The sequence below is a fragment of the Thalassospira alkalitolerans genome (assembly GCF_002115745.1).
In the GTDB taxonomy this organism is placed as follows: Bacteria; Pseudomonadota; Alphaproteobacteria; order Rhodospirillales; family Thalassospiraceae; genus Thalassospira; species Thalassospira alkalitolerans.
Genome location: NZ_JFKB01000002.1, coordinates 57672 through 288357 on the forward strand (window position 1 = coordinate 57672; position 230686 = coordinate 288357).

The 230686-nt window shown below is 53.1% G+C and carries 198 protein-coding genes and 1 other RNA gene (2 of these 199 only partly in view); 105 read left to right on the forward strand and 94 right to left on the reverse strand.

Annotation, left to right across the window (positions count from 1 at the left end):
• From fmdA to urtA, 6 genes are all read right to left on the reverse strand, one after another.
• On the reverse strand, nt 1-995 hold the 5' portion of the coding sequence (gene fmdA / locus TALK_RS03310; RefSeq protein WP_085615863.1) for a formamidase. Its footprint begins 238 nt before the window's first position; 995 of the gene's 1233 nt are visible here — the first part of the coding sequence; its start codon is at nt 993-995; its stop codon lies beyond the left edge, outside the window.
• A 43-nt stretch (nt 996-1038) separates the two neighbouring features.
• Nucleotides 1039-1728: an urea ABC transporter ATP-binding subunit UrtE gene (gene urtE / locus TALK_RS03315; protein ID WP_085615865.1), complete on the reverse strand. Its 690-nt coding sequence runs from the start codon at nt 1726-1728 to the stop codon at nt 1039-1041.
• Between the two features lie 11 nt (nt 1729-1739).
• Nucleotides 1740-2492, reverse strand: coding sequence for an urea ABC transporter ATP-binding protein UrtD (urtD, locus tag TALK_RS03320; protein WP_211274765.1), 753 nt, complete (start codon nt 2490-2492; stop codon nt 1740-1742).
• Nucleotides 2493-2507: 15 nt separating this feature from the next.
• Nucleotides 2508-3635 (reverse strand): urea ABC transporter permease subunit UrtC, encoded by a 1128-nt coding sequence (gene urtC, locus TALK_RS03325; protein ID WP_085615869.1) that lies wholly within the window; start codon nt 3633-3635, stop codon nt 2508-2510.
• A gap of 13 nt (nt 3636-3648) precedes the next feature.
• The gene (urtB, locus tag TALK_RS03330; RefSeq protein ID WP_085615871.1) at nt 3649-4575 is read right to left on the reverse strand and encodes an urea ABC transporter permease subunit UrtB; all 927 of its coding nucleotides are present in this window, start codon (nt 4573-4575) and stop codon (nt 3649-3651) included.
• Nucleotides 4576-4673: 98 nt separating this feature from the next.
• Nucleotides 4674-5921, reverse strand: a complete 1248-nt coding sequence (gene urtA, locus TALK_RS03335) for an urea ABC transporter substrate-binding protein (RefSeq protein WP_425444016.1) — start codon at nt 5919-5921, stop codon at nt 4674-4676.
• A gap of 412 nt (nt 5922-6333) precedes the next feature.
• Between urtA and TALK_RS03340 the strand changes: the two genes are divergently transcribed.
• Together TALK_RS03340 and TALK_RS03345 are read left to right on the forward strand one after the other, a co-directional pair.
• The gene (locus tag TALK_RS03340) at nt 6334-9669 is read left to right on the forward strand and encodes an ATP-binding protein (RefSeq protein ID WP_211274766.1); all 3336 of its coding nucleotides are present in this window, start codon (nt 6334-6336) and stop codon (nt 9667-9669) included.
• The gene (locus tag TALK_RS03345; protein ID WP_085615877.1) at nt 9662-10585 is read left to right on the forward strand and encodes a DNA-binding response regulator; all 924 of its coding nucleotides are present in this window, start codon (nt 9662-9664) and stop codon (nt 10583-10585) included. The genes TALK_RS03340 and TALK_RS03345 overlap by 8 nt, the downstream gene beginning before the upstream one ends.
• Nucleotides 10586-10809: 224 nt before the next feature.
• On the opposite strand, the gene TALK_RS03350 is transcribed toward TALK_RS03345, so the two are convergent.
• The 4 genes from TALK_RS03350 to dctP all read right to left on the reverse strand — a co-directional run bounded on the left by TALK_RS03350 (nt 10810) and on the right by dctP (nt 15046).
• Nucleotides 10810-12087, reverse strand: coding sequence for a hydroxymethylglutaryl-CoA reductase, degradative (locus TALK_RS03350; RefSeq protein ID WP_085615879.1), 1278 nt, complete (start codon nt 12085-12087; stop codon nt 10810-10812).
• 18 nt (nt 12088-12105) lie between these two features.
• Nucleotides 12106-13419, reverse strand: a complete 1314-nt coding sequence (locus TALK_RS03355) for a TRAP transporter large permease (RefSeq protein WP_085615881.1) — start codon at nt 13417-13419, stop codon at nt 12106-12108.
• On the reverse strand, nt 13416-13934 hold the full coding sequence (locus TALK_RS03360; RefSeq protein WP_085615883.1) for a TRAP transporter small permease subunit: 519 nt from the start codon (nt 13932-13934) through the stop codon (nt 13416-13418). Before TALK_RS03360 ends, TALK_RS03355 begins: the two co-directional genes overlap by 4 nt.
• 89 nt (nt 13935-14023) lie before the next feature.
• Nucleotides 14024-15046 (reverse strand): TRAP transporter substrate-binding protein DctP, encoded by a 1023-nt coding sequence (gene dctP, locus TALK_RS03365; RefSeq protein ID WP_245829644.1) that lies wholly within the window; start codon nt 15044-15046, stop codon nt 14024-14026.
• A gap of 140 nt (nt 15047-15186) precedes the next feature.
• On the opposite strand from dctP, the gene TALK_RS03370 reads away from it, so the two are divergent.
• Nucleotides 15187-16581 (forward strand): aminotransferase-like domain-containing protein, encoded by a 1395-nt coding sequence (locus TALK_RS03370; RefSeq protein ID WP_085615887.1) that lies wholly within the window; start codon nt 15187-15189, stop codon nt 16579-16581.
• Between the two features lie 242 nt (nt 16582-16823).
• On the opposite strand, the gene TALK_RS03375 is transcribed toward TALK_RS03370, so the two are convergent.
• The 7 genes from TALK_RS03375 to TALK_RS03405 form a co-directional block, all read right to left on the reverse strand.
• On the reverse strand, nt 16824-18236 hold the full coding sequence (locus tag TALK_RS03375) for an FGGY-family carbohydrate kinase (RefSeq protein ID WP_085615889.1): 1413 nt from the start codon (nt 18234-18236) through the stop codon (nt 16824-16826).
• Nucleotides 18233-18547 carry an L-rhamnose mutarotase gene (gene rhaM / locus TALK_RS03380; RefSeq protein ID WP_085615891.1) on the reverse strand — a complete coding sequence of 105 codons (315 nt, stop codon included), beginning with the start codon at nt 18545-18547 and terminating at the stop codon, nt 18233-18235. Before rhaM ends, TALK_RS03375 begins: the two co-directional genes overlap by 4 nt.
• 4 nt (nt 18548-18551) lie before the next feature.
• Nucleotides 18552-19583 (reverse strand): ABC transporter permease, encoded by a 1032-nt coding sequence (locus TALK_RS03385; protein ID WP_085615893.1) that lies wholly within the window; start codon nt 19581-19583, stop codon nt 18552-18554.
• On the reverse strand, nt 19583-20575 hold the full coding sequence (locus tag TALK_RS03390; protein ID WP_085615895.1) for an ABC transporter permease: 993 nt from the start codon (nt 20573-20575) through the stop codon (nt 19583-19585). The genes TALK_RS03385 and TALK_RS03390 overlap by 1 nt, the downstream gene beginning before the upstream one ends.
• 1 nt (nt 20576) lies before the next feature.
• The gene (locus TALK_RS03395; RefSeq protein WP_085615897.1) at nt 20577-22067 is read right to left on the reverse strand and encodes a sugar ABC transporter ATP-binding protein; all 1491 of its coding nucleotides are present in this window, start codon (nt 22065-22067) and stop codon (nt 20577-20579) included.
• A 138-nt stretch (nt 22068-22205) separates the two neighbouring features.
• A complete protein-coding gene (rhaS, locus tag TALK_RS03400) occupies nt 22206-23192 on the reverse strand; it encodes a rhamnose ABC transporter substrate-binding protein (RefSeq protein ID WP_085615899.1) in 987 nt (328 codons plus the stop codon).
• A 70-nt stretch (nt 23193-23262) separates the two neighbouring features.
• Nucleotides 23263-24120, reverse strand: coding sequence for a DeoR/GlpR family DNA-binding transcription regulator (locus TALK_RS03405; RefSeq protein WP_342746132.1), 858 nt, complete (start codon nt 24118-24120; stop codon nt 23263-23265).
• A 165-nt stretch (nt 24121-24285) separates the two neighbouring features.
• Between TALK_RS03405 and TALK_RS03410 the strand changes: the two genes are divergently transcribed.
• Both TALK_RS03410 and rhaI read left to right on the forward strand, forming a co-directional pair.
• The gene (locus tag TALK_RS03410; protein WP_085615903.1) at nt 24286-26388 is read left to right on the forward strand and encodes a bifunctional rhamnulose-1-phosphate aldolase/short-chain dehydrogenase; all 2103 of its coding nucleotides are present in this window, start codon (nt 24286-24288) and stop codon (nt 26386-26388) included.
• A 42-nt stretch (nt 26389-26430) separates the two neighbouring features.
• The gene (gene rhaI, locus TALK_RS03415; RefSeq protein WP_085615905.1) at nt 26431-27729 is read left to right on the forward strand and encodes an L-rhamnose catabolism isomerase; all 1299 of its coding nucleotides are present in this window, start codon (nt 26431-26433) and stop codon (nt 27727-27729) included.
• A gap of 91 nt (nt 27730-27820) precedes the next feature.
• On the opposite strand, the gene TALK_RS03420 is transcribed toward rhaI, so the two are convergent.
• Genes TALK_RS03420 through TALK_RS03430 form a run of 3 tightly spaced genes read right to left on the reverse strand, consistent with a single transcriptional unit; the run spans nt 27821 to nt 29788 of the window.
• The gene (locus TALK_RS03420) at nt 27821-28108 is read right to left on the reverse strand and encodes a RidA family protein (protein WP_245829645.1); all 288 of its coding nucleotides are present in this window, start codon (nt 28106-28108) and stop codon (nt 27821-27823) included.
• A 34-nt stretch (nt 28109-28142) separates the two neighbouring features.
• Nucleotides 28143-28826 carry an HAD family hydrolase gene (locus TALK_RS03425; protein WP_085615907.1) on the reverse strand — a complete coding sequence of 228 codons (684 nt, stop codon included), beginning with the start codon at nt 28824-28826 and terminating at the stop codon, nt 28143-28145.
• Entirely contained in the window at nt 28823-29788 is a 966-nt protein-coding gene (locus TALK_RS03430; RefSeq protein ID WP_085615909.1) for a sugar-binding transcriptional regulator, read from the reverse strand. Before TALK_RS03430 ends, TALK_RS03425 begins: the two co-directional genes overlap by 4 nt.
• A gap of 193 nt (nt 29789-29981) precedes the next feature.
• On the opposite strand from TALK_RS03430, the gene TALK_RS03435 reads away from it, so the two are divergent.
• From TALK_RS03435 to TALK_RS03510, 17 genes are all read left to right on the forward strand, one after another.
• Nucleotides 29982-31391 carry an ABC transporter substrate-binding protein gene (locus tag TALK_RS03435; protein WP_085615911.1) on the forward strand — a complete coding sequence of 470 codons (1410 nt, stop codon included), beginning with the start codon at nt 29982-29984 and terminating at the stop codon, nt 31389-31391.
• A 71-nt stretch (nt 31392-31462) separates the two neighbouring features.
• A complete protein-coding gene (locus TALK_RS03440) occupies nt 31463-32338 on the forward strand; it encodes a carbohydrate ABC transporter permease (RefSeq protein WP_085615913.1) in 876 nt (291 codons plus the stop codon).
• The gene (locus TALK_RS03445; protein WP_085615915.1) at nt 32335-33186 is read left to right on the forward strand and encodes a carbohydrate ABC transporter permease; all 852 of its coding nucleotides are present in this window, start codon (nt 32335-32337) and stop codon (nt 33184-33186) included. Before TALK_RS03440 ends, TALK_RS03445 begins: the two co-directional genes overlap by 4 nt.
• Nucleotides 33187-33190: 4 nt before the next feature.
• A complete protein-coding gene (locus TALK_RS03450) occupies nt 33191-33376 on the forward strand; it encodes a DUF2160 family membrane protein (protein WP_085615916.1) in 186 nt (61 codons plus the stop codon).
• Between the two features lie 3 nt (nt 33377-33379).
• Nucleotides 33380-34420, forward strand: coding sequence for an ABC transporter ATP-binding protein (locus tag TALK_RS03455; RefSeq protein WP_085615918.1), 1041 nt, complete (start codon nt 33380-33382; stop codon nt 34418-34420).
• A gap of 3 nt (nt 34421-34423) precedes the next feature.
• The gene (locus TALK_RS03460; protein WP_085615920.1) at nt 34424-35191 is read left to right on the forward strand and encodes an SDR family NAD(P)-dependent oxidoreductase; all 768 of its coding nucleotides are present in this window, start codon (nt 34424-34426) and stop codon (nt 35189-35191) included.
• 10 nt (nt 35192-35201) lie between these two features.
• On the forward strand, nt 35202-36296 hold the full coding sequence (locus TALK_RS03465; protein ID WP_085615922.1) for an alcohol dehydrogenase catalytic domain-containing protein: 1095 nt from the start codon (nt 35202-35204) through the stop codon (nt 36294-36296).
• A complete protein-coding gene (locus TALK_RS03470) occupies nt 36293-37330 on the forward strand; it encodes an NAD(P)-dependent alcohol dehydrogenase (protein ID WP_085615924.1) in 1038 nt (345 codons plus the stop codon). Before TALK_RS03465 ends, TALK_RS03470 begins: the two co-directional genes overlap by 4 nt.
• A 4-nt stretch (nt 37331-37334) precedes the next feature.
• A complete protein-coding gene (gene xylB, locus TALK_RS03475; protein ID WP_245829647.1) occupies nt 37335-38801 on the forward strand; it encodes a xylulokinase in 1467 nt (488 codons plus the stop codon).
• Complete coding sequence (locus TALK_RS21970; protein ID WP_139833706.1) at nt 38798-39154, forward strand: hypothetical protein; 357 nt, start codon at nt 38798-38800, stop codon at nt 39152-39154. Before xylB ends, TALK_RS21970 begins: the two co-directional genes overlap by 4 nt.
• 310 nt (nt 39155-39464) lie before the next feature.
• Entirely contained in the window at nt 39465-41774 is a 2310-nt protein-coding gene (locus TALK_RS03480) for a NosR/NirI family protein (RefSeq protein ID WP_085615926.1), read from the forward strand.
• Nucleotides 41775-41798: 24 nt separating this feature from the next.
• Nucleotides 41799-43712 carry a TAT-dependent nitrous-oxide reductase gene (gene nosZ, locus TALK_RS03485; protein WP_085615928.1) on the forward strand — a complete coding sequence of 638 codons (1914 nt, stop codon included), beginning with the start codon at nt 41799-41801 and terminating at the stop codon, nt 43710-43712.
• Nucleotides 43713-43722: 10 nt separating this feature from the next.
• Complete coding sequence (locus TALK_RS03490) at nt 43723-45021, forward strand: nitrous oxide reductase family maturation protein NosD (protein WP_085615930.1); 1299 nt, start codon at nt 43723-43725, stop codon at nt 45019-45021.
• On the forward strand, nt 45011-45937 hold the full coding sequence (locus tag TALK_RS03495; RefSeq protein ID WP_085615932.1) for an ABC transporter ATP-binding protein: 927 nt from the start codon (nt 45011-45013) through the stop codon (nt 45935-45937). Before TALK_RS03490 ends, TALK_RS03495 begins: the two co-directional genes overlap by 11 nt.
• Nucleotides 45934-46758 carry an ABC transporter permease subunit gene (locus TALK_RS03500; protein ID WP_085615934.1) on the forward strand — a complete coding sequence of 275 codons (825 nt, stop codon included), beginning with the start codon at nt 45934-45936 and terminating at the stop codon, nt 46756-46758. Before TALK_RS03495 ends, TALK_RS03500 begins: the two co-directional genes overlap by 4 nt.
• Entirely contained in the window at nt 46755-47270 is a 516-nt protein-coding gene (locus TALK_RS03505) for a nitrous oxide reductase accessory protein NosL (protein WP_085615936.1), read from the forward strand. Before TALK_RS03500 ends, TALK_RS03505 begins: the two co-directional genes overlap by 4 nt.
• Complete coding sequence (locus TALK_RS03510; RefSeq protein WP_085615938.1) at nt 47267-48256, forward strand: FAD:protein FMN transferase; 990 nt, start codon at nt 47267-47269, stop codon at nt 48254-48256. The genes TALK_RS03505 and TALK_RS03510 overlap by 4 nt, the downstream gene beginning before the upstream one ends.
• Before the next feature lie 216 nt (nt 48257-48472).
• On the opposite strand, the gene TALK_RS03515 is transcribed toward TALK_RS03510, so the two are convergent.
• From TALK_RS03515 to ubiT, 9 genes are all read right to left on the reverse strand, one after another.
• On the reverse strand, nt 48473-49063 hold the full coding sequence (locus TALK_RS03515; RefSeq protein ID WP_085615940.1) for a cytochrome c3 family protein: 591 nt from the start codon (nt 49061-49063) through the stop codon (nt 48473-48475).
• Between the two features lie 11 nt (nt 49064-49074).
• Nucleotides 49075-49539: a nitrate reductase cytochrome c-type subunit gene (locus TALK_RS03520; protein WP_085615942.1), complete on the reverse strand. Its 465-nt coding sequence runs from the start codon at nt 49537-49539 to the stop codon at nt 49075-49077.
• A gap of 11 nt (nt 49540-49550) precedes the next feature.
• Nucleotides 49551-52055 carry a periplasmic nitrate reductase subunit alpha gene (gene napA, locus TALK_RS03525; RefSeq protein WP_085615944.1) on the reverse strand — a complete coding sequence of 835 codons (2505 nt, stop codon included), beginning with the start codon at nt 52053-52055 and terminating at the stop codon, nt 49551-49553.
• 40 nt (nt 52056-52095) lie between these two features.
• On the reverse strand, nt 52096-52347 hold the full coding sequence (locus TALK_RS03530) for a chaperone NapD (RefSeq protein WP_085615946.1): 252 nt from the start codon (nt 52345-52347) through the stop codon (nt 52096-52098).
• The gene (napF, locus tag TALK_RS03535; RefSeq protein WP_085615948.1) at nt 52340-52867 is read right to left on the reverse strand and encodes a ferredoxin-type protein NapF; all 528 of its coding nucleotides are present in this window, start codon (nt 52865-52867) and stop codon (nt 52340-52342) included. Before napF ends, TALK_RS03530 begins: the two co-directional genes overlap by 8 nt.
• Before the next feature lie 18 nt (nt 52868-52885).
• Nucleotides 52886-53059 carry a periplasmic nitrate reductase, NapE protein gene (locus tag TALK_RS03540; RefSeq protein WP_085615950.1) on the reverse strand — a complete coding sequence of 58 codons (174 nt, stop codon included), beginning with the start codon at nt 53057-53059 and terminating at the stop codon, nt 52886-52888.
• Nucleotides 53060-53262: 203 nt separating this feature from the next.
• Nucleotides 53263-54180 carry a ubiquinone anaerobic biosynthesis protein UbiV gene (gene ubiV / locus TALK_RS03545; protein WP_085615952.1) on the reverse strand — a complete coding sequence of 306 codons (918 nt, stop codon included), beginning with the start codon at nt 54178-54180 and terminating at the stop codon, nt 53263-53265.
• Nucleotides 54177-55163 (reverse strand): ubiquinone anaerobic biosynthesis protein UbiU, encoded by a 987-nt coding sequence (ubiU, locus tag TALK_RS03550; RefSeq protein ID WP_085615954.1) that lies wholly within the window; start codon nt 55161-55163, stop codon nt 54177-54179. The genes ubiV and ubiU overlap by 4 nt, the downstream gene beginning before the upstream one ends.
• 24 nt (nt 55164-55187) lie before the next feature.
• Nucleotides 55188-55895, reverse strand: coding sequence for a ubiquinone anaerobic biosynthesis accessory factor UbiT (ubiT, locus tag TALK_RS03555; RefSeq protein WP_417811447.1), 708 nt, complete (start codon nt 55893-55895; stop codon nt 55188-55190).
• A gap of 254 nt (nt 55896-56149) precedes the next feature.
• On the opposite strand from ubiT, the gene ric reads away from it, so the two are divergent.
• The 7 genes from ric to TALK_RS03590 all read left to right on the forward strand — a co-directional run bounded on the left by ric (nt 56150) and on the right by TALK_RS03590 (nt 62789).
• Nucleotides 56150-56857, forward strand: coding sequence for an iron-sulfur cluster repair di-iron protein (ric, locus tag TALK_RS03560; RefSeq protein ID WP_085615958.1), 708 nt, complete (start codon nt 56150-56152; stop codon nt 56855-56857).
• 202 nt (nt 56858-57059) lie between these two features.
• Nucleotides 57060-57512: a c-type cytochrome gene (locus TALK_RS03565; RefSeq protein WP_085615960.1), complete on the forward strand. Its 453-nt coding sequence runs from the start codon at nt 57060-57062 to the stop codon at nt 57510-57512.
• 27 nt (nt 57513-57539) lie between these two features.
• A complete protein-coding gene (locus TALK_RS03570) occupies nt 57540-58886 on the forward strand; it encodes a cbb3-type cytochrome c oxidase subunit I (protein WP_085615962.1) in 1347 nt (448 codons plus the stop codon).
• 128 nt (nt 58887-59014) lie between these two features.
• Nucleotides 59015-59824 (forward strand): CbbQ/NirQ/NorQ/GpvN family protein, encoded by an 810-nt coding sequence (locus TALK_RS03575; RefSeq protein ID WP_085615964.1) that lies wholly within the window; start codon nt 59015-59017, stop codon nt 59822-59824.
• Nucleotides 59825-59840: 16 nt separating this feature from the next.
• Complete coding sequence (locus TALK_RS03580) at nt 59841-61820, forward strand: nitric oxide reductase activation protein NorD (RefSeq protein ID WP_085615966.1); 1980 nt, start codon at nt 59841-59843, stop codon at nt 61818-61820.
• 2 nt (nt 61821-61822) lie between these two features.
• Entirely contained in the window at nt 61823-62434 is a 612-nt protein-coding gene (locus TALK_RS03585; RefSeq protein ID WP_245829648.1) for a cytochrome c oxidase subunit 3 family protein, read from the forward strand.
• A gap of 7 nt (nt 62435-62441) precedes the next feature.
• A complete protein-coding gene (locus TALK_RS03590) occupies nt 62442-62789 on the forward strand; it encodes a cytochrome C oxidase subunit IV family protein (RefSeq protein WP_169714929.1) in 348 nt (115 codons plus the stop codon).
• A gap of 51 nt (nt 62790-62840) precedes the next feature.
• Here the strand turns inward: TALK_RS03590 and TALK_RS03595 are convergent, their stop codons facing one another.
• From TALK_RS03595 to TALK_RS03640, 10 genes are all read right to left on the reverse strand, one after another.
• Entirely contained in the window at nt 62841-64448 is a 1608-nt protein-coding gene (locus TALK_RS03595; protein WP_085615969.1) for a cytochrome D1 domain-containing protein, read from the reverse strand.
• Nucleotides 64445-65689 carry a heme d1 biosynthesis radical SAM protein NirJ gene (gene nirJ, locus TALK_RS03600; protein WP_085615971.1) on the reverse strand — a complete coding sequence of 415 codons (1245 nt, stop codon included), beginning with the start codon at nt 65687-65689 and terminating at the stop codon, nt 64445-64447. The genes TALK_RS03595 and nirJ overlap by 4 nt, the downstream gene beginning before the upstream one ends.
• Nucleotides 65677-66213, reverse strand: a complete 537-nt coding sequence (ahbB, locus tag TALK_RS03605; protein WP_085615973.1) for a siroheme decarboxylase subunit beta — start codon at nt 66211-66213, stop codon at nt 65677-65679. The genes nirJ and ahbB (TALK_RS03605) overlap by 13 nt, the downstream gene beginning before the upstream one ends.
• Nucleotides 66210-66662 carry an Lrp/AsnC family transcriptional regulator gene (locus tag TALK_RS03610; RefSeq protein WP_085615975.1) on the reverse strand — a complete coding sequence of 151 codons (453 nt, stop codon included), beginning with the start codon at nt 66660-66662 and terminating at the stop codon, nt 66210-66212. The genes ahbB (TALK_RS03605) and TALK_RS03610 overlap by 4 nt, the downstream gene beginning before the upstream one ends.
• Nucleotides 66659-67240: a siroheme decarboxylase subunit beta gene (gene ahbB / locus TALK_RS03615; protein ID WP_085615977.1), complete on the reverse strand. Its 582-nt coding sequence runs from the start codon at nt 67238-67240 to the stop codon at nt 66659-66661. Before ahbB (TALK_RS03615) ends, TALK_RS03610 begins: the two co-directional genes overlap by 4 nt.
• Nucleotides 67231-67728: an Lrp/AsnC family transcriptional regulator gene (locus TALK_RS03620; RefSeq protein ID WP_245829649.1), complete on the reverse strand. Its 498-nt coding sequence runs from the start codon at nt 67726-67728 to the stop codon at nt 67231-67233. The genes ahbB (TALK_RS03615) and TALK_RS03620 overlap by 10 nt, the downstream gene beginning before the upstream one ends.
• Before the next feature lie 11 nt (nt 67729-67739).
• On the reverse strand, nt 67740-68963 hold the full coding sequence (locus TALK_RS03625; protein ID WP_085615979.1) for a cytochrome D1 domain-containing protein: 1224 nt from the start codon (nt 68961-68963) through the stop codon (nt 67740-67742).
• Nucleotides 68960-69325, reverse strand: a complete 366-nt coding sequence (locus tag TALK_RS03630) for a c-type cytochrome (protein WP_085615981.1) — start codon at nt 69323-69325, stop codon at nt 68960-68962. The genes TALK_RS03625 and TALK_RS03630 overlap by 4 nt, the downstream gene beginning before the upstream one ends.
• On the reverse strand, nt 69309-70139 hold the full coding sequence (gene cobA, locus TALK_RS03635) for a uroporphyrinogen-III C-methyltransferase (protein WP_085615983.1): 831 nt from the start codon (nt 70137-70139) through the stop codon (nt 69309-69311). The genes TALK_RS03630 and cobA overlap by 17 nt, the downstream gene beginning before the upstream one ends.
• A gap of 75 nt (nt 70140-70214) precedes the next feature.
• Nucleotides 70215-71942, reverse strand: coding sequence for a cytochrome D1 domain-containing protein (locus tag TALK_RS03640; RefSeq protein ID WP_139833707.1), 1728 nt, complete (start codon nt 71940-71942; stop codon nt 70215-70217).
• A gap of 198 nt (nt 71943-72140) precedes the next feature.
• Between TALK_RS03640 and TALK_RS22060 the strand changes: the two genes are divergently transcribed.
• The 14 genes from TALK_RS22060 to TALK_RS03705 all read left to right on the forward strand — a co-directional run bounded on the left by TALK_RS22060 (nt 72141) and on the right by TALK_RS03705 (nt 85937).
• Nucleotides 72141-72938 (forward strand): hypothetical protein, encoded by a 798-nt coding sequence (locus TALK_RS22060; protein ID WP_169714930.1) that lies wholly within the window; start codon nt 72141-72143, stop codon nt 72936-72938.
• Nucleotides 72925-73593: a Crp/Fnr family transcriptional regulator gene (locus tag TALK_RS03645; protein WP_169714931.1), complete on the forward strand. Its 669-nt coding sequence runs from the start codon at nt 72925-72927 to the stop codon at nt 73591-73593. The genes TALK_RS22060 and TALK_RS03645 overlap by 14 nt, the downstream gene beginning before the upstream one ends.
• A gap of 105 nt (nt 73594-73698) precedes the next feature.
• A complete protein-coding gene (locus tag TALK_RS03650) occupies nt 73699-74439 on the forward strand; it encodes a Crp/Fnr family transcriptional regulator (protein ID WP_169714932.1) in 741 nt (246 codons plus the stop codon).
• Complete coding sequence (locus TALK_RS03655; protein ID WP_169714933.1) at nt 74417-75112, forward strand: Crp/Fnr family transcriptional regulator; 696 nt, start codon at nt 74417-74419, stop codon at nt 75110-75112. The genes TALK_RS03650 and TALK_RS03655 overlap by 23 nt, the downstream gene beginning before the upstream one ends.
• 426 nt (nt 75113-75538) lie before the next feature.
• Nucleotides 75539-75736, forward strand: coding sequence for a hypothetical protein (locus TALK_RS03660; RefSeq protein ID WP_139833708.1), 198 nt, complete (start codon nt 75539-75541; stop codon nt 75734-75736).
• A 14-nt stretch (nt 75737-75750) separates the two neighbouring features.
• A complete protein-coding gene (locus TALK_RS03665) occupies nt 75751-77340 on the forward strand; it encodes an AMP-binding protein (RefSeq protein WP_085615995.1) in 1590 nt (529 codons plus the stop codon).
• Nucleotides 77341-77420: 80 nt separating this feature from the next.
• Nucleotides 77421-78608, forward strand: coding sequence for an acetyl-CoA C-acyltransferase (locus TALK_RS03670; protein WP_085615997.1), 1188 nt, complete (start codon nt 77421-77423; stop codon nt 78606-78608).
• A gap of 377 nt (nt 78609-78985) precedes the next feature.
• Nucleotides 78986-79690 (forward strand): TetR/AcrR family transcriptional regulator, encoded by a 705-nt coding sequence (locus tag TALK_RS03675; protein WP_211274768.1) that lies wholly within the window; start codon nt 78986-78988, stop codon nt 79688-79690.
• A 172-nt stretch (nt 79691-79862) separates the two neighbouring features.
• Nucleotides 79863-80756, forward strand: a complete 894-nt coding sequence (locus TALK_RS03680; protein WP_085615999.1) for an SDR family NAD(P)-dependent oxidoreductase — start codon at nt 79863-79865, stop codon at nt 80754-80756.
• A gap of 136 nt (nt 80757-80892) precedes the next feature.
• Complete coding sequence (locus tag TALK_RS03685) at nt 80893-82140, forward strand: branched-chain amino acid ABC transporter substrate-binding protein (protein ID WP_085616001.1); 1248 nt, start codon at nt 80893-80895, stop codon at nt 82138-82140.
• Between the two features lie 95 nt (nt 82141-82235).
• Complete coding sequence (locus TALK_RS03690; RefSeq protein WP_085616003.1) at nt 82236-83186, forward strand: branched-chain amino acid ABC transporter permease; 951 nt, start codon at nt 82236-82238, stop codon at nt 83184-83186.
• Complete coding sequence (locus tag TALK_RS03695) at nt 83183-84478, forward strand: branched-chain amino acid ABC transporter permease (RefSeq protein WP_085616005.1); 1296 nt, start codon at nt 83183-83185, stop codon at nt 84476-84478. Before TALK_RS03690 ends, TALK_RS03695 begins: the two co-directional genes overlap by 4 nt.
• Nucleotides 84475-85242, forward strand: a complete 768-nt coding sequence (locus TALK_RS03700; RefSeq protein WP_085616007.1) for an ABC transporter ATP-binding protein — start codon at nt 84475-84477, stop codon at nt 85240-85242. The genes TALK_RS03695 and TALK_RS03700 overlap by 4 nt, the downstream gene beginning before the upstream one ends.
• The gene (locus tag TALK_RS03705) at nt 85242-85937 is read left to right on the forward strand and encodes an ABC transporter ATP-binding protein (protein ID WP_085616009.1); all 696 of its coding nucleotides are present in this window, start codon (nt 85242-85244) and stop codon (nt 85935-85937) included. Before TALK_RS03700 ends, TALK_RS03705 begins: the two co-directional genes overlap by 1 nt.
• A gap of 112 nt (nt 85938-86049) precedes the next feature.
• On the opposite strand, the gene TALK_RS03710 is transcribed toward TALK_RS03705, so the two are convergent.
• The gene (locus tag TALK_RS03710; protein WP_169714934.1) at nt 86050-89028 is read right to left on the reverse strand and encodes a hybrid sensor histidine kinase/response regulator; all 2979 of its coding nucleotides are present in this window, start codon (nt 89026-89028) and stop codon (nt 86050-86052) included.
• 369 nt (nt 89029-89397) lie between these two features.
• Between TALK_RS03710 and TALK_RS03715 the strand changes: the two genes are divergently transcribed.
• Nucleotides 89398-90345: a 2-hydroxyacid dehydrogenase gene (locus tag TALK_RS03715; RefSeq protein WP_085616013.1), complete on the forward strand. Its 948-nt coding sequence runs from the start codon at nt 89398-89400 to the stop codon at nt 90343-90345.
• A gap of 65 nt (nt 90346-90410) precedes the next feature.
• Nucleotides 90411-90800, forward strand: coding sequence for a winged helix-turn-helix domain-containing protein (locus tag TALK_RS03720; protein WP_085616015.1), 390 nt, complete (start codon nt 90411-90413; stop codon nt 90798-90800).
• A gap of 55 nt (nt 90801-90855) precedes the next feature.
• On the opposite strand, the gene modC is transcribed toward TALK_RS03720, so the two are convergent.
• The 8 genes from modC to TALK_RS03760 form a co-directional block, all read right to left on the reverse strand.
• Nucleotides 90856-91977 (reverse strand): molybdenum ABC transporter ATP-binding protein, encoded by a 1122-nt coding sequence (gene modC, locus TALK_RS03725; protein WP_085616017.1) that lies wholly within the window; start codon nt 91975-91977, stop codon nt 90856-90858.
• Nucleotides 91974-92666 carry a molybdate ABC transporter permease subunit gene (gene modB / locus TALK_RS03730; protein WP_085616019.1) on the reverse strand — a complete coding sequence of 231 codons (693 nt, stop codon included), beginning with the start codon at nt 92664-92666 and terminating at the stop codon, nt 91974-91976. Before modB ends, modC begins: the two co-directional genes overlap by 4 nt.
• A gap of 5 nt (nt 92667-92671) precedes the next feature.
• Complete coding sequence (gene modA / locus TALK_RS03735; RefSeq protein WP_085616021.1) at nt 92672-93460, reverse strand: molybdate ABC transporter substrate-binding protein; 789 nt, start codon at nt 93458-93460, stop codon at nt 92672-92674.
• Nucleotides 93461-93708: 248 nt separating this feature from the next.
• Nucleotides 93709-94224 (reverse strand): hypothetical protein, encoded by a 516-nt coding sequence (locus TALK_RS03740; RefSeq protein ID WP_085616023.1) that lies wholly within the window; start codon nt 94222-94224, stop codon nt 93709-93711.
• 72 nt (nt 94225-94296) lie between these two features.
• The gene (locus tag TALK_RS03745) at nt 94297-94986 is read right to left on the reverse strand and encodes an exonuclease domain-containing protein (RefSeq protein ID WP_085616025.1); all 690 of its coding nucleotides are present in this window, start codon (nt 94984-94986) and stop codon (nt 94297-94299) included.
• Between the two features lie 2 nt (nt 94987-94988).
• A complete protein-coding gene (locus tag TALK_RS03750) occupies nt 94989-96863 on the reverse strand; it encodes a putative nucleotidyltransferase substrate binding domain-containing protein (RefSeq protein ID WP_085616027.1) in 1875 nt (624 codons plus the stop codon).
• A 115-nt stretch (nt 96864-96978) separates the two neighbouring features.
• A complete protein-coding gene (locus TALK_RS03755; protein WP_085616029.1) occupies nt 96979-98745 on the reverse strand; it encodes a sodium:solute symporter family protein in 1767 nt (588 codons plus the stop codon).
• Between the two features lie 37 nt (nt 98746-98782).
• Nucleotides 98783-99043, reverse strand: coding sequence for a DUF4212 domain-containing protein (locus TALK_RS03760; RefSeq protein ID WP_085616031.1), 261 nt, complete (start codon nt 99041-99043; stop codon nt 98783-98785).
• A gap of 561 nt (nt 99044-99604) precedes the next feature.
• On the opposite strand from TALK_RS03760, the gene ettA reads away from it, so the two are divergent.
• Nucleotides 99605-101287 (forward strand): energy-dependent translational throttle protein EttA, encoded by a 1683-nt coding sequence (ettA, locus tag TALK_RS03765; protein WP_085616033.1) that lies wholly within the window; start codon nt 99605-99607, stop codon nt 101285-101287.
• Between the two features lie 120 nt (nt 101288-101407).
• Here ettA and TALK_RS03770 read toward each other — a convergent pair whose 3' ends face one another.
• Both TALK_RS03770 and TALK_RS03775 read right to left on the reverse strand, forming a co-directional pair.
• Entirely contained in the window at nt 101408-102058 is a 651-nt protein-coding gene (locus TALK_RS03770) for an MlaC/ttg2D family ABC transporter substrate-binding protein (RefSeq protein ID WP_245829650.1), read from the reverse strand.
• Nucleotides 102059-102072: 14 nt separating this feature from the next.
• Nucleotides 102073-102858 (reverse strand): MlaA family lipoprotein, encoded by a 786-nt coding sequence (locus TALK_RS03775; RefSeq protein ID WP_245829651.1) that lies wholly within the window; start codon nt 102856-102858, stop codon nt 102073-102075.
• Between the two features lie 303 nt (nt 102859-103161).
• Between TALK_RS03775 and TALK_RS03780 the strand changes: the two genes are divergently transcribed.
• From TALK_RS03780 to metH, 4 genes are all read left to right on the forward strand, one after another.
• Nucleotides 103162-104139, forward strand: a complete 978-nt coding sequence (locus TALK_RS03780; RefSeq protein WP_085616039.1) for an ArsR/SmtB family transcription factor — start codon at nt 103162-103164, stop codon at nt 104137-104139.
• 80 nt (nt 104140-104219) lie between these two features.
• On the forward strand, nt 104220-105122 hold the full coding sequence (gene metF / locus TALK_RS03785) for a methylenetetrahydrofolate reductase (protein ID WP_085616040.1): 903 nt from the start codon (nt 104220-104222) through the stop codon (nt 105120-105122).
• 38 nt (nt 105123-105160) lie between these two features.
• Complete coding sequence (locus tag TALK_RS03790; protein WP_169714935.1) at nt 105161-106234, forward strand: homocysteine S-methyltransferase family protein; 1074 nt, start codon at nt 105161-105163, stop codon at nt 106232-106234.
• Nucleotides 106235-106267: 33 nt separating this feature from the next.
• Nucleotides 106268-108913 carry a methionine synthase gene (gene metH / locus TALK_RS03795; RefSeq protein WP_085616042.1) on the forward strand — a complete coding sequence of 882 codons (2646 nt, stop codon included), beginning with the start codon at nt 106268-106270 and terminating at the stop codon, nt 108911-108913.
• Between the two features lie 76 nt (nt 108914-108989).
• Here the strand turns inward: metH and TALK_RS03800 are convergent, their stop codons facing one another.
• On the reverse strand, nt 108990-110240 hold the full coding sequence (locus TALK_RS03800; protein ID WP_085616044.1) for a multidrug effflux MFS transporter: 1251 nt from the start codon (nt 110238-110240) through the stop codon (nt 108990-108992).
• Nucleotides 110241-110533: 293 nt separating this feature from the next.
• Between TALK_RS03800 and TALK_RS03805 the strand changes: the two genes are divergently transcribed.
• Complete coding sequence (locus TALK_RS03805; RefSeq protein ID WP_085616046.1) at nt 110534-112327, forward strand: chloride channel protein; 1794 nt, start codon at nt 110534-110536, stop codon at nt 112325-112327.
• A 69-nt stretch (nt 112328-112396) separates the two neighbouring features.
• On the opposite strand, the gene TALK_RS03810 is transcribed toward TALK_RS03805, so the two are convergent.
• The gene (locus TALK_RS03810; protein ID WP_085616048.1) at nt 112397-112984 is read right to left on the reverse strand and encodes a hypothetical protein; all 588 of its coding nucleotides are present in this window, start codon (nt 112982-112984) and stop codon (nt 112397-112399) included.
• A 273-nt stretch (nt 112985-113257) separates the two neighbouring features.
• Nucleotides 113258-114004: an EF-hand domain-containing protein gene (locus TALK_RS03815; RefSeq protein ID WP_085616050.1), complete on the reverse strand. Its 747-nt coding sequence runs from the start codon at nt 114002-114004 to the stop codon at nt 113258-113260.
• A 194-nt stretch (nt 114005-114198) separates the two neighbouring features.
• On the opposite strand from TALK_RS03815, the gene TALK_RS03820 reads away from it, so the two are divergent.
• Nucleotides 114199-116592 carry an ATP-dependent helicase gene (locus TALK_RS03820; RefSeq protein WP_085616543.1) on the forward strand — a complete coding sequence of 798 codons (2394 nt, stop codon included), beginning with the start codon at nt 114199-114201 and terminating at the stop codon, nt 116590-116592.
• Nucleotides 116593-116652: 60 nt separating this feature from the next.
• Entirely contained in the window at nt 116653-117534 is an 882-nt protein-coding gene (locus TALK_RS03825) for a 50S ribosomal protein L11 methyltransferase (RefSeq protein WP_169714936.1), read from the forward strand.
• Here the strand turns inward: TALK_RS03825 and TALK_RS03830 are convergent.
• Nucleotides 117531-118289 carry a sulfite exporter TauE/SafE family protein gene (locus TALK_RS03830; RefSeq protein WP_085616052.1) on the reverse strand — a complete coding sequence of 253 codons (759 nt, stop codon included), beginning with the start codon at nt 118287-118289 and terminating at the stop codon, nt 117531-117533. The two genes, TALK_RS03825 and TALK_RS03830, sit on opposite strands and share 4 nt — an antisense overlap.
• Nucleotides 118290-118724: 435 nt before the next feature.
• On the opposite strand from TALK_RS03830, the gene TALK_RS03835 reads away from it, so the two are divergent.
• Both TALK_RS03835 and TALK_RS03840 read left to right on the forward strand, forming a co-directional pair.
• Complete coding sequence (locus TALK_RS03835; RefSeq protein WP_085616054.1) at nt 118725-119810, forward strand: HD domain-containing phosphohydrolase; 1086 nt, start codon at nt 118725-118727, stop codon at nt 119808-119810.
• Between the two features lie 17 nt (nt 119811-119827).
• Nucleotides 119828-123412, forward strand: coding sequence for a PAS domain S-box protein (locus TALK_RS03840; protein WP_085616056.1), 3585 nt, complete (start codon nt 119828-119830; stop codon nt 123410-123412).
• Nucleotides 123413-123497: 85 nt separating this feature from the next.
• Here TALK_RS03840 and TALK_RS03845 read toward each other — a convergent pair whose 3' ends face one another.
• Nucleotides 123498-124238 (reverse strand): SDR family oxidoreductase, encoded by a 741-nt coding sequence (locus TALK_RS03845; RefSeq protein ID WP_085616058.1) that lies wholly within the window; start codon nt 124236-124238, stop codon nt 123498-123500.
• A gap of 704 nt (nt 124239-124942) precedes the next feature.
• Between TALK_RS03845 and TALK_RS03855 the strand changes: the two genes are divergently transcribed.
• From TALK_RS03855 to TALK_RS03870, 4 genes are all read left to right on the forward strand, one after another.
• A complete protein-coding gene (locus tag TALK_RS03855) occupies nt 124943-126967 on the forward strand; it encodes an aminopeptidase P family protein (protein WP_085616062.1) in 2025 nt (674 codons plus the stop codon).
• 162 nt (nt 126968-127129) lie between these two features.
• Entirely contained in the window at nt 127130-128185 is a 1056-nt protein-coding gene (mgrA, locus tag TALK_RS03860) for an L-glyceraldehyde 3-phosphate reductase (protein ID WP_085616064.1), read from the forward strand.
• A gap of 322 nt (nt 128186-128507) precedes the next feature.
• Entirely contained in the window at nt 128508-129179 is a 672-nt protein-coding gene (locus TALK_RS03865) for a CerR family C-terminal domain-containing protein (protein ID WP_085616065.1), read from the forward strand.
• Between the two features lie 73 nt (nt 129180-129252).
• Nucleotides 129253-129999 (forward strand): hypothetical protein, encoded by a 747-nt coding sequence (locus tag TALK_RS03870; protein ID WP_085616067.1) that lies wholly within the window; start codon nt 129253-129255, stop codon nt 129997-129999.
• Nucleotides 130000-130135: 136 nt separating this feature from the next.
• On the opposite strand, the gene TALK_RS03875 is transcribed toward TALK_RS03870, so the two are convergent.
• Entirely contained in the window at nt 130136-131044 is a 909-nt protein-coding gene (locus tag TALK_RS03875; RefSeq protein ID WP_085616069.1) for a LysR family transcriptional regulator, read from the reverse strand.
• Between the two features lie 144 nt (nt 131045-131188).
• Between TALK_RS03875 and TALK_RS03880 the strand changes: the two genes are divergently transcribed.
• Nucleotides 131189-132226: a DMT family transporter gene (locus TALK_RS03880; RefSeq protein ID WP_085616071.1), complete on the forward strand. Its 1038-nt coding sequence runs from the start codon at nt 131189-131191 to the stop codon at nt 132224-132226.
• Nucleotides 132227-132361: 135 nt separating this feature from the next.
• Here TALK_RS03880 and TALK_RS03885 read toward each other — a convergent pair whose 3' ends face one another.
• Nucleotides 132362-132859, reverse strand: a complete 498-nt coding sequence (locus tag TALK_RS03885; RefSeq protein ID WP_245829652.1) for a thermonuclease family protein — start codon at nt 132857-132859, stop codon at nt 132362-132364.
• Between the two features lie 332 nt (nt 132860-133191).
• On the opposite strand from TALK_RS03885, the gene TALK_RS03890 reads away from it, so the two are divergent.
• Complete coding sequence (locus TALK_RS03890; protein ID WP_139833709.1) at nt 133192-134400, forward strand: hypothetical protein; 1209 nt, start codon at nt 133192-133194, stop codon at nt 134398-134400.
• On the opposite strand, the gene TALK_RS03895 is transcribed toward TALK_RS03890, so the two are convergent.
• From TALK_RS03895 to TALK_RS03930, 8 genes are all read right to left on the reverse strand, one after another.
• Nucleotides 134397-134789 (reverse strand): hypothetical protein, encoded by a 393-nt coding sequence (locus TALK_RS03895; protein ID WP_085616077.1) that lies wholly within the window; start codon nt 134787-134789, stop codon nt 134397-134399. The two genes, TALK_RS03890 and TALK_RS03895, sit on opposite strands and share 4 nt — an antisense overlap.
• 32 nt (nt 134790-134821) lie before the next feature.
• The gene (gene ligA / locus TALK_RS03900) at nt 134822-136891 is read right to left on the reverse strand and encodes an NAD-dependent DNA ligase LigA (RefSeq protein WP_425444018.1); all 2070 of its coding nucleotides are present in this window, start codon (nt 136889-136891) and stop codon (nt 134822-134824) included.
• A 91-nt stretch (nt 136892-136982) separates the two neighbouring features.
• A complete protein-coding gene (recN, locus tag TALK_RS03905; RefSeq protein ID WP_085616080.1) occupies nt 136983-138653 on the reverse strand; it encodes a DNA repair protein RecN in 1671 nt (556 codons plus the stop codon).
• 266 nt (nt 138654-138919) lie between these two features.
• On the reverse strand, nt 138920-139744 hold the full coding sequence (locus TALK_RS03910; protein WP_085616081.1) for an outer membrane protein assembly factor BamD: 825 nt from the start codon (nt 139742-139744) through the stop codon (nt 138920-138922).
• A 234-nt stretch (nt 139745-139978) separates the two neighbouring features.
• Nucleotides 139979-140947 carry a UDP-3-O-acyl-N-acetylglucosamine deacetylase gene (gene lpxC, locus TALK_RS03915; RefSeq protein WP_085616083.1) on the reverse strand — a complete coding sequence of 323 codons (969 nt, stop codon included), beginning with the start codon at nt 140945-140947 and terminating at the stop codon, nt 139979-139981.
• Nucleotides 140948-141224: 277 nt separating this feature from the next.
• On the reverse strand, nt 141225-142901 hold the full coding sequence (gene ftsZ, locus TALK_RS03920; protein WP_085616085.1) for a cell division protein FtsZ: 1677 nt from the start codon (nt 142899-142901) through the stop codon (nt 141225-141227).
• Between the two features lie 223 nt (nt 142902-143124).
• Nucleotides 143125-144375 carry a cell division protein FtsA gene (gene ftsA, locus TALK_RS03925; RefSeq protein ID WP_085616087.1) on the reverse strand — a complete coding sequence of 417 codons (1251 nt, stop codon included), beginning with the start codon at nt 144373-144375 and terminating at the stop codon, nt 143125-143127.
• A 169-nt stretch (nt 144376-144544) separates the two neighbouring features.
• The gene (locus TALK_RS03930) at nt 144545-145324 is read right to left on the reverse strand and encodes an IclR family transcriptional regulator (RefSeq protein WP_085616089.1); all 780 of its coding nucleotides are present in this window, start codon (nt 145322-145324) and stop codon (nt 144545-144547) included.
• A 162-nt stretch (nt 145325-145486) separates the two neighbouring features.
• Here TALK_RS03930 and TALK_RS03935 point away from each other — a divergent pair, with 162 nt between their 5' ends.
• The 12 genes from TALK_RS03935 (at nt 145487) to TALK_RS03990 (ending at nt 159613) form a co-directional block, all read left to right on the forward strand.
• Nucleotides 145487-147004: an ABC transporter substrate-binding protein gene (locus TALK_RS03935; protein ID WP_085616091.1), complete on the forward strand. Its 1518-nt coding sequence runs from the start codon at nt 145487-145489 to the stop codon at nt 147002-147004.
• A 25-nt stretch (nt 147005-147029) separates the two neighbouring features.
• Nucleotides 147030-147947: an ABC transporter permease gene (locus tag TALK_RS03940; RefSeq protein ID WP_085616093.1), complete on the forward strand. Its 918-nt coding sequence runs from the start codon at nt 147030-147032 to the stop codon at nt 147945-147947.
• Nucleotide 147948: 1 nt separating this feature from the next.
• Nucleotides 147949-148848 (forward strand): ABC transporter permease, encoded by a 900-nt coding sequence (locus TALK_RS03945; protein WP_085616095.1) that lies wholly within the window; start codon nt 147949-147951, stop codon nt 148846-148848.
• 11 nt (nt 148849-148859) lie between these two features.
• Nucleotides 148860-149882: an ABC transporter ATP-binding protein gene (locus TALK_RS03950; protein WP_085616097.1), complete on the forward strand. Its 1023-nt coding sequence runs from the start codon at nt 148860-148862 to the stop codon at nt 149880-149882.
• The gene (locus tag TALK_RS03955; protein ID WP_085616099.1) at nt 149882-150853 is read left to right on the forward strand and encodes an ABC transporter ATP-binding protein; all 972 of its coding nucleotides are present in this window, start codon (nt 149882-149884) and stop codon (nt 150851-150853) included. Before TALK_RS03950 ends, TALK_RS03955 begins: the two co-directional genes overlap by 1 nt.
• Nucleotides 150850-152445 (forward strand): gamma-glutamyltransferase family protein, encoded by a 1596-nt coding sequence (locus tag TALK_RS03960; RefSeq protein WP_085616101.1) that lies wholly within the window; start codon nt 150850-150852, stop codon nt 152443-152445. Before TALK_RS03955 ends, TALK_RS03960 begins: the two co-directional genes overlap by 4 nt.
• A gap of 13 nt (nt 152446-152458) precedes the next feature.
• Entirely contained in the window at nt 152459-153844 is a 1386-nt protein-coding gene (locus tag TALK_RS03965; RefSeq protein ID WP_085616103.1) for a M20 family metallopeptidase, read from the forward strand.
• 422 nt (nt 153845-154266) lie between these two features.
• Nucleotides 154267-155526: an ABC transporter substrate-binding protein gene (locus tag TALK_RS03970; RefSeq protein ID WP_085616105.1), complete on the forward strand. Its 1260-nt coding sequence runs from the start codon at nt 154267-154269 to the stop codon at nt 155524-155526.
• Nucleotides 155527-155592: 66 nt separating this feature from the next.
• Nucleotides 155593-156486 (forward strand): carbohydrate ABC transporter permease, encoded by an 894-nt coding sequence (locus TALK_RS03975; RefSeq protein WP_085616107.1) that lies wholly within the window; start codon nt 155593-155595, stop codon nt 156484-156486.
• Nucleotides 156486-157364: a carbohydrate ABC transporter permease gene (locus tag TALK_RS03980; RefSeq protein ID WP_085616109.1), complete on the forward strand. Its 879-nt coding sequence runs from the start codon at nt 156486-156488 to the stop codon at nt 157362-157364. Before TALK_RS03975 ends, TALK_RS03980 begins: the two co-directional genes overlap by 1 nt.
• Before the next feature lie 42 nt (nt 157365-157406).
• Nucleotides 157407-158516 carry an ABC transporter ATP-binding protein gene (locus tag TALK_RS03985; protein WP_085616111.1) on the forward strand — a complete coding sequence of 370 codons (1110 nt, stop codon included), beginning with the start codon at nt 157407-157409 and terminating at the stop codon, nt 158514-158516.
• A gap of 119 nt (nt 158517-158635) precedes the next feature.
• Nucleotides 158636-159613, forward strand: a complete 978-nt coding sequence (locus TALK_RS03990; RefSeq protein WP_281251275.1) for a LacI family DNA-binding transcriptional regulator — start codon at nt 158636-158638, stop codon at nt 159611-159613.
• 433 nt (nt 159614-160046) lie between these two features.
• On the opposite strand, the gene TALK_RS03995 is transcribed toward TALK_RS03990, so the two are convergent.
• The 5 genes from TALK_RS03995 to murG are packed head-to-tail and all read right to left on the reverse strand — an operon-like array spanning nt 160047 to nt 165486.
• The gene (locus TALK_RS03995) at nt 160047-160916 is read right to left on the reverse strand and encodes a cell division protein FtsQ/DivIB (RefSeq protein ID WP_085616115.1); all 870 of its coding nucleotides are present in this window, start codon (nt 160914-160916) and stop codon (nt 160047-160049) included.
• Nucleotides 160904-161818: a D-alanine--D-alanine ligase gene (locus TALK_RS04000; RefSeq protein WP_085616117.1), complete on the reverse strand. Its 915-nt coding sequence runs from the start codon at nt 161816-161818 to the stop codon at nt 160904-160906. Before TALK_RS04000 ends, TALK_RS03995 begins: the two co-directional genes overlap by 13 nt.
• A complete protein-coding gene (murB, locus tag TALK_RS04005; protein WP_085616119.1) occupies nt 161815-162759 on the reverse strand; it encodes a UDP-N-acetylmuramate dehydrogenase in 945 nt (314 codons plus the stop codon). Before murB ends, TALK_RS04000 begins: the two co-directional genes overlap by 4 nt.
• Nucleotides 162760-162796: 37 nt before the next feature.
• Entirely contained in the window at nt 162797-164206 is a 1410-nt protein-coding gene (gene murC / locus TALK_RS04010; RefSeq protein WP_085616121.1) for a UDP-N-acetylmuramate--L-alanine ligase, read from the reverse strand.
• Nucleotides 164203-165486 (reverse strand): undecaprenyldiphospho-muramoylpentapeptide beta-N-acetylglucosaminyltransferase, encoded by a 1284-nt coding sequence (murG, locus tag TALK_RS04015; RefSeq protein ID WP_139833710.1) that lies wholly within the window; start codon nt 165484-165486, stop codon nt 164203-164205. The genes murC and murG overlap by 4 nt, the downstream gene beginning before the upstream one ends.
• Nucleotides 165487-165814: 328 nt before the next feature.
• Between murG and TALK_RS04020 the strand changes: the two genes are divergently transcribed.
• Together TALK_RS04020 and TALK_RS04025 are read left to right on the forward strand one after the other, a co-directional pair.
• Entirely contained in the window at nt 165815-166321 is a 507-nt protein-coding gene (locus tag TALK_RS04020; RefSeq protein ID WP_085616123.1) for a PDDEXK-like family protein, read from the forward strand.
• 275 nt (nt 166322-166596) lie between these two features.
• Complete coding sequence (locus TALK_RS04025; RefSeq protein ID WP_085616124.1) at nt 166597-167049, forward strand: hypothetical protein; 453 nt, start codon at nt 166597-166599, stop codon at nt 167047-167049.
• A gap of 365 nt (nt 167050-167414) precedes the next feature.
• On the opposite strand, the gene TALK_RS04030 is transcribed toward TALK_RS04025, so the two are convergent.
• The 12 genes from TALK_RS04030 to TALK_RS04085 all read right to left on the reverse strand — a co-directional run bounded on the left by TALK_RS04030 (nt 167415) and on the right by TALK_RS04085 (nt 179365).
• Nucleotides 167415-167891, reverse strand: coding sequence for a GNAT family N-acetyltransferase (locus TALK_RS04030; protein WP_085616126.1), 477 nt, complete (start codon nt 167889-167891; stop codon nt 167415-167417).
• Between the two features lie 279 nt (nt 167892-168170).
• The gene (locus tag TALK_RS04035; RefSeq protein WP_085616128.1) at nt 168171-168785 is read right to left on the reverse strand and encodes a Fic/DOC family protein; all 615 of its coding nucleotides are present in this window, start codon (nt 168783-168785) and stop codon (nt 168171-168173) included.
• Entirely contained in the window at nt 168772-168960 is a 189-nt protein-coding gene (locus TALK_RS04040) for an antitoxin VbhA family protein (protein ID WP_085616130.1), read from the reverse strand. The genes TALK_RS04035 and TALK_RS04040 overlap by 14 nt, the downstream gene beginning before the upstream one ends.
• A 140-nt stretch (nt 168961-169100) precedes the next feature.
• The gene (gene ftsW / locus TALK_RS04045; RefSeq protein WP_085616132.1) at nt 169101-170249 is read right to left on the reverse strand and encodes a putative lipid II flippase FtsW; all 1149 of its coding nucleotides are present in this window, start codon (nt 170247-170249) and stop codon (nt 169101-169103) included.
• Nucleotides 170246-171640: a UDP-N-acetylmuramoyl-L-alanine--D-glutamate ligase gene (murD, locus tag TALK_RS04050; protein WP_085616134.1), complete on the reverse strand. Its 1395-nt coding sequence runs from the start codon at nt 171638-171640 to the stop codon at nt 170246-170248. The genes ftsW and murD overlap by 4 nt, the downstream gene beginning before the upstream one ends.
• A gap of 12 nt (nt 171641-171652) precedes the next feature.
• A complete protein-coding gene (mraY, locus tag TALK_RS04055; RefSeq protein WP_085616135.1) occupies nt 171653-172741 on the reverse strand; it encodes a phospho-N-acetylmuramoyl-pentapeptide-transferase in 1089 nt (362 codons plus the stop codon).
• 24 nt (nt 172742-172765) lie between these two features.
• The gene (locus TALK_RS04060) at nt 172766-174199 is read right to left on the reverse strand and encodes a UDP-N-acetylmuramoyl-tripeptide--D-alanyl-D-alanine ligase (RefSeq protein WP_085616549.1); all 1434 of its coding nucleotides are present in this window, start codon (nt 174197-174199) and stop codon (nt 172766-172768) included.
• Between the two features lie 65 nt (nt 174200-174264).
• Entirely contained in the window at nt 174265-175725 is a 1461-nt protein-coding gene (locus TALK_RS04065; RefSeq protein ID WP_085616137.1) for a UDP-N-acetylmuramoyl-L-alanyl-D-glutamate--2,6-diaminopimelate ligase, read from the reverse strand.
• The gene (locus tag TALK_RS04070; protein WP_085616139.1) at nt 175712-177430 is read right to left on the reverse strand and encodes a peptidoglycan D,D-transpeptidase FtsI family protein; all 1719 of its coding nucleotides are present in this window, start codon (nt 177428-177430) and stop codon (nt 175712-175714) included. Before TALK_RS04070 ends, TALK_RS04065 begins: the two co-directional genes overlap by 14 nt.
• Nucleotides 177427-177861, reverse strand: coding sequence for a cell division protein FtsL (gene ftsL / locus TALK_RS04075; protein ID WP_085616140.1), 435 nt, complete (start codon nt 177859-177861; stop codon nt 177427-177429). The genes TALK_RS04070 and ftsL overlap by 4 nt, the downstream gene beginning before the upstream one ends.
• Nucleotides 177858-178844 carry a 16S rRNA (cytosine(1402)-N(4))-methyltransferase RsmH gene (rsmH, locus tag TALK_RS04080; RefSeq protein WP_085616142.1) on the reverse strand — a complete coding sequence of 329 codons (987 nt, stop codon included), beginning with the start codon at nt 178842-178844 and terminating at the stop codon, nt 177858-177860. The genes ftsL and rsmH overlap by 4 nt, the downstream gene beginning before the upstream one ends.
• Nucleotides 178841-179365 (reverse strand): division/cell wall cluster transcriptional repressor MraZ, encoded by a 525-nt coding sequence (locus TALK_RS04085; protein WP_085616144.1) that lies wholly within the window; start codon nt 179363-179365, stop codon nt 178841-178843. Before TALK_RS04085 ends, rsmH begins: the two co-directional genes overlap by 4 nt.
• A gap of 522 nt (nt 179366-179887) precedes the next feature.
• Here TALK_RS04085 and TALK_RS04090 point away from each other — a divergent pair.
• The 3 genes from TALK_RS04090 (at nt 179888) to plsY (ending at nt 182755) form a co-directional block, all read left to right on the forward strand.
• Nucleotides 179888-180664 (forward strand): EF-hand domain-containing protein, encoded by a 777-nt coding sequence (locus TALK_RS04090; protein WP_245829654.1) that lies wholly within the window; start codon nt 179888-179890, stop codon nt 180662-180664.
• A gap of 163 nt (nt 180665-180827) precedes the next feature.
• The gene (gene corA, locus TALK_RS04095; protein ID WP_245829656.1) at nt 180828-181943 is read left to right on the forward strand and encodes a magnesium/cobalt transporter CorA; all 1116 of its coding nucleotides are present in this window, start codon (nt 180828-180830) and stop codon (nt 181941-181943) included.
• Nucleotides 181944-182062: 119 nt separating this feature from the next.
• Nucleotides 182063-182755: a glycerol-3-phosphate 1-O-acyltransferase PlsY gene (plsY, locus tag TALK_RS04100; RefSeq protein WP_085616150.1), complete on the forward strand. Its 693-nt coding sequence runs from the start codon at nt 182063-182065 to the stop codon at nt 182753-182755.
• Between the two features lie 296 nt (nt 182756-183051).
• On the opposite strand, the gene TALK_RS04110 is transcribed toward plsY, so the two are convergent.
• Nucleotides 183052-184020, reverse strand: coding sequence for a GlxA family transcriptional regulator (locus tag TALK_RS04110; RefSeq protein ID WP_085616153.1), 969 nt, complete (start codon nt 184018-184020; stop codon nt 183052-183054).
• Nucleotides 184021-184131: 111 nt separating this feature from the next.
• Here TALK_RS04110 and TALK_RS04115 point away from each other — a divergent pair, with 111 nt between their 5' ends.
• Entirely contained in the window at nt 184132-184689 is a 558-nt protein-coding gene (locus TALK_RS04115) for a cysteine hydrolase family protein (RefSeq protein WP_085616155.1), read from the forward strand.
• Nucleotides 184690-184754: 65 nt separating this feature from the next.
• Nucleotides 184755-185375, forward strand: a complete 621-nt coding sequence (locus tag TALK_RS04120; protein ID WP_085616157.1) for a pyridoxamine 5'-phosphate oxidase family protein — start codon at nt 184755-184757, stop codon at nt 185373-185375.
• A 205-nt stretch (nt 185376-185580) separates the two neighbouring features.
• On the opposite strand, the gene rnpB is transcribed toward TALK_RS04120, so the two are convergent.
• An RNA gene (gene rnpB / locus TALK_RS04125) (RNase P RNA component class A) lies at nt 185581-185977 on the reverse strand.
• 190 nt (nt 185978-186167) lie between these two features.
• Between rnpB and TALK_RS04130 the strand changes: the two genes are divergently transcribed.
• Entirely contained in the window at nt 186168-186986 is an 819-nt protein-coding gene (locus tag TALK_RS04130) for a hypothetical protein (protein ID WP_139833711.1), read from the forward strand.
• A 47-nt stretch (nt 186987-187033) separates the two neighbouring features.
• Here TALK_RS04130 and TALK_RS04135 read toward each other — a convergent pair whose 3' ends face one another.
• From TALK_RS04135 to TALK_RS04150, 4 genes are all read right to left on the reverse strand, one after another.
• A complete protein-coding gene (locus TALK_RS04135; protein ID WP_085616160.1) occupies nt 187034-187780 on the reverse strand; it encodes an N-acetylmuramoyl-L-alanine amidase in 747 nt (248 codons plus the stop codon).
• Nucleotides 187781-187786: 6 nt separating this feature from the next.
• Nucleotides 187787-188659 (reverse strand): DMT family transporter, encoded by an 873-nt coding sequence (locus tag TALK_RS04140; protein WP_085616551.1) that lies wholly within the window; start codon nt 188657-188659, stop codon nt 187787-187789.
• 195 nt (nt 188660-188854) lie between these two features.
• On the reverse strand, nt 188855-190687 hold the full coding sequence (locus TALK_RS04145; protein WP_085616553.1) for an ATP-binding cassette domain-containing protein: 1833 nt from the start codon (nt 190685-190687) through the stop codon (nt 188855-188857).
• 118 nt (nt 190688-190805) lie between these two features.
• Nucleotides 190806-191576, reverse strand: coding sequence for a TerB family tellurite resistance protein (locus tag TALK_RS04150; RefSeq protein ID WP_085616162.1), 771 nt, complete (start codon nt 191574-191576; stop codon nt 190806-190808).
• Nucleotides 191577-191832: 256 nt separating this feature from the next.
• Here TALK_RS04150 and TALK_RS04155 point away from each other — a divergent pair, with 256 nt between their 5' ends.
• From TALK_RS04155 to TALK_RS04200, 10 genes are all read left to right on the forward strand, one after another.
• Nucleotides 191833-193827: a methyl-accepting chemotaxis protein gene (locus tag TALK_RS04155; protein WP_085616164.1), complete on the forward strand. Its 1995-nt coding sequence runs from the start codon at nt 191833-191835 to the stop codon at nt 193825-193827.
• A 242-nt stretch (nt 193828-194069) separates the two neighbouring features.
• On the forward strand, nt 194070-196061 hold the full coding sequence (locus tag TALK_RS04160) for a methyl-accepting chemotaxis protein (protein ID WP_245829658.1): 1992 nt from the start codon (nt 194070-194072) through the stop codon (nt 196059-196061).
• 168 nt (nt 196062-196229) lie between these two features.
• Entirely contained in the window at nt 196230-196739 is a 510-nt protein-coding gene (locus TALK_RS04165) for a winged helix DNA-binding protein (RefSeq protein ID WP_085616168.1), read from the forward strand.
• A gap of 366 nt (nt 196740-197105) precedes the next feature.
• A complete protein-coding gene (locus tag TALK_RS04170) occupies nt 197106-198080 on the forward strand; it encodes a TRAP transporter substrate-binding protein (protein WP_085616170.1) in 975 nt (324 codons plus the stop codon).
• A 134-nt stretch (nt 198081-198214) separates the two neighbouring features.
• A complete protein-coding gene (locus TALK_RS04175) occupies nt 198215-198727 on the forward strand; it encodes a TRAP transporter small permease (protein WP_085616172.1) in 513 nt (170 codons plus the stop codon).
• Between the two features lie 9 nt (nt 198728-198736).
• Nucleotides 198737-200041, forward strand: a complete 1305-nt coding sequence (locus TALK_RS04180) for a TRAP transporter large permease (RefSeq protein WP_085616174.1) — start codon at nt 198737-198739, stop codon at nt 200039-200041.
• Between the two features lie 66 nt (nt 200042-200107).
• Nucleotides 200108-203749: a hydantoinase B/oxoprolinase family protein gene (locus tag TALK_RS04185; RefSeq protein WP_085616176.1), complete on the forward strand. Its 3642-nt coding sequence runs from the start codon at nt 200108-200110 to the stop codon at nt 203747-203749.
• 672 nt (nt 203750-204421) lie between these two features.
• Complete coding sequence (locus TALK_RS04190; protein WP_169714937.1) at nt 204422-204697, forward strand: DUF2442 domain-containing protein; 276 nt, start codon at nt 204422-204424, stop codon at nt 204695-204697.
• A complete protein-coding gene (locus TALK_RS04195) occupies nt 204694-205056 on the forward strand; it encodes an HVO_A0114 family putative DNA-binding protein (protein WP_085616180.1) in 363 nt (120 codons plus the stop codon). The genes TALK_RS04190 and TALK_RS04195 overlap by 4 nt, the downstream gene beginning before the upstream one ends.
• Nucleotides 205057-205121: 65 nt before the next feature.
• Nucleotides 205122-206801, forward strand: a complete 1680-nt coding sequence (locus tag TALK_RS04200; RefSeq protein WP_085616182.1) for an FMN-binding glutamate synthase family protein — start codon at nt 205122-205124, stop codon at nt 206799-206801.
• 131 nt (nt 206802-206932) lie between these two features.
• Here TALK_RS04200 and TALK_RS04205 read toward each other — a convergent pair whose 3' ends face one another.
• Nucleotides 206933-207409: a GNAT family N-acetyltransferase gene (locus tag TALK_RS04205; RefSeq protein WP_085616184.1), complete on the reverse strand. Its 477-nt coding sequence runs from the start codon at nt 207407-207409 to the stop codon at nt 206933-206935.
• 212 nt (nt 207410-207621) lie between these two features.
• Nucleotides 207622-208638, reverse strand: a complete 1017-nt coding sequence (locus TALK_RS04210; protein WP_085616186.1) for a sensor domain-containing diguanylate cyclase — start codon at nt 208636-208638, stop codon at nt 207622-207624.
• Between the two features lie 443 nt (nt 208639-209081).
• On the opposite strand from TALK_RS04210, the gene TALK_RS04215 reads away from it, so the two are divergent.
• A complete protein-coding gene (locus tag TALK_RS04215; protein WP_085616188.1) occupies nt 209082-209789 on the forward strand; it encodes a TIGR00266 family protein in 708 nt (235 codons plus the stop codon).
• A 7-nt stretch (nt 209790-209796) separates the two neighbouring features.
• Here the strand turns inward: TALK_RS04215 and TALK_RS04220 are convergent, their stop codons facing one another.
• Nucleotides 209797-210726 carry a LysR substrate-binding domain-containing protein gene (locus tag TALK_RS04220; protein WP_085616190.1) on the reverse strand — a complete coding sequence of 310 codons (930 nt, stop codon included), beginning with the start codon at nt 210724-210726 and terminating at the stop codon, nt 209797-209799.
• A 145-nt stretch (nt 210727-210871) separates the two neighbouring features.
• On the opposite strand from TALK_RS04220, the gene betC reads away from it, so the two are divergent.
• The 3 genes from betC to TALK_RS04235 all read left to right on the forward strand — a co-directional run bounded on the left by betC (nt 210872) and on the right by TALK_RS04235 (nt 215068).
• A complete protein-coding gene (gene betC, locus TALK_RS04225) occupies nt 210872-212440 on the forward strand; it encodes a choline-sulfatase (protein WP_245829659.1) in 1569 nt (522 codons plus the stop codon).
• A gap of 21 nt (nt 212441-212461) precedes the next feature.
• Nucleotides 212462-213415 (forward strand): choline ABC transporter substrate-binding protein, encoded by a 954-nt coding sequence (gene choX / locus TALK_RS04230; protein ID WP_085616555.1) that lies wholly within the window; start codon nt 212462-212464, stop codon nt 213413-213415.
• A gap of 249 nt (nt 213416-213664) precedes the next feature.
• Nucleotides 213665-215068: an FAD-binding oxidoreductase gene (locus tag TALK_RS04235; protein ID WP_085616194.1), complete on the forward strand. Its 1404-nt coding sequence runs from the start codon at nt 213665-213667 to the stop codon at nt 215066-215068.
• A gap of 115 nt (nt 215069-215183) precedes the next feature.
• Here TALK_RS04235 and TALK_RS04240 read toward each other — a convergent pair whose 3' ends face one another.
• Nucleotides 215184-216293, reverse strand: a complete 1110-nt coding sequence (locus TALK_RS04240) for a lipid A deacylase LpxR family protein (RefSeq protein ID WP_085616196.1) — start codon at nt 216291-216293, stop codon at nt 215184-215186.
• Nucleotides 216290-217198 (reverse strand): LysR family transcriptional regulator, encoded by a 909-nt coding sequence (locus tag TALK_RS04245; RefSeq protein ID WP_085616198.1) that lies wholly within the window; start codon nt 217196-217198, stop codon nt 216290-216292. Before TALK_RS04245 ends, TALK_RS04240 begins: the two co-directional genes overlap by 4 nt.
• 152 nt (nt 217199-217350) lie before the next feature.
• Between TALK_RS04245 and TALK_RS04250 the strand changes: the two genes are divergently transcribed.
• Nucleotides 217351-218274 (forward strand): DMT family transporter, encoded by a 924-nt coding sequence (locus tag TALK_RS04250; protein WP_085616200.1) that lies wholly within the window; start codon nt 217351-217353, stop codon nt 218272-218274.
• 86 nt (nt 218275-218360) lie between these two features.
• Here TALK_RS04250 and TALK_RS04255 read toward each other — a convergent pair whose 3' ends face one another.
• Nucleotides 218361-219197 carry a DUF2189 domain-containing protein gene (locus TALK_RS04255; protein ID WP_085616557.1) on the reverse strand — a complete coding sequence of 279 codons (837 nt, stop codon included), beginning with the start codon at nt 219195-219197 and terminating at the stop codon, nt 218361-218363.
• Nucleotides 219198-219597: 400 nt separating this feature from the next.
• On the opposite strand from TALK_RS04255, the gene TALK_RS04260 reads away from it, so the two are divergent.
• The 9 genes from TALK_RS04260 to TALK_RS04300 all read left to right on the forward strand — a co-directional run.
• Entirely contained in the window at nt 219598-223197 is a 3600-nt protein-coding gene (locus tag TALK_RS04260; RefSeq protein ID WP_085616202.1) for an AsmA family protein, read from the forward strand.
• A gap of 171 nt (nt 223198-223368) precedes the next feature.
• The gene (locus tag TALK_RS04265) at nt 223369-224898 is read left to right on the forward strand and encodes an inorganic phosphate transporter (protein WP_085616204.1); all 1530 of its coding nucleotides are present in this window, start codon (nt 223369-223371) and stop codon (nt 224896-224898) included.
• Between the two features lie 249 nt (nt 224899-225147).
• A complete protein-coding gene (locus tag TALK_RS04270; protein ID WP_085616206.1) occupies nt 225148-225690 on the forward strand; it encodes a queuosine precursor transporter in 543 nt (180 codons plus the stop codon).
• 93 nt (nt 225691-225783) lie between these two features.
• The gene (queA, locus tag TALK_RS04275; protein ID WP_085616208.1) at nt 225784-226851 is read left to right on the forward strand and encodes a tRNA preQ1(34) S-adenosylmethionine ribosyltransferase-isomerase QueA; all 1068 of its coding nucleotides are present in this window, start codon (nt 225784-225786) and stop codon (nt 226849-226851) included.
• Nucleotides 226844-227986 carry a tRNA guanosine(34) transglycosylase Tgt gene (gene tgt / locus TALK_RS04280; protein ID WP_085616210.1) on the forward strand — a complete coding sequence of 381 codons (1143 nt, stop codon included), beginning with the start codon at nt 226844-226846 and terminating at the stop codon, nt 227984-227986. The genes queA and tgt overlap by 8 nt, the downstream gene beginning before the upstream one ends.
• 4 nt (nt 227987-227990) lie before the next feature.
• Entirely contained in the window at nt 227991-228458 is a 468-nt protein-coding gene (gene queF / locus TALK_RS04285) for a preQ(1) synthase (RefSeq protein ID WP_085616212.1), read from the forward strand.
• A 220-nt stretch (nt 228459-228678) separates the two neighbouring features.
• A complete protein-coding gene (locus tag TALK_RS04290) occupies nt 228679-229203 on the forward strand; it encodes an RNA polymerase sigma factor (protein ID WP_085616559.1) in 525 nt (174 codons plus the stop codon).
• A gap of 139 nt (nt 229204-229342) precedes the next feature.
• Nucleotides 229343-230362 (forward strand): FecR family protein, encoded by a 1020-nt coding sequence (locus tag TALK_RS04295; protein WP_085616214.1) that lies wholly within the window; start codon nt 229343-229345, stop codon nt 230360-230362.
• A 195-nt stretch (nt 230363-230557) separates the two neighbouring features.
• On the forward strand, nt 230558-230686 hold the 5' portion of the coding sequence (locus TALK_RS04300; RefSeq protein WP_085616561.1) for a TonB-dependent siderophore receptor. Its footprint extends 2388 nt past the window's final position; the window shows 129 of its 2517 coding nt (coding positions 1-129); its start codon is at nt 230558-230560; its stop codon lies beyond the right edge, outside the window.

Genomic DNA, 230686 nt, shown 5'->3' on the forward strand with positions numbered 1-230686 from the left:
GCCTGACGATAGGCAATATGAACGTCGAGGTAATGCTGTGTGCCTTGTTCGTCGACAGAGATACCTTCGAAGATCAGATAGTCATCGTATTTCGGGACGATGGGGGATGGTTTGAAGATCGGGTTTTTGACCCCGTATTTCTGCATGCCGTCTTTGAGTATCGAAACCTTGATGTGCAGCCAACCCGCCATTTCAATGGCACCGCAGAAGGTGATTTCGCCATCACCCTGACTGAAATGAAGATCGCCCATCGAAAGGCCCGCGCCGTCGACATAAACAGGGAAGTAAACTTTCGCACCACGCGAAAGGTCTTTGATGTCACAGTTCCCACCATGTTCCCGTGGCGGAACCGTGCGCGCACCTTCGGCAGCCGCCTTGTCACGATCTTCACCTTTCAAGCTGCCCATATGGGCGCTGGTGCCGCCATCTGGCAGCGCGGCCAGTTCGGGAATACGGTCCGGGTCGGTAGCGACCAGGGCCTTTTCGCGGGTATTCCACATATCAAGCATCTTTTGATCGGGCAGACAGCCGATCAGGCCGGGATGGATCAATCCGGCATATTTAACGCCCGGTACATGGCGCGAACTGGTGAACATGCCATGGAAGTCCCAGATTGATTTCTGGGCTTCGGGGAAATGTTCGGTCAGGAACCCGCCGCCATTTTGTTTGGAGAAAAAGCCATTGAAACCCCACAGGCTGTTATCAAACGTGCCGATATCCAGAATTTCAACTTCCAAAAGGTCGCCCGGTTTCGCGCCTTTGACCCCGATCGGGCCGGATAGAAAGTGAACCTGTTTAAGGTCGACATCACGGACATCGGTCGCATCGTCGTTATTTTTGATTTGCCCGCCGGTCCAGTCATAGGTCTCGACGCGGAAATCATCCCCCGGCTCAACCCAGCAAGCCATCGGAATATCCGGATGCCAGCGGTTGTGGATCTTTTCATTGGTATACGGGGATTCGGCAAGATCAACCTTGATAAGAGTATCAACCATAATAAAACTCCCTGATATAGAACGTGGATTTTAAAGGCCCCGGTCAAACTGACAGGAACGCCGAGACTTTCTTTTCATCAATGCCCGCACGTGGGCTTTCGTGAACAAATTCGCCTTTTTCGATCACCAGCACACGGTCGGCCATGTCGAGCGCGAAGCTCAGAACCTGTTCTGAGACGACAATCGACAGACCCATCTCGTCGCGGATGCGGCGTAGTGTTCTGGCCATTTCCTTGATGATCGATGGCTGAATGCCTTCGGTGGGTTCATCCAAAAGCAAAACTTTGGGGTTCGATGCCAAGGCGCGAGCAATGGCAAGTTGCTGTTGCTGCCCGCCGGAAAGGTTCCCGCCCCGCCGATCTTTCATTTCGAGAAGGACCGGGAACAGTTCATAGATAAGGGCTGGAACTTCTTTCTGGCCGGTAACGGTCAGGCCGGTTTCGATGTTTTCGCGCACTGTCAGTGCGGGGAAAATCATGCGTCCTTGTGGCACATAGGCCAGACCATTCGCGACGCGTTGGTAGCTTTCCAGACCTTCAAGCAAGGCATTACCGATTTTTACCGAACCGCTTTGGGACGGTATGATCCCGATCAGGGATTTCATCAGCGTGGTTTTACCCATGCCATTGCGGCCCATGATTGCAACGATTTCACCAGGGGCGACGTCCAATGACAGGGCGTTGATCACCTGGCTCTGACCGTAGGCGACGTTAAGTTTATCGACCGATAACATGACTGTCCCTCCTAGTGACCGAGATAGACTTCGATGACTTTCGGATCGTTTTTGACCCGATCCATCGAACCTTCGGAAAGAACCTTGCCCTGATGCAGGACGGTGACGCGATGCGCGATGTCTTCGACGAATTTCATGTCGTGTTCGATCACGATCACGGAATGTTTCTTGATGATGGTGTTCAGAAGTTCGGCGGTTTTTATTCGTTCGGAAACGCTCATTCCGGCGACCGGTTCATCAAGCATCAAAAGTTCCGGGCTTTGGATGAGCAACATGCCGATTTCAAGCCATTGCTTTTGGCCATGGCTCAGGATGGCAGCATCTGTATCGAGATGATCTTTAAGGAAAATCATCTCGGCAATTTCCTCGACCCGATTAATTACCTCGGCATCACGGCGAAAAGTAAGTGCGCCAAGCACGCTTCGCCCGCGTGGAAAAGATAGTTCAAGGTTCTCGAATACGGTCAAATCTTCATAGATCGACGGGTTCTGAAACTTGCGTCCGACACCGGCATGTACGATTTCATGTTCGCGCAAATTGGTCAGTTCCGTGCCACGAAACTGTATCGAGCCTTCTGTCGCCCGGGTTCGCCCGCAAATCAGGTCAAGAACTGTGGTTTTACCGGCTCCGTTCGGACCGATGATCACCCGGATTTCGTTTTCTTCGACATAAAGCGACAGATCATTGACCGCTTTAAAGCCATCAAAGGAAACGGTCAGCCCCTCGATGCTCAGCAGGAACTCCTTGGGTTGTGCAACATCCATGATGTCGATCCTCCTTTATTCTGCTGCGGGGCGGGGTTTGCGAACCTTGCCAATCCGAAAGATTGAAAGCCCGCGGATGACCAGTGGTTCGATATGCTGGCGGAACAATCCGGCGACCCCTTCGGGGAAGACCATGACAACGGCGATGAATAGTCCGCCCATGGCAAACAGCCATAGTTCCGGGAAGCTTTCAGAAAGGGTGCTTTTCGCGGCGTTGACCAGTAGGGCGCCGTAGATCGCGCCAAAGATCGACAATCGACCGCCAACGGCACAAAAGATCACCATTTCAATTGACGGTACGATGCCAACAAACGATGGCGACATGAAACCGACCTGCAGGGTAAACATGGCCCCGCCAATCGCCGAAAATGCTGCCGCCAGACAGAAGATGAAAATCTTGAAATTGGCGACGTCATAGCCCGAGAACCGGACCCGGTCTTCCTTGTCGCGCATGGCGATAAGAAGTCGGCCGAATTTTGAAACACGGACGAGTTGCGCCAAAATCAGCGACCCCAGCAAAAGAGCGACACAGGTAAAATAGAAAACGTATCGCGCATTATCTGAGCGGATATCCCACCCCAGGAGAGTGCGCAGATCCGTGATGCCGTTGACCCCGCCGGTATAGCCTTGCTGGCCGATGATCAGGATGGTCAGGATGGCGGCAATGGCCTGGGTGATAATCGCGAAATAGACCCCCCCCACGCGGCGTTTGAACATTGCCACACTGATGATGAAAGCCAGTGCGACAGGGACGGCAATGATCGCGAACAGGGTGAAGGTAAAGGAATGGAAGGGCTCCCACCAGAATGGCAGGGAAGTCAGTTGGTTCCAGTCCATGAAATCGGGAATACCGGGCGTGGACTGGATGGCGGTTGCTTCGGGGGTAGATGACTCGAGCTTAAGGAACATCGCCATGCAATATCCCCCAAGGCCAAAGAAGATGCCCTGGCCAAGGCTAAGGATGCCGCCATATCCCCAGCAAAGGACGAGACCGAGCGCGACAAAGGCATAGGTCAGGTATTTGCCGATCAGGTTCAGGCGGAAATTGTCAAAGACGGTCGGGAAAACCACGGCGAGAATGAAGGCGAGAATGGCAAAGTAAATCCATTCACGCTTGCGAAACAAAAACAGTGCAGGAGACATTTCTTCATCCTCCTCAACGACGGATCTTAAGAGTGAACAGACCCTGTGGACGCAGCATCAGGATCCCGACGACAGTCAGTAGAGTCAGAACCTTGGCCATCGATCCACTGAGGAAAAACTCGATGGTGGATTGTGCCTGGGAGATGGTGAATGCCGATGCAATGGTGCCGATCAGGCTGCCTGCACCGCCAAAGACAACGATCAGGAAGGTATCAACGATATACAGCTGTCCGGCGGTTGGGCCGGTGGATCCGATCATGGTGAAGGCCGATCCGGCAATCCCGGCAATGCCGCAACCCAGACCGAATGTCAGGCGATCCACCATTTTGGTGTTGATGCCCACTGCCCCGGCCATGGTGCGGTTTTGAACAACGGCGCGCATGCTTTTGCCCCACTTGGACCGGAACATGGCAAGATAAACACCGATGGTAATCAGGAAGGTCAGGCCCATGACGAACAGGCCATTGATCGGGATTTCGATGATGTCGGTCAGTGCGATCGACCCCATCAGCCAATCCGGCAGAGTGACGCCGACTTCACGCGCACCAAATACCGACCGGTAAACCTGTTGAAGGATCAGAGATACCCCCCAGGTCGCAAGCAATGTATCGAGTGGCCGACGATATAAAAACCGTATCAATCCCCATTCGACCAGCATTCCCAGCAGGAAGGATGCCGCGAAGGCCAAAATCATCGCGAAGAAGAAGTAGATTGAAAACAGAGATGGCAAATATTCGCTGAAGAAATGCGAACAGAGATAGGTCATATAGGCGCCGAGGATCATGAATTCCCCATGGGCCATATTGATCACGCCCATTTGGCCAAAAATGATCGCCAGTCCCAGTGCCATCAGGACAAAAACCGAGAACAGTGTCAGCCCGGAAAAACCCTGCATGGCCAGAATGGATGTAAATTCAGTGTATGTGTAGTCGCCGATCATTGTCGCCTCACCACGGTTACCGGTTGGAATGACAAGTCACCCAAAAAGGGTCGCCATCCCGGCCGAGAAACCGGGATGGCGTGGTGCAAACCAAGGACTTATTGGTAGCCTTCCGGGAACGGATTGGGCTCGATCAAATCCTCGGTCTCGTAGATGACGTCGAACTGGCCATCTGTGCGTGCATGACCGATGCGGGTGCGGGACCACAGATGATGGTTTTCGTGGATACGAACGTATCCTTCGGGGGCGGTGGTAAGTTCGATGCCCGGCGATGCTTCGCGGATCTTGTCGATGTCAAAGCTGCCTGCTTTTTCAACGGCGGCCTTCCAAAGCCAGGGGCCGAGATAGGCGGCCTGTGTTACGTCGCCAATGACGCTGTCGTCACCCCACATTCCTTTGAACGAGGAAACGAAAGCCTTGTTGTTGTCATTGGGGAGGCTTTCGAAATATTTCATCGAAGCATAGGCACCCGCGATGTTTTCGCCGCCAATCCCAAGAACTTCATCCTCGGTGACTGAAATCGTCAGCAGCAGCGGTTTTTCTTTCGACATGTCGATACCGGCTGCTTTGAGCTGTTTGTAGAAAGCAACGTTGGAACCACCAACGACGATGGCGTAAATGACATCAGGTTTTTTGAGCTTGATCTTGTTGATTACCGAGTTGAACTGGGTGTGACCAAGCGGATAATATTCTTCACCGGAAACTTTCAGGCCCAGTTTTTCGATATGTTTGCGGGCGATCTTGTTCGCCGTACGCGGCCAGATGTAATCCGAGCCCAGAAGATAAAAGGATTTCGCGCCCTTTTCGCGCACGACCCAGTCAATCCCGGCAATGATCTGTTGGGTCGCTTCCTGACCGGTGTAGATCACGTTGGGGGATTCTTCGAGGCCTTCATAGAAGGTCGGATAATACAGCATCCCGTTATATTGTTCGAAGACAGGCAGAACAGCCTTGCGTGACGCCGATGTCCAGCAACCGAAAATGGCTGCGGTCTTGTCTTCGACCAGAAGCTTTTTGGCCTTTTCGGCAAATGTTGGCCAATCAGAGCCGCCGTCTTCCTGAATGAACTCGATCTTGCGTCCGAGAACACCGCCTGATGCGTTGATTTGTTCGATGGCCAGTTTTTCGGCCTCGACTGAACCGGTTTCACTAATGGCCATTGTGCCGGTAATCGAATGCAGGATGCCAACCTTTACGGTGTCATCGGTAACCGCCAAGCCGGTGGTGTTTGCAACGGCGGTTGCGACTTCCTGTGCCTGAAGCGGGGACGTTGCGAAGCCGAAGGCAGGAAGAACAGCCATACCGGCCAGCAGCGCCCTGCGTGTTATGGAAAATGGAGAGGTCATGTTCTGTCTCATTGCGAAGCCTCATTCTGACATTTGATTTTTTAAGCAGTGCTGGCTTCTTTGAGTGCCAACTGCGATCTAGTTCGTCAGAGATTTTGCAACGCAACAATCGGGCATTTGACGTATATGCCATGGGGCATTTTACCCCTACCATTGACAAAGGCTGAAATTCAAAGCGCCATAATGGTCTGTAAAATAGATATTTTTTACGAATTTTAGGCTTGGGTGTTCCGGCGGAAATTATCGACACAAGATATGCCCGGAACAACCATACGGGGAAAATGCTGGAATTTTCGGGAATGTGCTATGGTGCACGCGGGAGAATATCGCATTTGCGAAAAGCAGGGCGGGGCTTAAGGCAGTGGGAACAACAATCAGAATTCCACGCATAAGGCGGACCTATAACCGCTGGGTGGCGAACCAGACACTCGAAGATTATGCGTTGCGCTTTACCGCTTACAAGGTACGGCGCTTTTCAAGCTGGCGCATTGCCAATACGGCAATCGGGGCGGTGTCTTTTCTTGCGCTAGAGGCGATTGGCGGTTCGATCACCTTGAATTACGGGTTTGAGAATGCCTTTCTGGCGATTATCGTTGCTGCGGTGATCATTTTCCTGATGGGTGTTCCGATTTCCTATAACGCGGCGAAGTTCGGGGTCGATATTGATTTGCTCAGCCGCGGGGCTGGTTTCGGGTATATCGGGTCCACCATCACATCGTTGATCTATGCCAGCTTTACCTTCATCTTTTTCGCCATCGAAGCAGCCATCATTGCGACCGCACTTGAATTATGCGCCGGAGTGCCGGTTTCGCTGGGCTATATCATCAGCGCGTTGGTAATCATTCCACTGGTGACGCATGGCGTAACCTTTATCAGTCGGTTTCAAGCTTGGACCCAGCCATTCTGGGTGGTTTTGCAAATCGCGCCCTTTGTCTTCATTGCGATGAATAGCCATGATGCCGTTCGGCAATGGACGGGCTATACTGGGTTGCTTGGGCCGCTTGACGGTTCCTTTGCGATTGCGCCCTTTGGGGCGGCTTCGGCAGTCTTGTTTTCACTGGTGGCTCAGATTGGCGAACAGGTAGATTATCTGCGTTTCTTGCCGCGCAAAGATCATCGTAATCGGGTGGCATGGTGGACTGCGTTACTCTGTGCCGGACCAGGATGGATCGTCATCGGGGCGCTGAAAATTCTGGGAGGATCGTTCCTGGCGTTTTATGCCTTTCAGAACGGTGTGACTTTTGCCGATGCTTCCGACCCGACACGCATGTACCTTAATGTTTTTCAGGAAATGCTGGCGTCTCCTGAACTGGCACTTGGGGTGACGGGTATCTTTGTCGTCATCTGCCAGCTCAAGATCAATGTTACCAACAGTTATGCCGGATCAATCGCATGGTCGAACTTCTTTTCCCGTTTGACGCACAGCCATCCCGGACGTGTTGTCTGGCTGGTGTTCAATGTGCTGATCGGTCTGTTGCTGATGGAGTTCGGTGTCTACAAGGCGCTTGAACATATTCTGGGATTGTATTCGATTGCGGCTGTTGCGTGGATGGCCTGTATTGTTTCGAATTTGGTGATCAACAAGCCGCTTGGGCTGGCACCGCGCCATATCGAATTCAAACGTGCGCATCTGTATGATGTCAATCCGGTTGGCTGTGGCGCGATGTGCATTGCCATTTTGCTGGCGTTGCTTGCCTATTCCGGTTTGTTCGGGGATGTGATTTCAAAACTGTATTCCTATGTGGCGCTGATATCTGCTTTTGCGCTGGTTCCGATCATCGCAGTTCTGACCAAAAGCCGGTATTATCTGGCACGTAGTGCTGCGACAGAATGGGCAATCGGGGAAACCGAGGCATGCTGTATTTGTGAACACCGGTTTGATCGCGAAGATATGGCACATTGCCCGGCCTATTCCGGGCCGATTTGTTCGCTGTGCTGTTCACTTGATTCACGATGCCATGACATGTGCAAGCCCCATGGCCGGTTTTCGGGCCAAATACGGGCATTTGCGACAACCCATTTTTCAGCCGGAGTTGGTAAATGGGTCAACACAAGGATCGCGCATTATCTGGGGATGTTGCTGACGGTTACCGGAGTTTTGGGGTTGGCTTTTTGGCTGATTTATTTTGAAACCCGGATTGATATCAGAACTCCGCCCGACATTATCGGACTGACACTGACCAAGCTGTTTGTCATCATTTTTGTGATTTCGGGAATTGTCGTCTGGCTGTTTGTTCTTGCCCAGGAAAACCGCCGCTTTGCTGAAGAAGAAGCAAGACGCCATACCGGTCTTTTGATGGATGAAATTGCGGCCCATAATGAAACGGATCGCCAGCTTAAGCAGGCAAAGGAAGCGGCTGAGTCTGCCAATCTGGCTAAAAGTCGTTACATGGTGGGATTAAGCCATGAGTTACGCACACCGCTCAGTGCAATTTTGGGATATGCGCAGTTGCTTGAACGGCAATCGAACGGGCAGCCGCCCTATATTCATAATGCCGCCCAGACGATCAAGCGCAGTGGCGAACATCTGGCTGGCATGATCGAGGGATTGCTTGATATTTCAAAGATCGAAGCCGGGCGTTTGGAAATTTACCGCTATAAAGCGGCCTTGCGACCCTTTCTTGATCAGATTGTCGATATGTTTACCCTGATGGCGCAAAGCAAGGGAATTGCGTTTGATTTTCAACCGATTTCCCAAATCCCATCTTATGTCTACACCGATGAAAAACGTCTGCGACAGGTGTTGATCAACCTGTTGTCAAATGCCATCAAATTCACCCATCGTGGGACAGTCAGTTTTTCAATCCGCTACAGCAATCAGATTGCAACATTTGAAATTCGCGATACCGGGATCGGCATTGACGCCAAGGATATTGATCGCATCTTCCTGCCTTTTGAACGTGCTGAACAGCCGTCTGATATCGAGCAGACACCGGGTACGGGGCTTGGCCTGACAATTACCAAGCTTTTGGTCGATATCATGGGCGGGGAACTGGTCGTGCAAAGTGAGCCGGGCAAGGGGACGTGTTTTACTATTCGCATGATGCTGTCTTCAACCGGCGAACCAGATAAGAAAGAGCGGTTGTACCAGTCGATAACCGGCTATGCCGGGCCACGGCGGACCATTCTTGTTGCCGACGACGATGCCGATCAGCGGGCCCTTCTTGAAGATACCCTGCTGCCACTGGGGTTCAATGTTGTCTCGACCACAGACGGGCATGCTTGTTTGTCCAGTATTGCTCTGAACCGGCCAGACGTGATCATCCTTGATATTGCGATGCCTGGGTTGTCTGGCTGGGAAGTTGCCAAACGTGTGCGTCAGGGCATGGACTTTAAGGTGCCAATCCTGATGCTTTCAGCTGATGCGGGCAGTGAACGCACTAAACCCGAATATAAACAGCTTCATGATGCCTATCTGGTCAAACCGTTTGTTCTTGATGATTTGTTTGATCGTCTTGCTACGCTGATGTCGCTGTCTTGGGCATATGACGATGCAGCTGATGGGGCGGTCGTTATTCCCGATATATGCTTTGATGATCACGAAATTCCCCCACCGGAAAAACTCCGTCAACTGGCGACTTTGGGCCAGATCGGTTTTGTCCGCTCCATCGAAGTGACTTTGAAAGACATCGAGGTCTCTCACCCCGATACAGTCAGATTTTGCCAACACATGCTCAAACTCACCAAATCCTTCCGTCTGAAGGATTTCCTTGCCGCGATTGAGGAGGTCGGACAGGAAAATGTCTGAGTCGCATGTACAAACCGATATTCTGGTGGTTGATGATTCACCAGATACCCTGACCATGTTAACCGATGCCCTGCGTTTTGAAGGCATGAGCGTTAAGGTAGCCACCAGTGGAAGACAGGCTTTTGGGTTGGTCGAAACCGAAATCCCCGACATCGTCCTGATGGATGCAATGATGCCGGGGCTTGATGGCTTTGAAACATGCCGTGTCCTTAAATCGGAAAAGGGCTGCGAAGATGTTCCGGTTATCTTCATGACTGGTTTTCGCGAAAGCGAGCATGTTGTCCGTGCCTTGGCCTCAGGTGGTGTTGATTTCGTCGCAAAGCCGGTCATTCTTGATCAGCTTTTTGCGCGTATTCGCGTTCATTTAGCCAATGCACGTCGTGCGCGCTCGGCACGAAAGGCGTTGGATTCTACCGGGCGGCGTATTGTTGCGTGTGATTCTTCGGGGGCTATTTTGTGGGCGACACCACAGGCGGGTGAATTGATGCGTTATGCCGGCCTGCGCTGCGATGAAGCGGCCCGGCTTCCGTGGGAAATCGTTGACCATCTTTTGCAGGATGCGGTTGACATTAATAGTGATGCCAGCAGGGGCAGTTTTCGGTTTTCGCGCAATGGTGCTGATATCGAGTTTCGCCTTCTTGATGAGGGTGAGGGGGCTGAAAAGCTGATTCGTCTTATCGACGGTCAAAAAGGATCCGACGAGGAACAGCTGGCTTCCGCCTTTAATTTGACCTTCCGAGAAGCAGAAGTTTTGCTTTGGGTGACACATGGTAAGTCGAACAAGGAAATTGCCGAAATTCTTGATATGTCACCGAGAACAGTAAACAAGCATTTGGAGCAGGTTTTCATCAAGCTTGCCGTTGAAAACCGAACTGCCGCTGCGACAATGTCTGTACGCATACTTTGGCGAGATTAGGTTGTTGCTGTGATTGTGTCGATATTCAGGTGAGCTCTTTTGCGTGAATGGCATTGTCACGTTAACGACCGTTTGGGTCTACTTTCGGTTTTTCCACGGCTATCGAGGTGTTGAAGATATTGGCTGATTAACATGACAATGTCCGGATCTAAGCATCTGAACTTGTTCTATCGAAATACAAAGCCCTCGCAAGAGCAAGGGCTTTGTACGCAGCCTTTGTCAGATCATTTTTCACTTCTAATGCGGGCCAGAATTTCTTCTGCGATGTCTTGTCTGACTTTACCAATAGATTTTAATTCGTTGGCAACCTGATCTATTTCTGGGCCGGTCGCCCCGACCATAAGGGCGACGTTTTGCGCATGAAGCGCCATGTGCCCCTTTTGGATGCCTGTGGTGGCAAGCGCACGCATGGCGCCAAAGTTTTGGGCAAGACCAACAGAAACGATTATGCGGGCCAAAGCGTCGGCTGTTTTTACCCCTAAAATATTCAGGTTGGCCTGTGCCGTGGGATGGATTTTGGTGGCTCCGCCAATCAGGCCGACCGCCATTGGCATTTCCAGAATGCCAACCAAATTTCCGTCGGCGTCTTTTTCCCAACGTGACATGGAACGATACCAACCGTCACGTGCCGTATAGGCATGCGCCCCGGCTTCGATTGCGCGGGTGTCGTTTCCGGTTGCCAGAACCACGGCGCTGACACCGTTCATGATGCCTTTGTTATGTGTTGCCGCACGATAAGGGTCGGCATCTGCGAAATAATATGCCGATAGCATATCATCGCGGACCTGTTCGCCACCAATCTCGTCCAGAAGCCAGACCGCCCGTGCCCGAACAACCCGCCGGTCGGCAAGGTTTGTGAGGATACGCAAAATACTGCGTGCTTTGGTCCATTCCTCTAGCCTCGGCGCAAGCGCCTCGGCCATGCTGTTGACAGCATTGGCCCCCATGGCATCGCGTGTATCGACGATAATGTGGACAATGGTCATCGGACCTTCGGCAGTGTCGATAACCCGGATATCGAGGTCACGGAAACCACCGCCGAATTTCAGAAGCAGCGGATCAACAGTGTCACAGATCTCTTTGATTTCGTCGAAACGTTCGAGAACTTTCAGGCGCACGTTTTCAGGGTCGGTCGCACCGACAAGCTGAATTTGAGCCGCCATGATCGGGCCGCTGGTCGAGGTTTTAAAACCCCCGGTGCTTCTGCAACGTTTGGCCGAATTGCACACCGCGGCGATGACAGATGATTCTTCGGTTGCCATCGGGACCAGCATTTCCTGGCCGTCGACAATCATGTTGGTCGCGATCCCGATTGGAATGGCCATGCTTGAAATTGCATTCTCGACCAGACGATCTGCCAGTGTGATTTGACCCGATGCCGCCGCTGACAGGACGTCAACGTATTCTTCTTTCAGGTCGGCCTGTTGTGCGACGGCGCGCAGACGCGCCTCGGGTGGCATCTTGTGAAGGCCTTCAATGCGGGATGATTTGAGGTTGCTCATAGGACGTCCTGCTATTCGTTATTTAAACATGGATTGGGGGAGCCAGAGCACAAGCTCGGGGAAAATGACGCAGATCAAAATGCCAAGCGCCTGAAGCGCGATGAAAGGCACGATGGCGCGATAGACTGTTCCCATGCCGATATTCGGCGGCAAGACACCTTTCATATAAAAAAGCGTGTAGCCGAAAGGCGGCGATATATAGGCCATCTGGGCCGATACAAGAAACAGGACGCCAAACCACAATCGATCGAAACCGAGAAAATCGATCACGGGAAGAAAGACCGGTACGCACAGAAGAATGATCCCGATTTCATCAAGGAACATGCCCAGAAAGAACAGAATGCCAAGCATTGTTGCCAGAACGATCCATCGGCTGGCGTCCAGATTTTCGATAAAGCCAAGCAGGAAATCCGCCCCGCCGGTACCGGTGAAAACGGCGACAAAGGCACGTGCCCCTATGGTGATCCACAGGATCATTGTCGTCACCTTGACGACATCCAATGCAACGCCGGTAATCAGTTCCCGGCCAAAGCGCCGCTCAATGATGGCCGAAATCATAGCCAGGGCCACACCGACGGCGGCGGCTTCGGTGGGGGTGGCGATCCCCATGTAAATGGTACCAAGGACACCAACGATAATCAGCAACGGCAAGATAAGCGAACGTAGCGACGCAATTCGTTCGGGCCATGTTGCTGGTTGTTCATCAAGCGGCCTTGGGGCGACCGATGGCTTAAATGTGGCCCTGAGAACGATATAGGCAATGTAAAGCGACGCCAGAAGCAACCCCGGTGCAATACCGGCAATAAACATCTGTCCAATGGATGCCTGGGCTGTTACCGCATAGACGATGGTAATGACCGACGGTGGGATAAGAATGCCCAGCGTCCCCCCGGCGCAAATTGCGCCAATCGCCAGTTCGGGGTCGTATTTGCGTTTAAGCATCGATGGCAATGCCAACATGCCCATTGCAGCAACCGCAGCACCGACAATCCCGGTCATCGCCGCAATGATGGTACAGATCACAATGGTTCCGACGGCGAGACCGCCGGGAAGGCGGCGCGACCATAGCTCCATCGCTTTGTAAAGGCTTTCGATCACACCGGATCGTTGCAATGTGCTGGCCATCATGACGTAAAGCGGGATCGCCAGCAGGGATTCCGATGTCATGGTCGAAAACAGATTGAGAACTGTAATCGAAAGGGCCGAAGTGCCCCAAAGGGCGACCGTGAAGACCACGGCGAGCGCCCCCAGCGTAAAGGCGAGCGGTACACCTGTCAGGAGCAACCCGATCAGGCTGGTGAACATGACCGCAAGGACAGCTATGGATGTCATGCGCTGTGTTCCTTTTGAACATCATTTTGTGCATCAGGCTGGCGCACAACATTGATGATTTCGACGATCGCTTGGGCGCAAAGCATGACAAATGCAAAGGGAACAATAAATTTCAGCCACCATATTGATGGGTTCCACGCGGAAAAGCTGGTTTCGGCCATTCCATAGGAACTTGTCGCCAGCGGCCAGCTTACGGCGGCCAGTAAAGCCGCAAAGGCCGCGATGACAGTATTGGCAAAAATTTCGGCTGCACGGCGTTTCCAGCCGGTCAGGTTTGCGCTGAGAATATCAACCGCGACGTGATATTTCAGATGCAAAAGATAGGGACCGGCAAGCATGAAATGCGGGCCAAAAACCAGTGTGCTGGCTTCCATTGCCCAAACGGTCGGCGCATCAAATACATATCGTGCGACCACCTCGTAAAGCAGCATCGGAACAACCGAGAAGATAATCGCAGCGGCGAGTACGAACAGTACCCGGTTCGTGCCGGTTATGATGGTGCAAAAGAATGTCATATGGATACTGGTCGCATTCCTGTGAGGAAGAACAGGGGGAGGGCGCGGGCGAAGCTGATTTTTTCGCCCGCGCTATCAGATTGCCGGTTTTAAAGCAGGCCGAGCGACGTCATAAATGCGATCTGGCTATCGAGTATTTTGGTTGCCAGTTCGTCATCTTTTGTTGCTTTTTTCCATGCTTCGACGGCTTTCAGACGGGCTGCAAGAATATCACCTTGATCGAGTTGAATGATTTCGACGCCTTGTTCCTCGTATTTTTTGAGAACGTGAACGTTTTGCACAAGAATATGCTGGCGCAGCGATCCTGATATTTCACGGGCAGCAACCGCAAGGGCGGCTTTGAAGGAGTCTGGAAGGGCATTATAGGCAGCCGTATTCGCGACATAACTGGTCGCGGTTGTCGGCTGATGAACGCCGGGCAGAATGATATATTTGGCGACTTCGCCCAAACCGGCTTCGTAGTTTGCTGTCAGGTCGCCGCGATCGGCAAAATCGATAAGGCCTTTTTCCAGACCGGAATAAACCTCGGATGTTGCCATCGGTGTGACAGAAACACCAAGCTCGGCCATGACAGCCGCAGCAAGCCCGACGAAACGGCCCTTTTTACCGGCCATGTCTGCGATTGTTTCCATTCGGACTTTCGAATGGATGGGTTCTTCGCCATAGACTGTTGGCGCGATATAGAACAGCCCGGCCTTGGCATAGGCTTCGCGTGCCCAATCCAGCCCACCTTGTTCGTAGAACCATGCTTCGTATTGATCTGATTCGGGAAATCCGAAGGGGATCGTCGATGTGAAGGCAAATGACGGGATTTTTCCGGCTTCGTATCCATCAAATGTTTTCATCATCTGGAAGGCGTTTGAACGCACGGCGTCAAAGGCCTGACTTGCAGGGACAAGTTGGCCGGCGGAAAACAGCGTGATCTGGAACCTGTTGTCGGTCAGTTCCGCCACACGTTCCACAAAACGCTTTTCAAATTCAAAAGGGGTTGTACCGGCATCCCAAAGTGCCTGCATACGCCACTGGATAGCATCCTGTGCGCGAACCGCCGAGGGCAGAGCAAGAGCTACACCACCAAGACCGGCACCAACCAAAAGGCTGCGTCTGTTCATTTTAATCATAGTCGTCCTCCCGTTTATGGATTTATTGTTTATTGGTTGAAACTGTCCTAGAATCTTAGGGAACAATCAAGGGACAGATAACGGGAAAAATTCCATGACTGTCCCAGTAAAATGAAGGGACGGTTGTCCGCATGTCACAGGGCCAACGGACTTCGCGGGTTGATCGCATTGTTTTACACGTTAGCGGGCTTCTGGAGGCAGGTGCCTATAAAGCGTTTGAGCGATTGCCGTCTGTACGTCAGGCCGCCATTGAATACGACGTTTCGAAAAACACGATGGCAGAGGCATATGACCGTCTCGTTGCGCGGGGATTGCTTGAGGCGCGACCGGGGTCGGGATATTACGTTGCGCAATTTCGTCCTCCTACACCGGCGCAACCCGCACCCCATATCGTTGCCGCAGTTGATCATGTGTCGCTGCTGCGTGAACAATTGGATCAACATTACGAGGTACGCCCCGGCGATGGGCGCCTTCCGACGGCGTGGACAGAGGGCGCGGAATTACGGCGTTATTTTACGAATTTCAAGGTGGCCACTTCCAATCCGGTTGATTTCGGATATGGCAGCCCGTGGGGGTATGGCCCGTTGCGCGAGCGCCTGAGGGTGCTTCTTATGGACCGGTCGATTGCGGCCCAGCCCGATGGTCTGCTTTTGACGCATGGGATAAATCATGGGCTGGACCTTATTGTGCGGCATCTGATTGAGCCGGGCGATACGGTCTTTGTCGATGACCCGGGCTATTATCCGCTTTTTGGCAAGCTTACCCTTGCGAAAGCGGAAATTGTTGGTGTGCGTCGAAACCACGACGGACCTGATCTTGATGACCTGAAAGCCAAACTGGCGGTACATCGGCCGAAAATATTCTTCACACAATCCCATGCCCACAACCCGACAGGCAGTTCACTTTCCCCCTCTGTGGCATTTGGCTTGATGCAACTTGCAGAACGCTGGGGGTTTCTTTTGGTCGAGAACGATGCGCTTGGTGATCTTCTTCCGGCGACCTTGCCGCGATTGGCGGCTCTTGATCAGTTAAAGCACGTCGTTTACGTCGGCACCTTTTCCAAAACGCTGTCGGCAAGTTTGCGGTGTGGGTATGTTGCCGGGCATCCATCGATTATCCGCGCCTTGAACGACATAAAGATGATCACGTCGGTTGCATCGTCGGCTTATGTCGAGCGGTTTGTCTTTAACCTTATTCAGGAAGGGCATTATTTGCGGCACTTGCGGCGGCTTAAGTCCCGCGTACAAGAAGCCTATAATACCACCTTTTCCCAATTGGAAGAGATCGGCCTGAAGGTACGGCAAAGTACAATACCGGGGTTTTATCTTTGGGCAGAGTTTCCTGAAACGGTAAACGAACTGGAAATGTGTCAGGCAGCAAGCAAGGAAAGAATTTTTATCGCTCCGGGTTCTGTCTTTTCACCCAATCGTAAAACACGCAACTTGCCTGCTATGAGGGTCAATATTGCCAATGGTAGCGATCCGCGTTTCATCGATTTCTTGACGAGGTTTTTAAAAAATCAATAGAGCAGGTGAATGGGAGGTAGCGTTCAATGTTTTGGCGGCATTGTCACGTTAACTGGTCAAGATATTCATGACGTCGGACCCGAACGTCGTATTAGGCAGATGCTGCGGTGTACCAAGAGTTTAGCATTTCGCTCCTGAAGCATTTTATTCTTGTTTTGAAGATTAAGTGGGGCGACGTGCATGTAAGCGGCGAGTTTCTGCGTCCAATGGCAGATGGTTTCATGCCGTCAGTTAACGCTTCGTCAAACGCTGTCAGGTTTGCTGTCTGATATGACCGCAGCCGGGAGCATTTTACACCATTCATGTTTATAGCTTTCGAGCGCGCGGCAAGTGCTAGGGAGGACCGTCGTAAAGGTTCTTTGTGGAATTGCATGATCGTTCATCGTCAGAATGGCGGCACCAAAGCTTGTGCCAGCGCTGTCAGGTGTTGCCAAAATGGTTTGATCATGGCGCAGTTGCGCAAGAAGCCCACACAAAGTCGGATTTTCGGCAAAGGGGCCTTCGATGACGATTGTTCCTGCTCCCTTGATCATATCCAGGCAGTAATCCGTCATGAGTGCGCAATAAAGGGTCGCCAATGCGGCTTCGTCTTTGGGTGTTTTGAGGGCGTGGCGGTTTTTTATGTACCCCGGGTGTTGGGCAAAGGGACCACCGGCATCCGCAAATGACGGAATGGCAAAGCAATCGTTGTCAATCAATCGGGTAATCGCTGCAGTTGTGGGTGTTTTCCGGTTGCCGTTCGCCAGAATGCCATATTCGCGCCCCCCCATGAAGCGCGCACTTGGCACCGCATTTCCGTTCAGATCAACATTGCAAAGTGTATCGCGTTCTTCGTTGAGTTCCGGTGTTGTTTTGCTGCCGATGGCAAAGCAAATGGTCCATGTTCCAGATGAGATCAGCGTGAAAGGCTGATCAAGGCGGTTGATCAGTGGCAGAAGCGATGCATTGCTGTCATGGATACCGCAATAGATTTGACAATCTTCTGGAATGCCTGTTTTACGGGCGATATCGGTTCGAATATGCCCAAGCACATCACCTGCCTTACGCATAGGTGGAAATTTTAGATCCCAGCCGCGTGATTTTGCCAGGTGGCTCCAGTCTTTTTGATGCGGGCGCCACAGGTCTGAGTGGCAGCCAAGGGATGTGACTTCGTTTGCTTTAACACCGCAAAGCTTCCAAGCCCAATATTGCGGAAAGGGCAAAAAGTCGTTTGTTTTTAACATTTGGTCAGCAAAGTTTTCTTCAAGTGCGAAAATCTGCCGACCAAAATTTAACCCGGCCGGAAGTCGAGGGCTTTGGCTTTGTTCAAAGGCATCGCGTATGGTGTCATAGGCGTGGTTGATGGTGTCTGGATAGGTGTTTTCGTAATCGGGGATTGGCAAGGCTAAACCTTCGTCGTTCAGGACCGCAACTGTTGCCCCATGCGTGGTGACAATGATCTTGCCGATTATAATGTCTTGGGATGCGGTATGCAGAGCCGATAGATAGAATTCCCACAAGCCATCCGTATCAAGGTGGCGATAGGGCGGGCCGTCAATCGAGCGATTGGGCCGATCCGTTTCAAACAGGATATGACCGCCCTGATGGTCCCAGACCACAAGTTTTGCATTGGTCTTGCCAATGTCAATCACGGCAATCGCGGATGGCTTGCTCATGGCAGATGGAACATTTCTATAAGCGGGTTACTGACCGGGCTGCCATCATCATTGGTTGCCATGATGTCGCCCATGAAACCCCACCAGCGTTGCATGACGTGGTGGTCTGGCAAGCTGTCCATCGTGTGATTGTCCGTGCGGTTTAATACGGCAAACAGGATGTTGGTCTGCTCATCTAAAAAGATGCTGTAATCTGATATGCCAGTATCGCGCAAAAGATTGCAAAGATCGGGCCATATTTCATCATGGCGTTTCTTGTATTCGCCAGCCTGACCGGGGTTTAGCTGCATTTTAAAGGCAATTTTCCCCATGATGCTAGTTCCGGCTGTTTGAGTGCATTTTGCGGGCTGCCCATATCCGGCGCCAGATGATCGGGGTGCCGATCACAAGGATTAAAAGAAGCCCGGTAAAGATGGACATGACGATGCCGGGCACATTCATAAGTCCCATGCCAAAGGTCACAAGCCCCATCAAGAAGACGGCGATAAAGACCCCGAAGATGCTGCCAGCCCCGCCAAGGATATTGACCCCGCCCAGAACAACCATGGTGATAACTTCAAGTTCCCATCCCGTGGCGATTGACGGGCGGGTTGACCCGATACGCGATGTCAAAAGGACGGCGGCAAGCCCGGCGAAAAGACCAACCAACGTAAACAAAAACAGTCGGTGACGTTTGACATTGATGCCTGAAAACAACGCTGCTGTGGGGTTGTTGCCAATCGCATAAACGCGTCGGCCAAAGGTTGTCTTGTGCAACAGAATGCCAAAACCAACCGCAAGCACAAGAAACAGGACGAACTCGAACGATAGAACACCCCAGACATAGCCCTGCCCGAAAAAGGCAAAATCGGACGGATAGCTGCGATAGACATCATCGCCCAGTACGATATAGGCAATACCGCGATACAGGCTCATGGTGCCGATGGTCACAACAATCGCCGGGATATCGAACTTGGTGATGATCCAGCCATTGATAAAGCCGGCAATCGTGCCAACGGCCATGCCGATGACCGCAAGTTCGATGGGGCCTGCTCCCATGGTATTGGCAAAGCCCATGGCAACGGATGCCAGTGCAATGGTTGACGCCACCGAAAGGTCGATATCGCGCGCAATGATCAAAAGCGCCATCGGCAGGGCAATAATTGCCTTTTCGGTGAAGTTGAATGTCGCGTCTGAAAGGCTCCATGGGTCAAGGAAATAGGGCGATATTTGCGTGTTGGTGAAAAACGCAATCGCGACAAAAAACATCAACAATGTTTCCCAGCGCATCAGCTTGCGGCGCAGGCCGTTATTCAGGTCGTCGGGAAGGTCCTTGGTCATCGGGTGTTTTAACACTTCTTCAGTCATTATCGATGTGCCTCCCTAAGGATGCGGCGGCCACCCCGTTTTTCGCTGCGTGAATTGATGATCACAGCCAGAACAATCACAAGCCCCGAAATTGCCAATTGCCAGAAGGGGGAAATGCCAATCACCGGCAGGGCATTATTGATCAGGCCAAGGAAGATAGCGCCAAGGGCGGCCCCCCAGATGGTACCAATGCCACCGGCAATGCTGATGCCGCCAATCACACAGGCCGCAACCACCTGAAGTTCAAAAGCAACGGCGACTTCGACATAGGCAACCGCATAACGCGATACCCAAAGGTAACCGCACATACCCGCAACCGCACCTGAAATGCAAAATGTAATGAATTGATATTTACCGACATTAAGCCCGCTATAAACCGCAGCCTTGGGGTTGCCACCAACCGCAAAGATCGACAATCCGGTTTTGGTGAAACGGGTAAAGACAAGCATGATTATGGTGACCGCAATCGCAATCCATGACAGCACAGTAAGGTCAAGGAAGGTTGCCCGCGGAAGGGCCAGAAATTGCGGCGTCATTTCATGGGCATTGACCCATTCACCGCCGCTTAGCAGAAAGACAAAGCCGCGATAGATGCTCATGGTGCCAAGGGTCACAACGATGGATGGAATGCCGACCAGCCAGACCAGAATTCCGTTAAACGCACCAAGAACACCACCAATGCCAATCGACATGATTAATGTGACAAGGGCGGGTGTATCGGGATAGGCGACGTTAATCAGGGCCACGCACATGCCGGTAAAGGCAATGTTCGATGCCACCGAAAGATCAATGCAGCGTGTTAAGATGACCAGCATCTGTGCGCAGGCCAGCATGATCAGGATCGCTGTGTCGTCAAATACTTCGGCCAGATTTCCAGGGCTTATAAAGAACGGCGCGGTCGAGCCAACACCGACCAGCATCAGAGCAATGATGCCAGCGAGTAACCATTCGCGATGCGAAATCAGTTTACCGATCAGGGATGTGTTTTTCATTTTATGATGCACCTGTCGCGGCGGTAACAATGGCCTCGGCTGTCATGTCATCGCGGTCAAAGCGCGCAACAATGCGACCTTCATGCATGACGATCACCCGGTCGGCCATACCCATGATTTCGGGCAATTCCGACGACACCATAATGACGGACAATCCTTGTGCGACCAGTTCACCCATGAACTTGTGAACCGCGGCCTTGGAACCGATATCAATCCCCTTGGTCGGTTCATCGACAATGATGACATTGGGATTGGTCGCCAGCCACTTGCCGATAACGACCTTTTGTTGGTTCCCGCCTGACAGGTTTTCAACATTTTCGCTCAGACTGGCGGCTTTTAGTTGAAGGCGGGTGGCGTATTTTCGCGCGACGTCATATTCGCGGGCCATGTCGATAAAGCCAGACCGTGATAATCCGCCAAGCTGGGGCAGGGTGATGTTTTGAAAAATCGGTAGGGTCAGGATTGTGCCCTGATGTTGGCGGTCTTCGGGGACGTAAACCAATCCCTGATCAATCGCGTCGCCGGGGTTGCGTGGTTTGAACGGTTTGTCATTCAAGTTCATGCTACCCGATGATGTCCGCGTCAGGCCAAAAAGCGCTTGCATGACTTCGCTGCGCCCGGCGCCGACAAGGCCATAAAACCCAAGGATTTCGCCTTTGCGCAGGTTAAAATCAATATCGTCAAATTCGGTCGGGTGGGACAGGCCGTTGACCGACATGACCGTATCGCCGATTTCGGTTTCGATTTTGGGATAGATCTGATTGACCGTGCGGCCGACCATCATCGCGACCAGATCGTCCTGGGTTACATCACTGATTTCACCGGCTCCGACGAATTGTCCGTCGCGAAATACGGTGTAACGGTCGCAAATTTCAAAAATCTCGTCGAACTTGTGGCTGATAAACAGGATTGCCTTGCCTTCGTCACGCAGGCGACGCACCAGACGGTAAAGTTCCTGAATCTCATGATGTGACAGGGACGCTGTTGGCTCATCCATGATGACGATATTGGAGTTGATCGATAGGGCCGCGGCAAAGGACACCAGATGTTTATGTGCGACACTGAGTTCACGCAACGGCAGGTCCGGGTCAATATTGACATCCAAATATTCCAGAAGCGTTTTGGCGCGTGTGCGCATCAGCTTCCAGTCCAGCAGGCCGAACATGTTGCGGCTTTGATTGTTGATAAAGATATTCTCGGTCACCGTCAGTTCATCAAACATGACGGCTTCCTGATGAATGGCCGAAATCCCGTGGCGTTTGGCATCTGTTGCGGCCTGCATCGTGACGGGCTTGTCATCAATCAGGATATCACCACCATCGGGCGCATAGATGCCAGTTAGCACTTTGACCAATGTTGATTTTCCGGCGCCGTTTTCACCGATCAGGGCGGTTACCTGACCGGGATAAAGTTGCAATTCAACACCGTCGAGTGCCTTGACCCCCGGAAATGTCTTGGAAATATTGCGCAGTTCAAGAACAGGCCTGTTCATGGTCTTCAAGCCTTTAAGTCTGGATCGGGAAAGTTTGCTGTCAGGCGGTTGCGAACGCCCACAGATCCGCGATCGGAAAAAGAGTGGCGGAAACGCCTATAGGGAGGATAAGGGTTTCCGCCAGTTCCGTGCTCTGGATCAGAAGATGTCAGCAAACTTGTGAACGTTTGATGCGTCATAGATGAACGGATCGGACATGGCGCCATTGCCGTCCTTGTCAAAGGAAATGGTCCCCATGCGGCCAGCTTTGATCATCATGTGTTCATCGTCCTGGGTTAATTGATAGGCAATCATCATTGCCGAATAGCCCAGATCAATCGGGTTCCAGATGGCAAAGCTTTTGACCGAGCCGGCGTCAACATGACCGGCAAGTTCCGATGGCAGGCCAAGACCGGTGACAAAGACTTTGCCGACTTTTCCCTGATCTTCAACAGCCTGTGCCGCGGCAACAATGCCGACTGACGTCGGGGCAACGATGACTTTAAGATCGGGGTGTTTTTTTAGAAGGGCGACGGTTTCGCGATAGGATTTATCGGCAAGGTCATCGCCATATACCGTGTCGACGAGTTTAAGCTGACTGTAATCAGGCAGCACTTTTTTCATCTCGTCGATCCAGATGTTCTGGTTGGTTGATGTCGGGGTCGCCGACAGAATTGCGATGTCCCCACCACCATCACCGGCAACATCGGCGGCCAGTTTGATGCACATCGCACCGATCAGTGCGTTGCTGGATGGGTTCAGGTGCACAATGCGCGCATCATCGGCAACACCACTATCCCATGAAATAACCTTAATACCGCGATCCATTGCGCGTTTGAGGATCGGGGCAAGTGCGTCGGGGTCATTTGCTGATACCGCGATTGCATCGACGCGCTGAGACATCAGGGCATTGATGCTTTCAATCTGGCCTTCGGCGGTGGTGGATGTCGGGCCAGTATAGATAACCTCGGCATTGCCGATTTCCTTGGCGGCTTCCATTGCACCGTCGCGGGCGGCTTCAAAGAAACCATTGCCAAGCGATTTAACCACAAGACCAACCCGTACCGGATCGGCGGCCTGTGCCGAAACACTTGCCATCCCCATGGCAAAGATGGCCGCAGCCATCAAAGACTTCTTGAACTTCATAACGTTTCCTCCGTGATAAATGTTGCTTTTATTGTTGGCAAACGCACAGGGATCTTTTGTCCCTTTTGGGTTATGCGCTTGCCGTGTTGTGGTCTTCTTCTCTTGCTTTGACGACGACAATGTTGACGCCCGCACGTTCAATCATCGTGCGGTCTTCATCGCGAATACCGTCATCGGTAATCAGGGTGTCGATATTGTCCAGACGGCATAGGAACATATTGCTGCGCTGGGAAAACTTGCTGCTGTCGATCATCACCACCAGTTTTTCGGCCTGTGCGATCAGGCGCTGTTCGGACTGGATGATCATGGGATCGCTTTCCATTAATCCCATTGAATTGATGCCCTGTGCGCCGACAAATGCCTTGGACGCATAAAAGTTATGGATCACGTCACTTTCGAACGGGCTTAAGATAATGTTCTGTTCGCGGTAAATCGTCCCGCCGGGGACAACCACGCTGTTTTCGCTGTGCTTGGTCAGAAAATCCGCCAGCGGGAACGAGTTGGTCAGAACCTGCATCTTTGTTGTTTTAAGCAGCGGGGCCATTTGATAGGTGGTTGACCCGCCGTGAATGATAATCGAATCGCCCGGTTCGCACATTTCAACTGCCTTGGCGGCAATTGCCGATTTTTGCGCAACATTAAGCGTCTTTGTCACAAAGAATGGACGGCCTAGCAAATGCTGGCTGGTGACCGGATTGATGGCTTCTGCGCCGCCCCGGATACGGCGCAGCTTGCCGTCTTCGTCAAGGGCAGCAATATCGCGACGGATGGTGGCCTCGGAAACATCCAGCATTTCAACAAGCTGGACGACCGTGACCACCGGTCGTTCTCCGACTGCGCGCAAGATCAATCTATGTCGTTCACGTTCATGCATATTTGAGGGCTCCGTTTGTCTGATATTCGCGCAATTTCGATCATTGTCAAACATAAAATGTCATAATAGATCGTATTGCGGTGCAATATTGAAAGAAAATGACCGTTTATGATTGACTGTGATCGAAATCCGGGTTACTTGCTTGAAAAAAATGGGAGGCGGCAATCGCATTTCTAGCAGACCGCCATGTATAACGTCCAAGCGATAGGTTATCGGATCATGTCCTCTGTTCCTTCAGGCACTCTTCTTCCAAACAAATGGAATGCAGAACACGCAGCGGGCTTAAGCGAGCCTGAGCGATTGCTGTATCGTTCCAATCTGCTTGGTTCGGATTTGCGCATCACAAACTTTGGTGGTGGCAATACCTCGGCCAAGGTTTGGCAAAAAGATCCGCTTGGGGGTGGGGATGTCGAAATCTTGTGGGTTAAGGGGTCGGGCGGTGACGTCGGCAGCATGAAGCTGGACGGTTTTTCGACTCTTTATATGGATAAGCTGCGCGCGCTCAAAGGTCTGTATCGCGGCGAGGAATTCGAAGACGAAATGGTGGCCTATCTGCCCCATTGTACCTTTAACCTTAATCCGCGTGCGGCGAGTATTGATACGCCCCTCCATGCCTATATCGATAAGCCCCATGTTGATCACATGCACCCCGATGCCGTGATTGCAATTGCCGCGGCCAAGGACAGTCGCACGATCACGCAGGAAATTTATGGTGATGATATTGGTTGGTTACCGTGGAGGCGCCCGGGCTATCAGCTTGGTCTGATGCTTGAGGCATATTTTAATGACAACCCCAATAGCAAGGGGGTCGTTCTTGAAAGTCACGGCTTGTTCACTTGGGGGGACAGCGCCAAGGAATGCTACGACATCACGATTGATATCATCAACAAAGCAATTGTCTGGTTCGATGCGAAAACCGACGGTGTTGAAATATTTGGCGGTGTACGCCATCAAAGCCTTGATGCCCAAACCCGCCATTCGATCGCATCGACCCTGATGCCGCGTGTTCGCAGTTTCATTGATGCCAGTGAACGCAAGATCGGCCATTTCAATGACAGTGATGCGGTGTTGGAATTTGTTAACTCCAACAAGCTGAACGAACTTGCCGCCCTTGGCACATCCTGCCCGGACCATTTCCTGCGTACAAAAATTCGCCCGATCATCATCGATTTTGATCCGAAAAATCCCAATTTGGATGCGGTAATCGATGGACTGGCTGATGCCTTTGCCGCTTATCGCGAAGATTACAAATCCTATTACACACGTTGTAAACACGATAACAGCCCGGCGATCCGTGATCCCAATCCGGTGATTTATCTGATCCCGGGGGTCGGGATGTTGTCCTTTGCCAAGGACAAGGCAACAGCGCGTATTGCGGGTGAGTTTTATGTCAATGCGATCAATGTGATGCGCGGTTCTGACACGGTTAGCACCTATATGGGGCTGGACGAGCAGGAAGCCTTTGATATTGAATATTGGTTGCTTGAAGAAGCCAAATTACAGCGCATGCCCAAAGCTAAAAGTCTGGCCGGTCGTGTGGCTGTGGTGACCGGTGGGGCCGGGGGCATTGGCAAGGCAACTTGTGGCCGATTGCTGCAGGAAGGCGCCTGTGTTGTTGCCTGCGATATCGACACCGATGGACTTGCTGGCGCGGTTGCTGATTTACAGGGCGTATTTGGCAAGGATCAGGTGCGCGGTCTTCCGGTGAATGTCACCAGCGAAGAATCGGTGATTAAACTGATGCATGACAGCTGCGCTGAATTTGGCGGGATCGATATTTTGGTGTCCAATGCCGGGATTTCATCGGCAGCCCCGATTGACGAAACCAGTCTGGAAGTCTGGCAGCGTAATATGGATATCCTTTCGACCGGATATTTCCTTGTTGCGCGCGAAGCATTTAAGATCATGAAGCTGCAAAAACGTTCCGCCAGTATGGTGTTTGTCGCATCGAAAAATGGTTTGGTGGCATCGCCGGGGGCATCTGCCTATTGCACGGCAAAGGCATCCGAAATTCATCTGGCGCGGTGTTTGGCGCTGGAAGGCGCGCCGTTTGGCATTCGGGTTAATGTGGTCAACCCGGATGCGGTGCTGCGCGGGTCGAAAATCTGGTCGGGGGAATGGCGTGAACAGCGTGCCAAGGCCTATGATATGGCGCCTGATCAGCTTGAAGAACATTATCGTCAGCGTAGCATGCTGAAACTAAGCGTTCTGCCCGAAGACATTGCCGAGGCAATCTATTTCCTTGCGTCGGACAATGCAGCAAAATCGACGGGAAATGTGGTTAATGTTGATGCCGGTCACGCACCGTCCTTCACCCGCTAAACAAATACAGGGCTGCAAATAAACAGCCCGGGAGGAACCCAAATGTCTTCACAGGCCCCCATTTCTGTCGATTTGATTGCCGAACAAAATGATGTCGGGATTGCCGCACTTGAAAGCGACTATAGCGCGCTTGGTACACAGCTTTCGCGGCGCGGGATTGATATTGATGTACTGACCAAGGCGGCGGTTGATTTTGCTGTTGCCATTCCGTCATGGGGCGTGGGTACGGGGGGGACACGCTTTGCCCGTTTTCCCGGTATGGGTGAGCCGCGCAATATTTTTGAAAAGCTGGCCGATTGTGCGGTGATCCAACAGTTGGGCCGGGCAACTCCGACCGTGTCGCTGCATATTCCGTGGGACAAGGTTGATGACCTGTCTGAATTGCGTGAAATCGCGTCGGGCTATGGTCTTGGCTTTGATGCGATGAATTCCAACACGTTTCAGGATCAGGATGATCAGAACCGGTCTTATAAGTTCGGAAGTCTTAGCCATACGGACGCGGCAGTGCGCGAACAGGCGGTTGCGCATAATCTTGAATGTATTGAAATTGGCAAAGCGCTTGGTTCAAGGGCGCTGACCGTCTGGATCGGGGATGGCACGAATTTCCCCGGTCAGCAAAGCTTTACACGCAGTTTTGAACGTTATCTGGATGCGATGAAGTCGGTCTATGCCGGTGTGCCCGATGACTGGAAATTGTTCATTGAGCATAAGATATTTGAACCGGCGTTTTATTCCACAGTCATTCAGGATTGGGGCAGTAACTATCTGGCGGCAACCGAACTTGGGCCAAAGGCATCCTGCCTTGTTGATCTTGGGCACCATGCGCCAAATGTGAATATTGAAATGATTGTGGCGCGTTTGTTCCAGTTCGGAAAACTTGGTGGGTTCCATTTCAATGACAGCAAATATGGCGATGACGACCTCGATAGCGGATCGATCAATCCCTATCAGCTGTTTTTGGTGTTTAACGAGCTGGTTGACGCGAAACGTCGTGCTCCTGAAAAGTTTGATCCGGCTTATATGCTGGATCAATCACACAATGTCACCGATCCGATTGAAAGCCTGATTGCAAGTGCGATTGAAGTTCAACGTGCCTATGTGCAGGCACTGCTTGTCGACCGGACTGCATTGGAAGGTTATCAGAACGAAAACGATGTGATGATGGCCAATCGCACGCTTAAACAGGCCTATAACACCGACGTCTCGCCGATCCTTGCCATGGCGCGTCAGAAATCAGGCGGCGCGATTGACCCAATTGTTGCCTATCGCAAGGCCGGTTACCGTGCCGACGTCGCCAAGATACGTCCGGCCAGCAAAGGAAGCGGCGGCGGTATCGTGTAGTTGCAGATCAGCTTGCTGATGATAAATGTGCGCTTTTCTGCCGCTTAACAACAATACTTAAAAAGATAGCCTTTTCGCCGCCTTGAATAAGCTACCTTGCGGCAGAAACCACGACCTCGATGAGGGTGTCTTTACCAAGCTCTGCAACACCGATTGTTGCCCGTGTTGGCAGATATTTTGCAGGAAGCCATTCAAGCCAAGCTTCATTCATTCTGTCTTTTGCAGCAAAGTCAGAAATGTAAATCATGGCAGTCAGCAAATTTTCTTTCGAGGACCCTGCTTCGGCAAGAAGCGTGTCAATTTTTGCGCAAATTTCTTCCGTCTGGCCCTTCATGTTCTTGCTTTTGTCGTCGGCTACCAAACCACCGAAATAAAGCACACCATCACATCATTAGACGATGAATATTTCCAGATTATTTGTTCATTGCAGGTTCAAGAATGGATCGGAATTCGGCGTGTGATCGGATCACTTCTTGAGCTCCGGCTGTTTTCAGGCGCGTGGCGTGGGAGTCTGAGGTCGTTGATAGGTGACCTCCGCCGACAAAGCCGATACAGGGCATGCCGGCACGCCGGGCTGCTATTGTTCCGGAGAATGAATCTTCAAGAACGATGCATTTATTGGTGAACACACCAAGCTGATTTGCTGCAAACAGGAAAATGTCGGGTTCGGGTTTTCCAATGCAAACGGATTCTGCGCTGAATGCCCTGCCTTTAAAACGTTCGGTCAGGGAAATGCATTCAAGTGCAAAACTCAGGCGGTGATAGGAACTTCCAGATGCTATGCAATATTTGACGTTTTCCGCATCGAGCCAGTCAAGAAGTTCGATGGCTCCGCTAACCGGTTCGAGTTCCTGTTCGTATCTTGTGAAGAGTCTTTCATACCAAGTGGCGTGAAATTCGTTTTGGACATTTTTTCCGGTGTGTTCGGTGACGAAGCTCGTGATTTGAGGCAGAGACGCACCAAGGAATTTCTCAATCAAAGCAGGCATTTCAACTTCGATGCCATATTCGTGCAAAAGAATTTGAAGTTCTGCCAAGGCAATGGTTTCACTGTTCGCCAGGACGCCGTCAAAATCAAAAATTATTGATGGCTTCATTCAAGTTTTTCCAAAATTAGTTCGGCAGTAATATCGTCTGTGACAAGTGTTGTAACGAGGCCGCGTCGAATGGCGGCGATGATGATTTCGACTTTATGTTTGCCCGCAGCGGCAAGCACGCGTTCGGGAACTTTTGAAAGTTCTTCTAGATCCATTCCAACAGCACAGCTGTTGATTTCATGATCAATTTCATTTCCATGAGCATTGAGAAAGCGGCCCAGAATATCACCGACCGCGCCTTTTGCCGCCAGATCGTCTGCGGTCACGTGCGGCGGGACTGCCGAAGACATTAGAAATGACTTATCAGACAGGTCGCCAGCGACCAGAACGGCAACATCTAAAATGGTTAGCTTTTTGAGATGGCGTTGAAAAACGGCATCAGAAAGAAAAATTGAACGATCCGCACTTGGTGAAAGATAAATGGGGGCAGCGAATAGCGCATATTTTGCCCCCAGACGGTCGGCAAAGCCGGAAGCAACACCAAATGCGTTGAACGATGCACCTTCCGAAGTTCCCCCGATCATTGACACAATTTCAACTTCGGGCAGGGAAAGGCGCGGTAGCCGTGTGATCGTATTTTTAAGGGTCATCCCCCAGGAAACACCGATTGATTTCCATTGGCCTTCTCGCAATCCGTTGGCAAGAAGTGCCGCAAGCGCCGCGCCAACTGGTTGATGATAGTCGTGAGCTTCGCGATTGGCGGGAGCAACAATAACTTCGGCAAGATCTAGTCGATTTTTAAGCCTCTGCTGCAGAGATAGTCGCGTTGTATGGAACGATTGAATTTCCACCCTTACCAGTCCGGTTTCACGGGCGGTCTTGATTGCCTGATTGACCCTTAGGCGTGTAATGCCAAGAAGGCGAGCGACCTCAGACTGTGTCATCTCGTTGATAAAATAATGCCAGCAAACCTCAGCCAAAAAGGCTTCACTTTCACTGTCGTTATGTAATTCGTTTGACATCCTCTGCCCCGGAAATTTGGCGTTATAAATGCGCTTTACTGCCCTATATCCATTTGTAAATCAATAGTTACAAATGGATATTTACACTTGTATTTAATATTTATCAATTGTAAATGTGTTCGGGCTGGGAATATCCACAATGTATCGACCTGGCTCAGACAAGGCCGAATAAAGGTCGAAATGGGAGGAAAAAATGATCAAACGCTTATTGGCTACTACGTTGGTGTCTCTTGTCATTGCACAGCCGGCAATGGCCGATTTCTGGTCTGATGCGGCCGCCGATCTTAAAGGAGAAACCATCCGGGGTGTTTCAGAAAGCACCCCCCCCTCGAACTATGTCCGGGATGTTTTGGCGCCAGCCTTTACCGAGGCAACGGGCATCAAGGTTGAGTTCGAGACGACGTCCTGGGATCAGATGTACGATAAGGCCATCAAGGATATGGAGGCCAATTCGGGCATCTATGATTTTGTCTATATCGAACAGGACATCATCTATTCCTACCTTGCGCGGGATTTTCTGGTCGACCTTTCCGAAGCTCTTGCGAACAAGCCGGAATTGAAGTCAGCAGATTTTAGTTTCGATGATTTCACTACCTTCATCGACAATTTCCGTAATGAAAACGGTGATGTCTTCGGTGTGCCAATGGAAGCCTTTATCAAGGTTTATCTGTACCGCAAGGATCTGTTCGAAAACCCAAAAGAGCAGGCTGCTTTTAAGGAAAAGTACGGATACGATTTGGCTCCGGCGAAAAACTTTGAACAATATCGTGACATTGCCGAGTTTTTCACCCGTCCGGGCGATCAGCTTTGGGGGACGACGGTTCAGGCAGCTTCCGGTCATCCCGCGTCCTTCTATGAATTCTTCGAATCAATTGCGCCGACCTATGGTGTTTATAACTGGGGTATCAATCTGGATGCCGGTGCCGCATCTGTTGAAAATGGCGGGCAGATGAATTCGGAGCTCGCAAAGCAGGCATTGGCCTATTGGGTTAGTTTGCTTGATTTTGCACCGCCCGAAGCAACCGCATCCACCTGGGATGAAGTCGCATCCACCTTTGCGGCGGGCCGGGCGGCTCAGGGTTGGGTCTATGGTGAAAATGCAGCCTGGATTGCCACCAATCCCGAAAAGTCTACCGTGGTCGGAAAAGTCGGTGTGACCTTGCCGCCAATGAATGACGGCGTGATGGCCGATGCCGAAGCTGGCAAAGGATATATCGGTTATTACGATGGTGGTGCCTTTGGTATCCCGTATTCTTCCAAGCGAAAAGATGCAGCGTTGCTTTGGCTTGAATATATCGGACAGCCTTCGGTACAGGCCGATTGGGCGCTTGCCGGTTCGCGTGTTGTACATCAGGCAACCTATGATGATCCAAAGGTGCTTGCCCAGGATGCCAAAGCCGATGGCTATTTCACGTTGATGAAGGAAAAGGGCTACCTGTTTAAAGGTGCGCCTGAATATCCATTCCACGCCCAGGTGCGCGAAGCTGTTGCTCCGTTCATTTACGAAGCGATCATCGGTCAGCTTTCGGCAGATGAGGCACTCGACAAAGCAGCTGCCGCTGCGGATGCCGAATTGAAGCAACTCGGTTACAGCAAGAAGTGATCCATTGACTGCAAATCCGGCGGGGTTATTGCCCCGCCGGATTGAAACCATTCGACCGGAGACTTGCCGTAATGCGAAATTCGACCACAGGCTGGCTGCTGATTGCGCCGACGCTTTTTATTCTGTTTATTACCGGACTATTGCCATTTCTATATGTTCTGGTCGTGTCCTTCTTTGATTGGAACACTTTTGCGGTTAACCCGGATCCGCATTTTTCCGGAGTTGAGAACTTTCGCAGGTTGGTGTTCGACGAAGCATTTCTGTATTCGATCTGGCTGACGTTGAAATTCACCTTTTTTGTTGTAACCAGCCAACTTGTGATCGGGTTTGGCCTTGCCAAACTGCTTAGTCGCAATGTCCCGTTCAAAGGGGTGTTTCGGACGATCCACACGTTGCCGTTGATGGTTGCTCCGATTGCGGTGGGGGCAACTTGGCGTCTCCTGACAATCCCCGGCCTCGGTCCAATTCCGCATTTCCTGCAGAAATGGTTTGATGTCTCTTATATTCTTTCGCGGTTTCCTGATCAGGCATTTATTACCGTCGTGCTGATGGATATCTGGCACTGGACGCCGTTGGTAACGCTAACATTGCTAGCCGGTCTTTCCAATTTGCCCAGAGAACCGATCGAGCAGGCGCGCATAGACGGTGCCCGCGAATGGCAGATTTTCTGGGACATCATCCTGCCGTTCATGAAGCCGGTTTTACTGACCACGGTCTTTATTCGTCTGATGGATGCATTACGGACTGTCGATGAGGTCTGGATGCTGACAGGTGGTGGTCCGGGTGCTGAAACACGTTTCATTGGCCTGCATATTTGGCGCGTGGTCTTTCCCAAAACCGACTACGGCTATGGTTCTGCGATGTCGCTGCTGGCGCTTTATATGACCATTGTCATTTGCTGGCTGCTTTATGTCGCGATGACAGGCATGAAGGATAACAAACAATGACCCGCAGTTTTATACGTTCACCTTTGATGACCTTCGTATTCTGGCTGGTCCTGTCATTCATGACCTTGTTTCCGGTTTGGTGGATGTTTCTTGTATCAGTTCGCCAGCGTGTCGACCTGTTTGGTACGCCGAGCTTTCTGCTTGATGTTTCGCGGATGACCTGGGGAAACTACCAAGCGGTTTTGTCCAATCCGACATTCCAGAAATATATGATTAATTCCCTGATCGTCTCCACATCCAATGCGGTTCTGGTTTCTGTTCTGGGGTTGCTGGCAGCCTATGCCATGTCACGCTACAAACTGGTAGGTAAGGACAACATCTTTTTCTGGGTGCTGACCAATCGTATGGCACCACCAGCGGTGTTCCTTCTGCCACTTTTCCTGATGTTTACCTTGTGGTTCCGGGTTGGCGACTGGTCCTTGTTCGACACGCGTCTGGGACTGGTTCTTCTGTACTGCGTGTTTAACCTGCCTTTTGCCTTCTGGCTTTTGCAGGGGATTGTCGATGGTATCCCGAGGGAACTTGACGAAGCAGCATATGTTGACGGCGCGTCAACCTTTACCGTGTTGACAACAATCATCTTTCCGTTGGCAAAGCCGGGGCTTGCGGTCACTGCGATCCTGACCTGGGTTTTTGCCTGGAATGAGTATTTGTTTGCATCCACGCTGACATCGGTTGATGCGCGGACCATCACCACGGGCCTTGCAGAATTCGTCACTGTAACGGGTACGAACTGGGGGCAATTGGCCGCAGTTGCCATGCTCACACTTCTTCCCGCAGCACTCGTTCTTGCGCTTGTCCAGCGGCATATTGTTGCAGGGCTTACCTTTGGCGCAGTGAAAGGATGATGTGATGTCTGAACATAGAAATGGCTTTCTACCAATCAACACCAACACATTTGACAGGGTTTTTATCGCCGTTGTGCTGTTTGTGGCGCTGGCGCTGCTGTGGATGCGGTTCATCGAACCGTTTGCCCCCCTGTGGATTGCGACCGTGATTTCCCTGGTTATCGGCCAGTGGATCGTCCGGAAAGGATAATAAATGAGTTCAGTCACCCTTCAGAGCGTCGAAAAATCCTTTGGACAGCTCACCATTTTAAAAGCCATTGATCTTGATATTGAGGATGGCGAATTCCTGGTTCTTCTGGGCCCATCGGGTTGCGGGAAATCGACGACCATGCGCATGATCGCCGGGTTGGAAACGATTTCCAGCGGCACCCTTATGATGGGGGGCAAGGATGTTACGAATACCCATCCGCGCGAACGTAATGTCGCGATGGTATTTCAGAACTACGCCCTTTATCCGCATATGACCGTTGCTGAAAATATCGGCTATCCGCTTAAGGTCGCCAAGGCGAGCAAGGTCGATCGAGTTCAGAAGGTCGAAGAAGCCGCAGGCAAGGTCGATCTTCTGCCTTATCTCGCACGGTATCCGCGTGATCTTTCGGGCGGGCAACGCCAACGTGTCGCGCTTGCACGTGCTTTGGTGCGCGATCCGGCCGTTTTCCTTTTGGATGAGCCGCTTTCGAACCTTGATGCCAAGCTGCGTGTCGCCATGCGTGCGGAAATTAAACATCTTCAGCGGTCGCTTGGTGTCACCATGATTTATGTGACCCATGATCAGATTGAGGCCATGACACTTGCTGATCGTGTGGTTCTGCTTTCGGATGGCGAAATTCAGCAGGTCGGAACACCGGATCAGATATATGACGATCCCGATAACCTTTTTGTCGCGGGCTTCATCGGGTCTCCGTCGATGAATTTTGTTTCGGGTCAGGCAACAGGTGGGACATTTTCCACAGAAAAAGTCACCGGTTTAAAGGCCCCGATTGATGGCATGTTGACCCTTGGTTTTCGTGCTGAAGACGTGGTTCTGGCAGAAGATGGGCGCTTTCGTGGCACTGTTTACGAGGTCGAACCTACTGGCGAGGCGACTTATGTTGTGCTCCAGATGGATAAGGATCGTGTCATCTTGCGATGCGACAAGAAATACCGCCCGGAACTGGGCGTGGAACTTCACTTCGACATTGCTGACAGCCAGGCTCTTTTCTTCTCGGCAGAAACTGGCAAACGGATTAGGTGAAACATGGCAATCTCAAATCTTTTCTCTCTGAAAGACAAACGGGCTGTCATTACCGGTGCATCGCAAGGGATCGGTCTTGCCTCGGCCCGGATACTGGCAGAAGCAGGCGCGCATGTCATCTTGACTGCACGCGACGAGGCGGCGCTTAAAGCCAAGGTTTTGGCAATGAAGGCCGATGGGTTCTCGGCGGAATATCGGGTTCTTGATGTGACTGATAGCAAGGCTGTGACGGACCTTGCCGATACGCTTGAGGATATCGACATTCTGGTTGCCAATGCGGGGATTGCACGGTCGGGTGATGCTGCCGAGACAGTGTCTGACGACGTCGTGCTTGACGTGATGAATGTCAATTTCAACGGGGTTTTCTGGTGCTGTCGTGCGTTTGGCAAAAAGATGCTTGAACGCGGTAGCGGCAACATTGTGACGACGGGGTCGATATCAGCGCTGATTTCCAACCGACCCCAGAATCAAAGTTATTATAACGCGTCCAAGGCTGCCGTGCATCAGATGACGAAAAGCATGGCTGCCGAATGGGCAAGCCGGGGGGTGCGGATCAATACGATTGCCCCGGGATATATCGAAACCCCGATGACCAAATACGGAATGGATGATGATCCTGAAATGGCAGCCGAATGGCTGAACCTGACACCAATGGGGCGGGTTGGCCAGCCACAGGAAATTGCATCCATCGTTTTATTCCTTGCATCCGCCGCATCAAGCTACATGACCGGTTCGGTTGTTGTGGCAGATGGTGGTTACACGTGTTGGTAGGAGATCATCCATGACGAATATTCCCGCAGAAATGCAAGCTGTGATCTGCTATGGGCCCGGCGATTATCGTTTTGAAACCCGTCCGGTGCCGTCTCCTGCTTCTGGTGAAGTGCTGGTGCGTGTTGTCGCCACGGGTATTTGCGCTGGTGATGTGAAATGTTTTGGCGGTGCCCCGATGTTCTGGGGCGATGAAAACCGGCCTGCTTATTGTGAAACCGATGTCGTTCCTGGACATGAATTTGTCGGCCAGGTCGTGGCCCTTGGCAGGGGCGCGGATGAGAAATACCAGTTGAAGATCGGCGATCATGTTGTTTCGGAACAGATTGTTCCCTGTGGCGAATGCCGGTTTTGCCGGTCGGGACATTACTGGATGTGTCAGCCCCACGATATTTATGGGTTTCATCGTGCGACCCAGGGGGCATGGGCGGAGTATATGCTCTATCCGGCCAAGGCCATCAATTATCGCCTGCCTGAAACACTAGATCCCTTGCATGGTGTCTTTGTCGAACCTCTTGCTTGCTCGATCCATGCGGTTAATCGCGGCAATATCGGACTTTCGGATGTTGTTGTGATTTCTGGTTGCGGGGCCTTGGGGCTGGGAATGGTTGCGGCGGCGCGGATGAAAAATCCGGCGAAATTGGTTGCTCTTGACCTTAATCCTCATCGCCTTGAACTGGCACGTAAATGCGGGGCAGATATTGTTCTCAATCCTGCTGAAACAGATGTTGTACAGGCAATCCGCGATATGACGGATGGCTATGGCTGTGACGTTTATATCGAAGCTACCGGTGCCGGGAAGTCGGTTGAGCAGGGGCTTTTGGCAATTCGCAAGTTGGGGACTTTTGTCGAGTTTTCCGTGTTCAAAGACCTTGTTACCGTCGATTGGACAATCATTGGCGATAGCAAGGAACTGAACATTCATGGCGCTCATCTCAGCCCTGATACCTATCCAATAGCCATTCGGATGCTTGAAGAGGGGCGTCTTCCGATAGAAGACATTTTGACCCATCGTTTGCCATTGTCGGAATTCCGCAAAGGGATCGAAATTGCCCAAAATGGTTCTGCGTCACTGAAAGTGGTTCTCGAACCGGGGAGGAAAGTATGAAAGCGCTTGTGCTTGAAGAAAAAGGCAAACTCTCGCTTCGGGATTTCAATTTGCCACGCGATATTGGCCCGCATGATGTGCGGATCAAAATTCATACGGTGGGTATTTGCGGTTCCGATGTTCACTATTATACGCATGGTAAAATAGGGCCTTTTGTGGTCACGGAACCCATGGTTCTTGGCCATGAGGCAAGCGGCGACGTGCTTGAAGTCGGCGCGGAAGTTGCTCATCTGAAACCGGGGGATCGTGTTTGTATGGAGCCGGGCATTCCCGATGCGAATTCACGGGCATCCAAGCTTGGCATATATAATGTCGATCCGGCTGTCAGGTTTTGGGCAACACCCCCTGTTCACGGCTGTCTGACGCCCGAAGTTGTGCATCCTGCTGCCTATACATTCAAACTGCCCGACAATGTCAGTTTTGCCGAAGGAGCAATGGTCGAACCATTTGCCATCGGCATGCAGGCGGCCGTGCGTGCCCGGATCGTGCCGGGGGATGTTGCGGTTGTCACCGGCGCAGGGCCGATTGGCATGATGGTTGCGTTGGCTGCATTGGCCGGGGGATGTGCGCGGGTCATCATATCTGATTTCAGTCAGCCGAAACTTGACATCATCGGTAATTATCCGGGAATACAAACGGTCAATCTGGGCCAGACGGACTTGCCATCATTCGTGGCATCGGTAACCGGTGACTGGGGGGCTGATGTTGTTTTTGAATGCTCTGGCGCCGCACCGGCAATACTGGGGCTGCCCGGTCTTGCCCGTCCCGGCGGTACCATCGTTCTTGTTGGTATGCCGGTTGATCCTGTTCCGGTGGATATTGTTGGCCTTCAGGCCCGTGAAGTCCGGATCGAGACGGTCTTTAGATATGCGAATGTTTATGACCGTGCGATAGAGCTTATCGCATCGGGCAAGGTGGACCTTAAGCCATTGATTAGTGATACTCTTTCGTTTGAAAACGCAATCGTCGCCTTTGACCGTGCTGTCGCGCAAAGGCCGGAAGATGTTAAAATCCAGATCAGGGTAAATAGCTGACATCATGATGCATATCGGTCTTGATATTGGAACGTCGGGGGTCAAGGCTCTTCTGATTTCCGAGGACGAAAAAATCGTCTGTAGCCATGATGCAGCACTTTGCGTTTCGCGCCCGCAACCTGGCTGGTCGGAACAAAATCCGGATGACTGGATTGCGGCCTGCAAGCAGGCGATCGGGAGAATACGTGAAACCCATCCTGATGAGTTCGCGGGTGTTGCCTCCATCGGCCTGTCGGGGCAGATGCATGGTGCAACGCTTTTGGACCGGAATGACCGTCCGCTTCGTCCCTGCATTCTCTGGAATGATGGTCGGTCCGAACGTGAATGTGCGGAACTTGAAGCCAAGGTCGATGTTCGCCGTTTGACCGGCAATATTGCCATGGCGGGGTTCACTGCCCCGAAGGTTGCGTGGGTTCGAAAACACGAACCCGATGTTTTTGCCAAAATCCATAAGGTTCTGTTGCCAAAGGATTATGTTCGTTTCTGGCTGACCGGTGAATATATTGCCGACCCTTCGGATGCTGCCGGGACCCTGTGGCTTGACGTTGAAAAACGCCAATGGTCGGAAGAACTCCTTGCGGCGACCGAACTGGGTCTCGAACATATGCCCGGCCTTGTCGAAGGTACAAAGGTTTCGGGATATTTGCGTTCGGAATTGGCCCGGGAATGGGGGATTGATAGCATTCCCGTTGCGGGTGGTGGTGGCGACAATGCCGCGACGGCCTGTGGGATGGGGGTTTTGTCCCCGGGGACGGGCTTTCTAAGTCTGGGGACTTCTGGTGTGTTGTTTGCCGCAACAGAACGCTTTGCCCCGAATACCAGAGACGCGGTACATGCCTTTTGCCATGCGGTTCCGGATCGTTGGCATCAAATGGGGGTGATCCTTTCTGCTGTTGATAGCCTGAACTGGTTTGGGCGTATAACCGGGCGTGATGCGCCCGATCTTGTTTCGGAGTTGCCAGAAAGAATAGCGCGCCCGGCAAAAGCATTATTTCTTCCTTATTTGTCAGGCGAACGGACGCCTTATAATGATCCTTCTGCACGGGGTGCTTTTATTGATTTGGCAATTTCGTGCTCTACGGCAGAACTGACGCAATCGGTTCTGGAAGGGGTGGCCTTTGCGCTTGCGGATTGCAATGATGCGCTTATTCATGCCGGTTCCCACCTTGAGGCGGTCTATGCTGTTGGCGGCGGAGCTCGGTCTCGGCAGTGGCTGGACATTATTGCTGCGGCAACCGGTTTGCGTCTGTTAATTCCCGAGGCAGGGGATTATGGGGCTGCTTTTGGTGCGGCGCGTCTTGGTCGGGCTTGCTTAAAAGAAACCTTTGATCTGAATGATTTCAAGGCCCCGGCCATTCAGGCAGAAGTCGTGCCTTGTATCGAATTAGCCGAGCAATATTCAGCTAACCGGGCCCGGTTCTCGGCTTTGTTTACTGCTGTGAAGGCCGTTCGTCCCGGAGAGCGCCTTTGAGCTTGGTTCATAACGGAATAAGTCGTGAGCAAAGTATTTTTGCGATAGAAATACTTAGCGTTCCGGCTCGGGTTTTAGGATATGAAACCAGTGCTTCGGCTTTGCGCGAACCGTTGCTTTGTGCATTTCTATGGCGGGCGTTAAGAGATTGTTGCGCAGAGTTTTCGTGCTCTCGCTCGGAACTTGATGCGCTGATGGCCGATTTACAATCAACAGATCATGATTTGCCTGTGCAGCACAAAATTCAGGCACGTAAAATAGGCAGCATTTCGCTTGATGATCTCGCAAGTTTGCAGTGTGATCATCTTCGTGCAGAACTTCGCTTGTTTCTAACGAAACCGTCGGCTCATTAGATAGACTTGGCCAAATATCTGATTTCAGTTGCACATAACCTATGCGGCCAGGCGTAGCCAGTGCCATGGACTGTTTGTATCAGGTCTTCGCCGTCATCATCTTTTGATCTGGAAACCTTGGCTTAGGGTGTTTTTCGCAAAGAACAATAGTTCAAAATTAGCCTGCAGGTTCCTTGAGGCATCTTTTTTCAAGGAATTGACATTTCGCAATTTTGACATGACGTAAGTCAAGTTACCCCACCACTCAATCGGATAGGTTTCCTCCCAACGGCGTCCAGAAAATGGAACGTCAGTTTGCTGGGGAATTGCCGTGTTTGTTGCATCTGGATCATTTTCGTTATCGGCCTTTCGTGTGCTCGCTATCGCACTGATCGGATGGTGTTTGGCAACGGTTGATGGTTCTGCTGGCACGCTTGATGATTATGTATCGTCGATGGACGCGGCGGCAATTCTTCCCGGCGCGGATCGTGTCAGTGATGAACCTTCCGAAAATCATATCGTTGCGGTATATGGCGGCGATAATCAGCTTGGATATATTTTCCTAAATAGCGATTGGGCCAATTCTGTTGGCTATTCCGGAAAGCCGATCGACATTCTGATTGGCATTTCAATGCAGGGCGTGATCACCGGTGGCAAGCTGGTGGCCCACAAAGAACCAATCGTTCTGGTCGGCATTCCGGAACGCAAGATTACAGATTACATCGCGGGCTATACTGGTTTTAACATTGCCGAATATGCCCAAAGCGACGAACTCGATGCCCTTCCCGACGATATTGTAAGCGGAGCGACCGTCACCATCATGGTGATTGACGATTCAATTCGTCGTTCTGCCATCAAGGTTGCCCGCACATTGGGGCTGGGCGGATTGGCAAGTACTGGTGCGGTCGACAACAAATTTGCGATCGACATGTCGCAGGATGCGTCAAAAAGCTGGGATGAGTTGCTTGGCGATGGTTCGGTCAGGCGTCTGCTTTTATCAAAACCCCAGGTCGCAGAAGCCTTTGCTGAAATTGGCGGCGGGAAGAAAGGCAAAGGTCCGCAGGCGGGCGCTGACGATACGCCGTTTATTGATCTATATACCGCAATCGTTTCCATTCCGACCATCGGCCATAGCCTGTTGGGCGACGCGGAATATGGCAACCTTCAGAAGGTTCTGAAACCGGGGCAGCAGGCCTTGCTGGTTGCGGCGAACGGGGAATACTCCTTTAAAGGGTCGGGCTATGTCCGGGGCGGGGTATTTGACCGTATTCAGGTTATTCAAGGCGATAACAGCGTCCGGTTCCGCGATAAACATCACAAACGTCTTGGTGATATTGCTGCCGAAGGTGCCCCGAAATTCAAGGAAGTCGCCCTTTTTGTCATTCCCGAAGGTCTGCCTTTTGATCCGGCGGCATCGTGGCATTTACAATTGCTTGTCCAGCGTCAGATGGGGGCTCTTGAAAGGGAATTTACGACATTTGGCATCGATTATACTCCGCCGGCAACATATCTACGCAAGATTGCCATAAGCACAACGGATGGCGGGGCGGGAAATGTTTCCGCCGAGCGCAATCAGGTCAGTACTCAGAAATCCGGTGCAGATACACAAAACCGTGATGAATTGTGGAAACGAATTTGGAAAAGCCGGACGGTAGATATCGCCGTTTTGTCCTGCGCCATCTTGCTGCTGACCGGATTGTTCTTTTTCCAGGATTGGTTTGTGCGTCGTCGCAAATTGACAGAGCGGATACGTACGGGTTTCCTGATCTTTACCGTGGTTTGGATCGGGTATTATGCAAATGCCCAGCTGTCGGTCGTGAACGTTCTGACGGTCGCCAATTCCTTTGGTTCAGGCTTTGACTGGTCCTATTTCCTGATGGATCCGCTGATCTTTATGCTGTGGTTCGCGGTTGCCGCGTCGCTGATTTTCTGGGGGCGTGGTGCGTATTGTGGCTGGTTGTGCCCGTTTGGTGCCTTGCAGGAACTTCTAAATAAACTGGCCAAGAAGCTTCGTGTGCCCCAGATCGCGGTACCCTTTGGCCTGCATCAGCGCCTTTGGCCGATTAAATACATCGTGTTCTTGGTTTTGTTTGGCGTGTCATTCCATGCCTTTGATCAGGCGGAACATCTTGCAGAAATAGAACCGTTTAAAACCGCGATCATCCTGTCGTTCATGCGCGATTGGCCGTTTGTTCTGTTTGCTGTTTTGTTGTTGGTCGCCGGTTTGTTCGTCGAACGGTTCTATTGTCGCTATCTGTGCCCGCTTGGTGCGGCATTGGCTATTCCCAGTCGGATACGGGTCAATGACTGGCTTAAACGATATCGCGAATGCGGATCACCGTGTCATCGCTGTGCAAAGGAATGCATGGTTCAGGCCATCCATCCCGACGGTCATATCGATCCGAATGAATGCCTGTACTGCCTGCATTGCCAGGAATTGTATTACGACGATCAAAATTGTCCGGTTGTGATCCAGAAATTGGCCCGGTTCGAGCGTCGCATGGCGTTGCAGTCGGGCACTCCGAAACCGCAAACCCAATCCAAAACCAAACCATCGTCTGCCAGCTGTGGCCCCGATGGATGTAGCGCGAACTGTTCCCAGCCGAAATCGTCGGATGGAAACCCCAGCGCGTCTAACTAGCTGTGACATATCAGGAGTTCCATTATGTCCAATGAAACAGAGAACTACAAAATCAGTCGTCGTGGCCTGCTTGGCGGAACGGCCAAAATGGCCGGTTTGGCAGGTATTGCCGGTGCAACCGGTGCGGCGGGGATTGCTGCCGGTTCGATGCTGACACCAACTGCGGCAAAGGCAGCAGGGGCAGTTGAAGTTCTGCCGGGTGATCTTGATGAATACTATGGTTTCTGGAGCAGCGGACAGGCTGGCGAAGTCCGTATTATGGGGATCCCGTCAATGCGTGAATTGATGCGCATTCCGGTTTTCAACCGTTGCAGTGCAACCGGTTGGGGCCTGACGAATGAAAGCCGTAAAATCCTGACTGAGGGGTTGCTGCCTGAAACCAAAGAATTCCTTGCTGATAAAGGCGGTGTTTGGGTGAACGGTGACCTGCATCATCCGCATATGTCATTTACGGACGGAACCTATGATGGTCGTTATCTGTTCATGAATGACAAGGCGAATACCCGTGTTGCGCGTATTCGTTGCGATGTGATGAAATGCGACAAGATCATTGAAATCCCGAATGCTTCGGATATTCATGGTTTGCGTCCCCAGAAATTCCCGCGTACCGGCTATGTGTTTGCCAATGGCGAACACCGCGTGCCAGTCCCAAATGATGGTTCCATTCTTGACGAGCCGGAAAAATATCACGCGATTTTCACCGCGATTGATGGTGACACGATGGAAGTTGCCTGGCAGGTGATGGTTGATGGCAACCTTGATAACTGTGATGCCGATTATCAGGGGAAATATGCGATTTCGACCTGCTATAACTCTGAAAATGGCGTAACTCTTGCCGAAATGACGTCAAACGAGCAGGATTGGGCGGTCATTTTCTCGATCGAGCGGATTGAAGAAGCCGTTAAAAATGGCAACTACAAAGAAATTAACGGGGTTAAGGTTGTTGACGGTCGCAAAGGATCGCCACTAACCCGTTATGTGCCTGTTTCCAACAGCCCGCATGGTTGTAACACCGCACCAGATGGCAAGCACATTGTCATTAACGGCAAATTGTCGCCGACTGTCACGGTTCTTGATGTTCGCCGGTTCGAGGATTGTTTCGAAGACAAGATTGAACCGCGTGGTGTGGTCGTTGCAGAACCGGAAGTTGGTCTTGGTCCGCTACACACTGCATTCGATGGTGATGGCAATGCCTATACCACGCTGTTCCTTGATAGCCAGATGTGTAAATGGAACATCGATAAAGCCGTTCGCAAGTTTAATGGCGAAGATGTCGATCCGATTCTGGCAAAGGTTGATGTGCATTATCAACCAGGTCACAACCATTCTTCCATGGGTGAAACCAAGGATGCGGATGGTAAATGGCTGGTTTCGCTGAACAAGTTCTCGAAAGACCGGTTCCTTAATGTTGGTCCGCTTAAACCGGAAAATGATCAGCTGATCGATATTTCGAGTGATGATCCAAAGGTTGTCCATGATGGTCCGACATTTGCCGAACCACATGACTGTATCATCGTGAACCGTGCGTTGGTCAATCCGGTCAATCTGTGGGATCGCAATGATCCGATGTTTGCCGAAGCGCGCGAGTGGGCCGAAAAGGATGGTGTTGTTCTTGAAGATGATTCAATCATCATTCGCGATGGCAACAAGGTGCGCGTCTATATGTATTCTAACGCACCGATGTTCAGTATGGACAAATTCGAAGTCAATCAGGGTGACGAGGTTACCGTCTTTGTCACCAATATTGATGACGTCGATGATCTGACCCATGGCTTTACCATTGCGAATTATGGTGTGGCGATGGAAGTCGCCCCGCAGGCAACCGCATCTGTAACCTTTAAGGCCGACCGGCCTGGCGTGCATTGGTATTATTGCCAGTGGTTCTGCCATGCCCTGCATATGGAAATGCGCGGTCGTATGCTGGTTAAACCAGCGTAAGGAAACAGCCATGTTACCGGTCATCCGTCCAGTGATTGCAATCCGAACCGTGTTAATCGCATTTGCGGTTTGGGGCGCAGCACAATCGTCGTCGCAGGCATCTGATATCGTCGTTGTTCCATCAATGACGCGATTGCAACAGATTATCGATACGGCGATGGATGGGGACCGGGTTTTGCTCGGCCCGGGGGATTATTCCGGGCCGATCATTTTACGGCGCTCGATCACGCTGCAAGGTGACGAAGGTGTTCGGATTGTCGGAACCGGAACCGGCAATGTGATCACAATTGACGGGCCAAATGTTGCACTTCGTCAAGTGACTGTGACCGGATCGGGGCTGGATCTTTCAACGCAGGATTCAGGTGTTTTTGTGACCCCCGAAGGCGATGGTGCGGTCATTGAAAATAGTAATATCGACAACAATTTGATCGGTATTTACCTATCGGGACCGGAAAATGCGGTGGTGCGCGGCAATACCATTGTTGGTCGGCAGGACTTGCGCGTTAATGAACGCGGCAATGGCGTTCAACTGTGGAATACGCCCGGGTCGGTTGTTGTTGATAATAATGTATCGCATGGTCGCGATGGCATTTTTGTCACGACCAGTAAATACAACAAATTCATTGGCAATACATTTCGTGATGTCCGGTTTGCGGTGCATTACATGTACACAAATGACAGCGAAATCCGCAATAACCGGTCCTTTGACAATACTGTCGGATACGCCTTGATGTTTTCCGATCGCTTGCAGGTAACCGATAATCTGTCGCGTGGGGATCGTGATCATGGCATTCTTTTGAATTATGCCAACAAGTCGGAATTTCATGGGAATCGTGTCGATCACGGTGGGCAGAAATGCGTCTTTATCTATAATTCAAACAAGAATGATTTTCGTGACAATTGGTTTGAAGGTTGCGGGATCGGTGTTCAATTTACCGCCGGGTCAGAACGCAATGCCATTGTTGGTAATGCCTTTATTGGAAACCGGACACAGGTCAAATATGTCGGGACACGCTGGCTGGAATGGTCAGAAAACGGTCGTGGCAATTACTGGAGCGATAACGCCGCATTCGATCTTGATGGTGATGGCCTTGGTGACCGTGCCTATCGGCCAAATGATATGCTTGATCAGGTTGTCTGGGCGCATCCGCCTGCGAAGCTTTTGCTTAATGCACCTGCAATACAGATTTTGAAATGGGCGCAATCACGGTTCCCGGCCCTGCATCCGGGGGGCGTGATTGATAGCAGGCCCTTAATGGCACCACCGGTTCTTGCCCGGTTTGAAGGAGACGGCAATCATGCCGAATAATCCCGCAATCTTACTCCAAGGCGTGACAAAGACCTATGACGGACAAAATGCCGTCGACGATTTGTCGCTGGATGTGCTGGCGGGCGAAAGTGTCGCACTGCTTGGCCATAATGGGGCCGGCAAAACCACATTGATCAAACTGATTCTTGGGCTTGTTCGGCCCGATAAGGGCAATATTCGTATTCTGGGACGTGAACCGTCAAGTCCGGGTGACGATAAAACCCGATGCCAGTTGGGATATCTTCCGGAAAATATTGCGTTTTACAATGGCATGAGCGGGGCTGAAACCTTGGCATTCTTTGCCCGGTTAAAGCGTCATCCGTTATCCGACTGTGCCCGGATACTTGCGCGTGTTGGCCTTTCGGATGCTGCGCATAAACGGGTTAGTCATTATTCCAAAGGCATGCGCCAACGTCTTGGTCTTGCACAGGCATTATTGGGAAACCCGCGCGTTTTGATGCTCGATGAACCAACCACTGGCCTTGATCCGGAATTGCGCACAGCCTTTTATGACATCGTGCGAGAATTGGAAGAAGACGGTGTGACGATTATCCTGTCATCCCATGCGTTGACGGAACTTGAAGCCCATACCCGCAAAATTGTGATCATGCGCAAAGGGTGTCTGATCGCGTCGGGAACTATTGATGATTTGCGTCGTCGGGCGAATCTGCCGGTCCATATTCGTTTGATCACCCGGCCCGGTATGGGCGCGGCCTGTGCCGAAAAAATCCCCGAAGGGGTCACATGCGAACGGATCAACGATCATGGCCTTGACCTGACCTTGCCATCCGAACGCAAGATCGATGTTTTACGCCACCTTTCGACGACCGTGCCGGAACTTGACGATGTCGATATCAAACTGCCGTCGCTAAACGACCTTTACATGCATTTCCAGAAAGAAGGTGTGGCGCCATGAGGGAACTTGCCATCATTGCCATCAAGGAATTTCGCGACGGTATCCGTAATCGTTGGTTTTTGGGGGCAGCGGGTGCCCTGATTTTGTTTTCGCTGAGCCTGACATTTTTGGGCAGCGCCCCGGCGGGAACGGTGGGTGTTGATCCTTTGGCCGTGACGATTGTCAGTTTGGCCAGTCTTTCGGTGTTTCTGCTGCCGCTTATGGCGTTGCTTTTGTCATATGATGCCTTGGTCGGCGAGGTGGAGCGCGGAACGATGCTTTTGCTTCTGACTTATCCCTTGTCACGGGCCGATATTATTCTGGGCAAGTTTGTCGGTCAAACATTGGGGCTGGGGCTTGCAACGGTGTTTGGTTTTGGTTCGGCGGCACTGGTCTTGGTGTTTGGCGGGGTTGAAAGTGATAACTGGATGGCATTTGTCATGCTGGTTGGCAGTTCGATCTTGCTGGGCGCAGTTTTTGTTGCGCTGGGACTGGCGATCAGTGCCATGCCACGTCAACGAAGTGCCGCCGCCGCGCTGGCGTTTGGTGTCTGGCTTTGTCTGGTGATTGTTTATGACATGGCGCTTTTAGGCGCGCTGGTTGCTGATGGTGGCGAGGGTATTAGTACCTCGGTCTTTAATACGCTTTTACTGGTCAATCCGGCCGATGCATTTCGAATGATCAATCTATCCGGGTTTGAAGATGTCCGTGCCGCCGCAGGGCTTGTCGTCTCTGACCTTGAAGGTGTGGCCGATGGATTTGCACCATTGGTGTCACTTGGTTTGTGGGTGACGGTGCCGCTGATCTTTGCAGTGATGCTGTTTCGGAGGAAGCAGATATGAAACCAATTATCCCGTTTGTGATTTTGGGGACACTTCTTTTGGCAGGATGTCAGGATAAGGAAACGGTTGCATTGCCTGGCCCGCAGGATTTGACGCGGGATGTGTCGGGCTATTTCTGTGGCATGATTGTCGCCGACCATCCGGGGCCCAAGGCGCAGCTTCATCGAAAGTCGGGCGGCGAAATTTTGTGGTTCCCATCAGTACGTGATGCGATTGCCTTTACCCTGATGCCCGGCGAAGCCCGCGATGTGGCCGTGATCTATGTAAATGATATGACCGGGTACAGTGATTGGCAATCACCGCCGATGAAATGGATCACTGCTGACTCCGCCCAATTTGTGATCGGCAGTGATATGACAAGTGGCATGGGAATTGGTGAAGCCGTTCCGTTTGGCAGCAAAGACGCAGCACTCGGTTTTGTGAATGCACACGGCGGGCGCGTTGTTGCCTATAAAGATATTCCGGAAGAATACGTTTTTGATTTTGGTACCGATGATGGGGGGCGTTCATGACCGGTTTAAACCGCCGTCGTTTTATTACCCTGTTTGCCAGTGCGGCATCGATGGCCATTGCGGCCCCACAGGTTCTTGCCGCCACGCCTAAAATTCACCGATGGCAGGGAACTGCCCTTGGTGCCGAGGCCGCGATCTATCTGGATGGGGTTTCGCAAGCCCGGGCTGATTATCTGATTTCGGTGGCACTTTCTGAAATCGAAAGGTTGGAAAAGATGTTCAGTCTTTACCGACCGGATTCCACAATTTCCCGATTGAACTTTTCAGGCTCGGTTGAAAATCCGGAACAGGAATTTGTCGAGCTGATGTCCAAAGCCATCATGTTCGCCCGGCATACCAACGGTGCCTTTGATCCGACGGTTCAGCCACTTTGGCAGCGTCTTGCGCAGATATCGCAACAGGGCGCCATGGGCGATGAACCGTATGTTCGCGCTGAAATTGGCCGATTGTTGCCAATCATCGGATATGGGGCAATTGATTGTGCGCCGGTCCGGGTTTCATTTTCGCGACCTGATATGCAGGTGACCCTTAACGGGATTGCGCAAGGGTATATCACCGATAGGGTTTCTGCGATCCTGCGTCGAAACGGTATGGAAAATGTTTTGGTCGATCTGGGTGAAAAATATGCGCTTGGTCCCCAGGCGGATGGCGCGGGATGGCCGGTACGTATTGAAAGTGCGGGCTCAAGTGCCAGTTCGAAAGTGTTGCTTGGATCTGGGGCCTTGGCAACGTCGGCCGGTTCCGGGTTCCCGTTCAATGAAGCCGGACAGCACAATCATTTGATCGATCCTCGAACCGGATTGTCACCTGTTTTGTGGGAACGTGTCAGCGTTTTCGCAGATACCGCCACAGAGGCAGACGCGCTTTCAACGGCATTTTCAATGATGCCTGAAAATGAAATACGTCAAACCATGCACAGTATATCGGTGCACAAAGTTATCGTTCGACCACATGGCACCACGACCGATAAGCTTATTGAAGCCTGAAACGGGGTTTACGAAAAGCACGACAAAGGGGATTGATTGACGACCGTCAAGGTGTGGCCGGGCATCGCGTTTATACTGCTTTGCATCGTCTATACATTGATCAATCTACTCCCCTGCATCAATGTATCGAAGGGCCACAGTTCATCAGTCTGTGGCCCTTCTTTTTTGCAAGTTCTGCACCTGAGTGGTGCAGTTAGATGATGTTGCGCAATCGGGTTACTGCCATTCGGGCACGCCCGACATGTCTGGCAGGTGATGCGCAATCCCCTTGTGACAGTCGATACATGTCTTTTCCCCGGTAAACAGGAACTTTTCATGTGCTTCGGCGGCACGCGGGCTTTGGCGGGTGATATCCATCGATTCAGCCGAATGACAGTTGCGGCATTCCAATGAATTGTTGGATTTCAAACGTGCCCATTCGTGTTGGGCAAGTTCAAGTCGCATATCAAGAAACTTTTCGCGTGTATCAATTGTACCGAAAAGCTTGCCCCAGACCTCTTTTGAGGCCTGCATTTTGCGGGCGATCTTATCGGTCCATTTATGCGGAACATGACAATCCGGGCAGGTGGCACGCACGCCCGACCTGTTTGAATAGTGAATTGTTGATTTCAATTCGGCGTAAACATTTTCACGCATTTCATGGCATGAAATACAGAATTCCTCGGTATTGCTTGCTTCCAGGGCGGTGTTGAAACCGCCCCAGAAAATGATCCCGGCGACAAAGCCGCCCAGTGTCAGGAAAGCAAGACTGAAATGCACACTCGGTGAATTCAGTGTTTTCCAATAACGTTTCAGAAGATCGAGCATCGGCAATCTCCCTATTCCGCTTTCTGCGGATTGTTCTTGGGCAGCAATGCATCGATATCGACAAAGCTGTTCTCGACCAGCGGTTTAACTTGACGTTGCGAAACGTGGCACTGCGTGCAGAAATACCTGCGCGGACTGACGGTTGCCAAAAACTGGCCATCGCGATCCATGAAGTGAGTGATCGATACCATTGGTGCACCGCTTTCCCCCGTGCGTGACCGGGCATGGCAGGACAGGCATTTATTGGCATTGGTGTCGATCTGATAGCCCTCGATATCGTGCGGGATGGTCGGGGGCTGTTCAGGATAGTTGCGCGGACGTTTCTGATCCGTGTCTTCAAAATTTGTCATGCGTGGTGCTGGGCTGTCCTGATCAGGGGCTGCACTGCGCAGGGTTGTTACCGGTTCAGCGGCATAGGCAGCGCCGGCAATTGCGACAATTGCCAGTGCTATGAGCCATTTCGGGCTTATTTTCATAATAACCTCCCTCACACCTTTTCCAGCCGGACCGCACATTTTTTATAGTCGGTCTGTTTGGACATCGGATCCGTTGCATCAAGTGTGACCTTGTTGATCAACTGGCTGGCATCGAACCACGGGACAAAAATCAGACCACGGGGCGGTTTGTTCCGGCCACGGGTTTCGATCCGTGTTCGCATGTCACCACGTCGGGAAATCACGCGAACTTCGTCGCCGCGTCGCAGGCCCATTTCGGTGGCATCGTCGGGATGCAGGAAACAGACAGCATCGGGGAAGGCCCGGTAAAGTTCAGGCACGCGTTGGGTCATTGACCCTGAATGCCAGTGTTCAAGAACACGCCCGGTACACAGCCAGAATGGATATTCTTCATCCGGGCTTTCTGCGGCCGGTTCATACGGCAGGGCAAAAATTCGCGCTTTGCCGTCTTTATGGCCATAGAATTCAACCCCGGCACCTGGTGTGACATAGGGGTCATATCCTTCGCGATACCGCCAAAGCGTTTCCTTGCCATCGACAACGGGCCAACGCAAGCCGCGAACCTCGTGATACACATCGAAAGGTGCCAGATCGTGGCCATGACCACGTCCAAAGGTGGCATATTCTTCGAATAGGCCTTTCTGGACGTAATAGCCAAAATGCTGGGCTTCGACGTTGTTGTAATCCGACGCTGTTTCTTCCAGCGGGAATTTGTCGACCTGCCCGTTGCGGAACAGCACGTCATACATGGTTTTGCCGCGAAGTTCCGGCGCCTTGGCCAGAAGATCCTCGGGCCAGACTTCTTCGATGGCAAAACGTTTGGCAAATTCCATCAATTGCCAAAGGTCGGATTTTGCCTCGCCCGGGGCATCGACAAGTTGATGCCACATATGGGTACGGCGTTCGGCATTGCCGTAACAACCTTCTTTTTCCACCCACATTGCGGTTGGCAAGATAAGGTCGGCGGCTTCGCAGGTCACCGTCGGATAGGCATCCGATACCGCGATGAAGTTTTCCGGATTGCGATATCCCGGCCAAGCTTCTTCATTGATATTGGCAGCAGCCTGCATGTTGTTGTTGCATTGAACCCAATATGCATTGAGCTTGCCATCTTTGAGCATGCGGTTCTGAAGTACCGCGTGATAGCCGACTTTGTCTGGAATGGTACCTTCTGGCAGCTTCCAGATTTCTTCGGCATGCGCGCGGTGTGCCGGGTTGGTTACAACCAGATCGGCGGGCAGGCGATGCGAAAACGTACCAACTTCGCGTGCGGTGCCACAGGCCGACGGTTGCCCGGTCAACGAGAACGGTGAATTGCCCGGCTCGGCGATTTTCCCGGTCAGAAGATGGATGTTATAGCAAAGGTTGTTGGCCCAAACCCCACGGGTGTGCTGGTTAAAGCCCATGGTCCAGAAGGATGTGACCTTGATCTTCGGATCGGCATAAAGTTCAGCAAGGGCTTCCAGACGTTCTTTGGGAACGCCGGTCATTTCATGGACCTTATCAAGGGTATATTCCGAAACGAATTCGGCATACTCGTCAAAGGTCATGTCGGTCGAACCGCCAGCATCAGATGCATGTTTTGCGGATTGTTCGCGGGGATCTTCGGGGCGCAGGCCATAGCCGATATCGGTATTGCCCCGACGGAAAATGGTGTGTTTGTTGACAAAATCGGTATTAACCCGATCCGTCGAAATGATGTAATGGGCGATGTAATTCAGGATTGCCAGATCGGTCTGCGGTTTGAAGACCATCGGGATATCGGCCAGATCAAAGCAACGATGCTGATAGGTCGACAGGACTGCGACTTTTACATGCGGTGCTGACAGGCGCCGGTCGGTCACGCGGGTCCACAGGATCGGATGCATTTCCGCCATGTTCGAGCCCCACAGCACAAATGCATCCGCGGCTTCCATGTCGTCATAGCAGCCCATCGGCTCGTCCATGCCAAATGTGCGCATAAAGCCAACAACGGCGGATGCCATGCAGTGGCGGGCATTCGGATCGATATTGTTCGATCTGAAACCGGCCTTCATCAATTTGGAAGCGGCGTAGCCTTCCCAAACGGTCCATTGCCCGGAACCAAACATGCCAACCGATGTTGGTCCTTTGGCTTTAAGGGCGGCTTTCCATTTTTCGGCCATGGTGTCAAAGGCTTCATCCCAAGAAACCGGCGTGAATTCGCCGTTCTTGTCGTAAACGCCGTTGGTTTTACGCAGCAAGGGCTGTGTCAGGCGGTCCTTGCCATACATGATTTTCGAAAGAAAATAGCCCTTAACGCAGTTAAGACCGCGATTAACGGGTGAAAGCACATCGCCATGCGTCGCGACGATGTGGTTGTCTTTGGTTGCGACCATGACCGAACATCCCGTCCCGCAGAAGCGACACGGTGCTTTCGACCATTTTAGTTGGGTGTGTTCGGAATCTGTTACCAGATTTTGTGCTGCGGCCGGCAAACTGATGCCTGCTGCGGCGGCAGCAACGGCTGCTGCTTTTGCTTTCAGGGCATCTCGGCGGGATATCTTTGCCTTGAACATGGTTCGTTTCCTTAGGCCAAAGGTCAAATGGATATTGGTTTTATTGGGCGTTTTCACTGTGATGAAAAACAAGGTTCACACCGAGAACGCCGGGGATATCGCCGATTTTTGTCATGCTGTCGGCGAGTTGTCGGTCGCTTTCGGCTTCCATCAAGACGACGATCTTTCCCGATGGGGTGTTGGTGCTGATTTCAATTCCTGGAAAACTGGCAAGAATTGTTTCGATTTCGATCATTTGTTCGGGGCGGGTCTGCACAATCATGCTGGAGATCACACCGATATTCTCATCCATGGGGTATCTCCGTAGCTGGGCGTATGGAAATGGCCGTTACCGGGCAGGTACCAATACAGGCGCCGCATCCGGTACAGGTGTCGTTATCAACAAGGACGCGCGCTCGGCCCCCTAATTGCGGGATGATCCGGATCGCACCTTCCGGACAAACATCGCCGCAGGACCGGCAATAAACCCCATTTTCAGCAAAGCACTTGTTGCTGACAGAGAGTTCAAGCTGCCATGGCGTGTCGCCCGTGCGATTAAAAACCGGTTCGTTGCAGGCATCAGAACAGGCGCCACAAAACGTGCATTCGCCCTTGTCAAAGTCGATCTCGGGGCGGCCATCTTGACCGATATGGATGATGTTTTCCGGGCAGGCCGGGGCACAATCCCCACATGCCGTGCAGCTTTCATCAAACTTTACGGCCCAGGGCGGTCGAATGGTATTTGACTGTTGCTTGTCCGGGGTGTTGTCCGGTAATCCGCGAAGACCCGTGAAAAAGGCACGCCGACTGGTCAGTCTGGAAGCAGAAGACATCACCGTCTTTCCCCGAAATTACATCGGTGGTCCAGGTGGTCCGGCAAACATCTGAAATATCCAGATTGAAAAGCCAAGCCCGCCAACAAGTGCGACTGAAAATACTGGTGCGAAAACAACCGCCAGCATCAAAAAACAGCGTAATTCAGTCTTGCGGCGAGCGGGGTCGTCAATGGTTCTGGCGTCGGTCATGGCTCTCTCTTTCTCTCATTGGAAGATCGAATAACCGCGAAATTCCGTATGCTTTTTATCTATGGACCAAGCTTTACGCTATTGCGCATTCGTTTTTATTGATTCTAATCAATCACCCTGCATAAGGTATGGGGATTATTTGTCGTTATTCAACTATAAGTGCCGAATTGCCGGGCGTGGAGCGTTATTCGTCTTTGCAAAGGTTATTCGACCGGTTGTCCTAGCGTTTCTTTCAGGGCTGCACCCGGCAGACTGTGAAGAAAACCATCGGAAAATGCCAAGTTGCTTTGCATTTGGTGCAATCTGTCCCTGAGTTCGTGCGAGTCGATCTTTGTGTCCAGTAATTGCCGATACAGAGTGGCGATTTGGACCATGTCAAGATTGTGCGGTGATATCCGAAAAACTTCGACACCTGCGGCCTTAAGGTGATCCACATCGGCCGAAAGTTCGATGTAATGGCTGGACAGGGTTTGCAATCCGTTGACGGCCAGAAACGGCGTGGCGTCCAGTGTTGCGACATCCATGCCATCAGGCGCGTCGCCACAGACATAGCGACACCCATCCTTATGCAGCCCATGCGCACGTGCCGAATAACAACGTGCCGAGATTGCAAGTGGCACCCGGCCAAATACCTGAACTTCAATCTCGGTCGATTTTCGTGCATGACCCAGTGCCGCAATTGACGACATTGGCAATTCCCAAGGCAGCGAAATACGGCGCGCGCCCTTGCTGGCAAAGTATTCCAGCGTGCTTTCGTTATAGGTATTGATATAGGGGCCAATCATATGCGGACGCCCTGAAAGCAACCCAAATGCGGACACATCGTTTGCTTCGATCAGAAGGTCGGGCATTTGCGCAATTTCACGCAATTGTGCAATTTCACGTTCGCTCATCACCAGCGCAAGCGTGGATAACACGACTTCCTTGCCCGCGGCCTGCAGGCGTTCAATGATATCGGGTAGATACTTGTCGAAAAACGGCATGCGTTTGGCACAGACAACTTCGCCGACATGGACCGTATCGATATCTATTTCATCGGCAACTTTAGCGTAGAAATCTTTTTTGTGATTTTCATCCCAGTGAAACAAGATTGGGCCCATGGCCAGACGTGATTTGGTCATTGCCAGCTTCTCCGATAGGCGCCGGTTGTATCTGTTTGGCCTTCGCTAAGTGATGTCAGGTTGCCACGTATGCCGGCCTGTCCGTTTTGTCCGCTGGCGATGCGATCAAGAGAGGCACGAAAAGCACCAACAACCTGTGAAATATAGGCTTTGCCGCGCTGACGTCCTTCGATCTTAAGCGCGGTAACACCGGCATCGGCCAGTTCGGGCAGGATTGCGGTCACGTCAAGGCTGGTTGGTTCCTCAAACAGATAGCCAGCCTTGCCCATGGCGCTGAAACGGCCCTTGCACAGGGTCGGATATCCGACCTTTTCATCGCTGCCATATATGTTGATGGTAAAATCACCCAACCGTGAAACGGTCGTATCCCCGCGTTCTTCATAGTGAACATACGATGCGGGTGAACAAACCCCGTTCATATTGGGGCTTTCGCCAGTGGCATAGGAAGAAAGCGAACAGCGCCCTTCGGCCATGACACACATGCCACCAAAGGCGAAAACCTCGGTTTCAACGCCAATGCGTCGATTAAGCATCCGTATTTCTTCAAGCGACAAAACCCGTGGAAGAACCACCCGGCGGACACCGAATTCGCGATGGTAAAACCGGATTGCTTCTTCGTTGGATGCCGATGCTTGTACCGAAAGATGCAGACGGGCGTCGGGGTGTTTGTCACGCGCATAACGCAACAGACCGATATCAGCCAGGATAACGGCATCAACCCCGATGGCGACGGCATCATCAACGGCCTTGTGCCAGATATCTTCGGAACCTGCCTTTGGATAGGTGTTGCACGCCAGATAGACATGAACACCGTGCTTGTGCGCGAATGTGACGCTTTCGGCCAATTCGGTTCGCGAAAAATTAAGCCCGGGAAAATTGCGGGCATTGGTCGCATCACGGAAACCGCAATACACGACATCGGCACCCGCCTCGACGGCGGCACGCAAACTGGCGGGGGTTCCTGCCGGACATACTAATTCCATGACGTCCCTGTCGATGATTGTTGTTTATGGATGGTCGGGTAAGGCGAAGTCATCAATCGATGACACCGGCCGGTTTGAACGTGGCGTGCGGCGACGTGCCGATTTTTCCAGTCCCGCGATGTTTTCGCCCTGATCGGCAAGGCGCCGGTCAAGCCCGTTCAGGCGCTTTTCAATCGGGGAAATCAGCGTATCGGCAACCCGGTTCATATCCGATTGCATTTGTTGATAGACCCGTTCGGCAACGCGAAGTGCTATGCGTGCCGCCGGGCCAAGTACGCCAAAACTTTCGGAAACCGCTGAACGCAGATCGATGTCTTCGCCGTCCAAGGCATTACGAAGCGCAACAACAAGATCCGTCCGCCCTTCGATGCGCAAGGCACGCGAGAAAAACAAGGCATCGCCATCTGATTTGCCTTCAAGCAATCCCAAAAGAGCTGGCAGTGGGCCGATAATGCGGGCCGCAACGGCGTTTTCTTCGCCTTTTTGTGCGGGGCGCAATTCAGGTTTGTGTGGATCAAGCACAAGAAATAAATCCATATCCAGATCGGTTGGCGAAATCAGTAATGAGAATGTTTCATGTTCGGTTACGCGCTCGAAGATTGATTTGTGGCGGCGATGCATTGTCGTCATGGCGTGTCGGCATAGCCGCTCAATTGCGAATGTCGGAACATTTCGCAAAACAGGATTTACCAATAGAAATGGTGTGAATGATGGGCGTTTGGTTGACGACACGATGGACTCCGAACCGGTTTGGTGTCGGGATTATCGCTGTCTTCTTCCCTTGGGTGGTTGATGTCAGTCAAGTCATTGCAACATTTGAATTATTCCTGTTCTGAATAATTCCCGAACGCCCTGTTTTCCCATCGTTGGGGTGAAGCCGCGCAGAGGCGATTTTTTGCCAGTGTAAATTTGACCATCATCAACGAGACTTGCGCGGCAAACTTTAAACTTGGGCCGATCAATTTCACGGACGGAGGCCCGTCAAAATGCAAACAGAATTCACCAATGATCCGGCACAAACAAATTTGATGGATCTTGCCGGGCGCAAGATCGGTGATCTTATTGCAAGCTTTCCGGGGGCAACCTTGGTTTTCCGTCGTCATAAAGTTGGATTTTGTTGTTCAAGCAGCAAATCATTGGCCGAGGTCGCGCAAAGAAAGGGATTTGACGCAGAGGTGGTTGCGCGTGAACTTTGCGATCTGCCAAAGGGGCCGCTGACATTGCCAGACGTGAATGATGTTGATGCGTTTATTGATTATATCCTGACCCGCTATCACCAAACGCACCGTGATGAATTGGCCGAACTTATATTGCTGGCGCGCAAGGTCGAAGCCGTCCATGGCGATCATCCGGATGTACCGGTCGGATTGTCCGATGCCTTGTTTGAAATGGCAGAACAGCTGGATGCCCATATGGCTAAGGAAGAAATGGTCTTGTTCCCGGCAATGCGCAAAATGTGCGAAGACGGATCGATTGCAGTGCAACTGGTCATGCCGATCCATTGCATGCGTGAAGAACATGATGACCATGGCGAAGCCATTCACCGACTGCAAAAGCTGACCAACCATTTTACATTACCCGATGGTGTCTGTGGTTCTTGGCGGGCGCTTTATTCTGGAACAGCCAAGCTGGTCGAAGATTTGGTCGCCCATATTCATCTGGAAAACGAGGTGCTGTTCCCGCGTTTCGAATAGGGCCTGATCTTCACCCATTTCCGTCTTTTCGTTGTTTTGGTCGTCATGCGATTTTGCATGTCTTATCTGCCCCGCCATCCGGCGGGGCTTTTTCGTTTGACGGTAGTCAAGGTGCGAAATCGGGGATCGGGAAATGATTGTGATACGCCGTTTTGGGGACAGAGCGGCATTGAACTTTCAATCGGAGTGAGGATCCGTTCACATGTCGGAACGCCTGACTAAATCTGCCGCCCGAAACATATTCTACGGCGGAACGATCTTCTTCCTGGTCATCTTCTTTGGACTGACCTTGCACAGCCATAACTATATGCTCAACGAGTCCACGAATATGGACGAGCTGACACCATCGGTTGTGGCAGGCAAGCATATCTGGGAACGCCATTCCTGCGTCAATTGTCATACGATTTTGGGTGAGGGAGCTTATTTCGCCCCTGAACTTGGCAATGTCTGGGTGCGCTATGGCGGCAAAGAGGACCCGGAAGGTGCGCGCGATATGCTTAAAGCATGGATGGCGGCACAGCCCTCAGGTATCGAAGGCCGTCGCCAGATGCCGCAATTCAATCTCACAGATCAGGAGCTCGATGAACTTGTCGATTTCCTGAAATGGACAAGTGAAATTGACACCCAGAACTGGCCGCCAAATGAAGCGGGATAACCCGGTGCTGATGGAAACGAGGCTACAATGAAATATCAATCGCAAAAGGTTGCGCTGTATTACATATACGGCGCGCTGACATTGTTCGCAGCCCAGATTCTACTCGGTGTCGTGGCGGGCACTGTCTATGTTTTCCCGAATCTGTTGTCTGAAGTTCTGCCGTTTAACATCATTCGCATGATCCACACCAATGCCCTGATTGTTTGGTTGTTGATGGGGTATTTTGGGGCTGCCTATTATCTTTTGCCCGAAGAATGCGAAACTGAAATTTACAGCCCGAAACTGGCCATCATCCAGTTCTGGCTGTTCATGTTCGCAGCCGGTGCTGCGGTTGTGGGTTACATCTTTGGTATCCACGAAGGTCGCGAATTCCTTGAACAACCGTTGTGGATCAAGGTTTTGATCGTCATCGTGGCGCTGATGTTCCTGTTTAACGCGACCATGACACTGCTGAAGGGGCGTAAAACCGCCATTTCAAACGTGCTGATGGTTGCGCTTTGGTTCGTGGCTTTGCTGTTCCTGTTTGCTTTCTACAATCCGTCCAACCTTGCAGTTGACAAGATGTACTGGTGGTATGTCGTGCATCTTTGGGTTGAAGGCGTGTGGGAGCTGATCATGGCATCGATCCTGGCATTCTTGATGATCAAGATGACCGGGATAGACCGCGAAGTTATCGAAAAATGGCTTTATGTCATGGTGTCACTGTCGTTGTTCTCTGGCATTCTTGGTACCGGTCATCATTATCTATGGATTGGTACGCCGGGTTATTGGCAGTGGATCGGCAATGTGTTTTCCACCCTTGAAGTCGTGCCGTTCTTTTCGATGGTCGTGTTCTGCTTCTATATGGTGTGGAAAGGGGGCCGTGATCACCCGAACAAAGCGGCACTTCTCTGGTCGCTTGGCTGTGCTGTAATGGCGTTTTTCGGCGCAGGTGTATGGGGCTTTATGCATACTCTGTCGTCGGTCAACTATTACACCCACGGAACTCAAATCACGGCCGCTCATGGGCATCTGGCTTTCTACGGGGCCTATGTGATGCTTAACCTTGCGATCTTTACCTATGCGTTGCCGTATTTGCGCGGTCGCGAACCTTATAACCAGCAACTCAATATGTGGGGGTTCTGGATTACGACAAGCGCCATGGCCTTTATGACCTTTACGCTGACATTTGCCGGTGTTGTTCAGACACACCTGCAACGCGTGCTGGGCATGAGTTACATGGAAGTCCAGGATCAGATTGCTCTGTTCTATTGGATGCGTCTTGGATCGGGGGTTGTTGTTCTGATCGGGGTTACCATGATCATCTGGTCATTGGTTGTCGTGCCGCGTTCGGCAGCCCGTGTAACGACCGGAGTCCGCCAGCCCGCGGAATGACCGTAATCAAGTCAGCGTGTCTAATTCCATGGTCTTTTGGATCGTGACACGTGGTGGACAATGGCCGGTAGTTTCCCGCGACCGGCCATTGTCATTTTACGTCTTTCCATTTGCGCAGGAGCATTCAGATGCCGACCGCTCTTAAAGATTTTACGCAACATAGCGACGTCCCGTTCTATCAGCCGACCGGCAATGAAGAACAACTTTTTCAGACAGCTTGGCAACAGCGTCTTCCCTTGCTGCTTAAGGGGCCAACCGGTTGCGGAAAAACGCGATTTGTTTCCCATATGGCCGCAAAACTGGGCGTGCCACTTTATACCGTTTCCTGCCACGATGATTTAACGGCGGCGGATTTGACCGGGCGGTACTTGATCAAGGGTGGTGAAACAGTTTGGGTTGATGGGCCCTTGACGCGTGCAGTTCGTCATGGCGGTATTTGTTATCTTGATGAAGTGGTCGAGGCCCGCAAAGACGTTACGGTGGTTCTTCATCCGTTGACCGATGACCGCAGGATCCTTCCGCTGGACCGGACAGGTGAATTGCTTGAAGCGCCGGAAAATTTCATGCTGGTGGTGTCGTATAACCCCGGTTATCAGAACCTGCTTAAGCAATTAAAACCATCAACCCGGCAACGTTTCCTTGCCACCGAATTCGATTTTCCCGATGCGGAAACCGAAACGGCCGTCATCATGCGTGAAACCGGAATTGATGCTGAACGTGCCAGGTTGCTGGTGCGCATCGCAGGCAATATCCGCAAATTGACCGGAATTGACCTTGAAGAAGCGGCATCGACCCGCCTGCTGGTTTATTGCGCGACCCTTTTGATGGCGGATATCGCCTTTGATGATGCGGTTAATGCCGCGATCATCGAGCCACTTTCCGATGATGCTGATATCAAGGCGGGGCTGCGCGAGGCCATCGGCATTATCCGCGGCTGATAGCCGGGAGGCGACAATGAGCTTCGATTTCCTTGAATTTGAAGAACAGGTTGGCATGATCTGGCACCGGATTGCATCACGCAATCAGGAAAGCTATCGCGATTATCGCGAACATGCGGTTACTTTTGCCGAGTTGCGCGGTCATTTGCCTGTGGTTTTTCGCGCCCTTGGCGGTGACCCTGCGTGCGAGTTTGCCCAGATTGATAAACGGGTTTCCGGGCATCGATTGCGGTGGCGCCAACGGATTGGCTTGGTCGATGAACAGATCGCCATGGCAGAAATGAACGAAGCATCGGTCAAGCTGCCGTCTTCTGTTTCACTGTTCCCGTCACGTGATCTAAACCGCGATCTTTATATCTGGTTGATGGCGTGGTTTGCGGTTTCTATTCCGCCAAATACTGTGCCTGATTCTGCAAAAACACCGTTCCTGACCGATTTGGTCCGAGTTGCCCAAGCGCGTAAAACCGATATTGCCGTGCGGCAATCGTTTCCCGGGATTACGGGGCTGCGCCAGCGTCTTTATGATGCGTTTCTGGCCTTGCGCCCGGATCGCCCCTTGCCGTGCACCGAACAACAGATGGAACACTGTGTTCTGAAAATTCTGGGTTCTGCCGGGCATCAGGATGAAAACGGCCTTTGGTCCTTGGTTGTTAATGGTTCCGAGGGCTCTGGCAGCACCGCTGACATGGTTGCCATCGTCAATGAGGCAGGTCTGCAATCACAGCGTTATGCACCTATTCTGCCTGTGCCGTTATGGGGCGAGGCTATTTTTAACGGAACCGCCGGATCGATTGCGGATTGTGATGATGACGAAGAAAGCAAGTCCTCTGATGGTGATCAGGAACGTAAAAAGCGTGCCCGGCGGCGCAAGAATGATCAGGCAGGGCGCAATGATCCACTGGCATTGAACAGGTTTGAAAAAGTCTTGACGATCGCCGAGATGGTCAATGTGAACCGGCCAATGGATGATGAAGACGAACAGGATGCCAAAAAGGCTGCTGACGAACTTGAGGAAATGGAAATTTCCGACTGCAAACGCAAGGCGGCAACCAAGCTTCGTTTCGATCTTGATTTGCCACCGCGTGACGTCGATGAAGGCCGGGTCATTGGCGAATGGACTTATCCCGAATGGGATTATCGTCAACAAACCTATCGCCCGGATTTTTGTAAAATCGTTATGCAGTCCGGCGACGAAACGGTTAGCGACTGTGATATTTGGCGGCCCGGTGAAACCGAACGTCGTCAGATCCGACAGGTACGACGCCAGTTCGAAGCCTTCCGGCCACGGCACGAAGTCTTGCGCGGGCAGTTTGATGGCAGCGAGCTTGATCTTGAAGCATTGGTCCGTGCGCAATGCGACCAAAAAGGCAGCGGTGAACTAAGCGACCGGGTCTATTTGAATACAGTACGCCGGGCGCGGGATTTGTCGGTTGCGGTGTTGGTTGACGTATCACTGTCCACGGATGCGTGGATACAGGATCACCGTGTTCTCGATGTTGAAAAACAGGCGCTTTCGGTATTGGCCGGGGGGCTTGATGCCTGTGGCGATGAATTTGGTGTGTTTAGCTTTACATCGCGCCGCCGTGATTGGGTGCGGATAAATGCGCTTAAGAACTTTGACGAAGATTGGTCGCCCCGGTGTCAGGACAGAATACAAAAACTCCGCCCTGGCTATTACACAAGGCTGGGGGCTGCTATTCGTCATATGGGAAAATTGCTGGGTGAACGGCCGCATCAACACCGGCTGTTGTTGGTGATTACCGATGGTAAACCCAACGATATCGATCATTACGAAGGTCGCTATGGGATCGAGGATACCCGCCGTGCGGTGCGCGAATGCCGCAAGTCTGGACTTGGTTTGTTTGGCGTCACGGTGGATCGTAAGGCACAGGATTATTTCCCATATATTTTCGGTGCTGGCGGGCATGCTATTGTTGGGCGGTTGGAAAAACTGCCTGCTGCCTTGCCACGGATTTATCGCCAACTGGTTCGGTGATCATGGATAACTCAGATGAACAACTGATGTCGTCGCGGAACCTTGACGATATTGGCGATGCCGATGATGCTAATTGGGGTGGATTGGAAGATTTGCCCGGCCACCCGATTATGTGGGTGCTGATTTTATCGGAATTGGTGGTTTTTGGTGCGTTTCTGTTGGTATTTTCAGCGGCCCGAATCAGTGATCCGATCGGGTTCGCAAGCGATCAGGTTCAGCTTGATCGTGTGGCTGGTGGGATCAATACCTTAATACTGTTAACCAGCGGATTATTTGCCGTGTTTGCGGTACATGCGACCAAGGCGGGCGATATCTTGCGGTGCCGGTTGTGGTTGTTGGCAACCTCGGTTCTGGGGATGATTTTCCTGATCATCAAGTTTTCTGAGTATATGGGAAAATTCGATGTCGGGATTGGTTTGGAAAGCAGTACTTTTTTCACTCTTTATTTTCTGATCACCGGATTTCATGCTCTTCATGTTGTTATGGGGCTTGGGGTTCTTGGTGTGGTCGCGATTTGGCCCAGTCGGATCAATATCGAAACCGGGACGGCCTTTTGGCATATGATTGATATGGTTTGGGTGCTGGTCTTTCCGGTAATCTATTTGGTGCGATGATATGATTATGATTGAACCATCGATTGTGGATCCTTTGGACCCGGCCATGCCGGAAAATAACGGTCACAGCGCAGGCCGAACGGCAATTATTGTCTGGACGCTGGCCAGCGTAACTACAGTTGTATCGCTTTTTCTCGCACTTTCGGATGGCCGGTCTGCGCCGGTTCTGCTTGGTCTGTTGCCGGTCTGCGTGATCATGGCCGTTGGCAGTTTTAAGGCATGGCTGATCTTGCTGTTTTATTTAGGACTGGGACGTCAGGCGGGTTCCTGGCGTGGATTGTTCATTGCGTTTCTGATTGTGATTTTTGCTGGTGTTTTGGCAGCACAGGCGGCCGTGGTTCTGATGAACACCTGACCTGACCCGTGCTGCCATCCCCCCGGATATCAAAGCAAAGGTAACGGGCGATTAATGACTGGTTCCTGCCGAATAGGTGATTTTGTTAAATACGTTGTATTTTCCGACCGGTTTGCGCATTGGAATGCGTTTGATTTCCTCGAACGTTGCCGCGTCATAAACAATGACGGCACCATCATCATCCCAGATCGATAAAAGTGCGTGTTTGCCACTGCGATCAAATTCGACATGGGCGGCAACCTTGCCGGGTTCGGGGCGGAGTGTTTTGACGATTTCAAGCGTACGCTTATCGAAAATATGAACCACGTCCTTATGCGGGCCGAAAAACACATCAACCCAGGCATAGGGGGTATTGTCATGGCTGCGGGCGAAAAAGCCCGGTCCCTGGGTGTCGATGATTTTGATCGTTTTCCAGGTTTCCATGTCAATCACGCTGATTTTTGGGTCTTTAAGGTGCGGTGTCGCAAGAACCTGATGGCCTTGATATTCAAAGGTAATGCCAGACCCAAGATGAGGCATGCCTTCAAGGGCAATATCGGCAATCTTGCGCCCGACATTCAGGTTGACGACTTGTCCGTCGCGGCCATTGCGGGCCGCCCCGATTAAATGGCGATATTCCTGATCGAAAAAGAAATCGTCGAGTTCATCAGCAAGATGAATGCGCCGAATGGGGAAGGGGCCATACTGAACGTCAAGGGCCTCGACCATATTGGCTTCGTAATTGTGTACGAAACCGGGATAGACCGGGCGCGGATCATCAGCATATGAAATTTCCCAAACTTCGGGCAAATCTTTAAGGGCGATGATAAAACTATGGCGTGGCGGGGCAGTATAAACCGCCGATACACGGGATGATTTGCCATCTTTGCTAATGACTGGAATATTGCGTATCGGGGTCAGGTCGCGGGCATCAAGCAAAACCAGATTATGGGGCAACATATTGCCCGCCATCACGTAACGGCCATCGTCGGAAACCGCGACATTGCGCGTGTTCAGGCCAACCCGGATTTCAGCAACCGTTTGCAGGGAATAAAGGTCATACATCTGTACCCAGCCATCGCGCGATGCCAGATAAACAAAACGACCATCGGGGGAATATTTCGCCCCGCCATGCAAGGCAAACCGGGTGGGAAAACGGTCAAGCGGTTCAAACGTATCGCCGTTCAGGATCGTGACGTGATGATCACCGGCCTCGACCACTGTAAACAAGTTTAATGGATCGCCATCAAATTGTGGTGTGTCGGGCAGTGTGGCCGGTTCGACAAAAACCTCGTGGCTTTGCTGGATGTCGGCCATGCTCCAACCTGGCATTTCAGCAAGGGGCTGACGCAACCAATCTGCCAGCACGGCTATATCGGCTGTATTAAGGGTTTGATCAAATGCCGGCATCTGTGTGGCGGGGCGGCCATGGGCGATAACGTCGGCAATACTGTTTCCCCGCAGCCTTTCAAGGCTTTCAGGCAATAATGCGGGCCCCATTCCGCCCAGTCGGTCACCATTGTGACAGGCCGTGCAATGGGTTGCATATAGGGCGCTGGCATTTGCAAACTGATCGGGTTTAAGTGTCGTTTCATCGGCAAGGGCATAACTGGCCAGACCTGTGACAAACAGGGTGGTCACAATCAGGTCTTTGCCAAGGTGTCGCAAGGCGGGGCTCATGATGTCAGCCCTACCTGACCATGGCGTTTTGTCGCTGAAAACGGCAGAGTTTCAAGACGGTGATGGTCGCCTGTTATGCCCAGTTCCATATCATCAAGATAGCATCCCGGATCTTCGGCCCAAGGATCGCCGGTGAGTTGATAGGCGCGCGTTCGGGTGTTGCCGCCACATATGTCGCGATATTGGCATGCGCCGCACCGGCCATGAACAAGGCGCGGGCGCTGTTTCAATCCGGCCATTAACGGGTCGCTGACATCTTGCCAGATTTCGGAAAATGGCCGTTTCAGGACATTGCCCAGCGTATGTTGCCACCACATGGTATCGGGGTGGACATTGCCCAGATTGTCGATATTGGCGACATTGACGCCCGATGCATTGCCGCCCCAACGGCGCAGCATTTTGCCGATTTGTTCGGATGCCTCGGGGTAATGTTCATCAATCCAGAATTTCAGGAATACCCCATCGGCATCGTTGTTGCCGGTAACGTAATCCCGTGCAATTCCGTTTTTTACATCGGCTTCGCATCGGGCAAACATCATCAATAATGCCTCGCGGGTCATCGCGTAAAACGCATGATCCTTGCGGTTATGATTGCCGCGTCCGGCATAGTTCAGATGCGAAAAATAGAACTTGTCGATCCGTTCTTGTTCGACCAGGTCAAGAAGACCGGGAAGGTCCTGATAGTTTTCGCGCGTCATGGTAAAACGAATGCCAACCGGCAAACCGGCATCACGGCAAAGTTTTGCCCCGCGAAGGGCCAGATCAAACCCGCCTTCAAGGCGTCGGAAATAATCATGGGTGGCATTCAACCCATCCAGACTGACCCCGACATAGTCATAATCGGCATTGGCAATCTGATCGATATTGGTATCGTCAATCAGGGTGCCGTTGCTTGACAGCGCAACATAGAAACCAAGTTCCTTGGCATAGGCTGATATGTCAAAGATATCGGGTCGCATCAGCGGTTCCCCGCCAGACAGGATCAGAACCGGAACATTGAAATTGCGCAGGTTTTCCATGGTTTTGAAAACCTGTTTGGTGCTGAGTTCACCGGGAAAGTCTTTGTTTACGGCGGATGCATAGCAATGCCGACATGTCAGATTGCATCGCCGGATCAGGTTCCAGATGACCACCGGCCCGCGATTGGCAAGGGCGGCATGTTTGCGTTCGGCGGGCGACGGGACAACACCGTTTTGACTGATATTGATCGCTGTGCGGATATACTGACTTAGTCGCAACATTTTTTGTCTCCGCTTTTGCGCCACCTAAGGCCGGTTTTTTTCAAAATGCGACTGCTGTAAAGAATGCGGTGGTTGCGAACATTTTGGCCCAGCAGGGCATGGATATCTTTGACGTGGGTTTCGACCGTTTCGCGCGATGTGCCATGGACCATGGCAAACAGGTTAAAGGGCCATTCGGGTAAATGCCGTGGTCGTCGATAACAATGCGATACGAAATCAAGCGCGCCGATCATTTCTCCCATGGTGTCAACCACATCATCGGGAATATCCCAAACGCTCATGCCATTGGCGTGATAGCCCAGTCGATAATGGTTGGGGATAATGCCGATCCGACGGATGACGCCGATATCAAGCAGACGCTGAAGCCGTTGTTTAACGGCATCGGGGCCGCCCAGCCCCATGCCAAGTGCAATATCACCATAGGGTGTTGAACTAAGTGGCAAGCCTGTTTGGGTCGCCCGAATAAGGGCATGGTCGATTTCGTCAAGTACAGGAAGGTCAATGATATCTGTGAAGGGTTTCATTCTTCTGGGACCTCCAACCGCAACTCCAAGAAAAATTCCTTTTCCTTGGGGAAGTTGAGAACCGTAATCCCGGTTGTGGCTTCAATCTGATCAATGACTTTCAGAAGGGCGTTTTCATTTTCGGCCAGAATGACAAACCACATGTTGAGGGTGTCTTCGCGTTCGTAATTATGCGCGACTTCCTCAAATGCGTTGACCTGTTCGGCGACCTGATCAAAACGCTCGGCGGGGACTTTCATGGCGGCAAGTGTGACCGCACCACCAAGTTTCTCGGTGTTGTAAAGGGGGCCGAACCGGCTGACATATCCATCCGTGATCAGGTCCTTTACACCCTTGATTACCGTTTCCTCGTCATAACCAAGGCGGGTGGCAAGTTCCTGAAACGGTCGATCACAGATCGGAAATCCACCTTGCAGATTGTTGATCAGGTCGCGTTGAAGCGGCTTCATGATATCCGTCCGATCACGCTTGGTTTGGGGGATATGGCGCAGGCATCCGTATTAGAACCGCCGGTCAGGGCGGCAGAATCCAGGGATGAGGATGCGGATGGGGCACCGTATTTACCGGCACGCTGTGTAAAGCACTGCTTGCTAAACAGGATCTTGCTTGGAATATCACCCAGATCAAGCCGGGCAATCATATGGCGGATCTGGGCGCGGACCGTCAATCGGTCACGGCCGTGTATCATGCAATAAAGGTTGTATGGCCAAACATCTTTGACCCGTTCCCGGCGATAACAAAGCGTGACATAGGGAAGGTTGGCCATGATCTTGCCGATGTCAGGGGCCAGATCATCGGCAATGTCAAAAACGCACATTGCATTGGCTCGATATCCCAGCGACCGATGCCGCACGATCATGCCAAACCGGTTGATCACCTTGTCCTTGATCAGGTGGTCAAATGTCTCGATAACGGTTTCTTCGGGAACACCGAGTTCAAGCGCAATCAAGGCATAGGGACGTTTGCCAATCGGCAGGCCGTCACGCAGTTTTTCGATCAGACGATGTTGAAGCTCGCTTAGTTCCATTGCAACGCAAATCCCAAATCGAGGCGGTAATGTTCGATCATCGGCATTCGATGCACGGCAAAGCCGGTTTTTGCCTCGATCGAATGGATCGTCGTATTCAAACTCGCCTGATCGGCGGCGGTTACGACGAACCACAGATTGAGTTTATCTTCACGTTCGTAATTGTGATTGATTTCGGTAAAGTGGCTGACGAGATTGGCAATCTTTTCCAATTGATCTTGCGGAATTTCCATGGCGGCAAGTGTCGATGCCCCCGCCCGTCCGGTGGCATATGTTGCCCCGACCCGATCGACATAGCCCTTGGTCTTCATATCTGAAATCGCTGTAATAACGCTTTCTTCATCGCTGCCGATTTTTTCGGCAATGGTGGCAAAGGGGCGCGGTGTTGTCGGAAAGTCGCGCTGGAACTCCTCGATCAGGCGGATTTGCAGGGCACTAAGGTCAGGGGCCAAGTCGGGGGTTGGCTTTGGGTTCCGGTTGTTGCTCATGCCATCCTCTCCTACAGGCCGATCTTGCCAGCACGGCTGGACATGAAAATGCCGCTTGGGCTTGGCAGTGGCAGTTCGGCAATGGGTTCGAACGTATAAGGGTTGTATCCGATCACCTTGTTGTCATCGCGCACCGAAAGCCATATCTGATCGCCGCGTGAACTGAATTCCATATGCAAAACACCCTTGCCCGGTTTCAGTTCGCCAACGATGGCAAGGCTTTCGGTGTCGATGATCTGGACCGTGTCGTAATCAGGCACCGAAAAATTGACCCAGACATGCCGGTTATCAGGATGGGCCATGACAAAGACCGGTTGTCCATGCACGGGGATCGCGCCAATTTGTTGCCAGGTTTCGGTATCAATCACGAGAACTTCGTGATGACCGACCGCCGGAACAAAAGCGCGTTTTCCCGCAATCGCCCATCCTTCAAGGTGGGGCATTTTGTAGACCGGCAAGCGTTCCTGTCCCTTGCCGTAATGATCAAGAATGCGCTTTACGCCATTTTCGGGATGCCAAAGGTCCAGCAGGGCCATGCCATCTTCGCCAAACAGCCCGGCAATATAATAACGGCCATTTGATGTGATCAGCGCGTCATAGGGCTGAATACCAACATCCTTGTATCGGGTGATGACCGGGGTGTTGCCGGTTGAAAAATCAGCGACCCAGATTTCACCTGAATCCCATAGGCTGAAAACGAACCGGTTGTCAGGTGCATCGACCAGACCAATAACCTTGGACCGATCCGGTCCATCGCCAACCAAGGCGGGGATATCGGCAACCATTTCAAGGGTGTCGCTATTAAATACCCGAACGCCACCGGGTTCGTAATTGGCCACGGCAACAAGTTTGCCATCCTGACTGATGGCGCCGCCGATGCTGTTGCCTGCCTGCAAGGTGCGTTTAACGATTTTATGACCAAGGATATCAACCTTGGTCAATCCGCCGTCACGGCCAAAAACAAAGGCAAATCGGCCATCGCGGGAATACACGATCGAGGCATGGGAAAGATCGCCAAGCCCGTCAATAATTCCGATGAATTGTTTTGCACTGGTATCAAGAATGGCGACTTGTCCTGTCGCACGCGCAATTACTGTTGCCAGATCGGCGGTGCCGCGCGGGGTCGGGGCGGATGCGCATGCTGCCAAAATCAAAATGCCCCCGACAGCGATCAGACTGCGGGCAGCGCGGAAAGATGTGGCAAAAAATCTTGCCGAAAATGCAGTGCGCTTCATTCGGGGTCTCCTGTTTTCAGGTAACGTGCCATCCATGCTGCTTCATCGGGGGTAACGATTGCGCGCCATGGCGGCATGGCCGTGCCGGGCAATCCATCAAGGATGATCGTGGTCAGATCATCGATGCTGTAGTGCGCAATATTTTCCGGCAAAAGCGGTGATCCAAGCCCGCCCTTAAACGTCATGCCATGGCAGGAGCCACAATCTTGACGCACCATTTGTTCAAGATCGTGTGCGTTACGGGCCGGTCGTTCCAATGTGCTGTTTTGCGCGCTGGCCGGGAATGACGAAAAAACCGTCAGCATCATGACCGTGGTCAGTGCGATGGCAGCGCCAAGAACCGGATTACGCAGATCGTACATAGCGCAGACCATCATTTTGAATGCGGGATGTTGCCGCCGGATCAAGCGTTCCATCGGGCAATAAATCGCCAACTGGCAGCGATAACCGGTCTGCCAGCGAAATCACGCGACCAATCACAATCATGCAGGGCGGATCAAAATCCAGTCGGTCAAGATCGGCACAAACATTGCCAAGTGTGGTGCGGAAATGGCGTTGATCCGGGGTGGAACCGTTTTCAATGATCATGACCGGGGTGTTTACCGCCAAACCATGTTCCATCAGTTTTCCGGCGATGATGGGCATGGTTTTAACGCCCATGTAAATCGCAAGTGTCGTGTCCGGATCGGCCAGAGAACGCCAGTCGTGCTGGGGTTCAGCGTCGGCCTGCATGTGGCCGGTGACAAAGCGAACACCGGTTGCCAGCCCGCGATGGGTCAGCGGCAGGTTAAGTTGTGCCATGCATCCGGCTGCGGCCGTGATCCCGGGAATAACTTCAAAAGGAACATTGTGCAGGCTAAGCCATTCGGCTTCTTCGCCGCCACGTCCAAAGATATAGGGATCGCCACCCTTAAGACGGACAATGTGGCGATGCGATTGTGCCAGATGCACCAAAAGAGAATTTATCTCGGATTGTTTCAGGCTGTGGCTTCCGGTCGATTTCCCAACATAAATGCGTTCAGCAAACGGATTGGCCAGATCAAGGATTTCTTCGGAAACCAGCCGGTCATAAACAATGACATCGGCACGATCAAGCAGGCGTGCTGCTTTGATTGTTAAAAGTTCCGGATTGCCCGGCCCGGCTCCGACAAGATAGATGCACCCCGGTTGTTGCATGGCATTTTTTCCTGTTTTTTCGATATTTCAGGTGCGGGAAGTCCGGGGGCCTCAAAAGGCCCCCGGTTTGGAAGGTCAATAGATATCGTGCTGGGTGTTGTAGACGTTGAACTTGCCCGTCGGGGTCACAAGGCGATCATCCTTGATGACCTTCTTGAGCTTGCGGGTTTTGTCATCGACCACAACGATGGCCGATTTTTCGGCTTTGCCATTCCAGACAGAGAACCAGATTTCGGTACCCTGTTTGTTGTATTCACCCTGTACGACGCGCTGAGCACCTTCGTCGCCCAGATCGGCCCATTCTGCGATTGGCAGAACTTCAATTCCGGCATCAAGGTTGTTGATGTTAAGAACCCCGACCGAATGATAGACATCGGCTTCCGAGTTCAAAGGTGCATCAACCCAAAGATTGGTTGAATTCGGATGGGTTTTGATGAACAGCGAACCACCACCAAGGCCATCAATTGATGCTGCCATTTTCCAGGCATTGTCCGGATGGTTTTCCGGGTCTGTCCCGATCAGAGCGATGCTGTCATCACCTAGATGGCTGGTGGCCCAAACCGGGCCAAGTTCCGGGTGAATGAAGTTTGCGCCACGTCCCGGATGCGGGGTGGTGCCGACTTCGACCAATTTGGTCAGTTTGCGTTCCTTGGTGTCGATAACGGCGATGGTATTACGTGCGTTGGCCGCAACCATGAAGTAACGACCAGATGAATCAAAACCACCGTCATGCAGGAACCGTTCCGCATCGATAGACGTGACCTGAAGTGCATTAAGATCTTCGTAGTTTACAAGCAGAACCTTGCCTGTTTCCTTAACGTTGACAACGAATTCAGGATTGTAATGCGACGCCACGATGGCGGCGACACGCGGTTCCGGATGGAATTCCTGTTCGTCATAGGTCATGCCGCGGGTCGAAACGATTTTAAGTGGCTCAAGCGTTTCGCCGTCCATGATCGTGAATTGCGGTGGCCAGTAGGCGCCTGCAATCGCATAGCGGTCTTCCCAGCCCTTCATTTTCGACGTTTCAACGGAACGGGCTTCCAAACCAACCTTGATCGTCGCAACGATTGAAGGGTCTTTCATCCAAAGATCAATCATGTCGACCTTTGCATCACGCCCGATCACCATCAGGTAGCGACCCGATGCTGATACACGCGAGATATGGACAGCGTAGCCAGTATCAATGATGTATTTGATTTCATAGTTATTACCGTCGATCAGGGCAATCTGACCGGCGTCACGCAGGGTGACCGAGAACAAGTTCTCGATATCGAGATCGTTCATCTTCTTGGTCGGGCGCTGATCCACCGGAACAACAACTTTCCAGCTTTCCTTCATCGCTTCCATGCCCCATTCCGGTGGCATGGGCGGGTCCTGCATGACATAGCGTGCCATGATGTCGACCTGTTCTTCGCTTAGTTCGCCCGAAGTGCCCCAGTTCGGCATCCCGGCCGGCGAGCCATAGGTGATGAAGTCGTGCAGATGGTCATAGCCAAGATCGCGGGTGCGATCCGTGGTCAATGCCGGACCGGTTGCGCCATTACGCAAAACGCCGTGGCAGCCTGCGCAACGTTCAAAGAAAATCTTACGGCCTTGATTGAATTCATCGACCGTCATGGTCGGCACACCTTCGTGAACCCCGGGTTGGGCGCCATCCGTCGGAAGTGACTCGAGGCTGGGTTCATAGGTGCTTTCGCTGTCAGGATGTTTTTCCTGTGCGAATGCTGCCGTCGCAAAAATAAGGCCGAAACCGAGCGCAAGCGGTGCTGCCGAACGTCCCAGCCGAGTTGTGAGTGTCATGCGTCCCTCCATTAGAAAAATGAAAGCCTTCGCTCTCGGTTGCGGAGAGTTGATCTTTCGGCGGGTGGTGGCCTTGATGATGATCAAATAACCATATGAATATTGTGGTTTTGAGCGATTCAACGTTTGACGGGAGTCAACTCGCCATTGGCAAAATCCCGCAGAATAAGGCCAGAGAGAGCCAAATGGGGAAACGTCATGTCCTTTCGATATCCGGTTCTGCTGGTGGCGGCACATGGCACGCAACATCCGGGTTCTGTTCCCGGGGGGATGTTTTGTGCGCAACTTCAACGGTTGCTACCGGGCTTTGATATTCGTCTTGCATTTCTTCGTAATGCCCCGACTGTTGGGAATGTGTTGCAATCGGTCTCGCAAGAACCGGGTTTGGATGTCTTGTTATTTCCGCTGTTTTTTGCACGAAGTTCGATTGTGTCAGATGAATTGCCCGCCCTGACGTCACGTGCCGGTTTGGAGCCGCACAGGCTGTTGCCATCGGCCAGTTATTTGCCGGGCTTTGTCAATATGCTGGCAAACAGGGTGATCACCCGGCTTGCTTCTGGGGGCAATAGCCGGGGGGATGGGGAAAAGACAGCGGTCTTTCTGGTGTCCCATGGTCAAAAACGCGAAACATGTTCGTCGCCGGAAATGTGCGAATTGCGAAATTCGGTCGCGCAGGTTCTTACCCATCACGAAATCCACAATGTGCAACTTGATGGCCAACCCTCGCTTGCTGACTGGCGTGATCTGACCAATTGCCGAAAGGCTCTTTTTGTCCCGCTATTTGCCGGTGACGGCCTTCATTGCCGTCAAGATATCCCCGATGGAATTGATGTTCGGCCAGATGAAATCGCAAATATATTGGCCCCGGTGGGAACTTGGCAGGAATTGTCGTCGTTGCTGGTTGATCACTTGCATCGTTGTCATGCGCACAGCGTTGCGGAGGGGGGCTTGCCTCGGTCTGCTGTTGAATGGGGGGCTGATCATGTCACGGCGTAATTTGACCAAAATGGATTTTGATCTGATTTCCCGGGTTGCTGTGATGTCAGCATTTTCGATTGATGAAATAGAGTCCATCGTTAATGGGGTGGCCGTTGTGATCCATAACGGCCGCGAATTGTTGTTTAGCGAGGGCGAGGTCGCAGATCAATTCTTCATTGTTCTAAAGGGGCAGGTCCGCTTGTTCCGTATCTTGGGGGATGGTCGGGTAACGCTTTTCCATCTGGTTAGTGCGGGCGAATCCTTTGCCGAGGCTGTCGTGCTTGCCGGGCAAAATTATCCGGTATCGGCCGAATGTGATCCCGGAAGCGAGATTGTCGCTATCAGCAGATTTCAGCTGATCAACCGTCTTAAGACAGACAAGGTGTTGATCGGCCGGGTGATGCAGTCACTGATCGAACGCGAACGGTTCTTTTATCAGGAACTGAACGATTTGCGCCAACGCAACCCGTCGCAACGTCTGGCGGGTTTTTTATTGTCGCAAGGCGAAGAATCGGATTTAGTTCCCAAGCACGTTATTGCAAACCGTATTGGTGTGACGCCGGAAACATTTTCACGTGCGCTGCGCAAGCTTGAAGATGACGGCTTTATTGCTCGCGACCAAAGGATGAGCATCCTTGATATTGACGGGTTGCGCCAATTCGCCAGCCGATAGATGATTTTCACCAGATTATTGATGTGGAACAAACTGGATCGTCTTGTTTTATGTTAGAGTTATTCCAGTAATTGTAAAAACCGCATCTTTACCATGGACAATGCCATGATGAACGATATCGAACGCATATCGGGTGTTCTTCGCTTTGCGAATTATTTCCGAACTTGGCCGCAGGAAGACATCCTTGAATTGGCTGGATTATGTCAATGGGTCCGGTTCGATACGGATACCATGATGATTTCGGCTGATGATCCTGCCTCGGCGCTATATCTGATCGTTAATGGCCATGTTGAACTGTCCTTTAAGGACCGGGATGGCAAGGATGGTGTGATTGACCTTCTTGGCAATGGTCAGCTTGTTGGCGAATGCGCGCTTGTACCCGATGGTTGTTATGCCGTTTCGGTTCGAACGCTTGAGGCAACAACGGCAATCTCGATTGATGGTGCGGCCTTTTCCGATTTTCTGGCGGCTCATTTTGATCGGGCGCTGACCATGATGTCTGCGATGACAGAACGTTTGTGTCAGTTGCTGCGTCAGGCCGAAGAACTTAAATGTCGTTCGGCCGCCCAGCGTCTGGGGATTTATTTTCTGGCGGATGCCGTGCCAATTGACGGTGCGCATGAAACACCGCTGACGATTGAAAAATCGGCTTTGGCCCGGAAATTGGGCATGACCAGCGAAACGATTTCACGTGCGCTTAAAAAGCTGTCGGAAATTGGCGTATCGCAGCATGCCAACGGCCATATTATCCGGATCGCAGATGCCCAAACACTTTCGGAATGGTGCGGCCTTTCGGGGAATGATGCCAAGGAAGGAAGCCAAAATGCGCTCAAGGCAGCTATCTGATACCGACATCGGTATCGTAAAACAGGTTCCTTTTCTGTCGGCGCTCGGGGCGGCACGACTTTCTGATCTGATCGGGAAATGCCGGGTGGAGTGGCATGCGAAGGGTGAACATTTGTTTCGCGCCGGTGACGTTGCCGACCATTTTTATATTTTGCTGTCCGGGCATTTGCGCCTTGTTAAAATATCGCCGTTGGGCGAAGAAACCGTGATGCATTTCCTAACGCAGCCCGGTGCCTTTGCCGAGGCCGTTTCCCTGGCGGGCCGGGCATATCCGGTCGAATGCGAAGTCATGGAAAATTGCGAGATTGTGGCAATCCCGCGCGAAGCGTATCTAACAATTTTGCGTAGCGCCCCCGATGTTGCCGGTGACGTGCTTGCCGGTCTTATTCGCTGGGAACGTTTCTTCCTTGAAGAAATCTATAAGCTGCGCCACACCAAACCAATCCAGAGGATCGCCTCGTTCTTGATCGACTTTGAAGAACGAAATGGCGAAAACCTTGATGGCGAAGACGAAACGAATTTCCCGGAAAAACGCCAGATCGCCAGCCGGATTGGTATCACCCCGGAAACTTTCTCGCGCTCGCTTCGAAAGCTTGAAGCAACCGGTGCGATTGCAGCGGGGCCAAAGCTTAGAATTCTTGACCGGGCAGCGTTGTACGAACTTTCACGCTAGTTAAAAGATCAAGCGCAAAGTAATTTCCCTGCAGACTTGCCTTTTTGGCAGGCGGGTAAATTTGTGTTGAAAATGCCGAGAATTTGCACCGGACCGGTCCCAAATGATCGGTTGGCACACGACCGGTTGCGGGGTATGGGCGGAGCCAAGGGGCGCGATGTGATCGCAAGTATCCTTGAATAAAAAATCAATCAATTATATTCACACACGTGATAGTTAATGTTGACAGGGGCCGGGGCGTGGGCCATTGATACCGCCATGGGGTGGCCGGAAAGCGGCGGTCAGAACAACGGAAAAAACTCTTTGGTGTGGCGCTGACATGGTGTCAGCGCTGTCTGCGGTCCTCATGTGTTCGCATCGTTGCACGCGCAGAAGGAACCGCTTGTTTTCCTGTTTCTGATCGTGCGTACGATCCGACCATGGGGCATGCCTGCAGCAGTTGGGGATGTGCAAAACCGGTTTGTGCAAGCTGCCAAATTTGGGGCTGCGCTTGTTGTTTTTGCGATTGCTGTTGGTGCGCAGACAGCCTGTTGTTTTGGGCCGTCGCGCGTTTTGCCGCAGATGCGCGAAGGGCGCCCCGGGGATTTGATTGCGGGCAATGGCTTGATCGCCTTGCCGCCATAGATATCGGAGTTCGAATGATAGACGGTGCCATGCAGCCATTTTCGCTGACACTCGACAAGTTCCTTAACCACGCGGCCAAATGGCATCCTGATGTTGAAGTGGTAAGTGCACATCCAGATGGCGTGATTGAACGGATTGGCTATGCCGATCTGAAAACACGGGCAAAGCGCGTTTCGCGGATTCTTGCCGATTTGGGTGTTATCGTGGGGGATCGCGTGGCCACACTTGCCTGGAACAGCCAGGCCCATGTCGAAGCATGGTATGCGATCATGGGTCTTGGTGCGGTGTGTCATACACTTAACCCGCGTCTGACCGTTTCCCAGACAGCCCAGATATTAAAGCAATCAGACGCGCATGTTTTGATTGTCAGTGCCGATCTTGCGCCACTTGCCCAACAGGTCGCCGCCGAGGCACCGGTTGCACATGTTCTGGTTATTGATGGTTCGGCGGGTGATTGGACAGAAAGCGGGGCCGATCTTAGGGTCGATACGCTGGCGCCCCTGATTTCCAAAGCGCAAAGTGACATCGACTGGGGCGGGTTTGATGAAACAACAGCATCCGGGCTTTGCTTTACCTCCGGCACTACCGGGGCGCCCAAGGGGGTGACCTATACCCATCGCTCGACGTATCTTCATACATCACGGCTGTTGCAGGCAGATGTGATCGGAATTACGTCGGCGGACACGGTTTTGGCCATGGTGCCGATGTTTCATGCCAATGCATGGGGGTTGCCATTTGCTGCGCCTGCCGTCGGGGCAAAACTGGTTTTACCGGGGCGTCTTGCTGATGGCGCAAGTTTGGCAAAGCTGATCACGTCCGAAGGCGTAACCGTTGCGGCAGGTGTGCCGACCGTATGGCTTGGTTTGGTTGAACATCTTGAATCTTGCGGTGGTGACGTTCCAACATTGAAACGGATTTTGATGGGCGGTGCACCATTGCCCCCCGCCTTGATGGCGCGGATTGAACGACGTTTGGGCGTGGCCGTGCAGACCAGTTGGGGCATGACCGAATTATCGCCGCTGGGCACGATGTCTTCGCCTGTTGACCCGAAACGGGATGCATCTGTGTCGGGGCGGCCATCGGTCGGGATCGACTTTTTGCTGACGGATGCCAGGGGCAATGCATTGCCCGAACAACGCAATGTCGAGGGGCATCTGCGAGTGCGTGGTGCCTCGGTGGTGGAACGCTATCTGGGTGATGAGCAACCGGCCACGGATGCGAATGGCTGGTTCGATACCGGCGATCTTGCCCGCATTGATGACCGTGGCAATTTGATGATCACGGGGCGCGCCAAGGAATTGATCAAGTCGGGCGGTGAATGGATCAATCCGGCCGAGATTGAAGCCATTGTCGGAGCACTTCCACAGGTATCATTGGCAGCCGTGATTGGCCGCCCAGATATCAAATGGGGCGAGCGGCCGGTACTTTTGGTCGAAACGCGCAAGCATCAAACCATCAGCGACGATGACCTTTTGGCATCGCTGCGCGGGCGCGTGGCGTCCTGGTGGATTCCCGATGTGGTGGTTCGCGTTCCAAGCATGCCAAAGGCATCCACCGGTAAAATCGACAAGTTGCGCCTAAGGTCGGAATACGGCCAGGCATAAGCGATAAGACGCCCTTGCGGGCTTGCCCATTCTGTTCCGCAGATCGTGTGGCATATGGACCGAATATCAGGAGGATTACCATGAAAGAAGCAGTCATCGTCAGCACGGCCCGGACCGGTATTGGCCGGGCATATCGCGGTAGCCTGAATGCGATCAAATCGCCAACCCTTGCGGGTCATGTTCTAAAACATGCGATCGCGCGTGCAGATATTGATGCCGCAGAAATCGATGATTTCGTTCTGGGTACGGTTCTGGCTGCGGGGACGGCGGGCATGAACCTGGCGCGCAATGCGATTTTTGCCGCCGGTGTTCCGGCAACTGTTGCGGGGCAAACCATGGACCGCCAATGTGCGTCCGGCCTGATGGCGATTGCGACAGCGGCAAAACAGATCATGGTCGATGGCATGGATATCGTTGCTGCCGGGGGGCAAGACAACATATCGGCTGTGCAGGACCGTTATTTTTCTTGGGGTTTGGAAGACGCCGATCCGAATGTAATCGCCAGTGCTGCGAATGCTTATATGCCAATGCTGCAAACTGCCGAGTTTGTCGCGCGGAAATACGGCATAAGCCGTGAAGCACAGGATGAATATGCGCTTCAATCCCAGTTGCGAACCGCAAAGGCACAAGCCGCCGGACTGTTTGCCGATGAAATCGTTCCTATTGCCACCACGATGAAGGTTCGTGACAAGGAAACCGGTGTGGTTTCGGACCGCGATGTGACGCTTGATCGTGACGAGGGTAATCGACCGCAAACCACACTTGATGCGTTGGCGACGCTAAAACCGGTTATTGACGGTGGTGTGATTACCGCAGGCAATGCAAGCCAGCTTTCTGATGGGGCATCGGCCTGTATCCTTATGGATGCCAAACTGGCCGAACGCCGTGGTCTTGCGCCACTGGGCATCTATCGTGGGATGGCGGTTGCGGGATGCCCGCCCGAAGAAATGGGGATTGGTCCGATTTATGCCATTCCCAAATTGCTTAAACAGCATGGCTTGACCGTTGATGATATCGGCTTGTGGGAATTGAACGAAGCATTTGCTGTTCAGGCCCTTTATTGCCGTGATCATCTGGGCATCAATCCTGAAATCTATAATGTGAATGGTGGCGGGATTTCCATCGGTCATCCTTATGGCATGACAGGCGCGCGTCTGGTTGGGCACGCGCTGATCGAAGGCAAACGTCGCGGGGCAAAATATGTTGTGGTCACCATGTGTGTTGGTGGCGGCATGGGGGCTGCCGGGCTGTTTGAAGTCAATATCTGACCAGACCGTCACCGAAGCTTGTGAAAATCCGGAAGCACGCAAAATATTGCGTGCTTCTGTTGGTTTGCAAAGTTATGTGATGTCCTGTCCTGCTGGATCCAAAAGCGGGGCAAAGGCTTGTTTTCTGCAGTCAAATCATTTGGATATCATGGGCCATCCCGGTTATGCTGATAACAGGCGATATCGACCCAGAGCCTTGAATTCCTGCAATTCTTTGCGGGAAAGATCAAAATATAATCCGTTGTCGCCGGTCATGGGCGTATCGATGGCGTTGCGTCATCGGATCGGGAATATCGTTAGAGAACGGAATTAAAGACTGTGTGCAGGTTTTTGCGCACAATGATTGGTGCAACGGCCGATCATAATTTGGAAAGGTATTGAGTTTGTCTGTAGAAAAGAAATCCCGGCCCAAAAGTTCGACCAAGGCGGAACAACGCGCCGAGATGATTGAGAAGATATTGGATGCCGCTGAATATCTTTTTTCCAGACACGGTCTTTACGGGGTGACGTTAAAGGATGTTGCCAAGCATGTTGGCGTACATCACACGCTGATCAATTACTATTTCAATGACAAGAAAAAGCTGTTCGATGCTGTATTCGAACGCCGCGCCGTGATCACAAGCGAGCGACGGTTAAGGGCGCTCAAGGAATACGAAGTCGCCAGCGCAGGAAAGCCAACGGTCGAAGGGGCGCTTCGTGCATTCCTTGATACCGATCTTGATTTGTATATCGAAGGTGGCGATGGCTGGAAAAACTACGCGGCTCTTGGGGCGCAGGTGGCTAACACGCCCGAATGGGGCGCCGATATGATGGACAAGCATTTCGACCCTGTCGTGCTGCGGCTGATCGATCTTTTAAAAGCGGCTCTTCCCGATAGCGCGGAAGAAGATATCTTTTGGGGATATCATTTTGTCACAGGCGCGCTGATGCTGACACTTGCGCGCACCGGACGTATTGACAAGCTTTCAGGTGGACTGTGCAAGTCGGGGGATTTCATTGCCGTCAAAGAACGGATGGCGACCTTCATGACAGCGGGATTTTTGGCAGTTTGCAAGGATCGTAGTGCCACGCCCGCGCCTTAAATCAGCAAATCAATCCGGGCGTTTGACAAGGGGCTTTGGGCATTATTTTGTCTTGGCGACGGTGGGTGTTTATGTGGTTTGAAACCTAGACCGCATCAAAAGAAACTCTTGCGTTTTTGTTATTAATTCACTAGTGAGTTAATAAGTTGACGGTGATAGTGAGGATATAAAAATGAAGCTGCGGGATCGTACCGCGATTGTCACAGGTGCCGGTGGCGGATTGGGCAAATGCCATGCGCAATTGCTGGCCAGTCTTGGGGCGCGGGTTGTCGTTAATGACATGAACGGGGAAAGTGCCGCACGCGTTGCCGATGAAATCAATGCGAATGGTGGCGAAGCGATTGCATTTGCCGCATCGGTGACCGACGAAGCTCAGATCGCCAACATGGTCGCGCAGACGATGGCAAAATGGGGCCGCATCGACATTCTGGTCAATAACGCCGGTATCCTGCGCGACAAAAGCTTTGCCAAGATGGATCTTGCGGATTTCCGTCTGGTCGTTGATGTGCATCTTATGGGGGCCGTGATTTGCACCAAGGCCGTTTGGGAAATTATGCGCCAGCAGGGCCATGGTCGGGTCGTAATGACGACGTCGTCTTCGGGTCTTTACGGGAATTTCGGACAGGCTAATTACGGTGCTGCGAAAATGGCCTTGGTTGGTTTGATGCAAACCTTGGCACTCGAAGGCGAGAAATATGGAATTCGGGTGAATTGCCTTGCACCCACCGCCGCGACACAGATGACAGACGGGCTTCTGGCACCTGATGCGTTGAATAAACTTTCTCCTGATCTTGTCAGCCCGGGGCTTTTGGCTCTGGTCGGGGATGGTGCCCCGACGCGCGCTATCATGTGTGCCGGTGCCGGGCATTTTGCCTGTGCGAATGTGACCCTGACGAACGGGGTTCAGGTCGGCGGCGGTGATGATGCGGCCGAACAAGTGGTTGCACAATGGGATCAGATCAGCGATCGACAGGGCGAAATTGTTCCGGGCTATGGCTTTACCCAGGCAGAACGTGAATTGGCCGGCGCCGGGGATGATGCGGCGGTTTTGTTTACCAAAGGTTAGTTAACGTGCCCGGCCTGATTCCGGGCAAAGAATACAAAAGGTCGACGTCAATTCAGGCGGAACGGTCTGAATAAAAAGGCAGTAACAAACTGCATCAAAGAGGCGGATGATCCGCTTCTGAATCAGGGAGGAAACTATGAGAAAATTGTTTACTTCGACAGTGTTCGTGCTGTCCGTGCTCGGCGCATCCGCCGTGCCAGCAGCAGCCGATACAATCAAAATTGGCTATGTTGATCCGCTTTCCGGTGGTGCGGCCAGTATTGGGCAGATTGGTCTGAACCAGATGAACTTCATCGCTGATGCCGTAAATAAGAAGGGCGGTATCAATGGTGAACAGATCGAAGTCATCGGTTATGATAACCAGATCAACCCGCAGACCAGCCTGGTACAGGTGCAAAAAGCCATCGACGAAGGTGTCCGCATCATTGTTCAGGGCAATGGTTCATCGGTTGGGGCCGCTATCGAAGGCTTTGTTGAGAAATACAATCGACGTAATCCGGATGCGCATATCGTTTATCTGAATTACGCTGCCATTGATCCGGCGATGACCAATGAGAGTTGTAGTTATTGGCATTTCAGTTTTGACGCCAATACCAATGTCAAAATGGAAGCCTTGACCAACTTTATCAAGCAGCGCGAAGAAATCAAAAAAGTCTATCTGATCGATCAGGATTATTCGTTCGGCCATGCTGTTGCTGAATCCGCTGTCAGCATGCTGAAAGAAAAACGGCCCGATATCGAGATCGTTGGCAACGAATTCCATCCTTTGGTCAAAATCACCGACTTTTCGCCCTATATCGCCAAGATCAAGGCCTCAGGTGCTGATACGGTGATTACGGGTAACTGGGGGCAGGACTTTTCCCTGTTGATCAAGGCTGCGGGCCAGTCGGGTCTGGATGTCAATTGGTATACTTATTACGCCGGTGCGGCCGGTGGTCCGACCGCGATCAAACAGGCCAACATGGATGGTCGCGTCTTCCAGATTAACGAAGGCATCAGCAACCTTGGCTATGCCCCTGCGGAAAATACAGCACGCGAATATGGTGCGGTTTATAAAGACGCACCTGTGTTGTTCCCGCGTATCTTCAACGCAATGACAATGTTGTTCATGGCAATCGAAGCTGCTGGTTCGCAAGATCCCGCAGTTTTCATTCCCAAGCTTGAAAGCATGGACTATGCCAGCTTCTCGGCTGGTGGTGAAAGCTTCATGCGCAAGGATGACCATCAGTTGTTCCAGCCGCTTTATATCTCGGCATTCGGGCCACTCGCCAACGATCAGTCGTTTGACGAGGAGCATACCGGATGGGGTTGGACCAAGGTGGGTGAAATTTCCGCCAAGGATACCGTCATCCCAACCACTTGCGAGATGAAGCGTCCTAGCTGACGATTGGTAACGCGGCGTTCGGGTACATCCGGACGCCGCCATCTCTTGGTCGGAAACGGCCCCTTTACGACGCGCAGAAGCGGGGAGACGCGATCGTGTTTGAAATCCTGTTTATTTCAACTATCAACGGCATCCTTTACGGGATGCTGCTGTTTCTTATGGCCAGTGGACTGACCGTCATCTTCAGTATGATGGGGGTTCTTAATCTGGCACATGCCAGTTTTTACATGCTGGGTGCCTTTTTCGGATTTGAGATCAGCCAGCATTTTGGCTTTTGGTCCGGGTTGGTGTTTGCTCCGCTTTTGGTCGCAAGTATCGGCATGATTGTCGAGCGTTACGGATTGCGTAACGTCCATCGTCATGGTCATGTCGCCGAATTGCTTTTCACCTTTGGCCTTACCTTTGTCATTCAGGAAATTGTCGAAATGGTATGGGGCAAGCTGCCGGTTGATTACCGGGTACCAGCCTCACTTGATTTTTCGGCCTTTACGGTTTTCGCCACCACTTACCCAGCCTTCAAGATGTTCGCGCTTTTGGTGTCTGTGGTCATCTTTTTGGCCCTGTTGTTAGTGATACGGCGCACGCGCATTGGGCTGATCGTTCAGGCAGCCCTTTCCCATCCGGATATGGTTGGCATGCTGGGCCATAACGTTGACCGCATCTTCATGCTGGTTTTCGGGGTGGGGGTAGCTTTGGCGGCAGTGGCGGGTGTCATTGCCGGGCCGGTGCTGGTCACGCAATCGAATATGGCCGGTCTTTTGGGGCCGATCCTTTTTGTTGTCGTCGTCGTGGGTGGTCTTGGCTCGTTGGGGGGGGCATTTGTTGCATCGCTTCTGATTGGCCTTGTGCAGACCTATGCCGTTGCCTTCAACGTGTCTTTGGCCGATGTGTTTGGCAGTTCCCCGCTGACGGGCGAATTTGCTCTGTATTTCAACGACCTGTGGAACGTGACGGTCGCACAGATCGCGCCAATCATGCCCTATATGCTTTTGGTGCTGATCCTGATCTTTAGACCGCGCGGCTTGATGGGGACGAGTAACCGATGAACCAGAAAATCGATACCCGAATTCCTGCGCTGCCTTCGGGCCGTCGCAGCAGTTTCCTTGCGCGCTATGGCATCTGGATTGTTGTGGCCATTGTGCTGGCCGGTTTGCCCTATGTCTTTAGCTCGGGTTTGGCGCTGTCCACCATGTGTATGATGGGCACGATGATCATCTTTGCCCTGTCCTATAACATGCTGTTGGGGCAGACCGGGTTGTTGTCCTTTGGCCATGCCGTTTTCTTTGGGTTGGGTGGCTTTTTGACCGCTTGGGCTATGAATGCTGTGGTTGGCACCGACAGTCCGTTACCACTATTTCTGTTTCCGATCATTGGCGGTTTTACCGGCCTTGTCTTTGGTGTGATTTTTGGTGCGGTATCGACACGCCGTTCTGGAACGGCGTTTGCCATGATCACGCTGGGTATTGCCGAACTGGTATCGTCAAGCGCGCTGATCCTGCGGCATTTCTTTGGCGGCGAAGAAGGCATTACCGTGGATCGTACCGATATGATCCACCTGTTTGGTCTAAGCTTTGGCCCGCAAATTCAGGTCTATTACCTGATTGCCGTCTGGTGTTTGATATCAGCAACAGCGATGTATGCGCTGACATGTACGCCATTCGGGCGTATTTGCAATGCGGTTCGTGATAACGCCGAACGCGTGCGCTTTATTGGCTACAACACGCAGACCGTACGTTTCATGGCTTTTAGCTTGTCAGGTCTGTTCGCGGGCATTGGCGGCGGGCTTGCAGCTATTAATTTTGAAATCATGAACTCGGCCCAGATGGGTGTCGGTGAATCCGGTGCCGTCATTTTGATGACCTATATCGGCGGCATTGGTAATTTTGCCGGACCAATCATTGGGGCTGTTGTTGTCACGTATCTTCAACTGATGCTGAGTGACATCACCGATGTCTGGCAGCTTTACTTTGGGTTGCTGTTCATTGGCATGGTGATGTACGCGCCCAACGGTCTGGCTGGCTTGCTGGCATTGCAACAGCCATTGTTGCAAACGCGCCAGCTGCACCGGGTTGCTCCCTATTATGCTTTGGCGCTTGCCCCCGGATTGGTTGCCATCACCGGGCTTAGCATGGTGATCGAAATGACCTATCAGCTTTCGGTTAAAACCGCGGCGGGGCCGGCTATGGAATTCTTTGGTGTTACGTTCAACGCCAATGTGCCATTGCCGTGGATTATTGCGGTTGTTCTGTTTGCCGCAGGCGTTTGGCTGTTTCTGCGTGCCGCCCGGCTTGCCGGACATGTCTATAGCGAAGCGGTCACGTGGAGGAAAATGCCATGACAGTGTCACCAAATTCCGTGCCGGCGCTTGAACTTTCCGGTTTGGAAAAAAGCTTTGGCCCGATGAAAATCATTCGTGGCATTGATCTTGATATCCCATCGGGGGAACGCCATGCGGTGATTGGTCCGAACGGGGCCGGTAAATCCACACTTTTTCATCTGATTAGCGGCCATTACCGGCCAAGTGGCGGTACGGTTAAATTGCATGGTGATGATATCACCGGTTTGCAACCCGAACTGATCGCGCGTCGCGGGTTGTCGCGCAGTTTTCAGGTGACCAATATTTTCCCCCAGCTCAGTGTTTGGGAAAATGTTCGCTGCGCCACCCTGTGGGCGATGGGGTACAAATATTCGTTCTGGCGCAATGTCGAAAGTTTGACCGATGCGCGTGAACGCACCGAACAAATCCTGACCGAGATCAATATGCTTGACCGCTGGAACATGCCTGCCGGGGTGCTTGCCTATGCGGAACAGCGGGCGCTTGAAATCGGCCTTGCGATTGCCAGCAATGCCGACACGATTTTGCTTGATGAACCGATGGCCGGAATGAGCCACGGCGAAACCGAACATATGGTCGGTCTGATCCGCCAGGTTAGCGAAAACCGGACGCTGTTGATGATCGAACACGATATGAGCGTGGTCTTTGATCTGGCTGATCGCATTTCGGTGCTGGTCTATGGCGAGGTGATTGCATCGGATACGCCAGAACGTATCAAGGCCAATCCTGCCGTACAGCAGGCATATCTTGGAACGGAGGTGGTTTGATGTTGGACGTACGCGATCTTCATGCCTATTACGGCAAAAGCCACATCCTTCAGGGCGTCAATATGCGGGTTGGCAATAATGAAATTGTCAGCATTCTCGGGCGGAATGGTGTTGGTCGGTCAACCACCCTAAAGGCAATTATGGGGAACCCATCCCCGCGCGGCGATATCGAATTCAGGCAAAAGCCGATTGCGGGTCGCAAACCGCATGATATTGCCCGCCTTGGTATCGGCTACGTTCCCGAAGAACGTGCCATCTTTCCGATGTTGACGGTCGAACAAAACTTGTTGCTGGGCATCAAGTCCGGTCAAAAGGACGCCCGCTGGAGCCTGGATGAAACCTGGCGGTTGTTTCCGCAACTTCTTGAACGCGCCAATGCCCCGGGCGGTGCGCTTTCGGGCGGTGAACAACAGATGTTGACCATTTGCCGCACGCTGATGGGCAATCCTGATCTGATCATGATTGATGAACCAACCGAAGGTTTGGCACCACAGATGGTTGAACGTATCGGTGAACTTCTGCAGGAAGTCGCCCGGCGCGGTATTTCCATCCTTCTGGTCGAACAGCGTCTGGCGATTGCGATGCGTATTTCGCATCGTGTTTACGTGATGGGGCACGGCCAGATGGTCTTTGAAGGAACCCCTGATGAATTGATGGCGAATACAGATGTCCGGCGCGAATGGCTTGAGGTCTAGGGCCTGCCATTAGCCAGTTCATTCTGCGGGCAGATATAAATATATCAAAAGGCCGGAAACCCAATGGTTTCCGGCCTTTTGTCTTTCGGGGCGGGGCTTGGAAAACCCTGTGCTAGCTATCGCTTTTATGTGACAGCCAGGTTTGCAATTCCAAAACCGTTTCCTGCAATACGCTCTTGTAAACGGGCCACAGGTTCCGCGCTGTATCCCAATCGCCTTCCCGTGCTTCCTGTTCCAGATGTCTACCCATCTTATGTGCCCGGTCGGCGGCTATTTGCGAAGCCGCCCCCTGTAAGGCATGTACAAGCGTTGCAAATTCCTGTTGGTCTGTCAGGGATTTGTCTATGTCTTCTGTCTTTTCGCTGACCATGTCGGGGAATAGTGACACAAGGGTACGCATAAGTTGCTTGTCCCCGCCTGCCAATTCCAGGGCCTTTTGCGCGTCCCACAGTGGATCGTCGCTGAAATCCTTGTTTTGTGCTGTTTCGGCGGCGTTTTGTTGCGGTTGCGGTTCGGCAATGTCCAATGTGCTCATTATTTTCTTAACAAGCGCATCAATTTCAAACGGCTTTCCGACGAAACCATTCATTCCGGCATCGGTGCATTTTTCACGTTCGCTATCCAGAACGCCTGCGGTAAGGGCCAAAACAGGGATGTTGGCAAAATTCGGATCGGCGCGGATTCTTCGGGTGGCTTCAATGCCGTCCATCGTGGGCATCTGGATATCCATCAACACGATATCGAATTGTTGCTGTTTCAGGCAAGACAGGGCTTCCAGCCCATTTTCGGCAATCGTAACCGTTGCCCCAACAGACTTCAGAAGCTCTTTTGCGACCTGTTGGTTCAGATGGTTGTCTTCTGCGACCAAAATCGAAATGCCTTCAAGCGAAGCATTATCAGACTGGGCACGATGCCGTCTGGGATCTGTTTTCAGGTCACTTGTTTCATGTGCCGCAGCCAATATTGCATTTAACATTGACGACGCGGTTACGGGTTTGGTCAAAACGCGAAGCTCTGTTGTGCCTGCGTCGGCGCCGCGTTGTTCAAGATATTCACGTTGATATGCGGTGACCATAACGACTGCGGGCATTTGATCTTTGTCGACGATGCTCTCGATTGCCCGGATGGTTTCCAGTCCATCAAGTTCTGGCATTTGCCAATCAATAAACAGAACATCAAACTTTTTGTTCTGTTCCTTGCGGGTTTTGATTTTGGCGATTGCCTCGGAACCTGACAGGGCGGTTTCAACAAACATGTTCAAACCCTGCGCCATCGACATCAATGCCTTTAATGTCGGCTGATGATCATCGACAAGAAGGACGTGGTATTTCTTGAATGTCGCTGACGGTCGCTCAAGGTTACTTCCGTCAACAGTTTCCAGTGGCAGGTCAACGGTAAAGGAACTTCCCTGACCCGGTTTACTGTCGACGGAAATCGTTCCTTTCATGCGATCGACCAGCCGCTGTGTGATTGCCAATCCCAATCCGGTGCCACCATAACGTCTTACGGTGGTTTCATCGGCCTGTGTAAAGGGATCAAAAATCGTCTCAAGCTTGTCGGACGGAATGCCAATTCCGGTGTCCTGAACCGTGAACCGGATGGATTTGGGATGGTTGGCCAACTGCCCGTATCCAACCTGAAGCGTCACCGTGCCGGCATGGGTAAACTTGATCGCGTTGCTTGCCAGATTAACCAAAACCTGTTGAATGCGCTGGGCATCGCCAAGAATAATTTTGGGTAATGTCGGGTCAACATCAATGATCACCTCAATCGGTTTCTCGCTAAGTGCGACCGACATGATAGAGCCGACATTATCGATGATATCGGCAAGTTCATAAGGTTCCTGTTCGACAGATAGCTGATCGGCTTCCATTTTGGAAAAAGTCAGAATTTCGTCAATAATTCCCAAAAGGAACTTTCCCGACAACCCGATTTGGCGCACATAATCCCTTTGAATATTGCTAAGGTTCGTGCGCTGCAAAAGCTGCGAAAGCCCGGTAATTGCATTCATCGGGGTGCGAATTTCATGGCTCATATTGGCCAGGAAATCATCCTTGATCCGGGCAAGCTTTTCAGCCTTTGCTTTTTGCTCGGTCACTTTTTGGTTCAAATCGCGCAGCAATTGGTTTCTTTCCTTTGCCGCGGTAAAGCGCAGGTTGATGAACCATAAAAGTGCCGCGACAAACATCAGCAAAAGTACCGAGGCAACAGAAGTCCAGATCGAGAAGACGTTCCAATATTCCATTGCCGCCGCATAGGGGCGCGACGAAACAATGATCAAATCGCCACCAAAGACTCGCTTCGCAGCACCCAGCCGCTTGTCGCCTGTAAACAGATTGCGATAAGTCGATGCGACATATCCGGTCTTGCTTGATGCCAAAGCTTGCAGGATTTCGGCATCTGCCAGCGACGTACCGGTTCTTTCGTCCTTGGCAGGTTTTCGGGCGATCAGAAGCATGTCGTGATCAAGCAAAGTAACGTAATCATCGGGCAGAGACGCCTTTGCGATCCGGTCAATCATCAGCACCGGATCAATGACGCTTGTCGTAACCCCTAACAGAATGCCATAGGCATCTCGAACCGGTCGTGACATCGCTATTTGCCATTTGTTATCGACAAGGTTGCGTACCGGCCCTGAAAGATACCGTTGGTTCAATCCGCCCTTCAGGAAATAATCGATATAATCCCTGCCAGCCAATGTCAGGTCAGGGGCCGGGAAAGCACGTGACGAACCGATAATCTTCCCTGTGTGATCGGTAAAGCCCAGAACCCGCACGATATCCAGGGATTCTTCGGTTTGTTTCAGCAACAGGTATTTTTCACGGTCGGTATATTTATCTGACGTACCGATGATGGCCAGAGCTGACAAAGCTGTGTCAACGCCAATCATCTGTTCTTCAACCTGTTGGGAATAGCTACTCAGCATCGCTTCAAGCGATCTTAGTTCGCGTTGTTCGACTTCTTTGAATAGAACCGTATGGACATAATAATTGAACCCTGCAACCACCAGCAGGAATGTCATAAATGCAAACACGAGCGGGAACAGGCTTTGATTGCCTTTTTTCGACGTTTCCTGCTCGATATCGGTCATAGGGGCCTCATCTAAAAGACGATGTTTGCATAAAAAGGTCATGTTTTCACATATGATATCAAATCATCGGAGGATTAACGTATCACATTAAATCGGGAATTTTTTCAAACCTGTTGCGGCGGATAAATAAAATCCGCGAACGTCCTGTAAAGCGGTTTCAGATTGATGCCCTCCGTCCCGTAAACAAAGCCGGTTCTCCCAATTTTGATCGACCGCCTGTAGTAATATTAGAATTGCGATGTAAAGATGCAATCTGTAGGGCAAAAAGCATAATCGAACCAAGTGCCGCCTTTTGGTGTGCAAAGGTATTCGTGTAATTTCACCCAGCCTCCTAATCTGTTGTTTCCTGCTGTTATCGGAGTTGCCTTAATGCCTGTTTCTGAAAGCCATATTCTTGTCGTATCGCCCATTCGTCCGCGTCACATGGATGAACTGGCAGCGAAATATATTCTGCATCGCTGGGATCAGGCGGCAGACAAGGATGCATTTCTGGCAAACATCGCGGATAGGATTACCGCCCTTGTCTCGACCGCCGGGGTTGGGGTTCCATCGGATTTGATCGAAAAACTGCCAAATCTTAAGGTCATCACCAGTTTCGGGGTTGGTTATGACGCGATTGATATTGCGGCCTGCACCGCGCGGGGCATTCGTGTGTCCAATACCCCGGATGTTTTAAATGACGATGTGGCTGACACCGCGATCATGTTGTTATTGGCAACCTTGCGGAATTTGGTTGTCGGGGATCAATGGGCGCGCAGCGGCCAATGGTCGGAAAATGGTGCCATGGCGTTAACTACCTCGGCGCGGGGCAAGAAACTGGGCATTGTTGGCCTGGGCCGGATCGGACAGGCGATTGCATCACGCGCCGTGCCGATGGGGATGGAAATCGGGTATTTCGGGCGCAACCAAAAACCGGTTGACTATCATTACGACGCTGATTTGATCAAACTTGCCGATTGGGCCGATGTCTTGATGATTTCCTGTCCGGGCGGGGCTGCGACCAAGGATATGATCAATGCTGATGTCCTAAAGGCACTTGGTCGACGGGGGTATGTGGTTAATATCGCGCGCGGATCGGTCATTGATGAACCAGCCTTGATTGCGGCATTGAAGGATGGCGTGATTGCAGGGGCCGGGCTTGACGTATTTCATAACGAACCGCATATGGACCGCGGCTTTGCAAAATGTGCCAATGTTGTGCTGTATCCCCATCACGCCAGCGGCACTGTCGAAACCCGCGATGCCATGGCCCAGATGGTGGTTGATAATCTGCAAAGCTGGTTTGCCAGTGGCAAATTGATTTCATCGGTTAACTGAACAGAAGGCTGGTTTGGGTGCGTTTGACGCTGGCGTGTTTTCGCCCCAGCAGCTAGATTATCGTCATGAGCAAAAATGACCTTAAAATCCGTCTGAAGATCGAGCTGCCTGATGGCGTGCGCCTTGGCTATGGCAAGATCGATCTGCTGCGCGCGGTTAATCGGGAACAGTCGATTTCCGCCGCCGCACGATCCATGGGCATGTCCTATCGCCGGGCTTGGCTTTTGCTTGAAGAACTCAACAGCAGCTTTACAGCCCCTGTGGTCGAAACCCGCATGGGCGGATCGGGGCGTGGCGGGGCCAGCCTGACCAAGATGGGGGCAAAGATTATCGCCCTTTATGAAAATGCCGAGGCCAAGGCCGATGCGGCACTTGGTGATGTGCTTGGCAAGATCGAGGCTGAATTGGCCACCTCCGCGACCGGGGAAAAAGACAGACCTAAGGACGGGGCCTAAGTTAACGAACGAACAAACAGTTGGTTTGGCTTTACCAATCTGGAATTTGGCAAGATCACAGACCGTCCTGGCGCATATGTCCGTCGACGGTGACCGATTTGATCACGGCAAAAACATCCTGACCAATCGCCAGTTTAAGCCGTGCCGCCGACCATGCCGTGATACGGGCGTGCAGGGTCCGGGGGGGGGGCCCGTCACCATCGCCATGTCCCAGTCCTAATGTAATATCAAGCGTATCGCCGCTATTCCCGGCAATATCCATAATCCGGGTCGGCAGGATATTATTGGCACTGATCCCCGGCGGGGCTGCACGTGCGATCATTACGTCACGCGCCCGGATATGCAGGCGCACAAGGCTTCCCGATCTTTTGCCAAGAAACGGCACGACAAAACGTTGTCCTGAACATTCAAGGAAGCTGACAATGCTTTTGGGGTCACGGCTGACAACTTTGGCCGGAAGAACCGTGCCTGTATCAAACTGTCCGGCAAGCGGGCCAAGATCCGTTCGGCCCAGCATGTCAAATACCGACCCGCGGGCAAGGGTTTTGCCGTCTTCCATCACCACCATCTGGTCGGCAAGTCGGGCAACCTCATCAATCGCGTGGCTGACATAAAGGATCGGCAGGTGTTGCGTATCACGCAAATGTTCAAGATAGGGCAGGATTTCGTTTTTGCGCGCCTGATCCAGCGCCGAAAGTGGCTCATCCAAAAGCAGGATTTCCGGATTGGCCAGTAAAGCGCGGCCCAGCGATACACGTTGTTTTTCGCCACCAGATAACAGGTTTGGACGGCGCGATAACAGATCGCCAATGCCAAGCATGGCAATCACGTCATCGCAGGCGGATCGGGTCAGCGGGCTGTCGCTGCGTTTATGGCCGTAAAACAGGTTGGCTTTTACGCTTAGATGCGGGAACAGGCGTGCATCCTGAAACACATAGCCGACCCGGCGCTTGCGCGGGGCAAGGTTGATATGGCGTTCGCGGTCAAACACGGCGCGATCATGGATGACGATCCGGCCGTGATCAGGGCGAAGTAACCCGGCAATCGCATTGATGATGGTTGTCTTGCCACTGCCCGATGGGCCAAACAATGCGGTGATCCCCGGTTCGGCAATATCAAATGCGGCGTGAAGATCAAGCGCGCCGATCTTGTGGCGAATATCAATGGCGATGCTCATGCCCGTGCCCTCCGACGGATATGGCGCATGGCAAATTCAGACAGAATAAGCCCGATCAGGGCAAGCCCGATGGAAAGGGCTGCAAGTCGTGCCGCCGCCAATTCGCCGCCCGGTGTCTGGATCGCGGTATAGATCGCAAGTGGCAGGGTGCGGGTTTGGCCGGGAACGTTGGAAACGAATGTGATGATTGCGCCAAATTCGCCAAGACTGGCGGCAAAGGCGGTAATCGCCCCGGCGATGATACCGGGCAATGCAAGTGGCAGGGTTAAACTAAAGAACCGGCCGATTGGCCCGGCCCCCAATGTTTCCGCAGCATCATAAAGACCGGGATCGATATTTTCCAGCGCCAGCCGGATCGCACGCACCTGAAACGGGAAACTGACGATGGCGGCGGCCAAAGCCGCCCCTGTCCAACTGAAAATCAGACGGATATCAAAGGTTTCCATCAGCCACGCACCAAGCGGGGCGCGTGTGCCAAAACTGATCAACAACAAATACCCCATCACAACCGGCGGCAGGATCAGCGGAAGATGCACCAGCGCATCAACCAAAATCCTGCCGGGAAATCGTGTTTGCGCCAAAAGCGCACCGGCCAGAATGGCAAAGGGCAGGGCGCAGACCACCGCCACGCTTGAAATGCGCAGGCTCAGCAGAAGGGCTTCGATCTCGGCGGGGGTCAGGGTGATCATATTTGTTATTGTGTCTTTGGACTGGTTTCCGGGCGATTGAACCCATATTCGGCAAAAATCGCGCCCGCGTCATCCCCCAAAAGCCATGATAGCAATTTTACCGATGCCGGTTTGCTGCGATCTTGCGGGATTGCCATCGGATAGGTGATCGGCGGGTGGCTGTTTTCGGGGAATGTTGCGATGATTTTGACATTTTGGGCAATGGCAGCATCGGTGGCATAAACAATGCCCAGTGGTGCTTCACCGCGTTCGACAAGTGCCAATGCGGCGCGCACATTATCCGCACGTGCCAAGCGGGGTTCGACTTTGGCCCACTGTCCAAGGCTTTCCAGCGCCTGTTTGGCATAAATACCGGCGGGAACATGATCGGGGTCGCCAACGGCAATGCGGTCCTGATCACCGATCAAAGACGTTAGATCCGTCTTGTCGGCAAGGTCGATATTGGCAAGGTCGCTGTCGGCAGGGGCAATCAGGACAAGGCCGTTCGCTAAAAGGTCATAACGGCTGTTGGTTGTAATCAGGCCCTGATCGGCCAGCCATGTCATCCATTTCTGATTGGCTGAAATATAAAGATCAGCGGGCGCACCAGCTGCGATCTGACGTGCAAGTGTTGATGAACTGGCAAATGAAAGCAAAAGGGTATCCCCCGTTGCCGTGGCATAGGTCTGGGCGATTTTTGTCATCGCATCGGTCAGGCTGGCGGCGGCAAAAACGGTGATGTCTTCGGCGCGCGCGGCGGTGGTCGCGAGAAGAAACGCGATGGAAACAAGACCGGCTCGGATCATAGGGCGCATGGGAAACCTGCTTTTGGTTGCGGGGTGGGCGGGGTGATGAATTCCCGCTATATTTCACGGAATATAGCGGGTGGTCAAGCAATGCCCGGCAAAAGGCAAGGGATCAGGGGATGAGGCGGGAACCCGGATGGAATTTCCGCGGTTTTTCATGGCCTGTATCGGGGCAGGGACGCAAAAGCAAAAGGACCGGCTTTACCGGTCCTTGATGAAAATGCTGATTGATGGGTTCTGATCGTATCGTATCTGGCCTAGTTGCAGACAGACCGCAGCGGATCGTCGTCTGCCATGGCAAACCATTCTTCGATTGTGACCGGGAACCCGTTGTCATCAAGTTTGGTTTGGGCGGTGATATAGCCGCGCTGTCCGGCATTACAATCGACCAGATGGTTCAGGGCCAGTGTTTCGATCCCTTTTTTCAAAAGCAATGTCGTGACGCGTTTTTGGCCCGGATTGTTCGGGTTGGGGATGATTTTGTCGCGGTCGATTGCGGTAAAGCGATCAACCGGGGCTGAAATCAGCGTCCAGGGGGCAAAGACACTTTCATCGGCAAAGGTCTGAACGATGTTGATGCTGTCGGGCAAGCGTGCCGCATAGCGGTCAAACCAGCTGTATTCGTCCCAGATCATGTAAACGAACATGCCGATTGCTGCGACAAAGGGGATGACATATTTCGGGACCTTGCGCCCCAAAAGGCGAAACAGCAGCATCACCACACCGGCACAGGCAAAACCGATGACGACGGTCGTGAAAATAAACACATACATCCGGCGCGAATTTCCTGACTTATTATTTTGAATTTATCGGTTTGGCCGAAAATCCGTTTTCCTGATAACGGCTTAGCGCAGCACGCGACGAAGCTCAAGTTCGCCTTTCGGATCACGTTTGGCAATTTGGGCCAGAAACAATCCCGATGCTGCAATCGCATCCGAAAGCGCGTTATGCACCCGATAGGGCGGCAGGTTATGGATATGACGCTGCGATTCCAGTTTTAAGGCACCGGGTTTTATCGGTTGTCCCTGTCGGTACAGATCGCGAAGGGCCAGCACCAGCGTATCCACGGTCGGGATATGCAGTGGCGCGCCGAAATAGCGTTTGCAGGCTTGCCCTAGAAAACCAAGTTCAATCGGGGCATGATGGGCAATTAACACCCGGCCCGCCAGAATGGGCAGGATATGGGCCAGTGCAATTTCGATATCGGGTGCCTTTTCAACGTCGCTGTCAAAGATGCGATGAACGATCACCGAACTTTCGCTAAGCTCCTTTTGCGGGCGAACCAAAAGATGTTCGCAACTTGAAAAATCGACTTCCAGCTGACGAATGATGACAAACCCGATGGATACAATTTCGTCCTTTTTGGGATCAAGGCCGGTGGTTTCCAGATCAAGGGCAACGAATTCGATATTACGGATCAGCGTATCGGGATGTGTCGCCGGGATATCGTAATAGGCACGTAACGGCCCGGTTGCCCGGCGTTGAACCCATTGGCGGTAAAAGTCACTGTCGGTGATTTTCTGAAGCAGGCCCATGGTTATGTTCCGCTTTTGCCAAAGGCGCTTTCAAGCGCGGTCTGTAAATTCTTGATGACCGAAAACGCATCTTTCAGGTGCGTGCGTTCGAATGCCGAGAGGCTTTCAGGCTGAAGAAAGTTATCCGGGCGATCCCCACGCCGGATTTGGCGGACCTGATGTTTCAGGCGGGTGATGCTGATAAATTCAAAGGCATCCAAAAGGTCGGATGCCCCCTGTGTACTGATCGATGGGAAGGCCTTTGCTGCTTCCAGTCGGTCATAGGTGTTAACCGCATCAATACCATTGGCCAAGGCGTGAATGCGCGCCAGATCGACGATTGGCACCACCCCGTTATGTTTCAGATCAAGGGTACGGTCATGGTCGCCGCCCCGGATCATGACAAAGTTTTTAAAGAAGCCCAGCGGCACATGATGGGTCAGAGCATTGCCAACCATATAGGCCAGGAAAATACGGTTGCCCTTGGCTTTGGTGATGATCATGCGGTGCAGATCATCAAAGATTGCCCGCGTGCCGTGGATCGGACGCAAATCAAACCAAACCGAACACAGCATCAGGGCCTTGGGTTCGGGCTGTTCGATCCATTTGTTGAAATATTGCTGCCAGACGCGCACCGGTTGGCGCCACTGATCGATTTTCGCCATCATGTCGCCAGGACAATAGATATAGCCGACGGTATTTAAACCATCGCAGACAAAAGTGCTCAGTTCCTTGAAATAGTCGCCGTGCTGGTCGGGGTCATAGGCATCGTCAATGATCAGGCAGTTATCCTGATCCGAAAGGGCGGTCTGGTCCTGACGTCCTTGTGATCCACCGGCCATCCAGACATAGGGAACTGGCGGCGGGCCAAATTTATCCTCGGCAAGTTGCAACAGGCGCGCTGTGGCCGCATCTGAAAGCGTCGTTACGATATGGCCCGCATTGCGTGATGTGGCACCGGCCTCGATCAGGTTGGTCAGAAGTTCAGGAACCTGTGCGATGACTTTTGCCATATCGGCCGGTTGGTCCATCTTGCGGATTTTGCCGACCATATAGACGGCCGAAAGTGATTGGCGCGCCAGCAGGTTATTTGTGGTGATCATGCCAACCGGCTTGCCGTCTTTCATGACAGGCAGATGGCGGACATTGTGGCGCGTCATGGTTAGCAACGCATCAAAGGCATAATCATCTGGCCCGACAAAGGTCGGGTTCGGGGTCATGATGTTTGAAACCGGTTCGTCATAGGATCGGGCTTCGGCGACAACCCGGTTGCGAAGATCGCGGTCGGTCATGATGCCGGCAACTTCGCCCGCGCCTGCACCTTGTGTTACCAGCAGGCAGGAAACCCGCTCGCGGCACATCAGTTTTCCGGCTTCAAGGATCGATGCTCCGATATCGATGCTGACCAGGTCGCGTGCAATCAGGTCGGAAACGCGCACCGACATCAGTTTCAACTGGTCATCATCGCGCTTTTCAAGCAATTGCATGCCGCTGCGCAGGCGGGCACCACCCATCTGTTCGAAAAAATAATTAAATTGTGGATATTTGCCTGCCAGATTGTGGAATTCCTTTTCCGGCAGCAAATAGACAAGGCTGTCTTCGAGCGTGGTGATGTTGTTAGCTGCCCGGCCGGCGCGGAACATGGCGCGCACCCCGAAACATTCGCCTTCGCCAAGACGGGCCAGAAGTTGCCCATCGGGATCGCGTGTCTCGATACCGCCGGTTCGGATGATATGCAGATGCTGGCATTGCTGTTCTGGCGATAAAACCTTTGTGCCCTTGCGGAAATAGCGCGCCGTCATACGCTTTGGCAGGGCCTCGATCACGTCATCGGGCAAAAGGTCGAATGGATGATGCAGTTTCAGGAAATCGCTGATTTCTTTTAGCTCAAGACTCATGTGACCGTTCCTCCCTGTCGTAATGCATTGTTGCCCGAGATGGCGGCAAAAGAAAAGGCCCCCGGAATAACTTCCGGGGGCCTGCAACAGGTTTTTGCAAACCCGTCGACCGAAATCAGTGATCGACGGCGGCACCGGCCCCTTTCGGAACGCGGATATCTTCGACAAGACGCTGGATATGCTCCGGCGGCTCGGCGGTTACTTTCGAAACGCTGAAAGCGACGATAAAGTTCAGCATCATCCCGACAACACCGATGCCTTCTGGCGAAATGCCAAACAGCCAGTTTTCCGGAACGTTTTCGATCAGCACCGGGATAAAGATGCCTTTGTAAGACATGATATAGCCCATGGTGAAGACCAGACCGACCAGCATACCGGCGACGGCACCTTCGCGGTTAACCTTCTTGGAGAAGATCCCCATGATGATAACCGGGAACAGGGACGCAGCGGCAAGACCAAAGGCAAAGGCCACCACCTGTGCCACAAAGCCCGGCGGGTTGTACCCCAGATAACCTGCAATCAGGATAGCGACAGCAGCACCAATACGGCCAGCCATCAGTTCCTGTTTTTCGGTCATATTCGGGGTAAAGGTGCCTTTCAAAAGGTCATGCGATACGCTTGAGGAAATCACAAGCAACAGACCGGCTGCCGTTGACAGGGCGGCGGCAATACCACCGGCTGCGACAAGGGCGATCACCCAGTTCGGAAGCTGTGCGATTTCCGGGTTGGCCAGAACCATGATATCCCGGTCAACACTCAGTTCGTTACCGGCCCAGCCATATTCGGCGGCTTTGGCGGCAAAGTCAGCATTGGCGTCGTTATAGTATTGGATGCGGCCGTCACCGTTCTTGTCTTCGTATTTTAGAAGACCAGTGCTTTCCCAGCGTTCCATCCAATCCGGACGATCTTCGAATTTAAGGTTGCCTTCCGGGTCACCAACGGCACCGATTTGCACGGTTTCGGTCAGATTAAGACGGGCCATCGCGCCAACTGCCGGGGCAGTGGTGTAAAGCAATGCGATAAAGACCAGTGCCCAACCCGCCGAAGAACGTGCATCACGAACTTTCGGGACGGTGAAGAAGCGAACGATAACGTGCGGAAGACCCGCCGTACCAACCATCAGGGCAAGCGTAATCGCAAAGATGTCGATCGTTGACTTGTTGGTTGTCGTATATTCAAGGAAGCCCAGTTCCGTCACGATATGGTTAAGGCGATCCAGCATGAATTCGCCGGTGCCATTAACCGTGGAACCAAATGCCAGCTGTGGAATAGGATTGCCGGTCAGCTGGAAGGCGATGAAGATTGCCGGAATGGTGTAGGCAACGATCAGCACGCAATACTGTGCAACCTGAGTATAGGTAACGCCCTTCATGCCGCCAAGAACGGCATAGATAAAGACGATGCCCATGCCGACAGCCAAACCAGTCAGAAGTTCGACTTCAAGGAAGCGCGAGAATACGATACCAACGCCGCGCATTTGACCCGCGACATAGGTAAAGGAAATAAAGATCAGGCAGATTACAGCGACAATACGTGCTGTTCTGGAATAGTAACGATCCCCGATGAATTCCGGCACAGTGAATTTGCCGTATTTACGAAGATACGGTGCCAGAAGCATCGCCAGCAGGCAGTAGCCGCCGGTCCAGCCCATCAGGTAAACCGAGCCGCCATAGCCAAGGAAGGCAATCAGGCCAGCCATTGAAATAAAGGATGCGGCAGACATCCAGTCTGCTGCGGTCGCCATGCCATTGATGACGGGATTAACGCCCTTGCCAGCGACATAGAATTCGCCGGTGGTGCTTGCCTTGGCCCAGATTGCGATGCCGATATACAGCGCAAAGCTAAGGCCGACGGCGATATAGGTAAGGGTAGTAAGATCCATCTTGTTTGTCTCCCCGGATCCAAAACTTTCGCGGACGTTAGTCGTCGTCTTCGCGAACGCCGAATTCACGATCCAATTTGTTCATCTTGGCTACATAGACAAAAATCAACGCAACAAAGACGTAAATAGATCCTTGTTGAGCAAACCAGAATCCGAGCTCAAAGCCCGCAAATTCGATGCTGTTGAGGGCATCGACAAACAAGATGCCAAAACCGTAGGAAACAACGAACCAAATGACCAACAGCGTGGCCACCAGCTTGACGTTTCGCTTCCAGTAGGCTGCGCTTTGTTCATCCATCGCGCGTCTCCTTCCTAGAATTTGAGAACTTCCCCTGCCGACCGGTTTTATTGAGTTCTTTTTGGCGCCGGTCTGCCTGCATTTGATGCAATGATGGTGTAATTCCAGACATTGCCTACATGCTCGATAACAGCTTTCCGAACGCGCCAGAAGATAATCATTAGTCGTATATATTCGTGTTGAAACGATCATCAAGGTGCTGGAATATTGGAAAAATACCATGAAATCAGCCGTTTTTAGTGCTTGCTTTGGCGGCGCATCACACAGGCCCTGGCGGGGGTGCGCGGCACGTGCAAAGGGGCGTTTATTGCGTATCCGGGGTTGTTTTTAGGGGGCGCGGGCCAAATTTTATCGATATTTCAGGCCGCGTCGTTTTTTCCATGACACATTCTTGAATGCACGGCGTTGTTTGTCACGGATGGGGGGTGTCTGGCGTTGTTTGTCATTGTTTGTCCGGGGCCGGTCGGTTACAAACGGGCAAAGCTTTCGGATGGTCGCGCGGCGACGATCCATATGTCCCGGGACGCTCCGGGATGTCTCACATTTTGGATGGGGAATTTAATGGCATCCTACCAGTATATTTACGTCATGAAGGACCTGACCAAAGTCCTTCCGGGTGGTCGTGAACTTTTCAAGGGCATCACACTTTCCTTCCTGCCGGGTGTCAAAATCGGTGTTCTGGGGAACAACGGTGCAGGTAAATCGACGCTGCTTAAAATCATGGGTGGCATCGAAAAGGAATACACCGGTGAAGCATGGCCGGCCGAAGGTGTTCGGGTTGGCTATCTTGAACAGGAACCGCATCTTAACCCGGATAAGGATGTGCTTGGTAACGTGATGGAAGGCTGCGGTCAGATTGTTGACGATCTGGCGCGGTTTAACGAAATCAGCATGGCCTTCGCCGAGCCGATGACCGATGACGAGATGAACAATCTTCTCACCGAGCAGGGCGAATTGCAGGAACGCATTGATGCGGCCAATGGCTGGGATCTGGAGCGGACGCTCGATATTGCCATGGACGCCCTGCGTTGCCCGCCAAAAGATTCCGACGTCACCAAGCTTTCGGGTGGTGAACGCCGCCGTGTCGCGCTGTGCCGTCTGTTGCTGGCCAAGCCTGATATGCTGCTGCTTGACGAACCGACCAACCATCTGGATGCGGAATCGGTTGCATGGCTTGAACGCCATCTTGAAGATTACGAAGGCACTGTTGTGCTGGTCACGCACGATCGTTACTTCCTTGATAATGTCACCGGCTGGATCCTTGAACTTGATCGCGGACAGGGCATTCCATACGAGGGTAACTATTCGTCCTGGCTTGAACAGAAACAGAAACGTCTTGCGCAGGAATCTCGTCAGGAAGGTGGTCGTCAGAAACAGCTGGCCACCGAACTTGACTGGATCCGTCAGAACCCCAAAGGCCGTCAGGCAAAATCCAAGGCCCGTATCCGTGCCTATGATGATCTTGTCGCCGAAGCAGCCAATGCGGTTCCCGATTCAACCAAGATCGTTATTCCGATTGGCGAACGCCTTGGTAATGAAGTCATCACCGCCGAAGGCCTGACCAAGGCATTTGGGGATAAGCTTCTGTTTGATGATTTGCATTTCCGCCTGCCACCGGGTGGGATCGTTGGGGTGATCGGGCCGAACGGTGCGGGTAAAACCACGCTGTTCCAGATGTTGACCGGTAACGACACCCCGGATTCCGGGACGCTTAAAATCGGTGAAACCGTCAAGATGGGCTATGTCGATCAGTCGCGTGATGCGCTTGATCCGAACAAGACCGTTTGGCAAGAAGTTTCCGATGGTCTGGACGAGATCCTGTTGGGCAAACGGCCGATGAACTCGCGGGCCTATGTGTCGCAATTCGCCTTTAAAGGTGCGGATCAGCAGAAAAAAGTTGGTCAGTTGTCCGGTGGTGAACGGAACCGTGTTCATCTTGCCAAGATGCTAAAATCCGGCAGCAACGTTCTGCTGCTCGATGAACCGACCAACGATCTTGACGTTGATACCTTGCGTGCCCTCGAAGAGGCGTTATTGGAATTTGCCGGTTGTGCTGTGGTTATTTCGCATGATCGCTTCTTCCTTGACCGTATCGCGACCCATATTCTGGCCTATGAGGGCAATTCGCATGTCGAATGGTTCGAAGGCAACTATCAGGAATACGAAGCGGATTACAAACGCCGCTTTGGCGATGCGGCGGACCGTCCGCATCGCATCAAATACAAGCCGCTGACCCGCGGTTGATCATTCAAGGTCGCCCGGTGGGCGGCCTTTTTTCTTGGGCGGCATGATGTTGATGTTCGCCCATAAAAAAAGCCACCGGCGATTTGCAGGTGGCTTTTTTATTGCGTCGGGACCGACAGATTATTTTCCGGTCTTCTCGTGAAGTGCCTTGGTCAAAGCGGCAACCTTGCCACCATTCTGCTGGATCACGGTGGTGAATTCGTCGCGCTGGGTGATGCCCATGCTCAGACCTTCGACGGTGACGTCAATGATCTTGTACTTATCGCCAAATTCGCGAAGCCGCCAGATGATCGTGACTGGTGGTCCGTCCGGACGGACGAACTGAGAATTGACGAAGGTGTCTTTTTTCTGCTGGCTTTCATCGCCAACAACGAATTGCTCGCCATTGAAGCTTTTGAACTGGCTGGCATAATTAAGCGCCAGATATTCCTGCAAAAGAGAAGCGAATTCGTTCAGTTCATCTTCCGAGATCGAGCGCCAGTAACGCCCCAGCACGAAACGTGAAATAACATCCATCGCAAAATAACGATCCATCAACGCGACAAAATTCTGTCGGCGGATATCGTCACTAAGCGTTTCATCTGTCAGACCGGCAATTGCATCGCTGGCAAGAGTATGGATGACATTAATTGCGTTGTTCTCAGCCGCAACTTCAACGACCGAAGTGGGCGCCTGAAGCGGGCTTTCGCCTGCAAAGGCAGGACCGGCGACAAGGCCGGTCGTGCCAATGATCGCTGCTGCTAAGGCAGAAGCCGTAAATTTGCTCTTCATTTTCGAACGAACCATTATTCTGCTGCTGCTTCGACCGCATCGTCAAAATCGAAAGACGCACTTTCGTCTTCGACATCAGGTGCAGTTGGTGCGGCACCGTTGCGAATGACAGCATTACGCTGCTGACGATACAGGCTACGCAATGCAGCGTAATAGTCAATCGAGGTCTGTTCGAGTTCGTTGAGCTGGTTCAGGGCGCGATAGCGCGCATCAAGCGCTGTAACCCCCAAAGAGCCAAGATAAAGATTATCTACGGTGTCGCTGTTTTTACCTGCCCAAGTCAGCGGGTTCATGACGTAGTCGGCAGCGATGCCGGCCGAGTCACGCAGGTTCGACGGACCTAGCAATGGAAGGACGATATAAGGACCGCCACCAATGCCGTAATGGCCAAGCGTTTGACCGAAATCTTCGCTGTGATAGGGGATGCCGAAATCCGCAGCCACATCGTTAAAGCCAAGGAATCCGATGGTGCTGTTCATGATGAAACGCTGTGCAGATGCAGCGGCCTGTTCCGGCTCACCCTGAAACAGCGAGTTCAGTGCGTTTATCGGTTCGCCGATATTACGCACAAAGCTGCTTACAGCGGTTTTGACTTCTTCCGGGGCAATATCGCGGTACCACATGGCAGCCGGATAAAGGATCATAAAATCAACGGCCCCATTGACACCATGAACGATCCGGTTGACCGGTTCGATCGGGTCGTAATCACTCATGTCCTGTGCTGGCTGGGTGGATGCGCATGCGGTTAGCATGGACAAAGAAGCACCAGCGCACAGCGAAAGCAAAGTTCGAAGGTTCATTATTTTTTGCCAAACGATTTTCGATACAAACTTTCCCCGACCCGTGACGTTCTTGGAATCGGGATTCCAAAACAATACCACCCTGCTGCCCGCTAAGAAAACAGAACATAGCACTGCACACGCCTCAGATATCCATCTGGGTAGCATAGGCAAAGTTTAAACGCCAGCACACAAAATTGCGAGCCCGATCAATGGGATTTGGCGTGTGGCTTTTTTGCACTACCCCTTTTGGATGGGTAATTAGGTCTTGATTAAATATAAACATATCTTTATGTCTTTTCGTAGATTGGCGGAGGCACTGATATGGAACAGGTTCTTGCAAGGTTGCGCGCAGCGGCAGAGGCGACACGGCTTCGTCTGCTGGCGATTTGTGCCGAATGTGAACTGACTGTCAGTGAGATCACCCAGATCATCGGACAGAGTCAGCCACGCGTTTCACGCCATCTGAAATTGCTGTGTGAAGCCGGTTTGCTTGTTCGATTCCGCGAAGGCACATGGGTGTTTTATCGGACTCCGAATACCGGCCCCGGTGCGGAACTGGTGCAGCCGGTTTTGCGGCTTTTACCCCAAGATGACGAAACCCTTGCCCTTGACCACGCCCGCCTTGAACAGGTGAAGGCACAGCGCGAACAGATTGCGACCGAATATTTCCGCGCCAATGCCGATGACTGGGATCGTATCCGGTCCCTTCACGTTGACGAAACGGTGGTTGAACAGGCGCTGGTTGATACGATTGGCGATCTTTCCGGCGGACGTATCCTTGATATCGGCACCGGCACCGGCCGTGTTTTGGAACTGCTGGGGAAAACCGCCGAAGAAGGCGTTGGTGTTGATATGTCGCGCGAAATGCTGGCCGTCGCACGTGCGCGCTTGCAACGTGCTGATCTGTCAAACTGTCTGGTGCGACAGGCCGATATGTATCAATTGCCCTATCCGGCCGGGATGTTTGATGTCGTGACCCTGCATCAGGTTTTGCATTATGCCGAACGCCCCGAAGCGGCCATTGCCGAGGCTGCCCGTGTGCTGGCGCCCAATGGCCGGTTGCTGGTCGTTGATTTTGCCGCCCATGACCGCGAAGAATTGCGTGAAGAACACGCTCATCGCCGCCTTGGGTTCGATGATGGGGCGATCCATACGTGGTTTCGCGCATGTGAACTTGAACCTTGCGATGTCATAAGCCTGCCGGGCAAACCGTTAACGGTACGAATCTGGTCGGCATATGCATCCGCACAGGCGCAAAAGCCGGTTGCGGCAAACAGAAATAACCAGGCGGCCGAGTAATTACGACGGCCATCTGATGTGACGATATGAATGATACGTAACGAACCGTTCCGCTGGAACGACAAGACAGGATCAAAAAAATGACGGTTCATAACGACCAGACACCCCGCAGTACTTCCGATGACGGATTACGGGTTTCGTTCGAATTTTTCCCGCCGAAAACGGAGAAAATGGAAGAAACCATGTGGCGTTCGATCCATCGTCTGGCGCCGTTAAGCCCGTCTTTTGTGTCGGTGACCTATGGGGCAGGCGGATCAACCCGTGACCGCACGCACAGCAGCGTCACCCGCATTCAGGGCGAAACCGGCATTCCGGCGGCCGCCCATCTGACCTGTGTTGGCCACACCAAGGAAGAAATCGAAACCATCGCGCGCAAATATTGGGACGAAGGCATTCGATCCATTGTTGCCCTGCGCGGTGATTTGCCCGATGCCGGTGATAAATATGTCCCGACCCCGGGCGGCTATCCCTATGCGGTGGATCTGGTCGAAGGCCTGAAACGGATTGCTGATTTTGATATTTCGGTTTCGGCCTATCCGGAAACCCATCCCGATGCGCCCAATGCCGATTTTGAAATCGATTATCTGAAACACAAGATCGATGCTGGTGCGAACCGTGCGATTACGCAGTTTTTCTTTGATAATGATGTGTTCCTTCGGTTCCGCGATAAATGCGTTGCCGCCGGGATCACCGCCCCGATCGTGCCGGGTATCTTGCCGGTAACCAATTTCGGATCGCTTTTGAAATTTGCCAATATGTGCGGCGCATCGGTGCCCAAGCGTTGGCACTGGCGTTTTGAAGGTCTTGACGAAGATCCGGAAACGCGCCGCATGGTTGCTTTTCACGAAGCGATTTCTCAAGTTGAAGGTTTGATGAAGGAAGGCGTGACCGACTTTCACTTCTATACTCTCAACCGTGCCGAACTAACTTATGCCATTTGTCATGCGCTGGGTATTCGCGGGACTGCAAAGGCAGCAGCCTAAGCATTGCCCAACCGACCTCGCATGAATGAAACGACTGGATGATGATGATGAATGATCGCAAGGAACGCATTGCCCTGCTGCGCAAACGGGCCGAGACTAAAATCCTGATCCTTGATGGTGCCATGGGCACGATGATCCAGCGCCACAGGCTAAGCGAAGAAGATTATCGCGGGGAACGCTTTGCCGACTGGAAACAGGACGTAAAGGGCAATAACGATCTTTTGTCATTGACCCAGCCTGACATCATCAAAGGTATCCATCTGGAATATATCGCGGCGGGTGCAGATTTGCAGGGGACGAATACGTTCAGTGCGACAACCATCGCCCAGGCTGATTACGGTATGGAAAGTCTGGCCTACGAGATCAATTTCGAAAGTGCCAAAATCGCGCGTGCGGCCTGTGACGAATGGGAAGCCGCCCATCCCGGTGATGTGCGCTTTGTGAATGGTGCCGTTGGTCCGACCAACCGTACCGCATCCATTTCACCCGATGTGAATAATCCCGGTTTCCGCGGGGTTAATTTTGATCAACTACGCGAAGCTTATAAAGAAGCGGTCAATGGTTTGCTTGACGGTGGGGCAGATACGCTTTTGGTCGAAACCATTTTCGATACGCTGAACGCCAAGGCCGCTTTGTTTGCAATTGACGAAGTGCTTGAAGAACGCGGCGAAGATGTGCCGGTCATGATTTCGGGCACGATTACCGATGCATCGGGCCGGACCCTTTCGGGGCAGACGACCGAGGCATTTTATAATTCGGTTCGCCATGCCAAGCCGTTTTCAATCGGCCTTAACTGTGCGCTTGGTGCGGCACAGTTGCGTCCCTATGTACAGGAATTGTCGCGGATTGCCGAATGCCGGGTTTCGGTTTATCCCAATGCGGGCCTGCCGAATGAGTTCGGTGAATATGATCAGTCAGATGCCGAAATGGCGGAACTGGTCAAAGAATGGGCTGATACGGGGATGGTTAATCTGCTGGGCGGGTGCTGTGGCACAACGCCGCCCCATATCAAGGCAATTGCCGATGCGGTGGCCAAGTCCGCCCCGCGTAAATTGCCCAAGATTGAACCGAAAATGCGCCTTTCGGGCCTCGAGCCTTTTAACGCCGCCTGATGTTGATACGCAAAAAAGAGATCGAACAAAGCCATGAGTGACATTGCCAGATTTATCAATATCGGCGAACGTACGAACGTCGCAGGATCGATCAAGTTCAAAAACCTGATCGTTGACGAAAACTATGATGCGGCGCTTGAAGTGGCCCGCCAGCAGGTCGAAAACGGCGCACAGATCATCGACATCAACATGGATGATGCGATGCTTGATGCCGAAACGGCGATGGTTAAATTCGTCAATCTTTTGGCCGCCGAACCCGATATCGCGCGTGTGCCGATCATGATCGACAGTTCCAAATGGAACGTGATCGAAGCTGGCTTGAAATGCCTTCAGGGCAAAGGCATCGTCAATTCGATCAGTCTGAAAGAAGGCGAAGAGCCGTTTATCAAGCAGGCGCGTCTTTTGCGCCGTTATGGTGCGGCGGTCGTCGTCATGGCCTTTGATGAAAAAGGTCAGGCCGATACGGTTGATCGTAAGATCGATATTTGCGAACGCAGCTATCGTGTGCTGGTCGACAAAGTTGGCTTTCCACCCGAAGACATTATTTTCGATCCGAACATCTTTGCCGTCGCCACAGGGATCGAGGAGCACGACAATTACGCCGTCGATTTCATCGAAGCCTGCAAACTGATCAAGGCGCGTTTGCCCTATGCCAAGATTTCCGGCGGGGTTTCAAACGTTTCCTTCTCATTCCGGGGGAATAACCCAGTCCGCGAAGCCATGCATTCCGTATTCCTGTATTATGCAACACAGGCCGGTATGGACATGGGGATCGTTAATGCCGGTCAGCTGGTGGTTTACGAACAAATTCCGCCAGAACTGCGCGAACGGGTTGAGGATGTCATCCTGAACCGTCGTTCCGATGCGACAGACCGTTTGCTGGAAGTTGCTGAAAAATATCGCGGCACCGGCGGCCCGGAAAAGAAAGCCGATCTGGAATGGCGTAAAAAGCCGGTTAACGAACGTCTGGCCCATGCGCTGGTCAATGGCATTGCCGAATTCGTCGAAGAAGACACCGAAGAAGCCCGTTTGCAGGCCGACAAACCCCTTCACGTGATTGAAGGGCCGTTGATGGACGGTATGAATGTCGTCGGTGACCTGTTTGGCGAGGGCAAGATGTTCCTGCCACAGGTGGTAAAATCAGCCCGTGTGATGAAAAAGGCCGTTGCCTATTTGATCCCGTACATCGAAGAAGAAAAAAACGGTGTGCGTGAAACCAATGGTAAAATCCTGTTGGCGACGGTTAAGGGCGACGTTCATGACATCGGCAAGAACATCGTCGGCGTGGTTCTGCAATGTAACAATTTCGAGGTTCTCGATCTTGGCGTGATGGTTCCGACCCAAAAGATCATTGAAACCGCCAAGGCCGAAAAGGTCGATATGATCGGGCTTTCGGGCCTGATCACGCCGTCGCTTGAAGAAATGACCTATGTCGCGGCCGAAATGGAACGCGAAGGCCTTGATATTCCACTTTTGATTGGTGGCGCGACGACGTCAAAGGTTCATACGGCGGTCAAGATTGCACCGAATTATAACAAATCCGTGGTTTACGTGATTGATGCATCGCGTGCGGTGGGGGTCGCCAGTAAACTGGTTTCCGAAACCCACCGGCACCAGTTCGTCACAGACCTTCGGGCTGAATATATCGCGATGGCCGAAAAGCACGCCGCCCAGCAATTGCAGAAAAAGCGATTTGCAATTGGCGATGCGCGCGCCAACAAGGTCCAGCTTGACTGGGATGCCTATGATATTCCCGCCCCGAAAAAGCCCGGCATCACTCGGTTTGAAACCTTTGATCTGGCGGATCTGGTTGAACGGTTTGACTGGAAACCATTTTTCGAGACATGGGAACTGCATGGCCGTTTCCCCGATATCCTGAGCGATGAAAAAGTCGGCGAAACAGCACGTGGTCTTTTTGAAGATGCCAAGGCGATGCTCAAACGCATTGTCGATGAAAAATGGTTCAAGCCACGTGCGGTTGTTGGGATTTGGCCGGCCAATTCGGTTGGCGATGATATCGAAGTCACCCCGGCACCGGATCAGAACGAACCCGTGATGGTTCATACGTTGCGTCAACAGATGTTCCGTGAAAACAACAAGCGTCCAAATCGGGCCTTGGCCGATTACATCGCGCCCAAAGAATCCGGCAAGACCGATTATATCGGTGCCTTTGTCGTTACCGCCGGGCCGCAAGTCGAAGAAATCGCCAAAAAGTTTGAAGCCGATCACGATGATTACAACGCCATTCTGGTGAAAGCACTGGGTGACCGTTTCGCCGAGGCCTTTGCCGAACGTATGCATGAAAAGGTCCGCAAGGAACTTTGGGGCTATGCGGCGGATGAAAGCCTGCCCAATGCCGAATTGATTGCCGAAGGTTATCGCGGTATTCGCCCGGCACCGGGGTATCCGGCCTGCCCGGAACACACTGAAAAACGCACGCTGTGGCAATTGCTGGATGCGGATAACAATGTCGGTGTCAAACTGACCGAAAGCTGTGCTATGACCCCGGCATCTTCGGTTAGCGGCTTCTATTTTGCCCATCCCGAAGCCAAATATTTCGGCCTTGGCAAGATCGAACGTGATCAGGTCGAAAGCTATGCCGAACGTAAAGGTATGACAATGGCCGAGGCTGAACGCTGGTTGGCGCCGAACCTGAATTACGATCCGCGCCGCGCGTGATCTGATCTGACCTTAAACAAAAAGCCCCGCAGGTATTTTCCTGCGGGGCTTTTTTCGATGTCATTTTCCCCGGCGGTTATGCCTGATGGGTTGTGTGGAAGAACTTGCCGCGCTCGGTAATGCCGATAATCGCAATCGCCAGGATCGCCAACACCAGATAGCCGCCAACCAGCGGGATAACCGTGCCGTTAAATTGCTGGCCGATAATACCGCCTGCAACGACACCAATCAGTGTGCTGTAAACCCCGATCACCGACGATGCCGTACCGGCAATTCGCCCGACCGGTTCCATCGCCAGCGAATTGAAATTCGGCATGGTCATGGAAAAACAAAACAGCGTGATCGTTAAACCGACGCCAAAGACCGGAAGCGGCGGCGCACCGTCAAACGCCCATGCAATGCACAGGTTGATCAGGCTGCTGATGGCCATGACAACGAGTCCGCCCTGCGAAAGCTTGTGCATGCCGATCTTGCGGACAAGATGCGCATTGACAAAGGATGACACGCTCATACAGGCGGCAATCATCCCGAACACCAGCGGGAACCACACGCCAAGCCCGTAAACCTCGGTTTCGAAAATCTGCTGTGCCGATCCGATATAGGCCATCAAGCAGGCAAACATCAGGCCCATCGCGGTTGAATAACCCAATGTCTGGCGGGTTGTGATGGTGGTTTTGATATCGCGTGCAATGCGTTTGAGCGACAGTTTATGCCGATATTCCGGATGCAGGGTTTCGGGCATCCGCAGATAGAACCAAACCGCAATGGCAATTGCCAGGACCAGTGTGCTGACAAAAATCATATGCCAGTTGGCCAGCGCCAAAATCAGGCTGCCTGATGCCGGGGCAAAAACCGGCAGGATGATGAACACCATCATGACAAATGACATAACGCGTGCCATTTCGCGGCCTTCAAAACAATCACGTGTGATCGCAATGGTCAAAACGCGCGGGGCGGCGGCACCCAAACCTTGAACAAAACGGGCGATCAAAAGATGTTCATAACTATCGGCGAAAACCGCCATGATGGTGCCAATGGCATAGATCGACAGGCCCAGCATCAAAATAGGTTTGCGGCCAAAACTGTCGGCCAGCGGACCATAAACGATCTGCATCAGTGCAAAAGCGATCATGAAAACATAGATCAACAATTGCATGCGATTGCCGTCTTGGATGCCGTAATCAGCCGCAATCGGACCAAATGCAGGTAAAAGGTTGTCGATGGAAAGCGCGACCAGACCAATGGTAATGGCCATCAATACAACGAATTCGGTAAAACCCGGAAGCGGACGGGCGATGGTGGCGCCCGATTGTTGACGTTCAGTCATTTATCGGTGGTCCTGAAAAAAGGATTATTGTCATTTTGGTAAGCCCGGCAAGGTCTTGGACCGTAACTGGTTTTGACAATGCGTTATTTTCTGTTCGAAGATCAATGATGGTTTTTTGAAAGCATCAACCAATCAGAAAACCGTTTTTACACGATCACGCGCCATCACTTGCGGTGGGGAATGGAGAAATATTGGCAAAAAACAATGGATTTTCCGACCTTTACGTTTTATTCGCAGGATATTGTGATCATATAACAACTTCCTGTTTCACCCGTTCCCGCCGGTAAACCATTATGGCTGAGAAGCTTTTTAAGTCCAACCAACTGCTTAGCCAACTCCGACGTGTCGTCAAAAGCGAACAACTTGTGCTGTCGGTATTGGCATTGGTGGTTGGCGCCATGGCCGGGGCGGGGACAATCGTGTTCCGCGAAGGCATTTTATTTGTTCAGACATTGACCTTTGGGTCGGGTGAAGAGGCCGTACACGAATATCTGCGCACCTTGCCGGCATGGCATTTGATTGCGGTGCCGACCTTGGGCGGTTTGTTTGTTGGCGTCTTTATCTATCGTTTCCTGCCGGAACGCCGCCCGCATGGCGTTGCTGACGTTGTTGATGCGGCGTTGTTTCATGATGCGCGCATGTCGTCACGATGCGGCATTAAATCGGCCTTTATCAGTGCGGTGTCGCTGGGTACCGGTGCATCGCTTGGCCGCGAGGGGCCGGTTGTTCATATGGGGGCCTCATTTGGCGCCTGGCTGGCGCGGATGCTTCATTTGCGCCGCAGTACGGCGCGGACCTTGCTGGGCTGCGGGGTGGCGTCTGCGGTTGCCGCGTCGTTCAACGCACCTTTGGCCGGGGCGTTGTTTGCCCATGAAGTTGCCCTTGGACATTATGCGCTGACCGCCTTTGCGCCGATTGTTTTGGCATCGGTGACCGGGACGATCATCACGCGGCTGTATTTCGGGGCGGATGTGGCCTTTTTGTTGCCCACCAATGAAATTCAGTCGTTTCTTGAATTTCCCGCCTTTGCGCTTTTGGGGATTGCCGCCGGGATCACCGCAATCTGTGTGACGCGCGGTATTCCAGTGGTACAGAATGTCGCCCGTGCGGCGAAAATACCCATCTGGTTGCGTCCTGCGGTCGGGGGATTGGTGATCGGCGTTGTGGCGCTTGAGTTCCCGCAAATCGTCGGGGTTGGCTATGGCGCGATGAATGATGCGCTGTATGCAGCCTATGGCTGGTCATTGCTGGTACAGCTTTTGATCGTTAAGGCGGCGATGGTGACGATCTGTTTCGGGCTTGGCTATGCCGGTGGCATGTTCAGTCCGGCTCTTTTCCTTGGTGCTATGCTGGGCGGGGCGTTTGGTGTTGCTGCGACTGCTGTTTTCCCCGATCTGTCGTCGGGGTACGGCGCCTATACACTCGTCGGGATGGGGGCTGTGGCCGCAGCCATGCTGGGCGCGCCGATTTCCACCACCTTGATTATCTTTGAACTGTCCGGCGATTACGAATTGACCATTGCTGTCATGGTTGCATCGGTTCTGGCTTCGATCATCATGGATCAGTTCCAGGGCGGATCGTTCTTTACCTGGCAGCTTAAATGCCGGGGCCTGACGACCCGTTGGGGGCGCGAGGTTAATTTGCTGCGCATGATGAAAGTTGCCGACATCATGAAGCGCGAATACGAAGTTGTCGGATTGAACGAAGGATTGCCCGCCATTCAGGAAAAGCTGGTCAATGCGCCGTATTCCGAATTGTTTGTGGTTGATGAGGATGGCCGCCTGCATGGCACGATTACGCTGGCCGATTTGCGCCATGCCGCCTTTGATCGCGAACCTGGCGATGAAATTACCGCCGGGCATGTCGCGCGATCCAAACCCCCTGTTTTGTTGCGCACCGACAGCATCGAAAAGGCCGTCCGATTGATGGAACAAACCGGCGAAGAACATCTGCCGGTCATTGATGATGACGAAAGGCGTTTGATGGTTGGTTTCGTCCACGAAAAGGATGCGATGATGGCCTATAACAACGCCCTGCTTGAACTGCAAAGCGAAGATCACGGTGGTGCACCGCCCAAGCTTTTCTGATGATGATAAGTAGATAAAAAAGAGCAGCGACAAATTGCGCTGCTCTTTATCACGGTCTTAGTTGCAAGGTCAGGCAGCCTGGGCCATCGCAACAGGTCTGGCAGAATTAGCGGCACCGGACATGATTTGTGCCGCAATGCGGCTATCCGTACCAGAGACACCGGATTTGATATCTGCCGAGATATTATCAATCTCTGCCGATATCTGTTGACGTTGGATCTCTGCGTTTTCCTGCTGTGTTTTCTTTGCTTCTTCGTCACTCAAGCCGGTATTTAATGCTGGTTTGAGTTCTGCATCACGCGGATCTTCGGCTTCAAATTGCTCGATACCCGGAGGTCCAGAAGACGAGGATTGGCTATTGGCTGTTGCATCATCGGAAGATGACGCTTGTTGGCTTTCTTCCTCAACAGACATCATGGCGGCAGCAAAGGCACCTTCGCCACCTCCTTCCTGCAGGGCCAACATTACCGATTGAAGGCTGTCAGCAAGATTGCTGCCCTGCGATCCAATGGCGGCCGTCGGAGATATAGGGTCGGTTATTGGTGCTGCGCTAAATGCGCTGCTTCGTTCGATACCTTCGGATTCACCAACAGAACTTCTGGAGCTAACAGGTATCGAAAACGACAAACCCTGGCCCAGAATTGAAATAGCACTCACGATGTAATGCTCCCTTCTGAGGTTCCACTTTAAAGCGCTTCTGACCGGGCACGGTAAAAATTACCGTTCCCGAATTCAGAAACGCTTCGCAGAGAGAAGGAAGCAAAAAATACGCCATTTAAAAGAGGATTGGAAATCTGCGCTTTCACCCGAGATCAATATGATATCATTGAACATCTTGGGCAAAATTTGCCGCCTGACAAAGGTCAAGCGATCGCGCATGTGATCTTAGATTTTTCCGGATCACAGAAGATTTCGTCTAAATCACATCTTTTATGACATCAATTGCGCCATCAGGCGGTTGTCAAACGGTGTTGCGCCATTGCCCGATGTGCTGGTCTGGCTGTCGGTGTTGGCCTCGGCGCTGGCCGTTTCGGTGCTTTCCGGCGGGGCAGCGGCCATCAATTCGGCAAGGCTGACAATGCCATCTTCGTTGGTATCAAGCGGGTCATAGCTTTCAGTATCGCTGGATGCTGCGGCGCCGCCACCTGATGAACTGTCCGATGTGCTGTCTGTTTCAGTCGATGTCGTGGATGTGGTGGCACCTGCTGGTGGTGACATCGCAGTCAGATAATCGTCTTCGGAAACGCTTTCTGCGTCACTTCCTGCCATCAGGGACCAAAGGTTTTCGGCCATTTCATCGCTGACATCATCTGGCTTGCCAGCAAGAAATTCGTCTTTGGTCAGGCTGCCATCGCCATCGGTATCCAGATCGTCAAAAAGCTGCTGTGCGTCAAAGCCGCCATCTGTTGCCGATGCATCGGTGCTTTCCTGCATTTCCAGCAACATGGTTTTGATCTGATCGGAAAGCTGATCAACACCGCTTTCGCCGCTGGCGGCAATTTCCGATACTGCATCAACCGCTTCGGTTGCTGCGGAACTGTCTTGCGCCGTGGCAAGGGCAAAGCCGCCAATGGCTGAAACATCATTGGTGCTTTGGCTGGATTGGCTGCTGCCAGATGACTGGGTTTGGCCAAATATCTGCGCAAGACTGGCACTAAGGCTTTCGATGCCGCTCATCGGGGGCTCCTGCGTGGTAATTGTTGCTATGATTATTCACGCAGGCGGGGCGAAAAACTGGCGGTAAAAAATGCGGTCAAAAATATTTTCGGGGAAAAAATTGGTCGACGTTCCCGATTTGTTGCACAATAAGCAACCTGAATTTAATGCCAATACTGGCCCCGTCACCACAGCATGTTATATATCGCGCCATGATGGATGATCCCTTTGAAATCGACGAATTCGCTGCAAGCCCGGAAATGCGTCTTGCCGACGCACCTGTATCTGCGCCCGATTACCTTGCCAATTTGAATGCAGAACAGCGCGAAGCGGTCGAAACGCTTGACGGGCCGTTGTTGGTTCTGGCCGGTGCCGGGACGGGGAAAACACGGGTTTTGACCACCCGGCTGGCGCATTTGCTTCAGGTAAAGGCGCAGACCGAACACCTGCATCCGCAACAAATTCTGGCGGTGACCTTTACCAATCGTGCCGCCAAGGAAATGCAGGAACGTGTTGCGCATGCGTTGGGTCATCCGGTTGAAGGGTGGTGGCTGGGAACGTTTCATTCGTTGGCCGCGCGTTTGTTGCGCCGCCATGCCGAATTGATCGGGCTGCAATCTAATTTTTCGATCCTTGATAGCGACGATCAGGTCCGTTTGCTTAAGCAAATCATGGACGCCGAACAGATCGACCAGAAAAAATGGCCAGCCAAACAACTGATGGGCATTATCCAGCGTTGGAAGGACAAGGGGCTTTCACCGGATCGGGTTAATGAAAGTGTCGAGTTCGCCAATGGCGGGGCGAAATACTTGTATAAGGTCTATCAGCAACGGCTTTCCGTGCTTAACGCGGCCGATTTTGGCGATCTTTTATTGCATTGCCTGACACTTTTCCAAAAACACCCGGAAATCCTGCGCCGGTATCAGGAAACATTCCGCTATATTCTGGTCGATGAATATCAGGATACCAACGTCGCGCAGTACCTTTGGCTGCGCGCGCTGGCGATGGTTCATCGCAATATCTGCTGTGTCGGCGATGATGATCAGGCGATCTATAGCTGGCGCGGCGCCGAGGTCGGTAATATCTTGCGGTTCGAGTCTGATTTTCCCGGCGCCAAAGTGGTTAAACTGGAACAGAACTATCGTTCCACCCCGCATATTCTGGCCGCGGCATCGAAACTGATTACCTTTAACGATGGACGTCTGGGCAAAGAGCTTTGGACTGAACTTGATACCGGCGAAAAAGTCTTTGTCAAAGGCGTCTGGGATGGTCCGGCCGAGGCACGATTGGTTGGCGAAGATATCGAAGCCCTGCAAAGCAAGGGCATTGGTGCCGCCAAGATGGCGATTCTTGTTCGTGCTGGTTTCCAAACCCGCGAGTTCGAGGAACGGTTGATCACGCTGGGCATTCCATACCGGGTTATCGGCGGCCCGCGGTTCTATGAGCGTCATGAAATCCGCGATGCGCTGGCCTATGTTCGCATGGTCGCACAGCCTGATGACAGCCTTGCCTTTGAACGTATCATTAATGTGCCCAAGCGCGGGGTTGGCAAGGCAACGCTTCAAATCCTGCATCAATATTCGCGGGATCAATCGGTATCGCTTCCGATGGCGGCGCGTGATTTGATCGGAACCGAAGAACTGAAACCCAAAATGCGTCAGGCGATTGGCGGATTGTTGGGGGATTTCACCCGTTGGCGCGAGATGTTGACCAACCGCTCTCATGTTGAAGTACTTGAAACGGTGCTTGATGAAAGTGGCTATACCGATATGTGGCGCACATCCAAGGAAATAGAAGCAGCGGGTCGGTTGGAGAACTTAAAGGAACTGGTGTCGGCGATTGGTGAGTATGAAAACCTGACCACCTTCCTTGAGCATGTGTCGTTGGTCATGGAAAACGAACAGAATACCGATCAGGAAAAAGTCACCATCATGACCCTGCATGGGGCCAAGGGACTTGAATTTGATTATGTTTTCCTGCCCGGCTGGGAAGAAGGCGTTTTCCCCCATCAGCGTGCAATGGATGAAAGCGGCGTCAAGGGATTAGAGGAAGAACGCCGTCTGGCCTATGTCGGGATCACGCGGGCGCGCAAACGTGCGACGGTATCCTATGCGGCCAATCGGCGGATTTATAATCAGTGGCAATCGGCCCTGCCGTCGCGGTTTGTTGATGAATTGCCAGATGAGCATATCGAACGTATCAGCGATACGGGGCTGGGCGGGCATGGTGGAAACCATTCGCCGGGGGCCTGGGGTTCAGATGACTGGATGAAAATGCCAAGCTGGGCGGATGAAACGCCGCGCCGTGACAGTTATGGCAGCGGTGGCAGCAAAACGGGATCGGGTGGTTCATCGACCGGGGGCGAGCGTCGCTTTGCCAGTGCCGGTTGGCAGGATCGCGTGCGCAAGAATGTTATTGATGTAAAGCCGAACGGTGAAACCAGCTATTCCACCAATTCGAAATCATCGAAATACAAGGTCGGGGATGCTGTCCGTCATCGTAAATTCGGTCCGGGGACTGTGCGGGCGGTTGATGGCAACAAGCTTGAAATCGATTTTGAAGATGTCGGTACAAAGAAAGTGGTCGACAGTTTCATTCTGCCGGGCTAAGCCCCGGACACGTTATTTTTGGTGCGCCCGTTGGCCCGCCGCAATCTTGCGAGACGCGATATGATCGAAACCGTTCGTTGCTATAATTTCACCTTCGAGGTTGACGGCAAATTTGCTCCGGCCTTTGCCGAGGCGTTGTATGAGCATTGCGATGCCTTGTCGCATTTCGAACGGGCTGGCGATCCAACCGCCCCTTGGAAAGTCGAAGGGTTTTCGGGAAATCATCTTGATAAGACGGCGATTGAAACGGCGGTATCATTGATGGCGTCGGCGGTTGGTGTTGCGGTGCCGATGGTTGAGTTTGGGTCATACGAACCCAAAGACTGGGTCAGTGACAATCTGCGCAGTTTCAAACCGATTTCGGTCGGTCGGTTTTATGTACATGGCTCGCATTGGGACGAAGGCGTGCCGGTGGCAAAAACCGGGCTTCAGGTCGATGCCGGGCTGGCGTTCGGATCGGGCGAACATCAAACGACCAAAGGCTGTTTGGCCGCTATTGATTGGGTGGCCAAGTATTCACACCGTTACAATGCGCTTGATATGGGCTGTGGGTCGGGCATTTTGGGTATGGCCTGTGCCAAAACCTGGCGCAGTTCGGTGATGATGGCCGATATCGATGCTGCATCGGTGCGGGTTGCGCGTGAAAATGCCCGTATCAACCATATTGCCGATTTGGTCACCGCGATCCATTCCAACGGGTTTAGCGACGTGCGCATCCGCAATGCCGGGTATTTCGACATCGTTTGCGCCAATATCCTTGCGCGTCCGTTGCGTCATATGGCGCGTGACCTGCGCGCGACACTTGCCGAGGACGGCGTTGTCATCCTGTCTGGCTTGCTGTCGCATCAGGAACAATTTGTCCTGTCGGCATATCGCGATGTTGGTTTGTCGCTGGTCAAGCGTTTCCCGGTTGAAGAATGGACAACACTGGTGGTTGGTTAAGCCACCAGTGCATTGACAAAGCGGTAAATACCAAGCCCGCCAAGGATGACGATCAGTGTTCCGACTGCGATCATCAAGGGTTTGCGCGGTATGATGCGGACAAGCACGGCGGCAAGCGGTGCGGCGGGCACACCGCCAATCACCAGTGCCAATGCCGCCATCCCAAAGCTTTCCAACCCGAAATGCCCGGCAAAAGTCACCGTGATCATCACGGTGACAAAGAATTCCGATGCTGCTGATGTTCCCAGCATCCGATGTGGTTCCGCATTGCCGCGATAGACCAGCGTGCTTGATACAATCGGTCCCCATCCGCCGCCGCCCACCGCATCCAGAAAGCCGCCCACAAAGCCCAGCGGTGCCAGACCCTGCATGGCGGCTGGTGGCTGTACCTTGCGCATGGCTTTGACGATCACAAGTATGCCCAGTGCCGACAGATAAAATGCGACAAACGGCGCAAGATAATCACCAATACCCGATGACAGTAACGCCGCCCCGGCCGCCCCGCCAATCGATCCGGCAATGGCCAGTGTGCGCACCATTTTCCAATCGACGTTACGTGCAAAGTGGTGTGATGTTCCGGAAACGGCTGTGGTGAAAACCTCGGCGGCATGAACCGTGGCACTGGCTTGTGCCGGGGGCAGGCCGATGCTGATCAAAAGTGCTGTCGATGTCAGGCCATAGGCCATGCCAAGCGCGCCATCGACAAGCTGTGCTAGAAAACCGATCAGAACGATCCACCAAAAGAAGTCGTCCATTTTACGCTATTGCCTCGCATAAGAGACTAAAACGCGGTGATTGTATCTGTGTGGCGTGATTTCAAATATCGGGATTATGGATCGAAACGGAATATCGGCCATGCACAAATGCCACATGACTTTCGGTTAAAATCCGAATTTTCGTCAAACCAGCGGTTCCAGATTGTGAATTTCAGAGGTTTTTCGAGTCGTAAAACAGAAATCCTTTAATCACACGTTGATAAGTCGGTCGGTAATTGTGATCGCTAATATTGTCTTCGCTGTAATTTCAAATGTAACCATCTGAAATATAGCCATAAAAACTGAAAGAATATTTATTCTCAAATAAGCATATAACGCAAAGTTGTAAGGGCATCTTGTTGGTTACTGTACAAATGTATAGGTATCAATTAAGTCTTAAGGATGAGCCAAGCCTGAATAATAGCGAGTGCCGATGTGACAGAAACAGATCGCCAAATTCTGGTCGTTGATGACGAGCCAGTCATTCGAAAGCTGCTGGGGCGTGTGCTGGAACGATCAGGTTTTCAGGTTATCATGGCCGAAGACGGCCTCGATGCGCTTGAAAAGCTGCGCCATGATGCATCTGTGCGGCTTGTCGTATCTGATCTGCGCATGCCGAAATGTGGTGGTTTGGAATTTGTTGGCAAGGCAATTGGTGAATTCAAACGTGATTTCGAATTTATTCTGCTGACCGGGGATGGCGACAAAACCGATGCCATCAAGGCATTGCGTCTTGGCGTGCGGGAATTTCTTGATAAACCGGTGGATCGGGCCGATCTCGAAGCGGCGGTTTCGAATGCGGTGGAACGTTTGCGCGACCGCGATCAGGAACATGAACGGGTTCGTCAGCTTGAACTTGAAAATGTAACCCAGTCCCGGAATTTGGATTCCATTATCCGCAAGCTTGGCGGCGCCGAGGAAGAACTTATCGATCGGCTTAGCCTGATTTCGCAATATCGCGATATTGAAACGGCAGAACATTGCGTGCGCGTCGGCCTTTATTCACAGGCGCTGGCCGAGATGGCGGGGCTGGGTGCCGATATTCAGCGAACCGTGCGCCTTGCTGGTATTCTTCATGATATTGGCAAGGTCGGTGTCCCTGACGAGGTTTTGCTTAAAGAAGGTCCGCTAAGCGAGGCCGAATTCAAAATCATGCAGCGTCATACCGAAATCGGCTATGCGATGTTGAACTCGTCGGAAAACCCTGTTTTGGCTCAGGCGGCGGTAATTGCACGCCACCATCATGAAAAATGGCGTGGCGAAGGTTATTGCTCTGGTTTAACCGGCGAAGACATTCCGCTGGTGGCGCGTCTTGTGTCTATTGCCGATGTTTATGACGCATTGCGCAGTGCGCGGCGTTACAAACCGGCCTTTGATCATGATGTGGCGGTGTCGATCATCGTAAAGGGTGATCAACGCACGACGCCCGATATGTTCGATCCCAATCTGCTTGGCTTGTTTGCGCAACATCATGATCGTTTTGATTGCATTTATAACAGTATGCCCGACAAGGCAGTCTGATTGGACGGGCGCGACCGATGACTTCCAAAATTGAATTGATCCTCGGCAAAACGCGCAACCGCATTGCCGACTTTATGCTGATGGTGATGGTGGCGGCCGGGTTCCCCGCCCTGCTTGGTGCGGTCTATCGTGATACCGCCGAGGCAGCCATCATTTCACAGCTGCCGCAGGTCGCAATTTTCGTGATCATGCTGGCGATGTTGATATTCCGCAGCAAGATGTCGGCCGTGGTTAAGTCGACGGTAATCGTCTCTGCGATGACCGTTCTGGGCGGGCTTTATCTTTCGCTTTTCACACCCGGAAGCGGCATGGCTCTGTTGATTGTCGGAACGGCAATTTTTGCGGTTTTCAATTCTTTCCGCAAAACATTGGTTTATGCCGTGCTTTGTATGTCGATTATCCTTGTTGTCGGGGCGTTGCGGGTTTCCGGACTATATCCCGAAATAATGTCAGACGGACATCATGTGCATCACACCATCCCGGTCTGGGCATCGACCTTTTTCGGTTATGCCTGGATGAGTGCCGCACTGGTTGTTGGCGTCGTCTGGATGCGCCAGGCCTTGCTGCAATCGGGGCTTGATCAGATGCGATCCCATAACGAGATCGCAATGGGCCATAACTTCCTTGAACAAATTCGGACAAGTGCGGCCGATGTTGCATCGTATTTTTCATCGCTTCAGCGGATCGAGGACGTCTCATTTCAGCCCACTTTGTTGAAATTCGTCGATATCTTGAATGTTGATCGCGCCAGCCTGTGGCTGCAGGATGAAAATGGTGATGTTTACTGTGTTGGTTTGGTCGATAAAACCGATCCCAATGTCAGTCACGAAGGGCTGGTGTTGCGTCGCTGTGACCTGCCGCGCTATTTCGCCGCTCTTCATACCGGTCAGGCGATTGATGCGGTTGACGCACAGGACGACCCCAGAACCTCGGAATTTACCGACAACTATTTGCGGCCACTTAACATCCGGGGGATGCTTGATGTTCCGCTTGTGACCGGTGCGGGAAGTTTTGGTGTCCTCTGTTTTGAATGCATCGGTCAGGTTCGTCACTGGCGACCAGATGAAATCGTTTTTGCCCATACCGCTGCTGGACTTTTGGCGGCGGCGGCGGGTATTAAAACGGCGATGGAAACCAGTGACAAATTGTCGCTGTCGCAACGAAAATTCGAAGCCGTTGCCAATTATACCTATGATTGGGAAAGTTGGATCGCGCCGGATGGTGGCGCATTATGGGTTAATCCGGCGATTGAACGCATTCTGGGTTATCGCCCCGAAGAATGCATCGCGATGGAACATTATCCATTACCCCTGGTGCTTCGCGAAGATCGCGACCGGGTGCGGCATTATCTTGAAGAAGGGTTTAGTGGCCTTTCAGGCAATGATCGTGAATTCACTGCCATTCATAAAAGCGGCCAGCATGTCGGTATTGCCATGTCATGGCAGCCGATCCGCGATAGCCAAGGCCGATATCAGGGCATTCGCGTAAGTTGTCGTGATGCAACCGAGCGTATTGAAAGCCGTCGTGATCTTGAACAGGCCTTGTCGCAGCTTGAAGCTAATCAGCGGCGCCTGCGCGCGCATTTCAATAATACCAAGCTTGGCGTGATTTATTGGACGCCGGACCGCACGATCATCGAGATCAACGAAACGGCCGAACGCATGTTTGGCTTTGACGCAGGCGAACTTGTTGGCAAAAAAGTAGAAATTCTGGTGCCGCCAAGCGAACGTGGGCGCCTAAGCAGCCTTGTTCTGGATGTTACCAAGACCCGCACCAGCGTAAATACCCGGTTTCCCAATGTGACCAAGCAGGGCAAATATATCATCTGCGAATGGTATGAAAGCCCGATCTTTGACAATAACGGCGATCTTGATTGTGTCGCCAGCTTTGCATTGGATGTGACCGATCGCGAACGCTATCAGGAAACTCTGGACTCGATTTATCGCGGTATCAAATCCCAGGTCGGGACCGATTTCTTTGAAAACTTGACAAAGGTTCTGTGTGAAACACTCGACATGTCATTTTGCCATGTTGCGGAACTTCATGGGACACGTTTGAAATCGGTCGCGCTGTTTTCGCCCTTAAAATCAAGGGAGCTTATGGATTTCGATCTGGCCGGTTCCCCCGCCGAGGAAGTCATAAAGCGTGGCATCATGGTCTATGCCGATGGATTGGCCGATGATTTTGGTGGTGATGAACGTGTCAGCGAAGACCACGCACGCGGTTATGCCGGTGCTGCGCTTTATGATGACGATGGCAATGCCATCGGTGTGTTGGTCACGATTTCCGATAAGCCGCTGGCCGATCCGGAACTGGCGGTCTCAATGCTTGAAGTTTTTGCCGGACGGGCATCTGCGGAATTGCAGCGTCTGCGGTCCGAACGTAACCGTCAGAAACTTGAACATCAATTGCAACATTCCCAGCGCATGGAAACCATCGGGGTTCTGGCCGGTGGTATCGCGCATGATTTTAATAACATTCTGCAACCGATCAGCGGTTACGCCGAACTGCTTTATACTGATCTGCCCGAAGACTCACCGCTGCGCGATGATGTGTCGGAAATACGGTCCGGCGCAGAACGCGCGCGCGATCTGGTCAAGCAAATCTTGATGTTCAGCCGTAACACCGACGAAGAAACATCGGTGCTAAGTGTGGAAACCATGGTTAAGGGCGCAGTGCGGTTTGCGCGCGGTTCAATCCCGTCTTCGGTCTTGCTTGAAACTGAAATCGCCCCGGATTTGCCAGGGATTTTGGGCAACGCGACCCAGATTGACCAGTGTTTGATGAACCTGATTACCAATGCCTATCACGCGGTCGGTGATCGCGGCGAAATCAGGATCGAGGTCGGGTTATTTGAACTGACCGAGGATATCGCCGCCGAACGGCCGTTGCTTGATCTGGGGGAATATATCCGCATCAGTGTTATTGATAATGGCTGCGGGATGGATGAGGAAACCGCCAAACGCATCTTTGATCCGTTCTTTACCACTAAGGAAACCGGCAAGGGAACCGGGCTTGGCCTGTCGACTGTGCATGGCATCATCACCGGTCATAAGGGCGTGATCGATGTTTACAGCCGTTTGGAACAGGGCACGCGGTTTTCGATCCTGTTGCCAGTATTTGACGAAGATATCACCGTCACGTCTCAGCGCGCGATAGAGCTGTCACCGGGCGTTGGCGGTCACATTGTTGTGGTCGATGACGAAGAAAAGAACTTGCGCCTGTGTCAGCGGATGCTGGGGCGTATGGGATACGAGGCAACCTGTTTTAACCGGGCAACAGATGCGCTGGCGGCACTTCGTGATCCGACACAGGAATTTTGTCTGCTTTTGACGGATCAAACCATGCCCGACATGAACGGGGTCCAATTGATTGCCAGCCTGCGTGACGAAGGCAATAATATTCCTGTTATCGTCATGACGGGTTACGCATCCGAAGGTGTCACCGAAAATTGGCGCCAGCTTGACGTTGCGATGATGCTGGCCAAGCCTTTTGATATTGTCGAACTTCATGATGGACTGGAAACCGTATTGGGATCAGGCAAGGCCGTCACCGCGCCGTCATCTGAGCCATCGGCAACAGAAAAATCCGGCGAGGCCTAGTCTGGGGGCGGGGCTTTTTGGCGCCAAGGCGTGATCCATCTTCCCGGCGACCAGGATGACCCGACCCAACGATCATGGTGCGAACTTAGCGACCGCCCGTGATATCCATCAGGGCGCCGGTAACGTATGACGCATCATCTGTCAGTAACCAGTAAATGGCATTGGCAACCTCGTTGGCCTTGCCCGGTCGGCCAAGCGGGCAGGACGGGCCAATTTCCGCAACCCGTTCGGGGCGGCCAACACTGCCATGGATTTCGGTATCGATAATGCCCGGTCGCACAGCATTGACGCGAATGCCTTTGGGACCAAGTTCCTTGGCAAGACCGATGGTTAATGTGTCAATCGCGCCTTTTGATCCGGCATAATCGACATATTCCCCGGGTGATCCCAGTTTTGACGCCACAGAGGATACATTGACGATGGAACCGCCTGATGTGGTCATGGTGCGTGCGGCCTCGCGTGCGACCAGATAGGCGCCCAGCACATTGGTATCAAAAACCGATTTCATCCGGGCCATATCCATATCGGCCAGATTGCTTCTGGGGGCAACGATCCCGGCATTATTGACAACCCCGTCAATGTCGCCAAACCGGTCGAGTGCCGTTTGAAACAGATGGACGACGTCATTCTCGTGACGCACATCGCATTTCTGCGCAAAGACATTTCCGGTCCGGCCCACCCGTTCACACATCGCACAGGTTTCTTCTGCACTGGCTTTGTTGCCAACATAGCTAAAGGCAATGTTCCAGTCATTTTGTGCGCATAGAACGGCGGTTGCGCGGCCAATGCCACGCGACCCACCGGTGATCAGAACGGTTTTTGTCATAGGATTTCCCGCATCCGGTTGCAAATGTTGGCGTCACTATGGAACGGCATCCGGGGTGAGGTCAAAAAGAAACGGCCCTGCTGTGGATAAGCAGGACCGTTTCAGAGGGAAAGACAAAAAAGACCGCAAGGATCGTGAACCTTCGATCCTGCGTTACGTCTTATAGCATTGGCGACCTACGCGGGCGGGATTGATCCCTAATCCCTGTCCGTTGCTTCCATCGAAAGGGTCTGACCCCGATGATGGCTTTCAGCATCGTCTGCCAGATTGGCAGGGCCTATATCAAGGCCGAGCGCGGCTCGTTCCATAGTGGTGAGGCGCTCTAGACCGTTATAGGCCGTCTGACGACGACGCGATTGAACGGCGCTCTGGACAGTAATTGGAAAACGGATCACCGTTTTGGTCTCCTGCAAATTGACGTCCCGACGGGTCATCTTTTTGTCACGTGGATGTCATAGTTTAAAGTTTCCTTAATTTGCATTGCGAAGCTTGCAGGGCTTTCATACCCATGACGCATGTGGTGGTATAGGCTACTTGCCGCTGTAGTTTATTTATGCGCTGATTTGAGTGGTTTGCGGGCTGAAAGCCGCCCGTAAACCGGGTGCATGGTCACACGTCATGGCATTCCATCTTGCATGTGTTCGGCGAAAACCCTTAGATAGCTTTGTTCAGATGCTGCCCCACGCATAGAAACGAGGATTTTGATGACCTTTCCCGGTAATGCCCAACTTGCTGCCATGTTGGAACGCGATGGTGTTAACAAGGATGTTATCGCCATCATCAGTTTGATTGATGGTGTTCTGGCAAGTGCCAATGGCGACACGCGCACCGACTGGCTTGACCTGATCGGTGGTAATCGCGGTGATGATCTTAACGCCGCCCTGCTTGCGCTTCGCGATGAACGCAAAACCGAATTCAGCTTTGCCAAGGATGGCTATGACGCCGTGGCACGGGTCGGGGCATTGCGAAAATATCTGGCATCCAAGGGCATTGATGGCTTTATCATTCCGCGTTCTGATGAACATCAGGGTGAAAATGTGCCCGCGCGCGCCGAGCGTCTGGCATGGCTGACCGGCTTTACCGGGTCGGCCGGGGCGGCGGTGGTGCTGGCGGACAAGGCGGCTGTTTTTGTCGATGGTCGTTATACCATTCAGGTGCGTCAGCAGGTTGATCGCAGCATTTATGAATATCGTCATCTGGTCGAAGATCCGGTTGTCGGCTGGATTCACGATAATCTGAAACCGGGCCAGAAATTGGCCTATGACCCGTGGTTGCATACCATTCAGCAGGCCGATCATCTGCGCGGCGCCTGCGACGGCATCGGTGCGGAACTGGTTGCGATTGATCCCAATCCGATTGATGCGCTTTGGCACAAACAACCGGCAATGCCGGTTGCACCGGTGCGACCGCAACTTTTGGAATATGCCGGTAAATCCAGTTTCGACAAACGCAATCAGATTGCGCAGGCGCTTTCGAAACTGGAATGTGACAGTGCCGTTTTGTCCGCGCCAGACAGCATTGCCTGGCTTTTGAATATTCGCGGGGGGGACGTGCCCCAGACGCCGCTAGCACTAAGCTATGCGATCATTTATGGCGATGCGTCGGTTGATCTGTTTATTGATGACCGCAAATTACCCGATGAAACGCGCCACTGGCTTTCCTGCGATGCCACTATTCGCCATCCGGGTGAACTGGAAGATGCGCTGGGCGCATTGGGCAATCAGTCGGTCCGTCTGGACGAGGCAACCGCTTCTGACTGGTTGCGGATGATGCTTTCCGATGCCGGTGCGACCTTGCGGATCGGGCGTGATCCGGTCGCCTTGCCCAAGGCATGTAAGAACGATGTCGAACTTGAAGGATCGCGCAAAGCACATCGGCGCGACGGCGAAAAGATCATTCGCTATTTTGCCTGGCTTGATGAAGCCGCCTCGGATGGCAGTATTGATGAACGCGCTGCCGCGGATAAATTGCTGTCACTGCGTGCCGAAGATCCGCTGTTTCGCGATTCCAGTTTCGAAACCATTCCCGGCAGCGGTCCGAACGGGGCGCTGTGCCATTATCGCAATACGCCCGAAAGCAATCGCAACCTGTCACCCGGCGAGATTTTTCTGATCGACAGTGGCGCGCAGTATATCGATGGTACCACTGATATTACTCGGACCACGGTCATCGGCACGCCGTCACAGGAACATCGCGACCGGTTTACCCGCGTGCTTAAGGGGCATATCGCGCTTGCCCGGGCAATTTTTCCGGTCGGCACCACCGGATCACAGCTTGATACGCTGGCGCGCGCGCCATTGTGGGACGCCGGGCTTGATTACGATCATGGCACCGGGCACGGGGTCGGCAGTTATCTTGGCGTTCATGAAGGCCCGCAACGGATTTCCAAGGCACCGAACAATATTGCGTTGAAACCGGGCATGATCCTGTCGAATGAGCCGGGTTTCTATAAAGAAGGCGAATACGGCATCCGGATTGAAAACCTGATTGCGGTAACTGAAATCGATGCACCTGCCGGTGCGGAGCGTCCGATGCTGGGGTTTGAAACGCTGACGTTTTCACCGATAGAACGCAAACTGATTGATCCGGAACTGATGACCCGCGACGAGTTGCAGTGGCTGAACGACTATCACGCACAGGTCTATGCCATGTATGCCGATGATCTGGACGAAGACCTTGTCGAATGGCTGCAAAAAGCAACCGCCCCGATTAAGAAACGTAGCACCTAGGCTACATACGAAGACCAATCACAGTTTAAAGCCGCCCCAATTTTCCGGGGCGGTTTTTTCTTGCCAACACAAATGACAGCGCTGTCATTTTGTCTTATGAATAGGGTATTGGATCGATTCAATTGCGGGCGAGACCCGCAAAGAAATAAGCAGGAGGAAGAAATGGCCGGAGTAGAAGAAAGCTGGATGGCCAATCCCGCACGTTATGACAATGCCACCTATAATCGCAGTGGTAAAAGCGGCCTGATGTTGCCGCAGATCACGCTGGGCCTGTGGCAGAATTTTGGCGGTGTTGACGTCTTCGATACCCAACGCGCCATGATCCGCCGTGCCTTTGATCGCGGTGTTATTCATTTTGACCTGGCCAATAACTATGGTCCGCCCCCCGGATCGGCTGAAGAAAACTTTGGTGCCGTTCTGGCCAAGGATTTGAAATCCCATCGCGATGAATTGGTGATTTCAACCAAGGCCGGATATCGCATGTGGCCGGGGCCGTTTGGTGAATGGGGATCGCGCAAATACCTGATTTCAAGTCTGGATCAAAGCCTGTCACGCATGGGCCTTGATTACGTTGATATCTTCTATTCGCACCGTGTTGATCCGAACACGCCGCTTGCCGAAACCATGGGCGCATTGGATCAGATCGTGCGTTCGGGCAAGGCGCTTTATGTCGGGATTTCGTCCTATTCGGCCGAAATGACTCGCAAAGCGCACGCGATCCTTAAGGAACTCGGCACGCCCTGTGTTATTCATCAGCCATCCTATTCGATGCTGAACCGCTGGGTCGAAGAAGAAGGTCTGCTTGATACCCTGTCCGAACTGGGCATTGGCTGTATTGCCTTTTCGCCGCTGGCACAGGGGCTTTTGACCAATAAATACCTGAATGGTGTGCCGGAAAATTCCCGTGCCGCGCTTGAAGGATCGTTCCAGTCTGGGATGTTGTCCGAAGAAAACCTGAACCGGGTGCGGGCATTGAACGAAATTGCCAAACGTCGCGGGCAGACATTGGCCCAGATGGCGATTGCCTGGGTGCTGCGCCGCCCTGAAATTACTTCGGCCCTGATTGGTGCGCGTCATGTCGAACAGCTTGATAACAGCCTTGATGCCCTGAACAATCTTGAATTCAGCGCAGAAGAACTGACTGAAATCGACAAATACGCTACCGATGGCGGTTTGAACCTGTGGCAGAAATCATCTGATTCCGAAGCACAGGTCTAAATCGGTTTAATCCTGACCGACAAAACCCCGGCATATTTGGTGTGCCGGGGTTTTTTGTGCTCAGTTATCGGCCATCGGCCATCAACCATCGATCATCGACCATAAGGCATTGTGCTCGACAGAACCGGCTATGTATCGGCCTCGATCACCGGGACCACGGGGCGCCAGCACGAAACGCGGATTGAATTAATTGGCCCTGACCCCCGGCGGACGGTGGATCAAATGTTCGCTTGGGAGAAAATATTCAAACGATTAATTTATATCAATTCACAAGTTCGTTCGAATGATCTATCTTTGTTTCAACAGATAAGGAACCGCACGCATGAATATCGCCTCACCGCCCGCGAATGGCCATAAAGCCCGAAGCAGTAAAACCCGTTCGCATTTGATCGAAGCGGCTATCGAGGTGATCGGTGCGGTTGGCTATGAAGGTGCGAGTACCCGGGCCTTGGCGAAGACCGCGAACACGACCCTTTCGGCCATCCCCTATCATTTCGGGGGAAAAAAGGAGTTGTATCTGGCCGCGGCCGATATGATCGCGGAGCATGCGGCAGGTCGCTTTGATAAAGCGCTCGACCCGCTTGATGATAATAGTATCGCGGACAAAACTGTCCGGTTGGAGCAGGCTCTTACAAATTTTCTTAATATCATTCTCGAGAATGCCGAGCCGTATTCCTGGACGTCGTTTGTTGCGCGTTGCACCTATGACAACGATGAGGCATTTACCGTGATTTACGAGCGGGCAATCGCCCCCATGCTTGAGCGTCTGGTCCAGACTGCAAGCGACGTTTCGGGCCGCGCCCCTGATGATGAAGCCCTGCGATTGCGCATCAGCGCGATCGTGACATCGATCATCAGCTTCAGGTTCTTGCGCGGCATCATATTGCGCGGGATGGCCTGGTCGGAGATCCAGTCAAGCAGCATCGGCCAGATTGAGGGGATGGTCCGCGATCTTTGCCGTAGCGACTTCCTCGCAGCCAATCGCACCAAATAACAATCCGAACAGAAAAGACCGCTGTTTGGACACCCTTGGCAATCAAAATTTCAAGCCGAAAAGGAAATGCACAATGCGCAAGAAAGCCTCAACACACGATGCGATCACGTGGGCAAAGCATCGTCTCGATGACGTGGATGCAATCATCTCCGAAGCGGAGAAAGCAACCGTCAAGCTAAAGGACGATACCCGCGCAGAAGCCGATGCCGCCCTTGCGCATCTCCGCGCGTCGCGGGCGAAGGTGTCCGCGTCCTATGATCAGTTGCGGGCGGAATCTGGAAGCAGCCTCGGGAAGGCACAGGAAGCACTTGAGGCAGAATGGATTGAAGTTGAAGCCGCCTTTCAGTCTTTCCTGACTGCGACAAAGGATCAGGCTGAAACGGCACGGGCCGTCGTCGTTGCCCGTGCGCAGGCCCAGCGTAATTCCTGGGAAGCAACATTGAAAGATTTGCGCGATAAGGTCGAAGAGACGGTAGAGAAGACCTGGGGCGGGTATCTTGAGGCCGCAAAGGTTGATCTGGCCACCCGGAAGTCAATTCTGGAAGCCGAACTTGAAGCACGTCAGGCGGCATGGCAACGATCGCTCGAAGAATTGCGCGCCGATGCTGCTAAGCTTGCCTCAAATCAGCGCGCGGCAATCGATGCACAGATTGCGGCTTTGAATGCTCAGATGGATGAGGCGAAAGCCCGATTGGGTCGCCTGCAGGATACTTCCACAGACGCGTGGAAGATAACAAAAAAGGGCCTTGCCGATACACAGCAAGTCTTCTTGAAAACATATGCTTCGATCCGCAGATCCATAGAGGACTCAATGAAATAGTCCCTATGGCCGGAGGCGGCGGCCTTTCCCCCAACCCCAACCCCGCCTCCGGAACTTCTTCGATAAGACATTTGATCAATCGATCCTGACCGACAAAACCCGGCATATTCGGTGTTCCGGGGTTTTTTGTGGTCAGTTATCGGCCGTCGGCCATGGGCATGGTGCCGGCCAAATCGCGCAGGGTATCAAGCACGGCCTTGGCCCCGGTGCTTAGCGGGCGGTCTTGTAACCATGACAACATCACCTTGCGTGACAGTTCCGGATTGATGATCCGCCGCGCCTTAAGCCGCCCGGTCGAAAGCTCCATCACCAGCGAACTTCGCGGCAATACCGTATGCCCGAGATCGCGGTGCACCAGATCGACCAGAACCCGCAAGGCATCGGCCTCGACCACCGGGGTTAGCGGACGACCGGCGCGAAACGCGGCTTCCTGCATTTTTGCGCGCAATCCGTGTTTGGGGGTCGGCATGATCAACGGCAGGGCCAGGACATCTTCATAGTCAATTTCGGTTTCATTTTCGTCCACCCGTGATGGATGGGAAATCAGAAACAGGTCTTCGCGCCATAACGGTTCGGCATGCAGGCTGCGTGAAATCATGCCGTCATGCAAGATGCCGATATCTAGACGACCTGACAGCAATCCTTCCTGCACATCACCGGTCAAATCCTCGGCGATTGAAATATTCAGATCGGGATAGCGGTCACGCAAGGCTTCGACCAATGCGCCGGTAATCACAATCCCCGCACTGGGCGGCACACCAATATGAACATGGCCGGTCACCTTGCTGCGACGTGCTGAAAGATCGGCTTCAAGACGCGCCAGATCGCCCAGAATAACCCGTGCCCGTTCCGCCAGCATCTGACCCGCTTCGGTCAGTTTGACCCCGCGCCCTGTACGTTCAAGCAACCGGGTATCAAGGGTTTCTTCAAGCAGATTTAACTGACGGCTCAGGGCTGGTTGCGACAGGTTAAGCCGTTCTGCCGCACGCGACAGACTGCCAAGTTCGGCAATATGTATAAAACTTCGAAGCTGTTTGAGGTCCATTTCTTGCATCCCGAAAACGGAAATAGGCGTGGCGTTGACGGTCAAGGTATAGCAAATGCTGATATCTGATAACATTTAATTCGAATTGAATAATGACTTGGGCGGGCGGATAGTAAACCCTAGAGAGAGTGGAGAACCCCCAATATGACAACGAAACCGCAGGGATCCGCCCTGACGCTTGTGCTGCTATCGACAGTGGCATTTGCGATGAAGGGGCTTCTGGCGAAATATGTCTATGCCACGGGTATGACTGTGGATGGTTTGTTGTTGTTGCGGTTTCTGATCGCACTGCCATTTTTCTGGATCGGTGTTTACCTGTTTGGCAAACATCGCCCGGGCGAACGCAAGATGATGCGGGTCGATATTCTTTGGGGGGCTCTTTACGGCGGGCTGTTTTTTGCCGCCGCCCTGTTTGATTTTACCGCCGTGTCGCTTATTGACGTCACCGTGTCGCGGATCGTGCTGTTTACATTCCCGGCCATCGTTTTGATCCTTGAATGCCTGCATAAGTGGCGGCTTCCTCCCTTGCGCCAGATTGTCTGCTTTATCGTCACTTATGTCGGGTTGGTGCTGGTTCTCGCCCCAACCGGGATTGGTGCTGTGTCGGATCAGCTTTGGCTGGGGGCCTCTTTGGCTTTTGCATCGGCTTTGACCTATGCGGTTTATCTGTATTTCGGACAACGCATGATCGCGGTCATCGGGTCGATGCATTTTGCCGCCCTGGTCAATACCATGGCCGGTGCATCGATGGTCCTATACGAACTGATTTTGACCAAGCCGCTGAATCTTAATGTTGATGGGGTTCTGTGGACGGCGGGCATTTCGATCTTTTGCACCGTGATCCCGTTTTTCCTGCTGTATGAAGGCATTCGCCGGATCGGGGCGACACAGGCCGCACTGATTTCCCTATCCGGACCGGCAATGACATTCTTTGCCGCATGGTTGCTATTGGACGAGGTTTTGACCGCCCCGCAGACCATCGGTTTTGCCGTGGTTATTGTCGGCGTGGCATCAATCAAGAACGGGGTGACCTTGGCCGGGCTGGGTCGTCTGTTGTCGCGCCCGTTGTTTTCGGCAACCGGGCGTCGATCCACCAGTGCGACGGCAAGCTCGACAGATATTCAGTCAGATGCGCCTGATGCTGCTGACGGTGCGGTGCAAACACCGGGCAAGGGGACTTAACCGGCTGGTTTGCAGGGCAGGGTGGTAAAGTGGTGATCGACGGGGGATGTGATGTTTGATCGCCGATCCGCGCATTAATTGTGCTGTGGTTCCGCCGGATTGTTTGGTTTGGAAAATCCCACCCGTGAGCGTGGTTTACTCGTCGCGCTGCCAACGATGAATTTTAATTTGATGTTCCGGCAGGCGATCACCGCGACGCCATAACAACGGATCGATAAATTCACCGGCCCATGCCCCGGTACGGCTTTGTTTGGCCGAACTTTCGACCCTGGCATAGGATGGCATTTCATCGGTCCGCGCAACGGCCATGCCGCGCGCGATCATGGCCTGACCGATATCCATGCCGCTGGCATTGCGACAGATCGCCATATTGCGCTTATAGCGGTTCATGCCCTGTACCTTGCAAGTCACGTTGCCGGTACCGATAAGGTTGGTGATAACCTGCCATGCATCGGCGCCGCACGCTGTGGTCTGCCCGTTCAACACGCATCTTTGAAACCGTTCAAGCGCATCCGCCCCCCAAAGATCGACCCGCTTAAACCCGAATTCCAGTGTATCGCCATCAACCGGACGGACCTTGCCAAACAGCTCGTCATAGACGGGATCTGCGCAGGCAACAGTGGGTGCTGCCATAATAAACATCAGGGCCGTAATTGTTGCGCTTGTTCTCAGTGCAAACATGGGTTGCATTCTCTGGTGATTTTTGGTCATCTAATATATCATCAAAGGGCAACCTTGGGGGATGAAACATTATATTCTGCGCGCTTGAGGTAAATGACCATTGGTCAAAACGGTGATCTCGATTGGGGAGTTATTTGAAAGTTCAGTAAGCCTGGCCACCTGACAATTGATCCCCGATGTTGCATCATGAATTTGCACAAGGGGCAGTGGGATCAGCGCATTCTTAAATAGCGTCAGACTTTATATTTTAAGATGAAGTCTAAGCTGTGAGATAGGGGATTATAATGAACAGAGCAATTCCGCATGAGCTACTGACCAGTATTCAGAAGTCAGGGTTGCATAAACCCGATCATTGCGCTTTTGTTCTGGACTTTTCCGGTGTTCCAGCCACCCGTAGCAGGACGGTTTTTTGTTCTTTCCTAAGGTATTTTGAATATGGGTGCGCACAGAATTTAACGTCCAGGTTGCTGTCTGATCATGCCATTTCGCTTTTGATGCCGCTTGATCAACGCGAAATAATGTCCGCTTTTATTGATCAGTTGAATTTTTTTCTTTTGTCACGCCGATACGGTGCCATGGATGTGCGGGTCTTCGATCTTAATCATGAGACCTCTGAATTTGCCATATGCTGTGTTGAGTATATGCGAGCAACGACCCGGGAAACCGCAGAAGATTTTCTGGATTTTTATCAGGCCCCTCCGAAGAGTGCGGAACAGTTGGGGCAGTTGGTCGAGATCGAAAGAATCGTAGGTCAGGCTGATATGTCGATGCATATTCGCATGCAACCGATCTGGCTTTTGCAATCAGGTCTTTCACCGGAATGGTTTGGTGAAGAATTTTGGGTTTCCATGGCGGCGATGGAAGAAATCACGGGCAAAGATATTCTTCGCGATGACTGGATGTTTGCCCGCTTTACCGAGCTTCTTGATAATCGGGTTTTATCCCATATCACCAAAGAACCGTATTCAGGCGATGCTGCGCAATTTCTTAATCTCAACCCGGTTGCGGTTGTAAGTGCGAATTTCCGGCGCATGGTGAAGACATTGCCGGCACGACAACTGCGGAAACTGACGGTGGAAATTTCTCATTTGATGTGGCGCAACAATCCGAAGGTTCGCAAAGGAATCCAGAATTCGTTTGATCGCTATGGCATCAAGTTGGCCTTCGATCAAATATCTATTCAAAAATTGCCGGTGGTTTCTCCTGCCGAAATCGATATTGCCAATTATCTTAAATTGAATGTTTTTGATTTGGGCGGAGAAGAAATAGAAGCCATCTTGCGCGATTGCTCCGAGGAATTGATCCGCAAAATTGTGTTCTGCCGATGCGAAACAATGGAACAGATCCAGGCAGGTGTTAATGCCGGGGTTAAGTATTTCCAAGGATACGGTATGGCTAAGTTTTTGAATAACCCAGATGCAATAGAAAGCGTGCTGGGGCGGGGCGCGGCAAATAATATTGCGCCGATGCGTTTTTCGCGCAAACGTCTTTAATAAAGGTCGCTGTAACGAATTTCGTCAAGCTGGGCAAAAAGGATCTTCCATGTCTCGTCTTGCTTAAGCAGGGCAAAGGCATAATCGCAGTCAAAGATCAGATTGTTATCCGAATTGCCAAACCGGAAAGACACAATCGCCCGTGACCCACCCGGAAGGGCGGAATGCTGTTCAACCAGTATCGATTTGGCCAGCGCCAGATCGGCATTTTTCAGTTCGTCAAAAAAACTTTCATTATATTTGTGAAGGTCCTCGACCGATCCAATGGCGTGCACCCCCATCAGATCGTTGATCAGGCAGGGAAAATGATAAAATTCGTCAAGGACACCGGCTTCGAATTTAAGATGTGCATCGGCATAGCGGCGAAAAAAGTTGCCTAGGTCTTCCATCTGATATTTTCCCTTACGCTATGCCAATCTGATCACTCCGCAATCAGATCAAGCCACCCCTGTTCATCCAAGACAGTAACACCTAATTCTTCTGCTTTCTTTAATTTGGAGCCCGCCCCCGGTCCTGCAACCAGGTAATCAGTCTTTGCCGATATCGAACCGGCAACTTTGGCCCCCAGACTTTCGGCTTTGACCTTGGCCTCGTTGCGCGAAAACAGTTCCAGTTTGCCGGTAAAGACAACGGTTTTGCCACTCACCGGGCTGTCGGATACCTGCGGGGCTTCGACATCCTCGACGGTCAGGACCGTTTCAAGATCGTCCAGAACATCGCGGTTATGTTCTTCGGCCATGAATTCGATCAAATCATGGGCAACCCCCGGTCCGATTTGATCGATATTGATCAAATCGCGCAGGGCGTCGCTATCAGGCGTCCCGGCATTATTCATCGCCATGCGCCATTCGGTCAATGATCCGTAATGACGGGCCAAAAGTTTGGCTGTTGCCTGTCCGATCTGGCGAATACCCAGTGCATAGATGAACCGGTCAAGTGGTACATTGCGGCGTTGATTGATGCTGGCAAACAGCTTTTCAGCCGATTTGTCGCCCCAGCCTTCAAGCTTGCGCAGTGTTTCGCCGTGGGTTTCTTCGATCCGGAAAATATCGGCCGGTGATTTGATCCAGCCGAGTTCAAAAAACGCCTCGATGTTTTTCGCCCCCATGCCGTCGATGTCAAAAGCATTGCGCGATACAAAATGTTTAAGCCGTTCAACCGCCTGTGCCGGGCAGATCAAGCCCCCACTGCACCGCGTGATGGCTTCGCCTTCTTCGCGCATGGCGTGGCTGCCGCATTTCGGGCAGGTGTCCGGGAAGGCATAGGGCAATGTATCGTCGGGGCGTTCGTCCAGGATGACTTCAACCACCTGTGGGATAACGTCTCCCGCGCGCTGAATAACCACCAGATCGTTGACCCGAACACCCAACCGTTCAATTTCATCGCGGTTATGAAGTGTCGCGTTCGAGACGACGACACCACCCACCGTCACCGGCTCAAGCCGGGCAACCGGGGTTAATGCGCCGGTGCGCCCAACCTGAATATCAATTGCCTTAACCCGTGTTCTGGCCTTTTCGGCCGGGAATTTGTGGGCAATCGCCCAGCGCGGTGACCGGCTGACAAAGCCAAGGCGCAACTGCAATTCGAAATCGTTGACCTTATAGACAATGCCATCGATATCGTAATCAAGGGTCGGGCGCTGATTGCCGATTTCCGCGTAGAACGCCATGATGTCATCGGCATCATGTAACAGTCGGGTAAACGGATTGGTGATAAAGCCCCAGTTTTTGATCCGCGCGATGAATTCCCAATGCGTCTGGGCCAGACTTTCGGATAATTCGCCAAAACTATAGGCAAAGAAGCGAAGCGGGCGTTTGGCGCTGATCGTCGGGTCAAGCTGGCGTAATGACCCGGCGGCGGCATTGCGCGGATTGGCAAATGGTTTGCCGCCGGTTTCTGCCTGCGTTTCGTTCAACTTGTGAAAATCGGACCGCGCCATATAGACCTCGCCGCGGATTTCAACCACATCTTCGGGCGCGTCTTCGGGCAGGATATTGGGGATGTCTTTGATATGGGCGACATTGGCGGTGACGTCTTCGCCCTCAGTGCCATCGCCCCGTGTCGCTGCTGTCACCAATTGCCGGTTTTCATAGCGCAGTGACAGCGATAATCCATCGATCTTGGGTTCGCCCACTACCTCGACCGGGCTATGCGCGGTCAGGTTCAGGAAACGGCGAATACGGGCCAGAAAATCAACCACATCATCGCGCGAAAACGCATTGGCCAGCGACAGCATGGGCCGCGCATGTTTGATCTTGGCAAACCCATCGGCCGGTGCCGCACCGACTTCTTGTGTCGGGCTGTTTTTCTTGAGTGTCGGATAGCGCGCTTCCAGTTCAATCAGGCGATTGAACAGCGCGTCATATTCCGCATCGGGCACAAGCGGTTCGTCATTAATGTAATAGGCTTGGTTGAAACCACGAATGCGGTCGGCGATTTCACCATGCTGGTGCTCGGCCTCGGCGCGGGTTTCAGGCATTTCGGGGACAATGGGCGAAGTTGACCCTTGTTCGGCGCTCATATTTCTTTTTATCCGTCATCAGTGGCCAGAACGAGAAGGAAAATTCCCGCCCATCGGCGTATTAGCAAGGTTTGTCCAAAAGACTGTCAGCCGCCGCGCGGGCCTCGGCCGTGATCGAATGACCGGCCAGCATGCGGGCGATTTCTTCGCGCCGGGCACCGTCGATCAATTCATTGACGCGGGTAACCATGCTGCCGCCATCTTCAGTTTTGGCGATGTTGAAATGGGTGCGTCCGCGTGCGGCGACCTGTGGGCTATGGGTGATTACAAGGATCTGACGTTCTTCGGCCAACAGATGTAACCGTTCGCCAATCGCGGCCGCTGTGGCACCGCCAACGCCGCTATCGACTTCGTCAAAGACAAGGCTTGGTACGGCTGAAACCCGCGCCAGAACGACCTTAAGGGCCAGTAAAAAGCGCGAAAGTTCGCCGCCGGATGCGATCTTGTTTAACGGGCCAGCTGGGCTGCCGGGGTTGGTCGCGACCATGAACTGGATGCGGTCAATCCCGTCGGTGCCCCATTCACTTTCTTCAAGGGCGATAATCTCAGTGACAAAGCGCGCCTTTTCCATGCGAAGCGGCGGCAATTCGCCGTTGATGGCGGCATCAAGCTTGGCAGCAGCAGCCTTGCGCGCGGTATGAAGTTTCTGCGCGACATCAACAAAAGCAGCGCGATGTTGGGCAACGGCGACTGTCAGGCGCGAAAGTTCTTTTTCGCCAAATTCCAGCTGATCAATCTGGCTGCGATAATCTTTCATCAGGGCGCGAAGCCCATCAACCGGCACATTGTATTTGCGTGCAGCGGCGCGGAGCGCAAAAAGCCGTTCCTCGACCGTTTCCTGTTGGCCGGTATCGATATTTAAATCGGTCAGTGTCGATGAAATGGCCCGCGATGCTTCTTCAAGTTCGATGGCGGCACGATCCAATGCCTCGATGATCGGTTCAAACCGGCCTTCGGCCTTTTGCAACTCGCGTTCAAGATGGCGCTGGGCACTGCGCAATGCGCTTTCAGCACCTTTGCCGCGCGATAATTCATTTCCGGCATCGTTCAGGGCGGCGACCAGTTTTTCACCATGCATCAAGAACTGGCGTTCCTCGGCAAGGCGTTCTTCCTCGCCTTCTTCGGGGCCAAGCTTTTCCAGCTCGTCCACGGCATGACGCAGCCATTCTTCTTCTTCGCGCGCCTTGTTGATGCGGGTTTTGGTCGCGGTTAGCTCTTTTTGTGTGTCGCGCCAATTGCGCCACTGATCCCGCACGGCGAGGGCGAGGCTGCCAAGATTACCATGCGCATCAAGGGTCGAACGATGCGTGGTTGGATCCAGCAAGCCATGCTGATCAAACTGTCCCTGAATTTCGACACAATAATCGCCGACATCGCGCAAAAGCCCGACCGAGACCGACTGATCATTGACATAGGCACGGGATCGGCCATCGGCGGTGACCACACGCCGGACCACCAGATCATCGTCCTGGATGTGGACATCCTGTTTGGCCAAAAGTCCAAATACGGGATGACCGGCGGGCAGGGTAAAGGTCGCCGTGACGCTGCATTTGTCGCAGCCATGGCGGACAAGGCCGCTATCGGCGCGGGCGCCAAGCGCCAGCCCAAGCGAATCCAGCAGGATCGATTTCCCCGCACCGGTTTCCCCGGTAAGCACACTAAGCCCGTCGCGGAAATCAAGGTCCAGCTTGTCGATCAGAACAACATTTCGGATGCTAAGACGTCGAAGCATGGCGTGGTACTGACATTGTTAAAACAGGTGCGATTGCGCCCAAGAGGCGACGCCGCGTCAAGCAGAGTGCCCAATCGCAACGCAGCTTGCAAGCTTTGGCAGCGGGCAATTTTACCCCGATTGCTGCGCACCGCAGGAATGAGCGGAAAATGTTGAAAAACAAATGATAAGAAACAAGTGTTCTTGGTATGTTCTGGTTGTGAGTGACGGTCAAAATCGTCGCGACGCGGGACGATTCACATCGGGTAATGTCGCGTCAAATCGCATTAGAACCAGTCAGAAAATGCTGTCGTGGTTGAATCCCACCACGATTGTCCCTCGCGGGTGTTCAAACCATCCCCCACCAGCAGGTCATAGGAATCTTCGTACCACTTGCTGCCCGGAAAGTTGTGACCCAGTACGGATGCCGTGCGTTTGGCTTCGTCGGTCAGGCCAAGTGCCAGATAGCTTTCGGTCAAGCGCGACAAAGCTTCGGGGACGTGGGTGGTGGTCTGGTACTTGTCGAGAACCGATTTGAACCGGTTGATGGCGGCCAGATATTCGCCGCGATCCTGATAGTAGCGTCCGACGCTCATTTCCTTGCCAGCAAGGTGATCAACCGTCAGGTCTTTTTTCAGTTTCGCATCACGCGAATATTGGCTGTCGGGGAAACGGCGGATAACGTCGTCAAGCGAATCCATCGCGTGCTGGGTCATCTGCTGATCGCGGCCGACATCGGAAATCTGTTCGTAATAGGACAGCGCCTTAAGGTAATAGGCATATGGCACATCCGGGTTGGCCGGATGAAGCGAAATAAAGCGATCAAGTGCGCTGATCGCATCATCATACTTGTTGTCCTGATAATAGGCATAGGCCGACATCAGGGTCGCCTTGGTTGCCCATACCGAATAGGGATGCTGGCGTTCGACTTCGTCAAAGGCCTCGGCGGCCTTTTTGTATTCCTTGGCGTCCAGCAAATCCTGCGCGCTGTTATAAAGCTCGGAAACCGGGCGTTCGACATATTCCGGTTTTTCATTGCCAGAGCAGGCTGCAAGAAGCAGAACCATACCACAAGCAGCAAAAACGTTCTTTGCGGAAGCCTTACGAAGCACTGTGACGTTTCCTTAAGCTTTGTGACGCATTCAGTCGAAAATCCGCCGGACTATATCATGGCCCTATGGGCATTGGGCAAGTAGTTGTATGTCCCTTTATGCACTTTTCTGCCGGTTATGCCGGTGGTCTTGATTTGTCAGGCGGCAATCAGGCCGCGATCAGATTGTGATCAAACGAAAAAAGCGACCCGAACGGGCCGCCTTGATCAGTTTATCTTTGCCCCGGTAAAAGGCTTAAGCCATTGCCAGTTCTTGCGTTTCAACCGAATGCAGGGCGGATTTGCGCATCGGAACAAGGCGCCATGCACTGGCATCGGCCAGCAATGCCTTCAAAAGCAGGTTATTGACGTGATGACCGGATTTATATGCGGTCACTTTGCCCTGAAGTTGTTTGCCAGCGGTGTAAAGATCGCCAAGTGCGTCCAGAATTTTGTGACGGACGAATTCGTCCTCATAACGAAGGCCTTCTTCGTTCATGACCTCATCGCCTGACAGGACAACGGCGTTATCAAGCGAACCGCCGCGCGCCAGCCCCATGGACCGCATGGCTTCAACTTCATGCAGGAAGCCAAAAGTCCGGGCGCGTGAAATATCGGCAACAAATACGCCGTCATCGAATTTAACCGACATGCGTTGATTTTTGATGGCCTTGCTGGCGAAATCGATTTCAAAATCAATTTCAAATCCATGGGCCGGGTCAACCCGTGCGGTGCAGCCTTTATATTCAACTTCAACCGATTTAAGGACTTCAATCACTTGGCGCGGGGCGTTCTGTTCCGTGATCCCGACGCAATCGATCAGGAAATTGAACGGGGCAGAACTGCCATCCATCACCGGGACTTCGTCGGCATCGATATCGATCAGAACGTTGTCGATGCGGCTTCCGGCAAGGGCGGCCATCAGATGTTCGATGGTGCCAATCTTGATCCCGGCATCGCGGTCGCCAAGGCAGGTGCAAAGCTGGGTATCAATCACCCCATCGTAACGTGCCGGAAACAACGGCTGGCTTGCCAGATCCGTGCGGCGAAATACAATGCCGTGATTTTCAGATGCAGGATGCAGGGTAATGCGGATTTTGTGACCCGAATGAAGCCCGACACCGGCACAGCCGATCGATGCTTTAAGGGTGCGCTGGCGTACGACATCATGATCAGATGTGCCCGAATGTGCCAGGGCAGCGCTGAGGTCAGCAATCTTGTTCACAGGAACCCCCAAAGGTCAGGTCAGTCAGTTTTATAAACAAATACGCCATGTTGGGCGCCATCGGGATGTTTCCCCGATTTCTTAGCATCAGACCCTACAGGCGCTGTGACAATAGAACAAATCACTCTTTGTTACGCTTTGTAAATGGTTTAACGTATTGAGAAATATGATAATTATCTCAGAATATCACCAAATTGAAATTTTCAGTTTCATGATTGTCCCGATCTAAAAAAAGGGGAAGGCCAAAGCCTTCCCCTTTTTCGCGCGGAGAATGTCGTCAGTTGGCCTGACGACGCAGGAAGGCTGGGATTTCCAGAAGATCGTCAGACGTATTCGATGTCTTGACGCGGGAAGCTGGATCCGCCTTCAAGGAAAGGCCACTATCATCACCAAGCGGCATTTCAGTCTGGCGCGGTGATGGCGCCTGTGGCTGCGGGTGCGCCGAGCGCGGTGCCGGGTGATGGGGCTGTTGTTCTGCATGGTCGTCGTGACCGCCCTTGTTCTTGCCAAACAGGGTCCGCAGGCCAAAGCGCGGCGGGGTTGCGTTCTGGGCATCGGCGGCTTCGAACACATCCGGGCGGTGGTTTTGTTCTGCGTCGCTCGGACGGGCCGGCCGCGGCGGAATAAAGGCCATGTCACCATTTTCCTTCGGCTTTTCGGCCGGGGTAAAATGCTGTGCGGGCCGCGAAATCGGTTTCGGTTTCAGAACCGTCTGACCCATTTCGATGGACCCGGTTTGGGGTGCCGTCGGCTGATTGCTCAGTTCTGGCTGCTGTGCGGTGCCGGTGGCGGCAAAACGATCAGCCGGGATTTCGCCGATTGATGCCCCGCCGTTGTAACCGGTCTGTGCAGCATTGTCCGACCCATGTGCAACCGCGGCGGCAACGCCGTGCTGACCAAAGGATGGGGTTGCCATTTTGGCAGGCTGTTCAACCGGTTTCGATGTGACTGAAACGGTGGTTGGCTGCGGACGGCGGACGTCTTCGGCATCGATGCCGGTGGCAACGACGGAAACGCGAAGCGCGCCTTCGATGGTCGGATCAAAGGTCGACCCAAAGATGATATTGGCTTCGGAAGCAACTTCTTCGCGAATACGGTTCGCGGCTTCGTCGACTTCGTAAAGGGCCATATCCATGCCGCCGGTGATGTTGATAAGGACCGCACGTGCGCCCTTCATCGATGCATCTTCCAAAAGCGGATTTGCAATGGCGGCCTCGGCGGCCTCAAGGGCGCGTTTTTCGCCGGTGGCTTCGCCGGTTCCCATCATGGCTTTGCCCATCTCGCCCATCACGGTGCGAATATCGGCAAAGTCAAGGTTCACAAGGCCCGGAACCATCATAAGGTCGGTGATGGATCGGACGCCATTGCGCAGAACATCATCGGCCATCTGGAAGGCATCTGCGAATGTGGTTTTTTCATTCGCGACCCGGAACAAATTCTGGTTCGGAATGATGATCAGCGTATCGACATACTGTTGAAGCTGTTCAATACCCTGTTCGGCGGTACGCATGCGGCGCGTGCCTTCGAAATGGAACGGTTTGGTAACAACACCAACCGTCAGAATGCCAGCTTCCTTGGCGGCACGTGCGATGACCGGGGCGGCACCGGTACCAGTACCGCCACCCATGCCCGCGGTGATAAACACCATGTGGCAGCCTTCAAGCTGGGCTTGAATGTCTTCGATCGATTCTTCGGCGGCGGCACTGCCCGCATCGGGACGTGCGCCTGCACCCAACCCTTGCGTGATCTTGCGACCAAGCTGCATCTTGCGTGCGGCTTTGCTTTGGCTAAGGGCCTGTGAATCCGTGTTGGCAACGATAAAATCGCAACCTTCAAGTTCGGATGCGATCATATTGTTGACAGCATTACCCCCGGCGCCACCGACGCCGATAACGGTAATCTTCGGTTTTAGGTTTTCTTCCGTTTCTGGAACGGAAAAATTGATTGTACTCATTGTTTGCTCTTCCTCTCCGCGCTTTAGAGCTTAAGGTCAGCGCGGCCTTCCCTTTGCCACGCCATGACGGAGATGCCTCCGTCATTAGACCTTGGCATTCGTTTTAGCGGGCAAAGAGTTATTGCCGTATTAATAACACTGGAAGATTTCGAAAAATTATCAGGTTTTTTGTCAGATTAGATTATTCTAATGCGTCTACCTGTGTAATTAACAGGTTCGGACCCTAGAAGTTTTCCTTGAACCACGATCCCAACCGACCCCAGCGACCACCCGATTGGCGGATTTGCGCCATGGCTTCGCTTAGCGGATCGTTTTGTTGTTCAATGGACCGCAAAAGCAGGCCCGCAGCGGCGGAAAAAGCCGGTCCGGCGGTGGCATCGGCAAGGCCCGAAACCCCGTGCGGGGTGGCAATGGTTGCCGGGCGTTCAAACATCTGACTGGCCAGATCGGCAATCGCGTTAAGCTGGCTGGCCCCGCCGGTCAGAACGATGGATCGACCGCCAATCTGCGATAACCCGTGTTCGTCAAGCTGATCCCGGATCAGTTCGAATGTTTCTTCAAGGCGCGGTTTGATGATGTTGATCAACATCGACCGCGGCACATGGTTGACGTTGTTTTCGTCTTCGTCCCCAATTACCGGCACGGCCAGAATTTCCTGATCATCGGATGGCGATGTCAGCGCACTGCCATGCAGCGTCTTCATCCGTTCGGCATGGTTAAGCGACGTATTTAAACCATAGGCAATATCGCGCGTCACATGTGCCCCGCCGACCGGCACGGTTGCGGTATATATCACCTGACCACCATGGAAAACAGCGACACTGGTGGTGCCCGCCCCCATATCGATGACGGTTGCGCCAAGATCGCGCTGATCGACGGTTAATGCCGACAGACCCGATGCCAATGGCGTCACCACCGTTTCCTCGATGGCAAGATGGCAGCGCCCCAAAAGGGTTTCCAAATTGCGAAGCGGGGCGGTTTGGGTGCGCACGAAATGCAGATCAAGTCCGACGACCGAGCCATACATGCCGCGCGGGTCCCGCAATCCGGTGGCGGAATCAACCCGAAAGCCAAGCGGTACGGTGTGGATCAGCTCATCGCCAGCCTGACGCAGCATGGCTTCTTTCTGATCATTCAGCTTGCGGATTTCCAGATTGCCAATCGGACGCGAGCCCAGCGGCAGCTCAACCGTATGGGTTTCGGATTCGGGGCGGCCGCCGGATAAATTGACGATAACGGACTCAATGGTATGGCCCGCCATTTTTTCAGCCGCATTCACCGCCGCAAGGACAACTTCCTGTGCAGCGTCAAGATTGGCGATTGATCCACTTTGCAGCCCCTTGGACATATTATGTCCAATGCCGACGACTTTCGGGGGCTGGCCCTTTTCACGACGGGCAATAAAGCAACATACCTTGGACGTGCCGATGTCCAAGGCAGCGATCAAGCCTGATCTGGTTTTGTTGCGTGCCAATTGTTTGCTCTGAACTTTTTAAAAATATAGTCGGGCTTTTTGCTGCCTGATCTTATGCCGGTTTTCGCCCATAAGCGGTTGCAAATTGGTTAAGGCAGCGAACGTTATGGCCATATTTCCGGTCTTATATCGTTTGTGTAACAAACAGCCGGGGTATTCGTTGCCCAATCTATCTGGATGGGACGATCGATTGAGCGGCTTCGACGACAAGGGGGGCGATTTCTGCTTCTGCCCGTTCGGTTGTCCATCGGATAGAGGGCAGAGAGCAATGAATGGCGCCAATCGGCGTCCCCTCGATCGAGCAAATTGCCGCTGCGATGTTGATTTCATCGGGCAGGACTTGCTTTTGTGTCAGGCAATATCCTTTTTCCCGGGCCATCAGGATATTGTCGAGTATGGCTTCGCGGTCGGTCGTGGTTTTGGGGGTGTATTGGGTGATTGGCCAGTCACGGACGCATTCGCGAATAACTGTTTCGGGTTTGCGGCTCAATATGACCCGCCCGGATGATGCGACAAGGGCCGGAACACGTCGACCAACTGCCGATGCACCAAAGTTCGTCCGATGGTTGGGCATGCGGACAACATATATAATATCGGTTCCGATTGGCTCGGCCATATTGATCGTCTGTGCGGTCTGGCGGCTAAGGTCAATAAGACGCGGCATCGCCAACTGGGCCAGATAATCAGACCACAGATAGCTATATGCCATTTCCAGATATTTGACCGATGGTTTGAACCGCCGTGTTTCGGCATTTTTTTCAAGATAGCCAAGTTCATGCAGCGTATTGGCATATCGTTGCGCCGCACTTTTTTCGAGCCCGGTGACCTTTACGATATCAGACAGCCCAAGTTCTGATCTGTCCTCGGAAAAGGCTTCGAGAACCAGCATGCCTTTTTCCAGAGATGTTACGAAAAGGGTATCCTGGCGCAACTTTTTCCCATCCGGCATGGTTTCATTTCCTCATGATTTCTTTTTTGTCCACATTATCATCGTTGACATGCAGCTTTTTGTTATCTTATCGTGGTGATATACAGTACGCTGTATTACAATATAATACAAAGTGTTTTCTATAAGACAAAGAAAAACACAAACATATATCAGGAGGCTATCATGAAACAGATCCTTAAGGGGGCTGGTGTATTTGCCCTTGTATTGGCCGCGTCTGGCGCGGCCCAGGCCGACAAGGCCAGCGATACACTTAATATTGCATTCACCAAAGAACTTGAAAATGTCGACAGTTTCTATAATTCGGCCCGCGAAGGGGTGATCTTGCAGCGATCCATCTGGGATGGATTGATTTATCGCGATCCCTATAGCGGCGAATACACAGGAAACCTTGCGACGGATTGGACCTGGGTTGACGATGTGACCCTGGATCTGAATTTGCGCGAGGGGGTTACATTCCATAATGGCGAACCCTTCGATGCTGATGACGTTGTCGCAACGGTTAACTGGGTTGCCGATGAAAAGAACGGGGTGAAAACCCAGCGTAACGTCAACTGGATGAAAAGTGCTGAGAAGCTCGAACAATTCAAAGTTCGTATACATCTGAAGGATCCGTTCCCGGCGGCGATTGAATATCTTGCCGGTCCGGTATCGATCTATCCCAATGAATATTATGCCAAGGTCGGCCCAACAGGTATGGGGCTTAACCCGGTGGGGACAGGTCCCTACAAGGTTGTTTCTGTCGAACCGGGCAAGCATTTCGTTCTGGAAAAATACGAAAACTATCACAAGGATAGCCCAAAGGGGCAGCCGAAGATCGGGCATCTTGATATTCGGACCATCCCCGATTTCAATACCCAGGCGGCTGAATTGTTTAGCGGCGGGCTGGACTGGATTTGGCAGGTGCCGCCAGATCAGGCCGAAAGCCTCGGTGCGATGGGCAGTTTCACCGTTGCCAATGAAAGCACCATGCGGATTGGCTATCTGACATTTGACGGGGCCGGGCGCACCGGTGCGGGTAATCCGCTGACCAAAAAACTTGTCCGTCAGGCGATCTCCCATGCGATTGACCGCAAGACAATTGTTGCGGCATTGCTCAAAGGCAACTCGCGTGTCGTTAATTCTTTCTGCTTCCCGTCACAATTTGGCTGCGAGCAGGACGTCACCACCTATGATTATGATCCGCAAAAAGCCAAAGAACTGCTTGCAGAAGCCGGATACCCCGATGGTTTGGAAATTGATTTCTATGCCTATCGCAATCGTGAATATGCCGAAGCCATGCTGGGCTATCTCGAAGCCGTTGGGATCAAAACCAACTTCAAGTTGTTGCAATATTCCGCATTGCGTGAACTGACAATGAAGGAAGGCGTTCCGATGTCGTTCCAGACTTGGGGTTCGTATTCAATCAATGATGCATCGGCCAGTGTCAGCCAGTATTTCAAGTTCGGTTCGCTCGATACCACGCAAGACCAACAGATCAAGGACTGGCTTGATGTTGCTGATAGCTCGGTGGATCCCGAAAAACGCAAGGAATACTATTCCAAGGCGTTGAAGCGGATTGCCGACGAAGCATTCTGGCTGCCGTTGTTCTCCTATAACGCCAACTATGTCTTCACTCAGGATCTGGATTATGCGCCGACGACGGATGCTATTCCGCGTTTCTTCCAGATGAGCTGGAAATAATCCTCCGAATCAGGGGTTCAGAACGGTGTTGGTATATACTTTAAAAAGGCTTGGCTTGGCCTTGTTGGTGACGCTTGCGGTTTCCATGCTCAGTTTCGCGCTTCTCTATCTTTCAGGGGATCCCGCGGCGGCCATTGCAGGTGAAACCGCATCTGCATCTGACATTGAAGCCGTAAGGCACTATTACGGTTTTGATCGGCCATGGGTCGTGCAGTATGGCGAATGGATGTTTAATGCGATCAGGGGGGATTTCGGCGAAAGTTATTACTTTAAATTGCCGGTATCGCAACTGGTCAGTGAACGTCTTTCCGTAACGATGATACTCGGTGTTTGCGGAATATCATTTGCCCTTCTGACGGCTGTACCTTTGGGGGTTGCCGCCGCCGTTCGCCCCAACAGCTTTATTGACCGGATTGCCTTGTTTATCTCGGTCATGGGGCAAGCCATGCCAAGTTTCTGGTTTGGCTTGGTCCTGATTGTTATCTTCAGCATCAAATTCAGAATTCTGCCGCCGTCCGGCTCGGACGGCTGGCAGAACTTTGTGATGCCGACCGTGGTGTTGGGGTATTACGCGATGCCCGCCATCATGCGGTTGACCCGTGCCGGTATGCTTGATGTGCTGGGGGCGGATTATGTTCGCACCGCGCGCGCCAAAGGGGCCGGTGAATTTCGGGTCATGTTCAAACACGCTTTGCGCAATGCGATTATCCCGGTTGTCAGTCTGGCCGCCGTCCAGATGGGCTTTATGCTGGGCGGTTCAATCGTGGTTGAATCGATTTTTGCCTTGCATGGGGCGGGTTACCTTGCGTGGGAATCAATTGGCCGGAACGATTTGCCGACTGTGCAGGCATTGATCCTTATCTTTTCGCTTTTCTATATCGTCTTCACGTTTTTGTCTGATTTGTTGAATGCATGGCTCGACCCACGCATGAGGGTAGGTTGATATGACAAATACGACTGAAACCATGAATAATGATGTGACGGGCCCAACCCCCGGTCAGATTCTTTGGTCAAAAATATTGGGTCATCGCGGCCTGATGTTTGGATCGATTGTTCTTCTGATCATCATCGTAATGGCAATCTTTGCCCCGCTTCTGTCGCCTCATGACCCTTATCATCAGGATTTGATGGCGCGGATTATTCCGCCGGTTTGGGACGCAAGGGGAAGTTGGGATCATATCCTTGGAACCGATCATCTGGGGCGCGATTATCTGTCGCGATTGCTTTATGGCGCGCGTATTTCGCTGGCGATTGGTGGCGTGGCGGCGATCATTTCGGGGGTCATCGGGACCTGTATGGGGGTTGCTGCCGGGTATTTCGGTGGTCGTGTTGATAACTGCGTGACGTTTCTGATCAATGTCCGTCTTGCGATGCCGGTGGTGCTGGTTGCACTGGCGGTGGTCGCGGTATTTGGCGGGTCACTGCAAGTCGTGATCATCGTGCTTGGGTTATTGCTGTGGGATCGGTTTGCCGTTGTGATGCGGTCTGCGACATTGCAGTTGCGATCCATGGAATATGTGACAGCGGCCAAGGCGATCGGCTGTTCGACCAAGCGCATTATCTTTAGCGAAATCATGCCCAATATCGCCAACAATCTTATCGTGATTGTAACGCTTGAAATGGCGCATGCCATTCTTCTTGAAGCAGCCCTGTCGTTTTTGGGGCTTGGCGTGCAACCACCAACGCCGTCCTGGGGGCTGATGGTTTCCGAAGGCAAGCAGATGCTTCTGTTCGAGCCATGGATGATCTCGATACCCGGTGTTGCGCTTTTCATTCTTGTTCTTGCAATCAATTTGCTGGGCGATGGTTTGCGTGATGTTTCTGCACCCGAGAACCGCAACTAGGGGCAAAGAAAATGGAAAATATCCTTTCTGTGCGCGGGCTGAAGGTTGATATTCCGCTGGCTGCGGGAACCCTCCATGCTGTTCGCGGTATTGATTTTGAAGTACGGCGTGGGGAAACCCTGTGTGTTGTTGGTGAATCCGGAAGCGGCAAATCACTGACGTCGCTTGCGATTATGGGATTGTTGCCCAAACAGGCACAACGATCCGCAGATCGCCTTGATTTCGCGGGTGTTGATTTGCAACACGCCAGCAATCGCGACATGCGCAAACTGCGTGGCGATCGGATTTCGATGATCTTTCAGGAACCGATGACGTCGCTTAATCCCGCTTATACCATCGGCGATCAATTGACCGAGGCATTGCTGCTTCATCGCAAGGTTGGCAAAGCCGCGGCACGTAACCGTGCGATTGAACTGCTTGAAAAAGTAGGGATTACCGCCGCTGCCAGCCGTATGAAACAGTATCCGCATCAATTGTCCGGCGGTTTGCGCCAAAGGGTGATGATTGCGATGGCCCTGATGTGCGAGCCGGATCTGATCATTGCCGATGAACCGACAACTGCCCTTGATGTCACCATTCAGGCGCAGATCCTGCGATTGCTTAAGGATCTGCAACGTGAATTGAATATGGCAATGATCCTGATCACCCATGATCTTGGTGTGGTGGCGCGTGTCGCGGATAAAGTTGCCATCATGTATGCGGGGGAAATGGTCGAAGCCGGAACCGTAAACGAGGTGTTCACAGAACCACGGCATCCCTATACCCGCGGGTTGCTGCGCTGTATTCCGGTGCCGGGCCGTACCAAAGCCGGTGAACATCTTGGGTCTATTCCCGGGATTGTGCCGTCGCTGATCGGGAACATGCCCGGATGTGCGTTTCGCAGTCGCTGTGACGAAGCCATCCCGGCCTGTGCCGCAGATATTCCAAAACGGTTGTCATCTTCGGGGCATCTTTATCGCTGTGTTCACGACTATGGCCCGTTGTCTTCATTATCCTCATCATCTGGGCTTCAGGCAAAGTCGGGGGAAGCGTGATGTCAGTTCCGGTTCTTGAACTTGAAAACGTATCCAAAACCTTCTCGATCAAGCAGGGTATCTTTGGCAAACGTAAGGAACTCAAAGCGGTTGATCATCTTAACCTGAGCCTTGAAAAGGGCGAGGTTCTTGGTCTGGTTGGCGAATCTGGATGTGGTAAAAGTACACTTGCCCGTATTCTTTTAGGACTTGAATCCCCGACGCAGGGACGGGTTCTTGTCGATGGCGAGGATATCACCACCCGCGATCGATCCTATCTTGCACGCCGTATTCAGCCGATTTTTCAGGACCCGTATTCGTCCTTGAACCCGCGCAAAACCATTGCCGACATTATTTCATTACCCTTGCGGGTTCATAAAGTCGGTGCATCGCGTGATTGGGATAAACAGACAAGCGATATTCTTGATGTTGTTGGTTTGCCTCAGCGGGTTTTGCGCAGTTATCCAAGTCAGCTTTCCGGCGGGCAGCGCCAGCGTGTCGCGATTGCGCGTGCGCTGATCATGAAGCCCGAAATCGTGATTTGCGATGAACCGACATCGGCACTCGATGTGTCGGTTCAGTCGCAAATTCTCAATCTTTTGTCGGATTTACGTGATGAATTGGGACTGACCTATTTGTTCATCAGTCACAATTTGGCGGTGGTTGAACATCTCGCGACCCGGGTTGCGGTGATGTACCTTGGCCGTATCGTCGAAGAGGCAAAGGCTTCGGCACTTTTCGCCGGGCCAGATCATCCATATACCTCGGCCTTGCTGGAATCTGTGTTAACCCCGGATCCGTCACTTGGCGTTCCTGATACGCAATTGGGCGCGGTGTTTCCCAATCCGATTAACCCGCCCAGCGGGTGTCATTTTCATCCCCGTTGTCCCAAAGTAATGGATATTTGTTCGCAAAAAGCGCCTGAAATGGTGCTGCGCGATGGCAAGCGGATTGAATGTCACCTGTTCGCGCCAGAGGCCGTATCCGCATGACCACCGATAATTTTTCCAATTCCCAATCAACCCGGAAAACCGTTGTAACGGCAGTGGATGGCGGTGTTGTTGCCGCACAGCATAAACGCGGGGCGCAAATCGGTGCCGAAATCCTGTCAGCAGGCGGCGATGCCATTGATGCCGCGATTGCGACCTCTTTTGCGATGGGGGTTCTTGAACCATGGATGAGTGGCCCGGCAGGCGGGGGGGCGATGATGATTTATCGCGCTGACGAAGACCGGACTTATACCATCAATTTCGGCATGCGTTCACCCGCAGGGCTTGATCTGGCGGATTATCCGCTTTCAGGCGCGGGGGTTGCCGGGGATTTGTTCCCTTGGGCGCGGGTTGTGGGCGACCGCAATCAGATCGGTGGCGGTGCGATTGCGGTGCCTGGTACGGTGGCCGGGATGGAATTGGCCTTTAACCGTTTTGGCACGATGGCGTGGCGTGACCTTGTATCGCCTGCGGCAAAGCTGGCGGGGGATGGATTGCCTGTCGATTGGTATGCGGCCCTTCTGATCGCGGCAAGTACCCGCGAACTGGCCAAAAATCCGACGGCGGCGGAAACCTTCCTTGAAGACGGGCAATGGCCAACCATTGCAGGCTGGACCGCCCTTTCAGACAAGCGCATCAACCTTGATAAGATGGCTGTCACCTTGCAGCGAATTGCCGATAAGGGCGCCCGCGAATTTTACGAAGGCGAACTGGCCGCGGAAATTGTTGCCGATGTTCAGGCCGTTGGCGGGTCGTTGTCTCTGGACGATATGAAATCCTATCAGGCAACGGTGTCTGATCCGCTTGCCACATCCTATCGCGGCGGAACGGTCTATACCCCTGCGTCGATGACGGCCGGGGAAAACCTGGCGGAATGTCTGGGGCTGCTGGAACAACAAAGCTTTGACGGGGCGATGCCGGGGGCTGATGCCTATGGGGCGTATGTTACGGCTTTAAAGGCGACGTATGAGCGCCGTTTGCGTGACATGGGCGATGTCGATGATAGTCGCGCCCCGACCTGTACCACCCATTTCAGTGTGACCGACCGGCATGGAAATATGGTTGCCGTTACCCAAACGTTGCTGTCAATTTTTGGGTCAAAAGTCGTGCTGCCGGGCAGTGGACTTTTGATGAATAACGGTATTTTGTGGTTTGACCCGGAACAGGGAAAACCGAATTCCCTTGCGCCGTCAAAGCGTTGTTTGATGAATGTATGCCCGCTTATCGGGCATCACAAAGATCAAAGATTTGCGATTGGTGCATCGGGCGGGCGCAAGATTTTGCCCGCTGTCTTGCAACTGACATCCTTCCTGATGGATTTCGACATGGGGTTTGAGGACGCCTTTCATCAGGCGCGGCTTGATTACAGCGGCGGTGATGCGGTGATCATCGATCAAAGCCTTTCGGATGAAATCGTGCGCGCCATAAGTGACCGGCATCATTGTGTCACCACGCGCCGGACTGTTTTCCCCTATGCCTTTGCCTGTCCTGCGGGCGTTCTTAATCGCGGAAATATCAATCAGGGCATGACGGAAATTATGTCGCCTTGGGGCGATGCCGTGGCTGAAACACACACTCCCATTGCAGATAAATAAAAAGGATCAATCAATGTCAACGCGTGCTGATGCAATCGAAAATGTGACCCGATATTTTGATGATGGGCGTTTCCTTGGTGAATTGGGCCAGATGGTTGAACGGCAAACCGAAAGCCAGAAACCCGAAAGCATTGATGCGCTTTATGGCTATTTGAACGATCTGATGATCCCGATGCTTGGCAATATGGGCTTTAAAACCCGTATAATTGAAAACCCAAAGCCGGGATTTGGGCCATTTTTGTTTGCCGAGCGTCACGAAGGGGCTGATTTGCCAACCATTTTGACCTATGGGCATGGCGATGTCATTCGTGCCCAGCATGGCGAATGGCGTGATGGGCTTGATCCCTTCAAGCTGGTTGTCGAAGGTGACAAGGTTTACGGGCGGGGTACGGCTGATAACAAGGCCCAGCATTGCATCAATCTGGCAGGGTTGCGTGCGGTGATTGAAACCCGTGGATCGTTGGGATTTAATTGCAAGGTCATCCTTGAGATGGGCGAAGAAACCGGCTCGCCGGGGCTGGCCGAATTGTTTACCGCCCATCGCGATCTGTTTGCTGCCGATGTTTTAATTGCCTCGGATGGGCCGCGCCTGAATGCCAAACGCCCGACCATGTTTATGGGATCGCGCGGCGCGATTAATTTTGCCCTGTCGGTCAAATATCGTGAAGGTGGCCATCATTCCGGCAATTGGGGTGGTTTGTTAAAGGACCCGACAATTGTTCTGTCCCATGCCATTGCCTCGATCGTTGACCATCGCGGCCAGATCAAGATACCCGAATGGCGCCCGGATAGTTTGACCGATGAGATTAAAGAAGCGCTAAAAGACTGCGCGATCACGCCATCAGATAGCGGCCCGCAAATTGCCCCGGACTGGGGGGAAGAGGGGCTGACGTTTTCTGAAAAAGTGTATGGCTGGAACAGCTTTGCCGTTCTGGCAATGAAGACGGAAAATGCCAGCAAGCCGGTTAATGCGATCGCGCCGGAAACCGTTGCGCATTGCCAATTGCGTTATGTTGTTGGTACGGACCCGGATGATATTTTACCCGCCTTGCGCCGTCATCTGGATCAGCATGGTTTCCAGGATGTTGATATTATGCCCGCTGACAAGGGGTTTTTCCGTGCAACCCGGCTTGATCCGACCCATCCGTGGGTGTTGCGGGTAAAGGAATCGATCACTAAAACAACCGGTGAAAAGCCTGCCGTTCTGCCAAATCTTGGCGGGTCGCTGCCTAATGATACATTTGCTTATATCCTTGAAATGCCAACAGTTTGGGTGCCGCATTCCTATCCGGCCTGTTCACAGCACGCACCGAACGAACATATTTTGCAAAGCCTCAGTCGTCAGGCCCTGCAAATGATGGCGGGTGTTTTCTGGGATATCGGCGATAACACTAAATAGTCCGGCGAAAATTTGGTAAGGCCCGTATTTATTAAAGGGCTTGGGCTTGTGTGGGTCCGGATGGGGCTTTGATTTGATCCCTCCGGGCCTGCTTCTTTTGTATGTGACTTATCGCGTTGGGATGCCGTTGTTATTGGGGGCAGATCCCAAAGCGGCTCTAATGAAGTTCTGTTCTGATCTTATGCCGGTTTCCGCGCTTAAGTGGCGGCCAATTGGTTAAGGCAGGGTGGAGTCTTCTGCATTGCAGGTCTTTAATCGGTATATCATCGATATTGCGGTGCAAAATAGAAACTCAATCAACCACCGGTTTCTCTCCTGTTTGTCAATTGCTGTACTGCAACGTTACAGGTCTCGCTTGACTATCACCTGTAACGTTGCAGTAATTAGTCGCCAAATCAAAAAACCAACAGGGAGGAAACAATATGTTTCTTGGCAAAATGACACGTGCCGGGATCGGTATGATCGCGGCATTGGGGCTTTCGACCAGCATTGCAACGGCACAGGAAAGTGTTGAAGTTCTGCACTGGTGGACGGCGGGCGGCGAAGCCAAGGCACTTCAGGTTCTGAAAAAGGACCTCGAAAGCCAGGGCGTTTCATGGAATGACATGCCGGTTGCTGGCGGTGGTGGCGAACAGGCGATGACTGTTTTGCGCGCACGCGTCACATCGGGCAACGCGCCAACTGCGGTTCAGATGCTTGGTTTTGATATCAAGGATTGGGCCGGCGAAGATATTCTGGCCAATCTTGATGAACTGGCCGCCAAGGAAGGCTGGGACGATGTTGTTCCTGATGCGCTGAAAGACTTTTCAAAACATGATGGTCATTGGATTGCCGCCCCGGTCAACGTGCATTCGACCAACTGGGTCTGGGCCAACAAGGCCATCTTTGACGAGCTTGGCATCAACCAGCCGACCGATTGGAATGAACTGATCGCCGCCCTTGATAAAATCAAGGCTGCTGGTTACACCGCCGTTGCCCACGGTGGTCAGGCATGGCAGGACGCGACCATCTTTGACGCGGTGGTCATGGCAACCGGTGGTCCGGATTTCTATCAGGCATCAATGATCGATACCGATCCCGATGCGCTGGGGTCTGACACCATGAAAACCGTGTTTGATCGCATGGCACAACTGCGTGGTTATGTTGATGATAACTTCTCGGGCCGCGATTGGAACCTTGCAACCGCGATGGTGATCAACAAGGAAGCCGGTGTGCAGTTCATGGGCGACTGGGCCAAGGGTGAATTCCTCAATGCCGGTAAAGTCCCGGATACTGATTTCCTGTGCTTCCGTTTCCCGGGAACGCAGGATGCGGTAACGTTCAACTCTGACCAGTTTGTCATGTTCAAGGTCGGTGAAGACCGTCAGGACGCTCAGATGAAGCTGGCATCCGCCGTTATGTCGCCAACCTTCCAGTCAGCTTTTAACGTGGTCAAGGGATCGGTTCCGGCACGGACAGACGTTCCGAATGATGCCTTTGATGCCTGTGGTAAAAAAGGCATGGCCGAACTGGCTGCGGCCAATAAAAAAGGCACGCTGTTTGGATCAATGGCACATGGCCATTCGGTTCCGGCCGGGGTTAAAAATGCGATGTATGACGTGATCACCGCGCATTTCAACGGCGAATATGACAGTGCTACGGCAGTTGAAGAACTCGTCAACGCCGTCGAATCCGCTCAATAAGACCAAAAAACAAACCGGCGGCCGGATCAGCATTCCGGCCGCCGGATAAAGTGCGGAGCATTCCTTATGCAACCATCCTTGCCCAGCAAGGCTCAGGCAACCCTGCGCGAGGTTCTGCCCCGTCTGGTGCTAAGCCCAAGCCTGTTTTTGATCCTGTTATTTGTTTATGGATTTATCATTTACACCGGCTATCTGTCGTTGACCGACAGCCGGATGCTGCCAAGCTATGAGCTTGACGGTTTTGGCAATTATACCAAGCTGTGGGGGCAGCGTAACTGGCTGATCGCGCTTCAGAATCTGGCGATTTTCGGCATTCTTTACATCGCGATATGTTCGGTTCTTGGGTTGGTTCTGGCGATCCTGCTCGATCAGAAAATCCGCGGCGAAGGTATCTTGCGCCCGATTTATCTGTATCCGATGGCGCTGTCTTTCATTGTGACCGGTACGGCATGGAAATGGTTTCTGGATCCGGGGCTGGGGCTTGAAAACACCATGCATCTGTGGGGCTGGGAAAGTTTCACTTTTAACTGGATCAAGGATCGCAACATGGCGATCTATACCGTGGTCATTGCCGCTGTCTGGCAATCATCGGGCTTTGTCATGGCAATGTTTTTGGCCGGTTTGCGAGGGATCGATAGCGAAATCCTGAAAGCCGCCCAGATGGATGGCGCAAGTCGTTGGTCGCTTTATACCCGCATCGTCATCCCGCAACTCCGCCCGGTTTTCCTGTCGGCCTTTGTGGTTTTGGCCCATCTGGCGATCAAGGCCTATGACCTTGTGATTGCCTTGACCAATGGCGGGCCGGGGCGGGCGACCGAATTACCGGCAACCTTTATGTATTCATACACCTTCACGCGCAATCAGATGGGGGTTGGCGCATCATCGGCGGTGATCATGCTGGCGATGATTGCCTCGATCATTGTGCCCTATCTTTATTCCGAACTCAGGGAGCGTCGCTGATGTCACGTTCAACGCAACCCTCCTTTGGGATCGAAAAATTGCTGCGGGCAGCGCTTTATTCGGTTCTGATCCTGTTTGCGGTTTATTACCTGTTGCCGCTGTTTGTCATGCTGGTCAATTCGGTCAAGACGCTGGATGAAATCCGCGGCGGCAACATGATGTCGCTGCCCGAAGTCTTCACCTTTGAACCTTGGCTGGTGGCGTGGTCCAAGGCCCAGATCGGGGTCGAACCCACCGGGTTAAGCCCGTATTTCATCAATAGCATCATGATGGTCGTACCGGCGGTGACGATATCAACCGCCCTTGGTGCGTTAAACGGTTATGTCCTGACCAAATGGCGGTTTCCCGGCGACAAAATCATTTTTGGCCTAATGCTATTTGCCTGCTTTATCCCGTTTCAGATTGTTCTGATCCCGATGGCACGTGTGCTGGGGATTATTGGAATGGCCGGGACGACAAGCGGTCTGGTTTTGGTGCATGTGGTTTACGGGCTTGGCTTTACCACGTTGTTTTTCCGCAATTATTACGCGGCCTTCCCGGACGAGCTGATCAAGGCGGCCAAGATGGACGGGGCCGGGTTCTGGCGGACTTTTACCCGTATTCTGTTGCCCAGTTCCGGGCCGATCATTGTGGTGACCGTGATCTGGCAGTTTACCAATATCTGGAATGACTTCCTGTTTGGCGCGTCGTTTGCCGATTTTGATTCGATGCCAATGACAGTGGCGCTGAACAACCTTGTGTCGTCTTCGACCGGGGTCAAGGAATACAACGTGCACTTTGCCGGTGCGGTGCTTGCCGCCCTTCCGACATTGGTCGTTTACGTCGTTTCCGGGCGCTATTTCGTCCGTGGATTGATGGCCGGTGCGGTTAAGGGCTAGGCCAAAGAGGCCAAAAAAGAAAAGAATGACAAGGAAGCTATGATGTCCTTTCTACAAATCGACAAGGTCTGCAAAAGTTTCGGCACAATCAAGGTTTTGCGCGATATCTCGCTTGATGTTGAAGAGGGCGGTTTTCTCGTCCTTGTCGGCCCGTCGGGCTGTGGCAAATCAACCTTGCTCAACACGATTGCCGGGCTGGAAAAACTGACCACCGGTGAAATCCGCATTGATGGCAATGTTATTGATGATCTGCCGCCGTCTGAACGCAATATCGCGATGGTCTTTCAAAGCTATGCGCTTTATCCGAATATGAATGTCGGACAGAACATTGCCTTTGGCCTTGAAATGCGCGGCATGCCCAAGGATGAACGCGACGTCAAGGTGCGCGATGTCGCCAAAACGCTTCAGATCGAACATCTTTTGGATCGCAAACCCGGCCAGCTTTCCGGCGGTCAGCGCCAGCGCGTTGCGATGGGGCGCGCTCTTGTGCGTAATCCGCAATTGTTCTTGTTTGATGAACCGTTATCAAACCTGGATGCCAAGTTGCGCGTCGATATGCGGACTGAAATCAAACGGATGCATCAAACCTTGGGCACGACGATTGTTTATGTCACCCATGACCAGATCGAAGCCATGACTTTGGGCACGCGGATTGCGGTTCTAAAGGACGGTATTGTGCAGCAATACGGGACCCCGGCCGAAATTTATAACGATCCGTCCAATTTGTTTGTTGCTGATTTTATGGGGTCACCGGCGATGAACCTGATCCCGGCGGTGGTGCGGGGCAATGCGGTTGAAATGGCACGTACGGGCGAAAATCCGCTTGTGCTTGATTTCAAACAATTGCCCGGCGATGTGGCGGCCTATGAGGGGCGCAACATCATTGTCGGCATTCGGCCCGAAGCCATCACCGATGCCGATAACCGCGCCTTGGTGCGTGACGGGCAACAAGCCGTTACGGCATCGTGTCTGATTGATGTGGTTGAACCGGCCGGGGCGGATATTTTTGCCATTACCTCACTGGGCGGTAAGGAAGTTGTTACCCGCCTGCATCAGGATTGGTCCGGTCAGGCCAATCAACACGCCGAACTGGTGTTTAACCTTGAAAAGGTTGTGTTTTTTGATCCTGAAAGCGGCATAAGATTGCGCTAGATATCAACTGCTCTTGCAAAGCATATTCCCGGGAACGGAGGCGAAAACTACTGTCCGATCATGATCCTGCCGGTTCGCCGGGGCGCCCCGATGCTCCGGCCCGGCCGACGCTTAAAACCATCGCGGAAATGACCGGCCTTGGCGTGACGACTGTGTCGCGCGCGTTAAAGGACGCGCATGATATTAGCGCCAAAACCAAATTGCGGGTGCGCAAGGTGGCGGATGCGATTGGCTATCACCCGGATCGGGCCGGGGTGCGGTTGCGTACCGGCAAAACCAATGTCATTAGCCTGATTTTGGATCAGACCGACAAGGTGCCGGAATTCGCCCGGCGGCTGATTGTCGGGATATCGGATGTTATTCGCGGTACGCCCTATCACCTTGTTGTTACACCACAATCGCGCAGCGACGACCCGATGGACCCGGTGCGTTATATCCTCAATACCCGCGCCGCCGACGGGGTGATCATTACCCATATTCGCCCCGATGATGAACGGGTGCATGCCCTGCAAAAAAGCGGATTGCCGTTTGTCGCGCATGGCCGGTGTCTGAGCGCGCCGGATCATGCCTATCATGATTTTGATAACCGGGCCTTTTGCGAAATGGCGGCAAAACGCCTGATCGCGCGCGGGCGCAAACGCCTGGCGTTGTTATCGCCGCCATCGGAATTTTCCTATTATCAAGAAACACTTGCCGGGCTTGCGGCAGCCGCGCAAGAGGCCGGGATACCGTTTGAGGTGCTGCGCGGGATTGACCTTGATAGCAGCAGTGAAGTCTTGCGTCAGGCGGGCATGGCGTTGCGTCATCAGGACTATGTGCCTGATGGTGTGATTTGCGGCAGTGAATTATGCGCCATGGCCCTGATTGATGGCATGATTCAATCGGGGTTGGATGTTGGCCGTGATATCGATGTGATTGCCAAGGAAACGTCGGATTTGCTGAACTTTACCCGTCCGCGGATTGACAGTTTGCGCGAAGATTTGATCGTCGCCGGACAGCAATTGGCGACCCATTTGCTTGATGTGATCAAAGGTCACGATCATGCCACGTTGCAATCGCTCAGTGATCCGATCCCGGTCTGGCGCAACGAAATTTAGGCGCGCCGATTAAGGCCCGTTTCTACCGAATTTTCCGGCATGATTTTATTCATTAAAAATTGGCAATGAAGGTGATTATTCATTTTTAGTAAATTATCGTTTTGGCGCGAGAAATCAAATCGCGCCAACGTCGAAATTCATTATCATCATATTGTATGATTTAATATTGATTGCCGGATTGCGGTGTCATTCGATGACACTGGCAATGGTCCCCTAAAATTCAGACATGGCAGACTAAACAGGCCGTCCGTTCATTGGGTTTTAGTCGGCAACACTTGCTGCGAGAGGCAGCATCTTTTGGTTGCAACTGGTTTGAAGTTACCGAGTTACCCAATGTGGTGACTGTCGTTGATGGTGCTCTGTCGTCAATAACGTTGTGCTGTGCGAGGAGTTGGGGGCTTGAAGGGGAGGTGCCAAGTCGAGGGTTGCGGCTTTACGCCGCATTACCCTTCTTTGGTGGATTGCGCCTGAGTTCGGCGGCGCCGGGGGTGAGGCGGACGAAGGTTCGGTCCGGCAGGCGGAGGTCGACGATTAATACGTCGCGGGACAGGATGTTGTGGGCCTGATCAAGTTGATCAAGGCGCGCCCAGGCTTTAGCCATGTTTTCTTCGGGCAGGCGGATGAACATGCCGTTGGCAAGCTGGATGTTCCAGCGGCGGTTACCGATGCGTTGCGCGCCGGTGACCATGTCAAACAGGCGCGGGATGGTTTTAAGCGTGGTCAGCATTTCGCTGGCATGTTCGCGGGCGTCGGTTCCGACCAGAACCGGCAGGTTCAGATAATCACCAAGTTCATAATCCTGAAGCTGGGTGCCATCGGCATCAATCAGGACATGACCGGTTTCGGTTTGCCAAAGGGCCAGCGGTTGACGTTCGGCAATCGAGACAACCAGGGTGTTGGGCAATTGGCGTTCGACAATCGCATCGCGGACCCAGGAAAGCTGTTCGATGCGTTCGCGCGCGGCATCAACATCAAAGGTGATGATCGGCGTGCCGGGTTTTTGGCCGATGGCGGCCAGAAGGGCGGCGGGATCGGTTTTTTCGCGTCCGGTGACTTCAATGTTTTTAACCGTCATGCCGACTTCTGCGGACAGCCGGATGGCTTCGACTTCGGCGGCCGCCAGCCATTTTCCGGTTTTGCCGGTGTACCAAAGCGCAAACGGCCCGGCGATAAGAAGGGCTGTCAGGCTTGACCACCAGAACACACGGACAATCTTTTTCAGATTGGCGCCGACACTGTGCTGTTTCTCATGCTTCTCGCGGCGTTCGCGGGCTTGTTCTTGCAGTGTCCCTAGCGCTCGCATGAAGCGTCCTCGACCATCCAGGAAACGATATCGGCAAAGCTGAACCCGTCGTATCGGGCGGCATCGGGGACAAGGGAAGTTGGCGTCATGCCCGGCTGGGTATTGATTTCAAGGATCGCGACCCGATCCTGTGCCGGATCATAGCGGAAATCAGCGCGTGCAATGCCGCGACAGCCCAGCGCGCGATAGGCCTTTTCGGCGCAGTCCTGAAGTTTGGCGCGCAAATCGTCGGGGATATCAGCCGGGATGATATGTTCGGAGCCCCCGGCGACGTATTTTGATTCAAAATCGTAAAACGCGTGATTGCCGGTCAGGATTTCGATGATTTCCATCGCCTTGCCATCCTTGACCGCAAGGGTCATTTCGCGGCCGGGAATGAATTCTTCTTGCATCACGCCGTCGCCATGGGTCCATTCGCGGGCCAGCATGTTTTGTTCTTCTTCGGCGGTCAGGACGATTTCGACCCCGACAGAGGAGCCTTCGTTATTGGGTTTAAGCACATAGGGTGGCGGCAGGGCGGTGCCATTGGCAATTTCATCGCGCGAGACCCAGACATGACGCGCACAGGGAATGTCATATTCGGCAAATATCGCCTTGGCCGACATTTTATCCATCGCAATCGAGGATGCCCGAACACCGGAATGGGTATAGGGAAGGCCCATGATTTCAAGCAGGCCCTGAACCGCACCGTCTTCGCCCCAGCGCCCATGCAGGGCGTTGAACACAACATCGGGTTTGGGATCAATCGCGGCAAGCTGGGCGGCAAGGTCGCGGGTGGCGTCAATCTCGGTGACTTGATAGCCTTTTTCGCGCAATGCCTTGATGCATTCGACGCCCGAAGATAGCGAAACTTCGCGTTCTGCGGACCAACCGCCAAAAATTACTGCGACATGTTTGCTCATGCGTCTTTTCCTATGATCGAATGTCCCAGCCGGTCGCCGATGCGCCGGATTTCCCAGCGCAGATCAACGCCACTATGTTTTTTAACCCGCTCGCGCACGGTATCGCCGAGTTCTTCAAGATCACGGGCGGTGGCTGTCCCGGTATTGATCATGAAATTGCAATGTTGTTCCGACATTTGCGCCCCGCCAATCATCAAGCCCCGGCACCCGGCAGCATCGATAACTTCCCATGCGCGGTCGGGCAGGGGATTGGCGAAGGTTGAGCCGCCGGTGCGTGATTTGATCGGTTGTGATCCGGCACGGGTATCCTGAATTTCGGCCATGCGATTGGCAATTTCGGCCGGGTCGCCCGGCGTGCCGCGCAGGATGGCGGATGTGAAAATCCAGTCTTCGGGCAGGCCGCAATGGCGGTATGTCAGGTCCATTTCCCGGGTCGTAACGGTATGCAGATCACCCCGCCCGTCAATCGCATTGGCACTGATCAGCACATCCTTGATTTCGTGGCCATAGGCCCCGGCATTCATGCGAAGCGCGCCACCAACCGTGCCGGGAATACCCGATAAAAACTCAAGCCCGGCAATTCCCGCCTGTTGCGCCATTTGCGCGACATTGAGGTCAAGCGCCCCGGCCCCGGCATGGATATCGCCGTCTTTCAGGATCGCATCGGTAAACGGACGCCCCAAACGAATGACGACACCGCGAATGCCGCCATCACGGACCAAAAGGTTTGAGCCGACCCCGATTACCGTGATGGGCAAATCGGCCGGACGGTTTTTGATGAAATCGGCCAGATCCATTTCATCGGCCGGGCGGAACATCACATCCGCCGGGCCGCCGACCTGAAACCAGGTGACTTTGGACAATTGCGCGCCTTCGCGCAGCTTGCCCCGCACCTTTGGCAGGCGATCAATCAGCGGTGTGTGGTGTCCCGGCGTGCTCATGACGAACTCAGTTTTTCCGATTGCAGGGGGTTAAAAATCAGTTTTTCAGGGCTTCAAGCTGTGCGGGCAGGGCGTTGGCCCATGCGCTGATCGAACCAGCGCCAAGGCAAACCACCAGATCGCCCGGTTTGGCCTGATCGCTAATCACGCTTGCCAATGCTTCGGGGCTTTCAAGGGCGGTAACATTGCGATGGCCACGGGTGCGCAAACCTTCGACCAGGGCATCGCGTGATGCACCGTCAATCGGGGTTTCACCAGCTTCGTATACATCGGCGACAATCACGCTATCGGCGTCGTTAAAGCAGGTGCAGAATTCTTCGAACAGGTCATGCAGGCGTGAATAGCGGTGTGGTTGGACCACGGCGATGACATTGTTTTGCGTTGCCTTGCGGGCCGCTTTGAGCACGGCTTTGATTTCGACCGGATGGTGGCCGTAATCATCAATGATGGTCACACCATCGACTTCGCCGGTTTTGGTAAAGCGGCGTTTGACCCCGGTAAAGCCATCAAAGGCAGATACGATTTTATCATCGGGAATGCCAAGTTCAAGGGCAACCGTGATGGCGGCCAAAGAGTTCGACACATTGTGATCGCCGACCATTGGCAGGCGGACATCCTTGATCACGCGTTCTTCGCTATCGACACGTTCGCGGATCACAACATCAAACACGCTGTCGCCGATATTGGTGCGCACATTAACCGCACGGACATCGGCCTGTGGGGAAAAGCCAAAGGTGAAAATGCGCCGGTCGGTGACCTTGCCAATCAGGGCCTGAACTTCGGGATGGTCGATGCACAGAACGGCAAAGCCATAGAACGGGATGTTTTGAACAAAGTTTTTAAACGCTTCGCGCAGGTGATCGAAGCTTTTCCAATGATCAAGATGTTCGGGATCAATATTGGTCACAACCGAAATGGTCGAGGGGACTTTGATAAATGTGCCATCCGACTCATCGGCTTCGACCACCATCCAGTCGCCATCGCCAAGACGGGCATTGGTGCCATATGAATTGATGATGCCGCCATTGATCACCGTCGGGTCCAACCCGGCAGCATCCAGCATGGTGGCGACCAGCGATGTGGTGGTGGTTTTGCCATGTGTGCCGCCAACCGCAATTGCGGCCTTAAGCCGCATCAGTTCGGCCAGCATTTCTGCGCGGCGCACAACCGGGATCATATCGGCCCGTGCGGCAATGACTTCGGGGTTATCTGGCTTAACCGCGGTGGAAATCACGACGACTTTGGCATCGGCAACATTTTCGGCCTTGTGACCGACAAAAACCGAAATGCCAAGGCCGCGCAGGCGCTGGACATTGGCATTATCGGAAATATCCGACCCCTGAACCGTGTAGCCGAGGTTATGGAGAATTTCGGCAATACCGGACATGCCGATGCCACCAATACCGACAAAATGGATGGTGCCGATGTTTAGCGGCAGGGTGTTCATAGAGTGTCTCCTCGGGTTTTCTGGGCGTCTTTTATATTTATGTTTTCAAGGTCGGGGGTGCCTGCCGGGTTAAGACCCAGTAGATCAAGCACCATATCGGCCAGCCGTTCGGCGGCATTGGGGCGACCGGTGCTTTTGGCGGCCTTTGCCGCCCGGGTCAGGGCAGATGGATTTTGCAAAAGTTTGGTCAGGCGTTCGCTGAGCACATCGACCGTAAACCGATCTTGCGGCAACAACCATGCGCCACCGGCATCTTCGACCTGTTGGGCGTTAAAGCGTTGATGATCATCAATCGCGTGGGGCAGGGGGACCAGAATCGATGGCCGCCCGGCGGCAGTTAGCTCGGCCACGGTGGAGGCACCGGATCGGGCAATCACCAGATGGCAATCGCGCAGACGATCCGGGATATCATCGATAAAGGATGCCAGCGTCACATCAATGCCCGACCCGTCATAGGTTTTGCGCACAGCGTCAAGGTCTTCGGCACGCGCCTGTTGGGTGACGACAAGACGATTGCGCAAATCACGCGGCAGGGCGACCAAGGCCGCAGGCAGAATTTCAGACAGAACGCGCGCGCCCTGTGATCCGCCGGTAATCAGCAGGCGCACCGGGCCATCCGTTGTCGGGACGTCGTAATCGGTATTGGCAAGGGCGGCGACTTCGTGGCGGATCGGGTTACCGGTCCAGATGACTTTGGCTTCGTCATCGGCGGCAATCATTGTTACCGTCGGGAACGAGGTTGCAATGCGTTTGGCCGCCCCGGCGACCATCCGGTTGGCCCGCCCCAGAACGGCGTTTTGTTCGTGAATGGCAAAGGGAATGCCAAGCCATTTGGCCGAGAGGGTGGCCGGGATCGAGGCATAGCCGCCAAATCCGATGACGACCGCCGGTTTGGCCTTTTTCAAAAGCGACCGGGCTTTCATCGTGCCAAGGCCAAGGCGCAGCGCGCCGATGATCCGGCCCTTGATGCCCTTGCCCGCAATGCCGCCAGCCGGCAGGATGATGGTTTCAACCCCGTCAACATCGTCGGTATAGCGTGCCGCACGGGCATCGGTGAAAAACAGCACCTTGGCGCCGCGACGCACAAGCGCGCGTGCCAGTGCAACGGCGGGGAACATATGCCCGCCGGTCCCGCCCGATGTCAGGGTGATGACCTGCCCGGCCAGGGGATGTTCCGCCACATCCGCCGCCGGGGAAATGGCAGGGGAAATAGCGGGCGCATTGGCCGGGGATGTGGCCGGGGAATTTTCAATATTCTGGCTGTCGGTCATCAGATCCACATATACAACGACGGTTTGCCCTTATCAGAACCCGAGAAAGGTTAACATCCCTTCAAGCGGGCCGGTTATAGGGGCGGATTTTGTCGTTTTAATGCAGAAGTTTTTGCGGGATTGTTCGGATATTGAGAACGGACTTAAGAAATAAATCTGTCCCCTTTTTTGTGAACGTTCCAATCGGATAGAAAACGGGTCTCAGGTCAGTGTATGTCGTTGCAGTCTGATTAAGTTCTTTTCACCCCTTAAACAATTTGAGGCGGTCTATTATACTATTTTTATTGCGGTATATTTTTAAGGCTACACTCATCGTGAAAATTGAAAACAGGGCGTGATGAGAAATATGCTTCTCCCAAAATATCATAAAGTTGAGGCATCTTTATTGGCGTTTAAAGAACAGCGTGAAAAAGACAAATCAATGGGCATCAATGATTACAGCTTGTTGAATTCTGTTCTTCGATTAAACGATGAAGTTCGCCTTCATTCTCGCTTCATTTATTCAATGATTAACCCGTTAGGCGATCACTATCAAAACGAAACTTTTCTACGTGAGTTTTTGAACCTAATACAACACCTTAATATTAAGAACAACATAGATATATCGAATGCAAATGTGCTTTGTGAATGGCAAAATATTGATCTGCTTATTCACGATAATTCATATTTTCTTATTATCGAAAACAAATTACGAGCAAAGGATCAAAAAAATCAAATCTCAAGGTATATTGAGATTGTTATGCAACACTTTAATATAAAAATTGATGAAGTAAGTAATCGGATTGCCGTAATTTATCTTTCAAAAAAAAAAGATATCGACCTTGTGAAGAATCAAAAAGCATAATTGGATTTAATTTCACTGAAAATTTTGATTATTTGCAGGGAAATGGATCTATAATCAACGATAAATCTATTAAATTTCCTAGTTACGTAAACATTCCCTACTATCACTTACCTTATTTTAGAAGAGAAATTTGGAAAAATAAAAAATCAATTTTTGACTGGGTGAGTAATTGCCTTAGAAATGATCTTCCTGAAAATATTGCGACCTCTTTTCAAGAATATCACCTTATTTTAAAGAAATTGATACCAAATCATACCTGGAGAAAAATTAAGACCATGAGTGACTTTGCAATGGAACAGGATGAAGAGAAGCAAAAAGATTTATATGCCTTTATGATTGAGGCGCGAAAGGCACTTCCTGATTTTATTTGTGATAAAATTATCAGTGTTTTTTTAGATTTATACGGAACTGAAATCAATAAAACTAAACTAATAAACTGGCTGATGAAAAAAGGCCGAAAGGAGAAGTGGAAAGATTATATAGAATTGGTGAGCATCGAAAACCGAGAGAACCTAACATTGCATTTTGCCGTCGACAATATTTTCTTCGGCGAAAAAAAAGGTGATAGATGGTCAGAAGCAGGAGTAGTTCCTATCGGAAATAGAGATCAGCTTTTAGAAGAGATCGATGGCCTATATAAGTTTCTGGATAATCTGAAACATTATAATTGCAATTCCGCCACAATAAACGCCCCCTCTCAAGAGGATGATCAGACACTGTCAGTGTAATGTGACTCTAAAGAGTAAAAGGGGACAGATTTGTTTATTTGTCCTCTTGAGGAAATCAAAGGGGCGGCGTGCTGGATGTCGATCATGGTAGGGCCTTGGTGTTTGGGGCGAACAGTTTCGAACACTGTATCGCGTAACGCCGAACGGGGTCGTTTTTTTAGGGCTTTGGCACGATGGACGCCCACCTTCGCGGGGGTGACGGTGGTTTTGTGGGTGTTTGGTTGCGCGAAAGGACTAAAAGGGGACAGTCCCCTTTTGCCGCGATGGACTCCCGCATTCGCGGGAGTGACGGTATTTTTGGGGTGAAGATGGTTCTTTCGGCGTCATTTCCGCGCCGGGTCGATTTATGGTTCTGGGGCCGGGGGCTAGATCGTATCAATCTTGTATAAAACCGAATTATCCCGTTTAGCCAGCCGGTCATAAAGGCGTTGGGCGCCGTGGTTGTCGGTGCCGGTGAGCCAGTAAAGGCGGGCCCAGTCGTTTTGTTTGGCTTGGGTTTGCAGGGCGTCCATCATCAGGCCGCCGATGCCCCGGCCGCGTTGATCGGGTGATACCCAGAAATCTTCGAGATAGGCGACATTGCGCAGCGTAAATGTGTGCGGGTGGATGATGAGATGGGCCAGTCCGATGACGGTTTGATCGTCGTCGATTTTGCTGTCGGGTTGGGCGGGATCAAGTGCCAGCCAAGCCTGCATCGGGTGATCCGGGTCAAGAATGCGCTGCCACAGGCCATCAATCACATCATCGGGCATATCGGGGGCTCCAAACTGGATGATGTTTTGGCGCCAAAGGCATTCCCACCCGGTGCGGTGGCGGGGGGCGGCGTGCTGGATGTCGATCATGGTGGGGCCTTGGTGTTTGGGGCGTTGCGCAATTATGCGGGTATCAGGGCCTTATGCGTAAGGTGGATGTTACTGTTTCAAAGGTGTCAAGCCAAGTGGCGGTTCGCGGGCGTCGTCACGATATGAGGCGACGGGCACGGTCCTGATCATTATCGAGATTTCGCGCAAATATCGGTTCGTGATGGGCGAGGCGGTTACGCAAGCGCCTTGAAACATTAAGGTCGCGATAAATCTGTGCGTGTGCCTGTGCGATGGTGTGTGTTGTGTTATCGAGTGGTTTTAAGGAATTTCAGAGAGCGAATTTTGCAGATTATCCAGTATAATCTGCCCCATCAGTTCGCTTTGACCATGATACGCCTCGATTGAAGCTCTTATCATCTGTTCCTGGTTGGTTTTCGTCCAGTTAATGAAATAACCGGCCTGATAGGCGAGTTGCCCGATGAATTCACGTAATGTCCGACCATTTCCCTCGCGAAAGGGGTGAAGGACATTCCATTCTCCCAGATAATATCCTGCCCGTTCGGCAAACTCTTTTCGGTCCAGACCTTGAAGGAAGTTCTCACTGGCCAGTTGTATAGAGAGTTTTTCTGCTTCTCTTTCAATAAACGTCCAGTTGGCAAAGCGCGTGGTACCTTTGGATATATCTATTGTGCGCAGATCACCAGCCCATTCGTATATATCGCCAAACAAGTGTTTGTGTATGCGTTGCATATGAGGAAGGTCGAAGGTTTTATCCCGATTTTCCAGAGGAATTTCTGCAAGTTGCGATGTGCGAACTGCAACAAGACCCCCTTCAAATGCCTCAAGATCGGCTTGATTGTCAAAGCCGAGCTTGTTCTTCATTACGCCCGTTTTAGCGTCCAGATAATCGTCGTTTGAGCTATACTTTTCCACTCGCAATACGATCTTTCAGGCGAGCCAGTACGTTTTCAATATCTAGTAAACCAGCAGAATAGCGCTGCAAATCAGCGAGGGTGGTGGGGTCAACTTTCAGCCCTTCCAGACTCTGACTTGCCACGGCGTTGGCTACGTGACGTTGCCGGTCAAAAAGTTGCTCTTTAGTTGTCATTCCAGAACACCTTAAGGTTAACTTTGGATGAGGCAATTATAGCTGAAATCATCACATGTGAACAGCAATAGGTCCTGACCTTAATCAATGCCTTAAGGGGCGGTCAGAATCCGCGATGTTCGTGGCGCTTGAGCGCCGTTCTATTCGCCCGGACGTTTTCGGGTTAACGCCAATACAAAGCCCATGCCAATCGCGATGCCGATGGTGGCCGAACCGCCGTAAGAAATGAATGGCAGGGTCATGCCCTTTGGCGGGACCAGTTGCAGGGTGGAGGCCATATTGATCACCGCTTGCAAACCAAATTGCACCAGAATGCCGGTAACGGCCAAAACGACAAACAGATTGCGTTCACCCATCAAACGCGACAGGCCGCGCATGATGACAAAGCAAAACACCCCGACGACCAGCACACAGAACAGCAGGCCGAATTCTTCGCCCGCGACGGCAAAGATAAAATCGGAATGGGCATCGGGCAGGAAGTTTTTGACCGATCCTTCGCCGGGGCCTTTGCCCATCAGGCCGCCATTCATAAAGGCCTCCATCGAGCGGTCGATCTGATAGTTATCGCCCGAGGCCGGATCAAGGAAGCGATCCACACGTGATTGCACATGCGGCAGGATCAGATAGGCACCAACCGCCAAGCCGACCACCCCCATGCCAAGGCCAAACACCAAAACCATTGGCAGGCCGGCCAGGAAAATCTGGGTGGACCAGATGGCGGTAATCACCACGGTCTGGCCAAAGTCCGGCTGGATCATCAACAGGATGATACAGGTCGCCAGCAACAGGCAGGAAACGATATAGCCGGGGAAATTCGGGTTCAGCCGGCCTTCGGAAAACATCCATGCGACGACGACGGCAAAGGATGGTTTGAGGAATTCGGATGGTTGGATGGTTAGCCCGGCCAAGTGAATCCAGCGCACCGCGCCCTTGATTTCCGATCCGACAACCGGCGTGATGATCAAAAGACCGATCACGCCAAGGAACATGACAGAGGCCAAGCGCCGCACCCATTTGATCGGCAGCAAGGATATGCCAAAGGCGCAGAGGGTCGCCAAACCCAGAAAGACAAACTGACGCCGGACGAAATGGAAGCTATCGACATTGATGCGGTCCGCGACCGGCGGGCTTGCCGACATGACCAAAAGCGCACCGATGGCCATCAACAAGATGACAGCGGCCAGCATCCAGCGATCAATCGTCCACCACCAGATACCCAGCACCGATGTATCGGCGCGGGAAAAGGCGATGTTGTCGCCGTTATTGTTTTTGCCAAACAGGGGCTTCATGCGGGTTCCTGCGCGGCTTTTGCAAGCTGGGTGTAAAGATCGCGGAAGGCATCGCCGCGGGCTTCGAAACTTTTAAACTGATCAAATGACGCGCAGGCCGGTGATAGCAAGATAACCGGGTTATCAAGCCCGGCGGATTTGGCATCGGCAAAGGCGGCCTTGGTCGCAAGATCAAGGGTTTCGCATTTCTGCCAGGGCAGGTCATCACCAAGGCTATCGGCAAAGGCATCGGCCGCTGCGCCGATCAGATAGGCCTTTTTGATTTGCGGATAAAAGACGTCCAGCCCGGCAATCCCGCCTTCTTTGGGTTTGCCGCCCAAAATCCAGTAAATATCGCGATAGGCCGACAGGGCCTTGGCCGTGGCCTCGGCATTGGTGGCTTTGCTGTCATTGACGAAGGTGACGCCATTAACATCGCCAAGGCGTTCCTGACGATGGGCAAGGCCGGGGAACGTCATGATACCGTCGATGATGCGGGTGGCATCAACACCGCGTGCGCGGCACAGGGCATAGGCAAAGGCGATGTTTTGCCAGTTATGAATGCCGGGCATATGAGAAACGGTGACTAAATCCATGATGCGGGTTTGCGCGCCGGAAAGATCATCAATCAACCAGCCATTATCAACATAGATACCGTGCGGGGCCGGTTTATGGACCGAAACTTCGATCACGCGGCGACCGCCTTCGCGCGCCAGTTCTTCGGCCATGCGGGCACAGATATCATCATCAACCGATATGATCGCCCATTTCGGGCCCTTGTTGCGCGCAAAGATCAGGCGTTTGGCGCCGATATAACCATCCATGCCGCCGTGACGATCCAGATGATCGGGCGTGATGTTTAAAAGGGCCGAGGCATCAAAACTGGCATCGCGCAGCAATTCCAACTGATAAGACGACAGTTCCAGAACAAGGCAATCATCGACCGTGGCCGGATCAAACCCCAATGCCGGATAGCCCAGATTGCCGCCCGCCTGGGTTTTGATGCCCGCACGGTCAAGGATATGGGCAGTCAGGGCCGTGGTGGTTGATTTGCCATTGGTGCCGGTGATGGCAAGGCTTGGCACATCGGGCAAGGCCGTACAGAGCAATTCAACATCGCAAATGATCGGTGTGCCAGCACGCCGGGCCTTTTCAGCCGCGGGATGCGGGGTTGGAAAGGTGGACGGGATGCCGGGGCTTATAACCAGCATATCGGGTTCGGACCAGTCACATTGCGCCAGATTGATCGGGGCAAGGCCAAGCGGTTCAAGCAGGCCGCGGCCATCGGGATTATCATCCCAGGCCCAGACAATCGCACCGGCATTGATCAGGGCCTTTACACTGGCCAGTCCGGATTTCCCCAGACCGAGAACCGCAATGGTTTTACCGCGCAAATGAGACAGGTCGATCAATGCCCGATGTCCTTAACGAAGTTTAAGAGTTGCCAGCCCGACAAGGGCCAGAATGACTGCAATGATCCAGAACCGGATAACAATGGTGGCTTCTTGCCAGCCCTTTTTTTCGTAATGGTGATGCAGCGGCGCCATGCGAAAAACCCGCTTGCCGGTCATTTTAAAGGATGCAACCTGAATGATCACCGACAGGGTTTCCAAAACAAACAGCCCGCCGATAATCGCCAGAACCAATTCATGTTTGGTAACGACCGAAACAGCCCCCAGCGCACCGCCCAAGGCAAGCGACCCGGTATCGCCCATAAACACCATGGCAGGCGGGGCGTTGTACCACAGGAAGCCCAGACCCGCCCCGACCAGCGCGCCAAGGAAGATGGTCAATTCACCCGATCCGGCGACATAGTGGACTTGCAGATATTCGGCAAACTGGATGTTACCGATCAGATAGGCAATCAGCGCAAAGCTTGCGGCGGCAATCATCACCGGCACGATGGCCAAGCCATCCAGCCCGTCGGTCAAATTGACCGAATTGGACGCACCGACCATGACAAACATCGCAAACGGAATAAAGAACCAGCCAAGATCCAGCAGGTAGTTTTTAAAGAACGGAAAGGCCAGCGTTGTTGCCAGCGGATCGGCGGTATTGGTTGAAATCCACCATGCGGCGGCGGCGGCGATTGAAAACTGACCCAGCAGTTTGATCTTGCCCGGCAGGCCCTTGGTGTTTTTCTTGGATACTTTCAGGAAGTCATCGAGGAAACCCAAAAAGCCATAACCGATGGTGACCAGCAAAACCGCCCAGACATAGGCATTGGACAAATCGGCCCATAAAAGCGTTGCGATGGAGGTTGATAATAACAACAAAAGGCCGCCCATGGTTGGCGTGCCTTTTTTGGTCAAAAGGTGGCTTTCGGGGCCGTCTTCGCGGATTGGCTGGCCTTCGCTTTGTTTTGAGCGCAGCCAGTTGATCAGCGATGGGCCGAGCACAAAGGCCAGAATAAGCGATGTTATAATCGCCCCGCCGGTCCGAAACGTGATGTAACGAAACAGATTAAAAATTGGAAACTGATCGGCCAGCGGATAAAGCAGATTATAGAGCATCGCCCCAAGGGTTCCTTCCGGGTCTTAATTTTTTGATGTCGCGGGTGCGGATGCGACATCACCCGATGATTTTAAGGCCAAGACAATTTTAGAAACGTAAATGCCGAGCGATCCTTTGATTAAAACCACGTCACCGGCCTGTATTGCCGATGAAATCGGGGCAATCGCGTCTTCGGCGGTCTCGAAATGACCGGCATGGAGGTCGCCGGGCAGGGTATCTTTTAACGCGGCCATCAATGGCCCGACGGTGTAAACCCGTTCAATGCCCAGGGCGGTTAACGGGTGATGCAGATCGGCGTGCAGTTTGACCGCGTCATCGCCGAGTTCGCGCATATCGCCCAGAACCGCGATCTTGCGACCCGCCCCATCGGGTTTGCTTTGCGATAAGACACTAAGGCCCGCCATCATCGAGGTCGGATTGGCGTTATAGGCATCATCGATCAGGGTGTAGGTGCCATCGCCCGACGGAACCGGAAGAATGTGGGTTTCACCGCGTCCGGCAGGCGGGGTGAAATCGGCCAGATCCTGTGCTGCGCGGAGCACATCACCACCGATCGCATCAACACAGGCCAGAACCGCCAGCGAATTCAGCACCCAATGTTCACCCGGACAGCCGATGAAATATTCAATATCACGACCCCCGACACGAGCGCGCACCGCAGAGCCATTGGCGACAATATTGGCTTCGAATAAACGGTAATCAGCCATGGCATCGGTGCCAAAGCATTTGATGTTTTTAATGCCGAGTTCCTTGGCACGGCGCGCCAATGCAAAGTAATGCAGGTTGTCGCGGTTTAAGATCACAGTGCCATCGGGATCAACGCCATCGAAAATTTCGGATTTGGCGGTGGCGATTTCGGCTTCGTCTTTGAAAAATTCGGTATGGGCACCGACCACATTGGTAATCAGCGCAACCGACGGGCGGACCATTTTGACCAGCGGACTGATTTCACCGGGATGGTTCATGCCGATCTCGAACACACCGTATTGCGCGCTGGGCGCCAAGGTGGCGAGGCTCATGGGCACACCCCAGTGATTGTTGAAGCTTGCCGGGCTGGCGTGGGTTTCGCCCTGTTCGTTCAGAACGTATTTCAACGCTTCCTTGGTGCCGGTTTTGCCAACACTGCCGGTGATCGCGATGATTTTGGCATTGCTGCGTTCGCGCCCGGCAAGGCCAAGACGGACCATGGCATCAAGCGTATCTTCCACGACCAAGGACGGCGCGCCATCGCTCAGCGATTTCGGATCGGACACCATTGCGGCGGCACAGCCAGACTCAAGTGCGGTCTGGGCGAATTTATGACCATCGAAATTCGGGCCCTTAAGCGCGATGAACAGATCGCCTTTGGTGGCCTTGCGGCTGTCAATCGACACGCCCGACGCCTGCCAATTACCGGTAGCCTTGCCGCCGGTGGCTTTTTCGGCGTCTTTTGCCGTCCATAAAACAGCCTTGGTCATTGCGTTGCTTTCTTTCGTATCCGCATCCATCACGGTCTTTGGTGCCGTGATTGGTTTATGTTTAATCAGTTGCCGCCCAAAAGGATGTTGCGTGCAATCGCGGCATCATCAAATGGCAGAACCGTATCGCCGATAATTTGGCCTCTTTCGTGGCCTTTTCCGGCAATAATAAGAATATCGTTACGTTGCAGGATGCCGATGCCGCGTTTGATTGCCTCGGCACGATCCCCGATTTCAACCGCCCCGTCGCAGGCCTTTTTGATCGCGGCACGGATTGTTGCCGGGTCTTCGCTGCGCGGATTGTCATCGGTGATGATGGCAATATCGGCATTTTGATGCACGATGCGACCCATTTCCGGGCGTTTGCCGGTGTCACGGTCGCCACCCGCGCCAAAGACGCAAATGATGCGGCCTTTGCAATGCGGACGGACGGCCTTGATCACGGTTTCAAGCGCATCGGGGGTATGGGCATAATCGACAAAGACCGGGCTGCCAAAGCTGGTTGAGCCAACCAGTTCCATACGGCCGCGCACACCTTCAAGTTTTTCAAGCGCGGCAACCGCATCATCAATATCGGCACCCGATGCGATGACAATGCCAAGGGCGGCCAGTGCGTTCATCACCTGAAATTCGCCCATAAGCGGCAGGTGAACACCATATTCGCCCTTGTCGATGGCGAGTTTAAGCTTGGTGCCGGTCGCGGTTGGTTTGGCATCGATCAGTTTGATGTCATCGGCATCATGGCCATAGGACATAACCGTAACACCGCGCCCCTGACACATGGAGCGCAGGACTTTGAACTGCGGCACATCGGCATTCAAAACAGCGGTGCCGTTTTCAACCAAAAGATCGGAAAACAGGCGGGCCTTGGCGGCAAAGTATTTTTCGAAATTGCCGTGGTAATCAAGGTGATCGCGCGTGAGGTTGGTGAACGCCGCGACGGAAACCTTGACCCCGTCGAGACGATATTGGTCCAGCCCGTGCGAGCTTGCCTCCATCGCGACATGGGTGACGCCGATTTCAACCATTTCATTCAGGCTTTGATGCAGGGCAACCGGATCAGGGGTTGTCAGCGCGCCGGGGATTTTGGTCCCGGCGGCACGAATGCCCAGCGTTCCGATGGATCCTGATGTATTGCCAAGCAGGGTCCAAAGTTGTTCGGTGAAAACGGCGGTGGAGGTTTTGCCGTTTGTCCCGGTAATGGCCGCGATATTGGCCGGTTGCTGCCCATAAAAACGGGCGGCAAGCTGTGCGTAACGCAGGCGCGGGTTTTCCACCGGAATCAGGGGAACCGTTGCAGCGATTGGTTTGGGCGTGCCATCCTTCGCAAGGATAGCGGCGGCACCCAGACGGATCGCGTCTTCGATGTATTTTGATCCGTCGGTTTTCGCACCGGAAAGGGCGGCAAACAGATAGCCGTCCTTCACAGTACGTGAGTCTGCTGTCAGGCCCGTAATATTCGGGTCCTGTCCGTCGGCATGTTTAAGTGCCGCTTGATCACCTGCCATGAGTTCAGAAAGACGCAAGCTTGCGCTCCCCCTTGCGAAGTTCGATCTGCAGCGCTTGCTCTATCTCCGGCGCCTTCGCATTCGCCGGTTCAATTCCCAAAATGGGCGCAATACGTGTCACAACCTTGCCAACAGCCGGGGCGGACACCCAACCAGCCGTGGCAAATCCATACGTTTCTTTTGTTCCTTTGGGCTCGTCCAACGTCACCAGAACCACATATTTCGGGTCCTGCATCGGGAAGGCGGCGACAAAGGTAGACATGCGGGCGTTCTTTACGTAGCGCCCGTTCACGAGTTTTTCCGAAGTGCCGGTTTTGCCACCAAGATAGTAGCCCGGTACTTCGGCCTTCTTGCCCGACCCATCGGTTACGACAAGACGCATCAAGCGCCTGATCTTGTCCGATGTTTGTCGGGAAATAATCCGTTCACCTGCTGGTGCGCCGTCCTGTTTCAGGATCGTTGATGGACGCAAAATGCCGCCGTTTGCCAGAGCGGAAATGCCGCTGACGACCTGAAGCGGTGTCACGGCAATGCCATGGCCAAACGAAATGGTCATGGTGTTCACTTCGCGCCATGGTTTGGGCACAAGCGGGGAACCAACTTCGGGGAGCTCGATTTTTGGTGTATCGAGAAGTCCGAATTTCTTAAGGAATTTTTGCTGAACATCGGTCCCGAAGGTTAGCGCCATCCGGGCCGAGCCGATATTCGAGCTGTATTTGATGATTTCAGCCACCGACAGCCAGCGGTTTTCACCGCGATAGTCATTGATCGCGAAACGGCCAACCCGGATCGGCTGGGACGCATCAAACATGCTGTCGAGGTGGGCGATGCCGGTTTCAAGCGCAATCGCGGTGTTAAACAGTTTAAACACCGAGCCCATTTCATAAACGCCAAGCGTCGCACGGTTAAAGCGCGCATCGGACGGGGCCTGACCGGGGCGGTGCGGATCAAAATCGGGCAGCGACATCATGGCCAGCACTTCGCCGGTGTAGATATCCATGACCATGCCCGCCGCACCGATTGCGTCATAGGTCTTCATCGCGCTTTCGACTTCTTCTTCAAGCGCGTATTGCACACGGGTATCGACCGATAACTGAAGCGGGCCGTTATTGATGCGCAATTCATTGTCGAATTTGCGTTCGACGCCGGCAATGCCGTTATTGTCGATATCGGTAAAGCCAAGCACATGGGCAAACAGACGGCCATGCGGATAGACGCGGCGTTCTTCGCGCTGGAAATTCAGGCCGGGAATGCCAAGCGAGTTAACCGCATATTGTTTTTCCGGGGTCAGGTTGCGGCGCAGCCAGACAAATGCCTTTTGCGAGCTGAGATGGCGGATCAGGGTATCGCGATCCAGATCGGGCAGGGCGGTTAGCAACAGATCAGCTGAACCGACCGGATCCTTGATCACGCGCGCATCGGCATAAAGCGAATTGGTCGGAAGATCGGTTGCCAGCAACAGACCATTGCGATCGACAATATTGGCGCGTTCGGTTTTAAGTTCGCGGGTGTCAGACCCCGATGCCATTTCAGGTTCATTGCCTTGGCGCAGTACAGTGGCATCGACCAGACCGGCCGTGATCCAGATAAAGCCAACGGCAAACATCGCACCGGTAATGATGATGCGGTTGCGTGCGGTTTCAATCGCATGGCGTTCGCGCTGATCCGGGCTTAGTTCCGGGCGGTCACCGCGCAGCCAGTATGAGAAACGGTAAATGCTCATTGCCCGTCCCCCTGTGAAAGGCTGGAAAGGGACGGCGAATTAATGATCATGGCTTCGGCGGCTTCGTCGGCGGCCAAGTCACCCGGACGGGGGCGCGGCACGGGCAGAAAGGCGACGGCTTCACCGAATTTATCCAGACGATACTGATGCAGGTCGGCATCTTCGGACAGGTCGTCGATGCTGGCCATCTGAATCGTGGCGATCTGATCAAGTTTCAGATAGGTTTTTGCCAGTGTTTCAATCCGCTGTGGATTGTTCAGGTAGCTCCATTCCGCGTCCAGAACATGGATGCTTTCCTGTTCGGTCAGGATTTCCGACTGAATGGCAGCATATTGTTTTTCAAGGCGTTCGACTTCGTGGGAAACCCAATAGGTGCCTGCCCCGATAACGATGGTCAAAAACAGCCCGATAAAGGTCATCGCACGGGTCATTTTTGGGCCCCTTGCGGTGTTGCAGGCTGTTCATTGCGGGCAACGGCCCGCAGTTTGGCCGAACGCGCCCGCGGATTGGCGCGCAATTCGTCTTTTTGCGCGGTCACGGCCTTGCGGGTCAGGATGGTGAAGGTCGGAATGGTGATTTCGGGCTCACCCGGCAGGCGGCGCGACATTTTCGATGGATCGCCGGAGCGTTCCTTCATGAAGGTTTTGACACTGCGATCTTCAAGCGAGTGGAAGGTCACAACCACCAGACGTCCGCCCGGCTTTAAAAGGCGTTCAGCAGCCTGCATGGCGCGTTCAAGTTCGCCGAGTTCGTCATTGACGTAAATGCGCAGCCCCTGAAAGGTGCGGGTCGCCGGATCAATGCCATCCTTGGATTTGCGGACGACGGCGCGCACCGCACGGGCGAGCTGCAGGGTGGTTTCAAACGGGGTTTCAGCGCGCATTTCGATGATTTTATGCGCGACCTTGCGCGATGCGCGTTCTTCGCCATAGCGATAGATGACATTGGCGATGTCTTCTTCGTCGGCGGTATTGATGAAATCAGCCGCCGATGGGCCCGACATCGACATGCGCATGTCAAGCGGGCCGTCGGCGCGGAAGGAAAAGCCGCGATCCGCCTGATCAAGCTGCATGGATGACACGCCGATATCAAGAACGATGCCGTCAACCTGTTGCACGCCAGCCGCCGGGATCAGCGACCCCATGTTGCCAAAGCATCCTTCGACCATGTGGAAACGATTGTCGTAATCGGCTTCCATGGCTTTGCCGGTGGCAACGGCGGTCGGATCGCGGTCAATCGCATAAAGTTCGCAGGGCGCATGATCGAGAATGGCACGGGAATAACCGCCCGCGCCAAATGTTCCGTCAACCATGATCTCGCCTGCTTTTGGGGACAGGGCTTCGAGAACTTCGCGCAACAGCACCGGTTTATGCGGGCTGTTGTCTGTGGCGAAACGGATGTCGGTGTCGGTCATCCTGTTGCCCCCTCGTCATCCGGTCCGGCGGTGCCTGTTGCGGCAGCGGGGCGGCTGCTTGCAGGCGTGTCGGACAGGGGTTTGAGTTTGAGGGTCGAGCCGCGATTAAGCGTGCGGGTCCGGCTGGCGTCTTGCAGGGGTTTGAAGACATCCGGGTTCCAGATGCGGAACGTGCGGCCACGGCCAACAAAGGCGACCTGATCGTCAATGCCAGCGAATTCAATCAGTTCCGGCGGCAAGATGATGCGGCCTTCGCCGTCAAACGGCAGCATATGCGACGCGCCAAGAATGGTATCGGCAAGGTCATCTGCCTCGTCCGAGAACATCGCCAGATCGTCCAATGACGCGGCAATGCGTTCCATGTGGCTTTCGCCACAGCCTTCAAGCGCGTTTTCTTTGTGGGATTGGTACAGATAGATGCCGGCAAAGGTTTCATGATCAAGGGTCGCACGGAACCGTTTAGGCACGGAGACGCGCCCTTTTCGGTCCAGCTTGTGAATGTGCGTTCCTGTGAACAGCACTTCGCTATTCCCCTGATCAAAAATTCCAAATCGACAGCGCGATATTGATCAATTGCCGCGTCGAATTGGATATGCCCCGCATGACACCGTAAATGTGCCTAGTTATGGGGTATCATGGGATTTGATGGGGGTCAATGGGAATTGATGGGATTATATAGAGTCGTAATGCAGTTTCCTGCCGCTTTGCGGGCGATTGGATGGGGTGGGAAATGGGGGCGAAATATCGTTTTTTTGTATGGTTTTAGGGTCTTGCCCATTCAAACCCATGCCGCACCCATGCGCGCCCCATTCAAACCCGCCTGAACCATTTTTTTGGTCTGTTTGGGATTTCATGGATTGCAGGATTTGATTTCGATGCGACATACCGGTGATCCGATTTGCGGGGATTGGCATTTGATCGTTTATCGGTTTTGATGGCGCGGGCTTATCCGACCTGATCAGGGCCGGTGTGGTCGAGATGTGTTACAATAATGTCCTGATCCTAAAGCGGGGCGGCCTTAAGAGGGGCGAAGGAAGCGAGTGTTGCGGAAAAAAGCTGCCATATTGTTAATGCGTTGCGTCTGTTTGATGGTTTTTGCCGCAATGGGCGGTTCTGCATATGGGCAAGGCCTTAAACTTGACAAGGGCGGGGCGACGATTTCGCCGGAAGTCACATCGCCGGAAATGCGCCAGCTGTTGCCGTTGATCATGAAGCAATTGCAAAGCAACCCACAATTGATGGGGCAATTTGGCCTTGGTGGATTGGGGGCGCTTGGCGGGCTTAATGGTCTGGGCGGCGATGGTGATGCAGGCGGTTTTGGCGGTGCAGGTGCTGGTGGTGTTGGCGGTGTAAATGGTGCCGGGTCGATCCCCGGACTGGAAGCCGCGATTGCCAAGGCAATTGCCAATCAGAATGCGGCTGCGACGGCTGCAACCGGTATTCCCGAACAGGTGACGATTTATCGGCAACAATATCATCCGATCGACATGGATCATGATGCGCGGATCAGTGCCGATGAGGCCGCGGCCTATGCCAGTTGGATGTTCCGCCGTCGTGACATCAATGGTGACAGTGTTTTGGTGGTGCGCGAATTTGCCGCGGTTGAAGCCCTGCCGGGGGCGGCGGACGCCAATCGGCAACGGTTGCGCACCGAAAGCCGCCGTCTTGAATTGTTGTTTGGTACGGTGGATGGCAATGCCGATAAAATGATCGCCAAGGATGAATTCCTTGGCTATGCCAAGGCGCAATTTGATGAAAAGCGCGGCGAGGCCCCCGATATTGATCCGTTCGCCTTTCAGACGGTTTTGCCGTTCCAATAGGGATAATAACAGGATTGCGGTGACGCGATTTGGCGCATTTAACCGTTTTGTCATGGCAGATTGCGTGACAAATCATGCCTGCCAGGCCTATGACAGGGGACGCATAAGCACAAAATAGACCGGTATCTGGCGTAATGCTGCAAATAGGCGCGGATGGAGAGTGATGATGGACAGCAACGAATTCTTTGCCCCGGCCCGGCCCCCTGTTGATGATAATCCCGATGATAATCCCGATGGAAATGTCGCCGGAAATAGTGACGAAAGTGCTGGCGGTGGTTCTGTGGCTGTGGTTGTCGCGGCTGAAGATGATGGCGTTGCTGTTGATCGTGCAACGGGCGATGCCGCCCCGGCGGAGCCGCGCCCGGCCAAAACACCCAAATCAGATCGCACGCCGGTCTGGGTTGATTTGCTAAACCCGTCATCCGATGAAATTCACGAGATTGAAAAACGGTTTGCCATCGAGGTGCCGACGCGTGAAGAAATGCAGGAGATCGAGCTTTCATCGCGGTTGTATGACGAAGACGGTGTGCTTTTCATGACGGTGTCGGTCTTAAACAAGGCCAATACCGACGAGCCGGAAACGACCGCAATCACGTTTATTCTGGTCAAAAAGACCCTGATCACACTGCGTTATGCCGACCCGATCCCGTTCAAGACCTTTATCCGCCGGGTTAACCGGACGGCCGCATTGGCATCAAGTGCGGAAACGGTGTTGTTTGGTCTGTTAGAACAGATTGTGGATCGTCTTGCTGATATCATGGAGCAATCCACCGCCGATCTTGAGGGGCTTTCAAATATCGTCTTTTCCAGCCCCGATGACCCCGAATATGAAGGCGATCACCGGGCGGTGCTGCGCCGGATCGGGCGGGCCGGGAACCTTTCGGGCAAGGCCAAGGACAGTTTGCTGAACCTGCATCGTCTGGGGCTTTTCCTGTCAACACAACCACGACTTAAAAAAGATACCAAAACGCGGCTTAAAACCATTTCGCGCGATATTGTCTCGATCACCGAACATGCCAATTTTATTGCCAATAAAGTGACCTTCCTGCTCGATGCGACGCTGGGCATGATCAATCTTGAACAGAACAATATCATCAAGATTTTCTCGGTCGCCGCCGCGGCGTTTTTGCCGCCAACCCTGATTGCCAGCATCTATGGCATGAACTTTGACGTCATGCCCGAACTTGACTGGCAATTTGGGTATCCGCTGGCGATTGGCTTGATGGTTCTGTCGGCGGTGCTGCCGCTTTGGTATTTCAAGCGCAAGGGTTGGTTGTAAGCGAAAAGCCCGTCACCTTTAAATCTTGTCGCCTTTTCCGTGATTTGTGCCGGATAAAACGATACGGTCCTGACCCTAATTCACAGATCGCCTAATATTTGAGTGTCGAGGTGACTTTTATGGTTTTCTGGATGATGGGTGTGGCCGGATTGGCGATTGCTTATCTTATCGGGGCGACGCCCACCGGCTATCTTGCGGGCAAGCTGCTTAAGGGCATTGATCTTCGAGAGCATGGCTCCAAATCCACCGGGGCAACCAATGTATTGCGGACCCTGGGGAAAGGGGCTGCGTTGGTTGTGCTTTTGGTCGATGTGCTTAAAGGGGTGGCGGCTATTGCCTTTGCTCGCTGGTTTTATCCCTGGTTCTATAGCTTGTCTTACGACATGCCGCCCTCGGCATATGATCTGCAAAGATGGGGGGCTTGGGCGATTTGTCTGGCCGGACTTGCCGTCTTGTTGGGGCATGGCCGTTCGATTTGGCTGGGCTTTAAAGGTGGCAAATCGGCTGCGACGGGGCTGGGCGTTTTGCTTGCGATGTCTTGGCCGGTGGGCTTGGCGGCGGCGGCGGTTTTCGGTCTTGTGTTGGCGGTGTTTCGGATTGTTTCCCTTGGATCGATGCTGGCGGCGGTGACGGCGATTGCGCTGGTTTGCAGTTTGGAACAACCGTTACCCTATCGCTTGCTGGTGATTGCCGGCGGGGTTTACGTCATTGTGCGCCATCGTGCCAATATTCATCGGCTTTTGGCCGGAACAGAACCGCGTCTGGGGAAAAAATCCCCAGACGCGGGGGCGGAAGCGGGGCCGCAAATTTAATCGGTATGCTTTGGGGCTGTTTTATCGCCTGCTAGGGTCAGGACTCATTAATTTGATTGGAATGGCAGGTGTTATATTTGCGAAATCCAAGGAAAATCCCGCTGATCGGGTCGGCATCCCGAACAAGGGATTTGACGCCGGAGTTCGCAAATATAACACCTGTCCTGTGGATCAATCGGATTTGCACGGGCTACTTTGTCGCAATACCTTGAAAGATAAATATCTTCCTGCGGTTTTGCTTCGCGTATCCGCACAAATCTGATTGACCATTTCAAACAAATTAATGGGTCCTGACCCTAGGTGCCAGAGCGAAACCGTTCCCGGTAATCGCTGGGTGCGACGCCAAGATGTTTGATGAAGCAGCGGCGCATGCGTTCATCATCGCCAAAACCGCAGGTGATCGCGATTTGGTTGATGCGGTTTGCGGTTTGTTCAAGGGCCAGGCGTGCGGCTTCGAGGCGCATCAGTTCAACCGCCTTTGCCGGGCTGATACCGGTGGCGGATTTGTAATTGCGTGAAAAGTTGCGCGGGCTCATATGGGCCTGTTCGGCGAGCTCTTCGACCGACAGGCGGGATTTAAGGTTTTTGGTCATCCAGCCATGCAGGGCGTCAAAGCGGCCGGTGCTGTCGCTGGCCTGATGTTCAAGTGGCAGGCTGAATTGTGATTGCCCGCCGGGGCGGCGAATAAAGACAATCAAACTGCGCGCCACGGCAAGGGCAGCATCGCGGCCCAAATCCTGTTCGATCATCGCAATTGCCATATCGATCCCGGTGGTCACCCCGGCCGATGTCCAGATCGGGCCATCATGGACAAAGATCGGATCGGGTGCGACGCGGCTTTGCGGGAACATATCCTGTAACTGCGGGCACCAGCGCCAGTGGGTGACGCAGGTCCGGCCATCCAGCATTCCGGCCGCACCAAGAATAAACGCGCCAATGCACACCGATCCGATGCGCGGGATTTGAGGGCCGTGGGCCTTTAGCCAGCCGATCAGGTGGCGGTCGTTAAGCGCATCAAGCGCTTCATCCGATCCGGCGGCAATCAAGGTATGGATTTTCGCGGGATCAAGACCGGCAATCGGCACGGTATCAAGGGGGATGCCGGTATCGGTTGTGATGGGGCCGCCGTGGCTTGAGGCCAGAACCATGCGATAGGCCGGTGTGCCGTCTTTCTGGTTGCGGGCTTCGTGAAAGGCTTGCAAGGGGCCGGTGATATCAAGCATCTCGGATTGGGGTGTCAGGATCAAAACGATCAGGTGCGGCATCGGTTGGGCCTTGGAAACAATATGGCGTAAAACGAGGGATTGTTGTCATTTATGACATTGAGTCATCGGGTAATCTAGGGGCAACATTAAGATGAACCGGAGATGCCGAAAATGACGCAGACCAATAATGCCGCCCTGATCCTGATTGATTGGCAAAAGGGGTTTTCCGATCTTGCCTATTGGGGCAATCGCAACAATCCGGCGGCCGAGGAAAACAGTGCGAAGCTTTTGGCGCATTGGCGCGAAAACGGCTGGCCGGTTATTCATGTGCGCCATAACAGCACCACAGAGGGATCGCGCCTGCATCCCAATCATCCCGGTCATGGCTTTGTTGATTTTGCTGTGCCAGGCGATGGAGAACCGGTTTATGGCAAGGATGTCAATTCAGCGTTTATCGGCACCAAGCTTGAAGAGGACTTGCGCGCCAGCGGGATCAACCGGATTGTTTTATGCGGGGTTTCGACCGATCATTGTGTGAATACCTCGGCGCGTATGGGGGGCAATCTGGGCTTTGACGTTACGATTGTCGGGGATGCCTGCCATACATTTGATCGGAGCTTGCCCGATGGGCGGGTGTTTGCCGCCGAACTGGTGCATGATGTGGCGTTGGCCAGTTTGAATGAAGAGTTTGCGGCGGTGAAAATGACCGGGCAGGTCATTACCGGGTGATCGGCAATTGACTTGCGTTTGCAGCTGACGCAATTTCGCGATCCGATTCCCGCAAAAGGTGCCCCATGACCAAGATCGAGACCGAAGAACAACTGCGCGCCATTTATGGCCCACCGATTGAAATTGCCGTTGCCAAATGCCTTGTCGCCCTTGACCGGCATTGCAAGCGGTTCATTGAATTGGCACCGTTTGCGGTGATTTCATCGGCGAATGCGAACGGGGATGCGGATGTTAGCCCGCGCGGGGATGGCCCGGGCTTTGTGAAGGTTTTGGATGACAAAACCATCCTGATGCCGGATCGGCCGGGGAATAAGCGGGTGGATACGCTTTCGAACGTTCTTGAAAATCCCAAGGTCGGGATGTTGTTTTTTGTGCCCGGCATGAATGAAACATTGCGGATTAACGGGACAGCCGAAATCCATACGATCACGGAATTCATGGATCTGTTTGCCGATACGCCTAAGCCGCCGATTACGGTGATCAAGGTTCGGATCGATGAGGTTTTCCTGCATTGCGCGAAATCGCTGATGCGGTCCAGGCTTTGGGATGTGAATGCGCAGATCGACCGCAAAATGTTGCCGACGCTAGGCAAGATGGTCAAGGACCAGACCGCGGTTAATATCGAGGTCGGCACCCAGGAAGAAACCGATCAGTATTTTGCCGCATCGATTGCCGAGCGGGGCTGATCGGGGGCGGGGTTGCTGCTTTGGGCAGGTGCTTTTGTAAGCGCCGTCGTTGTTCAGGAATGTTTGGCGCATCACAGGTTCCCGACTTCGCGAGAATGATGACTACGACCCTGTTGATGGTAATGTAGGGCGGAAAAATGTTGCCCGCCGTCTGCAAGGCGATGACCCTGTGTCATCGCCTTTGTCGTATCCCGAGTATAAAAATAAGACCAGATGGCCTGTAAGCCGGGTTCTGTCCCTGCGGCAAGCCGCATTGGATGGCCATTCATCTGGGACGCCCGTCGCCGGACGCCTCCTGCAACCAACCCGAATGGTGACGCGGAAACCGCCTGCCGACAATGCCGAAACATCCGGCCGACCATTCCTATTAGGTTTTGCTCCCGGTGGGGTTTACCATGCGTCCCGCATTGCTGAAGGACCGGTGCGCTCTTACCGCACCCTTTCACCCTTTCCTGATGGCTAGCGCGATCAGGAGGTTTGCTTTCTGTGGCACTTTCCCTAGGGTCGCCCCCGCCAGCCGTTAACTGGCACCGTATTTCCATGGAGCCCGGACTTTCCTCCCCCGTTTGCAAGCAAACAGGAGCGGCCATCCGGCCATCTGGTGGGCGTGATTTAGGTTAGATTGTCCAAGGCGTCAAGAAAAAGCAGCAAGCACAAATACTTATACCAAAGGGTGAATATCTATGCGGTAAACGCATATAAGCGCAGAAGTCTAAGGGTTTGACATGCCATCCTTAAGGGTAGTATTGCCCAATATGCTTCATTTTTATGAATGAAATTGATGATAAGGGAATGGCTATGCGCGCGGCGCCTTGGATATTAAGTGCGGTTTTGATTCTGTGTGCGGTGCCTTTGCGCGCACAGGCCAAGGATGTGCGTTTGTGTTATGATAACTGGTCGCCTTATGCTTATGAGGATCACGGTGTGGCCCGCGGATTAGCGGTTGAGATCGCCACCGAGTTCCTGTCAGATGCCGGGTATTCGGTGACTTTTGTGCAAATGCCGTTGGCGCGGTGCCATTTCTCGGTCCATTACGGGGCGATGGATGGTGTGTTGCTGGATGATCAGATGGCATCCGAGGATGGCGACCTTTTGACATCGGCAGTGTCATTGGCCAGTCGGGTGACAGTTGCCGTTGTCCGGACGAGTTCCAAGCTTGAGAGCTATCAGGGGGCGCATAGTCTTGACAATACCAACTGGCTTAAGGTGATCGGTCGGACTTATCCCCCCGAAATCCTTGCCAATGAAACCATGCATCCGGTCAGAGTTGCCGAATATGCCAAGGGTTTCGAAATGCTGAAGCGCGCCTATGTCGATGTGCTGTTTACCGATCTTGCCCATTTGCGGTTTGAGAATACCGATCAAGCCAGTCTGAGCAGTTCCAAGGTTTTGCTGCCCGCAATCAATGTATCGGAACGGTATCTTAGTCTGCGGGTTGGTTTGGAGCCGATCATGGAGGACTTTGACCGGGAAATGTCGCGGGGGCTTTTGACCGGTGTGGTCGATGAAATCTATCATCGCCATCTTGGTTTCAGCCGGGTCGGCTTTGCGCGCTATGTCGGTATGTCCGACGTTGCGATTGCCAATCCGGCGGGCTTGATCGTTCAATAATCGGGCGGGTGTTGCCCGATGAGGATGCCGTGGATTGCCGATATGGTCTAGCGCCCGGTTTGGGCCAAAAGTGCGCGGGCGATGGCCATGCACGGCGGATCAATTTCACCTGAAATATCATCCGGGCGCCAATGGCGCTGGAACGCGATGCGGCGTTTAAGCCGGTCATTGGCGGCATAACCCAATCGATCCAGCATGGTATCAAACTTGGCGGGGTCACAGGGGGCATCTGTGGCAGTGTCAATATCAGTGTCAATGTCAGGGGGCGTGCGCGTTATGGTCGGCCAAAGGCCAATGCCGTTTGCCGCCAAGCTGTTCCATGGGAAAAGCTCGCCGGGGTCTTCTTTGCGATCCGGGGCCATGTCGGAATGGCCAATGATGCGATCCGCCGGGATAGCGTGACGGCTCAGAATATCGCGGCATAGCGTGATGACGGCATCGATTTGAACATCGGGAAACGGGCGATAGCCAAATTCATGGCCGGGATTGACGATTTCAATACCGATGGAATTTGAATTTATGTCCGAACATTCCTGCCACTGGCCGCGCCCGGCATGCCAAGCGCGCTTATCCTCGGCCACCAGACGGAAAATCCGCCCGTCTTCTTCAATCAGGTAATGGCTTGAAACCGATGCATCGGGATCGCACAGACGATCCAACGCCGCCCGGCCACTTTGCATGCCGGTATAATGCAGGACCAGAATATCGATCTGACTGCCATCGGGCCGATCACCGCAATTGGGCGAAGGATGATCAATGATGCGGTCCTGCAGGTCTTTTTCCGGCAATGCCATGGTGGCCTAGTCCATTCCCTGTTCTTGTTGCTGGGGCGGTTTGCGCAGCATGATAACGGTCACCCCGGCCAGCACGGTTATGCCGCCAATGATTTTCAGGGTGCTGATCGGTTCGTTAAATATAAGGAACGAACCAGTGACGCTGATGACCGGGGCTAGCAAGGACCAGGGCACGACGGCGTTCACATCCTGTGTCTTTAGCAAATGATACCAAAAGCCATAGGCAACAATCGATGACATCACGACCGTAAAGCTGATATTGGCCCAAGCAGCCCAGCTGGCATCAAAGACGCGGTCAAGTGCGGCCGGTTCAAGGACCATCGACAGCAACAGCAATTGCGGGGCGGCCATCAAGGCCATCCAGCCGTTAAGCTGGAAGGTATCGATATTACCAAGTTTTTTGATCATCACATTGGCAACCGCCCACATGAAGGCGGCAAACACCACCAGCAATAACGGCAGCTGCACATCCGTCATGGTTGGGTCCCAGAACATGGTCGTGACCCCGACAAAGGCCAGCGTCATGCCCGTAAGCCGTTTCCAGCCAAGGCGGTCGTTAAAGAAATAGGTCGCCAACATCGATGAAAACGGTACGCCCAGCAGAACAATAATCGCCACCGGCCCGGCATCCAGCATCGACAGGGCCAAAAACAGCACCCCGAAATGGCCGGTGCCAAAAACCACCGACAGGATGGCAAGTTTTCCAAAGCGTCCGTGGGGGATTTTGGTGAACGGCAACAGCAGAACCGCAACAGCGGCAAAGCGAATGGCGGTCAGCATCAGGGGCGGGATTTCAGCAACCGCGCCTTTGACGGTCAGCATATTAATGCCCCAGATTACGGCAACGGATAGGGCCATCAGGACGGATTTCAGGGGCATTCTACGGACTTTCGGCAGGCGCATTGACGCTGGTGGCGTATGCGCGGTGATCGCAATACCCTTTCATCGGATGGATCGGACCACCCGACAAGTGAATTGTTTTCAATTGTTGCCTAAAGTGTGACGGATCCAGTTTGTGCCGTAAAGCCTTGGATGGATTGCCTTGACCGTGATCAGACGGTCAAGGCAGGGGGCTTATGACAGCCCGAGTTCTTCGCGCAGCATTTCCAGTTCAAGCCAGCGTTCTTCACCGGTTTCAAGTTGACCGCGTGCGGCCGTCAGGCGATCAACTTTTTTCTGAAAGGCTGCCGGGTCGGTGGTGAACAGGGTGCCATCGGAAAGATCGGCTTCAAGGGCGGCGATTTCGGCTTCGAGCTTGGCATTTTTTTCCGGCAGAATGTCGTATTCGCGCTGATCCTTATAGCTCATCTTGCCGGTCGGCTTGGGCTTGTCCGCCGTTGGCTGTGCGGTTTTTTTCGATCCCTTGCCGGTCGGGCTGCCGAATTTTTCATCGGCAAGAACCGGGGCGGCGGATAATTTGCGCTGGGCGATGTAATCGGAATAGCCACCGGGATATTCGGTGGCGGTGCCGTCGCCTTCCATGACGATGGATGATGTGACAACCCGATCCAGGAAGTCACGATCATGGCTGACGAGAAGCAGCGTGCCTTCGTAATCGGCCAGCATTTCCTGCAACAGATCAAGCGTATCCATATCAAGATCGTTGGTCGGTTCATCCATGATCAGAAGGTTGGTCGGCTTGGCCAACTGTTTGGCCAGCAGCAGGCGATTACGTTCGCCGCCTGACAGCGCGCCAACCGGGCTTCGGGCCTGTTTTTCATCAAACAGGAAATCGCGCAGGTAACTGACAACATGGCGCGGATTGCCGCGCACCATGACCTGATCGCCGCCGATATCACACAGCGTATCCCAAAGGGTCATGCTGTCATCAAGGGCGATGCGTTTCTGATCAAAATAGCTGGCATTCAGGTTGGTGCCGATTTTGATCGTGCCGTGGTCGGGTTCGATCTGACCGGTCAGCATTTTCAAAAGCGTGGTTTTACCCGCCCCGTTCGGGCCGATAATACCAACCTTGTCGCCGCGCAAAATACGGGTTGAGAAATCGCTGATGATAAGGCGGTCACCAAATGACTTGGCGATATCGGTGGCCTCGATCACGACCTTGCCCGATGTGCTTCCGGCGTCAGCGGCAAGCGATACATTGCCAATGCGGTCGATCTGCTGGGAGCGGTTTTCGCGCATGTCATACAGACGCCGCAAGCGGCCCTGGTTCCGTTTGCGGCGGGCCGAAATCCCCTGAACCGACCAGACGGTTTCCTGGGCAATCAGTTTATCAAGCTTGGCGCGTTCTTCGGCTTCCTTGCGGAAAACTTCTTCGGACCATTCTTCGAATTTCGAAAAGTTCTGGTCGGTACGGTGCATGACACCGCGATCAATCCACAAGATGCCGGTCGATACCGCATTCAGGAAGGCCCGGTCATGCGAGATGACCACAACAGCCCCGCGGAAATTCTTAATCTCGCCCTCAAGCCATTCAATCGTTGGCAGATCAAGATGGTTGGTCGGCTCATCGAGCAGCAAGACCTGTGGATCGGCAATCAGGGCGCGCGCAATTGCCGCACGGCGGCCTTCACCACCAGATAATTTACTGGGGTCGGCCTGTGGATCGATATTGACTGAATCAAGCAGCATATAGACGCGGTACGCGTAATCGATTTCATGTTCGTCGAGTGCGGACAGAACATAATCTTCGACCGTGGCATAACCATCGAATTTTGGTTCCTGATTAAGATAGGCGACTTTGCAGCCCGGCTGAACAAAGCGTTCGCCGCCATCGGCCTCGATCTCGCCAGCGATGATTTTAAGCAGGGTCGATTTCCCGCCGCCATTACGCCCGACAAGACACAGACGATCCCGTTCGCCGATGGCAAAGGAGACATCGGAAAACAGATCGTTGCCGCCAAAAGTCAGGCGAATGTCATTAATATTAATCAGCGGTGGCGCCATGGGAAAACCGATAAGCTTGGGGTCAAAGAAACAGGCCCCTTGAAAACCGCAAATTGCGACATCTTGCAAGGGAAATCATTGAAGGCCGGGCTGCTATGCGTGGAAAGCCGCGAATAAATCAGCGAATGTTGCGTTCCTTGCGGATTTGATCCCATGCGGCATTGATGCGCGCCATCTTGTCATTGGCCTGTTCGACAAATTCGGGCGGCATGCCCTTGGCGATCAGGGTGTCAGGATGGTTTTCACGCGACAATTGGCGATGGGCGGATTTCAAATCGTCGTCACTGGCGTCGCGCGTCAGGCCAAGCTGTTCATAGGGATCAGCGCCGGGGCTGGTAAAGGCATGATGCACGCGATCAAAATCAACATCGGCAAAGCCGAATATGGTCGCGACCTTGTGCAGGAATTTCTTTTCAGCCGGGTGCAATTGCCCATCGGCCATGGCGATTTGATACAGTGCTTCAAGGATGCCTTCGAGGATCGCGCGTTCGCCGCGAAACAAAAGAGCAATCTGTTGGGCATAGGGTTCAAACCCGTCAGATGATTTGCGCGCCATGTCAAACAGGCGGCCGACATTTTTTTCTTCGCCCGGCGGAATATGAAAGACGCGCTTGAAAGCGTCGATTTCATCGCGCGAGACAACACCATCGACCTTGGCCATTTTGGCCGACAGCACGACAACGGCGGTGGCAAAGGCGATCTGGCGGGAGTCTTGCCCCCCTGCAAAGCTGCCCTGACCGGTTCCGCCGTAGGCACCGAACTGGGCGTTACGGGCGCCCTGTTTGATTTTGTCGACCACATGGCCAGCAGCGGTGCCAAGAATGGCGCCCAGCGGCCCGCCAAGGGCAAAGCCCGCCGTGCCGCCGATGATTTTACCCCAAATGCTCATATTTCTGATCGGGCTCTTTGGTTGGGAAATTGACGAAAACCTGTGTGCCTGTTGATCCCGGTTGCCCCGGATCGGTCCCTGCAGACCGAAAGACGCACGAGTGCGGTGCATTAAATAGAGTGGAATGGCCAAGGATACTAGGCCCCGGCGCAATGAAACAGGATTTTTGCAATATTTAGCTGGAATATTACATAGTTCGTTACGATTTTAATCTTAAGGTTGGGTAAGCCGTGAAAAATATCGTATGGGGGGAATTATGCATTTCTTGTCGCGGATAAGGCTGGTTTACCAGATTTCACTGGTTGGGCTGGTTGCGTTGTTGCTTTTTATCTTGGTTGCGGTCGTCTTGTTTATCAGCGATCAAAAACGCAAAACTGCCGAATATGATGCGGCGGATGCCATTGCCGGGCAGCTTCTTGTTGATCGGGTATCGCGCGAATTTTTAAATGCCAGACGGTTTGAGAAGGATTTCTTGCTGCGTCTTGATGAGAATTTCCTTGTGGGGCATGGCGAAGCGGTTACCGCAATCCATAGCGGCCTTGAAACCCTTGCCAATGATCCGCTGATGGGGGAACTGCGTGGAAACATTGATCAGGTTATCGAGGCGGTTAACGGTTACGCGCTTGAATTTGACAATGTTGTCGCCCATCAGCGCGAAATTGGTCTGGACGGGCAAAGCGGTTTGTTGGGGCGGCTGAAAACAGCCGCGACCAATATCGAAACCGCTTTGGGTGAGGTCGCGAAGTTCGAGGCGATGCTGGGGCTTAGCCAGACCAAGGACATGTCGATGGTCATGTTGGTGATGCGCGGCCTTGAAAAGGATTTTCTGGCCTATCCCGATCCTGAACTTGTCACCCAGATGGAAGACCGACTGGCCGAGTTTTTAAAAGCACTTGAGGCTGCGAACAGCATCAAGGACGATAAAAAGGCATCGATGTCGGATCTTATGAAATCCTATGTCGATGATTTCAAAACGCTGTCGGCAACCATGCTGCAACGGGAAGAAACGCTGGACAGGCTTGGCACCCAATACGGTCTGGCCGAACCGGTTCTGGAACAGTTGGCTGCCGATATCGGTGATAATGTCGCACGCATTCAAAAACAGGCAGAACAGATCGCGCAATCGGCGTTGATAACAACAATTGCGATCTTTGTGGTTGGGGCGGTGTTGCTGGTTGTTTTCTCGGTCATTTTGTCGCGGGCAATTGTGCATGCGATTGGCGGGTTGACGACGAAAATGACGCGCCTTGCCGGCAACGATTTCGATGTTGATCTGGGCGAGGTTGACCGCCGGGATGAAATTGGTGAAATGGCCCGGGCGGTTCTGGTTTTTCGCGAAAACGGTGTTGAACGCCAGAAATTGGAAGCCGATCAGCACGCCGCCGAGGAAGCCCAGCATAAACGTTTTGAAACGCAGGAAACCTATATCCGCGAATTTGATACCGAAGCCGTGGCGATGATGACAGCGGTTGGTGCGGCGGTTGAACAGCTTCATTCGGTTTCCGAGGTGTTGCGCAACAGTGCCAATACCGCGACCGAGCAATCAAGTGCGGTATCGGCCGGGACCGAGGAGGCATCGTCGAATGTGCAGTTGGTTGCTACCGCGGCAACGGAACTGTCGGCATCGATCCATGAAATTGCCAATCAGGTTACCGAAACATCAAACATGGCGCATTCGGCCAGCACGCGGGCGCAAAGTACCAACGACGAAATCCAAGGGTTGAACGATGCGGCCCTTCGCATTGGCGAGGTTGTTGGCCTGATCAATGATATTGCCGGTCAGACCAATCTTTTGGCGCTGAACGCGACGATAGAGGCCGCGCGCGCCGGGGATGCGGGCAAAGGGTTTGCCGTGGTGGCAAATGAGGTCAAAAACCTTGCCAGTCAAACCGCCAAGGCGACCGAGGATATTTCAGCCCAGATCAATGGCATTCAGCAGGCAACAAAATCGGCAGTTGATGCGATTGATGAAATCGTTCGGATGATTTCCGATATCAGTGAACGGGCATCGGCGGTGGCCGCCGCAGTTGAAGAGCAAACCGTTGCGACGGCGGAAATTTCGCAGAATGTTGAACAGGCCGCCGCCGCCACCGGCGAGATTTCAGCCGCCATGCAGGGTGTTTCAGCCGCGGTATCAGAAACCAATGCCGCAGCAACAGATGTTCGAGGCTCGGCGGAAAATCTGGGGGATCAGAGCAGCGGTCTGCGAAGCCAGATTGATACTTTCCTGGAACGGATGCGGTCGCTTTAACCCGGCGGGTTCCGCTGTTTTAAGTTCCGTTGTTTTAAAGGCAGGCCGGTGACGCGGTCTGTCTTTTGTTTTGTCCGCTTTCATGCCTGTAAAAATCACCAAATAATAATATACCCCCTGTAATCAAGGCAAAGAACCCCCAACTAGGAGTTGTTGGTCTGGGGCGGTCATGGCGTCGATTTTAATGCGCAAGCCCCGGCATTCGCACTCATTTCAAGCCTGCCAGGATGGTTTGCGCCTTATTGGCTGCTTTCGTCGGGGGACGTGAATTGAATTTTCTATCGCGTATGAAGCTTATCTATCAGATTTCGCTGATCGGGGTGGTGGCATTGTCGATCTTTGCCATTGTTGCGGTCGTTTTGTTTATCGAAGATCAGCAGCGTCAGGTGGCTGAAACGGTGGCGGAAGAGGCCTTTGATGACCGGTTGATCGTTGACGAGATCGCCCGGCAGTTTCTGAATGCCCGACGGCGTGAGAAAGACTTCTTGTTGCGGCTGGATGATAAGTATATCGCGATCCATGCGCAAACGGTTGAAACCGTGCGGGGTGGCCTTGAAATGCTGGCCGATGATCCGTCACTTGGCCAATTTGATCGTGAAATTGCATTCATTGCATCGGCCTTTGACCGTTATGCATCCGAATTTGACTCCATTGTCGGTTTACAACACGAAATTGGGTTGAACGAGAAAAGCGGGCTGCTTGGAAGCCTGCGTGGGTCGGTTCATGATGCCGAAGAGGAACTTGATAAATACAAGGCTGACAATCTGACGGTGATCATGTTGATGATGCGCCGCCATGAAAAAGACTTTCTGGCGCGTCTCGATCAGAAATATGTCGATCGCATTGATGTCCGGATGGGTGAATTTGGCCCGGCATTGGCTGCAACGGACATTATTCCGTCTGATGAAAAGCAGAAGATCATCGATTTGATGAAATCTTATGTCGCGGATTTCAAGGCGCTGGCCAAAGGCATTTTGCAGCGTGAAGAAGAGCTTGGCAAACTGAGCGGTTATTACGCCGAGGCCGAACCGGCGCTCGAAAAGTTAAGCGCAGATATCGCGGCAATCGCAAGCGCGATGAGGCTGCGGGCCGAAATGATTGCAAGCCGCAGCCTGACCGCGACGGTGATTATGTTTGTTGTGGGGGCGCTTGCACTTTTGATCCTGTCGGCGCTGCTTTCAACGGCAATCGTTCGGGCGATTAGCGGATTGACCCGTAAAATGACCCGGCTGGCGGATGGCGATTTTGATGTCGAGATCAATGAAGTCAGCCGTGCGGACGAAATTGGGGAAATGGGGCGGGCTGTTTTGGTTTTTCGTGAAAACGGGATCGAGCGCGCCAAACTTGAAGTCGCCCAGCATGCCGAAGAGGAAAAGCGCCGCAAGCGCATGGAAACTCAGGAACAATATATCCGTGAATTCGATCAGGCGGTGGTCGCTGTCATGTCCGAAGTCGGGGGGGCGGTAAAACAGCTTCATCAGGCGTCAGATGTTCTTCGGCGCAGTGCTGATACGGCCGCCAGTCAGTCAATGGCTGTGTCGTCGGGGACCGAGGAAGCGTCTTCGAATGTGCAACTGGTTGCAACGGCAGCGACTGAGCTGGCCGCGTCGATCAGCGAGATTTCCGGTCAGGTCAGTGAAACCTCGACGATGGCACAATCGGCAACCGAGCGCGCCCGCAGGACCAATGAAAACATTCAGGGGCTGAATGATGCGGCGCTTAAGATTGGCGAGGTTATCGGGTTGATTAGTGATATCGCCGGGCAAACCAACTTGTTGGCGCTGAACGCAACCATCGAAGCCGCGCGTGCCGGTGATGCCGGCAAGGGTTTTGCTGTGGTTGCAAGCGAGGTTAAGAATCTTGCCAATCAGACCGCCAAGGCAACCGATGAAATCACCGCCCAAATTACAGGTATTCAGCAGGCAACAGAGTTGGCCGTGGGGGCGATTGATGAAATCGTTCGGATGATTTCAGATATCAGTGAACGGGCCGGGGCCGTTGCCGCCGCAGTCGATGAGCAAACCGTTGCCACCAGCGAGATTTCGCAAAATGTCGAGCAGGCGGCGGCCGGGACCGATGAAATATCGGTCGCGATGCAGGGCGTATCGGCGGCGGTGTCTGAAACCAATGCTGCCGCCAATGATGTGCACGGTTCAGCGGATAACCTTGGTACCCAGAATGAACATCTGCGCGGCCAGATTGACGGCTTTTTGAAACGCATGCGATCACTTTGATAACAAATTGTCGGTAATGATGTGCAGTCCGGGCCTGGTCCGGGCTGCTTTTTTGCGATAAATTCATGGTAAAGTGTATAAGTGATCCGATAAACAGGACCGCAAACAGGGATCCAATGGACGCATATTTATCCATTGGATATTGGCCAAGAAAGACTGGAGCACGGCATGACCGACAAACCCCGCATTGTTTCTTCATCACATCTTGTTTCGGATCGGGCTGTGGAATTGTCCGAACTTGAATTTGCCCTGATCCTGTCGGGCAATGCGTTTAACCGCTGGGTCGTGCGGTGTATGCGTGCGGCGGGGATGCCGGACCTTTCGGTTCTGGATATTCTGGTTTTGCATAACGTCAATTCGCGCGAACGCGAAAAAAGTCTGTCGGAAGTTTGCTTTGTTTTAAATGTCGAAGACAGCCATCTGGTAAATTATGCGCTTAAGAAACTGCGCAAGCTGGGGCTGGTGGACGGGGCCAAACGGGGCAAGGAAGTGCTTTATAGCACCTCTGTTGAAGGCCGCGAGATGTGCCAGAAATACCGCGATGTGCGCGAGGCCTGCCTGATTGAAACCTTTGAACGGCTTGGGGTTAGCCTGGACGAGGTCGGTGATGTTGCCAAGACGCTGCGGGCCCTCTCGGGTGTTTATGATCAGGCATCGCGCGCGGCGAGTTCGATGTAAAACGCAATTTGCGATCATAACAAATAGTCCGGGAATCCCGCCCGGGACGGGTATGATCACGCAGGAAACCGGACATGATCAAGGCAGCAGGATGGCGACATCTTTGCTGCCTTTGGCATTTCAAAGGGCATAGAGCCTGTATTCTGTATTTTGGTTTTATCGATATAGATCAGTTCGTTAATACCGGATTGGCATGTGAGACGCCCCAAAAATTGTCATCGTTTCCCGCCTTGTGCATGGCTGCTATGAAATAACATTGACAATTTATCAGTAAAATGTGACCGTTCTGTCGGGAGGCTACTTCGGAGTCACGGTGCATGTGCAAAATACGCATCGGCTCATCATCATATAAGGGAGATTTGACGGATGCTTAAAAAGGCTCTTTCGACCGTTGCTGTTGCAGCGATGACAATGTCGGCCGGTATTGCGATGGCGGCAGAAAAATGGGATATGGCGACCCCGTATCCGGATGCGACATTCCACACCCAGAATATCATCGAATTTGCCAAGGACGTGAAAGAGGCGACCGGTGGCGAGCTTGAAATTACGGTTCATTCCGGTGGTTCGCTGTTTAAGCATGCCGATATCAAACGTTCGGTTCAGCGCGGTCTGGTGCCGGCCGGTGAAACCCTGATTTCGCTGCTGGCCAACGAAGACCCGGTATATGGCGTTGACGCGATTCCGTTCCTTGCCACCAGCTATGACGAAGCCAAAAAACTTTGGGCCGCTTCGCGTTCTGCGGTTGAAGAAAAGCTTGCGGGCGATGGCTTGAAAGTCCTGTATGCGGTCGCATGGCCGGCACAGGGCCTTTATACCGCCAAGCCGGTTAATTCGGTCGAAGACCTTAACGGGCTTAGCTTCCGGGCTTATAATGCTGCGACGTCCAAACTGGCCGATTTGACCGGCATGGTTGCGACCCAGGTTGAAGTTCCGGAAATCCCGACAGCCTTTGCCACGGGTATTGTCGAAGCGATGATGACGTCTTCGTCGACCGGTGCGAATTCCAAAGCGTGGGATTTCGTTCAGAATTTCTATGACGTTCAGGCATGGCTTCCGAAAAACATGGTGATCGTGAATGCCAAAGCATTCGATAGCCTGTCACCGGACGTTCAGAAAGCCGTGATGGATGCCGCCGCCAAGGCGGAAACCCGCGGCTGGGACATGAGCATGGCCGAAACCGATGCGAAGAAGAAAATTCTGGTCGATAACGGTATGAATGTTGCGGCCCCAAGTGCCGAACTGAAATCCGGTCTTGCCAAAGTTGGCGAACAGATGGTTGCCGATTGGCTGAGCGAAGCCGGTGACGAAGGCCAAGCCATCATCGACGCGTTCAAGAAATAAGACCATTTTTTACCGACCCGGGCATGTTTGTCCGGGTCGGGACGCCCCGCCAAAATTCATGATATGACTGTCCGAAGGGTCCTGACCCTAGCAAGCCACCACTGGGAAATCCCGCGGGCGGAAAGGGGACTGCTGTGCGCAGATCGTTAGATTATTTATTTAAATTAAGTGCGGCTTTGGCAGCCATTTTTCTGGTCACCATCGCATTGTTGATTCTGGCGCAATCGCTGGGCCGGGTTATGGGAATTGCCGTGCATGATGCCAACGAAATGGCGGGATTTTGCCTTGCGGCGGGGACGTTTTTGGCCCTTGGTCCGACCCTTCGGGCGGGTACGCATATCCGGGTTTTGATTGTGCTGAGCCACCTTAAAAGCGGGCCGCGCCGGATCATGGAAGGCATTACCTTGGCCGCGGCAAGTTTTCTGGGCGGTTATTTCGCCTATTGGATGGCGGTTCTGGCCGAGGAAAGCTTTTCCTATGGTGATACGTCGCCCGGTGTTTTGGCCTTTCCACTGTGGATCCCGCAAAGTGCGATGGCCTTTGGCCTGATTGTATTTTCCGTGGCCATGCTTGAAGCATTGTTTGATATTTTGCGCGGTCGTCAGCCCGGCTTTGCGTCACTTGAAGCCAGCGAATTGACGGAATAGGGGACGGTCATGGATGTACTTGAAATCGGCCTGATCCTGATGGGGCTTTTGTTCCTGTTCCTTGGGGCGGGTCTTTGGGTGGCGCTGTCGCTTTTTGCTGTCGGGGTTATCGGACTTGAATTCTTTACCAGCGCGCAGACCGGCCCGATCATAGCCACGACCGCATGGGCGGGCTTGGCAAGTTGGTCATTGGCGCCGCTGCCGTTGTTTATCTGGATGGGGGAAATCCTGTTTCGGTCGCGCCTGTCCGAGGACATGTTTACCGGGCTGGCACCGTGGCTAAACAAAATCCCCGGTCGGTTGTTGCATGTGAATATTCTGGGCTGCGGGATTTTTGCCGCCGTGTCCGGGTCATCGGCGGCGACGGCGGCGACCATTGGCCGGATGTCGATCCCGGAACTTCGCAAACAGGGCTATGCCGATAAACTTATCCTTGGCACGTTGGCAGGGTCGGGCACGTTGGGGCTTTTGATCCCGCCGTCGATTATTTTGATTGTTTACGGCGTGTCGGCCGAGCTTTCGATTGCGCGGTTGTTTATTGCCGGGATTTTGCCCGGTGCGATGCTGATTATCCTGTTCATGGGCTTTGTCATGATCTGGGCAACGGCCAATAAAGACAAGATGCCACCCGCCGGGCCGGATATGGCGTTTATGGAAAAAGTCCGGGCATCGGGGCGTTTGATCCCGGTGATTGCCCTGATTGCCGGTGTGATCGGGTCGATCTATGGCGGGATTGCCACCCCGACCGAGGCCGCGGCCTATGGCGTGGTTGGCGCGTTGATCCTGTCGGCGATCAGCGGGTCTTTGACCTGGACGAACTTTGTTGATGGCCTGATGGGGGCGACGCGCACATCGTGCATGATCGGCTTTATTCTGGCCGGGGCGGCGGTTTTGACCGTCACCATGGGCTTTACCGGTATTCCGCGTGAATTGGCGGCATGGATTGCGGAAATGAACCTGTCGCCCTATGCGCTTTTGGCGGCATTGACGGTGTTCTTTATCGTGCTGGGCTGTTTCCTTGATGGGATTTCGGTGGTGGTTTTAACCACATCGGTGATCTTGCCAATGGTGCAGGCCGCCGGGATCGACCTTTTGTGGTTTGGCATCTATGTCGTGCTGGTGGTTGAAATGTCGCAGATCACCCCGCCGGTCGGGTTTAACCTTTTTGTTTTGCAGGGGCTGACGGGGAAAAACCTGTTTTCCATCGCGCGTGCGTCCCTGCCGTTCTTCTTCCTGCTGTTGCTGGCGGTGGCGATGATTACGGTGTTCCCGGAAATCGCCACATGGTTGCCGCAGAAAATGAGTGGCCGGTGACGGCTGCTGCTTAATCAATACGACGTCGCATATTTGTTTGAATGACGATGCTAAGGAGTAGGCATCATGGCCTCGCATGACCAAAATCCGATGAACGCACAAACCGATGGCCCCGCCAAATGGCAGTTCTGGGTCGATCGTGGCGGCACATTCACCGATATTGTCGCCCGCAAGCCCGATGGCAGCCTTTTGACGCATAAATTGTTGTCGGAAAATCCGGAACGTTATGCTGATGCCGCCATTCAGGGCATTCGGGAATTGCTGAATGTGCCTGCTGGCGAAAAAATCCCGGCGGAGATGATCGAAGCGGTCAAGATGGGCACCACGGTTGCCACCAACGCATTGCTGGAACGTAAAGGCGACCGCACGGTTTTGGTCACCACGACCGGTTTCCGCGATGCATTGCGCATTGCCTATCAGAACCGGCCGAAGCTTTTTGTTCGCAATGTCAGATTGCCAGAATTGCTATATGAGCGCGTGATCGAGGCCGATGGCCGGTTTGATGCCCAAGGCACCGAACTGACCGCGCTTAACCGCGATAACCTGCGCCGCGATTTGCAAGCGGCCTTTGATGACGGCATTCGGGCCTGCGCCATCGTGTTTATGCATGGTTATCGCTATACGGGCCACGAAAATGCGGCGGCTGAAATTGCCCGTGAGATCGGCTTTACCCAGGTGTCGGTCAGCAATCAGGTCAGCCCCTTGATGAAGCTGGTGTCACGCGGCGATACCACGGTGGTTGATGCCTATTTGTCGCCGATCCTGCGCCGCTATGTTGATCAGGTCGCGGGCGAGCTTGGCGGCGTGAAACTGATGTTCATGCAGTCCAATGGTGGCCTTACCGATGCCGCGAAATTCCAGGGCAAGGACGCGATCTTGTCCGGGCCTGCGGGCGGGGTTGTCGGCATGGTGCGAACCGCCGAAATGGACGGGTTCAGCCAGGTTATCGGGTTCGACATGGGCGGCACATCAACCGATGTTTCGCATTATGACGGCGAATATGAACGCGATTTCGAAACCCAGGTTGCCGGTGTGCGGATGCGCGCCCCGATGATGAAAATTCATACCGTCGCGGCGGGCGGCGGGTCTATCCTGCATTTCGATGGCGCACGTTTCCGCGTTGGGCCAGACAGTGCCGGTGCCAATCCCGGCCCGGCAGCCTATCGTCGCGGTGGGCCGCTTGCGGTGACGGATATTAATGTCATGCTGGGCAAGGTTCAGCCCGATTTCTTCCCGAACCTGTTTGGCCCCGAAGGCAACGAGCCGCTTGACGCCGATGCGGTCAAGGCCGGTTTTGCCAAAATGGCCGCCGAGATTAAAGATACCACCGGTCAGGTGCGTACGCCCGAAGAAGTTGCCGAAGGGTTCTTGCGCATTGCTGTTGAAAACATGGCCAATGCGATCAAACAAATCTCGGTCCAGCGCGGCTATGACGTGACCGATTATATCTTGCAATGCTTTGGCGGGGCCGGCGGGCAACATGCCTGTCAGGTGGCAGATACGCTGGGCATGACGCGGGTGTTTGTCCATCCGTTTGCCGGGGTTTTATCGGCCTATGGCATGGGGCTTGCCGATATTCGCGCCATGCGTGAAAAGGCGGTCGAGGCGACGCTTGAGGCATCGGCGCTGGGCGGGCTTGATGAACAGCTTGACGCGCTTGCGGTTGAAGCACGCGGTGAGTTGCATGAACAGGGCATTACGGATGCCAAGATCAGCCTGCTGAAAAAGCTGCATCTGCGCTATGACGGGACGGATAATCCGTTGATCGTTGATTTTGGCGATGTGGCGTCGATCAAGACCCAATTCGAAGACCAGCACAAGCAACGCTATGGCTTTGTGATGGATGAAAAGCCACTGGTGGTCGAGGCGGTTGCGGTTGAGGCGATTGGCGAAACCCAAGGATTGCCCGATACCGAGGAAGAAATTGCCAAGGACGGCATTGCCCCAAATGCCCTTGCGACCCGCAAGGTGGTGTTTGATGGCACATCCCAAGATACGCCGTTCTATAAACGCGAAGACATGAAACCGGGGGCCACGGTGCGCGGCCCGGCGGTGATTATCGAGCCGGTTGGAACGACGGTGATTGATCCGGGCTGGGAAGCCAAGGTGAACGGCCGGGATCATTTGGTTCTGACCCGTGTGGTGGCGCTTAAACGCATGGAAGCGATTGGCACACAGGCCGATCCGGTGATGCTTGAAGTGTTCAACAATTTGTTCATGAATATCGCCGAGCAGATGGGGGTGACGCTTGCCAATACGTCTTATTCGGTCAACATCAAGGAACGGCTTGATTTTTCCTGTGCGCTATTTGATCAGGAAGGCCTTTTGATTGCCAATGCGCCGCATATGCCGGTGCATTTGGGATCAATGGGGGAATCGGTTCAGGCGGTGATGGAAAAGAACGCCGGGAAAATGAAATCCGGCGATGTTTACATGCTGAACGATCCCTATAACGGCGGCACGCATTTGCCCGATATTACCTTGATCACGCCGGTGTTTGGTGATGATGGCAAGGATATCCTGTTCTATGTTGCATCGCGTGGTCACCATGCCGATGTTGGCGGGATCACGCCGGGCTCTATGGCACCAAATTCGCGGGTGTTGGAGGAAGAAGGCGTTCTGATCGACAACTTCAAACTGGTCGATCAGGGCAAGTTCGACGAGGTTGGGTTAACCGGCTTGCTCGAAGGGGCGAAATATCCGGCGCGCAATCCGTATCAAAATATAGCCGATTTGCGGGCCCAGATTGCGGCGAATGAAAAGGGCGTGCAGGAACTGCGCAAGATGGTCGATCACTTTGGCCTTGATGTTGTCCATGCCTATATGGGCCATGTGCAGGACAATGCCGAAGAAAGTGTGCGCCGCGTGATTGACGTGCTGAAAGACGGCGAGTTTTCCTATGAAATGGATAATGGCGCGGTGGTTAAAGCCAAGGTCACGATCCATAAGGAAACCCGATCCGCCACGGTTGATTTCACCGGCACATCCGATCAGCTTGATAACAATTTCAATGCGCCATCGGCGGTAACACGGGCTGCTGTGCTTTATGTCTTTCGGACTTTGGTCGATGACGATATTCCGTTGAATGCCGGGTGCCTGAAACCGGTTGATTTGATCGTGCCGGAAGGATCAATGCTGAACCCGCGTTATCCGGCCGCGGTTGTCGCCGGGAATGTTGAAACATCGCAGCATGTTACCGATACGCTTTACGCTGCCCTTGGCGTGATGTCGGGCGCACAGGGCACGATGAACAACTTTACCTGGGGCAATGATACGCACCAGTATTACGAAACCATCTGTGGCGGGACCGGTGCCGGGCCGGATTATGACGGCACATCAGGCGTGCATTCGCATATGACCAATTCACGCCTGACCGACCCGGAAGTGCTTGAATGGCGCTTCCCGGTGATGCTTGAAAGCTTTGGCATCCGTCAAGGTTCCGGTGGTGCGGGCAAACACAAGGGCGGCGATGGCACGACGCGCCGGGTGCGTTTCCTTGAAGAAATGACCGCATCGATTCTGTCCAACCATCGCCGCGTGCCGGTTCAGGCCGTTGCAGGCGGGCAGCCGGGCAAGCTCGGCCGCAATGCGATTGAACGTGCCGATGGCACGGTCGAGGAACTTAAAGGCACCGATGGGGCGACCATGTATCCCGGTGATGTTTTCATCATCGAAACGCCGGGGGGCGGCGGTTACGGAAAGGCCTGACGGCCACTGAATGGCAGCGCCAATTCAGAGCGACCGTTGACATTCGGGAATGCTTCCACCGTGAGGTGTTCCCGACAGGATGCTCCTTGTCAGACTTGAAGCCGTCGGGAAACCGGCGGCTTTTTTATCTATAGAATTCATGTGGATTGTGATGAGTAAAATAAGGCATTTCAGAGTAAACGCGCTCATTTGGTCGCTCATCTAAGATAAGCTCACAACGTCTGGAATCACAATGCACTGCTCCAAGGAACTGATGATCACAGTGAGGGCAGTTCAATTCTATGTCGTGATAAATGTCTATCTGATCCTCTGTTCGGATTTGATTCCAGTTAGGTTCATCAAACTTAACTTGGATGGGGTGTGCTCGTTCGCATATAGGACATTTGATATCAAATTGAATGCTGAATTTGTGCATGTTTAGACCTTTGGGTGTTACCTTGGGTGTATTTATTCTTGTATAAAATTATCCTAATTTGCGTGTTGTGTTAACTCTGTTCACGATCTGAAAATTGGAAAAAAGCTGAAAAAGTAATCTTTGTCTTTTTCTGGGTTTTTAAATGCCAGACATTGCCATTGAGGTGCCGGGTTAAATGAACAATGATTGGACATTCGGATGTCCCGGCGTCAGCTAATGGCAATCTGGCAGGACTGTAACGGATGACAGGTGCAGCGATGAAACGCCTTGCAGGGATTAACGCAACGTCCAAGCCATTCACGCTTTCGCTTTTGTGGGATAGCGGGTTTGAACAGCAGGTCGATCTTTCCGGCCTGATTGCCCTGTCACGTCATTTTGCCGTGTTTGCCGATGACCCGGATGCCTTCGCAAAGGTGGGCGTGATCAATTGGGGGCATGGTATCGCGTGGGAAAACGGGCTGGATTACAGCGTGGAAAATCTTGCGCCGATTGCTGACGAGCAGGCCGATGTCGATGGATGGAGGTGTCAATGACCACCAAAACCAAAGCCAATACTGTTACCCTGTCGGTTGCGTCGCGTGATGATGTGACCAAACGTGCGCTGGCCGCGTTTGAGGGCACTGCACAAGGGGCGCATATCTCTTTCGCGTCGGTCGAGTTGTTGTGGCAGACCATGACGACCAAACGTTGGGAGTTGCTTAAGGCAATGACCGGGCAAGGGGCGATGAGCATGCGCGAAGCCGCCCGGCGGGTTGGGCGTGATGTTAAAAGCGTTCATGGCGATGTTCACGCCTTGCTTGACGCCGGTGTTTTGGACCGCGAGGAAGATGGCCGGATCGTTTTTCCCTTTGATGCGGTGCATGTCGATTTCACCCTGACGGCAGCGGCGTAAGCGGGTACGATTGAGTGTGCGCGCCATTAAACACGCTCCGCATTATTATATGGGATAGGGTCACAGTGAAATTCCTGATCTTGAATCAACGTTACGCGGTTCTCGCCGGTGTGACGGTCTTGACGATTGCGTCGTTGATTTGCGCAAGTCTGGTGGATGTCTGGTTTTGGGTGCCAGCCGTCATTTTCGGGTCATTGATGTTGGTCGGCTGGCGCGATATGCGCCAGTTCAGGCATGCGATCCTGCGCAATTATCCGGTTAGCGGGCATATCCGGTTTATCCTTGAAAACTTTCGCCCGGAAATCCGGCAATATATGATCGAAAGCGATCAGGATAAATTGCCGTTCAGCCGTCAGGATCGCGGTCTGGTTTATCAGCGGGCCAAAGGCGTTGAAGACAAGCGCCCGTTTGGCACAATTGAGGATGTGTATGCTTCCGGCTATGCCTGGCTGACCCATTCCGTGACCCCGGCCACGATCACCGATAGCGATTTTCGTGTGCGCGTCGGCGGGCCACAGTGCAAGCAGCCCTATGACGCCAGCCTTTATAATATTTCCGCCATGAGCTTTGGCTCGTTATCGGGCAATGCCATTCTGGCGCTGAATACCGGGGCGAAAAAGGGTGGTTTTGCTCATGATACCGGCGAAGGCAGCATTAGCCGCTATCACCGTGAAGGCGGTGGTGATCTGATTTATCAGGTGGCGTCGGGGTATTTCGGGTGCCGTAATGAGGATGGCAGTTTTTCGGGCGAGAAATTCGCCGAAACCGCCGCAGACCCGCAGGTTAAAATGATCGAGGTCAAGCTAAGCCAAGGGGCCAAGCCTGGCCATGGCGGCATGTTGCCCGCCGCCAAGATCACCCAGGAAATTTCCGACGCGCGCGGCATTCCGATGGGGGTTGATTGTATTTCACCCGCAGCCCATAGCACGTTTTCAACCCCGATTGGCCTGATGGAATTCATTGCGAAATTGCGTGATCTTTCAGGCGGCAAGCCGGTTGGCTTTAAACTGTGCATCGGGCATCGCCGCGAATTTATGTGCATGGTCAAGGCGATGCTGCAAACCGGTATCTTGCCCGATTTCATCGTTGTTGATGGCAAGGAAGGCGGCACCGGTGCGGCCCCGGTTGAATTTGCCAATAGTGTCGGCATGCCGATGCTTGAAGGACTGACATTTGTCCATAATGCGCTGCGCGGGGCGGGTGTGCGCGATCAGATCAAAATCGGGGCGGCGGGCAAGATCGTTTCGGCCTTTGATATTGCGCGTACGCTGGCGTTGGGGGCGGATTGGTGTAATGCGGCGCGTGGGTTTATGTTTGCGCTGGGCTGTATTCAGGCCCAGTCATGCCATACCAACTGTTGCCCGGTCGGCATCGCGACGCAGGACCCAATGCGCCAGCGCGCGATTGATACCGGCGATAAAAGCGACCGGGTGGCGCGGTTCCATCACAATACGATGCATGCGCTGGGCGAGATTACCGGCGCGGCGGGGCTTCATGATCCGCGCAATTTCATGCCCTATCACTTCATGTTCCGCAAAAAGGACAATGAATTTACCGATGGCAATGAAGCCTATCCGTATTTGCCGGAGGGCTTTCTTGTTTCGGCCGGGCCAGAGATCGAAGGACTGCATGATTGGTATTCGCGCTGGGAACGGGCATCGGCGGAGACCTTTGCGCCATCCGAAATCCCGCATGGGCCTTTTGTGCGGCGTAAGGAGATGGCGGGTGAAAAAGCCGCCCAGTAGGAAGACATTCCATGTCCGTCAAATCGGATTGACAGGCTATTGAGTGTTCTGTGTCACGTGTAATGTGAAAAACCCGACCGCTAATCCGGTCGGGTTTTGATTTGTGAGGCGTTGAAATGTTTTTGCACGGATTAGGCCGCGCGTTGCATTTCCACAGTTGGGATGTCTCGCCCCGGGATTGGGCCGGTGACGAGGAAGCCGAATTTGCGGTAAAACGCCTTGGCGCGTTCATTATGGGCGACAACCGAAAGACGCACGTTTGCATGCGGTTTAAGGTCGGCCAATGTATCAAGGGCGGCAATCATCAAGGCCTTGCCTGCGCCAAGCCCATGGGCGGCCGGATCAACCATGATCCAGTCGATTTCCGGTGCATCATGGATGACAATCACATAGCCCAAAAGATCATCATTCTGGGTGGCGACGATGACGCTGTGATTGTCGCTGGCAAGGGCGGTTTCAAACACATTGGTCGACATGTCGACATAGCGGGCAACGGTGGCGGTGGCGGCATCACCCATGCCTTCGATGAAATAGGTTGAATCCGTGGCGCGCTTGGTTAAATCGCGGATCAGGGGAAGGTCGTCGGCGGTGCCTTTGCGGATCTGCATCTTGTCGCTCGTGTCTTTTTATTGTTGGGGCCTGGTTATCCGATGGGACTACCATTGCGTCTTAGATTTTCGAGGGCCTCATACCATTGAGCTGAACGGATGTCATCCCCCTGCTTTGGTGTGTAATTTCGGAGTAATGCACGCGTTAATGGTGAAGGTCTTGAGGGTAAACAATAAAAGGTGCATTGCCGGAAAACCGGCGTGAAAATTATTTAGCGTTTCCGATTTTTATCGCGATACATTTCCCGGTCCGCCTGATCCATCATGGCTTCAAGGCTTTCACGGACGGGTTCGAAAAACACCGATGCCCCGGCACTTATTTTGGGGGTTTCATGGATCGGCTTTTTCGACGCAGGAACCGAAATCTTGGCCGCGCTCAGGGTATTGTGAATGCGGGTGATGATGGTGGTCAAATCGCCGCGATTGCGCACATAGCCCAGAATGGCAAATTCATCGCCGCCGATCCGCCCGCAAATATCAACTTCGCGGATGCTGTCGGTGATGGCGGTGCCAAGGGCCTTAAGGGCGGCATCCCCCGCCGCATGACCGTAATCGTCATTCCAGTGTTTCATATCGTCAAGATCGATGAAAATAAGGCCGATATGATGATGATAGCGCCGTGCGATGCGGATTTTTTGTCGGGCCAGTAATTCAAACCCGGCGCGGTTGTTCAATCCGGTTAATTGGTCAGACAACGAAACGTTGCGCATGGTCTGATAGTGTTCATACAGGCGCAAATCGGTTTCGATCAGATCGCGCAGCGTTTCGATCAGGCGTTGGAAGCTTTCGGGATAATTGGTTGGCTGATTGTCAAAAACGCAAATCGTGCCAAAAAGCGTTCCGTCCGACCAGGTCAGTGGCACCCCGTAATAGGACCGGAAACCATCCTTGGTCAGTTCGGGATTATCGGCCCATTCGGGTTTGTTTTGGGCATCGGGTTCATAAAAGGCGGCCTTTTCATCAATAACCTTGCGGCAATAGATATTGCTTTGCGGTGGGTTGGTGCGCAGGGCAGGCGGCGGGGATGTGGTATCGGCAGTGTCGGAGGTGTTGCCCGAAACGCTACTGATTGCGGCCCGATAGCCCAGTTTTTCGTTATATTCGACAACAAAACCGGCCGAAGCGCCCAGAAGTTCGGTCATCAGGTCAACTGCGCGCTGCCATTTTTCAAGGGACGGCGCGATGGCGTCATCATCGGCAAGCCAGTCCCGTGTTTTGATTTTTACCATATTCTGACTTTCCCCAGTCCCACCTTGTCCGGCCGTCGCGATGTGACGAAACGTTTCAGGGTTCCGCTTCTTTTATGTTTGGTCGTTCCGCGCTGAGAACAAGCTGTCATTGATCCCCAAAACCACGACATCGCGATCCGCGCCGGTATTATCGACCCTGCATTGCAAAAGGTATCACTGTGAAAATTAATGACACCATAACGCCCGCGCCAATATCGCCATGGCCGGGATGGAAAAATTGTGTCAGAACAATGGATTGGGATTTGGGACGGTGATGGGGCAAGATTACGAGCCAGAGCTGAGCCGTTTTTGCGGCTTTTGGTTCTGCTTTGATCAAAAGGCCGGAATTTCGCCCCTTTTGGTTGCGATCACGGGTCGGTCGTGCTGAACTTGGCGGCAACAATATATGACTTTTAACAAAGCCCAAAGATGGAGACGCCCCGATGGCAGACGTGATCGATTACAAGATCCATGGCGAGGAAATGCAACTGGTCGAGATCGAACTTGATCCGGGCGAGGGGGTGCGTGCTGAAGCCGGTGCGATGATGTTTATGTCCGATGGCATCAATATGCAGACCGGCACGGGGGGCGGGCTTTTTTCAGGCTTCAAGCGGATGCTGACCGGGGAAGGGTTCTTTATCACAAGCTTTGTCCATGAAGGATCGGGCAAGGGGCATGTCGGCTTTGCTGCCCCTTATCCGGGCAAGGTCGTGCCGATGAACCTCTCGGAGTTTGGTGGCGAGATTATTTGCCAGAAAGACGCATTTTTATGCGCGGCATCGGGCATTGATATCGATATCGCCTTTTCCAAGAAACTCGGTGCGGGTTTGTTTGGTGGCGAAGGGTTTATCCTGCAACGTCTAAGCGGCGATGGCCTGGCATTTGTTCATGCGGGCGGCACGATCATTCGCAAGGATTTGCAACCCGGTCAGACGCTTCGCGTGGATACCGGTGCGTTGGTGGCGATGACGCCAACAATTGATTATTCGATCAAATTTATTGGCGGTTTCAAAAACGCACTGTTTGGGGGCGAGGGGCTTTTTGTTACCACCCTTGAAGGGCCGGGAACGGTTTGGTTGCAAACATTGCCCTTTGCGCGTCTGGCCGATCGTGTCGCCGCCGCCCTGCCCAAGGATCGAAACAAGGGATAGGGCGCGATTATCCTATGTCTGGTCCGGGCTTGTAATCCGGGCTTGTGGTTTGGCTAACCATATCCGCAGCCCAGTCCAGAAAGGCATCGATTTGTTCCTGCCGGTGGGTGATTGATCGGCAGGACAGAATATATCCCCGGTCCGACCCCAGTATGACATCGCCAAGTGCGATCAACTGCCCGGATTTCAGATGTTGCTGCAATAACGCGGTCCAGCCGAGTGCCACGCCCTGCCCTGACAGGGTGGCCGAAAGAACCAGCAGATAGGTATTGAACCGGTGGCCATAAAGCGGGCCGGTATCTTCGACCCCGGCAGCACGTAGCCAACTTTCCCAGTTAAACCAGCTATGGTCGATTTCACTATCAAGATGGATCAGCGGATAATCGCGAAGGTCAGCGATATCGCCCGGTTGGCCATGGGTTTTCAGGAAGTCCGGGCTGCAAACCGGGGTGACCTGTTCGGGCAGAAGCATCACGTCTTCTGGGCCGCAAACCCCAAATGAAATTTCGATATCGATGTTCTGGTCTGTGGCAAATCGGCCGGTCTGATTGGTGACGACATTGACTTCGATATCGGGGTGACGCGCGATAAATTCCGGTAGATGCGGCATCAGGATAAAGGAGGCAAAGGCAAAATCAGTCCCGACGCTAAGTCTTGTGGAACGGCGGGTTTTAATCTGTTCGACGGTGCGGTCAATCTGACCAAAGGCGACAGAGATGCAATCAAACAATTCCTGCCCGGCGCGCGTCAGGGAAACACCGCGATGCTGACGGCGAAATAGCGGATGGCCAAGTTGTTCTTCCAATACTGTGATTTGGTGGCTGACAGCGGGTTGGCCAACGCCCAATTCACGGGCAGCAGCGGTGAAACTGGCGCATCGGGCGGCGGCTTCGAACGCGATCAGGGCATGCGGGGACGGGATATGATCATATTTCATGGTATCAATATTATTGATGTTATGGATCGATGCAAGCGGCCTTCACAGGCGATGTACAAACATGAAACAAAGCGTTTCCCAAGATTTCCCCATGCTGCAGTTTGGCGAAAGCCATCATGTTTGTGAATGCCAGAAAGGATAAGCGGTGCCGAAGGCCTCGAAACCGATGAATATTTTATTTGTCATGGCCGATCAGTTGGCGGCGCGTTGCCTGCCGGTTTATGGTCATGATGTGGTCAAGACGCCCAATATTGATGCGCTGTGTGAAAACGCTGTGGTCTTTGATTCTGCCTATACCAACAGCCCGCTATGCGCGCCGTCGCGTTTTTGCCTGATGACCGGGCAATTGCCCGACCGGATCAAGGCCTATGATAATGCATCGGATTTGCCATCCGATATTCCGACTGTGGCGCATTATCTGCGACGCGCGGGATATCGCACCGCCCTTTCGGGCAAGATGCATTTTTGCGGCGCCGATCAGTTGCATGGCTATGAAGATCGCCTGACAGCCGATATTTATCCGGCGGATTACGGCTGGTACTGTGATTGGGATAATTTCGACGACCGCCCGACCTGGTATCACAATATGGGATCGGTGACGCAGGCCGGGCCGGTTTACCGGTCAAACCAGCTTGATTTCGATGATGAAACCGCGTTCGAGGCAAAGCGATATCTTTATGATGTGGCGCGTCAGAAAAAACACGATGATCGTCCGTTCTTCCTGACGGTGTCGTTTACCCATCCGCATGATCCGTATAATGCGCGCCCGGAATTCTGGGATATGTATGACGGGGGTGATATTGATCCGGTGCGGGTCAAAATCCCCAAGGATGACCTTGACCCGCATTCACAGCGGTTGCGCCATGTTTACAATCTGGATCAACAGCCGGTCACCGATGATGAAATTCTGCAGGCGCGCCGGGCCTATTATGCATCGATCAGTTATGTCGACAGTCTGGTCGGATCGTTGATGCAGACGTTGCGCGAAACCGGCATGGATGAAAATACCCTTGTCGTATTTAGCGGTGATCACGGCGATATGCTGGGCGAACGCGGTATGTGGTATAAAATGTCGTGGTTTGAACCCAGCGCACGGGTGCCGATGTTCTTTGCCTTTCCCCGTGCCAAGGGCCAGAAACGGGTTTCGCAGTCGGTGTCGCTGATTGATATATTGCCAACCCTTCGTGATTTGGCCGGGGATACCGGTTCTGATCCGGCCGATCCGATTGATGGACGAAGCCTTGTGCCGCATTTGCAGGGTACGGGCGGCCATGACGAGGTGATTGGCGAATATTGCGGCGAAGGCGCGCTGTCGCCGATCATCATGATCCGGCGCGGGGCCTATAAATACATCGCATCCGGCGTTGATCCCGACATGCTTTATGATTTGAAAAATGATCCCGATGAACTGCGCGATCTGATTAATGATCCGGCGCATCGCGAAACCCGTGATGCGTTTCGTGCCGAACTTTCGGAAAACTGGGATCTTGAGGCATTTCGCGAGCGGGTCATCCATAGCCAGAAACGCCGCAAGCTGGTGTATGAGGCCTTGACGCAGGGCCACATCACGTCGTGGGATCATCAGCCAAAACGCGATACTTCGACCATGTATATGCGCAATCATCTTGATCTTGATGATGTTGAAATGGATGCGCGTCTGACGGTGCCAAGGGCAGGTGCCGCAGGGACAAAGACAGATACGAAGTTCAATTAATCAGGAACCATGGAGGCAAAAATGAAAAAATCAGGACTTATGAAGATCATGGCAATCGGTGTTGTTGCGGCCGGTTTTTGCGGCGCGACCCCGGCAATGGCGGCAGATGCGGCATGTGATACGGTGGTGTTTTCCGATCCGCAATGGACCGATATTACATCGACCAATGCGCTGACCGGTGTGGTGCTTGAGGCACTTGGTTATGAGCAGAAGGTTGAAACCATTTCCGTACCGGTGACGTTTGAAATGCTGGGTGCGGGCGAAGTCGACGTGTTTCAGGGCAACTGGATGCCGGCACAGCAGAAATTTGTGACCGCGGCCGATGAAAAGGGCGGGATCAACAATCTGGGTGTCAACCTGAAAGGGGCCAAGTTCACGTTGGCGGTGCCGGAATATGTGGCCGCGGCCGGGATCAAAAGCTTTGCCGATCTGGGCACGCATGGCGACGAATTTGATCACAAGATTTATGGCATTGAACCGGGTTCCCCGGCCAACCAGCTGATCCAGAAAATGATCGATGACGGTGATTTCGGCCTTAAGGGCTGGGAACTGGTGGAAAGCAGTGAACAGGCGATGCTGGCACAGGCCAAGCGTCTGGAACGCGATCAGGAATGGATTGTTTTTCTGGCATGGGCACCGCATCCGATGAACAACCAGTTTGATCTGACCTATCTTGAAGGCGGGGATGATTATTTCGGCCCGAATTACGGTGGGGCGGATGTTTACACGCTGGTGCGTGACGGGTTTGCCGATGCCTGCCCGAATGTGGGCAAGCTGCTTGATAACGTCAGTTTCAGCCTTGAAATGGAAAACACCATGATGGGTATGATCATTGATGATGGCATGGCGCCCAATGATGCCGCGACCAAGCTATTGAAACAGGACCCATCGGTTCTGGATGCGTGGCTTGACGGGGTGATGACCAAGGACGGCAAGGACGGCCTTGCCGCGGTTAAAGGCGCGCTTGGGCTCTGAAACAGACGCGATAATTGATCTGCAAGAACGAAACCGCCCGTGGTGTCATGGGCGGTTTTTTGCGTCTAAGGGTTAAAAGGTAATACCAATTTTGCGTCTGGCGGATTAGGGTGGGCAGAACATTACAAGGCAGCCCGCCGGTCCCCACATTCGTATTGTCGGTCGGCTTGCCGGAACGCCACCCAAGGGTATTGCCCCGTCGGGGCTGGCAAGGCCCCGGGATCAAGACCCGGAACGAAGAGGAAGCCCATGTCGGATCGTCAGTATCAACGCATTGAAACCCCCACAGACCTGATTGCGCGATTGCGCGAGATGCTGGGGGATCGGCTGTCGACGGCGGCGGCCGTGCTTGAACAGCATGGCAAGGATGAAAGCTGGCACGCATCATCGCCGCCCGATGCGGTGGTGTTTGCAACCTCGACCGAAGAAGTCGCCGAGGTTGTTAAGCTGTGTGCGGCCCAGAATGTGCCGATTGTGCCGTTTGGTACCGGGTCGTCGCTTGAAGGGCATGTTGCCGCCCTTCGCGGCGGGATTTGCATTGATCTGTCGCGGATGGATGCGATCCTTGAGGTTCACAACGAAGACCTTGATTGCCGGGTACAGGCCGGGGTGACGCGCGAACAGTTAAATGATCATCTGCGCGATACCGGTTTGTTTTTTCCGATTGATCCGGGGGCGAATGCATCCATTGGTGGCATGACCGCAACACGGGCATCGGGGACCAATGCAGTGCGTTATGGCACCATGCGCGAAAATGTTTTGAACCTGACGGTGGTGACGCCGGATGGTAAAATCATCAAGACTGCCAACCGGGCGCGCAAATCATCGGCGGGTTATGATTTGACCCGGCTGTTTGTCGGTTCCGAAGGCACACTTGGCGTGATTACGGAAATCGGGTTGAAGCTGTATGGCATCCCCGAAGCCATGTCGGCCGCCGTTTGCGTATTTCCATCTGTTGATGCCGCCGTTGATACCGTGATCCTGACCATTCAGGCCGGTATTCCGGTGGCGCGGATTGAATTTTTGGATGAAATGCAAATTCGCGCGATCAACAATTATTCCAAAACCGATCACAAGGAAGCGCCGACGCTGTTCTTTGAATTCCATGGCACCGACGCCGGGGTCAAGGAACAGGCAGAATTCGTGCAATCGGTGGCCGAGGAATTTGGCGCCGAGGAATTTCAGTGGGCGACCCGTCAAGAAGACCGCAATAAATTATGGGCCGCACGGCACAAGGCATATTACGCATCGCTTCAGCTTGAACCGGGCAAGGCGGGTATGCCGACCGATGTCTGCGTGCCGATTTCCAAACTGGCCGAAGCAATCCGTGAAACGCGGGCTGATTGCGATGCCAGCCCGTTGACCTGCACGATTGTTGGTCATGTTGGCGATGGTAATTTCCATACCTTGATCCTGCTGGACCCGAATGATGCCGGTCAGATGGCAGAAGCCAAACGCCTGCACGATCGCATGGTCGAACGCGCGCTGAAACTGGGCGGGACATGCACCGGGGAGCACGGCATCGGCTATGGCAAGCTTGACTTCATGGAAGCCGAACATGGCCCGGATACGATTGCATTGATGCGTAGCATCAAATCAGCAATTGATCCCAAGGGCCTGATGAATCCGGGAAAACTGATCCCGGGTCTTTGATCGGTCAGATTGCTTTGATGATCGTGTCTTGGTGATACAAAAATGAATAACGGGTCCCGGTGGGGCCCGTTTTCATTGCAGGAATGTATCGCCGGGTTTTAACAGGTTTTCAGGATCAGAACCGGACGGAAAGCGATAGCGATCCGAATTGGTCGCCCTTATCCTGGCCTTCAAATTCGGCAGTACGATAAACATGGGTGTAGGTAAAGCGCGCCTGCCCGACGATGACGGCAAAACCGATTTGCAGATCACCGACCAACGGTTCCTTGTCAATCGAATGGCTGTTGGCGAAGGTGTTGCCATCAAGGGTGATGTCGCGCAGCACCCAGCGTCCGGCAACACCGGCAAACAAATAGCCACCAACCGGGAAACTTTGGGTGTTGGGGGCAAAGAAATCAGATCCTGGCAGGCTGGGCCGGATGCGCGGCGGGCCGTAATCGGCAGGCAGATCAAAGCCAAGCCGGAACATGGTGCCGAGTTCAGCATTGGTAAAGGCATTGCCCAGCATGAAACCGCCGTGCGGCGTGGCATCATATTCAAGGCCCAGAACATCGCCTTCGAACCAACTGCGATATTTACGTTCATAGGTCAGACCGACGATCGGTTCGTTTTTAATCTGATTGTCCCAGCCTTTGGGATCCGGGCTGTCGATATATTCGTGCACGAATTTCTGGGTATCTTCGGCAAGGGATGCGGGGCCGACCACGCCAAGGGTCAATTCCAGCGTGTCGATCCGGGAATAATTTCCTTCGTCTTCGCGCTGTAACCCAGTATCGGACAGAAGCCCGACACTGCCATACAGCAATCCGGCCCATGGGCGGTCATTGGGCTGATTTTCGGCAATGGTGATGTCGTTGGGGGTATACATGCTTTGCCCCAGCGCATAGCTGGTGCGGATCCGCCCGTTCGAGGCGAAGAACGGCACCGCTTTGGCCGCACTGAGAACCGGCTCGGGGGCGCTGTCTTCGGGGGAGATAAAGGCCAGTCTTACGCCATTGGTGTAGTGCTGGTCCTGATTGTTTTTGGTGAACAGATCGTTTTCAACCGACAGTGACACCCCCCATTTATCATCCGGGGTCCGCATGGATTGTGGGCCTTTGGCCGTATCCTGCTGGGCATGGGCAAGCGTGTCGCCAAGGGTCACAAGGCCAAGCATGGCCAGCGACAGCGGGCGAAGGACCGGAAAACGGGGCAGAATGGTTTTGGGCGATATGGGCGATGTCATTGGATGTTCTGTTCGTTATTTGACCGTAATTTTTGGACCATGAAATCAATCACGGTTCTTATCTTACGCAGTTTATGACGTTGCGGTGCACATACCGCGAAAAGACCAAGCGCGCGCGGGGCGAAATTGTCAAGCACGCTGACAAGTCGGCCATCGGCAAGCAAATCTTCGACCACCAGTCGCGGTGTTAAGGTTATCCCGCAACCTTGCAGCAGTGCATCGCGTTTCGCAAGGCTGCTGTTGACGTAAAAGCGTCCTTTGACCTGAACGCTGCGATCCGTTTCACCATCGGAAAAGGCCCAAAGCCCCGGTCGGCGATCATTGGTGTAAATAAGACAATTATGGTTCAACAGATCCTCGGGGGTTTCAAGCGGGGCGGATTTGGCAAGATAGGCGGGACTTGCACATAAGACTCTGGAATAACCGCATAATCGCCGGGCAATGAGGCTTGAATTAGGCAAGGATTCACGCACCCGAAGGGCAATGTCGAACCCTTTGTCGACGATGTCGACCATCTTGTCATTCAGTTCAAGTTCGATTGACAGGTCAGGATAGGTATCAATCATTTCGGCAATCATCGGTGATAGTTGCATCAAGCCAAAGCCCATCGGGGCGGCAATACGAACGCGCCCGCGCGGACCATCATTTAAGTCGCGCACGGTTTCGTCGGCATCGGTCATGTCATCAAGAATGCCGGTAATGCGCGCAAGATAGGTTTCGCCAGCTTCGGTCAAACTCATACGGCGCGTGGTGCGTGCAATCAATTGAACGCCAAGCTGATCTTCAAGTTCGTTGATATGTTTGGTGATCGTGCCGGGCGTCATGTTGAGTTCACGGGCGGCGGCGGCAAATGTGCCACGTTCGGCGATCTTGCGAAAACATTCCAATGCGCGCAGGCGGTCCATGATGAGTTCCTTTTAGATCGCGTAATAATTTCCAATTTGGAAACAAACTACGATCAAATACCGGTAAGATCGACTGGTAATCTTGTGCTACGGTCGGGAAAATCGTTATTGCCTGTGCGGTGATATCGCAGGCCAGAGGAAGGACTACATCAATGCGCCCCACTTGGGTTAAGCCCGTTTTATTGCTGATTGGTGCCGGTTTTATGGGCGGCAGTTCGATCCTGCTTGCCAAAATCGGCGCACAGGAAGGTATTCCGCCCCTGTCGTATTTGTTCTGGCAATGTCTTGGTGCCGGATTGGTGTTGGGCATGCTTGCCGCACTGCGCGGTGGATTGCCGCCGCTGCGGTGGGATTATATCCGCTATTACTTTTTGGCGGGGTTGGTCAGTCTGGCATTCCCGATGGGGCTTGGGTATTTCATGGTCCCTATTATCGGGGCATCAATGGCCGGTGTGTTTACAGCATTGCCACCGTTGATGACTTATTTGATTTCGATGGGGATCGGAATTGAAACGGCACAGTTCAAACGTTTGATGGGATTGATGGTCGGCTTTTGCGGGGTGTTGTTCCTTTATCTTCCGCAGATCACAGCACCTGACAGTACCCTTTTGGGCTATCTTTTGGTTGCGGCCCTGATCCCGGTCAGTCTGGCGATTGGCAATGTTTATCGCACGGTTGCCTGGCCCAAAGGGGCGTCGCCATTGACGCTGGCATCGGGGATGATGTTAGCCAGTGCGGTTTTATGCCTGATGTTTGAAACCGGCCGCGATCAATTGCATGTGCCCGATATCGATAGCGGGGCGGCGTGGTTGATCATTGCGGTGCAGATGGCGGTCGGCAGCCTGATGTATATTTGTCATTTCGAATTGCAGCGTGTGGCCGGTCCGGTGTTCCTAAGCCAGATTGGTTATGTGATGGCCCTGACAAGTCTTGCCGGGGGAACATTGTTGTTGGGCGAAACATTGCGTTTGGAATTGATTGTGACATTGGGGTGTGTTGTTGCCGGGACTTTTCTTGTCCGTCCGGCTTCTGGCCCGGCCCAGTCCGCGAAGGCGCAAGGGGCGGCAACGCGGTAATTTGGATCATTATGATTTTCTCCACGAAAAACGCCGCCCCGGACAGGGCGGCGTTTTGTGTTGGGTTGCGGATCGTTTGGCGGTGATTACGGAACCGCGCGTCGCAACCGGCGTGCTTCGGCGTTTTCGGTATCGATCAGCCCGCGATAGGCATGCCAGCTTGAATAGCCCAAAAGCGGCATCATAATTGCCAGACCCAATAAAAAGACCACCATGCCGCATGCGGCCATCACGGCAATCATTGCCGCCCAGCCGGTCAAAACCCGCCAGTTTTTACGGAATGCCGCAACGCTTATAATCAGGGCGGTGATGACATCGATATCGCGATCCACCAAAAGCGGGATCGATACCACCGTGATGGCAAACACGATGACGGCCAAAACGCCGCCAAGAATGGTGCCGGTGATCAGGAAACTGATGGCATCGCGCGAGAAGAAGGTTTCCCAGACCAGCACATCAAGGGATGGCATCGACCCGTTATAAAACAGGGCAAACAGCAACATCGCAATGCGCGTCCATGCCAGGAAAAACAGCATCAGGACAACGCCAATGGCGCCAAGTTGGCCGGGGTTGCGGCGAAACCCGTTCAAACTGTGCCAAAGGGTGACATTTTCGCCCATTTCAAGGCGGCGGCTGGTTTCATAAAGTCCGACGGCGATCACCGGGGCGAGTAGCATGAAGCCCGCCCCAAGTGGCAGCGTCAGATAGGGTTGCCCCGATTGAAACAGACTAAGCAGGATAAGGTAACCTGCCACGACGCAAAGCCCGCCATAGGCCAGCCCGATTGCCGGGGTCCGTTTAAAATCCCGCCAGCCTGCTTCCAGCCATTTTCCCGATTGGTCGCTGGTTACGTTGCGGATGGTAATGCCTTGTGGCAGTCCGTTGACGGGACTGGTTGGTTGTTTTGTTGTGGTCTCGGTCATTTGCATCCTCTCCCTGCACCTTGTTTTGAAGGTGGCCTTCGCGCAGCCTTTAAAGTCCTGATTGTATTTTTATTTTTAATAACTCTATCATTCTCCGCGATAATTGCCAGCATCTGCTGTGTTAAATGTGATCCTGAATTTTGATCTGTATTTTATATATTCAATCTGAAGGTGGACTTTCCACCGGAGACTGGTTGATTACAAATGCATTGGACCCAAATGGATATGATGACCTGCTTAATCGGGGGCAATGCGCGTAAATGGTCATAACAACCAATTTATTGCCATTTTCTGTTGCGAGTAGCGGTACGAACCATATGCTGTTGGAATCAAATCATAACATTGCACCGTGCGGAACGACGTGTTCCCCGGGTGCCAAGTAAAAAGCGGAGCCGGATTGTTGAAAAAGATCATTGCTGTGATTGGTGCCATTCTGGTCGTGGTCATTGCGGCGCTATTGGTCATTCCATCGCTGATTGACTGGAATGGCTATAAGCCGCAAATCACCCAGGCGGTGCATGATGCAACCGGTCGTAATCTTGACATTAACGGCGATCTTTCGATGTCGCTGTTGCCGTTCCCGGCCTTGTCGGTTGAAAAGGTCGCGCTGAGCAATCTGGCAGGCGCACAGGACGCGGAAATGGTCACGGTCGAAGAAGTCCGTGTTGCGGTCGCCCTGATGCCGCTTTTGACCGGCAATGTGCAGGTGACGAAAATCAGCCTGATCGATCCGGTGATTTCCATCGAAAGCTTTACCGACGGCAGCAACAATCTGGTGTTTGATCCGGCACAGGCAACCCGTTCCGGCCCGGATGCCGGCACCATTGCCAATCCTCAATCTGGCACAGATAGCGAACCGGCTGCATCGGAAACCGCTCCCCCGGCAGAACCGGCAGGCGATGCCGGATCATCGGATTTGGCCAGCACGATCCAGATTGATCGTCTGGAAATCGAAAATGCCACCATCGTGTATCATGCACCGGGCAGCACGGAACGGATCGAAGGATTGACCCTTGGTGTTTCGGCTGACAGCCTGAATGGTCCGGCGGACGGCGAAGGCTATGTGTTTTATCGCGGCATTCCACTGACGTTTAATTTCAATGTTGGCCAGATCAGTCAGACCGGACCGTTTCCGATTGGCCTGAGACTTGGCATCGACAAGGTTGATGGCGGTATCAGCCTCAGCGGTCAGGTCGATCTTTCGGCGGAGTATCCGGGCTTTAACGGCCAGATTGATGGCAATTTCAACGATCTGCGCGAAGCCGCAATGCGCATTGCAGGCGAAGGGGCGGATATCCCCGATATTGCCGCCAAGCCGTTTAATCTGGGCGGGCAGATTGCCGCCAATGCCAAATCAGTGACGATCAATGATTTGTCGATCCGGTTTGGTGAAACACGCGGTTCTGGCGCGATTGCGATTGATCAGGAACCGAAAATGCGGGCCGATGTGGCGCTGCGTTTCAACCAGCTTGATCTTGATTCAATTCTGGTCCTGACCCATATGGGCGAGGGTGCTGCGGCACCGGCCGGTGGTAATGACGCAACGACAAACAACGGTGATGGCAACGCTACATCGGCACCGGAAAATGGTGATAGCGGGCAGTCGATCCCGTCACAGGGTGGCACAAAATCCGCAGCCAATGGGCCGATGATCCCGGCTGATCTGACAGCGGCGATTGATTTCGAAGTTGAAACCCTGATTTACAATCAGACCCCGATCCATAATGCGCGCGTCAATGCGGCGATTGCCAATAGCAAGATCACCTTAAACGAAGTCTCGGCCGATCTTCCGGGCGGGACCGATGTTTCGGTATTTGGCAGCATTTCAGGCAGTGGCCCAAAACCCAGTGCCGCGCTTTCATACGAAGTGGCATCGGATAACATCCGGGCGGTTGCGCGGTGGCTTGGCGTTGATGTTGATGGCATCCGTGCAGACCGTTTGCGCCGGTTCTCGCTGACCGGTGGGATCAAGGGCACGCAGGACAAGCTTGATATTTCCGATTTGGATCTGCGCATTGATGATACCGCCATTCGCGGTGCCATTGTCGCCAATCTGAGCGGTGATGGGCTTCCGGCACTTGGTATTGGTTTGAAGCTGGATCGTATCAATTTGGATCAATATATCCCGACGGCACCGGTTGCTGCGAATGGGGATGGGGCTTCGTCCACATCAAGTGGTGGTTCTGCGACCACAGGTTCGGGCACAGCGTCGGGTGGTTCGGATGCGGGCAAAGCGGCATCGGGTCCGGTATCGGGCAGCGATGCAATGATCAAAACGATCAAGGATGCGTTGGCACCGCTTGACGGGCTGGCGGCGAATTATCGTTTGGCGGCCGATGAAATCATTTCGTCGGGTGTGTCGATCAAGGGCATCGCCATTGATGGCAGCCTGAACGGCGCGCAGATCAAACTAAATAACTTTGCCGTTGCCAATGCGGCCGGGCTTTCGGCCAGTGCCAGTGGTGTGTTCCGCGGCGATGCCAAAATTCCGGCATTCGAAGGGGTGAAACTGAAAGTTACGGCTCAGACGCTGGAACCTTTGGCGAAACTGACGGGCATGACGCTTCCGGCACCGGCCAGCCAATATAAAAGCATTCAGGCCAATGTCGGTCTGAACGGCCCGATTACCGGTCCGAAACTTGATCTCGACGTTTCCAACCCGTTGATGCAATTGGCCATAAACGGTGTGTTGCAGGACTTGTTGGGCGCGGCGCCGGGGATTGATGGCAAACTTGTAATGCAGGCATCCAGCCTGAACCGTTTGTTGCCATTGGTCGCCCCGACTTACGAGCCGTCGGGCAATCTGGGACGTTTGGCAATTGACAGTACGATCAAGGGCAATGCGACAAACATCGCGTTGTCGATCGCCAAGTTTGGTGTTGGTCCGTTTGAAACCAAGGGCAATGTTGATTTTAACGCCAGTGGCGCACAGCCAAAACTGGCGGTGTCGCTTTCGGGTGGGACACTTGACGTTGATCCGTTTGTGCCAGCGGCCAAACGTGCCGGTTTGATGCCGCAAGGTGGCAGCGGATTGCGCCGGGCGGCGTTTAATATGCCAAAAACCATGAAGGTGACCACGGTTGATGCCCGTGACGGCACGCCGTGGGACGATACGGTGATTGATGTATCGGCCCTTCGGTCGATTGATGCCACTATTTCGGTGGTGCTGGATCAGCTTGATTTTGATGCCTATAGCCTGATGAAGCCGGATTTGAAGGCAACATTGGTGACCGGGCTTCTGACCATTGAAAAATTCACCGGTCTTTTGGGCGATGGTAATCTGGCGATTGATGGCACATTTGATGCGCGCAATTCAGATACGCCGAAACTGGCCCTTAAAGGCAATCTGGATGGGGCCGATATTCAAAAACTGGCGCCGATCAAGATTGCCAATGACATGGTGATTGGCGGGGCGGCGACGAAGTTTAATGTTACCGCATCGGGCAATACATCGCGCAAGCTGGTCAGTGCGTTAAGCGGCACGGCCAATTTGATGCTGAACAATGTTCGGTTCAGCAATGCTGATAAACGATCCGCCGATCCGAAATTGAACCTGCAGGCATTGTTGCAACAAGGTCCGCAGGCGATGGTGGTTGAAGGGGTTGGTAATAACGATCTGCTTCAGTCGCTTGAGGCCGATATGACGATCACCAACGGGATTGCCAAAACAACCCGGGTTGATGCCGTATCGCGCGTCGGGACGGCCGATGCCAATGCGACGCTTGATTTGCCGAAATGGTTGATGGATGCGCAGGCTGATTTTGATTTTTCCAAGAAAATCGAAGAACTGCCCGCGTTCAGTGTTTATGCCAAAGGCAAGATCGATAGCCCCGCTGTTAGCGGCAAGATGGACAAGGTCGCGATCAAGATTTTGGACAACATTCTTGATAAGGCATTGGGTGGCAGCGGGTCATCCAGCGACAGTTCCGGTTCAGGAACTTCGGGCAAGGATGCGGCCAAGGGGCTTCTAAAAGGTCTTTTGAATCAACTGGGTCGCTGATTTCGCGACAAGGTTTGGACTTTGTAAACGGCCCTGCATTGCGGGGCCGTTTTCTTTTGTACGCGGCGAGGTGTGAACCAGACTGTCATAAAAAGTCAAAAAAACCTTAACAAACGGGCCGCGCTTCGACATGATCCGCGCGTCGATTCCCTTTATGAGTAACGGTTGATCATGGTCGCAAAGAAAACGGCTCTGGATAAGGATCTTAAATGGCAACGCCGCATGGATGCGGGTGTCGTTGAGGCCGCGTCCCTGAGTGCTAAGCTCGGACTTGCGCTTGTCTTTCTTTTTGCCTGCAGTGCGTTTGTCGCCCTTTATATGGGCGGACTGCCGCAAAGCGGGTTCCTGATTGCCGCGGCGGTAATCGGTGGGTATATGGCGCTGAATATCGGCGCAAATGATGTGGCCAACAATGTTGGCCCCGCTGTTGGTTCAAAGGCGCTAACTATGGTTGGCGCCCTTTTTATTGCAGCTATTTTCGAAGCCGCCGGTGCGATTATCGCCGGGGGTGACGTTGTTAGCACGATCAAGAACGGCATTATTGATCCCAATCAGATGCCCGATCCCCAGACCTTTGTCTGGGCGATGATGGCGGCTCTTTTGGCGGCGGCCCTTTGGCTTAACCTTGCGACCTGGTTGGGGGCGCCGGTTTCGACCACGCATTCGATTGTTGGTGGCGTGATGGGGGCGGGCATGGCGGCCGTGGGCATTGAGGCGGTCAATTGGCCGACCATGGGCACGATTGCCGCAAGCTGGGTGATTTCACCGGTTCTGGGCGGTTTGATTGCCGCAGGCTTCCTTGCCTTTATCAAATTCAAGATCCTTTACACCGAAAACCGGGTTGCGGCGGCGCGCAAATGGGTGCCGATTTTGGTCGGTGTGATGGTATCGGCCTTCACCATGTATCTGATGATGAAGGGGATCAAAAAGATCTGGAAAGCCGATGTTTCAGTCGTGATTGCGATTGGCGTTGCCGCGTTCTTCCTGACCTTGTTCCCGGTGCGCAAGGCGGTTTTTCATGCGTCGCGTGACATGACCGGACGGCGCAAGGAAATTGCGTCGCTGTTTCGTCTTCCGCTGATTGTGTCGGCCGCCCTTTTGTCATTCGCCCATGGGTCAAACGATGTTGCCAATGCGATTGGCCCGTTGGCGGCCATCGTTTCGGGCGTTGATAGCGGTGAAATCGTTACATCGGCGCCGATCCCGATCTGGGTGATGGTGATTGGCGCGATTGGTATTTCGGCCGGTCTTATCCTGTTTGGTCCGAAATTGATCAAAACGGTCGGGTCGAAGATTACCAAGCTTGATCCGATCCGGGCCTATACCGTGGCACTTTCCGCCGCGCTTACGGTGATTGTCGCATCTGCATTGGGGCTTCCTGTCAGTTCGACGCATATTGCGGTCGGTGCGGTGTTTGGTGTCGGGTTCCTGCGCGAAACGCTAAGCCATCGTCGCCGGATTGAAACTGCGCCGATGCTGGTCGGTGATAATGTTGAAACCGACGTGCAAAAGCAGCATATCGAAGCCCTGCGTCAGCTTGACCCGTTCGAGGCCGAACGTGCGGAAAACAAATTGCACAAACGGTTGCTGGTGCGCCGTCGCTATGCGGTGACGATTGCAACCGCCTGGGTGGTTACGGTCCCGGCGGGTGCGTTTCTTGGCGCGCTTTTGTTTTTCACCATTCGCGGGATCATGCTTTAAATCCGGATGGTTTAAGCGCAATATTAAAGTTTCGCGGCACGGTGTTCCTCTTTTTCCCCGGAGCATCTTGTGGCGATCTGCAGCGGCGGTCAGGCATGCCTGACCGCCGTTTTTCCTTGACGGGCGGGATGCATACCCGTAAATACCCCGGCACATAATTGCATCGAACCCGTGTCAAATCGTCGCCCAGTCAAAGTGGGCCGCGAGATTTTCTATGCGTGCGTTCTGCGTTGGATTAAGGAAAAGACGATGAAAGCCACCCTTTTTGGCATTCTGGCGATGGCCATCACGGTTGTTGCATCGAACATTCTGGTTGAATATCCGTTGCCGGGTGTTCTTGCCGATTGGCTGACCTATGGGGCGTTTACCTATCCGGTGGCGTTTTTGGTAACCGATCTGACCAACCGTGCCCGCGGGGCGCAGGCCGCGCGTGTTGTGGTTCTGGCCGGGTTTGCTATTGCGGTTGTTTTGTCACTGATCTTTGCTGATACGCGCATTGCCCTTGCATCGGGGACGGCGTTTCTGATTGCGCAGTTGCTTGACGTGACGGTGTTTGACAAATTGCGTCAGGCCAGCTGGTGGAAAGCGCCGCTGGTGTCATCGGGGATCGGGTCGCTGGTTGATACGACGTTGTTCTTTTCGATTGCATTCGCGGGAACGGGCCTTCCGTGGGACACATGGGCGATGGGTGATTTTAGCGCCAAGATTATTATGGCGCTGACCTGTCTGGCACCGTTCCGCCTGTTGATGGCGGTGGTGACACCGCGTGCAAATGTGGAACCGGCACGCTGATTTTTCGCCCCGACGCCATAAGATGGTGCAAAGGGGGGGGATAAAGCGCCCCTCTGATTTTTTGTTCTGATAAGTGCAGGTTCTGTATTTCCGATGAAAGTCGATCTGTTCGATTTTGAATTGCCGCGCGACTGTATTGCCGAACATCCGGCAAATCCGCGCGATAGTGCCCGTATGCTTGATCTGACGGGTGGGGAAACCCCCGCCGGTATGATGGATCGCATCGTGCGTGAATTGCCCGATATCCTGCGCCCCGGTGATCTTTTGATTTCAAACGATACCCGCGTGATCCCCGCCCGCCTGTTTGGCAAGCGCGGGGATGCCGGGATTGAAGTCACCCTGCATAAACAGGAAGGCTTGGCCCAATGGCGTGCCTTTGCCAAACCGGCCAGAAAGCTGCGCATTGGCGAGATTTTCAAAGTCACCGATGATTTTGAAGCCGAGGTTATCGAAAAGAAAGATGGCGGCGAAGTTTTGCTGCGTTTTAACGTCGCAGGTGCCGATCTTATTGCCGGGCTTGAAAAATATGGCGTGATGCCGTTGCCGCCCTATATCCGGCGTGACAAGGGCGGGGATAATCAGGACCGATCCGATTATCAGACGATCTTTGCCCGGCATGATGGTGCGGTTGCCGCGCCGACGGCGGGGTTGCATTTCACGCCTGAATTGCTGGCGAACCTTGACGCGCGCGGGATCAAACGGCGCACGATTACGCTGCATGTTGGTGCGGGAACGTTTTTGCCGGTGAAGGTAGATGACACCAATGACCACAAAATGCATGCTGAATGGGGCAGCATTTCGCCGGAAATCGCGACCCTGATCAATGAAACACGGGCGAATGGCGGGCGGGTGATTGCGGTCGGGACGACGTCACTTCGGTTGCTTGAAAGTGCGGCCCGCGAAGACGGGGTGGTTGAACCGTTCGAGAACGACACCGACATCTTTATCACGCCGGGTTATAAATTCCGCGCGGTCGATATGTTGTTGACCAATTTTCATCTGCCGCGGTCGACGTTGTTCATGCTGGTATCGGCCTTTGCCGGGTATGATCGCATGAAGACGGCCTATGGCCACGCGATTGAAAACAAATACCGTTTCTATTCCTATGGCGATTGCAGCCTGCTTGAATGCGCCAGCAAGATTGAAAAAGCTGATGACTGAATTTCGTTATGAACTTTTAGCCACCGATGGCAAAGCCCGTCTGGGGCGCATCCATACCGCGCATGGCGTGATTGATACCCCGGCGTTTATGCCGGTCGGAACGGCGGCGACGGTCAAGGGCATGTTGCCCGAAAACGTGGCCGATACCGGCGCGCAAATCCTTTTGGGCAATACCTATCATTTGATGCTGCGTCCCGGGGCAGAACGCATTGCGCGCCTTGGCGGCCTGCATAAATTCATGAATTGGGACAAACCGATCCTGACCGATAGCGGCGGGTATCAGGTGATGTCACTGTCGAAACTGCGCAAGATTACTGAAGATGGCGTGACGTTCAAAAGCCATATCGATGGCCGCAAATTTGCGCTATCGCCGGAACGGTCGATGGAAATCCAGCATTTGCTGGGATCGACGATCACCATGGCCTTTGACGAATGCACCCCGTTCCCCGCGACCGAGCAACAGGCCGCAGACAGCATGCGTATGTCGATGCGCTGGGCCAAGCGATCCAAGGATGCGTTTGTTAACCGCGAGGGTTACGCGCTTTATGGCATTCAGCAGGGCAGCGTGTTTGAAAACCTGCGTCGGGAAAGTTCCGAAAAGCTGACCGAGCTTGATCTTCCGGGGCATTCGGTTGGCGGCCTTGCGGTTGGCGAAGGCCAGCAGATCATGTTTGATACGCTTGATTTCTGTGTCGATATGTTGCCCGCCAATAAGCCGCGTTACCTGATGGGGGTTGGCAAGCCGTCTGACCTTGTCGGGGCTGTGATGCGCGGGATTGATCAGTTTGACTGTGTATTGCCGACCCGGTCGGGGCGCAATGCACAGGGCTTTACCCATCGCGGGACGCTGAACCTTAAAAACGGCCGTCATCGCGATGATGACCGTCCGCTGGATGACCAATGTAATTGCCCGGCCTGCACGAAATATTCGCGCGCCTATCTGCATCACTTGATCAAAGCCGGTGAAATTCTGGGCGCGGTCCTGCTGACCTGGCATAACCTGGCCTATTATCAGGATTTGATGGCCGACATGCGCAAAGCCATTGCCGAAGGCCGGATGGACGCGTTTGCACGCGATTTCCATGCCGCACAGGAAGGCGGGGATATTGATCCCATGCCGATCATCGAGGATTAATCTGATGGCGGATCAAACCATTTACGACAATCTGACCATGCTGGGCGGTGCGACCGAACAGCCCGCAAGCCCGGAGGAAGCCGTTCTGGAACGGGTGCAAAACCCGCAGGCAGGTACGGATTACTGTGTGCGGTTTGTCGCCCCGGAATTTACGTCGCTTTGTCCGATCACCGGCCAGCCGGATTTTGCCCACCTGGTGATTGATTATGTGCCCGGTGACTGGCTGGTTGAAAGCAAGTCGCTGAAACTGTTTTTGACGTCATTTCGCAATCATGGCTCGTTCCACGAGGATTGCACGGTCAAAGTTGGCAAACGGATTGCGGAAACGATTGATCCGAAATGGTTGCGCATTGGCGGGTACTGGTATCCGCGTGGCGGCATTCCGATTGATGTGTTTTACCAAACCGGCCCGGCCCCCGATGGTGTCTGGATCCCCGATCAAGGCGTTGCGCCGTACCGCGGGCGTGGCTAGGGCGGTCTGAGCCGGTGCAAACCGGACTAAACGGATCCAAATTAAAAGACCGTCGTTGGGGAAACCTGCGGCGGTTTTTTTGTGGGGTCTGGGGATTACCAAGATGTATAGATATTAACAATGCGAATTATTCTCATTGTTTTGATGGGGACTTCTTGCTAAGACAGCCGCACAGCAGGGTGAGCTGTAGTGCTTTGGCAATTGTGTGTTTGGGAAGATCATGGCGCGCAACAGCGCATCGGTTCTGATCGCAAGTTTTCAGGAAAATTACGAACAGCTTTTCCGGTTTCTGACCCGAAAGCTGAACGGTGATTGTGAACGCGCGGCCGATGTGGTTCAGGATACTTATATCCGTCTCGCCGATACGCCCGACCCGGGCGAGGGGATCGATAATCCGCGTGCCTATATCTATCGGGTTGCCGGGAACCTTGCGATTGACTGGTTGCGGCGTGAAAAGCGCATCACGGCCAATCATGATGTCAGCGAAGATGCCGACACCATCCACGACCCCAAACCCGGCCCTGAACACATCATTTTGGGGCGTGAACAGATTTTGTTGCTTGATAAGGCACTGCAAAAGCTGCCAGAAAAGCCCCGTGCTGCATTGTTGATGTTTCGGGTGGATGGATTGTCTCACAGCGAAATCGCACAGCGGTTAGGTGTATCAAACAGCATGGTTGCCAAATATATCGCCCGTGCCTTGCAGCATTGCCGCGATGAACTTTTACGCGGGGGGGAAAAATAATGACAAAATTTGTTGTGGAATTACCCTGCGCCAAACGTCTTAAAGATAGGAAGCCTGCGGCACGGGCAAACAGGAACGCGTTTCGGGGTATCGGGTGTTGACGACCGGCTTATCGGATCAACAATCAGGCAGAACGCTAGTGGCGACTGATCTTGGCGATCAGGCGATTGAATGGCTGGTGATGCTGCAATCAGGCGACGCAACGGCGCGGGATCGTGCGGGCTTTGCCGATTGGTGCGCCCAAAGCCCCGATCATGCCCGCGCGGTTGCCGAAGCCAGAAGCCTGTTGGCCGGGATTGATGAAACTAAAATCGCGCAGCAATGGCGCGATAATCGCGACATCGGCGCGGCGGTTGGCGCGATGGCATCGCCCGCGCCCGCGCCGATAACAGGGCACCGAAAGTCTTTCCCCAAATCCCGCCCCAAATCACACATGCGCCGGGCAGGCAAAGCCGCAATTTGGGCCGCGACGGTATGTATCTTGATGGTTGCGATTTTGGGCGGGGTGGAAGCCATCGGTCCAATTGCGCGCTGGACCGCAGATTACAGTACCGCCACCGGGCAACAGCGCACGGTCGTGCTGGGGGATGGATCGATGGCGCATATGAATACGGCATCGGCTTTTTCGGTGGATTTTTCCGGGCCGCGCCGCGAAATCCATCTTGAAGCCGGGGAAGTGATATTTGACGTTGCCAAGGATGCCAGCCATCCCTTTGTCGTTTCCGCCAACGGGGGCGAGGCGCGTGCCGTGGGCACCATTTATGGCGTGCGCCTGGATGGGGATGTGACCGATGTTACCGTGCGGGAAGGCATTGTTGATGTGTCTAATGGTGATCATGAAACCCGACGCATTACCGTCGGGCAGCAAGCCCGTTATCGCGGGGATGGCAAGGTGGAATACATCGAAAATGCCGATCTTGCGGCCTATGGCAGTTGGCAGCGCGGCAAGCTGATTTTTAATCAGCGCAGACTGGGGGATGTGATCGGCGAAGTTGCGCGTTATCAGCGTGGCCAGATCGTGATCGCCCGGGAAGCCCTTCGTGATCTTAAGGTTACCGGGGTGTTTGCGATCGATGATCTGAATGCGTTGCTGGCATCGATTGAACAAACAACATCGGCGCGCGTTACCCATCTGCCGCTTTTGGCCGTCATTTATTAGGCATGTTTTATCGCCCGAACGCCGGTGATGCGCCTTCATTTTCGGTTGTTTTCCGGTGTGTTCGACGGACATCCAATTTTTTTTAAAAGTTTTTGGTGCAAATCGCATTGGCCGGTTTCGTCTTACTGATAACAGCGAATGATTTCGGTTCTTAATTTCATTCGCAAAGGGTTATCAAACGAAAAGGCTTATCGAATGGAATTGAGTGCTTGTGGCGTTCGGGGAACTTCCGGGAATGCTGGTGTAGGGAAATTAACGGGCGGCGGGAATAACGGCATCACCATGATGCGCCGTCTTGCGGCGACCACCGTGATTTCCGGTTTT

What these genes read in the sequence shown, in the direction of transcription:
- urtE (WP_085615865.1), bottom strand. Translation starts at nt 1,728, where the DNA reads ATGTTATCGGTCGATAAACTTAACGTCGCCTACGGTCAGAGCCAGGTG.
- urtD (WP_211274765.1), bottom strand. Translation starts at nt 2,492, where the DNA reads ATGGATGTTGCACAACCCAAGGAGTTCCTGCTGAGCATCGAGGGGCTG.
- urtC (WP_085615869.1), bottom strand. Translation starts at nt 3,635, where the DNA reads ATGTCTCCTGCACTGTTTTTGTTTCGCAAGCGTGAATGGATTTACTTT.
- urtB (WP_085615871.1), bottom strand. Translation starts at nt 4,575, where the DNA reads ATGATCGGCGACTACACATACACTGAATTTACATCCATTCTGGCCATG.
- urtA (WP_425444016.1), bottom strand. Translation starts at nt 5,921, where the DNA reads ATGACCTCTCCATTTTCCATAACACGCAGGGCGCTGCTGGCCGGTATG.
- TALK_RS03345 (WP_085615877.1), top strand. Translation starts at nt 9,662, where the DNA reads ATGTCTGAGTCGCATGTACAAACCGATATTCTGGTGGTTGATGATTCA.
- TALK_RS03350 (WP_085615879.1), bottom strand. Translation starts at nt 12,087, where the DNA reads ATGAGCAACCTCAAATCATCCCGCATTGAAGGCCTTCACAAGATGCCA.
- TALK_RS03355 (WP_085615881.1), bottom strand. Translation starts at nt 13,419, where the DNA reads ATGACATCCATAGCTGTCCTTGCGGTCATGTTCACCAGCCTGATCGGG.
- TALK_RS03360 (WP_085615883.1), bottom strand. Translation starts at nt 13,934, where the DNA reads ATGACATTCTTTTGCACCATCATAACCGGCACGAACCGGGTACTGTTC.
- dctP (WP_245829644.1), bottom strand. Translation starts at nt 15,046, where the DNA reads ATGAACAGACGCAGCCTTTTGGTTGGTGCCGGTCTTGGTGGTGTAGCT.
- TALK_RS03370 (WP_085615887.1), top strand. Translation starts at nt 15,187, where the DNA reads ATGTCACAGGGCCAACGGACTTCGCGGGTTGATCGCATTGTTTTACAC.
- TALK_RS03375 (WP_085615889.1), bottom strand. Translation starts at nt 18,236, where the DNA reads ATGAGCAAGCCATCCGCGATTGCCGTGATTGACATTGGCAAGACCAAT.
- rhaM (WP_085615891.1), bottom strand. Translation starts at nt 18,547, where the DNA reads ATGGGGAAAATTGCCTTTAAAATGCAGCTAAACCCCGGTCAGGCTGGC.
- TALK_RS03385 (WP_085615893.1), bottom strand. Translation starts at nt 19,583, where the DNA reads ATGACTGAAGAAGTGTTAAAACACCCGATGACCAAGGACCTTCCCGAC.
- TALK_RS03390 (WP_085615895.1), bottom strand. Translation starts at nt 20,575, where the DNA reads ATGAAAAACACATCCCTGATCGGTAAACTGATTTCGCATCGCGAATGG.
- TALK_RS03395 (WP_085615897.1), bottom strand. Translation starts at nt 22,067, where the DNA reads ATGAACAGGCCTGTTCTTGAACTGCGCAATATTTCCAAGACATTTCCG.
- rhaS (WP_085615899.1), bottom strand. Translation starts at nt 23,192, where the DNA reads ATGAAGTTCAAGAAGTCTTTGATGGCTGCGGCCATCTTTGCCATGGGG.
- TALK_RS03405 (WP_342746132.1), bottom strand. Translation starts at nt 24,120, where the DNA reads ATGTTTGACAATGATCGAAATTGCGCGAATATCAGACAAACGGAGCCC.
- TALK_RS03410 (WP_085615903.1), top strand. Translation starts at nt 24,286, where the DNA reads ATGTCCTCTGTTCCTTCAGGCACTCTTCTTCCAAACAAATGGAATGCA.
- rhaI (WP_085615905.1), top strand. Translation starts at nt 26,431, where the DNA reads ATGTCTTCACAGGCCCCCATTTCTGTCGATTTGATTGCCGAACAAAAT.
- TALK_RS03425 (WP_085615907.1), bottom strand. Translation starts at nt 28,826, where the DNA reads ATGAAGCCATCAATAATTTTTGATTTTGACGGCGTCCTGGCGAACAGT.
- TALK_RS03430 (WP_085615909.1), bottom strand. Translation starts at nt 29,788, where the DNA reads ATGTCAAACGAATTACATAACGACAGTGAAAGTGAAGCCTTTTTGGCT.
- TALK_RS03435 (WP_085615911.1), top strand. Translation starts at nt 29,982, where the DNA reads ATGATCAAACGCTTATTGGCTACTACGTTGGTGTCTCTTGTCATTGCA.
- TALK_RS03440 (WP_085615913.1), top strand. Translation starts at nt 31,463, where the DNA reads ATGCGAAATTCGACCACAGGCTGGCTGCTGATTGCGCCGACGCTTTTT.
- TALK_RS03445 (WP_085615915.1), top strand. Translation starts at nt 32,335, where the DNA reads ATGACCCGCAGTTTTATACGTTCACCTTTGATGACCTTCGTATTCTGG.
- TALK_RS03450 (WP_085615916.1), top strand. Translation starts at nt 33,191, where the DNA reads ATGTCTGAACATAGAAATGGCTTTCTACCAATCAACACCAACACATTT.
- TALK_RS03455 (WP_085615918.1), top strand. Translation starts at nt 33,380, where the DNA reads ATGAGTTCAGTCACCCTTCAGAGCGTCGAAAAATCCTTTGGACAGCTC.
- TALK_RS03460 (WP_085615920.1), top strand. Translation starts at nt 34,424, where the DNA reads ATGGCAATCTCAAATCTTTTCTCTCTGAAAGACAAACGGGCTGTCATT.
- TALK_RS03465 (WP_085615922.1), top strand. Translation starts at nt 35,202, where the DNA reads ATGACGAATATTCCCGCAGAAATGCAAGCTGTGATCTGCTATGGGCCC.
- TALK_RS03470 (WP_085615924.1), top strand. Translation starts at nt 36,293, where the DNA reads ATGAAAGCGCTTGTGCTTGAAGAAAAAGGCAAACTCTCGCTTCGGGAT.
- xylB (WP_245829647.1), top strand. Translation starts at nt 37,335, where the DNA reads ATGATGCATATCGGTCTTGATATTGGAACGTCGGGGGTCAAGGCTCTT.
- nosZ (WP_085615928.1), top strand. Translation starts at nt 41,799, where the DNA reads ATGTCCAATGAAACAGAGAACTACAAAATCAGTCGTCGTGGCCTGCTT.
- TALK_RS03490 (WP_085615930.1), top strand. Translation starts at nt 43,723, where the DNA reads ATGTTACCGGTCATCCGTCCAGTGATTGCAATCCGAACCGTGTTAATC.
- TALK_RS03495 (WP_085615932.1), top strand. Translation starts at nt 45,011, where the DNA reads ATGCCGAATAATCCCGCAATCTTACTCCAAGGCGTGACAAAGACCTAT.
- TALK_RS03500 (WP_085615934.1), top strand. Translation starts at nt 45,934, where the DNA reads ATGAGGGAACTTGCCATCATTGCCATCAAGGAATTTCGCGACGGTATC.
- TALK_RS03505 (WP_085615936.1), top strand. Translation starts at nt 46,755, where the DNA reads ATGAAACCAATTATCCCGTTTGTGATTTTGGGGACACTTCTTTTGGCA.
- TALK_RS03510 (WP_085615938.1), top strand. Translation starts at nt 47,267, where the DNA reads ATGACCGGTTTAAACCGCCGTCGTTTTATTACCCTGTTTGCCAGTGCG.
- TALK_RS03515 (WP_085615940.1), bottom strand. Translation starts at nt 49,063, where the DNA reads ATGCTCGATCTTCTGAAACGTTATTGGAAAACACTGAATTCACCGAGT.
- TALK_RS03520 (WP_085615942.1), bottom strand. Translation starts at nt 49,539, where the DNA reads ATGAAAATAAGCCCGAAATGGCTCATAGCACTGGCAATTGTCGCAATT.
- napA (WP_085615944.1), bottom strand. Translation starts at nt 52,055, where the DNA reads ATGTTCAAGGCAAAGATATCCCGCCGAGATGCCCTGAAAGCAAAAGCA.
- TALK_RS03530 (WP_085615946.1), bottom strand. Translation starts at nt 52,347, where the DNA reads ATGGATGAGAATATCGGTGTGATCTCCAGCATGATTGTGCAGACCCGC.
- napF (WP_085615948.1), bottom strand. Translation starts at nt 52,867, where the DNA reads ATGTCTTCTGCTTCCAGACTGACCAGTCGGCGTGCCTTTTTCACGGGT.
- TALK_RS03540 (WP_085615950.1), bottom strand. Translation starts at nt 53,059, where the DNA reads ATGACCGACGCCAGAACCATTGACGACCCCGCTCGCCGCAAGACTGAA.
- ubiV (WP_085615952.1), bottom strand. Translation starts at nt 54,180, where the DNA reads ATGACCAAATCACGTCTGGCCATGGGCCCAATCTTGTTTCACTGGGAT.
- ubiU (WP_085615954.1), bottom strand. Translation starts at nt 55,163, where the DNA reads ATGGAATTAGTATGTCCGGCAGGAACCCCCGCCAGTTTGCGTGCCGCC.
- ric (WP_085615958.1), top strand. Translation starts at nt 56,150, where the DNA reads ATGCAAACAGAATTCACCAATGATCCGGCACAAACAAATTTGATGGAT.
- TALK_RS03565 (WP_085615960.1), top strand. Translation starts at nt 57,060, where the DNA reads ATGTCGGAACGCCTGACTAAATCTGCCGCCCGAAACATATTCTACGGC.
- TALK_RS03570 (WP_085615962.1), top strand. Translation starts at nt 57,540, where the DNA reads ATGAAATATCAATCGCAAAAGGTTGCGCTGTATTACATATACGGCGCG.
- TALK_RS03575 (WP_085615964.1), top strand. Translation starts at nt 59,015, where the DNA reads ATGCCGACCGCTCTTAAAGATTTTACGCAACATAGCGACGTCCCGTTC.
- TALK_RS03580 (WP_085615966.1), top strand. Translation starts at nt 59,841, where the DNA reads ATGAGCTTCGATTTCCTTGAATTTGAAGAACAGGTTGGCATGATCTGG.
- TALK_RS03585 (WP_245829648.1), top strand. Translation starts at nt 61,823, where the DNA reads ATGGATAACTCAGATGAACAACTGATGTCGTCGCGGAACCTTGACGAT.
- TALK_RS03590 (WP_169714929.1), top strand. Translation starts at nt 62,442, where the DNA reads ATGATTGAACCATCGATTGTGGATCCTTTGGACCCGGCCATGCCGGAA.
- TALK_RS03595 (WP_085615969.1), bottom strand. Translation starts at nt 64,448, where the DNA reads ATGAGCCCCGCCTTGCGACACCTTGGCAAAGACCTGATTGTGACCACC.
- nirJ (WP_085615971.1), bottom strand. Translation starts at nt 65,689, where the DNA reads ATGTTGCGACTAAGTCAGTATATCCGCACAGCGATCAATATCAGTCAA.
- ahbB (WP_085615973.1), bottom strand. Translation starts at nt 66,213, where the DNA reads ATGAAACCCTTCACAGATATCATTGACCTTCCTGTACTTGACGAAATC.
- TALK_RS03610 (WP_085615975.1), bottom strand. Translation starts at nt 66,662, where the DNA reads ATGAAGCCGCTTCAACGCGACCTGATCAACAATCTGCAAGGTGGATTT.
- ahbB (WP_085615977.1), bottom strand. Translation starts at nt 67,240, where the DNA reads ATGGAACTAAGCGAGCTTCAACATCGTCTGATCGAAAAACTGCGTGAC.
- TALK_RS03620 (WP_245829649.1), bottom strand. Translation starts at nt 67,728, where the DNA reads ATGAGCAACAACCGGAACCCAAAGCCAACCCCCGACTTGGCCCCTGAC.
- TALK_RS03625 (WP_085615979.1), bottom strand. Translation starts at nt 68,963, where the DNA reads ATGAAGCGCACTGCATTTTCGGCAAGATTTTTTGCCACATCTTTCCGC.
- TALK_RS03630 (WP_085615981.1), bottom strand. Translation starts at nt 69,325, where the DNA reads ATGTACGATCTGCGTAATCCGGTTCTTGGCGCTGCCATCGCACTGACC.
- cobA (WP_085615983.1), bottom strand. Translation starts at nt 70,139, where the DNA reads ATGCAACAACCGGGGTGCATCTATCTTGTCGGAGCCGGGCCGGGCAAT.
- TALK_RS03640 (WP_139833707.1), bottom strand. Translation starts at nt 71,942, where the DNA reads ATGACACTCACAACTCGGCTGGGACGTTCGGCAGCACCGCTTGCGCTC.
- TALK_RS22060 (WP_169714930.1), top strand. Translation starts at nt 72,141, where the DNA reads ATGTCCTTTCGATATCCGGTTCTGCTGGTGGCGGCACATGGCACGCAA.
- TALK_RS03645 (WP_169714931.1), top strand. Translation starts at nt 72,925, where the DNA reads ATGTCACGGCGTAATTTGACCAAAATGGATTTTGATCTGATTTCCCGG.
- TALK_RS03650 (WP_169714932.1), top strand. Translation starts at nt 73,699, where the DNA reads ATGATGAACGATATCGAACGCATATCGGGTGTTCTTCGCTTTGCGAAT.
- TALK_RS03655 (WP_169714933.1), top strand. Translation starts at nt 74,417, where the DNA reads ATGCGCTCAAGGCAGCTATCTGATACCGACATCGGTATCGTAAAACAG.
- TALK_RS03660 (WP_139833708.1), top strand. Translation starts at nt 75,539, where the DNA reads ATGCCTGCAGCAGTTGGGGATGTGCAAAACCGGTTTGTGCAAGCTGCC.
- TALK_RS03665 (WP_085615995.1), top strand. Translation starts at nt 75,751, where the DNA reads ATGATAGACGGTGCCATGCAGCCATTTTCGCTGACACTCGACAAGTTC.
- TALK_RS03670 (WP_085615997.1), top strand. Translation starts at nt 77,421, where the DNA reads ATGAAAGAAGCAGTCATCGTCAGCACGGCCCGGACCGGTATTGGCCGG.
- TALK_RS03680 (WP_085615999.1), top strand. Translation starts at nt 79,863, where the DNA reads ATGAAGCTGCGGGATCGTACCGCGATTGTCACAGGTGCCGGTGGCGGA.
- TALK_RS03685 (WP_085616001.1), top strand. Translation starts at nt 80,893, where the DNA reads ATGAGAAAATTGTTTACTTCGACAGTGTTCGTGCTGTCCGTGCTCGGC.
- TALK_RS03695 (WP_085616005.1), top strand. Translation starts at nt 83,183, where the DNA reads ATGAACCAGAAAATCGATACCCGAATTCCTGCGCTGCCTTCGGGCCGT.
- TALK_RS03700 (WP_085616007.1), top strand. Translation starts at nt 84,475, where the DNA reads ATGACAGTGTCACCAAATTCCGTGCCGGCGCTTGAACTTTCCGGTTTG.
- TALK_RS03705 (WP_085616009.1), top strand. Translation starts at nt 85,242, where the DNA reads ATGTTGGACGTACGCGATCTTCATGCCTATTACGGCAAAAGCCACATC.
- TALK_RS03710 (WP_169714934.1), bottom strand. Translation starts at nt 89,028, where the DNA reads ATGACCGATATCGAGCAGGAAACGTCGAAAAAAGGCAATCAAAGCCTG.
- TALK_RS03715 (WP_085616013.1), top strand. Translation starts at nt 89,398, where the DNA reads ATGCCTGTTTCTGAAAGCCATATTCTTGTCGTATCGCCCATTCGTCCG.
- TALK_RS03720 (WP_085616015.1), top strand. Translation starts at nt 90,411, where the DNA reads ATGAGCAAAAATGACCTTAAAATCCGTCTGAAGATCGAGCTGCCTGAT.
- modC (WP_085616017.1), bottom strand. Translation starts at nt 91,977, where the DNA reads ATGAGCATCGCCATTGATATTCGCCACAAGATCGGCGCGCTTGATCTT.
- modB (WP_085616019.1), bottom strand. Translation starts at nt 92,666, where the DNA reads ATGATCACCCTGACCCCCGCCGAGATCGAAGCCCTTCTGCTGAGCCTG.
- modA (WP_085616021.1), bottom strand. Translation starts at nt 93,460, where the DNA reads ATGCGCCCTATGATCCGAGCCGGTCTTGTTTCCATCGCGTTTCTTCTC.
- TALK_RS03740 (WP_085616023.1), bottom strand. Translation starts at nt 94,224, where the DNA reads ATGTATGTGTTTATTTTCACGACCGTCGTCATCGGTTTTGCCTGTGCC.
- TALK_RS03745 (WP_085616025.1), bottom strand. Translation starts at nt 94,986, where the DNA reads ATGGGCCTGCTTCAGAAAATCACCGACAGTGACTTTTACCGCCAATGG.
- TALK_RS03750 (WP_085616027.1), bottom strand. Translation starts at nt 96,863, where the DNA reads ATGAGTCTTGAGCTAAAAGAAATCAGCGATTTCCTGAAACTGCATCAT.
- TALK_RS03755 (WP_085616029.1), bottom strand. Translation starts at nt 98,745, where the DNA reads ATGGATCTTACTACCCTTACCTATATCGCCGTCGGCCTTAGCTTTGCG.
- TALK_RS03760 (WP_085616031.1), bottom strand. Translation starts at nt 99,043, where the DNA reads ATGGATGAACAAAGCGCAGCCTACTGGAAGCGAAACGTCAAGCTGGTG.
- ettA (WP_085616033.1), top strand. Translation starts at nt 99,605, where the DNA reads ATGGCATCCTACCAGTATATTTACGTCATGAAGGACCTGACCAAAGTC.
- TALK_RS03770 (WP_245829650.1), bottom strand. Translation starts at nt 102,058, where the DNA reads ATGAAGAGCAAATTTACGGCTTCTGCCTTAGCAGCAGCGATCATTGGC.
- TALK_RS03775 (WP_245829651.1), bottom strand. Translation starts at nt 102,858, where the DNA reads ATGAACCTTCGAACTTTGCTTTCGCTGTGCGCTGGTGCTTCTTTGTCC.
- TALK_RS03780 (WP_085616039.1), top strand. Translation starts at nt 103,162, where the DNA reads ATGGAACAGGTTCTTGCAAGGTTGCGCGCAGCGGCAGAGGCGACACGG.
- metF (WP_085616040.1), top strand. Translation starts at nt 104,220, where the DNA reads ATGACGGTTCATAACGACCAGACACCCCGCAGTACTTCCGATGACGGA.
- TALK_RS03790 (WP_169714935.1), top strand. Translation starts at nt 105,161, where the DNA reads ATGATGATGATGAATGATCGCAAGGAACGCATTGCCCTGCTGCGCAAA.
- metH (WP_085616042.1), top strand. Translation starts at nt 106,268, where the DNA reads ATGAGTGACATTGCCAGATTTATCAATATCGGCGAACGTACGAACGTC.
- TALK_RS03800 (WP_085616044.1), bottom strand. Translation starts at nt 110,240, where the DNA reads ATGACTGAACGTCAACAATCGGGCGCCACCATCGCCCGTCCGCTTCCG.
- TALK_RS03805 (WP_085616046.1), top strand. Translation starts at nt 110,534, where the DNA reads ATGGCTGAGAAGCTTTTTAAGTCCAACCAACTGCTTAGCCAACTCCGA.
- TALK_RS03815 (WP_085616050.1), bottom strand. Translation starts at nt 114,004, where the DNA reads ATGAGCGGCATCGAAAGCCTTAGTGCCAGTCTTGCGCAGATATTTGGC.
- TALK_RS03820 (WP_085616543.1), top strand. Translation starts at nt 114,199, where the DNA reads ATGGATGATCCCTTTGAAATCGACGAATTCGCTGCAAGCCCGGAAATG.
- TALK_RS03825 (WP_169714936.1), top strand. Translation starts at nt 116,653, where the DNA reads ATGATCGAAACCGTTCGTTGCTATAATTTCACCTTCGAGGTTGACGGC.
- TALK_RS03830 (WP_085616052.1), bottom strand. Translation starts at nt 118,289, where the DNA reads ATGGACGACTTCTTTTGGTGGATCGTTCTGATCGGTTTTCTAGCACAG.
- TALK_RS03840 (WP_085616056.1), top strand. Translation starts at nt 119,828, where the DNA reads ATGACTTCCAAAATTGAATTGATCCTCGGCAAAACGCGCAACCGCATT.
- TALK_RS03845 (WP_085616058.1), bottom strand. Translation starts at nt 124,238, where the DNA reads ATGACAAAAACCGTTCTGATCACCGGTGGGTCGCGTGGCATTGGCCGC.
- TALK_RS03855 (WP_085616062.1), top strand. Translation starts at nt 124,943, where the DNA reads ATGACCTTTCCCGGTAATGCCCAACTTGCTGCCATGTTGGAACGCGAT.
- mgrA (WP_085616064.1), top strand. Translation starts at nt 127,130, where the DNA reads ATGGCCGGAGTAGAAGAAAGCTGGATGGCCAATCCCGCACGTTATGAC.
- TALK_RS03865 (WP_085616065.1), top strand. Translation starts at nt 128,508, where the DNA reads ATGAATATCGCCTCACCGCCCGCGAATGGCCATAAAGCCCGAAGCAGT.
- TALK_RS03870 (WP_085616067.1), top strand. Translation starts at nt 129,253, where the DNA reads ATGCGCAAGAAAGCCTCAACACACGATGCGATCACGTGGGCAAAGCAT.
- TALK_RS03875 (WP_085616069.1), bottom strand. Translation starts at nt 131,044, where the DNA reads ATGGACCTCAAACAGCTTCGAAGTTTTATACATATTGCCGAACTTGGC.
- TALK_RS03880 (WP_085616071.1), top strand. Translation starts at nt 131,189, where the DNA reads ATGACAACGAAACCGCAGGGATCCGCCCTGACGCTTGTGCTGCTATCG.
- TALK_RS03885 (WP_245829652.1), bottom strand. Translation starts at nt 132,859, where the DNA reads ATGGCAGCACCCACTGTTGCCTGCGCAGATCCCGTCTATGACGAGCTG.
- TALK_RS03890 (WP_139833709.1), top strand. Translation starts at nt 133,192, where the DNA reads ATGAACAGAGCAATTCCGCATGAGCTACTGACCAGTATTCAGAAGTCA.
- TALK_RS03895 (WP_085616077.1), bottom strand. Translation starts at nt 134,789, where the DNA reads ATGGAAGACCTAGGCAACTTTTTTCGCCGCTATGCCGATGCACATCTT.
- recN (WP_085616080.1), bottom strand. Translation starts at nt 138,653, where the DNA reads ATGCTTCGACGTCTTAGCATCCGAAATGTTGTTCTGATCGACAAGCTG.
- ftsZ (WP_085616085.1), bottom strand. Translation starts at nt 142,901, where the DNA reads ATGAGTACAATCAATTTTTCCGTTCCAGAAACGGAAGAAAACCTAAAA.
- TALK_RS03930 (WP_085616089.1), bottom strand. Translation starts at nt 145,324, where the DNA reads ATGCCGGATGGGAAAAAGTTGCGCCAGGATACCCTTTTCGTAACATCT.
- TALK_RS03935 (WP_085616091.1), top strand. Translation starts at nt 145,487, where the DNA reads ATGAAACAGATCCTTAAGGGGGCTGGTGTATTTGCCCTTGTATTGGCC.
- TALK_RS03945 (WP_085616095.1), top strand. Translation starts at nt 147,949, where the DNA reads ATGACAAATACGACTGAAACCATGAATAATGATGTGACGGGCCCAACC.
- TALK_RS03950 (WP_085616097.1), top strand. Translation starts at nt 148,860, where the DNA reads ATGGAAAATATCCTTTCTGTGCGCGGGCTGAAGGTTGATATTCCGCTG.
- TALK_RS03955 (WP_085616099.1), top strand. Translation starts at nt 149,882, where the DNA reads ATGTCAGTTCCGGTTCTTGAACTTGAAAACGTATCCAAAACCTTCTCG.
- TALK_RS03960 (WP_085616101.1), top strand. Translation starts at nt 150,850, where the DNA reads ATGACCACCGATAATTTTTCCAATTCCCAATCAACCCGGAAAACCGTT.
- TALK_RS03965 (WP_085616103.1), top strand. Translation starts at nt 152,459, where the DNA reads ATGTCAACGCGTGCTGATGCAATCGAAAATGTGACCCGATATTTTGAT.
- TALK_RS03970 (WP_085616105.1), top strand. Translation starts at nt 154,267, where the DNA reads ATGTTTCTTGGCAAAATGACACGTGCCGGGATCGGTATGATCGCGGCA.
- TALK_RS03975 (WP_085616107.1), top strand. Translation starts at nt 155,593, where the DNA reads ATGCAACCATCCTTGCCCAGCAAGGCTCAGGCAACCCTGCGCGAGGTT.
- TALK_RS03980 (WP_085616109.1), top strand. Translation starts at nt 156,486, where the DNA reads ATGTCACGTTCAACGCAACCCTCCTTTGGGATCGAAAAATTGCTGCGG.
- TALK_RS03985 (WP_085616111.1), top strand. Translation starts at nt 157,407, where the DNA reads ATGTCCTTTCTACAAATCGACAAGGTCTGCAAAAGTTTCGGCACAATC.
- TALK_RS03995 (WP_085616115.1), bottom strand. Translation starts at nt 160,916, where the DNA reads ATGCGAGCGCTAGGGACACTGCAAGAACAAGCCCGCGAACGCCGCGAG.
- TALK_RS04000 (WP_085616117.1), bottom strand. Translation starts at nt 161,818, where the DNA reads ATGAGCAAACATGTCGCAGTAATTTTTGGCGGTTGGTCCGCAGAACGC.
- murB (WP_085616119.1), bottom strand. Translation starts at nt 162,759, where the DNA reads ATGAGCACGCCGGGACACCACACACCGCTGATTGATCGCCTGCCAAAG.
- murC (WP_085616121.1), bottom strand. Translation starts at nt 164,206, where the DNA reads ATGAACACCCTGCCGCTAAACATCGGCACCATCCATTTTGTCGGTATT.
- TALK_RS04020 (WP_085616123.1), top strand. Translation starts at nt 165,815, where the DNA reads ATGAGAAATATGCTTCTCCCAAAATATCATAAAGTTGAGGCATCTTTA.
- TALK_RS04025 (WP_085616124.1), top strand. Translation starts at nt 166,597, where the DNA reads ATGAGTGACTTTGCAATGGAACAGGATGAAGAGAAGCAAAAAGATTTA.
- TALK_RS04030 (WP_085616126.1), bottom strand. Translation starts at nt 167,891, where the DNA reads ATGATCGACATCCAGCACGCCGCCCCCCGCCACCGCACCGGGTGGGAA.
- TALK_RS04040 (WP_085616130.1), bottom strand. Translation starts at nt 168,960, where the DNA reads ATGACAACTAAAGAGCAACTTTTTGACCGGCAACGTCACGTAGCCAAC.
- ftsW (WP_085616132.1), bottom strand. Translation starts at nt 170,249, where the DNA reads ATGAAGCCCCTGTTTGGCAAAAACAATAACGGCGACAACATCGCCTTT.
- mraY (WP_085616135.1), bottom strand. Translation starts at nt 172,741, where the DNA reads ATGCTCTATAATCTGCTTTATCCGCTGGCCGATCAGTTTCCAATTTTT.
- TALK_RS04060 (WP_085616549.1), bottom strand. Translation starts at nt 174,199, where the DNA reads ATGACCAAGGCTGTTTTATGGACGGCAAAAGACGCCGAAAAAGCCACC.
- TALK_RS04070 (WP_085616139.1), bottom strand. Translation starts at nt 177,430, where the DNA reads ATGAGCATTTACCGTTTCTCATACTGGCTGCGCGGTGACCGCCCGGAA.
- ftsL (WP_085616140.1), bottom strand. Translation starts at nt 177,861, where the DNA reads ATGACCCGTGCGATGACCTTTATCGGGCTGTTTTTGACCATCGTTATC.
- rsmH (WP_085616142.1), bottom strand. Translation starts at nt 178,844, where the DNA reads ATGACCGACACCGACATCCGTTTCGCCACAGACAACAGCCCGCATAAA.
- corA (WP_245829656.1), top strand. Translation starts at nt 180,828, where the DNA reads ATGATGGACAGCAACGAATTCTTTGCCCCGGCCCGGCCCCCTGTTGAT.
- plsY (WP_085616150.1), top strand. Translation starts at nt 182,063, where the DNA reads ATGGTTTTCTGGATGATGGGTGTGGCCGGATTGGCGATTGCTTATCTT.
- TALK_RS04110 (WP_085616153.1), bottom strand. Translation starts at nt 184,020, where the DNA reads ATGCCGCACCTGATCGTTTTGATCCTGACACCCCAATCCGAGATGCTT.
- TALK_RS04115 (WP_085616155.1), top strand. Translation starts at nt 184,132, where the DNA reads ATGACGCAGACCAATAATGCCGCCCTGATCCTGATTGATTGGCAAAAG.
- TALK_RS04120 (WP_085616157.1), top strand. Translation starts at nt 184,755, where the DNA reads ATGACCAAGATCGAGACCGAAGAACAACTGCGCGCCATTTATGGCCCA.
- TALK_RS04130 (WP_139833711.1), top strand. Translation starts at nt 186,168, where the DNA reads ATGGCTATGCGCGCGGCGCCTTGGATATTAAGTGCGGTTTTGATTCTG.
- TALK_RS04135 (WP_085616160.1), bottom strand. Translation starts at nt 187,780, where the DNA reads ATGGCATTGCCGGAAAAAGACCTGCAGGACCGCATCATTGATCATCCT.
- TALK_RS04140 (WP_085616551.1), bottom strand. Translation starts at nt 188,659, where the DNA reads ATGCCCCTGAAATCCGTCCTGATGGCCCTATCCGTTGCCGTAATCTGG.
- TALK_RS04145 (WP_085616553.1), bottom strand. Translation starts at nt 190,687, where the DNA reads ATGGCGCCACCGCTGATTAATATTAATGACATTCGCCTGACTTTTGGC.
- TALK_RS04150 (WP_085616162.1), bottom strand. Translation starts at nt 191,576, where the DNA reads ATGAGCATTTGGGGTAAAATCATCGGCGGCACGGCGGGCTTTGCCCTT.
- TALK_RS04155 (WP_085616164.1), top strand. Translation starts at nt 191,833, where the DNA reads ATGCATTTCTTGTCGCGGATAAGGCTGGTTTACCAGATTTCACTGGTT.
- TALK_RS04165 (WP_085616168.1), top strand. Translation starts at nt 196,230, where the DNA reads ATGACCGACAAACCCCGCATTGTTTCTTCATCACATCTTGTTTCGGAT.
- TALK_RS04170 (WP_085616170.1), top strand. Translation starts at nt 197,106, where the DNA reads ATGCTTAAAAAGGCTCTTTCGACCGTTGCTGTTGCAGCGATGACAATG.
- TALK_RS04180 (WP_085616174.1), top strand. Translation starts at nt 198,737, where the DNA reads ATGGATGTACTTGAAATCGGCCTGATCCTGATGGGGCTTTTGTTCCTG.
- TALK_RS04185 (WP_085616176.1), top strand. Translation starts at nt 200,108, where the DNA reads ATGGCCTCGCATGACCAAAATCCGATGAACGCACAAACCGATGGCCCC.
- TALK_RS04190 (WP_169714937.1), top strand. Translation starts at nt 204,422, where the DNA reads ATGAAACGCCTTGCAGGGATTAACGCAACGTCCAAGCCATTCACGCTT.
- TALK_RS04195 (WP_085616180.1), top strand. Translation starts at nt 204,694, where the DNA reads ATGACCACCAAAACCAAAGCCAATACTGTTACCCTGTCGGTTGCGTCG.
- TALK_RS04205 (WP_085616184.1), bottom strand. Translation starts at nt 207,409, where the DNA reads ATGCAGATCCGCAAAGGCACCGCCGACGACCTTCCCCTGATCCGCGAT.
- TALK_RS04210 (WP_085616186.1), bottom strand. Translation starts at nt 208,638, where the DNA reads ATGGTAAAAATCAAAACACGGGACTGGCTTGCCGATGATGACGCCATC.
- TALK_RS04215 (WP_085616188.1), top strand. Translation starts at nt 209,082, where the DNA reads ATGGCAGACGTGATCGATTACAAGATCCATGGCGAGGAAATGCAACTG.
- TALK_RS04220 (WP_085616190.1), bottom strand. Translation starts at nt 210,726, where the DNA reads ATGAAATATGATCATATCCCGTCCCCGCATGCCCTGATCGCGTTCGAA.
- choX (WP_085616555.1), top strand. Translation starts at nt 212,462, where the DNA reads ATGAAAAAATCAGGACTTATGAAGATCATGGCAATCGGTGTTGTTGCG.
- TALK_RS04235 (WP_085616194.1), top strand. Translation starts at nt 213,665, where the DNA reads ATGTCGGATCGTCAGTATCAACGCATTGAAACCCCCACAGACCTGATT.
- TALK_RS04240 (WP_085616196.1), bottom strand. Translation starts at nt 216,293, where the DNA reads ATGACATCGCCCATATCGCCCAAAACCATTCTGCCCCGTTTTCCGGTC.
- TALK_RS04245 (WP_085616198.1), bottom strand. Translation starts at nt 217,198, where the DNA reads ATGGACCGCCTGCGCGCATTGGAATGTTTTCGCAAGATCGCCGAACGT.
- TALK_RS04250 (WP_085616200.1), top strand. Translation starts at nt 217,351, where the DNA reads ATGCGCCCCACTTGGGTTAAGCCCGTTTTATTGCTGATTGGTGCCGGT.
- TALK_RS04255 (WP_085616557.1), bottom strand. Translation starts at nt 219,197, where the DNA reads ATGACCGAGACCACAACAAAACAACCAACCAGTCCCGTCAACGGACTG.
- TALK_RS04265 (WP_085616204.1), top strand. Translation starts at nt 223,369, where the DNA reads ATGGTCGCAAAGAAAACGGCTCTGGATAAGGATCTTAAATGGCAACGC.
- TALK_RS04270 (WP_085616206.1), top strand. Translation starts at nt 225,148, where the DNA reads ATGAAAGCCACCCTTTTTGGCATTCTGGCGATGGCCATCACGGTTGTT.
- queA (WP_085616208.1), top strand. Translation starts at nt 225,784, where the DNA reads ATGAAAGTCGATCTGTTCGATTTTGAATTGCCGCGCGACTGTATTGCC.
- tgt (WP_085616210.1), top strand. Translation starts at nt 226,844, where the DNA reads ATGACTGAATTTCGTTATGAACTTTTAGCCACCGATGGCAAAGCCCGT.
- queF (WP_085616212.1), top strand. Translation starts at nt 227,991, where the DNA reads ATGGCGGATCAAACCATTTACGACAATCTGACCATGCTGGGCGGTGCG.
- TALK_RS04290 (WP_085616559.1), top strand. Translation starts at nt 228,679, where the DNA reads ATGGCGCGCAACAGCGCATCGGTTCTGATCGCAAGTTTTCAGGAAAAT.